The 229577-nt window shown below is 68.8% G+C and carries 218 protein-coding genes, 1 tRNA gene and 1 pseudogene (2 of these 220 only partly in view); 93 read left to right on the top strand and 127 right to left on the bottom strand.

Annotated elements, in window-relative coordinates; genetic code table 11:
• Positions 1–655 carry the 5' portion of an acetyl-CoA C-acetyltransferase gene (locus HRC28_RS04170; protein WP_182378925.1) on the bottom strand. The gene continues 566 nt to the left of window position 1, outside the view, so the window shows 655 of its 1221 coding nt (coding positions 1–655); the start codon lies at positions 653–655; its stop codon lies off the left edge, out of view.
• A gap of 513 nt (positions 656–1168) precedes the next feature.
• Here HRC28_RS04170 and HRC28_RS04165 point away from each other — a divergent pair.
• Entirely contained in the window at positions 1169–1786 is a 618-nt protein-coding gene (locus HRC28_RS04165) for a gamma-glutamylcyclotransferase family protein (protein ID WP_182378924.1), read from the top strand.
• 160 nt (positions 1787–1946) lie between these two features.
• On the opposite strand, the gene HRC28_RS04160 is transcribed toward HRC28_RS04165, so the two are convergent.
• The 22 genes from HRC28_RS04160 to HRC28_RS04055 all read right to left on the bottom strand — a co-directional run bounded on the left by HRC28_RS04160 (position 1947) and on the right by HRC28_RS04055 (position 20670).
• On the bottom strand, positions 1947–2705 hold the full coding sequence (locus HRC28_RS04160) for an SDR family NAD(P)-dependent oxidoreductase (protein WP_182378923.1): 759 nt from the start codon (positions 2703–2705) through the stop codon (positions 1947–1949).
• A gap of 12 nt (positions 2706–2717) precedes the next feature.
• Positions 2718–3248 (bottom strand): hypothetical protein, encoded by a 531-nt coding sequence (locus HRC28_RS04155; protein WP_182378922.1) that lies wholly within the window; start codon positions 3246–3248, stop codon positions 2718–2720.
• A 58-nt stretch (positions 3249–3306) separates the two neighbouring features.
• A complete protein-coding gene (locus HRC28_RS04150) occupies positions 3307–3966 on the bottom strand; it encodes a hypothetical protein (RefSeq protein ID WP_182378921.1) in 660 nt (219 codons plus the stop codon).
• On the bottom strand, positions 3963–4601 hold the full coding sequence (locus HRC28_RS04145; RefSeq protein ID WP_202033221.1) for a hypothetical protein: 639 nt from the start codon (positions 4599–4601) through the stop codon (positions 3963–3965). The genes HRC28_RS04150 and HRC28_RS04145 overlap by 4 nt, the downstream gene beginning before the upstream one ends.
• An 80-nt stretch (positions 4602–4681) precedes the next feature.
• Positions 4682–5215, bottom strand: a complete 534-nt coding sequence (locus HRC28_RS04140; RefSeq protein ID WP_182378919.1) for a hypothetical protein — start codon at positions 5213–5215, stop codon at positions 4682–4684.
• 7 nt (positions 5216–5222) lie between these two features.
• Positions 5223–5729 (bottom strand): hypothetical protein, encoded by a 507-nt coding sequence (locus tag HRC28_RS04135; protein WP_202033220.1) that lies wholly within the window; start codon positions 5727–5729, stop codon positions 5223–5225.
• A 67-nt stretch (positions 5730–5796) separates the two neighbouring features.
• Complete coding sequence (locus HRC28_RS04130; protein WP_182378917.1) at positions 5797–6246, bottom strand: hypothetical protein; 450 nt, start codon at positions 6244–6246, stop codon at positions 5797–5799.
• 122 nt (positions 6247–6368) lie between these two features.
• Positions 6369–6776, bottom strand: coding sequence for an SCP2 sterol-binding domain-containing protein (locus HRC28_RS04125; RefSeq protein WP_182378916.1), 408 nt, complete (start codon positions 6774–6776; stop codon positions 6369–6371).
• Positions 6777–7063: 287 nt separating this feature from the next.
• Positions 7064–8476, bottom strand: a complete 1413-nt coding sequence (locus HRC28_RS04120) for an FAD-dependent oxidoreductase (RefSeq protein WP_272902664.1) — start codon at positions 8474–8476, stop codon at positions 7064–7066.
• Positions 8473–9504, bottom strand: coding sequence for a glutathione synthase (gene gshB, locus HRC28_RS04115; protein ID WP_272902663.1), 1032 nt, complete (start codon positions 9502–9504; stop codon positions 8473–8475). The genes HRC28_RS04120 and gshB overlap by 4 nt, the downstream gene beginning before the upstream one ends.
• A 56-nt stretch (positions 9505–9560) precedes the next feature.
• The gene (locus HRC28_RS04110) at positions 9561–10916 is read right to left on the bottom strand and encodes an aldehyde dehydrogenase family protein (RefSeq protein WP_182378913.1); all 1356 of its coding nucleotides are present in this window, start codon (positions 10914–10916) and stop codon (positions 9561–9563) included.
• A 90-nt stretch (positions 10917–11006) separates the two neighbouring features.
• A complete protein-coding gene (locus HRC28_RS04105; RefSeq protein WP_237111690.1) occupies positions 11007–12038 on the bottom strand; it encodes a 2Fe-2S iron-sulfur cluster binding domain-containing protein in 1032 nt (343 codons plus the stop codon).
• 45 nt (positions 12039–12083) lie between these two features.
• Positions 12084–13106 (bottom strand): toluene hydroxylase, encoded by a 1023-nt coding sequence (locus tag HRC28_RS04100; protein ID WP_182378911.1) that lies wholly within the window; start codon positions 13104–13106, stop codon positions 12084–12086.
• Between the two features lie 11 nt (positions 13107–13117).
• Positions 13118–13450: an MmoB/DmpM family protein gene (locus tag HRC28_RS04095; RefSeq protein ID WP_182378910.1), complete on the bottom strand. Its 333-nt coding sequence runs from the start codon at positions 13448–13450 to the stop codon at positions 13118–13120.
• A 28-nt stretch (positions 13451–13478) separates the two neighbouring features.
• Positions 13479–13835 (bottom strand): Rieske 2Fe-2S domain-containing protein, encoded by a 357-nt coding sequence (locus HRC28_RS04090; RefSeq protein WP_182378909.1) that lies wholly within the window; start codon positions 13833–13835, stop codon positions 13479–13481.
• A gap of 4 nt (positions 13836–13839) precedes the next feature.
• Positions 13840–14109 carry a toluene-4-monooxygenase system B family protein gene (locus tag HRC28_RS04085; RefSeq protein WP_182378908.1) on the bottom strand — a complete coding sequence of 90 codons (270 nt, stop codon included), beginning with the start codon at positions 14107–14109 and terminating at the stop codon, positions 13840–13842.
• 27 nt (positions 14110–14136) lie between these two features.
• Positions 14137–15633 (bottom strand): isoprene monooxygenase oxygenase subunit alpha, encoded by a 1497-nt coding sequence (gene isoA / locus HRC28_RS04080; protein WP_182378907.1) that lies wholly within the window; start codon positions 15631–15633, stop codon positions 14137–14139.
• Positions 15634–15735: 102 nt separating this feature from the next.
• Positions 15736–17169, bottom strand: a complete 1434-nt coding sequence (locus HRC28_RS04075; protein ID WP_182378906.1) for an aldehyde dehydrogenase family protein — start codon at positions 17167–17169, stop codon at positions 15736–15738.
• On the bottom strand, positions 17166–17918 hold the full coding sequence (locus HRC28_RS04070; protein ID WP_182378905.1) for a glutathione S-transferase N-terminal domain-containing protein: 753 nt from the start codon (positions 17916–17918) through the stop codon (positions 17166–17168). Before HRC28_RS04070 ends, HRC28_RS04075 begins: the two co-directional genes overlap by 4 nt.
• 45 nt (positions 17919–17963) lie before the next feature.
• On the bottom strand, positions 17964–18677 hold the full coding sequence (locus HRC28_RS04065; protein ID WP_182378904.1) for a glutathione S-transferase C-terminal domain-containing protein: 714 nt from the start codon (positions 18675–18677) through the stop codon (positions 17964–17966).
• A gap of 77 nt (positions 18678–18754) precedes the next feature.
• On the bottom strand, positions 18755–19435 hold the full coding sequence (locus HRC28_RS04060) for an SDR family oxidoreductase (protein ID WP_182378903.1): 681 nt from the start codon (positions 19433–19435) through the stop codon (positions 18755–18757).
• Between the two features lie 20 nt (positions 19436–19455).
• Positions 19456–20670 (bottom strand): CoA transferase, encoded by a 1215-nt coding sequence (locus HRC28_RS04055; RefSeq protein WP_182378902.1) that lies wholly within the window; start codon positions 20668–20670, stop codon positions 19456–19458.
• 221 nt (positions 20671–20891) lie between these two features.
• Between HRC28_RS04055 and HRC28_RS04050 the strand changes: the two genes are divergently transcribed.
• On the top strand, positions 20892–22127 hold the full coding sequence (locus tag HRC28_RS04050) for a glutamate-cysteine ligase family protein (RefSeq protein WP_182378901.1): 1236 nt from the start codon (positions 20892–20894) through the stop codon (positions 22125–22127).
• A gap of 275 nt (positions 22128–22402) precedes the next feature.
• Here HRC28_RS04050 and HRC28_RS04045 read toward each other — a convergent pair whose 3' ends face one another.
• The 3 genes from HRC28_RS04045 to HRC28_RS04035 all read right to left on the bottom strand — a co-directional run bounded on the left by HRC28_RS04045 (position 22403) and on the right by HRC28_RS04035 (position 25286).
• Complete coding sequence (locus HRC28_RS04045; RefSeq protein ID WP_182378900.1) at positions 22403–22945, bottom strand: MarR family winged helix-turn-helix transcriptional regulator; 543 nt, start codon at positions 22943–22945, stop codon at positions 22403–22405.
• Positions 22946–23136: 191 nt separating this feature from the next.
• A complete protein-coding gene (locus HRC28_RS04040; protein ID WP_182378899.1) occupies positions 23137–24006 on the bottom strand; it encodes a CmcJ/NvfI family oxidoreductase in 870 nt (289 codons plus the stop codon).
• A 59-nt stretch (positions 24007–24065) separates the two neighbouring features.
• A complete protein-coding gene (locus HRC28_RS04035) occupies positions 24066–25286 on the bottom strand; it encodes a CoA transferase (protein ID WP_182380439.1) in 1221 nt (406 codons plus the stop codon).
• 839 nt (positions 25287–26125) lie between these two features.
• Between HRC28_RS04035 and HRC28_RS25290 the strand changes: the two genes are divergently transcribed.
• The 5 genes from HRC28_RS25290 to istB all read left to right on the top strand — a co-directional run bounded on the left by HRC28_RS25290 (position 26126) and on the right by istB (position 30277).
• Positions 26126–26449: a helix-turn-helix domain-containing protein gene (locus HRC28_RS25290; protein WP_237111689.1), complete on the top strand. Its 324-nt coding sequence runs from the start codon at positions 26126–26128 to the stop codon at positions 26447–26449.
• Positions 26450–26640: 191 nt separating this feature from the next.
• Positions 26641–26790, top strand: a complete 150-nt coding sequence (locus HRC28_RS04025) for a hypothetical protein (RefSeq protein WP_182378898.1) — start codon at positions 26641–26643, stop codon at positions 26788–26790.
• A 342-nt stretch (positions 26791–27132) separates the two neighbouring features.
• Positions 27133–28134 carry an IS110 family transposase gene (locus tag HRC28_RS04020; protein WP_202033217.1) on the top strand — a complete coding sequence of 334 codons (1002 nt, stop codon included), beginning with the start codon at positions 27133–27135 and terminating at the stop codon, positions 28132–28134.
• A 53-nt stretch (positions 28135–28187) separates the two neighbouring features.
• Entirely contained in the window at positions 28188–29468 is a 1281-nt protein-coding gene (istA, locus tag HRC28_RS04015) for an IS21 family transposase (protein ID WP_237111674.1), read from the top strand.
• Positions 29468–30277, top strand: a complete 810-nt coding sequence (gene istB / locus HRC28_RS04010) for an IS21-like element helper ATPase IstB (RefSeq protein WP_182378689.1) — start codon at positions 29468–29470, stop codon at positions 30275–30277. Before istA ends, istB begins: the two co-directional genes overlap by 1 nt.
• Positions 30278–31139: 862 nt before the next feature.
• On the opposite strand, the gene HRC28_RS04005 is transcribed toward istB, so the two are convergent.
• The 11 genes from HRC28_RS04005 to HRC28_RS03955 all read right to left on the bottom strand — a co-directional run bounded on the left by HRC28_RS04005 (position 31140) and on the right by HRC28_RS03955 (position 44619).
• The gene (locus HRC28_RS04005; protein WP_182378897.1) at positions 31140–31739 is read right to left on the bottom strand and encodes a hypothetical protein; all 600 of its coding nucleotides are present in this window, start codon (positions 31737–31739) and stop codon (positions 31140–31142) included.
• 334 nt (positions 31740–32073) lie between these two features.
• A tRNA-Thr gene (locus tag HRC28_RS04000) sits at positions 32074–32146 on the bottom strand.
• A gap of 77 nt (positions 32147–32223) precedes the next feature.
• Positions 32224–32718, bottom strand: coding sequence for a polyketide cyclase (locus tag HRC28_RS03995; RefSeq protein WP_182378896.1), 495 nt, complete (start codon positions 32716–32718; stop codon positions 32224–32226).
• Between the two features lie 61 nt (positions 32719–32779).
• Positions 32780–34336, bottom strand: coding sequence for an alpha/beta hydrolase (locus HRC28_RS03990; protein WP_182378895.1), 1557 nt, complete (start codon positions 34334–34336; stop codon positions 32780–32782).
• Positions 34337–34361: 25 nt separating this feature from the next.
• Positions 34362–35513, bottom strand: coding sequence for a DNA polymerase III subunit delta' (locus HRC28_RS03985; protein WP_182378894.1), 1152 nt, complete (start codon positions 35511–35513; stop codon positions 34362–34364).
• Positions 35510–36187, bottom strand: coding sequence for a dTMP kinase (gene tmk, locus HRC28_RS03980; RefSeq protein WP_182378893.1), 678 nt, complete (start codon positions 36185–36187; stop codon positions 35510–35512). Before tmk ends, HRC28_RS03985 begins: the two co-directional genes overlap by 4 nt.
• 43 nt (positions 36188–36230) lie before the next feature.
• Positions 36231–38957 (bottom strand): type I DNA topoisomerase, encoded by a 2727-nt coding sequence (gene topA, locus HRC28_RS03975; protein WP_237111688.1) that lies wholly within the window; start codon positions 38955–38957, stop codon positions 36231–36233.
• Positions 38958–39101: 144 nt separating this feature from the next.
• Positions 39102–40199, bottom strand: coding sequence for a DUF2510 domain-containing protein (locus HRC28_RS03970; RefSeq protein ID WP_182378891.1), 1098 nt, complete (start codon positions 40197–40199; stop codon positions 39102–39104).
• 32 nt (positions 40200–40231) lie between these two features.
• Positions 40232–41737 (bottom strand): class I SAM-dependent methyltransferase, encoded by a 1506-nt coding sequence (locus tag HRC28_RS03965; RefSeq protein WP_182378890.1) that lies wholly within the window; start codon positions 41735–41737, stop codon positions 40232–40234.
• Between the two features lie 51 nt (positions 41738–41788).
• On the bottom strand, positions 41789–44143 hold the full coding sequence (locus HRC28_RS03960; protein WP_182378889.1) for a sodium-translocating pyrophosphatase: 2355 nt from the start codon (positions 44141–44143) through the stop codon (positions 41789–41791).
• Positions 44144–44286: 143 nt separating this feature from the next.
• Positions 44287–44619, bottom strand: coding sequence for an STAS domain-containing protein (locus tag HRC28_RS03955; protein ID WP_056715253.1), 333 nt, complete (start codon positions 44617–44619; stop codon positions 44287–44289).
• 136 nt (positions 44620–44755) lie between these two features.
• Between HRC28_RS03955 and HRC28_RS03950 the strand changes: the two genes are divergently transcribed.
• Both HRC28_RS03950 and HRC28_RS03945 read left to right on the top strand, forming a co-directional pair.
• Entirely contained in the window at positions 44756–47128 is a 2373-nt protein-coding gene (locus HRC28_RS03950) for a DEAD/DEAH box helicase (protein WP_182378888.1), read from the top strand.
• Between the two features lie 9 nt (positions 47129–47137).
• Positions 47138–47467, top strand: coding sequence for a hypothetical protein (locus HRC28_RS03945; protein ID WP_182378887.1), 330 nt, complete (start codon positions 47138–47140; stop codon positions 47465–47467).
• Positions 47468–47477: 10 nt separating this feature from the next.
• Here HRC28_RS03945 and HRC28_RS03940 read toward each other — a convergent pair whose 3' ends face one another.
• From HRC28_RS03940 to ssd, 7 genes are all read right to left on the bottom strand, one after another.
• A complete protein-coding gene (locus tag HRC28_RS03940) occupies positions 47478–47843 on the bottom strand; it encodes an Rv3654c family TadE-like protein (RefSeq protein ID WP_182378886.1) in 366 nt (121 codons plus the stop codon).
• Entirely contained in the window at positions 47840–48184 is a 345-nt protein-coding gene (locus HRC28_RS03935; protein WP_237111687.1) for a TadE family type IV pilus minor pilin, read from the bottom strand. The genes HRC28_RS03940 and HRC28_RS03935 overlap by 4 nt, the downstream gene beginning before the upstream one ends.
• 32 nt (positions 48185–48216) lie before the next feature.
• Entirely contained in the window at positions 48217–48387 is a 171-nt protein-coding gene (locus tag HRC28_RS03930) for a DUF4244 domain-containing protein (protein WP_182378884.1), read from the bottom strand.
• A 159-nt stretch (positions 48388–48546) separates the two neighbouring features.
• On the bottom strand, positions 48547–49296 hold the full coding sequence (locus tag HRC28_RS03925; protein ID WP_182378883.1) for a type II secretion system F family protein: 750 nt from the start codon (positions 49294–49296) through the stop codon (positions 48547–48549).
• Positions 49296–50075 carry a type II secretion system F family protein gene (locus tag HRC28_RS03920; protein WP_182378882.1) on the bottom strand — a complete coding sequence of 260 codons (780 nt, stop codon included), beginning with the start codon at positions 50073–50075 and terminating at the stop codon, positions 49296–49298. The genes HRC28_RS03925 and HRC28_RS03920 overlap by 1 nt, the downstream gene beginning before the upstream one ends.
• Positions 50072–51241, bottom strand: a complete 1170-nt coding sequence (locus HRC28_RS03915; protein ID WP_182378881.1) for a TadA family conjugal transfer-associated ATPase — start codon at positions 51239–51241, stop codon at positions 50072–50074. The genes HRC28_RS03920 and HRC28_RS03915 overlap by 4 nt, the downstream gene beginning before the upstream one ends.
• Complete coding sequence (gene ssd, locus HRC28_RS03910) at positions 51241–52353, bottom strand: septum site-determining protein Ssd (RefSeq protein ID WP_182378880.1); 1113 nt, start codon at positions 52351–52353, stop codon at positions 51241–51243. Before ssd ends, HRC28_RS03915 begins: the two co-directional genes overlap by 1 nt.
• A gap of 130 nt (positions 52354–52483) precedes the next feature.
• Here ssd and HRC28_RS03905 point away from each other — a divergent pair, with 130 nt between their 5' ends.
• Positions 52484–53293, top strand: a complete 810-nt coding sequence (locus HRC28_RS03905; RefSeq protein WP_182378879.1) for an HAD-IB family hydrolase — start codon at positions 52484–52486, stop codon at positions 53291–53293.
• Between the two features lie 294 nt (positions 53294–53587).
• Here HRC28_RS03905 and HRC28_RS03900 read toward each other — a convergent pair whose 3' ends face one another.
• Entirely contained in the window at positions 53588–54316 is a 729-nt protein-coding gene (locus HRC28_RS03900) for an oxidoreductase (RefSeq protein ID WP_182378878.1), read from the bottom strand.
• 73 nt (positions 54317–54389) lie between these two features.
• Here HRC28_RS03900 and HRC28_RS03895 point away from each other — a divergent pair, with 73 nt between their 5' ends.
• From HRC28_RS03895 to HRC28_RS03860, 8 genes are read left to right on the top strand one after another with little or no spacing between them, the layout of a single operon-like run.
• A complete protein-coding gene (locus tag HRC28_RS03895) occupies positions 54390–54662 on the top strand; it encodes a type II toxin-antitoxin system VapB family antitoxin (RefSeq protein WP_182378877.1) in 273 nt (90 codons plus the stop codon).
• Positions 54659–55048, top strand: a complete 390-nt coding sequence (locus HRC28_RS03890) for a type II toxin-antitoxin system VapC family toxin (protein ID WP_182378876.1) — start codon at positions 54659–54661, stop codon at positions 55046–55048. The genes HRC28_RS03895 and HRC28_RS03890 overlap by 4 nt, the downstream gene beginning before the upstream one ends.
• Positions 55049–55097: 49 nt before the next feature.
• Complete coding sequence (locus HRC28_RS03885; protein WP_182378875.1) at positions 55098–55994, top strand: class I SAM-dependent methyltransferase; 897 nt, start codon at positions 55098–55100, stop codon at positions 55992–55994.
• A gap of 9 nt (positions 55995–56003) precedes the next feature.
• Entirely contained in the window at positions 56004–57170 is a 1167-nt protein-coding gene (locus HRC28_RS03880; RefSeq protein ID WP_182378874.1) for a hypothetical protein, read from the top strand.
• A gap of 12 nt (positions 57171–57182) precedes the next feature.
• Complete coding sequence (locus tag HRC28_RS03875; RefSeq protein ID WP_182378873.1) at positions 57183–58325, top strand: histidine kinase; 1143 nt, start codon at positions 57183–57185, stop codon at positions 58323–58325.
• Positions 58322–59050: a LytTR family DNA-binding domain-containing protein gene (locus HRC28_RS03870; protein WP_182378872.1), complete on the top strand. Its 729-nt coding sequence runs from the start codon at positions 58322–58324 to the stop codon at positions 59048–59050. The genes HRC28_RS03875 and HRC28_RS03870 overlap by 4 nt, the downstream gene beginning before the upstream one ends.
• A 2-nt stretch (positions 59051–59052) precedes the next feature.
• Positions 59053–59427: a hypothetical protein gene (locus tag HRC28_RS03865; protein WP_182378871.1), complete on the top strand. Its 375-nt coding sequence runs from the start codon at positions 59053–59055 to the stop codon at positions 59425–59427.
• Between the two features lie 3 nt (positions 59428–59430).
• The gene (locus HRC28_RS03860) at positions 59431–60933 is read left to right on the top strand and encodes a cation acetate symporter (RefSeq protein ID WP_182378870.1); all 1503 of its coding nucleotides are present in this window, start codon (positions 59431–59433) and stop codon (positions 60931–60933) included.
• 64 nt (positions 60934–60997) lie between these two features.
• Here HRC28_RS03860 and HRC28_RS03855 read toward each other — a convergent pair whose 3' ends face one another.
• Positions 60998–61819, bottom strand: a complete 822-nt coding sequence (locus HRC28_RS03855; RefSeq protein WP_182378869.1) for an aldo/keto reductase — start codon at positions 61817–61819, stop codon at positions 60998–61000.
• Positions 61820–61864: 45 nt separating this feature from the next.
• A complete protein-coding gene (locus HRC28_RS03850) occupies positions 61865–63055 on the bottom strand; it encodes an MFS transporter (RefSeq protein WP_182378868.1) in 1191 nt (396 codons plus the stop codon).
• Between the two features lie 140 nt (positions 63056–63195).
• Between HRC28_RS03850 and HRC28_RS03845 the strand changes: the two genes are divergently transcribed.
• Complete coding sequence (locus HRC28_RS03845; protein ID WP_182378867.1) at positions 63196–63642, top strand: MarR family transcriptional regulator; 447 nt, start codon at positions 63196–63198, stop codon at positions 63640–63642.
• Between the two features lie 21 nt (positions 63643–63663).
• On the opposite strand, the gene HRC28_RS03840 is transcribed toward HRC28_RS03845, so the two are convergent.
• The 14 genes from HRC28_RS03840 to HRC28_RS03775 form a co-directional block, all read right to left on the bottom strand.
• Positions 63664–64347 (bottom strand): CbiX/SirB N-terminal domain-containing protein, encoded by a 684-nt coding sequence (locus tag HRC28_RS03840; RefSeq protein WP_182378866.1) that lies wholly within the window; start codon positions 64345–64347, stop codon positions 63664–63666.
• Between the two features lie 74 nt (positions 64348–64421).
• Positions 64422–65534, bottom strand: coding sequence for a uroporphyrinogen-III synthase (locus HRC28_RS03835; protein WP_182378865.1), 1113 nt, complete (start codon positions 65532–65534; stop codon positions 64422–64424).
• Positions 65531–65941 carry a nitrite reductase small subunit NirD gene (gene nirD / locus HRC28_RS03830; RefSeq protein ID WP_182378864.1) on the bottom strand — a complete coding sequence of 137 codons (411 nt, stop codon included), beginning with the start codon at positions 65939–65941 and terminating at the stop codon, positions 65531–65533. The genes HRC28_RS03835 and nirD overlap by 4 nt, the downstream gene beginning before the upstream one ends.
• The gene (gene nirB, locus HRC28_RS03825; RefSeq protein ID WP_182378863.1) at positions 65941–68517 is read right to left on the bottom strand and encodes a nitrite reductase large subunit NirB; all 2577 of its coding nucleotides are present in this window, start codon (positions 68515–68517) and stop codon (positions 65941–65943) included. Before nirB ends, nirD begins: the two co-directional genes overlap by 1 nt.
• Position 68518: 1 nt before the next feature.
• Entirely contained in the window at positions 68519–70075 is a 1557-nt protein-coding gene (locus tag HRC28_RS03820) for an FAD-dependent oxidoreductase (protein WP_182378862.1), read from the bottom strand.
• Positions 70076–70241: 166 nt separating this feature from the next.
• Positions 70242–72308: a molybdopterin oxidoreductase family protein gene (locus HRC28_RS03815; protein ID WP_182378861.1), complete on the bottom strand. Its 2067-nt coding sequence runs from the start codon at positions 72306–72308 to the stop codon at positions 70242–70244.
• A gap of 100 nt (positions 72309–72408) precedes the next feature.
• The gene (locus HRC28_RS03810; protein ID WP_182378860.1) at positions 72409–73992 is read right to left on the bottom strand and encodes a nitrate/nitrite transporter; all 1584 of its coding nucleotides are present in this window, start codon (positions 73990–73992) and stop codon (positions 72409–72411) included.
• A gap of 144 nt (positions 73993–74136) precedes the next feature.
• Positions 74137–74685 (bottom strand): GNAT family N-acetyltransferase, encoded by a 549-nt coding sequence (locus HRC28_RS03805; protein ID WP_182378859.1) that lies wholly within the window; start codon positions 74683–74685, stop codon positions 74137–74139.
• Positions 74682–76727, bottom strand: coding sequence for a penicillin acylase family protein (locus HRC28_RS03800; protein WP_182378858.1), 2046 nt, complete (start codon positions 76725–76727; stop codon positions 74682–74684). Before HRC28_RS03800 ends, HRC28_RS03805 begins: the two co-directional genes overlap by 4 nt.
• Entirely contained in the window at positions 76724–79087 is a 2364-nt protein-coding gene (locus HRC28_RS03795) for a GNAT family N-acetyltransferase (protein WP_182378857.1), read from the bottom strand. Before HRC28_RS03795 ends, HRC28_RS03800 begins: the two co-directional genes overlap by 4 nt.
• The gene (locus HRC28_RS03790; protein ID WP_182378856.1) at positions 79084–80448 is read right to left on the bottom strand and encodes a SidA/IucD/PvdA family monooxygenase; all 1365 of its coding nucleotides are present in this window, start codon (positions 80446–80448) and stop codon (positions 79084–79086) included. The genes HRC28_RS03795 and HRC28_RS03790 overlap by 4 nt, the downstream gene beginning before the upstream one ends.
• Complete coding sequence (locus tag HRC28_RS03785) at positions 80445–81917, bottom strand: aspartate aminotransferase family protein (RefSeq protein WP_182378855.1); 1473 nt, start codon at positions 81915–81917, stop codon at positions 80445–80447. The genes HRC28_RS03790 and HRC28_RS03785 overlap by 4 nt, the downstream gene beginning before the upstream one ends.
• A 112-nt stretch (positions 81918–82029) precedes the next feature.
• On the bottom strand, positions 82030–83490 hold the full coding sequence (locus HRC28_RS03780; RefSeq protein WP_182378854.1) for an alkaline phosphatase PhoX: 1461 nt from the start codon (positions 83488–83490) through the stop codon (positions 82030–82032).
• Positions 83491–83589: 99 nt separating this feature from the next.
• Positions 83590–85287, bottom strand: coding sequence for a hypothetical protein (locus tag HRC28_RS03775; RefSeq protein WP_182378853.1), 1698 nt, complete (start codon positions 85285–85287; stop codon positions 83590–83592).
• A 227-nt stretch (positions 85288–85514) separates the two neighbouring features.
• Between HRC28_RS03775 and HRC28_RS03770 the strand changes: the two genes are divergently transcribed.
• From HRC28_RS03770 to HRC28_RS03740, 7 genes are all read left to right on the top strand, one after another.
• Positions 85515–85901, top strand: coding sequence for a DUF485 domain-containing protein (locus HRC28_RS03770; protein ID WP_202033215.1), 387 nt, complete (start codon positions 85515–85517; stop codon positions 85899–85901).
• Complete coding sequence (locus HRC28_RS03765) at positions 85901–87532, top strand: cation acetate symporter (RefSeq protein WP_182378852.1); 1632 nt, start codon at positions 85901–85903, stop codon at positions 87530–87532. The genes HRC28_RS03770 and HRC28_RS03765 overlap by 1 nt, the downstream gene beginning before the upstream one ends.
• 105 nt (positions 87533–87637) lie before the next feature.
• A complete protein-coding gene (gene acs / locus HRC28_RS03760) occupies positions 87638–89635 on the top strand; it encodes an acetate--CoA ligase (RefSeq protein ID WP_182378851.1) in 1998 nt (665 codons plus the stop codon).
• A gap of 26 nt (positions 89636–89661) precedes the next feature.
• Positions 89662–91113 carry a protein adenylyltransferase SelO gene (locus HRC28_RS03755; RefSeq protein ID WP_182378850.1) on the top strand — a complete coding sequence of 484 codons (1452 nt, stop codon included), beginning with the start codon at positions 89662–89664 and terminating at the stop codon, positions 91111–91113.
• A gap of 11 nt (positions 91114–91124) precedes the next feature.
• The gene (locus HRC28_RS03750) at positions 91125–91547 is read left to right on the top strand and encodes a PPOX class F420-dependent oxidoreductase (RefSeq protein ID WP_237111686.1); all 423 of its coding nucleotides are present in this window, start codon (positions 91125–91127) and stop codon (positions 91545–91547) included.
• A 33-nt stretch (positions 91548–91580) separates the two neighbouring features.
• Positions 91581–92210 (top strand): TetR/AcrR family transcriptional regulator, encoded by a 630-nt coding sequence (locus HRC28_RS03745; RefSeq protein WP_182378849.1) that lies wholly within the window; start codon positions 91581–91583, stop codon positions 92208–92210.
• An 8-nt stretch (positions 92211–92218) separates the two neighbouring features.
• Positions 92219–92986, top strand: coding sequence for a maleylpyruvate isomerase family mycothiol-dependent enzyme (locus HRC28_RS03740; RefSeq protein WP_202033214.1), 768 nt, complete (start codon positions 92219–92221; stop codon positions 92984–92986).
• Positions 92987–93040: 54 nt separating this feature from the next.
• Here the strand turns inward: HRC28_RS03740 and nhaA are convergent, their stop codons facing one another.
• Together nhaA and HRC28_RS25565 are read right to left on the bottom strand one after the other, a co-directional pair.
• Positions 93041–93943, bottom strand: a complete 903-nt coding sequence (gene nhaA / locus HRC28_RS03735) for a Na+/H+ antiporter NhaA (protein ID WP_182378848.1) — start codon at positions 93941–93943, stop codon at positions 93041–93043.
• Positions 93859–94419, bottom strand: a complete 561-nt coding sequence (locus HRC28_RS25565; protein WP_182378847.1) for a Na+/H+ antiporter NhaA — start codon at positions 94417–94419, stop codon at positions 93859–93861. Before HRC28_RS25565 ends, nhaA begins: the two co-directional genes overlap by 85 nt.
• A 99-nt stretch (positions 94420–94518) precedes the next feature.
• On the opposite strand from HRC28_RS25565, the gene HRC28_RS03725 reads away from it, so the two are divergent.
• From HRC28_RS03725 to HRC28_RS03700, 6 genes are read left to right on the top strand one after another with little or no spacing between them, the layout of a single operon-like run.
• Positions 94519–94920: a phage holin family protein gene (locus tag HRC28_RS03725; RefSeq protein ID WP_182378846.1), complete on the top strand. Its 402-nt coding sequence runs from the start codon at positions 94519–94521 to the stop codon at positions 94918–94920.
• A gap of 35 nt (positions 94921–94955) precedes the next feature.
• Positions 94956–95822, top strand: coding sequence for a fructosamine kinase family protein (locus HRC28_RS03720; protein ID WP_182378845.1), 867 nt, complete (start codon positions 94956–94958; stop codon positions 95820–95822).
• A 12-nt stretch (positions 95823–95834) separates the two neighbouring features.
• Positions 95835–97172, top strand: coding sequence for a hypothetical protein (locus HRC28_RS03715; RefSeq protein ID WP_182378844.1), 1338 nt, complete (start codon positions 95835–95837; stop codon positions 97170–97172).
• Positions 97173–97220: 48 nt separating this feature from the next.
• The gene (locus HRC28_RS03710; protein ID WP_182378843.1) at positions 97221–97931 is read left to right on the top strand and encodes a response regulator transcription factor; all 711 of its coding nucleotides are present in this window, start codon (positions 97221–97223) and stop codon (positions 97929–97931) included.
• Positions 97932–97953: 22 nt separating this feature from the next.
• Complete coding sequence (locus HRC28_RS03705) at positions 97954–99372, top strand: HAMP domain-containing sensor histidine kinase (RefSeq protein ID WP_237111685.1); 1419 nt, start codon at positions 97954–97956, stop codon at positions 99370–99372.
• The gene (locus tag HRC28_RS03700) at positions 99365–99970 is read left to right on the top strand and encodes a hypothetical protein (protein WP_182378842.1); all 606 of its coding nucleotides are present in this window, start codon (positions 99365–99367) and stop codon (positions 99968–99970) included. The genes HRC28_RS03705 and HRC28_RS03700 overlap by 8 nt, the downstream gene beginning before the upstream one ends.
• 10 nt (positions 99971–99980) lie before the next feature.
• Here the strand turns inward: HRC28_RS03700 and HRC28_RS03695 are convergent, their stop codons facing one another.
• The 7 genes from HRC28_RS03695 to HRC28_RS03665 form a co-directional block, all read right to left on the bottom strand.
• The gene (locus HRC28_RS03695; protein WP_182378841.1) at positions 99981–100865 is read right to left on the bottom strand and encodes a catalase; all 885 of its coding nucleotides are present in this window, start codon (positions 100863–100865) and stop codon (positions 99981–99983) included.
• 12 nt (positions 100866–100877) lie between these two features.
• Positions 100878–102167 carry an anthranilate synthase component I family protein gene (locus tag HRC28_RS03690; protein ID WP_182378840.1) on the bottom strand — a complete coding sequence of 430 codons (1290 nt, stop codon included), beginning with the start codon at positions 102165–102167 and terminating at the stop codon, positions 100878–100880.
• A 15-nt stretch (positions 102168–102182) separates the two neighbouring features.
• Entirely contained in the window at positions 102183–102722 is a 540-nt protein-coding gene (locus tag HRC28_RS03685; RefSeq protein ID WP_182378839.1) for an aminodeoxychorismate/anthranilate synthase component II, read from the bottom strand.
• Positions 102719–104644 (bottom strand): anthranilate synthase family protein, encoded by a 1926-nt coding sequence (locus HRC28_RS03680; RefSeq protein WP_182378838.1) that lies wholly within the window; start codon positions 104642–104644, stop codon positions 102719–102721. Before HRC28_RS03680 ends, HRC28_RS03685 begins: the two co-directional genes overlap by 4 nt.
• A gap of 48 nt (positions 104645–104692) precedes the next feature.
• Positions 104693–105202, bottom strand: a complete 510-nt coding sequence (locus HRC28_RS03675) for a hypothetical protein (protein ID WP_182378837.1) — start codon at positions 105200–105202, stop codon at positions 104693–104695.
• Between the two features lie 39 nt (positions 105203–105241).
• The gene (locus tag HRC28_RS03670) at positions 105242–105577 is read right to left on the bottom strand and encodes a hypothetical protein (protein WP_182378836.1); all 336 of its coding nucleotides are present in this window, start codon (positions 105575–105577) and stop codon (positions 105242–105244) included.
• 87 nt (positions 105578–105664) lie between these two features.
• A complete protein-coding gene (locus tag HRC28_RS03665) occupies positions 105665–107248 on the bottom strand; it encodes a CHAT domain-containing protein (RefSeq protein ID WP_182378835.1) in 1584 nt (527 codons plus the stop codon).
• Positions 107249–107266: 18 nt separating this feature from the next.
• Here HRC28_RS03665 and HRC28_RS03660 point away from each other — a divergent pair, with 18 nt between their 5' ends.
• Complete coding sequence (locus HRC28_RS03660; protein WP_182378834.1) at positions 107267–108217, top strand: hypothetical protein; 951 nt, start codon at positions 107267–107269, stop codon at positions 108215–108217.
• Between the two features lie 99 nt (positions 108218–108316).
• Positions 108317–109753 (top strand): S8/S53 family peptidase, encoded by a 1437-nt coding sequence (locus tag HRC28_RS03655; protein WP_182378833.1) that lies wholly within the window; start codon positions 108317–108319, stop codon positions 109751–109753.
• 109 nt (positions 109754–109862) lie between these two features.
• Here HRC28_RS03655 and HRC28_RS03650 read toward each other — a convergent pair whose 3' ends face one another.
• Together HRC28_RS03650 and HRC28_RS03645 are read right to left on the bottom strand one after the other, a co-directional pair.
• A complete protein-coding gene (locus tag HRC28_RS03650) occupies positions 109863–110330 on the bottom strand; it encodes a hypothetical protein (RefSeq protein ID WP_182378832.1) in 468 nt (155 codons plus the stop codon).
• Complete coding sequence (locus HRC28_RS03645; protein WP_202033213.1) at positions 110330–110914, bottom strand: sigma-70 family RNA polymerase sigma factor; 585 nt, start codon at positions 110912–110914, stop codon at positions 110330–110332. The genes HRC28_RS03650 and HRC28_RS03645 overlap by 1 nt, the downstream gene beginning before the upstream one ends.
• A 187-nt stretch (positions 110915–111101) precedes the next feature.
• Here HRC28_RS03645 and HRC28_RS03640 point away from each other — a divergent pair, with 187 nt between their 5' ends.
• From HRC28_RS03640 to HRC28_RS03625, 4 genes are all read left to right on the top strand, one after another.
• Positions 111102–111431, top strand: coding sequence for a hypothetical protein (locus tag HRC28_RS03640; protein ID WP_182378831.1), 330 nt, complete (start codon positions 111102–111104; stop codon positions 111429–111431).
• Positions 111432–111464: 33 nt separating this feature from the next.
• A complete protein-coding gene (locus HRC28_RS03635; protein WP_182378830.1) occupies positions 111465–111851 on the top strand; it encodes a hypothetical protein in 387 nt (128 codons plus the stop codon).
• Positions 111851–112129 carry a LuxR C-terminal-related transcriptional regulator gene (locus HRC28_RS03630; RefSeq protein WP_182378829.1) on the top strand — a complete coding sequence of 93 codons (279 nt, stop codon included), beginning with the start codon at positions 111851–111853 and terminating at the stop codon, positions 112127–112129. The genes HRC28_RS03635 and HRC28_RS03630 overlap by 1 nt, the downstream gene beginning before the upstream one ends.
• A gap of 156 nt (positions 112130–112285) precedes the next feature.
• The gene (locus HRC28_RS03625) at positions 112286–113518 is read left to right on the top strand and encodes an MFS transporter (protein WP_182378828.1); all 1233 of its coding nucleotides are present in this window, start codon (positions 112286–112288) and stop codon (positions 113516–113518) included.
• Here HRC28_RS03625 and HRC28_RS03620 read toward each other — a convergent pair.
• A complete protein-coding gene (locus HRC28_RS03620; RefSeq protein ID WP_182378827.1) occupies positions 113490–114521 on the bottom strand; it encodes a hypothetical protein in 1032 nt (343 codons plus the stop codon). The genes HRC28_RS03625 and HRC28_RS03620 overlap by 29 nt on opposite strands.
• Entirely contained in the window at positions 114521–116035 is a 1515-nt protein-coding gene (locus HRC28_RS03615) for an FAD-dependent oxidoreductase (RefSeq protein ID WP_182378826.1), read from the bottom strand. The genes HRC28_RS03620 and HRC28_RS03615 overlap by 1 nt, the downstream gene beginning before the upstream one ends.
• 76 nt (positions 116036–116111) lie before the next feature.
• On the opposite strand from HRC28_RS03615, the gene HRC28_RS03610 reads away from it, so the two are divergent.
• From HRC28_RS03610 to HRC28_RS25740, 4 genes are all read left to right on the top strand, one after another.
• The gene (locus HRC28_RS03610) at positions 116112–116807 is read left to right on the top strand and encodes a TetR/AcrR family transcriptional regulator (protein ID WP_182378825.1); all 696 of its coding nucleotides are present in this window, start codon (positions 116112–116114) and stop codon (positions 116805–116807) included.
• Positions 116804–117454 carry a class II aldolase/adducin family protein gene (locus HRC28_RS03605; protein WP_182378824.1) on the top strand — a complete coding sequence of 217 codons (651 nt, stop codon included), beginning with the start codon at positions 116804–116806 and terminating at the stop codon, positions 117452–117454. The genes HRC28_RS03610 and HRC28_RS03605 overlap by 4 nt, the downstream gene beginning before the upstream one ends.
• Positions 117451–118386 (top strand): sugar kinase, encoded by a 936-nt coding sequence (locus HRC28_RS03600; protein ID WP_237111684.1) that lies wholly within the window; start codon positions 117451–117453, stop codon positions 118384–118386. The genes HRC28_RS03605 and HRC28_RS03600 overlap by 4 nt, the downstream gene beginning before the upstream one ends.
• 139 nt (positions 118387–118525) lie before the next feature.
• Positions 118526–119962, top strand: coding sequence for a fatty acid desaturase (locus HRC28_RS25740; protein WP_182378823.1), 1437 nt, complete (start codon positions 118526–118528; stop codon positions 119960–119962).
• Between the two features lie 40 nt (positions 119963–120002).
• Here the strand turns inward: HRC28_RS25740 and HRC28_RS03590 are convergent, their stop codons facing one another.
• Positions 120003–121235: a helix-turn-helix domain-containing protein gene (locus tag HRC28_RS03590; RefSeq protein WP_182378822.1), complete on the bottom strand. Its 1233-nt coding sequence runs from the start codon at positions 121233–121235 to the stop codon at positions 120003–120005.
• A gap of 244 nt (positions 121236–121479) precedes the next feature.
• On the opposite strand from HRC28_RS03590, the gene HRC28_RS03585 reads away from it, so the two are divergent.
• From HRC28_RS03585 to HRC28_RS03540, 10 genes are read left to right on the top strand one after another with little or no spacing between them, the layout of a single operon-like run.
• Positions 121480–122238 carry an ABC transporter permease gene (locus HRC28_RS03585; protein ID WP_202033353.1) on the top strand — a complete coding sequence of 253 codons (759 nt, stop codon included), beginning with the start codon at positions 121480–121482 and terminating at the stop codon, positions 122236–122238.
• A 1-nt stretch (position 122239) separates the two neighbouring features.
• Positions 122240–123079 carry an ABC transporter permease gene (locus HRC28_RS03580; protein ID WP_182378821.1) on the top strand — a complete coding sequence of 280 codons (840 nt, stop codon included), beginning with the start codon at positions 122240–122242 and terminating at the stop codon, positions 123077–123079.
• Positions 123080–123086: 7 nt separating this feature from the next.
• Positions 123087–124271, top strand: coding sequence for an MCE family protein (locus HRC28_RS03575; protein ID WP_182378820.1), 1185 nt, complete (start codon positions 123087–123089; stop codon positions 124269–124271).
• A complete protein-coding gene (locus HRC28_RS03570; protein ID WP_182378819.1) occupies positions 124268–125332 on the top strand; it encodes an MlaD family protein in 1065 nt (354 codons plus the stop codon). The genes HRC28_RS03575 and HRC28_RS03570 overlap by 4 nt, the downstream gene beginning before the upstream one ends.
• Positions 125329–126321: an MCE family protein gene (locus HRC28_RS03565; RefSeq protein WP_182378818.1), complete on the top strand. Its 993-nt coding sequence runs from the start codon at positions 125329–125331 to the stop codon at positions 126319–126321. The genes HRC28_RS03570 and HRC28_RS03565 overlap by 4 nt, the downstream gene beginning before the upstream one ends.
• Positions 126318–127451 (top strand): MCE family protein, encoded by a 1134-nt coding sequence (locus tag HRC28_RS03560; protein ID WP_182378817.1) that lies wholly within the window; start codon positions 126318–126320, stop codon positions 127449–127451. The genes HRC28_RS03565 and HRC28_RS03560 overlap by 4 nt, the downstream gene beginning before the upstream one ends.
• Positions 127448–128662 carry an MCE family protein gene (locus HRC28_RS03555; RefSeq protein ID WP_182378816.1) on the top strand — a complete coding sequence of 405 codons (1215 nt, stop codon included), beginning with the start codon at positions 127448–127450 and terminating at the stop codon, positions 128660–128662. Before HRC28_RS03560 ends, HRC28_RS03555 begins: the two co-directional genes overlap by 4 nt.
• Positions 128662–129996 carry an MCE family protein gene (locus HRC28_RS03550; RefSeq protein ID WP_182378815.1) on the top strand — a complete coding sequence of 445 codons (1335 nt, stop codon included), beginning with the start codon at positions 128662–128664 and terminating at the stop codon, positions 129994–129996. Before HRC28_RS03555 ends, HRC28_RS03550 begins: the two co-directional genes overlap by 1 nt.
• A complete protein-coding gene (locus HRC28_RS03545; protein ID WP_182378814.1) occupies positions 129957–130499 on the top strand; it encodes a hypothetical protein in 543 nt (180 codons plus the stop codon). Before HRC28_RS03550 ends, HRC28_RS03545 begins: the two co-directional genes overlap by 40 nt.
• Positions 130496–130969, top strand: coding sequence for a hypothetical protein (locus tag HRC28_RS03540; RefSeq protein ID WP_182378813.1), 474 nt, complete (start codon positions 130496–130498; stop codon positions 130967–130969). The genes HRC28_RS03545 and HRC28_RS03540 overlap by 4 nt, the downstream gene beginning before the upstream one ends.
• A 9-nt stretch (positions 130970–130978) precedes the next feature.
• On the opposite strand, the gene HRC28_RS03535 is transcribed toward HRC28_RS03540, so the two are convergent.
• Entirely contained in the window at positions 130979–131200 is a 222-nt protein-coding gene (locus tag HRC28_RS03535) for a hypothetical protein (RefSeq protein WP_182378812.1), read from the bottom strand.
• A gap of 19 nt (positions 131201–131219) precedes the next feature.
• Positions 131220–133454: an AAA family ATPase gene (locus HRC28_RS03530; RefSeq protein ID WP_182378811.1), complete on the bottom strand. Its 2235-nt coding sequence runs from the start codon at positions 133452–133454 to the stop codon at positions 131220–131222.
• A gap of 125 nt (positions 133455–133579) precedes the next feature.
• Here HRC28_RS03530 and HRC28_RS03525 point away from each other — a divergent pair, with 125 nt between their 5' ends.
• Complete coding sequence (locus tag HRC28_RS03525) at positions 133580–134206, top strand: TetR/AcrR family transcriptional regulator (RefSeq protein ID WP_182378810.1); 627 nt, start codon at positions 133580–133582, stop codon at positions 134204–134206.
• A 9-nt stretch (positions 134207–134215) separates the two neighbouring features.
• Here HRC28_RS03525 and HRC28_RS03520 read toward each other — a convergent pair whose 3' ends face one another.
• The 5 genes and pseudogenes from HRC28_RS03520 to HRC28_RS03505 form a co-directional block, all read right to left on the bottom strand.
• A complete protein-coding gene (locus HRC28_RS03520) occupies positions 134216–134977 on the bottom strand; it encodes an enoyl-CoA hydratase-related protein (protein ID WP_237111683.1) in 762 nt (253 codons plus the stop codon).
• A 42-nt stretch (positions 134978–135019) separates the two neighbouring features.
• Positions 135020–135568, bottom strand: coding sequence for a hypothetical protein (locus HRC28_RS03515; RefSeq protein ID WP_182378808.1), 549 nt, complete (start codon positions 135566–135568; stop codon positions 135020–135022).
• Between the two features lie 528 nt (positions 135569–136096).
• Entirely contained in the window at positions 136097–137416 is a 1320-nt protein-coding gene (locus HRC28_RS03510; protein ID WP_182378807.1) for an HNH endonuclease signature motif containing protein, read from the bottom strand.
• A 272-nt stretch (positions 137417–137688) separates the two neighbouring features.
• A complete protein-coding gene (locus tag HRC28_RS25735; protein WP_346010503.1) occupies positions 137689–137994 on the bottom strand; it encodes a TrkA C-terminal domain-containing protein in 306 nt (101 codons plus the stop codon).
• A gap of 27 nt (positions 137995–138021) precedes the next feature.
• A pseudogene (locus HRC28_RS03505) lies at positions 138022–138882 on the bottom strand (RimK family alpha-L-glutamate ligase); the annotation flags it as partial.
• A 51-nt stretch (positions 138883–138933) separates the two neighbouring features.
• Between HRC28_RS03505 and HRC28_RS03500 the strand changes: the two are divergent.
• From HRC28_RS03500 to HRC28_RS03455, 10 genes are all read left to right on the top strand, one after another.
• Entirely contained in the window at positions 138934–139428 is a 495-nt protein-coding gene (locus tag HRC28_RS03500) for a RimK/LysX family protein (protein WP_237111682.1), read from the top strand.
• Positions 139418–140404 (top strand): succinylglutamate desuccinylase/aspartoacylase family protein, encoded by a 987-nt coding sequence (locus tag HRC28_RS03495; protein ID WP_182378805.1) that lies wholly within the window; start codon positions 139418–139420, stop codon positions 140402–140404. Before HRC28_RS03500 ends, HRC28_RS03495 begins: the two co-directional genes overlap by 11 nt.
• Positions 140405–140440: 36 nt before the next feature.
• Positions 140441–141958 carry a molybdopterin-dependent oxidoreductase gene (locus HRC28_RS03490; RefSeq protein ID WP_182378804.1) on the top strand — a complete coding sequence of 506 codons (1518 nt, stop codon included), beginning with the start codon at positions 140441–140443 and terminating at the stop codon, positions 141956–141958.
• Positions 141959–142050: 92 nt separating this feature from the next.
• Entirely contained in the window at positions 142051–142722 is a 672-nt protein-coding gene (locus HRC28_RS03485; protein WP_182378803.1) for a fasciclin domain-containing protein, read from the top strand.
• A gap of 59 nt (positions 142723–142781) precedes the next feature.
• The gene (gene sigK / locus HRC28_RS03480; protein WP_182378802.1) at positions 142782–143396 is read left to right on the top strand and encodes an ECF RNA polymerase sigma factor SigK; all 615 of its coding nucleotides are present in this window, start codon (positions 142782–142784) and stop codon (positions 143394–143396) included.
• The gene (locus HRC28_RS03475; protein ID WP_182378801.1) at positions 143393–144187 is read left to right on the top strand and encodes an anti-sigma factor; all 795 of its coding nucleotides are present in this window, start codon (positions 143393–143395) and stop codon (positions 144185–144187) included. Before sigK ends, HRC28_RS03475 begins: the two co-directional genes overlap by 4 nt.
• Positions 144187–146334 (top strand): FAD-dependent oxidoreductase, encoded by a 2148-nt coding sequence (locus HRC28_RS03470; RefSeq protein WP_182378800.1) that lies wholly within the window; start codon positions 144187–144189, stop codon positions 146332–146334. Before HRC28_RS03475 ends, HRC28_RS03470 begins: the two co-directional genes overlap by 1 nt.
• Complete coding sequence (locus HRC28_RS03465; RefSeq protein WP_182378799.1) at positions 146331–147605, top strand: class I SAM-dependent methyltransferase; 1275 nt, start codon at positions 146331–146333, stop codon at positions 147603–147605. The genes HRC28_RS03470 and HRC28_RS03465 overlap by 4 nt, the downstream gene beginning before the upstream one ends.
• A gap of 8 nt (positions 147606–147613) precedes the next feature.
• On the top strand, positions 147614–148915 hold the full coding sequence (locus HRC28_RS03460) for a cyclopropane-fatty-acyl-phospholipid synthase family protein (protein WP_237111681.1): 1302 nt from the start codon (positions 147614–147616) through the stop codon (positions 148913–148915).
• Positions 148915–149730: a DUF1295 domain-containing protein gene (locus tag HRC28_RS03455; RefSeq protein WP_182378797.1), complete on the top strand. Its 816-nt coding sequence runs from the start codon at positions 148915–148917 to the stop codon at positions 149728–149730. Before HRC28_RS03460 ends, HRC28_RS03455 begins: the two co-directional genes overlap by 1 nt.
• Before the next feature lie 37 nt (positions 149731–149767).
• Here the strand turns inward: HRC28_RS03455 and HRC28_RS03450 are convergent, their stop codons facing one another.
• Complete coding sequence (locus HRC28_RS03450) at positions 149768–150580, bottom strand: dienelactone hydrolase family protein (RefSeq protein WP_182378796.1); 813 nt, start codon at positions 150578–150580, stop codon at positions 149768–149770.
• A 44-nt stretch (positions 150581–150624) separates the two neighbouring features.
• Between HRC28_RS03450 and HRC28_RS03445 the strand changes: the two genes are divergently transcribed.
• Complete coding sequence (locus HRC28_RS03445; protein ID WP_182378795.1) at positions 150625–151410, top strand: tyrosine-protein phosphatase; 786 nt, start codon at positions 150625–150627, stop codon at positions 151408–151410.
• 60 nt (positions 151411–151470) lie between these two features.
• Here the strand turns inward: HRC28_RS03445 and HRC28_RS03440 are convergent, their stop codons facing one another.
• From HRC28_RS03440 to HRC28_RS03385, 12 genes are all read right to left on the bottom strand, one after another.
• Positions 151471–152370: a hypothetical protein gene (locus HRC28_RS03440; protein ID WP_182378794.1), complete on the bottom strand. Its 900-nt coding sequence runs from the start codon at positions 152368–152370 to the stop codon at positions 151471–151473.
• A 217-nt stretch (positions 152371–152587) separates the two neighbouring features.
• Complete coding sequence (locus HRC28_RS03435) at positions 152588–153706, bottom strand: YihY/virulence factor BrkB family protein (protein ID WP_182378793.1); 1119 nt, start codon at positions 153704–153706, stop codon at positions 152588–152590.
• A 46-nt stretch (positions 153707–153752) separates the two neighbouring features.
• The gene (locus HRC28_RS03430; protein WP_182378792.1) at positions 153753–154673 is read right to left on the bottom strand and encodes an AEC family transporter; all 921 of its coding nucleotides are present in this window, start codon (positions 154671–154673) and stop codon (positions 153753–153755) included.
• Between the two features lie 134 nt (positions 154674–154807).
• A complete protein-coding gene (locus tag HRC28_RS03425; RefSeq protein ID WP_182378791.1) occupies positions 154808–155977 on the bottom strand; it encodes an acyl-CoA dehydrogenase family protein in 1170 nt (389 codons plus the stop codon).
• Complete coding sequence (locus tag HRC28_RS03420; RefSeq protein ID WP_182378790.1) at positions 155974–157959, bottom strand: biotin carboxylase N-terminal domain-containing protein; 1986 nt, start codon at positions 157957–157959, stop codon at positions 155974–155976. Before HRC28_RS03420 ends, HRC28_RS03425 begins: the two co-directional genes overlap by 4 nt.
• Positions 157960–157967: 8 nt before the next feature.
• A complete protein-coding gene (locus HRC28_RS03415) occupies positions 157968–159560 on the bottom strand; it encodes an acyl-CoA carboxylase subunit beta (protein WP_182378789.1) in 1593 nt (530 codons plus the stop codon).
• Positions 159557–160042, bottom strand: a complete 486-nt coding sequence (locus HRC28_RS03410) for an SRPBCC family protein (RefSeq protein ID WP_182378788.1) — start codon at positions 160040–160042, stop codon at positions 159557–159559. The genes HRC28_RS03415 and HRC28_RS03410 overlap by 4 nt, the downstream gene beginning before the upstream one ends.
• Positions 160042–161181 (bottom strand): acyl-CoA dehydrogenase family protein, encoded by a 1140-nt coding sequence (locus tag HRC28_RS03405; RefSeq protein ID WP_182378787.1) that lies wholly within the window; start codon positions 161179–161181, stop codon positions 160042–160044. The genes HRC28_RS03410 and HRC28_RS03405 overlap by 1 nt, the downstream gene beginning before the upstream one ends.
• Positions 161182–161189: 8 nt before the next feature.
• Positions 161190–162926, bottom strand: coding sequence for an acyclic terpene utilization AtuA family protein (locus tag HRC28_RS03400; RefSeq protein WP_182378786.1), 1737 nt, complete (start codon positions 162924–162926; stop codon positions 161190–161192).
• On the bottom strand, positions 162923–163720 hold the full coding sequence (locus tag HRC28_RS03395; protein WP_182378785.1) for a TIGR03084 family metal-binding protein: 798 nt from the start codon (positions 163718–163720) through the stop codon (positions 162923–162925). Before HRC28_RS03395 ends, HRC28_RS03400 begins: the two co-directional genes overlap by 4 nt.
• Entirely contained in the window at positions 163717–164367 is a 651-nt protein-coding gene (locus HRC28_RS03390) for a TetR/AcrR family transcriptional regulator (protein WP_237111680.1), read from the bottom strand. Before HRC28_RS03390 ends, HRC28_RS03395 begins: the two co-directional genes overlap by 4 nt.
• A 74-nt stretch (positions 164368–164441) precedes the next feature.
• On the bottom strand, positions 164442–165797 hold the full coding sequence (locus HRC28_RS03385; RefSeq protein ID WP_202033212.1) for a cytochrome P450: 1356 nt from the start codon (positions 165795–165797) through the stop codon (positions 164442–164444).
• 73 nt (positions 165798–165870) lie between these two features.
• Here HRC28_RS03385 and HRC28_RS03380 point away from each other — a divergent pair, with 73 nt between their 5' ends.
• On the top strand, positions 165871–166620 hold the full coding sequence (locus tag HRC28_RS03380; RefSeq protein ID WP_237111679.1) for an HAD family hydrolase: 750 nt from the start codon (positions 165871–165873) through the stop codon (positions 166618–166620).
• Positions 166620–169142: a glycoside hydrolase family 65 protein gene (locus HRC28_RS03375; RefSeq protein ID WP_182378784.1), complete on the top strand. Its 2523-nt coding sequence runs from the start codon at positions 166620–166622 to the stop codon at positions 169140–169142. Before HRC28_RS03380 ends, HRC28_RS03375 begins: the two co-directional genes overlap by 1 nt.
• A gap of 10 nt (positions 169143–169152) precedes the next feature.
• On the opposite strand, the gene HRC28_RS03370 is transcribed toward HRC28_RS03375, so the two are convergent.
• Entirely contained in the window at positions 169153–169617 is a 465-nt protein-coding gene (locus tag HRC28_RS03370) for a hypothetical protein (RefSeq protein ID WP_182378783.1), read from the bottom strand.
• Between the two features lie 100 nt (positions 169618–169717).
• Here HRC28_RS03370 and HRC28_RS03365 point away from each other — a divergent pair, with 100 nt between their 5' ends.
• Positions 169718–170950 carry an MFS transporter gene (locus tag HRC28_RS03365; protein WP_237111678.1) on the top strand — a complete coding sequence of 411 codons (1233 nt, stop codon included), beginning with the start codon at positions 169718–169720 and terminating at the stop codon, positions 170948–170950.
• Here the strand turns inward: HRC28_RS03365 and HRC28_RS03360 are convergent.
• Together HRC28_RS03360 and HRC28_RS03355 are read right to left on the bottom strand one after the other, a co-directional pair.
• Entirely contained in the window at positions 170943–171815 is an 873-nt protein-coding gene (locus HRC28_RS03360) for an exodeoxyribonuclease III (RefSeq protein ID WP_182378782.1), read from the bottom strand. The two genes, HRC28_RS03365 and HRC28_RS03360, sit on opposite strands and share 8 nt — an antisense overlap.
• Before the next feature lie 22 nt (positions 171816–171837).
• Positions 171838–172806: an NAD-dependent epimerase/dehydratase family protein gene (locus tag HRC28_RS03355; RefSeq protein WP_182378781.1), complete on the bottom strand. Its 969-nt coding sequence runs from the start codon at positions 172804–172806 to the stop codon at positions 171838–171840.
• A 33-nt stretch (positions 172807–172839) separates the two neighbouring features.
• On the opposite strand from HRC28_RS03355, the gene HRC28_RS03350 reads away from it, so the two are divergent.
• Positions 172840–173628: a GH25 family lysozyme gene (locus tag HRC28_RS03350; protein ID WP_182378780.1), complete on the top strand. Its 789-nt coding sequence runs from the start codon at positions 172840–172842 to the stop codon at positions 173626–173628.
• A gap of 43 nt (positions 173629–173671) precedes the next feature.
• Positions 173672–174046, top strand: a complete 375-nt coding sequence (trxA, locus tag HRC28_RS03345) for a thioredoxin (protein ID WP_182378779.1) — start codon at positions 173672–173674, stop codon at positions 174044–174046.
• A 119-nt stretch (positions 174047–174165) separates the two neighbouring features.
• Here trxA and HRC28_RS03340 read toward each other — a convergent pair whose 3' ends face one another.
• Positions 174166–174957 (bottom strand): choice-of-anchor E domain-containing protein, encoded by a 792-nt coding sequence (locus HRC28_RS03340; protein WP_182378778.1) that lies wholly within the window; start codon positions 174955–174957, stop codon positions 174166–174168.
• 30 nt (positions 174958–174987) lie between these two features.
• A complete protein-coding gene (locus HRC28_RS03335; RefSeq protein ID WP_182378777.1) occupies positions 174988–176889 on the bottom strand; it encodes a choice-of-anchor E domain-containing protein in 1902 nt (633 codons plus the stop codon).
• A gap of 346 nt (positions 176890–177235) precedes the next feature.
• Between HRC28_RS03335 and HRC28_RS03330 the strand changes: the two genes are divergently transcribed.
• A complete protein-coding gene (locus HRC28_RS03330) occupies positions 177236–178012 on the top strand; it encodes a sigma-70 family RNA polymerase sigma factor (RefSeq protein ID WP_182378776.1) in 777 nt (258 codons plus the stop codon).
• A gap of 91 nt (positions 178013–178103) precedes the next feature.
• Here the strand turns inward: HRC28_RS03330 and HRC28_RS03325 are convergent, their stop codons facing one another.
• From HRC28_RS03325 to HRC28_RS03305, 5 genes are all read right to left on the bottom strand, one after another.
• Positions 178104–180575: an LPXTG cell wall anchor domain-containing protein gene (locus tag HRC28_RS03325; RefSeq protein ID WP_182378775.1), complete on the bottom strand. Its 2472-nt coding sequence runs from the start codon at positions 180573–180575 to the stop codon at positions 178104–178106.
• A 355-nt stretch (positions 180576–180930) separates the two neighbouring features.
• Positions 180931–182598 carry an LPXTG cell wall anchor domain-containing protein gene (locus HRC28_RS03320; RefSeq protein ID WP_182378774.1) on the bottom strand — a complete coding sequence of 556 codons (1668 nt, stop codon included), beginning with the start codon at positions 182596–182598 and terminating at the stop codon, positions 180931–180933.
• Between the two features lie 277 nt (positions 182599–182875).
• On the bottom strand, positions 182876–184300 hold the full coding sequence (locus HRC28_RS03315) for an NAD(P)/FAD-dependent oxidoreductase (protein ID WP_182378773.1): 1425 nt from the start codon (positions 184298–184300) through the stop codon (positions 182876–182878).
• Complete coding sequence (locus HRC28_RS03310) at positions 184297–186030, bottom strand: DUF3556 domain-containing protein (protein WP_182378772.1); 1734 nt, start codon at positions 186028–186030, stop codon at positions 184297–184299. Before HRC28_RS03310 ends, HRC28_RS03315 begins: the two co-directional genes overlap by 4 nt.
• 74 nt (positions 186031–186104) lie before the next feature.
• Entirely contained in the window at positions 186105–188171 is a 2067-nt protein-coding gene (locus HRC28_RS03305; RefSeq protein ID WP_182378771.1) for a M23 family metallopeptidase, read from the bottom strand.
• 159 nt (positions 188172–188330) lie between these two features.
• Here HRC28_RS03305 and HRC28_RS03300 point away from each other — a divergent pair, with 159 nt between their 5' ends.
• Both HRC28_RS03300 and HRC28_RS03295 read left to right on the top strand, forming a co-directional pair.
• Complete coding sequence (locus HRC28_RS03300; protein ID WP_237111677.1) at positions 188331–189608, top strand: helix-turn-helix domain-containing protein; 1278 nt, start codon at positions 188331–188333, stop codon at positions 189606–189608.
• Between the two features lie 145 nt (positions 189609–189753).
• A complete protein-coding gene (locus HRC28_RS03295) occupies positions 189754–189960 on the top strand; it encodes a hypothetical protein (RefSeq protein WP_182378770.1) in 207 nt (68 codons plus the stop codon).
• Here the strand turns inward: HRC28_RS03295 and HRC28_RS03290 are convergent.
• The 4 genes from HRC28_RS03290 to HRC28_RS03275 all read right to left on the bottom strand — a co-directional run bounded on the left by HRC28_RS03290 (position 189911) and on the right by HRC28_RS03275 (position 193537).
• On the bottom strand, positions 189911–190567 hold the full coding sequence (locus HRC28_RS03290) for a hypothetical protein (protein ID WP_182378769.1): 657 nt from the start codon (positions 190565–190567) through the stop codon (positions 189911–189913). The genes HRC28_RS03295 and HRC28_RS03290 overlap by 50 nt on opposite strands.
• 121 nt (positions 190568–190688) lie before the next feature.
• Positions 190689–191006 carry a 4a-hydroxytetrahydrobiopterin dehydratase gene (locus HRC28_RS03285; protein ID WP_182378768.1) on the bottom strand — a complete coding sequence of 106 codons (318 nt, stop codon included), beginning with the start codon at positions 191004–191006 and terminating at the stop codon, positions 190689–190691.
• 1 nt (position 191007) lies between these two features.
• Entirely contained in the window at positions 191008–191598 is a 591-nt protein-coding gene (locus HRC28_RS03280) for a DUF664 domain-containing protein (RefSeq protein ID WP_182378767.1), read from the bottom strand.
• Positions 191599–191668: 70 nt separating this feature from the next.
• Positions 191669–193537, bottom strand: coding sequence for an amino acid transporter (locus HRC28_RS03275; RefSeq protein ID WP_182378766.1), 1869 nt, complete (start codon positions 193535–193537; stop codon positions 191669–191671).
• A gap of 161 nt (positions 193538–193698) precedes the next feature.
• On the opposite strand from HRC28_RS03275, the gene HRC28_RS03270 reads away from it, so the two are divergent.
• The 9 genes from HRC28_RS03270 to HRC28_RS03230 all read left to right on the top strand — a co-directional run bounded on the left by HRC28_RS03270 (position 193699) and on the right by HRC28_RS03230 (position 203616).
• Positions 193699–194049: a hypothetical protein gene (locus HRC28_RS03270; protein ID WP_182378765.1), complete on the top strand. Its 351-nt coding sequence runs from the start codon at positions 193699–193701 to the stop codon at positions 194047–194049.
• Between the two features lie 90 nt (positions 194050–194139).
• Positions 194140–194229, top strand: coding sequence for a K(+)-transporting ATPase subunit F (kdpF, locus tag HRC28_RS03265; protein WP_182378764.1), 90 nt, complete (start codon positions 194140–194142; stop codon positions 194227–194229).
• Positions 194230–194231: 2 nt separating this feature from the next.
• Positions 194232–195890 (top strand): potassium-transporting ATPase subunit KdpA, encoded by a 1659-nt coding sequence (gene kdpA / locus HRC28_RS03260; RefSeq protein ID WP_182378763.1) that lies wholly within the window; start codon positions 194232–194234, stop codon positions 195888–195890.
• Positions 195891–195925: 35 nt separating this feature from the next.
• Positions 195926–198025: a potassium-transporting ATPase subunit KdpB gene (gene kdpB / locus HRC28_RS03255; protein ID WP_182378762.1), complete on the top strand. Its 2100-nt coding sequence runs from the start codon at positions 195926–195928 to the stop codon at positions 198023–198025.
• A 13-nt stretch (positions 198026–198038) separates the two neighbouring features.
• Positions 198039–198650, top strand: a complete 612-nt coding sequence (kdpC, locus tag HRC28_RS03250) for a potassium-transporting ATPase subunit KdpC (RefSeq protein WP_182378761.1) — start codon at positions 198039–198041, stop codon at positions 198648–198650.
• 18 nt (positions 198651–198668) lie between these two features.
• Positions 198669–201209, top strand: a complete 2541-nt coding sequence (locus HRC28_RS03245) for a DUF4118 domain-containing protein (RefSeq protein ID WP_182378760.1) — start codon at positions 198669–198671, stop codon at positions 201207–201209.
• Positions 201206–201883: a response regulator gene (locus HRC28_RS03240; RefSeq protein ID WP_182378759.1), complete on the top strand. Its 678-nt coding sequence runs from the start codon at positions 201206–201208 to the stop codon at positions 201881–201883. Before HRC28_RS03245 ends, HRC28_RS03240 begins: the two co-directional genes overlap by 4 nt.
• A gap of 222 nt (positions 201884–202105) precedes the next feature.
• Positions 202106–203122 (top strand): magnesium and cobalt transport protein CorA, encoded by a 1017-nt coding sequence (locus HRC28_RS03235; protein ID WP_182378758.1) that lies wholly within the window; start codon positions 202106–202108, stop codon positions 203120–203122.
• Between the two features lie 23 nt (positions 203123–203145).
• Positions 203146–203616 (top strand): thioesterase family protein, encoded by a 471-nt coding sequence (locus HRC28_RS03230; RefSeq protein WP_182378757.1) that lies wholly within the window; start codon positions 203146–203148, stop codon positions 203614–203616.
• Here HRC28_RS03230 and HRC28_RS03225 read toward each other — a convergent pair.
• The 5 genes from HRC28_RS03225 to HRC28_RS03205 are packed head-to-tail and all read right to left on the bottom strand — an operon-like array spanning position 203552 to position 207286.
• The gene (locus HRC28_RS03225) at positions 203552–204319 is read right to left on the bottom strand and encodes a DUF4184 family protein (protein ID WP_182378756.1); all 768 of its coding nucleotides are present in this window, start codon (positions 204317–204319) and stop codon (positions 203552–203554) included. The genes HRC28_RS03230 and HRC28_RS03225 overlap by 65 nt on opposite strands.
• A 9-nt stretch (positions 204320–204328) precedes the next feature.
• On the bottom strand, positions 204329–204622 hold the full coding sequence (locus HRC28_RS03220; RefSeq protein WP_182378755.1) for a DUF1905 domain-containing protein: 294 nt from the start codon (positions 204620–204622) through the stop codon (positions 204329–204331).
• 1 nt (position 204623) lies between these two features.
• Positions 204624–205001 carry a hypothetical protein gene (locus HRC28_RS03215; RefSeq protein ID WP_182378754.1) on the bottom strand — a complete coding sequence of 126 codons (378 nt, stop codon included), beginning with the start codon at positions 204999–205001 and terminating at the stop codon, positions 204624–204626.
• A gap of 48 nt (positions 205002–205049) precedes the next feature.
• Positions 205050–206315 carry an ankyrin repeat domain-containing protein gene (locus tag HRC28_RS03210; protein WP_182378753.1) on the bottom strand — a complete coding sequence of 422 codons (1266 nt, stop codon included), beginning with the start codon at positions 206313–206315 and terminating at the stop codon, positions 205050–205052.
• Positions 206312–207286: an SMP-30/gluconolactonase/LRE family protein gene (locus HRC28_RS03205; protein ID WP_182378752.1), complete on the bottom strand. Its 975-nt coding sequence runs from the start codon at positions 207284–207286 to the stop codon at positions 206312–206314. Before HRC28_RS03205 ends, HRC28_RS03210 begins: the two co-directional genes overlap by 4 nt.
• Before the next feature lie 110 nt (positions 207287–207396).
• On the opposite strand from HRC28_RS03205, the gene HRC28_RS03200 reads away from it, so the two are divergent.
• Together HRC28_RS03200 and HRC28_RS03195 are read left to right on the top strand one after the other, a co-directional pair.
• Entirely contained in the window at positions 207397–208608 is a 1212-nt protein-coding gene (locus HRC28_RS03200) for a sensor histidine kinase (RefSeq protein ID WP_182378751.1), read from the top strand.
• On the top strand, positions 208605–209231 hold the full coding sequence (locus HRC28_RS03195) for a response regulator transcription factor (RefSeq protein WP_182378750.1): 627 nt from the start codon (positions 208605–208607) through the stop codon (positions 209229–209231). The genes HRC28_RS03200 and HRC28_RS03195 overlap by 4 nt, the downstream gene beginning before the upstream one ends.
• A gap of 5 nt (positions 209232–209236) precedes the next feature.
• Here the strand turns inward: HRC28_RS03195 and HRC28_RS03190 are convergent, their stop codons facing one another.
• A complete protein-coding gene (locus HRC28_RS03190; protein ID WP_182378749.1) occupies positions 209237–209548 on the bottom strand; it encodes a hypothetical protein in 312 nt (103 codons plus the stop codon).
• On the bottom strand, positions 209548–210606 hold the full coding sequence (locus HRC28_RS03185; protein WP_182378748.1) for an oxygenase MpaB family protein: 1059 nt from the start codon (positions 210604–210606) through the stop codon (positions 209548–209550). The genes HRC28_RS03190 and HRC28_RS03185 overlap by 1 nt, the downstream gene beginning before the upstream one ends.
• A 62-nt stretch (positions 210607–210668) precedes the next feature.
• Here HRC28_RS03185 and HRC28_RS03180 point away from each other — a divergent pair, with 62 nt between their 5' ends.
• Positions 210669–211289, top strand: coding sequence for a TetR/AcrR family transcriptional regulator (locus HRC28_RS03180; protein WP_182378747.1), 621 nt, complete (start codon positions 210669–210671; stop codon positions 211287–211289).
• On the opposite strand, the gene HRC28_RS03175 is transcribed toward HRC28_RS03180, so the two are convergent.
• Positions 211282–211503, bottom strand: coding sequence for a hypothetical protein (locus HRC28_RS03175; protein ID WP_182378746.1), 222 nt, complete (start codon positions 211501–211503; stop codon positions 211282–211284). The two genes, HRC28_RS03180 and HRC28_RS03175, sit on opposite strands and share 8 nt — an antisense overlap.
• 102 nt (positions 211504–211605) lie before the next feature.
• On the opposite strand from HRC28_RS03175, the gene HRC28_RS03170 reads away from it, so the two are divergent.
• Positions 211606–212004 (top strand): VOC family protein, encoded by a 399-nt coding sequence (locus HRC28_RS03170; RefSeq protein WP_202033211.1) that lies wholly within the window; start codon positions 211606–211608, stop codon positions 212002–212004.
• Between the two features lie 35 nt (positions 212005–212039).
• On the opposite strand, the gene HRC28_RS03165 is transcribed toward HRC28_RS03170, so the two are convergent.
• The gene (locus tag HRC28_RS03165) at positions 212040–212639 is read right to left on the bottom strand and encodes a dihydrofolate reductase family protein (protein ID WP_182378745.1); all 600 of its coding nucleotides are present in this window, start codon (positions 212637–212639) and stop codon (positions 212040–212042) included.
• 69 nt (positions 212640–212708) lie between these two features.
• Between HRC28_RS03165 and leuE the strand changes: the two genes are divergently transcribed.
• Positions 212709–213365, top strand: a complete 657-nt coding sequence (gene leuE / locus HRC28_RS03160) for a leucine efflux protein LeuE (RefSeq protein ID WP_182378744.1) — start codon at positions 212709–212711, stop codon at positions 213363–213365.
• Positions 213366–213501: 136 nt separating this feature from the next.
• Here the strand turns inward: leuE and HRC28_RS03155 are convergent, their stop codons facing one another.
• The 4 genes from HRC28_RS03155 to HRC28_RS03140 are packed head-to-tail and all read right to left on the bottom strand — an operon-like array spanning position 213502 to position 216226.
• Complete coding sequence (locus tag HRC28_RS03155) at positions 213502–214551, bottom strand: NAD-dependent epimerase/dehydratase family protein (protein ID WP_182378743.1); 1050 nt, start codon at positions 214549–214551, stop codon at positions 213502–213504.
• A gap of 18 nt (positions 214552–214569) precedes the next feature.
• Complete coding sequence (locus HRC28_RS03150; protein ID WP_182378742.1) at positions 214570–215490, bottom strand: cation diffusion facilitator family transporter; 921 nt, start codon at positions 215488–215490, stop codon at positions 214570–214572.
• Positions 215490–215867 (bottom strand): metalloregulator ArsR/SmtB family transcription factor, encoded by a 378-nt coding sequence (locus tag HRC28_RS03145; RefSeq protein ID WP_182378741.1) that lies wholly within the window; start codon positions 215865–215867, stop codon positions 215490–215492. The genes HRC28_RS03150 and HRC28_RS03145 overlap by 1 nt, the downstream gene beginning before the upstream one ends.
• A 47-nt stretch (positions 215868–215914) precedes the next feature.
• The gene (locus HRC28_RS03140) at positions 215915–216226 is read right to left on the bottom strand and encodes a hypothetical protein (protein ID WP_182378740.1); all 312 of its coding nucleotides are present in this window, start codon (positions 216224–216226) and stop codon (positions 215915–215917) included.
• Positions 216227–216284: 58 nt separating this feature from the next.
• Between HRC28_RS03140 and HRC28_RS03135 the strand changes: the two genes are divergently transcribed.
• The 4 genes from HRC28_RS03135 (at position 216285) to HRC28_RS03125 (ending at position 219089) form a co-directional block, all read left to right on the top strand.
• Entirely contained in the window at positions 216285–217079 is a 795-nt protein-coding gene (locus tag HRC28_RS03135; protein WP_182378739.1) for a hypothetical protein, read from the top strand.
• A gap of 49 nt (positions 217080–217128) precedes the next feature.
• Positions 217129–218064 carry a zinc metalloprotease gene (locus HRC28_RS03130; RefSeq protein ID WP_182378738.1) on the top strand — a complete coding sequence of 312 codons (936 nt, stop codon included), beginning with the start codon at positions 217129–217131 and terminating at the stop codon, positions 218062–218064.
• Between the two features lie 47 nt (positions 218065–218111).
• Entirely contained in the window at positions 218112–218267 is a 156-nt protein-coding gene (locus HRC28_RS25100; protein WP_202033210.1) for a hypothetical protein, read from the top strand.
• 159 nt (positions 218268–218426) lie between these two features.
• Positions 218427–219089: a zinc-binding dehydrogenase gene (locus HRC28_RS03125; RefSeq protein WP_202033209.1), complete on the top strand. Its 663-nt coding sequence runs from the start codon at positions 218427–218429 to the stop codon at positions 219087–219089.
• 19 nt (positions 219090–219108) lie between these two features.
• Here the strand turns inward: HRC28_RS03125 and HRC28_RS03120 are convergent, their stop codons facing one another.
• Entirely contained in the window at positions 219109–220104 is a 996-nt protein-coding gene (locus HRC28_RS03120; RefSeq protein ID WP_202033208.1) for a zinc-binding dehydrogenase, read from the bottom strand.
• 89 nt (positions 220105–220193) lie between these two features.
• Here HRC28_RS03120 and HRC28_RS03115 point away from each other — a divergent pair, with 89 nt between their 5' ends.
• Positions 220194–220817 carry a glyoxalase gene (locus HRC28_RS03115; protein ID WP_182378737.1) on the top strand — a complete coding sequence of 208 codons (624 nt, stop codon included), beginning with the start codon at positions 220194–220196 and terminating at the stop codon, positions 220815–220817.
• Positions 220818–220821: 4 nt separating this feature from the next.
• Here the strand turns inward: HRC28_RS03115 and HRC28_RS03110 are convergent, their stop codons facing one another.
• From HRC28_RS03110 to HRC28_RS03100, 3 genes are all read right to left on the bottom strand, one after another.
• Positions 220822–221268: an SRPBCC family protein gene (locus tag HRC28_RS03110; RefSeq protein WP_182378736.1), complete on the bottom strand. Its 447-nt coding sequence runs from the start codon at positions 221266–221268 to the stop codon at positions 220822–220824.
• A 4-nt stretch (positions 221269–221272) separates the two neighbouring features.
• Positions 221273–222118 carry a lysophospholipid acyltransferase family protein gene (locus HRC28_RS03105; RefSeq protein WP_202033207.1) on the bottom strand — a complete coding sequence of 282 codons (846 nt, stop codon included), beginning with the start codon at positions 222116–222118 and terminating at the stop codon, positions 221273–221275.
• A gap of 84 nt (positions 222119–222202) precedes the next feature.
• The gene (locus tag HRC28_RS03100; protein ID WP_182378735.1) at positions 222203–222679 is read right to left on the bottom strand and encodes an ABA4-like family protein; all 477 of its coding nucleotides are present in this window, start codon (positions 222677–222679) and stop codon (positions 222203–222205) included.
• A gap of 132 nt (positions 222680–222811) precedes the next feature.
• On the opposite strand from HRC28_RS03100, the gene HRC28_RS03095 reads away from it, so the two are divergent.
• Together HRC28_RS03095 and HRC28_RS03090 are read left to right on the top strand one after the other, a co-directional pair.
• Positions 222812–223282, top strand: coding sequence for a sigma-70 family RNA polymerase sigma factor (locus HRC28_RS03095; protein WP_182378734.1), 471 nt, complete (start codon positions 222812–222814; stop codon positions 223280–223282).
• Complete coding sequence (locus tag HRC28_RS03090; protein WP_182378733.1) at positions 223282–223977, top strand: hypothetical protein; 696 nt, start codon at positions 223282–223284, stop codon at positions 223975–223977. Before HRC28_RS03095 ends, HRC28_RS03090 begins: the two co-directional genes overlap by 1 nt.
• A gap of 53 nt (positions 223978–224030) precedes the next feature.
• On the opposite strand, the gene HRC28_RS03085 is transcribed toward HRC28_RS03090, so the two are convergent.
• Positions 224031–229577, bottom strand: partial view of a choice-of-anchor P family protein gene (locus HRC28_RS03085; protein ID WP_182378732.1) — the 3' portion only. Its footprint extends 1128 nt past the window's final position; only the last 5547 of its 6675 coding nucleotides appear in the window; the start codon falls outside the window, past its right edge — the gene reads right to left on this strand; the stop codon is at positions 224031–224033.

The following is a 229577-nucleotide window of genomic DNA, read 5'->3' as shown; positions in this document are numbered from 1 at the left end:
GGTCGCCGTTGCGCTGGGGGACGGACACCGGCGCAATCTCGTCGTCGAAGAGGCCTTTCGCCTGTGCAGCGGCCGCTCGTTGATGCGACTGCGCCGCGAATCGGTCTTGCTCCGTGCGGCTCACAGAGTTTCCATGAGCACAGTTGTAGCCCTCCGCGAGGCTTCCCATACCTTGCTGCGTCGCCTGGTCGTAGAGCGCGTCGTATGCCATGGAGTCAACGAGTGTGGCTTCTCCGTAGCGGAAACCGTCGCGCGACCGGGGAAGGATGTGCGGGGAGTTGCTCATCGACTCGGTGCCACCCGCAATCACGATGTCGGCGTCGCCTGCACGAATCATTTGGTCGGCAGTCGCGATGGCATTGATGCCTGAGAGGCAGACTTTGTTGATGGTGATCGAGGGGATATGAGCGGGCAGGCCGGCCTTGAGGCCTGCCGTGCGTGCAGGGTTCTGACCGGAGCCTGCTTGCAGGACCTGTCCGAGGATGAGGTGGTCGACGTCGGCGCCTTGTAGTCCGCTTGTTTCGAGAGCACGCCTGATGGCAACTGCGGCAAGGTCTGTAGCCGACAGGTCCTTGAGTGCACCCAGGAAGCGTCCGGTCGGGGTTCGGGCTCCGCCAACGATGACGGTAGGTGCGTGGGGCAAAGCAGGCTCCATGAGTGGGGGTTGGCTAGGGGTTTGCATGCGGCTGGGCTACCGAGGCGTTGACGTTCTGGCAGGGCCGACGGATGGTGCCGCGCACATGGCGGACGCGAGGTAGCGATCCGATCCGATCCGATCCGTCAGTTGCCGTCGATGGCGTACGCCAACGGAGTACAGGTGGCGGCAGCCCAGGCCCCAGAGCTCGGGCTGCCGCCGGACTGGGAAACCGACTAGCCCTGGCGTGTGGCTCGGAGTTGAGCGACGCCGCGTGGACGGTAGCCGAGGCAGTCATTGATGCGGGCAGAGCTCACGTGGTCTGGGCCAGCCGCCTGGATTTCTTGCGTCAGCGGCGGCGGCGGGCCGTTGGGCTCGGCCGGCTTTGCATCCGAAGTCGGTCCGGAGAACTTGGCAGCACTCATACCGTCGAGTATATCACTTCTAAACTGTTTAGACCTGTTGCATATGGTTGAGTGTTCTCCCTAGGGCGCCGGCCGAAGCCAAGATCCGACCACGGGCAAGGAGTAGGTCATGCCACTCGTTTTCGGCTACGGGTCGCTGGTCGATCGAGAATCGATCGAGGCGAGTTTGGGTCGCCGGCTCGGGGCCGGGCAGGGGCCAACGGTGTGCCGGTTGCGTGGTTTCGAGCGTCGCTGGAATGCCGCCGCACATACCGACTCCAGGCCGGGCTATCGATTCGTTCGGACCGACGGGACTAGTTGGACCGGCTCCGTGGTCTTTCTCGGTCTCGAACCTGTCACAAACGGGTGCGTCGTCGGCGCAACGTTCTGGGTCTCGGACGAGGAACTCTGCATCCTGGACGCTCGGGAGCTCAGCTACACCAGGCTGGTCGTGAGCGACCTGTTGGACCTTCCCAGTGAGAGCCGGAAGGCTGAACCGATCTACACCTATGTTCCGACCGAAACTGCCCGTGCTGCCGCGAAGAATCTCGGCGACTCCGGCGTGGTCATGGCCCGCTATCTCCGGCTGATCGACCGCGCATTTCGCTCACAGGGCACCGAAATCCATGAAGAACATGTGATGTCGCTGCCGCCGGTCGAGCCCTTTCGCGTCGAGGAGATCCTGGTCATCGCTTCGGAAGCGGGCGACCGCAGTTACGCGATAGATCCGGGGATGACACCCCTCTGAGCGGTGGCGTTGCGCTGCGCCGTTGCGCATGCTCACCAGAAGGTGGCGCCTGCCCGGAGCAACGAAGGCTGCGCGACCGGAGGGGCCAAATCTCTCGGGGCTAGCCGCGGCAGGGCACAAAGAGGGAGGGTGTGCCCTGCCGCGAGTCTCAGAGTCTCGATCAGCGAGGCGCCATGCGGAGTGCGCCATCCATGCGGATCGTTTCGCCGTTGAGGTAGTTGTGTTCGACGAGGGCCACCGCCAACTGGGCATATTCTTCGGGCTGGCCGAGCCTTTGCGGGAACGGGACGCCTGCAGCTAGTCCGGCACGGAACTCCTCGGAGATCGTGGCGAGCATCGGGGAATCGATGATTCCGGGAGCAATCGCGAGAACCCGGATTCCATGCTGAGCAAGGTCTCGGGCACAAGAGAGCGTCAGCCCCACGACGCCGCTCTTGGAGGACGCATACGCCGCCTGCCCGACTTGACCGTCAAAGGCAGCAATCGAAGCAGTGTTGATGATGACACCGCGCTGGCCGTCGTCCAGTGCCGGCGTCTTCGCGATCTCCTCGGCTGCTTTGGCCATCACGGCAAAAGTCCCGATCAGGTTGACCTGGATGACCTTGGCGTAGAAGTCGAGGTCGTGGGCGCCGTTCTTGCCCACCACGCGCATCGAGGGCGCTATGCCAGCGCAGTTCACAACGATGCGCAGTGGTGCGCCATTGTTGGCGGCTGCCTTGACCCCAGCCGCGACGTCGTGGCTGTCGCTCACGTCGACGGGGTGGTACCGAACACCATCAATCACGGGGGCGTTCTTGAGCGCATTGGCAAGGTCGAATCCGGTGACGCGGGCACCTAGCTCGGCCAATCGTGCTGCAGTTGCTGCCCCGAGCCCAGAGGCGGCACCGGTGACAATGGCGGCGGTGTTTTCGATGTGCATCTGTCCGTCCTCTCATTTCCCTGACGGGAGGGTCGGCAGGAGAAGCAGCAGGTGCAACTTGGATTCGATCGTCCGAGCCAGCCTGATCGTGCGATCCAGTTCGGAGCCGATCGAGCTGATGGTCTTGCGAGTTCCGGCGAGGGTTCCGGTGATCGTCCGCACTGGTATTGCGGCTCGGTTGGCTCGGTGGGTGGCTGTCTTGCCTGCCTCGATGATTCCGACCAACGGGCCGTCCGCTGACTGCAGGGTGATCCCCAAGGTGGCGAGCCGGTCAGCCAGGGTGGCCAAGGTGACCTCAGCGTTGCTGAGCGAACCCATCACCCCGGTGACCTCCGGCATGCTGTCAATCAGTGCGTCGTCCGCGCCGGGCAGCTCCTCGGCTGCGGAGAGTGCGTCGTCGGTGGTGTCGTTCACCTTCTCGGCTTGTACGACGCCGTCCTTGAAGATGTCGTTCGTGATCGCCAGATCTCTTGTGACGATCAAGATGCCGGTGAGCATGACCAGCGAACAAGCCAGGGCTAGAGCCCAAGAGAAGCGGAACATGGTGTCGTTGCCTTCCGGTGATGCATACGGGCGCCGGGAATGCCCGACATGAGCGAGATCAGGGAGTCAGGCCGAGCAGCAGGTCAAGCAGACCGTCGGCCAACGGGAGGTCATAGATCGTCTCCAGCGGTCCGGACAACCCTGCGAGAAGAGGCGCCAGCGGCTTCACCTTGACCGAGGCAGCCTGGATCTGTGCCAGAAGGTCGACGATCGTTGTGGCACGCGGACCCAGTTTCGCAAGGTCTCTGAATGCACCATTGAGTTGTGTCTGGACGGCCTCAAGTTCAGTCGTGACACCTGACACCGACTTGCCGAGGTCGCCGACAACAGGGGCAGCTTCAACGGCTCGTCCGGTGACTGAGGCAATGAGTCCTGGCAGCGGCAGGGCAATGTCGTTCACCTTGGTGGTGCCTTCATTGACGGTGATCGATTTCCCGGTGAGCTTGCCGGCGTCGTCGACCACGATGTCGAGGTTGTCAGCGACGCCGTTCAGTCGTTGGATGCGCTGCGAAAGGGTCCCGTGTTTGGGAACGAGTACCCCGGTGATGCGTTCGAACTCGCTGGCGGAATGGATGACTTCCAAACTGAGTGCGGACGGACGACCAAGGGGGTCCTTGACGTCATCGACACCGGGCTTGAATGCGTTGGATCCGCTGAGGAACACCGCTCCACCGAGGCCGACGACGAGGACGAACAGGAGCCATGCCTTCTTGGTCATTTGTTGTCTCCGGTTGCGGGGAGGATGGCGAGCTTTCGGGTGGTGCGCTCGAGCTGAGAGTTGAGGAGTTCGACCTGCCGCAGCGCTTCAGAGAGTTGCCGGTCGACGCCAGACACCGTGGCATCAGCCTTGGTAGCGATGGCGCGGAGTTCGCCTGCGGATCCACCGAGGATGGTCGCGATCTCCTTGAGTTGCTTGGCGATGCGGACGTCTCCCTCGCCGGCCTTGAGGAGGCGATCGACGATGGGCAGCACGGCAGAGAGTTCGCGCACGTCTAGCGCAGCGGCGTCGTCGAGTTGGGCGAGGACGCGTTGCAGGGCCTGGAGTTGCTTGCGGACCTTTTTGGGAGCGTTCATGTCCGCACGGTCAGCGAAGAAGTCGTTGGCTGTGTGGAAGTCGGTGACGATCTTGTCGGCGCTGTCCTGGACGACGAGTCCCTTGTGGATCGTGTGGAAGACCATGATCATCAGGACGATTGCGACGGTGGCCGCCAAGCGGCCCAGCCATTCGGTGGCTACGGCCCATCCTGTTGAGCCCGCCAGGTACTTGTGTGGAACGTCGTAGCGACGGTTGGTCGATCCGCTGTTCCCGCGACTCGGGAGGTCGCTGAAGGAGATGTCGTCGCGGTGGGTCAACGATCGGCCTCTGCGGGGAAAGGCTGTGGCGGGTATGTCAGTTCGAGTGTGCATTTGTCGGCTCCTGGCCTTCGGGTCGCTCAGTCCGGGAGCGGCAGGGACTGGTTGATCTTGACTGCCGCCGCGACGGCACTTTCGAGGTCCTTGACGAGGTCCTTGACGATGACGAGGAGGTCGCCGCCTTGGCCGCCGAACGCGTCTGCCGACTCGACGAGGGGCAGGATCTTCTTCTTGATGGCCGAGAGGATCTCGTGCATGGTGTCGAGCTTCTTGGTGCTCAGTTCGGCGCCACCTGTGGCTGCTTCGACTGTCGTTGCCGCAGGGCCAATGGCCTCACGGAGACTGACCAGGAGGGGGCCGAGCGCGGAGGTCTCGCCTAATGCCTTCTGGGCTGTCTTGGTCAGTGCCACCAGTTCTTCAAGGCGCATGGTGAGTAGGTCGTTCACGTCGACGATGTCGTTGGAGGCAACGAGGGTCGCCTCGTTGGCCTTCTGTTGATTGTCGAGTCGGGTGTTCAGGTTGAAGACCACGAAGCTCAGCAGTCCGAGTACACCGACGCCGATGATCGCGAGTACGGTCCGAGCGGGTCCGCCGCGGCGTCCGAAGAAGATCATTGGTTTGTCACTCTCCTGAGACGTTCGAGGCGGAGGTCTCAGCTGAAATCCGGGCCCGCTTCACTTCTGCGGCGGTCGCGCGGGCTTCGGCCAGGATGCGGGCCAAGGAATCGCGGTCGGCTTTCACCGCTGCGGAGGCCCCGTTGACTGGTCCGTGCAGCGCGTTGAGGTGGGCTGTGAGCTGGTTCAAGGAGGTCAACATGCCGCCGACGTTTCCGTGGGCGGTGTTCAGGGTTCCTTGCAGGTTGGCGGTGATCTGACCGATCAGGCGTTCAAGTTCGCGAGCGACTTGGGCGTCGGTCTCGCGAACGTTCGCGAGAGCCGTTTTCACCTGATCCAAGGCGTCGAAGGCGGCGAGGGTGACCTTCTCGTGCTCGACGACTTGGTGAAGGCCCGGGTTGTAGGCGTCGGCGTGTACGACCGCTTGGTCCAACCGGTAGGGGGTGGCGACCAGGCCGGTGATCCTGGGCAGTAGGTACAGCAGGGCCACGGGCACCAGTGCGGCGATGATCAACCAGCGACCTACCTGGGTGCCGCTTGTGGGCCGTGGAGGCCCGAAGGAACTGAGGTGTGCGGCCATGTCAGACGACCGAGACCAGTGAGATGGTGCGCAGCGAGCTGAGGGTGTGGGTGAGGAGGCCCTTGACGACCAGCTTGTGGGTCAGGATGTTGCCAAGCACCTTCATGCCTCGCTTGGTGAAGAAGCCGACGGGCAGCAGGCCGCCTGCCTTCATCTCCAGTTGGGAGACGTCGAGGATCTGGTCGACGGTGGCGATGACAGTGACGTTGGGCTTGCCGACGACGTCGTTGAAGACGACGGCTTCGTCGGTGCCGAACACGATCGTGCAGGCACTGTCGGTGTCGGTGCTGTAGATGGTGACGGGGCGCGGCATCCGTCGTGCGGTCTTCACACGGGCTGGATAGTTCTCCAGGTTCTGCTGGATGAGCATCGCGACGATGTTTGCGACGCCGTTGGCGTCGTCGCCGTCATACAGGGAGACCGGGTAGTTGCTCGTGGTCGTCGTTGGCACGGTTACGCCTCGTTGTCGTGTCGGGAGGGAGCGAGATGGGGCTTGGTGAACTGCGGCGGGGCAAGTTGCGCGGTTGCGCCGTGGGGCCGAAGGGGCCGGCCCCACGGGCAGACGTTGGTAGGTCAGACGTCCCAGTTGGTGTCGACCTGACCCCAGGAGAGAAGGAAGGCGTTGAAGGCCGCAGCGTTTTCGATGGCGGCCGACATCGGGCCCTTGGCGAACTTCACCTTGCCGGCCATGAGGAGCTTGCCGCCCTCGACCTGACCCGAGGCCGACTTCTGCCAGGTCGGGATCTCACCGTTGATGATCAGCCAGAGGTCGCTCTCCGGGAACTCGGCCGGGGACCAGTGGACGATCTTGGCTTCCTTCCATTCGAGGTGCGTGACGAGGTCGTCGCGACCGGCAACGCCAAAGGCCATCCGGTTGGTGAACGTCGCGGGGTCCTTGAACCCCTTGTACATCGCGTCGCTGGCGTTGCATGCGGCCATGGCCTGGTCGCACCAGGCCTGCGAGAAGAACGGAACAGCCATGAAGGATCTCCTTGAACGGGTCGAGCACCACCCCATGTTGTGATGCTCGTCATACGACACTTTAGATACACGCTTTCTTAGACGTCAACTACTTTGAAGGATATTTCTCAGTTCATTTGGCGCTTCGGGATTTGTCTCACCAACACCAAATGGGCGTGACGATCCAGACGCCCTAGGAAGGGTCGAGATCGTCACGCCCACGGCGATCAGAGCGGAGCGGTTGGTCTCACCTACAACGCGAATAGGCGTGACGTTGGGAGTGCCTGGCGGGCCCGATCAGTGCGTCATCACATTCGATCGGCAAGACGTCGCGCGGCCAACTGGACGACTTCCCACACTGTGGCAAACGGCGGGGCATAGGCCAGGTCCATGCTTGCCAGGTCGTCGACGCTGAGGCCGGCCCAAAGGGAGGCTGCCGCGGTGTCGATCCGCTTTCCAGCTGCTCGTCCGCCGATGATCTGCATGCCCATGAGTCGTCGGCTGTACGCGTCGGCGATGACCTTCACTGCGATCGGGCTGGCTTCGGGCATGTATCCGCTGGCGGTACGTCCTTCGGTGACCAGTGAGGCCACGGTGAAGCCAGCCTCTTCTGCCTCGGCTGTGCTCAGCCCGGTTCTCGCGACTTCGACGTGATGGTCGCCTGCAACGAATCTGGTAATAGCGGTCCCGAGGACTCCCTGGAACCGGGCTTCGCCGCCGGCGAGGTTCTCGCCGATCGTTTTCCCTTGTTTGTTCGCGTGGGTGCCGAGCGGAGCGAACGTCCATTTGCCGGTCACGCGGTGCTTGACCTCGCAACAGTCACCTGCTGCCCAGACTCCCGGCGCGACCCGACCGGATTCGTCTGCAAGGAGACCCCCTGTCTTGCCAACGGGAAGGCCTGCGAGTGAGGCGAACCCTGTGGCCGGACGAACCCCCATCGCGACGACGATCGCATCGGCGGGGTACACCGTTCCGTCGTCAGTGACCGCTGCGGCCACGGAGCCGTCGGGATGGGTCCGAAGTTCACTCACTTGGGTGTCGCCGATGACGGTGACGCCTGCGCTTTCAATGACTGTTTCAAGTCGCGCGCTCATGTCTGGGTCAAGGTTGCTCATGACGCGAGTACGTGTGATGAGGGTCGTTTCCCATCCGCGCCGGTGCATGGCCTCGGCCATCTCCACTCCGACGTACCCTCCACCGACAACGATCCCGCGGCGTGGGGACGGGCTGGCGGCTGGAGCCTGGGAGGTTGTTGGGTTGAGGGTCCGGAGCCAAGCGTGTCCATCGGTCATGTCCTTGAGGGGACGCACCCCGGGGACCATGGCCCCTTCGGTTGTGCGTGCCCAGTCGGGGATGACAGGTGCTGCCCCTGTGGCGATGACGAGGTCGTCGTAACCGATCCGGATCGTGTCACCGGCACTTGTCCGGTAGGTCAGTTTGCGATCCTTGACATCGAGCTCCGTAGCGGTGGCTCCCAGTCGGAGATCGATCCCCAGTTCACGATGGCGTTCAGGTGATCGGGCCACCAGTTCGTCGGCATCGTCAACATCGCCGGCAACCCAGTAGGGCAGGCCGCATGCTGAGTACGAGGTGTCTTGGGTCATCTCAAGGGCGACGACCTCGATTTCCTCGCCGCGAGCGCGGTTCGCGCGGATCGCCTGATGGGCTGCGCTCATTCCTGCAGCGTCGGCGCCGACAACGACGACCCGTCGGGTAGTCACTGGGAACTTCCTCCTGTGTTGGTGGGTGCCCCTGCGCGGCGGGGGCACTGCGTCTCAGACCACACGATCACTTCGTGGGCGGCCTGAACGTTGCCGACGACGTCGATCTCGCGGATGCCGGTCGGGCTGGTGACGTTGATTTCGGTGACGTAGGGGCCGATGAGGTCGAGTCCGACGAGGTGGAGGCCTCGCGACCACAGCATCGGGGCGAGCCGGGCGCACACTTCTCGGTCGCGGTCGGTCACAACGTCTGCTTCGGGGGCACCGCCAGCTGCCATGTTGCAGCGGAAGTCGCCTTCGACTGCCCTTCGGCGTACAGATCCGATGGGAACGCCACCGAGGACGATGAGTCGTCGGTCGCCTTCGGCCTCGACGTCTTCGATCCACTTTTGGATGACGACCTGGGTGTTTCCCCGGTTGGTCGCGGAGTCGAGGAGGGTGCCTAGGTTCGGATCCGTCGGATCGAGCACCATGACGCCGCGTCCAGCCATTCCGTCGGTCGGCTTGAGGACGGCACGCCCCCACTGGAGCACGGTCTCTCTGATTTTGGTCCGGTTGCTGGTCACGAGTGTTGGAGGGGTCAACGCGACCTGGCTGTCTGTTCCGAGAGCGCTGGGGGTTTGGAGGACAAACAACTTCTCGTTGGCGTCCCGTAGGCCGCGCGGGGAGTTGAGGATCAACGTCCGGTTCGGATCGACGAGGTCGAGGAGGAAGGTCGCTCGCAGATAGGCGTCGTCGACCGGCGGGTCGGTCCGCATGAAGACGACGTCGACCTCGTTGAGGACGACCTCGGTGGTGGGTCCGAGTGCGTACCAGTCCGGGTCGGTGATCCAACTGCCTTCGTGGCGCACGGCTGGGCGAAGCACTACGTCCGTGCACGGTGCCGTTACTGCGCCGTGGTCGTATCCCAGTTGTTCTGCGGTGGTGATCAGCACTCGATGCCCGCGCAACTGGGCTGTCTCCATCAGCGCGACGCTCGTGTCGTGAGCGGGCAGCAGTGTGTCGATTGCGTCGATCACGAACAGCATCGTCAGCTGGTCTGACGATGCGCCGCCTTCGCGGGTTGGTGGCGTTGGGTGGTGACTCACTGCGGGCCAAGCCATGTGGGTGCGAGACGTGCCGCCGAGTCGAAGGCGTCTGGGTTGGGGCCACCAACGATCAGGCCATGCGGGAGCTGAGGCTGCTTCTCGAAGCCCACGAGGCGCGCGACTCCGTCGGCGTATCGAGCCGCAGCGAACGCGCCTTCAAGTTCGGACTCTTCAGTGAAGGTGAGGACGCCGAGGGTAGGGCCGAACGGGTCGAGCGCAGAGTGAACACGGTGGGCTGCCGAATCGGCCGGCCCTAGGCCGAGCAGCGTCGGAAGCATTCGCCAAGCCATCCTGTGCTGGATGTCGTCAGGAAGGTCTGTTCCACCGGTCTCGATGTGGGCACCTGCGTCAACCTGGGCAGTCAGGTTTCGCATTGCTTGGAGACGCAGTCCTTCGGTCGGAAGAGGCGCTGGAACGATCGCACGGAGCTTCTCGACAAGCGCTGCTACCAGCGAATCTCGCAGCGTTGCGTGGACGGCAAGTGTTCCCAACGCGTGTGGCCCGCCCGCGTTGTTGAGGCGAACCATCTGAACCGCCGCGTCGGCGACCTGCTCCAGGCAATGTTCGGCGCCAGGACCGACGATGATCGTGTTTCCGCCGGCACGAAGGCTGTGGAGAGGGACGTTCGTGCGCGCTCGGTGTGCCTGCTTGATGACTCGTTCGCTGGCGCGGACATGAAGGCCAGAAAGGTCTGCGCGGCTGATCAGTTCGGCGCCGACGTCACCACCGGTTCCCTGCACGACATTCACGACACCAGGTTCGAACCCTGCGATGGAGGCGAAGTGAGCGAACGCCGCAGCCGAAAGCGGAGCACGCAACGACGGCTTGATGACCACTGCGTCGCCAGCCAACAACGCAGGGATCACGCTAGTGATGACCTCATTGAAGGGAAGCCCCCACGAGAGGATGTGACCCGATACGCCGCCCGCCTGGGGCAAATGCGAGACGGCCTCGCATCGCAACATGGCGCGGGCTTCGCTTAGAGTGACACGGACAGCAGTCAGCGAGTCCGACAGGTCAAGCCCGCTTTCGGCAGCTTGAAGCGCAGCGAGATCAGTGTCGTGGACCGCAAGCTCGTCGAGCAGCCGTCGGACTGCCCGAACTCGTGCACCACGGTCTGCCCAGCCGCTCAGTGATGCGCGGGCAGCTTCGACGGCGTCAGCAACATCAAAGCGTGATGAGAGTGGCACCACGGCGACGATGGTGCTGTCTGCAGGATTACGGATCTCAAACTCGTACGGTGCCGCAGGGAACTGCCACCGCCCGGCAATGTGATTGCGCCCGAAACGCTCCCCAAGCACGTCGAGGAGTTCGGCGGAGTTGCCAGTGGTGGCGATGGTGGTGACGGTCATGACGGTCCCCTTGCTCTGATCCCTGGAAGTTCGATGGTCTCGTAACGGGCCTTGCGGCGGTACTGGTTGCTGCCTTTGACGACTTGTCGGTCAGTTGAAGCGGTCGAGAAAGACTCGGTCTGCGGATGCGGTTCCCTCACGTACAAGGCGGCGCAGGGCTGCGTCGATCATCGGCGTCGGCCCACCGAGGTAGAGGTCACTTTGACTCAGATCGGGGTGATCTTCAGCAAGGTGATCCAAGGCAGTGCCGACGCGGATCTCTCCCCATTCGGGATGTTCCATCCGCCATCCCGGCGCGCCGGCATCAACGGCGGCTACGACTCGGGCTCCAGCCTCGCGAAGTTCGGCAAAGCGTTCGGCGAGAACCAGGTCCTCGGCGGCGCGAGCGCCGACGTAGATCACGACGTGTTCTCCCCCGCGCTGTTCGACTACGGACGTTGCGATCGACAGCACTGGTGCAGTTCCTGTGCCACCGGCCAAACACACAACCTTGCGGGTCGAGTCCGGTCGCACATAGGCGCGTCCGTAGGGGCCTTCGACTGTGAGGTCGTCGCCGATGCTGAGTTTGTCGAACAACCAGGCCGAACCGGTACCGCCTGGTTTGGCGCGCACCAGCAGTTCGACGATGTTCGCGGCTTCGCTTCTGAACGGTCGCGACATTGAGTAGGCGCGTCGACTGTCGTCCGGAAACTCGATCTGTACGAACTGCCCAGATAGATATTCCATCGGACCGTCGAGACTGAACTCAAACAGAGCGGTATCTGCGGTGAGCATGTCGCGTCGTGTCAGCACTGCAGGGTGACGCGTCGGCGCGGGCTCGTTTCCCGGGTCCTCCCCAGGGTCCCCTTGCCAATGAACGCGCACATCGACTGCGCTGTCGGGGGTTGATTGGCACATCAGGATCCGGTCACCGCGCCGACGGTCACGTTCTGTTATCCCTGTGGCGTCAGGCCACCGGGATTGGATTCGGCCCTCGACCAGGCGGACTTTGCACGCTCCACAGCCGCCGCTTGCACACTCATACGGCAGGCGAAGGCCGTTGCGCAGTCCGGCGAGAAGGATGGTTTCACCGGGTTCGCAGGCGACTGTCTCTTCCCCGTTGTTGAACGTGATCGTGTTCACGGGGGCGGGCGCATTCCCGGTCGAGGGCCGAGTCATGGTTGCGCTCTACTTGTCGCCGAGCCGGAGCTCAAGTGGGACGAGTAGGTTGCTCCACTGCTCGCGCGCAGCGGTGGCAATCTGTTCGGCAGAGCGACCACCATCGACAGCAATGAGTTCCGCTCCGGCGGCGATGATCTCTTCGGCCAACGGTGCAAACTCATCCAGGTAGCCCTGCAGGATCGCCTGGTTGTCGGCGTTCTCCGCGATCAGGAAGTCCACGAGGGCAGACGTCCAACGCTGGCTGCGTCGGCTGTCGCGGTAAAGGTTTTCCAGGACCTGTGCGTCGAGCTGGGCCCCGAGGTGGGCGGCCTGTCGGCTGACCTCGCCGAGCGTGAGCAGGTCGGTGACCGGCTTGATGACCAGGTTGGTGATCACAAAGGCTCGGTCCCAGTCGTACTCCACGAGGGCGAGTTCGACAGCCTTGCGGAACGGCTGCCACAGGGGGTTACCCTCCCAGTGCCACCGGTCGCCGTTCGCCTGAGCGTCGCCATGGGTGAGCTGCAGCTGCTTGGTCCGATAGGCGGTGGTCTGCAGTCGGCGAAGCATGTCGGCGGTCTGGAAGACCGCGCAGTTGCTCACATAGCTGCTGACGGCCAACTGCTGGACGTAGGCCGACAGCATCTGGAGACCGTGGGCGAGGAACCGGCTAGGGGTGAACGCCCGGAACAGCAGCGCCCGTGCTTCGGGGCTGAGGTTCTCGTCGTGGCCGGCCTCGTCGAACTGCTCAAGCAGACCCTCGACGTAGGTTTCCTGGTCGTCCTGGCCGCCGACGTAGACGTTGTAGGTCATGGCGTCCGGGTCGCGGAATGCGTCCCAGTCAGGGACTGTGACCTTCATGGAGTCGCGGTGCTCGCGGAGCCAGACATTGCCGTGGACGTCGGGACCCATTTCGAGTCCTGCTGGTCCAGTGGTGTGGTTCAGATTGTGGGTGACGATCTCGTACTCGCTGGGCCGTCGTCCCAGGTCTCCGAAGGCACTCCAGGTCTTGAGAGTCCGCTTGCGTTCACGCTTGGGCTTCACGTCGCTCATCGGTTGTCCTTTCACGCCTCGGCCATCGAGCCCTGGAGGAACCAGGTGAACTCGTTGGTCCGGGTCTTGAGCCGTCCCTTGAAGGACGGCATGTCGATTTCGAGGGCTTCGAGCTGGTAGGGCCTACCCAGCGCCTCTTCGAGGCTGGCCAGCGTCAGCCGGCAGGATCCACGGGTGTGGATCCTGATGTAGTCGTCACGGTCGACGACGATGACGTCTTGGTCAGGGTTGTCCTTGGCGACGGCGTCAATGACTGCCTCAGCCAAGTCACCCGACCGGATTACGGGGCCGACCAGGTCGGCTTCGGCTGATGCCTCGGCTTCGTCGAGCTCGATCACGCTCATAGGTGTTCCTGTTCTTGGGTCGGTGTTGTCAGTGGCGCGGACCGCGGGTACCGGCGCTTTCGCGCAGGCGGACCTCGACCATGCCGTCGTCGTTGATGCGGACGTCGTGACGTGTCAGGCAGTTCCCGAGGGGGTTGACGCCTTCGCCGGAGACGGCGTTGAACTGCCATTCGTGCGCACGGCAGGTGATGAGCCCGTTCTCGAACTCGCCCTCGGCTAACGAGATGCTCTGGTGAGGACAAATGGCGTCGTAGGCGTGGATCTGGCCGTCCACTTTGACGAGCAGGACCTCCTCATCTCCGACGTCATAGGAATCCATCTCGTCGTCCCAGAGCTCGTCGGCTTCTACCAGCTCTACGAAGCCGTCGGGGGTTTCGGTGCTCATCGGCTCAGGCCTCGCGGAACCGGACGTCGAACCATTGCAGGGGGTAGATGGTCTGCTCCCCCATCAGTGCATCGAGCGTCTTCTCTGCCGGGATGACCTCGCCGTCGAGGAGAACCTCGTAGCCGGGGAGGGGGTCAGGCCTGGGAACTCGAATGCCAACGGCGAAGCTGGCCACGACGGAGGCGAACTTCTCCATCGTGTCTTCGGTGTCGATCGGCACGAGAAGAGGTACGAAGTCCCCAACGAATCGGCCGGTGAGAGCGAATGCAGTCATTTGTTGTTCTCCTTTTCAGAACTGCAGTCAGACCGCAGCGGTCTGGCCCGGCTGGTTGAGGTAGTCCTTGGCCCAGGCGTAGTCGTAGACGTCGTCGCCCATGACCTCGGGCGTGATGCCCATGTACAGCAAGCCTCCGGCGAGGTCGGCGGGCAGGATCTTGCCGCCGATGAACCGGTCGACGAACGACTCGTGTCCGGCGTATCGCTCAGGGTCCTGCTCAAAGCACCACTGAGAGACGTCCGAGTCGAAGCTGTAGAGGCGCCCCTTGTACAACTTCTGGGTTGGCTGCAGGTCGTGACGTGAACCCGACGAGCCGAGCGGCAACTGGGTGAGGTTGCAGAGAGCCGGAAGCGTGTCCGGGAGCGTGTTGTAGATCTCGTCGTTGTTGACGTTCTTGATGATCTCGTCCCACATGACGCCCCAGTTCTCTTCCCACGTGGGGTACTTCTCGCGCAACCAGTCGCGCTCGTCCTTGGAGACGCCGGCGTTGGGCTTCCAGAACAGGGTGGGGCGCCAGAACCAGGTGCCGATGTGCATGGCGTGGTGGCCGTTTTCCAGCGAGTACATGAAGGTGTCCCAGTACCAGGGCTTCTTCAGGCCGTAGTCCTCAAGGATGCGTTCGTGGTGGTTCACGATCCACTCCAGCATGAACTCCTTGAAGGAGTGCTTGCGCTGGTCGACCGGCGTGTAATAGTCCATCGCGGGACCGGTCAGGGTCTGGAAGAGCCTGGTGGAACGCCAGAAGGCCACGTCGAGGGCCGTCTGCGCGCGAGCAGGGTCGTGCTCCATCAGGACCTCAAGGGTCGGGAAGCCCTGCTGGGCATGCCGCGCCTCATCGGTCTGGATGGAGGACAGCAGGTTGGACCAGTTGATGTCGCCGGCGGCCATGGCGTCGGCGGCGAGCGCAACGAACTGGACGTTGGTGAAGCCGTGTTCGACGGTGAGGCTCGTCGCCAGTGCGGCTTCGACGCAGTCGGCGTTGAGCATGATGTCGTCGAAGAAGTTCTTGACGGCGAGGATGCCCCACTCGTTGGTGTGGAACGCCTTCTGGGTCCAGTCAAACCGCTCGTCCACCTTGAGCAGTTCGTGGGAGAAGCGCATGTCGAGCTGGGTGTGACGCGTTTCGTCGAGCATCCCGAAGACTCCGAGGTTGCGCCACTTCGAGGACGGCGCGAACCGACAGAAGCGGCTCTGCATCGTGACCGCCATGTGCTCGACCATGCAGGTGCCGCCCATGTGCAAGTGCGATGCGGCGACGTGGGCGGGGTCCAGCTTCTCGAACAGTCCGGCTCGGCCGAGCGCGTTGCCCACGGCCTTGACGCCGGACTCCTTCTCTCGCTGGATGCGCACGTAGTCGCGGTAGGAGACCCGGAAGGGCTCCTCCCACTTGTCCCATGCGTCAGCGGGAACGTTCTGTGCGCCGCTCCAGGAGGTCGGGAAGGCGACTTCGGGGTCGACGTGGGTCAGTGACCAGTCGACATCGCGGGAGATGTCGTACCAGTCGTCTCGGTTCAAGAGCATTGTGTAACTCCTCTGAGTTTGATTGGTTCAGTGCTCGTTGGTGTTTAGGGGTGGGCTGCTGAGCCGGCGCCCGATGCGGGGCCGGCTGCTGCACCGAGTCGGTCAGTGCTTAATGCGCAGAACGGTGATGTCGGTGTACGCGAGCAGGCCGTGCAGGGAGGACTCGACGCCGAGTCCGGACTGCTTGACCCCGCCGAAGGGGGTGTCCGGGGACATGGCCGGGTGCTGGTTGACCCAGACGCTGCCGGCTTCGAGTCGCTCGGCTACGTCGATCGCTCGTGCCTCGTCCGGCGACCAGACCGAGGCACCGAGGCCGAGGTCGCTGGCGTTGGCGCGGGCAATGGCATCGTCCAGGTCGTCGTAGGCGATGATCGGCAGAACCGGTCCGAACTGCTCCTGCTCGACGATGGGGAGCGATTCGTCGTCCGCACGGACGAGCGTGACTGGGTGGAAGTATCCTGGCCCGGAGGGAGCTTCGCCTCGGAAGATCTCCCGAGCGCCTCGGGCGAGGGAGGACTCGACCAGCGAGTTCACACGGTTGAGCTGTGCCTCGTTCTGGATCGGACCCATGTCGACACCGTCTTCGAGACCGTTGCCGACACGGACGGTCGCGGCCACGGCAGCGAGAGCGTCGCTAACCTGGTCGGCGAGACGCTTCGGAACGTAGAGGCGCTTGAGGCCGGCGCAGACCTGCCCGCAGTTGGACAGGCCGCCCCAGTAGAGGTCAGCGGCGATCGATGCCGGATCGGCGTCATCGAGGACGATGCCCGCGTCGTTGCCGCCCAACTCCAGGGTGAGGCGCTTGAGGGTCCCGGCGGCGCTGGCCATGATGGCCTTGCCGGTGGCGACCGACCCGGTGAAGGAGATCTTGTTGATCCCGCGGTGGCTCGTGAGGGCTGGCCCGATGTCGTCCCCCCCAGAGACGACCTGGAACACGCCGACAGGGAAGACGTCATGAAGGAGTTCGGCCAGTCGCATGGTCGCTACTGGGGTGAGCGGCGACGGCTTGACGATGATCGTGTTGCCCGCAACGAGGCCGGGCGCGATCTTCCAGAGTGCGAGCAGGATCGGGTAGTTCCAGGCGGTGATGGCGCCGACGACACCCAGCGGCGCTCGACGAATTTCAGTTCGCTCGGTTGCGTCGTCACGAACGACCTCGACCGGGATCTGCATCTGCGCGTAGGCCTCGCAGTAGCGGAGGCCGGACTCGATCTCGCCGCGAGCCTTGGCGAGGGGCTTGCCCTGTTCAAGGGTGACGAGCAGTGAGAGTTCATCGAGGTTTTCGCGGATGACTGCGACCATGCGCTGCACGGCCATCTGACGACCCTGAAGGGACGTCTTGGACCATCCGGTGAAGGCTCGTCGGGCAGCAGCGACGGCGTTGTCGAGGTCAGCCGGCGTCGCGTCAGGTACAGCGGTGAAGGCATCCCCGGTTGCCGGGTTGATGACCTCACGGCGTCGGGCGGTCGTGACGACCTCCCCGTTGATGAGGAGCTTGGGTGCCGTCACTTCGGCGGACTGGACGTTGGATGTCATTGGTTGCCTCCAGCAACGGCGGGCTCAGGTGAGTCGATGGTGGGATTCCCGGTGGTGTCGGGTGGGCGGAACAGGGTCTGGAACTGTTCGGCGGTGTACTCGTTCTTGGACGCTTTGGCCTCGCGCGGGTCGGAGACCCTGACCTTCGTTGATGGGCGTTCACCGACGCGCTGGGTCCACGCGGCAACGTGGGGGAACTCGCCTTCGATGTCGACGCCCTGTCCCTTCGCGACTCGGGTCCAGGGATATGTGGCAACGTCGGCGATGGAGAACTCACCGGCGATGTAGTCACGGTCGGCAAGTCGGGTGTCAAGCACGCCGTACAGTCGTCGGATCTCGTTGAGATAGCGGCCTGTGGCGTACTCGTCGTTGATGCCCATTGCGGGTGCGTACTTGTGGAAGTGCGTTGACTGGCCGGCGATCGGGCCGTGGTTGGCTACCTGCCACACGGTCCACGCCACGGCGTCCCAACGCTCAATCGGATCAGCGGGCAGCAACTTGCCTGTCTTCTCTGCGAGGTAGAGAAGAATCGCGCCGCTCTCGAACAGGGCCAGGGGCCGGCCATCGGGGCCATCGTGGTCGACGATGGCCGGCACCTTGCCGTTGGGATTGATCTGGAGGTACTCGGGCGAGAACTGCTCTCCGCCGCTGATGTCTGTCCAGCGGATCTGGTACTCCAGCTCCAGTTCCTCCAGTGCGATCAGCACCTTACGAACGTTGGGGCTGGTGTAGTAGTAGAGATCGATCATGTTCTCGGGTTCCTCCCGTTACCTACAGGGTTTGGGTGACGTGCGTCAGATGCCGAACTGGGTTTCGAGGCGCTCCAGGTAGGCGACGAGGTTCGGCTTGGTCTGCACGTAGCCGGTGCCCGGCCACGGGTGCGGCTGGTTGGCGATGTGCTTGAGGGTCGAGTAGACGGTGGCGTCGACAGTTCGGAGCGCGTCGCCGGTGAAGTAGGTCTTGTCGCCGAGGTAGTCAGCGAGGGCGTCGACGTCGAGCCGGAAGACGACCTGGACGGCTTCGGAGCTGCGTCGGCCCATGCCCTGGCCGTTGAAGCCGTCGAGGATCCGCTGGCGGAACGGTGCGAGCGCGGTGCGGATGTCGTCGTTGACCTCGCCGTTGACGATGATCCCCATGTAGACCTCCCAGCCCTCGTCGAGGCGCCAGCGGGGCTCGATGATGCCGCTCCAGTAGAGGTTCTCCTCCACGAGCCGAGTCCAGGCAAGGTTGTTTGCGGCTTCGGCTGCCGACAGATCGGCGTCGAGCTTGTCGCCGTACTTGTCCTTGAGGTAGTTGATGATGGCCGTCGAGTCGGCGACCTTGGTGCCGTCGCTGTCGACGATGTACGGGAGCTTGCCGGTCGGGGAGTCCTCGTCGAGGGTGGCCAGGTCCTGGGGCTTCCACTCGAAGTCGAGGCCGACGAAGGTCAGGTAGTTGACGACCTTGTTGACGAAGGGGCTGATGTCCGGGACCCCGAAACCGGGGACGTAGCCGTAGACGGTGATCATGGTGTGGTTCCTTTCAAGAAGTGCGTGTTGTCGTGTTCAGATCGAGGTGCGGGCGCGGCGGTGTAGCCGCGTCCGGTTCACCACGGCAGGTAGGTGCCGTTCGAGTGCTGGAATCGACCTGCGTTTTCGGGGGTGAGGCCGTCGACGTCGGAGATGAGGCCTGCTGCGGCCTGCTCCGGGGTGATGTAGTCGTAGTCGCCGGGGTAGTCCTTGGTGAGGTCCGTGGCGACCATGCCGGGGTGCAGCGCCAGGACACTGATGCCCTGCTTCGCCAGATCGTGGTGCAGGTTCAGGACGACCATGTTCGCGGCGGCCTTCGAGACCCGGTAGGCGTACATTCCGCCCGAGGTGTTGTCGGTGAGGGAGCCGACGCGGCTGGTGAGAATGCCGACCTTCGATCCTTCGTGGAGGAGCCCGCGAACGGCTTCGACGGTGCGGAGCGGCCCGATGGTGTTGATTTCGATCTGCCGACGGAAGTCGTCGTAGTCGATGGAGCCGAGGTCATCGAGGCCGAGGACGCCCGCGACGTGGAAGACCGAGTCCAGGCTGACGCCGTCGGCTTCGAGCTTGGCGACGAGGGTGTCGACGGACTCCTGCGAGGTGACGTCTACTCCCCCTTCGACGCGGACACCTGCGGCGACAAGTTCGTCGTTGCCGACCATGCAGGCTGCGATGACATCGTCGCCGCGTTCCTTGAGCTGGAGTGAAATGCAGTGGGCGATTCCGCGGTCTGCGCCTACGACCAGAACTGTTGACATGAAAGTGATCTCCTCTTGCTTCAGACGGTCGCCGCGGCCGCGGCTTCTTCGTTGCCGACGATGTTGCGGGCGACCAGGTCGCCGAGGGCTTCGGTGTCGATGCCCAGTTCGCTCAGTACTTCGATGTTGTGCTGGCCGAGGCGTGGTGCGCCACGGGGAGGCGTGGGAGGCGTTCCGAGGAACCGGGCAGGAACCCGGGCCTGTCGCAGCGGTCCCGCATCGGGGTGGTCGTTCTGGACGATGATCTCGGCGGCCAGGACCTGGGGATGCTCGATGACTTCGGCGCGGGTCAAGATCGGTGCGGCGGGAACGTCGTTCTCGTCCAGCATCTTGAGCCAGTGTTCGTTGGTGTCATCGATGACAACACTCTGGATCATTTCCAGGCGGGCGTTGATGTTTTCCGACCGGCCAACCGGGGTTGAGAACCTTTCGTCCTCGATCCATTCGGGGTGTCCGAGCGCCTGGCACATGCCTTGCCACTCGCCGTTGGAGTTGGTGGCGATGGTGATGTGCCCGTCGGCGGTTTCGTAGATCAGGTCGATGAAGCTTCCGCCCTGCTCGATCGTCGTGGGCTTGTCCATGAAGGTGTAGGCGCCCATGTCGGAGGCCCAGAGGAACGACAGCACTCCTTCGAGCATGGACAGTCGAATGTGCTGGCCTGCGCCGTTGCGTTCACGGGCGAAGAGGGCTGCACTGATGGCCTGCGCACCGACAACGGCACTGAGCTTGTCGGGAAGGATCGTGCGGATGAGTCGCGGACGCTCTGTGTCTGAACCGGCCTGAACCGAGGTGAGACCTGTGAGAGCCTGGATGAGCGAGTCGTAGACTCGCTGGCCGGCGAGCGGTCCACGCTCACCGAAGCCGCTCATGGACAGGTAGATCAGTCGCGGGTTGATCGCGGCAAGGTCGTCGTAGCCGATGCCGAGGCGCTCGACGACGCCCGGCCGGAAGTTCTGGATGACGACGTCGGCGGTCGCGACGAGCTTCTTGAGGATCTCCACACCTTCGGGATCCTTCAGGTTCACCGTCACCGAACGCTTCGAGCGGTTGACGTTGACGAACATCGCCGACATCCCGCCGTGCCGGTTCTGCAGAGCGCGGACGTGGTCGCCCTTGTTGGGGACCTCCACCTTGATCACGTCGGCGCCCTGGTCTCCCAGGATGTCTGCGGCCCACGGTCCCGACATCATCGATGCCAGGTCGATCACTCTCACACCATCAAGTGGTCCAACCATCGGAACCCTCCTCGTCTTGTTTCACCGCGCGTCTATAGGGCGGTTGCTTGTTCGGTATCGCGCGTTTGATCAGCGAACTGGTCCGTCGTGGTTCGCCTTGACTTGTGCTTGTGTCGGCGATCACACTGGAATGACCGTAGAACTAAATCTCTTAGACGTCAACTACTTGTGTCTAGAAGATTTCCGTTCTAGCGTCGTAAGCCACAAGGAAGGGAGTCCCGATGCCGCACTCACGCCGCTCGCTGGACCTGGACACGTTGGCTCGGACCGCTCAGGAAGCGTTTGCCAGCACCGAACCCGACCTTTACGGCCTTGAGGTGGAATGGCCGACAAACCGATTCGGCGATGAGTGGGCGCGCCCAACTCCCGCGGACATGGCAGAGCTGCAACTACTTGAGATGCCCGGACAGAGCCGCGTCACGTTCGAGCCGGGCGGCCAGGTCGAACTCTCGACAATGCCGTTCCCGACGATGACCGAGGCCGTCAAGGCACTGCGAGCAGATGCCGCCCAAATCGATCTGGCACTTCACGGCTACGGGTACGACACCATCGTTGCGTCAGTCGACGGACGACGCGCACCGCGTCGCGTACTCACCAAAGCCCGATACGAGGCAATGGAGAGGTTCTTCGAAGCCAACGGCCCCAGCGGCACATGGATGATGACGAACACAACCTCAACGCAGGTCAACATCAGTCACGCCGCCGACGACCCGTACCGCCGCTGGCGGCTGATGCACCATCTCGGTCCGGTCTTAGTGGCCGCATTCGCGAACTCACCGGGCATCGACCAAGCCGGCCGACACTGGCGATCACTTCGCCAGGCAATCTGGTGGGGCATTGATCGGGGACGGACCAAGCCGGTGCCCGAACACGTCGATCCGGCAAGCGCATGGCTCGACTATGCGCTCGCAGCAGACGTCTTCTTCATCAATGAAGAAGACTCGAACGGGTCTCGTGGGATCGGCTTACCGCCGGGAACGTCGTTCGCGAACTGGCTGCGGAGCGGGCATGAGGTGGGCTGGCCGACCATCGATGACTTCCGCTACCACCTCTCGACCCTGTTCCCGCCCATTCGACCTCGCGGCTGGATCGAGATTCGCTTTCTCGATGCCCTTCCGCCATGGATTTGTGAGGTCGCAGCCATGACGATCGCCACCCTGTCTGCGGCACCGGGGATCGATGAGGCATGTGAGCGCCTGCCGGACACTCGCGGGCTTTGGATGGACGCGTCCCGCAACGGACTCCAGAGCCGCGTCCTTCGGGAGACGGCAGTGCCGTTGTTCGAGTTGGTCGAACGGAACCTTGAGCAGGTCTCGTCTGACCCGAACCAGGCGGCCGCGCTGGCAGAGTTTGTCAGTCGGTATGTGCGACTTGGTCGCTGCCCCGGCGACGACATCTCGACACTGGTTGACCTTCGACAGTTCGCCGGTCGACCCTTGGTTCCCGCTCTCGGTTGACAAGCACGAACCTTCGCGCCCTCGTTCACTCGGCCCTCCGGTCGCACGTCTTGCACGACGGCCGACGGCACCTCGCTCTCGCGAGGGTGGCGCATTGATGCGTATGGGGACGACTAAGCGTTGGTGCCGCAGCGACCCAAGAGCAGCCCGCTGACCCGCAACCCCGCACGGTCGTCTGATCACAACAACCGGTGGCGTCGCCCTGCCAAGACATCCACGCAGGCTTGTTGAGTGGCGTACCTCGTGGCGAAAACGAAATGACCTGGTGCGGAAGTTCAGTGAACGTCGTTCTCGGGGTGCTCGAATTGAGCAAGCAGAAGCTTCAGAAGGCGACGCAGTTCGGCTTGATCAGTGGGAGTCAGTACCTGGACCAGTTTGGTTTCATGGTCCATCAGGTCTGCCAACACGTCGTCGATCAGGTGCATGCCGTCGGGGGTGAGTTGGACGTCGATTCGCCGGCGATCCTCAGGGTGGATGTGTCGGGTGACAAGTCCGGCCTTCTCAAGCTTTTCGAGCCTCTGGGACACACCGCCGGGCGTGATGAGCGAAGAGTGAGTCAGCTCGCCTGCGGTCCGTCGATAGGGCTCGCCTGATCGACGCAGCATCGCGAGGACGTCCAGTGTCACGCGGTCGGTTCCGACCTCTGTGAGTCGGTCCTTGCGCTCGCGTTCCATGTGGCGCCCAACTCGCCAGATCCTGGAGATGATGCCGATCGAGCTGACGTCGAGGTCAGGACGTTCGCGGTTCCAAGCCTTCTCTACGCGGTCGATGCCGTCCTCAATCTGACTAGGTTCCAGCTTTGTGGGCTTTGTCGCCATCGGGATCCCTCTTTCACAAAGGCAGACTATTTCTTATACCTAAATATCATACCGGGTGATGGGATCTCGTTGCGTTAGCAAGTTGTCCGGCCGTGATGCGTGGATCAGCCCTGTGGTGTGTGTTGGATCTGAATACGTGACCCCGAGCCGTGTGGAGTGTTCGCAGGTGGTTCTTGCGGGCTGGTGGCTCGTCAGATCCTGGCGGGTGGTCGTCGGGGACCGTTGTCGTCCCAGACGGCGATGACGCGAACTTCAATGCTCTCTCGTGGAGGGGATCCAGCGGGAGCGTCCGGGTTGTCGAATGCGGAGTGCGCAGAGAAGCGGGTGGACGCAGCGGTGTCCATGCACTTGAGGAGCAGCGCTTCCTCGTTCCGCATCTCCGGAAACCAGTACCACCGTTGATCGACATGGTGGCGAAGTAGAAAGTACTCGCCTTCTCGTTCGGGATAGATCAGCGCTGCCCGCTCAAGGTCTTCGTTGCGAATGGTTTGGCCATCGCAGACCGCGAGGGGCGTGTCGCGCAGTGGCTCTCGGATCGGGCGCCAGAGGTTGATGAAGGCGAAACGGCCATGGGGCACGTAGCCGAGGATTTCAGCGGCTCGTTCGCGAGCAGATTCTGGCGTGTAGTCGTTGTGCACCCAGCGTGCGGTTCGTGTGTGGTCAGAGGTATTGGCCCAGGTTTGTTGCTGTGCCTTGTCGTCGCATCGCACGTTGTGGTCGAAGGAGACCACTCGACTTGCGCCTGTGATCGCCGCGATCTGCGCTTCGACCTCGGGTCGGTAGGTATCGCAGATGGCAGCAGCGTCGTCCCATGCCGTGAATCTGGTGGGGAGATGTCCGGCCTCAAAGCCGTGGGTTTCAAGGGTTCCCGACCCCAGCTCCCAGCCGTTGCGGATGAGTACTGGTACGTGATTGGTGTTGCCGTTCACGCGAGGGACGCCCTCTGGTGGCACATAGGTGTAGAAGTACGTCCGGCCTGGCGTTTCGTCATGGAACGTCAGCACCGATGTGACGCTGGGGGTGCAACGCAGGTGGGGGTCGACACTGGTCGACGCTGACATGGTTCAGTCGCCTTGGGTGTCCAGTGAGCGGTCGAGTGTCGTGCCCGACCTCTCGATTGTCACGCGCTGCCTGCTACAAGCGATGGGGTCGGCGGGGCTCCGGCCACGCCCGATTCAAGGAGACCGTTGATGGTGTCGTCGTCCAGCCCGATGCTGCGCAGTACCTCGACGGTGTGCTCGCCGAGGAGGGGCGCTCCACGGGGCGGCGCGAGTGGGGTGTCCGAGAATCGTGCTGCGGCTCGGGCCTGCCGCAGTCGGCCAGCGACCGGGTGGTCGGTGGTGATGAGCGTTTCAGAGGCAACGACCTGAGGGTGGTCGATGACCTCGAATCGGCGAAGTGCCGGAGCGCAGGGAACGTCGTTCGCGTCGAGAATCTCCAGCCACTCAGTTGCAGTGCGCGTCAGGAGAGTCTCCTGCACCTCAGCGAGCCGCTCATCGACGTGCTTGCCACGACTCGCTGGGGTGGAGAACCGCTTGTCCTCCAGTAGATCCAAACGATCCGTGGCGCGACAGAACGCTGCCCACTCGCCGTCGCTCATGGTCGAGACAGTGATGTAACCGTCGGCAGTCTCGAAAATGAGGTCGATAATGCTGGCATCCTGCTCAGGGAGCACGGGCCTATCAGCAAACGTGTAAGCCCCCATGTCGGTGGCCCACAAGAACGACATCATCGTGTCGAGCATTGAAAGTTGGACGTGCTGGCCTCGACCCGTGTGACCACGGCCTGCAAGTGCAGCGCATACGGCCTGGGCACCCATCACGGCGGTCAGTTTGTCCGGCAGGACCGTTCGAACCAGGCGCGGGCGACCGTCGTCGGACCCTGCTTGCACGGATGCGAGTCCGCTGACTGCCTGGACAATCGGGTCGTAGGCTCGCTTGGAGGAGTACGGTCCGACCTCGCCGAAGCCGCTGATCGACAGGTACACGAGGCCCGGGTTGACTGCACTGAGTTCCTCGTACGAGATGCCGAGGCGCTGAACTACGCCGGGGCGGAAGTTCTGGATCACGACATCGGCGGTAGCGATGAGCTTCAGGAGTGCGGATCGTCCCTCGGCTTGCTTGAGGTCGATCGCAACGGACTTCTTCGATCGGTTGATGTTGACGAACATCGATGCGAGGCCGCCTGAAGTGTTGGGCAGCAGTCGTACGTGGTCGCCGGTGCCCAAGGGTTCGAGCTTGATGACCTCAGCACCTTGGTCGCCAAGGATGTCGGCTGCCCACGGACCCGACAGCATGGCCGAGAGGTCAATGACGCGGTACCCCTCCAACGGTCCAGGCATTCGCGACATCCTCTCTGACGTCCAACCACAATGATTCGGTTCTAATTTACTTAGTTCGGAACGATTTAGCAATAGCGGCGTCGGGGCAGCTCGGCCACAAACCTGCACCTGAGGAGGGGTCTGCTGCGCAAACGGGTGACAGTCGACAAGCTGCTTGGTTGGCAGCCGTCGGCTGGACCCCTGAAATCGCCAAGTCGAGAAAGTGCACTCCCGCCCTCACCGCCGCCATCCGCAGTGGCCCGCATGACGATCGTTGACGGATTCTGACGAGTCCAAAACCCGCTCCGCGTAAGGCGATTCACGGCCTCGAAACCGAGCGGCACGCATGCTACGACGAGCGTAGATATACCTCGCTCGCGACGGGCGGCCTCCCTGGCGCTCCCATCGCCTTCGTTCGCGAGTCATGAAGGCGCGGCCAGCGAAGCGCCGGCCGGGCCGGTCCACAAGCTGGATCACGGGTCCACCCCAACCAGCACGCACATGGGAACCGTCAGCGCCCCGTGCATCCCGCCGGCCACTGATTCCTAGCCGTCAGACGCTCTGACCGCGCTCCTTTGCCGCCTTCACCGACGCCTGGTGTCCCCCCGACTTTCCGCATCGAACCAAGTGCCACACACCTCTTGCATTGTCGGAGCGGAAACGTCCGGCGGAATGCCTGAGCCGCTCACTGAGCCCGGCGTCCCCCTCGACGTCCGGCACCGCAGCCCCAGACAGAGCGGCGTTCCAATCGAGCGGCTCGCCGCCATCCCGTCGTGGCGGTGATCGCACCCACCACGTGTGACTCCTTTGGAGACCAACAGTGGTGCAACCGACACCCACGGGATCAGGACGAGGCTGCAATGAGGAACAACAAGCACGAACAGGACCAACCAAGTCTCTGGGACGAGTTGCCAATGCAACCTTCACCGAAGCCGTCGCCGCATCGACGAGCTGCGCCGTCCTCGTCACGACCGATTGCTCATTCGCAAGCCGCAAGCGACGGCACCGGCGAACGCCTGTGGACCGCCGCCGATCTAGCCGGACACCTGGGCGTACCGGTCAAGACCATCTACACCTGGCGCGCCAAGGGCCTGGGCCCCAAAGGGATCCGTGTTGGCAAGCACCTGCGTTGGCATCCCCGCACCGTCGCGGACTGGACAAGCGCATTGGAGCACGACCAGTGATCAGGACCTGCCCTCGCTGCGGCGATCCATTTCACCTCCCGGACCGCCCCAAGGCGGGCCGCCCGCGCCGGTGGTGCGGCAGCGCCTGCCGCCGACTGGCATCCGAGGAGCGACGAGCCGCCGAAGCTGGCCACAGCGCCGTCACGTTCATCAAGGAAGCCACGAGCCTCGATGAGCACGTCCGTGCCGTCTTGGACTCCCCCGGAGCCTGCCGCCGCATCCTGCGCGACCTGGCCGACCGCGAGGCCAGGGGTGCATTGCGCGAAGCGAAGTGGAGCAGCGTCGCCGATGAACTGGAGCGCTTCCGTCGACCTCGCCCAGGCACGCGCTGGCGCCGCTGACCAATACGCCGGACGCAACTCGACCGACAATGCACTAGGTGTGTGGCACTCCTTCTCGCGCCTCAGCGCGCCGTGAGGTGGCCGTTGGTCAGCGACGATTCTGGTTGCATTGGCGGCTACTAGACACTCGACTGCAGGATCGGTGTCTGGCCAGACTCGGTCCAGGTGATCGGCGGGCAGCTCTCTATGCGGCTGCCCACCGGCTGTTCTGGTGTGGCTCACTATCGGTCTGCGGCCCGCCGTTCACCGTGACGAGGCGTGGCTCAAGAAGGGACTGCCCTGCTCGTAGTAGCAATGCCCACCTCGCCGTCCAATCGGATCGAGCACAGGCGGGAACAGCACATGAACCATCACTTGGAGCACGTGATCATCGGGGTCGATCCCCACAAGCTGTCGGCCACCATCGAGGTCGTCGATCAGCACGAACAGATGCTCGGCGCCGGCCGGTTCACTACGGACCGCGCCGGCTATGCAGCGATGCGGACCTACGCGAAGGCCTGGCCGGAACGGGTCTGGGCCGTCGAGGGAAGCAACGGCGCCGGCCGACCGCTCGCTCAACGACTGCTCGAGGACGGTGAACGTGTCGTTGACGTCCCCGCGAAACTCGCCGCTCGAGTCCGGCTCTTCGACACCGGCCACAACCGCAAGACCGACGCTCATGACGCCCACGCCGTCGCGGCAGTAGCTGTCCGTACCTCGACCCTTCGGGTGCTGCAGTTCGACGGAGAGCTCGAGGCGCTGCGGATGCTCACCGACCGACGTGAAGCACTGACCCGTCGACGCGTCCAGACTGTCGACCGGCTCCAGGCTCTGCTCGCAGAACTCCTGCCTGGACAGGCGAAACGCGACATCACCACCGGCCAGGCCAAGACGATGCTGGCATCTGTCCGCCCCCGCGACATCGCGGGCAAGACCCGCCGACGCATCGCTGCCGAAGAGCTCGCCGAGTTGGTTGCGGTCGAGGCCAAGATCAAGAAGTCCACCGCCGAACTGAAGGCGATCGTGCTCGCCCGCGGCTCACGCCTGATGGACCTGCACGGTGTCGGACCCGTCGTGGCTGCGCGCATCCTGGCCGATGTCGGAGACGTCGCTCGGTTCGCAGATCGCAACAAGTTCGCTTCCTGGACCGGCACCGCGCCACTCGATGCGTCGTCTGGCGAGCAGAACCGTCACCGGCTCTCGCGCGCCGGAAACCGCCGGGCGAACCACATGATCCACATCGCAGCGATCAGCCAGATTCGCCTCGATACCGAGGGGCGGGTCTACTACCGACGCAAGCGCGCCGAAGGCAAGAAGTCACTAGAGGCCATCCGGTGCCTCAAGCGCAGTGTCGACGACGCTTGAAAACGAGGCCATAGCGACGGTCGGAAACGAGGCCACCCAGACAGATTGGATGGGTGATCTCTGTGGAGGATTGGGCTTTGATCCGGCGGCTGGTTGCGGACGGTGTTCCGCAGCGTCAGGTCGCACGGGACCTGGGCGTCGGACGGTCGACCGTGGCACGGGCGGTGGCATCGGACGCGCCACCGAAGTACGAGCGACCAGCGGTGCCGACATCGTTTGCTGCGTTCGAACCAGCGGTGCGTCAACTGCTGGCCAAGACGCCGGACATGCCGGCGACGGTCATCGCCGAACGCGTCGGCTGGACCGGGTCGATCACTTGGTTCCGTGACAACGTCCGCCAGCTGCGGCCTGACCACAGACAGGTTGACCCTTCGGATCGGTTGACGTGGCTGCCAGGTGACGCGGCGCAGTGCGATCTGTGGTTCCCGCCGAAGAAGATCCCGCTCGAGGACGGCACGACAAAGTTGCTGCCAGTCATGGTGATCACCGCGGCGCACTCCCGCTTCATGGTCGGACGAATGATCCCGACCCGGCACACCGAGGACCTGTTGCTGGCGATGTGGATGCTGCTGCAGCTGCTCGGCCGTGTCCCACGCAGGCTGATCTGGGACAACGAGTCCGGCATCGGCCGCGGCAAGCGGCATGCCGACGGGGTCGGTGCCTTCACCGGCACCCTGGCCACCACGCTGCAGCGACTCAAGCCCTATGACCCCGAATCGAAGGGCATCGTCGAACGCAGGAACGGATTCTTCGAGACCTCCTTCATGCCTGGTCGTGACTTCACCTCACCGGCCGACTTCAACGCCCAGTTCGCTGATTGGCTGACCAAGGCGAACACCCGCATCGTGCGCACGATCAAGACCCGACCGGTCGATCTGCTCAACGCCGACCGGGCCGCGATGCTGCCCCTGCCCCCGGTGCCGCCGACGGTGGGGTGGATCAACCGGGTCCGGCTGGGACGCGACTACTACGTCCGCGTCGACAGCAACGACTACTCGGTCGATCCCGCGGTGATCGGCAGGTTCGTCGACGTCCATGCGGACCTGACCAGGGTCGAAGTCCGCCACGAAGCTCGCCTCGTCGCGGCCCACGACCGGGTCTGGGCACGCGGGATGACCATCACCGACCCCGCCCACATCGCTGCGGCGAAGGTCCTGCGCGAGCAGTACCAACAACCCCGACCCGCACCAGACCCTGATGACGGCCTGGTGCGGGACCTGGCCGACTACGACCGCGCCTTCGGCCTCATCAACGGCGGCCTCACCAACGCCCTGAGCGACGGTGGCGTCAGCGATGGTCCTGCCGATGGTGTCGATGGTGAGGAGGTGGCCTGATGGCGACCAGCAGTAGCAAGACGAAGAGCGACGCAACCGAAGCACTCAAGCAGCTGACCTACCTGGCGTCGGCGCTGAAGGCACCTCGGATCACCGAAGCCGCCGGCCGGTTGGCCGACCACGCCCGCGATGCCGGATGGACCCACGAGGAGTACCTCGCCGCTGTCCTCGACCGCGAGGTCGCCGCCCGCAACGCGTCCGGTGCCCGACTGCGGATCCGTGCCGCGGGGTTCGCAGCACCGAAGACGATCGAGGAGTTCGACTGGGACGCCCAACCCTCGGTGCGTCAACAGATCGGATCACTGGCATCAGGCGGATTCCTCACCGAAGCCCGCAACGTCGTCCTGCTCGGCCCGCCCGGCACCGGCAAGACCCACCTGGCCACCGGCCTGGGAATCGCTGCGGCGAACCACGGCCACCGGGTGCTGTTCGCAACGGCGACCGAATGGGTCACCCGACTCACCGAAGCACACCGCGCCGGACGACTACCCCAAGAGCTCGCACGGCTGCGGCGCTACGGGCTGATCATCGTCGACGAGGTCGGCTACCTGCCCTTCGAGCAAGACGCCGCCAACCTGTTCTTCCAACTCGTCTCGTCCCGCTACGAACACGCCTCGCTGATCCTCACATCCAACCTGCCCTTCAGCGGCTGGGGCGGCGTGTTCGGCGACCAGGCCGTCGCTGCCGCGATGATCGATCGCGTCGTTCACCACGCCGACGTCCTCACCCTGAAGGGCGCCAGCTACCGACTACGCAACCGCGGAATCGACACCTTGCCCAGCATCAGAACCCAAGACCCGGCAGACTAGAAGTCAACGAACCGGTGGCCTCGTTTTCGAGCGTCGCATCGGCCTCGTTTTAGAGCGTTGCCGACACGCAGAATCTCTGACGCGATCTACCGCCAACTCGTCGACGATGCTCAGCGAGCGGCTGGCACGGGTCCGGGAGGGCACTGCGGGGCGTCTCAAGAATCCAGCGCGGTCGACCTGCCCCCGCACATCGACACTTCGGATCAGCCACTTCCCGGACCCGCACGCCAAACGCTACGCCCGGCATCGACGTCCCGGAAGACCCCTAGCGACGGAGCGCTTGCAGCTACCGGTTGACAACAGAAGGGAGCCGCTATGACGCGGCTATACGGGTTCGCGGAGCCGATCGGAGGGCAACTCAAGCCTAGGCGCGAGCCGTCAGGACTAGCCTGCCTGCGCAAGACTCCCAGGACACGGCCTGACACCGCTCCGCTAACTAAGGAAGCAATGGATCTCTGTTACCCGGTTCCCTAGGACTGGCAGGCTTTCGAACGTCTTGTGACGTCGATCGCCTAACTCCCCTTTCCTGATGGAAGGACGCACCATTATCGATAGTGCCGTCGGTGCCTGGACCTACGCTTCTGCGTGTGTGGGAGAGCCAGGCTGGCTTGTGGAGTCGCCTCAAGCTGGGCCGGGAGGAGTACCTCCAGCGGCTCGTCACGACGCTGATCCTTGATGGAGACGCGCCACCCTGGCACACCCGGCGATCGCCGGGTGTGCCAGACCGAAGGTTTTGAGGCTCTTGGGCGACGCTACTCATGGCGGGGTCCACGTACTACGTTCGGCCCGGACGCATGTCGATTGGGCGCATTGGACGACTGCCCATGCGTCTTGGGGAGGGCCGCCGCGCGTCCGGCATGCCCTAGCGTGGCAGCCGTTCGGACGGCTTGTCAGGGTTCCTGCCCTGGCGGACGAACATGGCGGCGACCCAAAGTTTGAACGTGGCGTCCTCGACCTCAAGTACGAAGTCGCGGTGTGCGCTGAGTTGATGGAGGTCTAGGTCCTCCACGACGGACTTCAATCGTCCTCTAGCGGTGATGGAGCCGACGCGCGATACTTCCGGTTGGTCAGGCTTCTTCACCCACTCGCCGTGAACCAGGCGATTTCGCATTTGTTGCAGTGTCCTTAGCTCAGCCAGATGCTCGAGCACTCGCGGAACGAGCAGTGGATGAGCGATTGGCGGTTCAGGCACTCCGTCATCGTCGGGGAGTCCTGCTTCGCAAGCAGCGCGCAGACGGTCGAGTTTGACCGCCATCGTGTCGTTGCCGTAGAGAAGAAAGACGTTCCGCCGTGACGGCTCCTGCGGGGCAACGACCTCCGCGATCAGCCAGCCTAACCGGGCCTCGATTTCGGAACAGCCAGTGATGATTTCGCCGATCAGTTCGAATGCCTTGGCGTTGAGCCTGCGAGATTTGTTGTCTAGTGCCACGCGCCCATCCTCGCGCAAAGCGGTCTCGGTCAACTTCCGCATTCATCAAGTTGGATCTATCGGCAATAGCTCGAATGTTGATCGCAGGATTGGGTGGAGTAGATGGAGAGCGCGCCCCAGCGACCTCGCTGGGCTCATGGCCCTTTCTGGGCGGAAGGGACCGGGCCGATCTCCAGTCCGACTACAGCCGGCACGGTCAGTCGGTGCCAACGCGGTCCGCAGGGCGGGCAGTCTCCGAGACGCAATGACGTGCCCAGTGGGGGCTGACGCGGGAAACGTGTCGCAAACATGTCACTCGCCTGATTCGGACCAAAAACGTACAGTGGCTCTGATCAGCATTCCTGCTGGTCAGAGCCACTGTCGTCAGAGCCGCCTGTCAGAATCGAACTGACGACCTAGTCATTACGAGTGACTCGCTCTACCGACTGAGCTAAGGCGGCGTGCTCCACGTCGAGACGCAGAACAACGTGCGGAAGCATACCGAGGGCAGGCGCCGGGAGGGGAATCCGGGGCCACCTCAGCCGGACTCGGCCAGTTGCTTGAAGTTCAGCAGCTGGCGGCGGGCCATCACCAGGTCGCCCACGCTCAGGGCTGGCGCCAGGGGACGAGGCAGGTCCGCCACGATCTTCAGGACCAGCCGGGTGCGTTCCGGACCGACGGGGACGAGCAGGTAGGTCATCGTGGCGCCCATGATGCGCGCGGTCAGGTGCACGCGGTGCTCGACGGCGAGCACCCTGCCCAGCGGGCGCCCTGCACTCGCCGTGAAGGGGTCGCCGGGCTGCGGGTCCGGTAGGTCCCGGAGTTCCCGCGGGGAACGTCGTCCGAGGTTGTCGATCCAGTCGTAGGAGTACGGCGCCAGCCGCACCTGGACCAGCCAGGGCCAGACCCGCTCCGGGCTGGCCTCGACCGTCACCGCACGCCATGCCCTCAACGTCGGGTTCGCGACAAAGGCATCACACGGGTAGCTCCGGACGAGGTCATCGTCCGTTGTTCCCCAGCGGTCAGCGAGCATCAGCTCACCGCGTCTCGATACGCCGCTCGTTCCTCGCGGCTACTCGACGACCTTGCGCGGCTCAGCACTTCAGGCCGTCGGCCGGCACCTTGCCCTCAATCAGGTAGGCATGCACGGCGTCGTCGATGCACTTGTTCTGCTTGTTGTACGCCGTGTGGCCGTCGCCGTCGCGGCTGACCAGCACACCGGTCTCCAACTGCTCGGCCATCGCGACCGCTTCCTCGTACGGCGTCGCGGGGTCGCGCGTCGTACCGAGGACCACGATCGGGGCGGCTCCCGAGCCATCGATCTTCAGGTCGGGCTCGTCGGTGGCGGTGAACGGGATGCCGTTGCAGGCCGTGAGGCCCCACGCGAACACCTTGCCGAACGTCGGCGAGGCCTTCTCGAAGTCCGCGAACTGGGCCGGGACCTCGTCGGGGGTGATGGAGTACGGGTCGTCGAGGCAGTTGATCACCGAGATCGCCTCGAGGCTGTTGTCGGTGTAGTTGCCGCCCTCGCGCGAGCCGTAGAAGTCGGCGAGCAGGAGCAGCGTGGAGCCGTCGCCCTTGAGGGCCTTCTGCAGGCCGTCGTCGAGGTAGGTCCAGTTGTCCTGGCTGTAGAGCGGCGTGATCAGGCCGTAGAACGCGAGTCCGACGGTCAGCTCGCGACCCTCGGCGTCGCCGGCGTCGAGCGGCTCCTTGTCGATCTTGTCGAGCAGGTCCTTGATGGTCTTGAGTCCGGCGTCGACCGAGGAGCCGAGGAAGCAGTTCCCGCCGTCCACGCAGTCCTGGATGTAGGACCGCAGCGCGGTCTCGAAGCCCTTCGCCTGGCTCAGCGAGCCGTCGCGCGAGGAGATGGACGGGTCGATCGCGCCGTCGAGGACCAGGCGGCCGGTCTTCTCGGGGTAGAGCTCGGCGTACGTCGCCCCGAGGCGGGTGCCGTAGGAGAAGCCGAGGTAGTCGAGCTTGTCCTCGCCGAGCGCCTGGCGCAGCACGTCCATGTCACGAGCCGCCTCGACCGTGCTGACGTGGGCCGCAACCGCGCCCGACTTGGCCTTGCAGCCGGCCCAGAACTCTTCCGACTTCTCGATGCCGTCCTCGACCTCCTCGGGGGTGTCGGGGTCGGGGTCGCCGGCGATCTGGGCGTCGAGCTCGTCGTCGGTGATGCAGTCGACCGGCTCGGACTCGCCGGTGCCGCGGGGGTCGAAGCCGACAATGTCGTAGGCCGCCAGGAGCGGCGCCGCGAAGTAGAGGTTCGCGTCCTCGACCGTCGAGGTCCCGGGGGCGCCGGGGCCGCCGGGGTTGACCACGAGGGACCCGATCCGGTCGCCGGAGGCGGGCGCCTTCTCCAGCGCGAGCAAGATCGAGCCGTCCTCGGGCGACTGGTAGTTGATGGGGACCTCGAGGGTGCCGCACTCGTTGGAGCCGCAGGACTTCCAGCTGATCTTCTGGCTGTAGAAGTCCTCGATCGACTTGCCACCAACGGGCTGCTCGCTGACCGGGTCGTCGGACTTGTCCGCCTTGTCGTCACCGTCCCCGTCGTCGCCGGTGAGCAGCACGACGCCGACCCCGACCGCAGCGGCGAGCACCAGTGCCCAGATCGCAATCACTGCGATGACCAGGTTCTTCTTCACAGCCATGTCCACTCCCTCGTCATGGTGCTCTTCATCGTTGCGGCGTCTTCAACGCCACCATCATTGACTCCAGTGCCAAGGCAACCGGGACGTTGAACTCCAGCATCTGTTCCCGCGCGGCGAAGATCCACCCGATCCGCCTCAGGTTGAGCTCCGGCGACGCCGTCGCCACGATCTGTTCGACCTGGTCGCGGATGTCCTCGTTGACCAGTCCGCCGGGTGCGCCGGTGGCCAGCGCGATCGCATCGCGGTAGACCGACACGAGGTCGGTCAGGCCGCGGTCGACCATGTCGAGGTGGCGCCGCTTCGCGCGCGTCTTCTGCGCCTTGTCGAGCGCCGTCAGGGCCGGGCCGTACTCCCGCGGCCGGCGGCCGCGCTCGACCACGCCGTACGCCGCGTCGAGGTCGGTCTTCTCGCGGGCGTCGAGGTCGGCGGTGATCGCGTCCGCCTCCTCCTTGGCCGTCGTCGCGAGCCGGGCGGCCGCATCCATGCAGCGGCCGAGGTTCGAGAGTCGCGCCGGGATCGACACGACTTCCTGGCGCCGTGTCCGGACCGCCTCGTCGAAGGCCAGCGCCTTCGCCCGGCCGATGTGACCCTGGCTCGCGCGGGCGGCGTACGACGCCAGCGGCTCCGCGACGCCCTTGGTGACCAGGAACCCGGCGACCTCGGCGACCCTGGGCGTGGAGAGCGTGACCAGCCGACAGCGCGAACGGATGGTCGGCAGGACGTCCTCGACCGTCGGAGCGCAGAGCATCCACAGGGTCCGACCGTTCGGCTCCTCGATCGCCTTGAGCAGCGCATTGCAGGCCTGGTCGGTGAGCCGGTCGGCGTCCTCGACGATCAGGATCTGCCAGCGGTCGCCCATCGGGCTCAGCGCCGCGCGGCGCACGAGGTCGCGGACCTCGTCGACACCGATGGAGAGCTTCTGGGTGCGGATAACCGACACGTCGGCGTGCGACCCGTGCAACACGGTGTGGCAGGCGTGGCAGGTGTCGGGACACCCCGGACCGGCCCCGCGATCGGGGCACTGGAGGGCTGCAGCGAAGGCAATCGCGGCATTGGAGCGCCCCGAACCGGGCGGGCCGGTGAACAGCCACGCGTGCGTCATCCCCTGCCCGGCGGCCGCCTGCTGCAGTGCGGTGATCGTCGGCCCCTGGCCCACCAGGGTGTCCCAGACGGTCATGGGGCTTCCCGACGCGCCTGCGCCAGCAGCGGCTCCACACGCTCGGCGATGGTCGCTGCGATCTCCTCGATCGGCGAGCGCGCATCGAGCACCTCGTAGTGCTCCGGGTCGCGGTCCGCGAGATCGAGGAAGGACTGGCGCACACGCTGGTGGAACTCCAGCGACTCACCCTCGATCCGGTCACGACCCTCGAAGCGCCCGAGCCCGGTCTCCGGCTCGACATCGAGCACGACCGTCAGGTGCGGGCGCAGGTCGCCGGTCGCCCAGCGCGCGACCTCCTCGACACCGAGAGCTTCCCGTTGGTCGAGCCTGTCGAGACCCCGGCCGGCGCCCTGGTAGGCCAGGGTCGAGTCGACGTACCGATCGGTGATCACGACCTCGCCCCGGTCGAGCGCAGGCTGCACGAGTGTCTCGATGTGCTCGGCCTTGTCGGCGGCGTACAGGAGGACCTCGGTCTTGTGGGCGAGCACGCCGGTCTCCGGGCTCAGCACGATCCGCCGCATCTCCTTGCCGACGGGGGTGTCGCCGGGCTCGAAGGTGAGGCGCACGCGGTAGCCGGCCGCCTCCAGGCGGTCGCGGAGCAGCCGTGACTGGGTCGACTTGCCGCCACCCTCGCCGCCCTCGAAGCAGACGAAGACACCCGTCGGGGCGTAGCGGCCGGGGTACGAGGTCACGAGGCGAACCTACGAGACGGCACCGACGTTTGTCGCAGGCGGGTCAGGACTTCTTCGCCGCAGCCTTCTTGGCCGGAGTCTTCTTCGCGGCCGTCTTCTTGGCAGCAGTCTTCTTCGCAGCCGCCTTCTTGGCCGGGGCCTTCTTGGCGGTCTTCTTGGCCGCCTTCTTGGCCGGGCCCTTCTCGCGACGCTCCGCCAGCAACTCCGCCGCCCGCTCGAGGGTGATCGCCTCGACCGAATCGTCCTTGCGCAGGGTGGCGTTGTACTCACCGTCGGTGACGTACTCGCCGAAGCGGCCGGCCTTCACCACGATCGGCTGACCCGAGACCGGGTCGTTGCCGAGTTCCTTGAGGGGCGGGGCCGCGGCGGCGCGACCGCGCTGCTTGGGCTGGGCGTAGATCTTGAGCGCCTCGTCGAGCTGGATGCCGAAGATCTGGTCCTCGCTGGTGAGCGAGCGGGAGTCGGTGCCCTTCTTCAGGTACGGGCCGTAGCGGCCGTTCTGGGCGGTGATCTCTTCGCCGTCCTCGCCGGAACCGACGACGCGGGGCAGCGCGAGCAGCTTGATGGCGTCGTCGAGGGTGACGGTGTCGAGCGACATCGACTTGAAGAGCGAGCCGGTGCGCGGCTTCTCCTTGGACTTCTTCGCGCCCTCGGCGGGCTCGGGGATCAGCTCGGTGACGTAGGGGCCGTAGCGACCGTTCTTCGCGACCACCTGCAGACCGGTCTCCGGGTGGACCCCGAGCTCGATCTCCTCGCCGGCCGGGTTGGCCAGCAGCTCGATCGCCTTCGCGACGGTGAGCTCGTCGGGCGGCAGGTCGTCCGGGACGTTCGCCCGGCGGGCCAGCGGAGCACCGTCGTCGTCGGGGCCCTCGAGGTACGGGCCGTACTTGCCGACGCGCAGGTTGATGCCGTCCTCGGCCGTGCCGACCGGGAAGGTCGCCAGTTCCTTGGCGTCGATGTCGCCCAGGCCCTGCACGAGGGGCAGCAGGCCGGCCAGCGTGGCGGAGCCGTAGTAGAACTCCGTCAGCTCGGTCGTCCGGTCCTTCTCGCCGCGGGCGATCTGGTCGAGGACTTCTTCCATGCCGGCGGTGAATTCGTAGTCGATCAGCCGGGAGAAGTGCTCGGTCAGCAGTCGGACCACGGAGAACGCGATCCAGGCCGGCACGAGGGCCGTGCCCTTCTTGTAGACGTACCCGCGGTTCAGGATCGTCCCGATGATCGAGGCGTACGTCGACGGGCGGCCGATCTCGCGCTCTTCGAGCTCCTTGATCAGCGTGGCCTCGGTGAAGCGCGAGGGCGGCTTGGTCTCGTGGCCGTTGGCGGAGATCGACGCGGCGGAGACGCTGTCGCCCTGCTGCAGGTTCGGCAGCCGGGTCTCCTGGTCGTCCTTCGCCGCGGCAGTGTCGTCGGTGCCCTCGACGTAGGCCTTGAGGAACCCGTGGAAGGTGATGACGCGACCGGTCGCGGAGAACACGACGTCCTCGCCGCTGGCGGCCGCGCCGCCGAGGCGGATGCTGACCGACTGGCCGACGGCGTCCTTCATCTGCGAGGCGACGGTGCGCATCCAGATCAGCTCGTAGAGCCGGAACTGGTCGCCGGTCAGGCCGGTCTCGCCGGGGCGCTTGAACGAGTCGCCCGCCGGACGGATCGCCTCGTGCGCCTCCTGGGCGTTCTTGACCTTGCTCGTGTAGGTCCGCGGCTCGTCCGGGACGTACTCGCTGCCGTAGAGCTCGGCGACCTGGCTGCGGGCCGCGGAGATCGCGGTGCCCGACAGGGTCGTCGAGTCGGTACGCATGTAGGTGATGTGGCCGTTCTCGTACAGGCGCTGGGCGACGCTCATCGTCACCGAGGCGCTCATGCCGAGCTTGCGGCTGGCTTCCTGCTGCAACGTGGTGGTGCGGAAGGGCGCGTACGGCGAACGGCGGTACGGCTTCGCCTCGACCGTGCGGACGTCGTACGCGGTGTCAGCGAGGGCCGCGACCAGGGCCTCGGCGCGCGGGCGGTCGAGGTGCACGACCTCGGACTTGCCCTTCAGCAGGCCGTCCTGGCCGAAGTTGCTGCCGCTCGCGACGCGGGTGCCGTCAATCGTGTGCAGCTTGGCCGGGAACATCCGCTGGTCATGCTGGGAGCCGGCGTCGAAGGTGCCCTCGAGGTCCCAGTAGGAGGCCATCTTGAAGGCCATCCGCTCCTTCTCGCGGTCGACCACGAGGCGGGTGGCCACGGACTGCACGCGACCGGCGGACAGCCCGGACATGATCTTGCGCCACAGGACCGGCGAGACCTCATAGCCGTAGAGACGGTCCAGGAGGCGACGGGTCTCCTGCGCCTCGACCAGGTCCATGTCGAGCTCGCGCGGGTTGGCGGCGGCTTCCTGGATCGCGGCCTTGGTGATCTCGTGGAAGACCATCCGGCGAACGGGGATGTTCTTGGGCTTCAGCTCGTCGAGGAGGTGCCAGGCGATGGCCTCTCCCTCGCGGTCCTCATCGGTGGCGAGGTAGAGCTCGTCGGCGTCCTTCAGCAGCGCCTTCAGCTTCGAGATGTGGCTCTTCTTGTCCCGGGGGACGACGTAATAGGGAACGAAGCCGTTCTCCACGTCGATCGCCAGCCGGCCCCAGGGCTTGTCCTTGATCTTGGCCGGGGTGTCCGCGGCGTTGTTCGGAAGGTCGCGGATGTGGCCGATGGAGGACTCGACGACATAGCCGTCGCCGAGGTACCCGCCGATGGTGCGGGCCTTGGCCGGCGACTCGACGATCACCAACTTGTGTGCCACTGCTGAAACCTTCTCTGCTGCATTGGTTGCCACTGGAGGGGCGAACTCGTCACCCATGATGGGCTCTACGGCCGATCACGGTAGCGGGTCGTGTCCAGTCCGTCTGCGTTCGGCATCCAACCTGGGCAGCAGAACAGGTCCCGTTCAGCCGACCTTGATGGCCTTGATCTGGCTCTCGACCAGAGCGATGCTGGTCGGCTCACCGATGGTGGCCACGCCGAGGAACAGGCCGTACGAGGTGCCGCCGGTGTCCACGACGATCACCGAGGTGACGTCGCCCTCCGCCACGACCTCCGGGTTGTCCACCCTGATCTCCGAAGTGATCCGGTACGCCGGCTTGCCGCCGACCGTGATCGCCTCGCTCGTGAGGTCCTTACGCTCGCTGAATCCCTCGTAGATGGAGTCGTTGGCCGTGAGGCACTTCATGATGATCTCGGCCGCATCGGCGACATCAGTGAAGCCGTTGGCGCGCGGAAGGCCTCCCACGGCGAACTCGGTGATCCAGTTCTCCTCGACGGACTTGTAGGCGACCAGCACCCCGTCCGCGAAGCTGTGCGGCGGCGAGAGCCGGACGTCGACGGTGTAGCCGGTGGGCACCGGAATCGTCAGCCCGCCGCCGGTGATCGTCGCGGGCGTCGCACCCGGATCCGCCGCCGGTTCGGGGGCTCCGCCCGTGCATTGGATCCCCGTCGGGGCAACGCTGTTCGTGGGAAGTTCGGTCGGATCCCCCGACTCCGTGGGGTCGCTCCCCTCGGTCGAATCGGTCTCGTCGGAGGAGGACTCGCTGGTCGGGTCGGCGGCGGACTTGTCGCCGTCGTCGTCACCGGTGAGAGCGCGGACGCCGAAGAAGCCGCCCACGCCGAGAAGGACGAGGGTGAGGACCGCGGCGATCACGATGCCGATGGTCTTGCCGCTGCCACCGCCGCTGCTGCCGCCGGTGGGCATGGGGCTCCACTGCTGCTGGCCGTAGCCGTACCCGGGGGCCGGCGTCGGCGGCTGGGGTACGGCGCCGTACCCGCCCTGGTTCGGTTGCTGCGGCTGGTGCGGCTGCTGCGGCGGGAACTGCGTGGCCGCCGCTGCCGGCGGCGTGGGCCGCTGCGGTTGCTGAGGAACCTGCGGCGGCGCCTGCTGCTCAGCAGCCGGCGGGTGGCTCGTGGTCATCTGGCTCCACGACTGACCATCCCAGTAGCGGTAGGTGTCGGGCGCGCCTGCGGGGTCGGGGTACCAGCCTGCGTTCGTCACGGGGTCAAGTGTGCATCACGGGCGGGACAGGTCTAGTCCGCGGCAGCACCAGTCGGCGTGAGGAAGCCCTCAGCGACCAGTTCGGCGAGCTCGGGGAGGTAGACCTCCTGCAGGCTGGCCGCATCACGCTCCAGCAACTGGCCGACGGCGTCGACGAGCGGCCCCACGGCCAGGTCGCCGTCACAGGCACCCGCGACCGCTGCGACCACGGTGTCGACCTGCCGGGCGCGACGGAAGCCGCGCTGCTGGCGCAGCACGATCGTCGCCGGATCCTCGACACCGACCGGGCCACTCGTCTCCTGGAGGACGTCCTCGCGCAGCACGAGGTGCGTGTCGGGCCCGATCAACTGGGCGGCCAGGGCCGAGCCCGCCCAGTCGGCGATCGCCGGGGCGATGGGCTGCTCGACGTCGTACGGCCACTCGAGGAGGTCACGCACGAGAGCACCCGGGACGACGTCGGCGCGGCGGCGCAGGTTGATCCAGCCGAAGCCGATGCCGCCGACACCCTGCTGCTCCAGCCACGAGAGCCAGGTGTCGTAGCGCTCGGCGTACTGCGCCGGGTCGCCACCGGTGGAGGGGTGGTGGCCGGCGTCCTTGAGCCACAGTTCGACGTACGACGCCGGGTCGAGCACCTCGCGCTGGACGACCAGCGCGTCGCACTCCTCGGGCAGCCAGGTGCCGAGGCGCTCGTCCCACGGGCGGCCGGTCTCGATGACCCAGTTCGCAAGGATCTGGCACCAACCGCCGTCGTTGAGGTGGTCGGGCGCGCGGCGGACGATGTGCTCGACGACCTGGTCGCCGGGGAGGCCGGAGTCGCGGTAGACGAGGCGTTCACCGCTGGCGGGCGAGATCACGAACGGCGGGTTGGTGGCGATCAGGTCGAACCGCTCACCGGCGACCGGCGCGAAGAAGGAGCCGTCGCGCACCTCGACGATGTCGTCGACGTCGTTGAGCGCCGCGTTGAAGCGGGCGATCGCGAGCGCGCGCTGGTTGACGTCGGTGGCGACCACACGGTCGCTGTGCGTGGCGAGGTGGAGCGCCTGCACGCCACATCCGGTGCCGAGGTCCAGTGAGGTGCCGACGTCGTGCCGGACGGTCAACTGGGCCAGGCTGGACGAGGCAGGGCTGATGCCGAGCACGTAGTCACCGGTGACCGACGTCGCGATGCCGTTCAGGCCGGGCGTCAGGTCGCTCACAACCCACAGGTCGCCCTGCTCGGAGCCGTAGGGCCGGACGTCGAGCCGGGCCGCGACCTCGCCGACGCTCTGGGCCAGGAAACCTGCGTTGACCAGCCGGTCCACCAACCCGGGCAGCGCACGCTCGGCAGCGGAGGTCGGGACCACGGCCTGGAGCAGGAACAGCCGGATCAGCGTCGCGAGCGGGTCGTCGTTCGTCGTACGACGAAGGCCGGGTGTCGTCTCGTTGCGGGACAACGCCTGGTGGGCCTCCGCCCCGAGCAGTTCGCTGATGGCGTCGTAGGTGAAGTCGGCAGCGAGCAGGGCTTCACGGAGCGGGGCGGCGAGGGCGACGGGGAGCACGGGGACCACGCTAGTGGCCCCGCGCTCCCCGTCGCCGGTGAGCCTTTCGGTTCAGACGGACTCGACCGCGGCCGGTGCTTCCTCACCGATCGTCGAGACCCGCTGCTTCGAGATGTAGACGGCGGCGAAGATGCCCGTCGCCGCCGCTGCGGCGATGAGGATCCGGACGACGTCGTTCTCGCTCTCGCCGTACGACAGGCTGATGATCGCGCCGACGATGAGCAGCGACACGAGGTTCATCACCTTGAGCAGCGGGTTGATCGAGGGGCCGGCGGTGTCCTTGAACGGGTCACCGACGGTGTCACCGATGATCGTGGCCTCGTGGGCCGGCGATCCCTTGCCACCGTGGTTGCCGTCCTCGACCAGCTTCTTCGCGTTGTCCCACGCGCCACCCGCGTTGGCGAGGAAGACCGCCATCAGCGTGCCGGTCGCGATCGCGCCGACCAGGAAGCCCGCCAGCGGACCCACGCCGAGGCCGAAGCCGACGGCGACCGGAGCCAGGATCGCGAGGATGCCCGGCGTGGCCAGCTCGCGCAGCGAGTCGCGGGTCACGATGTCGACGACCTTGCCGTACTCCGGACGGGCCGTGCCCTCCATGATTCCGGGGATGTCGCGGAACTGGCGTCGTACCTCCATGACCACGGCGCCGGCAGCACGGCCGACGGCGTTGATCGCAAGGCCCGAGAAGAGGAACACCACGCTGGCGCCGAGCAGGGTGCCGACGATCAGCTTCGCGTCGAGGACCAGGAAGCTGGCGAGTACGTCGCCCGCGGCATCGGTGTCGACGCCCTGGGCCTCGAGCAGCGAGTCGAACGCCGACTGCGCGTACGACGCGAACAGCGCGCTCGCGGCGAGTACGGCCGTGGCGATGGCGATGCCCTTGGTGATGGCCTTGGTCGTGTTGCCGACGGCGTCGAGCTCGGTGAGGATCTTGGCGCCCTCTTCGCTGACGTCGCCCGACATCTCGGCGATGCCCTGCGCGTTGTCCGAGACCGGACCGAAGGTGTCCATCGCGACGATGACGCCGACCGTGGTGAGCAGGCCGCAACCGGCCAGGGCGACGGCGAACAGCGCGAGGGTGGTCGAGCCACCCGCCAACAGGGCGGCACCGAAGACGGCGGACCCGATGACGATCGCGGTGTAGACCGCCGACTCGAAGCCGACCGAGAGACCCGAGAGGATCACGGTCGCCGCACCGGTGAGCGAGGTCTTGCCGACGTCCTTGACCGGACGGAACTCGGTGCCGGTGAAGTAGCCCGTGAGCGCGAGGATCGCGGCCGCGAGCACGATGCCGATCGTGACGGCACCGGCGGCGAACACGGCCGGGCTGATGCCGGGGACATCGCTGCCGAGGAGTTCGTCGAGCACCGAACCGCCACCGTTGAGCTCGCTCCACTTGCTCGGGAGGTAGACGAACGCGGCGATCGCACTGCCGACGGCACCGACGGCCGCGGAGACGTAGAAGGCCCGGTTGATCGTCTTCAGGCCGCTCTCACCAGCGCGCGGCTTGGTGAGGTAGACGCCGACGATCGCGGAGAGCGCACCGATGGCGGGAACGATCAGCGGGAACACGAGGCCCTTATCGCCGAACGCCTGCGAGCCGAGGATCAGCGCGGCGACCAGGGTGACGGCGTACGACTCGAAGAGGTCGGCAGCCATGCCGGCACAGTCGCCGACGTTGTCGCCCACGTTGTCCGCGATCGTCGCGGCGTTGCGGGGGTCGTCCTCGGGGATGTTCTGCTCGACCTTGCCGACCAGGTCGGCGCCGACGTCAGCGGCCTTGGTGAAGATGCCGCCACCGACACGCATGAACATGGCGAGCAGCGCGGCACCGAAGCCGAAGCCCTCGAGCACGTTGGGTGCCGTCGACTGGAAGACGATCACCACGACGCTCGCGCCCAGGAGCCCCAGACCGACGGTGAGCATGCCGACGAAGGCGCCCGTCCGGAAGCCGATGTTCATCGCCACGTCGCGGCCCTGGTCGTTGGCGGCCGCAGCCACGCGCAGGTTCGCGCGAACGGCGAGGCCCATGCCCAGGTAGCCGACCGCACCGGAGAACCCGGCGCCGACGAGGAAGAAGACCGAGCGGAAGATCCGCACCGCCCACTCCGACTGCAACCCCGACCCGTCATCGGCGGTGTGCGCCGGCAGCGCCAGCAGCACGAAGAACGCAATCGCCGCAAAGACGGCGAGCGTGCGGAACTGCCGGGTCAGGTAGGCGTTCGCGCCCTCCTGCACGGCTTGGGCGATCCGCTGCATGTTCGGGGTGCCCTCACCCGCCCGGAGCACTTCGGATCTGAACAGGACCGCCATGGCCAGACAGCCAAGGGAGATGACGGCGACGACGGAGACCAGGGCGAGATCGCCGCCGGTGACTTCGACATCCACAACGAACGGACGGGGCATGCGACTGCCTCCTGGTGAAGTTCAGGTACGGGCCATGTGACCCAGGTCATAGAACGTGCCGGAGTCTACGCAGAGTCGCAGGGGGAAAAGGGGAGGGGTGTGACCCGTGTCACAAAGGTTTCGCCAAAACGGCGAACCCGGCCTCAGGCCAGCGCGGCGTCGGCGGAGCTGTGGATGACGAAGACCTTCGCCAGTCCGGTGATCTTGAAGATCTTGAGGAGACGGTCTGCGTTGCAGACGAGCTCGAGTGAGCCGTCGTGTGCACGCACCTTCTTCAACCCGCCGACGAGGACCCCGAGACCGGTGGAGTCGAGGAACTCGACCGCCTCCATGTCGACGACCAGGTGGTAGGTACCCCCGGCCACGAGCTCTGTGATCGTGTCCCTGAGCTTGGGCGCGGTGTAGACGTCGATCTCGCCACCCACGGCAATGACGGTGCGCGCACCGACCTCGCGCGTCGACAGTGTCAGATTCACGACCCTCACCCCGGGATATTCCTACGTTTGGCAGTTGCGCCCAATCAAACCATGCCTGCCATGACCGCGCACGAAGTCCACCGAACCTCCGGCCCGCGGGGGCGACGATGTCGGGCCCGCTTGCGACACTGGTCAGATGACCGCGCAGCCCGACACCCCGATCCGTTCCGGGTCGGCGCGACGCGATCCCGCCGCCCTGATGGCCAGCCTCACCGCAGGCCCCGGGCGGGCCGACCGGCTGACACATCTCGAACAGATCCCGGCCCGCCCGGCCATCAGCGGCGACTGGCCAGCCTGGGCGGACGCAACCGTCGTGGCGTCGTACACAGCGAGGGGGGTAGCGCGGCCCTGGGCGCACCAGGTGGCGGTCGCCGAAGCGGCGCACCGCGGCGAGCACGTCGTGGTGGCGACGGGTACGGCGTCCGGGAAGTCACTCGCGTACCTGCTTCCTGCGCTCTCCGCTGTCCGCGCGGCCCGTGGCTCGCGGGGCCAGCGCGGCGCATCGGTCCTCTACCTCGCGCCGACCAAGGCGCTGGCCCATGACCAGTGGGCGGCGATCCGCGACCTGGGTCTCGACGTCCGCGTGGCGACGCACGACGGCGACAGCACCGCCGAGGAACGTGAGTGGACGCGCGAGCACGCCGAATACGTCCTGACCAACCCCGACATGTTGCACCGGTCGCTCCTGCCCGGACATGCGCGGTGGGCGCCCTTCTTCCGGTCGCTTCAGTACGTCGTCATCGACGAGTGCCATCACTACCGCGGCGTGTTCGGGGCACACGTCGCGCAGATCGTGCGACGTCTGCGGCGGATCTGTGCGTCGTACGGCGCCTCGCCGGTCTTCATCCTCGCGTCCGCCACGGTCGCCGACCCGGAGATCACGGCGCGCCGGATGCTCGGGCTCGACGTCACGGCGGTGACCGCAGACGGGTCGCCGCGGGGCGAGCTGGCCGTGGGGCTCTGGGAGCCGCCCCTGACGTCGTACACAGGAGAACACGGGGCGCCGGTGAGGCGGCCGGCCACCGCAGAGACGGCCGACCTGCTGGCGGACCTGGTGGTGCAGGACGTGCGGACCCTCGCCTTCGTGCGATCCCGCCGCGGCGTCGAAACCGTGGCCCGACGGGCTGGCGAACTGGTGGCCGAGGTCGATCCGTCCCTCGTCGGACGCATCGACTCCTACCGCGGTGGCTACCTCCCGGAGGAGCGCCGTGCCCTCGAGGAGGCGCTGCGCAGCGGACGACTGCTCGGCATGGCCGCGACCAACGCGCTCGAGCTCGGCATCGACGTCAGCGGGCTGGACGCCGTCCTCATCACGGGCTACCCCGGGACGCGGGCCGCCTTCTGGCAACAGGTCGGCCGGGCCGGGCGCGACGGCGGCGGCGCCCTCGGGATGCTGATCGCGCGCGACGACCCGCTGGACACCTACCTCGTCCACCACCCGGAAGCACTGCTGGGACGACCCGTCGAGGGCACGGTGTTCGACACCGACAACCCGTACGTCCTGGGTCCGCACCTGTGCGCCGCGGCGCAGGAGTTGCCGGTGACCATGGACGACTTCGAGATGTTCGGGCCGCGGACGCGGGAAGTGCTGGGGTCGCTCGTCGCCCAGGGATTGTTACGGCGCCGCGCCCCGGGCTGGTTCTGGACCGACGGATCACGCGCTGCCGATCTCGCCGACATCCGCTCCACCGGCGGACAGCAGGTGCAACTGATGGAGGCCGGGACCGGCCGCGTGGTCGGCACCGTCGACGGCGGCCGGGCCCACGGCACCGCCCACACCGGTGCGATCTACCTGCACCGCGGCGAGACCTGGCTGGTCGAGGAGCTCGACCTCGAGGACCACGTCGCCACGATGCGGCGGGTCGAGGTCGACCACACCACATCGGCGCGGGACATCACCGACATCACGATCGCTGCCGAGCACGAGCACACCGACTGGGGTCCGTGCCGGCTGTCGCTCGGCACCGTCGAAGTGACCAACCAGGTGACGTCGTACCTCCGGCGACGGGCGCGTACCGGCGAGGTCATCGACGAGACCCTGCTGGACCTGCCGGCCCGGACACTTTCGACCACGGCGGTCTGGTGGACGGTGCCGGACGCAGTGTTGACCGAGATGGCGGCGGCGACCGGGGTGGATGCGGCGGACCTGCCGGGCGCCGCGCACGCGGCCGAGCACTGCTCGATCGGACTGCTCCCGCTGTTCGCGACCTGCGACCGCTGGGACATCGGTGGCGTGTCCACCGCACGCCACCCGGACACCGGTGTGCTGACGGTGTTCGTCCACGACGGACACCCCGGCGGTGCGGGCTTCGCGGAGCGGGGATACCGCACGGCGCCTGCCTGGTTGCGGGCGACGCGGGCCACCATCGCCGCGTGCGAATGTGTGTCCGGGTGCCCCTCGTGCGTGCAGTCACCGAAGTGCGGCAACGGCAACGACCCGCTCGACAAGGCCGGCGCCGTCGCGTTGCTGGACGCGTTGCTCCGCCACGCACCAGCGTCGCCGGAGTAGCGTGCCGCCATGGTGATCTTCGGTCTGCTCCTGCTCCTGCTCGGTGTGGCGGTGGTGCTCTCTGGGCTTTTCGGCATCGGCTACGACCGGGACGAGAAGAACCCTGCCCGCGACACGACCGAGATCCTCGGCATCAACGTGCAGCCCGAGGTGATCTTCTTCATCGGTCTCGTCGCCGGGCTGCTGATCATCGGCGGGCTGTGGTTCATGAAGACCGGCGCCAAGCAGGGGTGGAAGCGCCGCAAGGAACAGAAGAAGCTCTCCAAGCTGTCCTCCCAACTGGACGAGGCCGAGCTCGAGCGGCGCAAGGACGACCTGTCCGGCCGCGAGGAGAAGTAGCCCCTCTCCGCTACGGAGAAGTGGGTCCGGCGCGGGCGGTGCCGACGAGGTCGCGGTCCTGACCCAGCCAGTACGGGCCGGTGACGGTCACCTCGACGAGGACCTCCTGCCCGTCGGCAACGCAGGACCGCACCGTTGCATCATTGGCGGCCGCGACCTCTCCTGCTGCGTCGCACGGATCGCGGGCGCTCGCTGGCTCGGCGAGGGCGGTTGCTCCGGCTAGCGCCGCCAGGTCGGCCGCTGACTGCGCCTTCCGGTGGGCCACCACGATCGCGGCGACCACTCCGGCCGCTGCTCCGACCAGGAGCAGAACACCTGCCATCGCGACCACCAGGACCGTGGCGGCGCCACGCTCGTCTGCTGTCGTCGACTTCATCGGGTTGCTTCCCCCGATTCCTCGGCGACGGCGACGGCTTCGGCGTCCAGCACCGCGCCGGGCAGCGCCCGGAACAGTCCGCCGGGACCCTTGACCCGTCCCCGCGCCCGTACGACGACACGGTCGCCCTCCCGCGCCACCGAGATCTGGACGCCGTCCGGTGCGATCCGCTCCCCCAACGCTCGGGCCTCGCCGGGGTCGTCGCCACGAGCCAGCGCACGGGCGGTCTCGCGCGCGGCATCGACCGTGCGGACCTGACCGATACCGACCGCCAGCAACCAGACCAGACCGGCCGTGATGGCCAGCAACAACGGCAGTCCGACCGCGAGTTCGGCGGTCACCGCACCCCGCTGATCGCGGCGGGATCGTCCGGTCACCGCAGGCCGAGCAGGCCGAGGACGTGGTCGAAGAGCTTCGTGATCAACTGGTTCCCGAAGCCACCGCTGAGCATCTTGTAGAGCAAGCCCGCGAAACCCGCACCGGCCGCGGTGGCCACGGCGTACTCCGCTGTCGTCACACCACGCTCGTCGTGGATCTGTGTCATCTCGTCTCCCCTCGTCATGGCCGCCGGATGCGGCCGTTGTCAGGAGAATGCGGGAGACCGACGATCTCGCAGCGATGCGGGAACTCGCCTGTGGACAGGGATTCGTCGTCCACAGGTGCGTTGGGTCGCAACGGCCTCCGCTGGGACCGATGGGGCTGGTCAGACGATCACCGACGCCAGCGACACGGCCAGTGGAACGATGCCGAGCAGCAAGAACGACGGGAGCAGGCACAGGCTCAGCGGTACGGCGGCGCGGACCCCGACAGCCCGCGCGCGGTCCTCGACCTCCGCCCGCCCGCGGCGGGCCAACTCGTCACCCAATCGCTCGACGGCCGCCACGACCGGCGCCCCGGTGCGGTGAGCACGAGCGAGCGTCCGCCCGAGCGCGCCCAGCTCCGGGTCGGCGGCCAGGGCTGCCCAGATCGGCACCACGTCGCCACCCAACTGGAGTCGGACAGCCACCGGAGCGAGGCGATCGGCGGCCGCGCCGGGGAGCGCCCGGGACACGAGTCCGATCGCATCAACGGGTGCGAGGCCGGATCGGAGGGCGGCGGCCAGCAGCGTCACGACATGCGGCAGGTCTCGTCGTACCTCTTCACGGCGACGGCGAACCTCGGCAGGTTCGAGACGGCCGGCCACGACCCAGACGCCAGCGGCAACGCCCATTCCGGCAGGGAGGGCCAGCGGACCGCCGAGGACGAGTCCGGCCCCCGTGCCGGCGAGGGATGCCCAGGCCCAGCGACCCCGTCGGAGCAGGCCGTCCCGATCGGGGGCGGCGGGCAGAAACTCCCGCACCTCGACAGAGAAACCTGCGCACTTCGGCGCAGAAACCCGCGCACCTCGTGGGATCAGGAGGGCCGCGGCGAGGGTGGTGGCGAGGGTGATCAGCGCGGTCGTCAGGAAGGTCATCAGGTGGCGCGTTCGATGTCGCGGGCGAGGGCGTCGATCCACGCGAGGCCGGCGTAGGCGAGGGCCAGTCCTGCGGCGAGACAAGCGAGACCGATCGGGTGGCCGAAGAGGAAACGCCACGGGTGGGCGCCGGCGCCGGACCCCATGGCGAGGGCCAGCAGTGGGAGTGCGGCGAGGAGGCGGGCGGTGGCCCGGGCGGACGACAACTCGCCGTCGACGACGCGACGGGTCTGTTCGGTGGCGCGCAGGTCATCGGCGACGCGGCCAAGGGTGTCGGCCAGGCCGTGGCCCGTCCGGTGAGCGACCTGCCACGCCGCCGCGACCACCCTCAGGGCACCAGTTCCCGGTCGGTCCGCGAGAGAGCGCAGCGCCGTCGGTACGTCGCCGCCGGCAACCGCAGCGCGGGCGACGGGCGCGATCTCGGGCCACTCCGCCGCCGCTCGTTCCAACGCCAGGCCGGCGGTCTGGCCCGCTGCGAGCTCGGCCTGGAGGGCATCACAGAGTTCGACCACCCGGGATCGGCTGGCGACGGCGAGTCGTTCGCGCCGCCGGCCTGCGACCAGACGGGCCAGTCCCCCAGCGACTCCGGCAGCCACGATCGCGACGACCAGGAGGTGCGCAGATCCGGCCAGGAGCGCGGCGGCCGCGAGGGCGCCCGCTGCCACGAAGGCCCAGCGCCGTCCCGATGTCCCACCGCGCCCCCATCTCGTCGACGGCGCTGGTGGCAGCACGAGTGCGACCGCGATCGTCGTACACAGTGCGGCGACAACGGCACTCATCCGCGACCACGTCCGTCGAGCAGGTCCAGCAGGCGACGCGATCCGGGACCTGAGGCGAGAGTGCCGTCGTCCGCGAAGGTCACGGCGGGTTCGGTGCGCACCCAACCGTCCGCATCCCTCTCCAGTACGGCGATCTGGCCCAGTCTGCGCCGCCCGCTGACGCGGTCACGAACGACATGGAGGACGAGGTCGACCGCCGAGGCGAACTGGCTGTGCGCGGCCGCGCGGCCCAGACCGGCGGTGAGTGCGAGCGCCTCGACACGCGCCGGGACGTCGGCCGCGGAGTTCGCGTGCAGCGTGCCGCTCCCGCCCTCGTGGCCGGTGTTCATCGCGGCCAGCAGGTCGACGACCGCCGCGTCGCGGACCTCACCGACCACCAGCCGATCGGGCCGCATCCGGAGCGCCTGCCGCACCAGGTCCCGGAGTACGACGGCGCCCGCGCCCTCGAGGTTGGCCGGTCGCGCCTCCAGCCCGACGACCTGGGGATGCACCGGACGCAACTCGGCGGCGTCCTCGACAATCACGATCCGCTCGGCAGGATCGACGGCTCCGAGCATCGCGGCGAGCAGCGTGGTCTTGCCCGTGCCGGTCCCACCGCTGACCAGGAAGGCCCGGCGGGCCATGACGATCTGGCCGACCAGGTCGTGGGCCTCGTCGCTCAACGCTCCCGCCACGCGCAGTTCGTCGAGGGTGAAGCCGCCGCGGCGCGGGATGCGCAGCGAGATCGCCGTCCCGGGTTGGGCAAGTGGCGCGAGCACGGCATGGCAGCGGGTGCCGTCGGGCAGGCGGACGTCGGCGTACGGCGCCCCGTCGTCGATGCGGCGACCGCCGGTGGCCACCAGCCGCTGCGCGAGCCGACGACAGGCATCCTCGGACGGCAGGACGACGTCCGTCTCCTCCAGCCCGTTGCCGCGGTCGATCCTCACCGGGCCGGGCCCGTTGACCAGCACATCGGTCACGCCCGGCAGGCGCAGCAACGGATCGAGCGGGCCGGCACCCACGACGTCGCGGCGCAGCGCCTCGTAGACCGCGAGCACCGTTGCGTCACCCACGGGCCGACCGGCGGCACGCAACGCATCGGCCACCCGGTGGGGCGTGAGGGAGCCCTCGACCGCGGCGAGCCGGCGGCGTACCTCCTCGACCAGCACCGTGACCTCGTCGGCCATCACGACGCCTCCGCTCCCGGCGTGACGCCGCTGCCAGCCGGGTCGCCCAGGATCCGCGCCACCGCCCGCGCCAGCGGGCCACGGAACGTGCGGAGCGGCCCCAGCCCGAGATCGACCGCTTCGTCCAGCCCGCGCTGGTCGCGCATCTGCGCCACGACCGGCAACCCGACCGCCCGTTGCACGTCGGCGGCCGCAAACCCCTCCCCCCGGAGTACGACGCCGGGCGCGCCATGGTCCGCGAACCGGGCCCGCATCCGGGCAGCCCCGGCCACCCCCACCACGCTCGCCGAGGTCGTGACCAGCAGCTCGTCGCACCGCGACGCGATCTCGTCGATCAGTGGGTCCGTGGACCGTGGCAGGTCCACGACGACCACCCGGTGCCCGCGGCGGGCGGCGGACAGCGCCTCCCGCACGGCGAACGCCTGCAGCGTCTGGACCCGACCGTCGACGTACCAGGACAGGACACCGAGATCACCGCGCCGCGGCAGCGCATCACGCAATGCGCGTGCCGACAGGCGGCCCGTGGTCTGGCACAGCGCGTCCCACCGGAAGCCGTCGTTGCGCTCGACACCGAGGATCCGGTCCAGGCCGGGCCCCTGCGGGTCGCAGTCGATGACGACCGACGGTCCCGACCGTGCGGCCCACTGGCCCAGCGCGCAGGCCAGGGTGGTGGAGCCGGCGCCTCCGCTGCCGCCGATCACTCCGATCACCCGCCCGCGATCCGTGCGGTGCTCAGTGAGGTCGGCGAGCAGCTCCACCAGCCAGCCCGACGAACCCACGACGTCGACGACCTGGTCGGCGCCGAGCGTCAGCGCAGTCCGGTACAGCTCGTGCGGCACGTTGCGCAGGGTGACGACGTAGGTGCGCGGTCGCTTCTCGGGCCCGATCTCCGCAAGGACCGGAGCCAGGTCCGGACCGACCAGGACCACCGGTGCGCGGCTCCAGGTCGTCAGTGCGGCCAGCGGATCGCGGGCAATCGTCGGCGCCACATCCGCCGCGGCGGCGAGCGGCAGGAGCTCGGCGAGCAGGCCTTCATCGGCGGTCACCACCAGGGGCGGGACGTCCACGGTGGGCGTGGACGTCGTACGGGAAAGGGGTTGGGTTCTGGACATGCGGAGGTTCTCGCCAGCCGCCGACACCGGCACACACGACCGCCCCGGGCCTGTGGATCAGCCCGGCCCCAGGGCGTGTTGTGGAGGGGAAGTGGACATTTCGAACACCCCTGCGACCTACGATGGAGCCATGGCCCTCCCGGGTACTTCGCCCACTGCGGCTTTCTTCGACCTCGACAAGACGATCATCGCCAAGTCGAGCGTGCTCGCGTTCAGCAAGCCCTTCCAGGCCGGCGGCCTCATCTCGCGTCGTGCCGTGCTCCGCTCGGCCTACGCCCAGTTCGTCTTCATGGTCGGCGGCGCCGACCACGACCAGGTCGAGAAGATGCGCCAGTTCATGTCGCAACTGACCGCCGGCTGGGACGTCGCGACGGTCCGCGAGATCGTCGCCGACACGCTCCACAACATCGTCGATCCCCTCGTGTACGACGAAGCCGTCCGCCTCATCGAGGAGCACCACGCCGCGGGGCGCGACGTCATCATCGTCTCCACGTCCGGCAGCGAAGTGGTCGAACCGATCGGTGCCCTGCTCGGCGCCGACCGCGTCATCGCCACCCGGCTCAAGGTCGAGGACGGCCGCTACACCGGCGAGATCGAGTACTACGCGTACGCCGAGGAGAAGGCGAACGCGATCCGCGAGCTCGCCGAGGAGGTCGGCTACGACCTCGAGAACTCGTGGGGCTACTCCGACTCGATCACCGACGTGCCGATGCTCGAGATCGTCGGCCACCCGCACGCCGTGAACCCGGACAAGGAGCTGCGGAAGGTCGCCGCGTCACGCGGCTGGCCGGTGCTGGCGTTCACCCGACCGGTCGCGCTGCAGTCCCGATTGCACCTGCCGCCACCGAAACCGACCCTGGCTGCGCTGGCCGTCGGAGGAGTCGTCGCGGTCGGCGCTGTGGTGTGGGTGGGCGCGCGTCGACGCGCGTTCAGCGCCTGACGTCGTACCGGAAACAGCAACCCGCCCCAACCCCCCAGAGTTCTCTCTGCGGGCCGAAAAGACAACCCTTGAAGGTGCCGCCGAAGCGGCGTACAAAGGACATCAACAACTCCACAGACAACACGTGATCCCGGTACCCACGCGGCGATCTACCCTTCCTAATTGGGCGCTTGCATCCCGGAACACTTCCGGGGCAGCTGAAATGGTGCACGCCTGGTAACCAATGGGCCCACGTGTCCGCGATGGCACCCGAGACATACGTTGACTCGGGTGCCATCTGCATGTCCCGAGGAGTTACTCCGCCTCGCGCACCAGCGGGCTCGCTTCGGCCGCCGCGGCGTACGCCTCGGTCGTGTAGATCAGCCAGGCGTGCCGGCCGGCCTGACCACCGTGCGACCAGCCCCGCAGGTTCGACTCGTACTCCGCACGCAGCGCCAGATGGGCGGCCTCGGGCACCATCAGCGACTTCTCGTCGACGCCCTTGACCGCGAGCAGGAGCCGCTCGGCTGCTCGCGCGACGATGCCGTTGTGCGAACCGAACGGCGCCGCAGCGACGAGGTAGGCGTGCACCACGGCGGCCACGGCCAGGGCCGGCGCTTCGGTCGGCGCGGTGATCAACTCGGCCACGGCACGCAGTTTCAGCGCGGCCTCCTCGTCACGCGGACGACCCAACATCTCGTCGGGCAGCACCCCGCGCGCGGCCACCGTGTGCATCCGGGCGAGCGCCTGGAGCGGCTGGCGGCGCAGCACCGGCATCAGGGACAGCAGTTCGGTGGCCAGTCGTACGGCGACCATCGCGATCTCGTCACCCGTGCCCGCCCGTACCTCGGCGAGCGTCGACGTCGAGCCCTCGAGTACGGCGCTCGCGTGCGCACCGCGCAGCAGCGACTCGGCCGTCAGTTCGGGGCTGGTGCGGCGCAGGCCGCGGTCGCGCAGGACGACGTCAATGCCGTCGCGGGCGGCGGTGAAGCCCGAGGGCACGCCTTCGAGGGAAACCAGCCAGGCGTGCGGATCGGTGCTCACAGGCAGAGGATAGAAGGGTGGAAAGGTAGAACGTGTCGAAGGTGGAAGGTAGATTGGTTCGAGGAGGTCGGACATGAGCCTGAACATCAAGAACGAGCGCGTGCATGCGCTTGCCCGCGAGGCGGCGCGCGTGACCGGCAAGACGCAGACCAGCGCGATCGAGGAGGCGCTGGTGAAGTTGCTGGCGGAGTACGGCGTTGACCCGGCCGAAGCCGATCGACAGCGGAGGCTGGACATCGTCCATCAGGCCCAGATCCGGTTCGCGGCGCTTCCCGAGGCGACAGGACCCGATCGCATCCTCAGCGACGACGACCTCTACGACCCCGTGACAGGGCTCCCCGCATGATCGTCGATGCGTCGGCGGTGCTCGCTGTTCTCTTCGCCGAACCAGAGGCCGAATCCTTCAAGAACCTGATGAGTTCGACCGCTTGTCAGATGTCGACGGCCAACTGGCTGGAGGCGGTGATGCGCGCTGAGGGATCGCGAGGTCCCACCGGTGGGGCCGAACTGGACACGATCGTGACAGGGCTGGGGATCGGTCTCGTGGCCGTCACCGAAGCCCATGCGCGCGCTGCCCGGATCGCGTTCCGCCGCTACGGCCGCGGCTCCGGCTCGCCAGCCAAGCTCAACTTCGGCGACTGCTTCGCCTATGCGCTCAGCGCCGCGAGCGGTGAGCCGCTGCTGTTCAAGGGCGACGACTTCACCCACACGGACGTGCTGCGCGCCTTGTGATCGCCGCGCCTGCGCGACGCAACCCGCTCGTCGCCGTACCCTCGCCTTGATGGCTACCGACTCCACCCCCCGCACCACGGCCGCACTCTCCTTCGGGAACGTGGTCGAGGCCTACGACCGCGGCCAGCCCGGCTACCCGCGCGAGGCCGTAGCGTGGCTGACCGGTGAGCAGCCGCGATCGATCCTCGAACTCGGCGCCGGCACGGGCAAGCTGACCGAGCACCTCGTCGCGCTCGGCCACGACGTCCACGCCACCGACCCCGACCCGCGGATGCTGGAGCGGCTCGCCGACCGGATCCCCGAGTTGCGGGTCTCGCAGACGAACGCCGAGGAGATCCCGGCCGCCGACGCGACCTTCGACCTCGTCATCGCCGGCAATTCCTACGAGTGGTTCAACCACGAGTTGGCGCTGCCCGAGATCGCCCGCGTCCTGCGCCGCGGCGGATCGCTCGCGGTCGTGCGCAACCTGCGCGACGAGCGGATCCCGTGGGTCAAGCGCCTGGGCAACCTGATCGGCCACCACGTCGCCGGGCTCGGCATCGGCGACGAACTGGACTCGTCGCCGTACTTCGGTCCGGTCGACGAGAAGGCCTTCAAGCAGTGGCAGGTCATCCAGCGCGCGTCCGTGCAGGACCTGGTCCGCTCGCTCGCCGACGTCGCCACCCTCGAGCGCACCGGCCAGGAGTCGCGGATCCGGGAGGTCCTCGCGTTCTACGACGACTTCGGTCGCGGCATGGACGGCATGCAGTTGCCCTACGTCACCGAGTGCTTCCGCGCCGTGGTCGGCATCCAGCCGAAGACGATCCGGACCGAGAGCGGTACGACGGACGCACTCGCGCTGGCCAGGGAGTCCGATGACCAGTCGGTGTCCGTCGGAGCCGTCGCGGCCGCGGTCGAGCCGCCGGCCGACGACGACTCCGGAATGCTCCTCATCGACTTCCGCTGAGCCACTGCCATGCGCGGCCGGTGCTTGCTGGCCGCGACGGCGCTGCTCCTCGCCGCATGTACGACGACCGATGATCCGTCGCGTCCCCCTGCCCCTGCGGTCGTGGTGCCGAGCGCGGTCCCGGCCGGCGCGGTCCACGGACGGTTGCTCGACAGCTCCGGGAAGTCGGTGCCGGGTGGCTCGGTCACGCTGACCCAGCCGTTCGACGACAACATCGTGCTGCTGTCCGTGCGGCTGATCTCGCTCGGCGTGTTCTGCCTGATCCCCGACGCGGGCCTGTGCCCGACGTCCCACCGCGCCGACCTCGCGGACAACGGACTGTGGAGCGTGCCGGCCTCCGAGGTCGAGCAGGGCAAGGCGATGACGATGAGCGGGCAACGGCCGGGCGGAGCGAGCGCCGCGGTGTCCGTCCCGAACGGCACTGATCCGCAGCGCGCCCCCGACCTCGTGTTGTGGGAGCCGAAGGTGGCACTGACACCGGTCGCCGGCGGCACCCGGGTCACGTGGCCACGACTGACCGGACCCCAGGGCAAGGCGGTGCGCTACGCGGTCTACGTCACCACCGGGGAGCCGGCGTTCGCGAAACCTGTTGAGGTGGCGAGTGGCCTTCGTCGTACCAGCGCGATGGTGGCGGGGTGGGTGACCGAGGACCAGGCGATGCGGGTGAGCGTGGTCGCCTCGACGAAGCGGGGGCGGGCCGCGTTCGTCTACACGGCGCCGTCGGCGGTGGCGACCGCGAAAGCGGTGCCGGTCTCGCGCGGACGACCGTGCACGACCGATCGCGGCGGACGGCAGGTCCGGGGCGAGGGCGCGTGCGGACTGACCGACGGCGACCTCGACAGCCACGTGCAGGTGCGGTTGTCCGGCGAGTGCGACATCAACGACTCCGCCTGCCGACCGCCGTCCCATCGCCGGATCTGCGTCGACCTCGGCCGCGCGCTGAAGGTGTCGCGCGTCGTCGTACGGACGCCTTTCCTGGCGGTGGACCAGGTCGTCGAGCTCTCTCCAGACGGCCGGAGGTTCGCAACGGAGGGGCGGTTGGGCGACGTCGGCGCAGACGACGCGCGGGTGATCTCGGTGCCGATCCGGCCGGCCACGATGGCTCGATTCGCGTGCATCCGCAGTGATGCCTACGGCTACTCCGGCGCGACAACGTCCGAGATCTCCGTGTGGTGACACGATGGGCGGATGCGGAACGCGGGGTGGTGGAGGCGGGGCCATCTGGGCAGTGACGCGGACCGCGCGGCGTTCCGGGCCCTGCACCAGGCGTCGCTGGCCGCACCCCCACTGCAGGAGGGGCTGACGACGGCGAGTGCCGAGCGCGCGGTGAAGCACCTGCGGAACCTGCTCGGTACGCCGGCGATGGCGATCACCGACACCGAGTCGGTGCTGGCGTGGGACGGGGTCGGCAACCACCACCTCGACCAGGCGGCCGTGGTCGGGCTGCTGACCATCGAGCGGGGCAGCACCCGCACCGTCGATCGCAGCCAGCTCGGGTGCACCACCAACGGCTGCCCGGTCCGCTCAGGCGTGGCGAGTCCGCTGATCGTCGAAGGCCGCGTGCTCGGCACGGTGCAGGCGTTCGCGCCGAGCACGACCGCCGGGCTGGTGCGGGCCACCGAGGAGGTGGCGCAGTGGGTGTCGGGGCAGCTCGAGCTCGCCGAACTCGACGCCCACCGGAACCGGATGATCGAGGCCGAGATCCGGGCCCTGCGCGCCCAGATCAGCCCGCACTTCGTCTACAACTCCCTCAACGCGATCGCCAGCTTCGTCCGCACCGACCCCGACCGGGCCCGCGACCTGCTGGTCGAGTTCGCCGACTTCACGCGGTACTCCTTCCGGCGGCACGGCGAGTTCACGACGCTCGCCGAGGAACTGCGTTCCATCGAGCGCTACCTCCTGCTCGAACAGGCGCGCTTCGGCGACCGGCTCCAGGTCACGCTCAACGTCGCGCCCGAGGTGCTTCCGGTCGTCGTACCGTTCCTCTGCATCCAGCCGCTCGTCGAGAACGCCGTACGCCACGGCCTGGAAGGCGTGGAGCAGGCGGGGCACCTCACGATCAACGCCCACGACCGCGGGCACGAGGCGGTCATCGAGGTCGAGGACAACGGGGTCGGCGAGGACCCGGAGAAGGTACGACGCGCGCTCGCCGGCGACGAGGCGCTCGACTCGATCGGCCTGGGCAACGTCGACGCACGGCTGCGGGCGACCTTCGGTGACGACTACGGTCTGGTCGTGGAGACCGCACCCGGCGCCGGCACCAAGGTGATCGTGCGCGTCCCGAAGTTCGCACCGGGTGTCACCGCCACCCCGCCGGCGGAACGGGCATGAGCGGCCTCCGCGTGCTCGTGGTCGACGACGAGAAGCCCGCCCTCGACGAACTCACCTTCCTGCTCGAGTCCGACCCTCGTGTCGGCGAAGTGGTCGCCTGCCAGTCCGCGACCGACGGCCTGCGCACCCTGCGCGAGCAGGAGGTCGACTGCGTCTTCCTCGACATCCAGATGCCCGGACTCACCGGCCTCGAGTTCGCCGAGGTGCTCCGCCGGTTCAAGCAGCCGCCGCCGATCGTGTTCGTCACCGCGCACGAGCAGCACGCGGTCGAGGCGTTCGACCTGCGCGCGGTCGACTACGTCCTGAAGCCGGTGCGTCCCGAGCGCCTCGCGGAGGCGGTACGACGAGTGCTGGCCGACACCGCGGCCCCGGCACCCGTCGCCGACACCCAGATTGCTGTCGAGCGCGGCGGCGTCACCCGCTTCATCGACCGCCGCGACATCACCCACGTCGAGGCGCAGGGCGACTACGCGCGGCTCCACACCAAGGCCGGCGAGAACTACCTCGTGCGGGTTCCCCTGACGACGCTCGCCGAGGACTGGGCCGAGTCCGGCTTCCACCGGATCCACCGTTCCCTGCTGGTCGCACTGGCGCACGTGACCGAGGTGCGGTCGGACAGCGGCAGGACGTCGGTGATGGTCGGCACGACCGAGTTGCCCGTCAGCCGCCGGCACACCCGGGGCCTGCGCGACGTCCTGGTCCGCCGGGCCCGGGCAGGCGGCTGAGCATGACCGAGCGGGTGCGGGTGACCGGTCCGCCACGCCACACCGCGGCCAGTCGTACGGCGACCCGACTCGGCGACGTCACGGAGCAGACCGCATTGGGCGACCTCTACCTGCGTTCGCTCCTGGCCGAACAACTGCGGCTCGCACTGCGGGTGATCGGGCTGCTCGTCGTGACGCTGGGTTTGGTGCCGCTGTTGTTCCATCTCGCGCCCTCGCTCGCGGACAGGCAACTGCTCGGGATCCCCGTGGCGTGGCTGGCGCTGGGCGTCCTCGTCTACCCGTTCCTGTTGTTCCTCGGCTGGCGCTACGTGCGGAGGGCCGAGCGCAACGAGCGGGTGTTCGCCGACCTGGTCAGCGGCCACGAAGACGGGGACTGACGGGTGGACACCGCCGCCGTACCCGGCCTCGTCGCCGTCGTCCTCGTCTCGCTGGTGACCCTGGCGATCGGCACCTGGGGGCTGCGCTTCTCCCGCACCACGAGCGACTTCTTCGTCGCCTCGCGCACGGTGCGACCGCGGCTGAACGCTTCGGCGATCGGCGGTGAGTACCTCTCCGCGGCGTCCTTCCTCGGCATCGCGGGGCTGCTGCTGATCGGCGGCGCCGAGATGCTCTGGTACCCGGTCGGCTGGACCGCCGGCTACCTTGTCCTGCTCGTCCTCGTCGCCGCTCCCCTGCGCCGTTCGGGCGCCTACACGCTGCCGGACTTCGCCGAAGCGCGCCTCGGATCACGCACCGTGCGGGCTGCCTGCTCGCTGCTGGTGGTCGGTGTCGGCTGGCTCTACCTGTTGCCGCAGTTCGAAGGCGCCGGGATCACCCTGAACGCCGCGATCGGCGCCCCGGAGTGGGTCGGACCCGTGGTGGTCGGGGGCGTCGTCCTCGCCAACGTGACGTCGGGCGGGATGCGCTCGATCACCTTCGTCCAGGCCTTCCAGTACTGGCTGAAGTTGACCGCGCTCCTCATCCCCGCGGCCGTGCTGCTCGCCGTCTGGTGGGGCGACGGGCGTCCGGGCAGTTCGATGGCCGACGGCGACTGGTCGGTGCCGGTCGCCAGTGGCGGCGGGCTCGGGCTCTACACGACGTACTCACTGATCATCGCGCTTTTCCTCGGCACCATGGGCCTGCCGCACGTGGTCGTGCGGTTCTACACCAACCCCGACGGCCGCGCAGCGCGTCGTACGACGGTGGTGGTGCTCGGCTTCCTCGGCCTCTTCTACCTGCTGCCGCCGGTCTACGCCGCCCTCGGTCGTGTGTACGGCGACCAGCTGGTCTCGTCGGGCAGGTCGGATGTCCTGGTCCTGGAGTTGCCGCGCGTGATGCTCGAAGGAGTGGGCGGCGACGTCCTGACGGGCCTGGTGACGGCCGGCGCCTTCGCGGCGTTCCTGTCGACCTCGTCCGGGCTGGCCATCGCGGTCGCCGGCGTCCTGACCCAGGACGTGACGACGCGGATGGTCGGCGATCGGGGCGGTGTCACCGCGTTCCGGGTTGCCGCGGTTGTCGCCGTGGTGATCCCGTTGGTGCTGGCGCTGCTGGTGCGCAATGTCGGGGTCGCCCAGTCGGTGGGGCTGGCCTTCGCGGTCGCGGCCTCGACCTTCTGCCCGCTGCTGGTGCTCGGCATCTGGTGGCGCGGCCTGACCGACGTCGGGGCGCTGGCCGGACTCGCGGCGGGTGGCCTCGGCGCCGGCGGTGCGGCCGTGGCCACCCTCGGCGGCTACGCCCCCGGCGGTTGGGCCGGAGCCCTGCTCGGCCAGCCCGCCGCGTGGAGCGTGCCACTCGCGGTCGTCGTCATGGTGGGCGTGTCACTCGCGACCGCAACAAGGGCACCCGCCCACGCCCGCCGCTTCCTGGTCCGCCTGCACACCCCGGAGTCGCTCGAGGCTGGCTGACGAGGTGCGCCAGTTTCTTGGTCGAAGTGCGCCGGTTTCTTGGTCGAAGTGCGCCGGTTTCTGGTCAGGCGCCGTTGAACTCCGCAGGATTCGGCCCGACACGACCGTCCCGCTCCAGTCCATCGATCGCGGCGAGGTCGTCGCCAGTGAGGTCGAAGCCGAACAGGTCGAGGTTCTCGGCGATCCGCGACGGGGTGACCGACTTCGGGATCACCACGCGACCCTGCTGGACGTGCCAGCGCAGGATGACCTGCGCGGGCGTGCGGTCGACCCGGGTCGCGATGGTCGTCACCACCGGGTCCGCGAGTACGGCGCCCTGGGCGAGCGGGCTCCACGCCTCGGTCGCGATGCCGAGGCGGGCGTCCGCCTCGAGGACCGCCCGCTGCTGCAGCGCCGGGTGCACCTCCACCTGGTTGACCGCCGGCACGGTGCCGCCGAGGGCGACGATCCGCGCCAGGTGATCAGGCAGGAAGTTGGAGACGCCGATCGCACGGGCCCGCCCGTCGGCGTACAACTTCTCGAGGCCCTGCCAGGCGCCGACGTACAGGTCGCGCTCGGGGGTCGGCCAGTGGATCAGGTACAGGTCGACGTGGTCGAGGCTGAGGCGCTCGAGGCTCTTCTCGTAGGCCTCGACCGGCTGCTCGTGGTCGGAGTTCCAGAGCTTCGTGGTGATGAAGAGTTCGTCGCGCGCGATGCCGGACTTGGCAAGGGCGCGGCCGACGCCGACCTCGTTGCGGTAGACCGCTGCGGTGTCGATGCTGCGGTAGCCGGCCTCGAGGGCTGCGGTGACCGCCGCCTCGGTCTCGTCGTTCGGGACCTGGAAGACGCCGAAGCCGACCTGCGGCATGGCGACACCGTTGTTGAGGGTCACGGTGGGGATGGTCATGGGTTTCTCCTTGTGGGGGCTGGATCCATCGTGCAGGAAGGGTGTTCAGGCGGGAACGAGGACAGGCTCGACCGCGGTACGACGCTCGCCACCGGGCGCGCGGACGGCGACCAGCAGCACGACCAGCCCGAGGGCGGTCACCCCGGCACCGGCCCACAGCGGCGACGTGTAGCCCAGACCTGCGGCGAGCGTCAGGCCGCCGATCCAGGCACCGAGGGCGTTGCCGACGTTGAAGGCGGCGATATTGGCTCCGGATGCGAGCGTGGGTGCGCGGTCGGCGTACGCCATGACCCGCATCTGGAGCGCGGGCACCGTGCCGAAACCGACGGCGCCCATCAGGAGCAGGGCGACCACGGTCAGCGGCTGACTTCCGGCGACGAGGGCGAAACCGGCGAGGACGGCGGTGAGGGCAGCGAGGAGTACGACGAGCGTGCGGACCAGGTTGCGGTCGGCCGCGCGACCGCCGACGAGGTTGCCGATGAACAGACCGACCCCGAAGAGGACGAGCAGCAGCGGCACCGCGCCCGACGAGAAGCCGCTGACCTCGGTGAGGGTGAACGCGATGTAGGTGAATCCGCCGAACATGCCGCCGTACCCGAGCACGGTGACGGCGATCGAGAACCAGACCTGCGGACTCGCGAAGGCGCTCAGTTCGGACCGGATGCCTGCCGGGGCGGCTTCGCCACGCCCGGTGTGGGCGGGCACGAGCGCGGCGATGCCGACGAACGCGACGACGCCGATCGCGGTGATCGCCCAGAAGGTGGAGCGCCAGCCGGCGGCCTGGCCGAGCAGGGTGCCGAGGGGGACGCCGAGGACGTTGGCGAGGGTCAGTCCGCCGAACATGAACGCGATGGCGCGGGCCTTGCGGTCCGGGGCCACCAGTTGTGCGGCCACGACCGACCCGATGCCGAAGAACGCGCCGTGGCACAGCGCTGCGACGATCCGGCCGATCATCATCGTCGTGTAGTCCGGAGCGACGGCGGAGATCAGGTTGCCGAGGATGAACAGGATCATCAGTCCCAGCAGGGCCTGCTTCCGGGGAACCCGCGTCATCGCGAGGGTCAGTCCGACCGCGCCGACGGCGACGGCGAGCGCGTAGCCCGAGATGAGGTAGCCGGCGGTCGTCTCGGACACCGCGAAGTCCGCCGAGACCTCGGGCAGCAGGCCCATGATCACGAACTCCGTCAGGCCGATCCCGAAACCGCCCATGGCGAGGGCGAGCAGTGCGACAGGCATCGAGGATGCACTCCTGTGGTCGTGGCATGTGGAGATAGTCCGCGCGTGCACTAGTTGCACACGCTTTGTATTGATAGTTGCACGCGCGCACTATCCGCGCAACTCAGGTATGCTGTGAGGACGTTCACGAGGAGGACTCCATGGGAATCGCCGACGACGCCGTCGAGATCCGGTCGCACGGCTGGCGCACACTGGCCGCCGTCCACGGCCTGATCGAGGCCGCCCTCGAGAAGGCCCTGCAGCGCGAGCACGACCTGTCCGTCGTGGAGTTCACCGTGCTCGACGCGCTGAGCCGCCAGGACGGGTGGCACATGCGGATGCAGCAACTCGCACGCGCCGCAGCGTTGTCGGCCTCCGCGACGACGCGACTGGTCACCCGCCTGGAGAACCGAGGGCTGCTCACCCGGATCCTCTGCGCCGACGACCGGCGCGGCATCTACACCGAGCTCACGCCGGCAGGTCGGGCACTGCTGAAGAAGGCGCGGCCCCTGCATGACGAGGTGCTGCGCACAACCCTCGACGAGGCCGAGGGCATCCCCGAACTCGCGACGCTCGCCCGCTTCGTCGGCTCGGTCGCGGCGGAGTAACCGGCCCTCGTCTCCGCCAGATCAGGCGGAGAAGCGCTCGGCGACCTGCATCGACGTCGCGCGCTGGCAGACCAGGTCCACGACGAACCGGTGTGGGCCGATCACGTCGGCAACGACACTCGCTCCCGCAGCGAGGGCGTCGTGCCGAGCCTTGCGGTGGAAGTGGCCCGTGGCCAGCAGGTACGGCGACACGGCATCGCCATGGCGGACCACGTGTTCGGGTCGCGTGCCGAGGCCCGACATCGTCGCGAGCCGCACCGGCGCGCCCCAGGCGTGGGCCAGCAGGTTCGCCGCGCCTTCGAGGTCGGCGGTGGCGAGCGGGTCCGAGGAGCCGGCCGCAATCAGGACCACCGGCTGGCCGGGCGTTGCGCCCGCCTCACGGAGTCGGTCGGCCTGCGCGAGCGCAAGCAGCGGGTCCGGACCGAGGCTGCCACCGAGGCTCACCAGGTCGGGCTGTTCGGCCGCATCGACAGCCGCGGGCAGGTCCTTGCGCAGGTGGTAACCGGTGCTCAGCAGGAGCGGTACGACGACGGTGGGGCCGGCAGTCGTTGCAACGACATCAGCAAACAACGGCGAGCAGAGTTCGACGTACGACGTCGTGGCGGGCCAGCCGAGCTGAGCGGCTGCGGCGGCGGTGAGCTCGGCGGCGACCTGGTTGCCCTCGGGGGTCCGGGTGCCGTGGGCGACCGTGACCAGATGGGGCACTTCGAGAGAGAAACCCTCGCACTTCGAGGCAGAAACCCCCGCACCTCGTGTGAGAAACCCACGCACCTCGCGCATCACGACGACACCGCCAGGCGGTAGCCGCGCTTCACGACGGTCTGGATGCAGCGGGTGCCGATGGCGGCACGGAGGCGGGCGACGGCCATCTCGACGGCGTGTTCGGAGCCGGCGGTGCCCGACGGCAGGGAGACCAGGAGGTCGCGGCGGGAGACGACCGTGCCGGGGTTGACCAGGAGCGCCGCCAGGACGGCGTACGGCGCCGGGGAGAGCTTGATCTCGACGCCATCGAGGAGCACGTCGTCGCCGTGCAGCAGCAGCGTGTGGCCAGCGACTTCGAGCGACGTGCCGGTCGCGCGCGACGGGAGCTCGATCTCGAGCTGCTTGACCATCGCCGCGAGGCGGAACCGCTCGGGATAGATCGACGGGACGCCCCACATCTCGAAGGCGGCGGCGGTCACGGGACCGATGCAGGACGCGATCACGTCGGCCTGGAAGGCGGTGATCACCTCGTCGCGGTGACCGGTCGTCCCCGCGGCATCCATCAGCGCAGCGATGGCGGGCGCGGCGGTGAACGTGACGGCGTGCACGCGGCGCTCGGCGATCTGCTCGATCAGGCCGAACATGGGCTCCGGGTCATCCGCGCCCTCGACGCGGTAGACGGCAACGGTGGTGACCTCGGCGCCGAGGCGCCGCAGCGCGTGCGCGGCCATCGACAGCGACTGGCCGTGCTCCTGCACCACGATCCGCAAACCGTTCAGGTCCCGGCCGCGCAGATGCCCGAGCACGTCCTCGAACGCCTCGGACTCCGGTGCCCACAACTCGCGCAGGCCGGAGCGGCGCAGGGCGCCGACGCTCTTCGGGCCGCGCGCGAGGATCTCGGCCTTGTCGAGGTGGGCCAGAAGCTCAGCCTGCAGACCCCAGCGCTCGGACGCGGCGAACCACGACTTCAGGCCGATGCCCGTCGTCGCCACGAAGATGTCGACGGGCTGCGACAGCACGTCCTTGGTGGCCGCGAGCAGGCCGACCTCATCGATCCGGTTGGGATCGACCGACAGCGCCGGCGCATGCACCACCGTGGCGCCACGCCGCTCCAGCAGCGTGATCTGCTCCTCGGCGCGCCGGGCGGCGGTGACGCCGATCCGGAATCCGGAGAGCGGCAGGTCGGTCATGTAGCGATTGTCCCCCGTTGTGCCCCCACAGCGACAACCCCGTCGATGACCCGGACGTCGTACGTCGGCACGGAGACCTCGGCATTGTCGAGGCAGATGCCGGTCCGGAGGTCGAACGGCTGCTTCAACAGCGGGCTCGCGACGAAGGGCACCTGCTCCTCGACACCGTCGACGACGACCGTCTTGGTCCCGACGATGCCGCGCGACAGCACGGACGCCTTGCCGAACGGGTCGAAGTTCGACAGTGCGTAGACCTCGTCGTCGTACGTCCGGAAGACGGCGACGGCCTCCCCCGCGACGAGCGCGGTCACGCCGGACTCCTTGCGGATCTGATCAAGGCGACACACCACGGTGTCGATGGTCTCGAGGGTCTCGACAGGCTCGACCAACGGGTGCGTTTCGGTCATCACGGGGCTCCCACAGGAATCGTGCTGCCCAGCGACACCGGGCCGTCGGTGAGCTCGGCCTGGATCTGGCCGCGCTCCTCACGGAAGGTGATGTTGGGGTCGGGCGTACCGGGCGCGTTGACGAAGGACACGAACCGGGCGAGCTTTGCCGGGTCCTCGATGGTCGCCTTCCACTCGTCGAAGTACGAGTCGACGTGCTTCGACATGGCGTCCTCGAGCTCGACGCCGAGGCCCAGCGCGTCGTCGACGACGACCTCGCGGACCCGCTCCAGGCCACCGATGGCGTCCATCCAGGGGGCCGTGCGCTGGAGGCGGTCGGCCGTGCGGATGTAGTACATGAGGAACCGGTCGAGGTACTTGATCAGGGTCGCGGTGTCCAGGTCTCCCGCGAGCAGCTGGGCGTGCGCGGGGATCGCGCCGCCGTTGCCGCCGACGTAGAGGTTCCAGCCCTTCTCCGTCGCGATGACACCGAAGTCCTTGCCGCGGGCCTCGGCGCACTCACGGGCGCAACCGGAAACTCCACCCTTGAGCTTGTGGGGCGAACGCAGGCCGCGGTAGCGCAGCTCGAGCTCGATGGCCAGGCCGACCGAGTCCTGCACGCCGTAACGACACCAGGTCGAACCGACGCAGGACTTCACCGTGCGCAGGGACTTGCCGTAGGCGTGGCCGGACTCCATGCCGGCGTCGACCAGCTGCTTCCAGATCGCCGGCAGGTCCTCCATCCGGGCGCCGAACAGGTCGATCCGCTGGCCACCGGTGATCTTCGTGTAGAGACCGAACTCCTTGGCGACCTGACCGATCACGATCAGCTTGTCCGGGGTGATCTCGCCGCCGGGGATGCGCGGAACGACGGAGTAGGTGCCGTTCTTCTGCAGGTTGGCGAGATAGGCGTCGTTGGTGTCCTGCAGCGTGACGTTGCTGCTGTCGAGGACGTGGTGGTTGAGCAGGCTCGCGAGGACGGAAGCGACGGCAGGCTTGCAGATGTCACACCCGCGCCCCCGACCGTGGCCCTCGATGATGTCGTCGAACCGGTTGTAGCCGTGGACCGCGACGACGTCGAAGAGCTCCTGGCGGGTCATCGCGAAGTGCTCACACAGCGACTTGTCGACGACCTTGCCGGTGGCGGCGAAGTGGTCCTCGACGATCTTCTTCACGACCGTCTTGCAGGACCCGCAGGTGGATCCGGCCTTCGTGCACTTGGTGACACAACCCGCGTCACTGCACGGACCGCCGTCGTTGAGCGTCGCCTCGTCGGAGACGGCCGCCACGATGTCGCCCTTGGTGACGTTGTTGCACGAGCAGATCTGCGCGGTGTCCGGCAGGCCCAGGTCAATGCCGCCGCCGCGACCGGCCGGGAGGATCAGCTCCTCCGGGTTGGCCGGGAGCTCCATGCCGCTGCCGACCATCGGACGCAGCGAGCCGTAGGCCGACGCGTCGCCGACCAGGATGCCGCCGAGCAGCTCGTAACCGCCGGTGGCGTTCTCGGCCACGACGAGCTTCTTGTAGATGCCGGCCACCGCGTCGGCGAAGACCAGCTCGAGGGCGTCCTCCGTCGTGGCGAACGCGTCACCGAAGGACGCGACGTCCACACCGAGGAGCTTGAGCTTGGTCGACATGTCGGCGCCGAGGAACTGGCCCTCGCCACCGAGCAGTTGGTCGACAACGACCTCGGCCATCGAGTAGCCGGGAGCGACCAGGCCGTACATCCGGCCACCGGGGGCGGCGCACTCGCCGATCGCCCAGACGTGCTCGTCGGAGGTGCGGCAGTCCTCGTTGACCAGGACGCCGCCACGCTCGGCGATGTCGAGGCCGGCCTCGCGGGCGATCAGGTCACGCGGACGGATACCGGCGGAGAAGATGACGATGTCGAGGGGAAGGGTGTCCGCGTCCTTGAACTTGATGCCGCTGACGTTGCCGTCTGCATCACCATCGATCAGCTCGGTCATCACTCCGGTGTGGATGGAGAGGCCGAGGTCCTCGACGTGGCGCTTGAGCGTGGCACCGCCCGCCTCGTCGATCTGGACGGCCATCAGGCGCGGCGCCATCTCGACGACGTGCGTCTTCACGCCGAGCTGGTGCAGCGCGTTGGCGGCCTCCAGCCCGAGCAGGCCACCACCGATGACAGCACCGGCCTTGGCGGTCTTGCTCGCCTCGCGGATCGCCTCGAGGTCCTCGATGGTCCGGTAGACGAACACGTTGCCGAGGTCCTTGCCGGGCACCGGCGGGACGAACGGCGCGGCACCCGTGGCGAGCACCAGCTCGTCATAGGCGAAGGCCGTGCCGTTGGCGAGGGTCACGGTCTGCGCGGTGGCGTCCATCGCCACGACCTCGGACTCGAGGTGCAACGAGACCCGCGGGTCGTCGTACACGCCCTCGGGGAGGTAGGACAGCGCCTGGGCGCCGACCTCGAAGAAGGAGGTCAGGGCAACGCGGTCGTACGCCGGCCGCGGCTCCTCGCCCAGCACGATGATGTCGTAGGTCTCGGTGAGCCCACGCTCGATCGCGGCCTGCACGAATCGGTGGCCGACCATGCCGTGGCCGACGACGACAAGTTGCTTCCTGAGGTGCGGTGCCATCTCAAGATCCCTTCTGGGAGGTTGCCAGGGCCGGACGACTGCCGAGCAGTTGCCGGACCGTTGGGGCACAACCACCGCAGCCGGTGGTCGCACGAGTGGTGTCACGTGCCTGCTCAAAGGACGAGCAGGCCCGGATCCGACCGGCGGAGACGCCCGCACAGGCGCACACCTCCGCGTCGTCGGGCAGGGTGAGGGCGACGCTGCCCTCGTCCCCGGAACGTTCGGGCATCAGCAGGTTCCCGGGCTCGTGAGGGCCCAGGACCGTCTGACGGTCGAAGTGCTGGGTGATCAGGCCGACCCGCGAGAGGTCGCCGACCAGGGTGGCCGCAACGATCCGGCCGTCGCGGACGACGAGGCGGCGGTGCGAGCCGGAGATCGGGTTCGAGACCTCGACGACCTCGCCGCCGGCGGCGATCTCGCGCTCTGCGTCCCCGAGGACGGCGACGTCGAGGTCGGTGGCCCGGAGGCGAGCGACGATCCGGCTGCCGTCGTACTTCACGGCCTCGTCGCAGAGGATCCCCGCGAGGATCCCGGCCTGCTCCCAGGCGGGCGGCACGAAACCGGTGGTCCGGCCGTCGTGCTCGACGCAGTCGCCCAGGGCGTGGACGTTGGAGTCGGTGACGCTCGCGAGCCGGTCGTCGACGACGATCCCGCGGCGGACCTCGAGCCCGCAGCCGCGGGCCAGCGCGGTCGAGGGGCGACCGCCGGCGGTGAGCACGAGCAGGTCGGTGTCGAGGTTGAAGCCGTTGTCGAGGCGCAGGGCGACCTTGCCGGGGTTGCGGGGCAGCGGGTCCAGGACGCGGACGGCGCCGATGCCGGACAGGCCCGGCGTCGCCGGCTCGTCAGGTGAGTGCAGGCGTACGGCGCGGGCGCCGGTGTAGACCGAGACGCCGAGCTTCTTCAGGTCGCGGCTCAGGATCTTGCCGGCCGCGGTGTTGATCTGCTGGTGCAGCAGGTGCTCACCACCCTCGACGATCTCTGTGTCGAGGCCGCGGGCACCAAGTGCCCGGGCGACCTGCAGGCCGAGCAGTCCGCCACCGACGACGACCGCGCGCTTGTTGATCGGGCCCTGGTCGTCGATCGCCTCGATCGCCTCGACCAGGCCCTCGCAGTCCGAGAGCGAGCGGAAGGCGTGCACCGACGGGTGCAGCGACCCGTCCATCCGCACCAGCCCGCGGATCGGCGGAAGCGTGGGGATGGAGCCGGTCGCCAGCACCAGGACGTCGTACTCGATCAGGGTGCCGTCGACGAGCATGACGTCCTTGAGCTCGCGCTCGACGGTGAGGACGCGCGCGCCGAGGCGGAGGTCGACACCGTTGTCGGCGTACCACTCCGGCGAGCGCAGCGTGAGGGCCTCCGGTCGGTGCGTCCCCTCGAGGACAGCCGACAGCAGGATCCGGTTGTACGGCGCCACCGGCTCGTCGCCCAGGACGGTGATGTCCATCGTGGCGGTCGCGTTGCGCGCCACCAGCTCCTCGATCAGCCGGGTGGTGGCCATGCCGGAGCCGACGACGACGAGCCGCTTGCGCGGCTGGTCGGGGCGGTGGCTCTCGGGCATGTCTCCATGGTCGACGGGCGAGGTTTCACGGCGCGGTCGTCGTGTTGCACCCCGAGGTCAACTACTTCTCACAACCTCACGTGCCTCACGACATCACGGCGTGAGCGGCGTCACGACCGTGTTAACACCCGGTGGCTGAGGTGCGAGCGCAGTGAGCCTCGGAACCTCAGACCAGCACCTCGGCCGCACACACCTTGAACTCCGGCATCCGGCTGGACGGGTCGAGGGCGTCATTGGTGAGCCGGTTCGCGCCGACCCAGTGGAACGGGATGAAGACCGTGTCAGGGCGGATCGTGGTGACCACCCGGGCCGGCGCCTTCATCTCGCCGCGACGGGTCCGGACGATGACCGGTTCGCCGTCGTGCGCGCCGATCCGGTCGGCGAGCATCGGGTGCATCTCGACGAACGCACCCTCGTCAGTGAGCGAACGGATCCGACGGGTCTGGGCGCCGGACTGGTACTGCGCGAGCACCCGTCCCGTCGTCAGGTGGATCGGGTACGACGCGTCGGGCTGCTCCGCGGCGCCGACGAACTCCTGCGCCAGGAACCGCGCGCGGCCGTTCGGGGTGGCGAAGGCGTCGGTGAACATCCGTGGGGTGCCGGGGTGGACCGGCTCGCCCTCGGCGACCGCCGGACAGGGCCAGAACACGCCCTTCTCCGCGGTGATCCGCTCATAGGTGATGCCCGAGTAGTCGGCCTTCGCGCCCACCGTGGCACGGCCGAGTTCCGCGAAGATCTCCTCCGGATCGACCGAGAACTCCACCGGTGAATCGAGGCGTTCGGCGAGCCCCGCGATCACATCGAGGTCGCTCTTCACGCCCGTCGGCGGCGCGATCGCCTTGTTGCGCAGGATCACCCGGCCCTCGAGGTTCGTCATGGTGCCGGACTCCTCGGCCCACTGCGTGATCGGAAGGACGACGTCCGCGAGTGCAGCGGTCTCGGACATCACGATGTCGCAGACGACGAGCAGGTCGAGCGACTCGAGTCGCTGCGTGATGTGGGTGGCCTTCGGGGCCGAGACCACGATGTTGGAGCCGAACACGAGCATGGCCTTCGGGCCGCCGCCGTCGCCCAGCGAATCCAGCAGTTCGTAAGCCGACTTGCCCTTGCCTGGCAGGGATTCCGGCTCCACGCCCCACACCGCGGCGACGTGCGCGCGGGCGGCCGGGTCGTCGATCATCCGGTAACCCGGAAGCTGGTCGGCCTTCTGGCCGTGCTCGCGGCCGCCCTGCCCGTTGCCCTGTCCGGTGAGGCAGCCGTAGCCGGCGTACTCCTTGCCGGGCATGCCGAGGGCGAGGGCGATGTTGATCCAGGAGAGCACCGTGGCGGTGCCCTGCGCGTGCTGCTCGGCACCGCGGGCGGTCAGGATCATCACGCGCCCGGCGCCGGCGAGCAGGTCGACGAGCGCACGCAGTTCGGAGGTCGCAACGCCGGTGGTGCGCTCGACGCGCTCGGGCCACCACGCGGAGACGGAGCGACGGACCTCGTCGAAGCCGGTGGTGCGGGCGGCGACGTACTCCTCGTCGATCGCACCCTGGGCGTCGAGCAGGTGCAGCGCACCCAACGCGAGGGCGAGGTCGGTGCCGGGGACCGGCTGCAGGAAGAGGTCGGCGCGCTCGGCGGTGCTGGTGAAGCGCGGGTCGATCACGACGACCTTGCCGCCGCGCTCGCGCAGGCGGTCGAGGTGGCGGGCGGCCGGCGGCATCGTCTCGGCCATGTTGGAGCCGACCAGCACGACGACATCGGTCTGCTCGATGTCGGCGAGGGGGAACGGCAGGCCGCGGTCGACGCCGAACGCCTGGTTGCCGGCGCTGGCCGCCGAACTCATGCACCAGCGGCCGTTGTAGTCGATCTGACTGGTGCCGAGCGCGACCCGGGCGAACTTGCCGAGCTGGTAGGCCTTCTCGTTGGTGAGGCCCCCGCCGCCGAAGATCGAGACCGCGTCCTTGCCGTGGTCGGCCTGCAGGGTGCGGATCTTGTCGGCGATGACGTCGAGCGCCTCGTCCCAGCTGGCGGCCCGAAGTTCACCGGTGGCGCGGTCCCGGATGGCCGGGGTGGTGAGCCGTTCGCGGCTACCGCGCAGCTCGCCGGAGGTCCAGCCCTTGCGGCACATCGCGCCCTCGTTGACCGGGAACTCCTCCCAGGCGCTGATCTCGATGCCGACCCGACCCTTCGGGGCAACCTTCATTCCGCACTGGAGGCTGCAGTAGGGACAGTGGGTCGTGACGCTCATGGTGCTCCTAGTATCGCGCTTGCCGAACGGCGAACGCACCTGACGAAAGTGTCGCGAATCCGGGGATTCGACGACACTTCCGTCAGGTGCGACCGGTGGATCAGACTCCGACGTACCCGGTGTCCGCCTTGGCACCCGTGCGCTTGCGCAGGTAGACGGCCCAGGTGACGACCGCACACACCACGTAGAACGCCGCGAAGATCGTGAACGCGTTCTTGGTCGCAGCGAGCGGCTCGCTCACCCAGGGGCTGTTGAACGTGATCGGGATCAGGAAGCCGCCGATCGCGCCGACCGCTCCGATGATGCCGATCGCGGCCGAGGCCTTCTTGGCCTGGCTGACGAGGGAGAACTCGCGCTCCGGGCTGCCCTCGGCGGTGCCGCGGATCGCGTCCTTGCGGAAGATCGCCGGGATCATCTTGTACGTCGACCCGTTGCCGATGCCGCTGAACACGAAGACCAGCAGGAAGGCACCGAGGAAGAACGGGAAGATGTCCTGGTTGGACTCGATCGCCGCACGCACCGGCTCGGGGAACTGGAACGCGGCCGGGTCCTTCGCGATCTCGGCGAGCTTGGCCTTGTCCGGCGGGGGCGGCAGCGTGGTCAGCTTGCTGAGCGTGAACAGCACCAGCAGCGTCGAGGCGATCATGCCGCTGAAGGCAACGAGCGTGATCCGCGCGCCGCCGTACTTGTCAGCGAGCCAGCCACCGAACGGGCGGGCCATCGACCCGACGAGGGCACCGAGGAACGCGTAGAAGGCGAAGTTGATGCCGATGCCCTCGATGGACGGCAGGGGCTGGCGCCAGAAGTTGACCTTGATCAGCAGCGGCATCGCGGCGGAGTAGCCGATGAACGAGCCGAAGGTGCCGATGTAGAGGAACGACATGATCCAGGTCTGCTTCTCCTTCAGGACCACGAGCTGCTCACGGGGGTTGGACTTCGCACCCTCGAGGTTGTCCATGAAGAAGTACGCCGCGATGGTGGCGACGATGGCGAGACCGGCGTACACGAACGCCGCACGCTCGAGGTGGATGCCACCCTCGCTGGCCTTCACGATGCCGAAGATGCCGGCGCCGCCGACGATCACGGGCAGGAAGAACTGGATCAGCGAGACGCCCAGGTTGCCGCCAGCGGCGTTGAGGCCGAGCGCAGCACCCTTCTTGTCAGCGGGGTAGAAGAAGTTGATGTTGGCCATCGAGCTGGCGAAGTTGCCGCCACCGAAGCCGGCCGTCGCGGCGATCACGCAGAACACCCAGTACGGCGTGTCCGGGTTGGTGACGGCGAAGGCGAAGCCGAGGGTCGGGACGAGCAGCAGCGCAGCGCTGGCCATCGTCCAGTTGCGGCCACCGAACTTGGGCACCGCCAGGGTGTAGGGCACCCGCAGCAGCGAACCGACGAGGTTCGGGATGGCGATCAGGAAGAACAGCTGCTCGACCGTGAAGGTGAAGCCCTGGGCCAGCAGGAAGGCGGAGCTGACGCTCCAGATCAGCCAGACCGAGAAGCCGAGGTGCTCGGCGAAGATCGACCAGATCAGGTTGCGCTTGGCGATCGGGGCGCCGGTGGACGCCCAGAACTCGGGGTCTTCCGGGCGCCAGTCCTCGATCCACCGCCCGGAACGGTGGCTCTTGGTGGGTGTCGGCGTGCCGACGCCAGAGGCGTCGGGGCCGGTGTTGGTGGTCAGTGTCATCGTCGGGCTCCTGGCGGACAGGGGTCGGATACTGATGTCGATCCTGTGGCCCGCTCGTTTCGCCTCGACGTTTCCGCGAGTTTCATTTCGTCAACTCATTCTCACAGCCTCACCGACCTCACGGGCTCTCCGGCGTGGGCCAGGTCACTGTTGGGGTCGCGGCACCCCAGCGAGCTCCAGCGCTCGCGCCCGGTCGATGAAGAAGAACTGAGCCGGCTTCTCGCTGATGCTCGTCTTCAGGTCGACCAGCGGGCCACGCTCGGCGCCCAGCCGCTCCATCAGCGCGATCGAGGGGGCGTTGCGGGCGTCGGGCTCGAGCACCAGTCGCTGGCAGCCGGGCAGGTGCGCGACGAAGTCGAAGCCGGCCGCAATCACCTCAGCGGTCCGACCGGCGCGCGCCCGGTCACCGGCGAGGAGCAGGTGGATCCCCACGTCGCCGGGGCGGCGGTCGTACCACTCGCCGATCTCGTCGACCGCCGGGTCGTAGGTCTGGAGGAGGCCGACCGGGTGGTTGTCGAGTTCGAGGACGTACGCCGCCAGGTGAGCCTGCTCGTCGATGTAGGTGTAGATCTCGGCCACGTCCTCCTCGGCGAGGTCACCCATGCCCCAGAAGGCGGCGCGGGGCTCGGTGACCCAGCCGTGCAGTAGAGGGATGTCGGCGTCGGGGTCGACAGGGCGGATGGTCACGGTCATCGGTCTTCTCCTCGTGGTGCGGGGCCGGTCAGCGGCAGGGTGCCGCCGGCGGCCCAGGTCTGTTGCTGGTCGTGGTGGTGGGGCGAGACCGGGTTGCCCGAGGCACCGAGGGGCACCACCCAGCGACTGTCGCCGGCGAGATCCCAGACGAACCGGGCCACGGGTCCGTGGACGCACGGCCCGATCCCGCCGAGGGCCCGGGTGGCGAGCACGCAGTCCTCGTCGCCGGCGAGATACGGCATCGGCGCCGCAGATCCGGCCGGGGCAGCGAGACCGAACTGTTCGTGCGGCGTCAGGGGTACGGCGACGTGCCGGGTCCCCCATGCGGAGGGCTCGGGTTGGTGGGCGACCTGGTCGAGTGCAGCGGCGACGACCTGGAGGGGGTCCACGCCCAGTGGCTTGTCCGCGAGGAGCAGGCTCGGCAGGGCCAACCGGATCCGCCCGCGCAGGTCGAACCAGGGTGCGAACAGGTCGCCGTACGGACTGCTGTCGACGCCGTCGAGGACCGGCGCCGCGGCGAAACCGTCAACGGCGGCTGCGCGCACGGCGGCGAAGAGAGCGGCGTCCACGCTGTCGGACGCCATCTCGCGATCCCAGCCCAGGAGCCGGGTGCGGAGCGCGTCGGCCGGGCCGTCGAGGTCGACGAGTTGGGCGATCGTGTCCAGGAGCGCGGCTCCTGCGGTCTGCTTCACGTCGGCGAGCACGCTGGCCAGGGCCTCGGGGGTGAGCGGTCCGCTGGCCGCGAGTTGCGTGAGGCGCTCGCGGATCCGGTCGGCACGGAACGGCCGCGCGAAGTCGTCCCCGATCCGGGCGAACTCGGGGGTCGCCCGGTCATTGGCACTCACCAGGATCGATCCGGTCGTGCTCGGGAGGTCCGTGACCCAGGTGGGGACGAAGTGCGCCGGTTTCTTGGTCGAAGTGCGCCGGTTTCTTGGTCGAGGTGCGCCGGTTGCGCGTTCCGGGACCCGCCCGACGACCCGGTGCTCCACGTGGCCGGTGGTGTCGGCGACCATCAGGTTGTTGACCGGCGCGACCCAGCCGTCGAAGGCGGCGGTGACGTCGGCAGCGGTCCGTGAGCGCAGCAGCGGCAGGATCGCGTCGAGCCCGAGATCGCCCAGCACGGAGGGCGGCGTACGAAGGCTGACGGCAACGTCCGCGTCGGGGCCGCCGAGGATCACCGGGCCACGGTCGGTGACGAGGACCTCGACCTCGTGGGCTTCGAAGGTCTCGTCTCCCGTCCGCACGCGCACCAGCTCGACGCGGCGGGCGACGGGCGCCCAGCCGGCGGTTCCGCGGGCGAGGACGGCATCTCCGCGGCGGACCAGGTCTTCGTCGTACACGTCATCGGTGTCGGCCACCGCGTTGGTGATGCCCCAGGCGACGGAGCCGGCGTGGCCGAAGTGCTGGATGCCGGGTACGCCGACGAAGGTCAGGCCGCTGACGTCGAACGCGTCGTCTGGGTCGGTGCAGACCAGGCGGACCTGGGCGTAGCAGCCCGGCGCCTCGATCACTCGGTGCGGATCACCGACGACGATCGGCAGCCCACTCTCCGTGAGCGTTCCGGAGACGGCGAACGCGTTGCTGCCGCCCGGCAGGCCCTCGGTGCGGAACAGGTCGATGCACTCGGCGGCCTCGGGACCGGCGGTGTCGAGGACGTGGTCGCGCCAGAGCTTGCTCGGAAAGGTGGAGAACAGCAGGTGCTGGGTGGCGAAGACGGCCAGCGGTGTCCACACCTCCCATTTGCGCGAGAGGACCTCGTTGAGCCCGTCGACGTACGCGCTGAAGAAGGCGGCGCTCTCCTCCGACAACGCCGCGTACGCACGTCGCGCGGTGTCGACGATCAGCGCGCGCCGCGCCAGCAGGTCCCATTCGAGTGCCGCGGGACCGAACACCTCGGCGCACGTCCCGCTCGCCCGGCGTCGTTCGACCTCGAGCTGCCACGGTCGGTCCTCGGCCGTCGCGCGCCCCTGCTCGCGGGCGAGCTCGAGGACCGATCCGGCCTGCACGTGCGGGATCCCCCAGGCGTCACGGGTGATCGTCACCGGGCCACCGGGTTGCGGAGCGTGCCGGCGAAGATCAGCGACTGCGACTGGTCGGTGATGTCGACCATCTGCAGGGTGTTGCGCAACTGGAGCCGGTTGAGGCAGCTGTGCCGGAACCGCTCAGCCAACAGGTCGTAGCGCGCGGCTGCCTCCGCGAGCTCGGGATGGTCGGCCAGGTGCTCGGTGATCGTGTCGCGCGCGATCGCCCAGAACTCCTCCTCGGCCAGCATCCCGTCCTCGTCGAGGATCGCCGCAACGAACCGCAACACACCGTCGAAAACGTCGGTGTGGACGGCGAGCGGCTTCATGTCCTCCGGTACGGCGACGCGGATCCGCTCGATCTCCGCCGGCAACTCCACACCGGTTCCTGAGCCTGTCGAAGGGCCCATCACGGCGACCTCCTCGCCGATGTCCTTCATGAACGCACCGACCGGCACGTGGTCGCGCAGCTTGAGCAGCAGGTTCTCGCCGTGCGGCATGAACGCCAGGTCGTAGGCGTAGAGGCAGTGCACGAGCGGCCGCAGGTAGGCCCGCAGGTAGGAACGCACCCAGGTCGCCGCGTCCACGGGCGACGACTTGATCCAGGCCGTGATCAGCGCGTCGCCGTCCGCGTCGCGGTGCAACAGCGCCGCCATCGTGGACAACTGCTCACCCTCGCCAGCACGGGGCACCGGGCTCTCACGCCACAGCGCTGCGATCATCTTGCGGTACGGCGACGGCGCGGCCGTGCGGTGGAACGCATCGCCGGTGTAGCCGATCGCCGCGACCTCGCGAAGCACCTCGAAGCCATTCGCGCGGAGCTCCTCATCGGAGTGCACAACGGACGCGACCCAGTCGTTGATCGCCGGCGTCACCGCCATGTAGGCAGGGGAAAGTCCCCGCACGAAGCCCATGTTCTGGATCGCCAGCGCCGTCTTCACGTAGTGGCGTTCGGGCCGGCTGGTGTTGAAGAACGTGCGGATCGACTGCTGTGCGCGGTAGTCGTCGTCACCGGTGCCGAGATGCACGAGATCACGCCGTGCGACATCCGGCGCGAACGTGATCGCGAGCTTGTTAGTCCACTGCCACGGGTGCACGGGGAGGAGCAGGTACGCCGCAGGGTCGAGGCCGAGGTGGCGCAGTCGACCGTCGAAGGATGCGCGGACCTCGGGGGCCAGCTCGCCGTCGTACAAGGTCTGCTCGGTCTCGCCCTCGCCGAGCGAGAGGTGGCTGAGGTCGCGGCGGGCGGCGACCCAGTGCAGCCGGATCGCCGAACCGGTCTCGGGCGCGAACGCGCGGTAGTCGTCGAGGCCGAAGCCGATCCGCCCGTTGTTGGCGACGAAGGCCGGGTGGCCTTCGGTCATCGCCGACTCGAGGTCCTGGTAGCCGGCGTCGACGAGGTCGCGCACCGGCACCTGGCGATGCGCCAGCTTCCACGCGGTCGAGGCGAGGGTCGAGGCGATCTCCTCGAGGTACGTCGGCAGCAGGTTGTCCGGAATCCCCAGCACCGGCGCCAGTTCTGCGATGAACTCCTGCGCGTCGGGCGCGGCCGGAGTCCCGTCGATGGTCCGCTCGATCGACGCGGCGTCGACGACCCAGTGCTCCAGCGCGTACACCCGCGCCGTGAAGCGGTACGACGACCGGTCGGTCTCGACGCGCCAGGTGCCGTCGTCCAGCGACTCGGGCGCCAGCAGCCGTTCATGGCTGAACTCGCCGAGCGCCTTGGCCACCAGATGGCGTTGCGCGCGGTCCATGAACTCGGGCGTCAGGTGGTCGGCGTGGCCACGCACCAACCGAATTTGTCGTGAATCCGTTGCTGTGGCGGCAAATTCGGTAGTTGCGACCTTCACCAGGTCGGGGTGGTTCCAGTCCGCCCGCGGGCAGACGGACAGCATCGAGGTCTTGCCCGGCATCGGGATCTCGCGGAGTTCGGTGAAGCCGGCCGCGACGTTCTTCGCCCGGATGGCGGTGTTGCGGGCGTCGGGTTCGACGACGATCCGGTCGACGGACGGGTCGGCGAAGCAGAAGGCCAGCACTGCGTCGAAGATCTTCGTGGTCAACCCGGGCACGGGCGCGCCAACGGGCGGCGCGACGAGCACGTGCATCCCGCCGTCGCCGTCCTGCAGTTCGGGGAGCCCGGCAAGGCCTTCGGCATGAGCCGGGTCGTAGGTCTCGACCAGGAACGCAGGCCGGCCACCGACGCGGCCCAGGAAGGCGTCGTGGTGCGGGTTCGCGGCGATACCGGCGTACTCGGCGCGCACGTCCTCGACGGACGCGTCCTGCATCATCCAGTAGACCGAGCGGGGGTGGGTGACCCACGCGTGCAGGAGCTCGAGGTCGCGGGACAGGTCGAGCGGTTCGATGGTGATGTCGTGGGTCATCGTGCAGCGCTCCTCAGGTGGTCGGGGACGCCGAAGGTCTGGACGGCGATCCGCTTCTCGATCGGGTAGGCCTCGCGGCCGAGCAGCGCGGCGATGATCACCGAGTTGCGGTACGGGCCCATGCCGAGGTCAGGGGCCAACAGCGAGTGCGTGTGCTCCTCAGCGTTCTGCACGAAGATCTCGCCGCCGGCGATGTCGACGGAGTAGTCCCCCGCGACGTCGTACCGACCCCGCTCGTCGAGCCGGATCCGGTCGCGGACCCCGCCCAGGAAGGAGGGTGCGGTCGACGCGTAGCCGGTCGCCAGCACCAGTCCCCCGGTGCGCAGCGAGAACTCCTCGCCGGTCTCGACGTGCAGCAGGTCGAGCTCGCTGACAGCGCCGTCGCGGCGCGAACCGCGCACCTCGGTGTTGGTGATCAGCGTCGTGCGCGGACCGTCGCCGGTCACCCGCTGCTGGTAGTGCAGGTCGAAGATCGCATCGACCAGTTCGGCGCTGATCCCCTTGAAGAGGTGCCGCTGCTCGCGGGCCAGCCGATCACGCGTCTCCAGCGGCAACGACCGGTGATAGGCGCCGTACTCCGGCGACGTCATCTCGAGGGTGAGCTTCGTGTACTCCATCGGGAAGAACCGCGGGCTGCGCGTCAGCCAGGTCAGCGTGTAGCCGTGAGCCGGCGCCTCCGACAGCAGGTCGTAGTAGACCTCCGCGGCGCTCTGGCCGCTGCCGACGATCGTGATCGTCTCCTGCTGTTGCAGGGCGGCCTTGTGGGCGAGGTAGTCGGCGGAGTGGGTGACGACGGAGCCGGGGGTTTCGAGGCTCGCTGGCGCTCGCACCTCAACCACCGGGGGGCTCGCTGGCGCTCGCACCTCAACCACCGGGAGCAGGGCGTCGGGGACCCGTGGCGTCGTACCGATGCCCAGCACCAGCTTCCGCGCCCGGAACGCCTCACCGCTCCCGCTGTGGACGACGTACGACGACCCGTCGTGCTCGACGTTCGTGACCTGCTGGCCGAAGCGGACGCTGTCGAGGCGTTCGGCAGCCCAGCGGCAGTAGTCGTCGTACTCGCGGCGGAGCGGGTAGAAGTTCTCGCGGATGTAGAACGAGTAGAGGTTGCCGCTCTGCTTGAGGTAGTTCAGGAACGACCAGCGCGACGTGGGGTCGGCCATCGTGACGAGGTCGGCGAGGAACGGCACCTGCAACGTGGCGTCGTCGAGCAGCATGCCGGGGTGCCAGTCGAAACCGTCACGGGCTTCGAGGAACACACCGTCCAGGCCGTCCGAGGAACGCAGTGGGTCGGTCAGGCAGGCCAGGCCGAGGTTGAACGGGCCGAGGCCGATGGCCACGAAGTCGTGCACGACAGTCATCGCACGACCTCCACCGGAGCCAACGGCGGCTCGACGACGTGCTCCGGCGCGAGCCGGGCTCCCGTCGCCCGGACCAGGTCGAGCACGCCGACGATGTCGTCGGCGGTCGCCATCGGGTTGAGCAGGGTGACCTTGAGGTACTGGATGCCGTCGACCCGGGTGGCCGCGACCATCGCCGCACCGGAGTCGTAGAGGGCCTCGCGGATCGCGCGGTTGAGCGAGCCGAGGCCGTCTTCGTTCAGCACCACGTCGCGCGGGACGTAGCGGAAGACGAGGGTGCTGAGCTCGGGTGCGGCCGCGAACTGCAGGTCCGGCTCGTCCCGCAGCACGGCATGCACGGCGGCGGTCAGGTCGACCACCGCGTCGACGTACCCGCCGAGCAGCTCGGGGCCCATCGTGCGCAGCGTCAGCCACAACTTGAGGGCGTCGAAGCGGCGCGTGGTCTGCAGGCTCTTGTCGACCTGGTTCGGGTCGGTGGCCTCGCGCGGATTGAGGTAGTCGGCGTGCCAGGTCGCGGGCGACAGGGTGGTCCGGTCGCGGACGATGATCGCGCTCGAGGAGACCGGCTGGAAGAACGTCTTGTGGTAGTCGACGGTCACCGAGTCGGCGCGGTCGATGCCGTCCAGCATCGAGCGACGACGCGGCGAGATCAGCAGTCCGCCGCCGTAGGCCGCGTCGACGTGGAGCCACGCGTCGTACGCCAGCGCCAGGTCGGCGATCGCCGGAAGCGGGTCGATCGCACCGAAGTCGGTGGTGCCGGCGGTCGCGACGATCGCCATCGGGCGCAGGCCGAGGGCCGTGCAGGCAGCGAGGGAACGCTCGAGGGCGACCGGGTCCATCCGGTGGCGGGAGTCCGTGGGGACACTGACCACCGCTTCGTCGCCGAGACCGAGCAGCCGCGCGGACTTCTGCACGGAGAAGTGGCTGTCAGCCGACGCCAGGATCCGCAGCCGCTCGGCCGGGACGCGCTCGTGCCGGCCGCGGGCGAGCAGCAGGCCCTGCAGGTTGGACTGGCTGCCGCCGCTGGTGAAGACGCCGTCGGCGGCGGCGCCGAAACCGATCTTCTCGGCAGTCCACTCGATCAGCCGGCGTTCGATGTAGGTGCCACCGACGCTCTGGTCGAAGGTGTCGAGCGAGCTGTTGACCGAGGCGACGAAGAGCTCGGCCAGCAGCGCCGGTACGACGACCGGGCAGTTGAGGTGCGCGGCGTAGGTCGGCTCGTGGAACCACACCGCGTCGTCGAGCCAGAGCTGCGACATCTCGGAGAGCACCGCACCGACGTCGGAGAGCGGACTGGCCAGGTCGACCGCGGCGACGCGGGCGGCGGCGTCGGCGGGCTGGGCGCCGGTGGACGGACCGGCGACGGTGCGGAGCTGGCCGAGCAGGTGCTCGAGGCCGGCGCCGAGGGTCGCGGCGTAGTGGTCGGCGTGGGCAGGGTGGAACAGGTGGTGCAGAGGGAGCTGGGACACGGAGATCTCCTGTGATCCGAGAAGGTAAGCCTTACCTAATCAGATCACAGGAGACCGTGTCACTACGCCGCCGGGTGCAGAAGGTCACACTCGCCCAGGTCGCCCAGGTGGCTCAGCCGAGGTACTGCTCCCACGGACCCGTGATCGCCAGCGTGAGGCCCGGCGTCTGGATGTTCACGAACAGCACCTTGCCGTCCTCGGAGAACGTCGGCCCCGTGAACTCGGAGTCATTGAGCTGGTTGCGGGCGATCGCCTGGGCCGGCCCGTACGGCGTCGCGGACAGCACGTGCGAGGCGCCCACCCCGTCCTCGGCGAGCACCAGCGAACCCCACGGGGTGACCGTGACGTTGTCGGGGCTGTCGAAGGTGAGGTCGTTGAACTTCGGCGTGCCCTCGGTCTCGGTGGTCTCCTGGTGCGGCAAGTAGGTGACCAGCTGGATGGTCTCCGCGCCGTAGTCGTAGAACCAGACCATGCCGTCGTGCGGCACCGCGTCGGCGGGCAGGTCGCCGTCGGAGAAGGCGTAGGAGTTCACGACGTACACACCCTCGTCGGTGCCCCAGACGCCCTCGAACTTCTTGCCGCGGGTGACCTCGCCGTCCGCGAACTGCTTGCGGGTGGGGACCGTCCTCGCGTCGCGGTCCGGCACCGGGATCCAGCGCACCGGGAACGGCCGGCCGAGCTGTGCCGAGGTCAGGTACGCGACATCGGACAGCACCGAGCCGTCAGGCATCAGGATCTGCATTGCCTCGAGCACACCGGCGTCATCGGCCAGGTCGTCGGCGATGCCGGACTTGAGCCGGTGGCCGCGCTCAGCGGTCCAGCGGTAGAACAGCCCGTTCGGGCCCGAGGCGTCCTCGGACAGGAAGACGTGGCGGCGCGACTTGTCGATCGCGCAGGCCTCGTGGGCGTACCGACCGAACGCCTTGATCGGCTTCGGGTTGGTGCGGCCGTCGTGGAAGACCTCGAAGACGTAGCCGTGGTCCTTGGCGTACGTGCCGCTCTTGCCGTTGCCGCTCCACGACTTCCCGGCGCGGTCCTCGGTCTCCTCGCAGGTCAGCCAGGTGCCCCACGGCGTCGGGCCGCCGGCGCAGTTGGTCGACGTACCCGAGATGGCGACGAACTCGCCGAGGTTGCGCCCGTGCCGGTCGGTGCTGATGACCGTGCAGCCGCCTGCGTCGATCGCGCCTTCGTCGTAGACGGTGCCCTCGATGTGCGGGACACCGAGCGGGGAGCCGGCCTTGAGCTCGTGGTTCTGGATGAGCTGGTAGCGACCGCGTCCGGCCGAGAAGACGGCCGTACCGTCGTGGGCGTTGGGTGTCAGGCCACCCTCGTCGAGTCGGGTCACGCCGGCACGCGTGATGACCGAGTACGAGAAGCCGGCAGGCAGGGCGAGCAGGCCGGCCGGGTCGTCCTCGAGCGGCGGGAACGGGACCGGCCCACCACCCGGTCGGCCCGGGCGCTGGGGGGCGAGGCGGTTCGGCGTGGCATGGGCGAGCGAGGGCATCGCACCGGCAACGGCGAGGCCGGTGGCGGCGGCACCGCCGGCGATCATGGATCGACGGGAAGCAGTCATGACGGGGTCCTTCCGAGGGAGGCAGGGGGCAACCTCCTCAGCGAACAGCCGTCATGCAGCCAGCAGCCGACGCCCCGGTGAACGCCGGACGGACCCTTGTCAGCAGGCCGGGTAGCTCCCGCTGGCGTGCACGTAGGTGAACTTCGGGGCCGAACCCCAGGCCACCGCCGAACCAGCCGAGACGGACTGACGGGCGATCGTGTCGACCTCGCGGCTCGCGTCGATGCAACCGTCGAAGTTGGGCGTGAAGAGGGTGCCGATGTCCGGGCTGTTGCCGTACTTGCCGATGTAGTTCGGCATCGTCAGGTGCGTGTCGCGGACCGTCCAGGTGAAGCTTCCGGAGTCGCGGAGGCCCTTGCTGTCCTGGATCGTCACGGTGACCGTGAACGAACGGGACCGGATGTTCGACCGGCTGCTCGTCACGCTGGCAGCGTTGTGCGACACCGTGCCGCCGAGGGAGTGCGCACCCGCCCTGCCCACGCCCGAGGGCGCGCCGGAGACGGACACCACGCTCCAGCTGTCGCCGTCCGGATCGCTGCCCCCGACCGTGTAGGCGCCGCTGACGCGCTCGCCCGTGCTCTTCGAGCCGAGCGAGATCCGGGGTGCGCGGTTCGCCGCCTTGGTCGGCCGCGGGGCCGCGGCGGTCGGCTGGTCGACCGGGGTCGGCTCGGCTTCGTCCGGCAGGTCCGGGGTGACCACGTCCTCCGCCTTCTCGGCTTCGGGGATGTCCGGGATCGGCACGACCTCGCCTTTCCGGGCCAGGTCCGGCACTTCACGCCGGATCAGCGGGAGCGCAGCGGTGAAGGCCTCTTCGTGCCAGCCGGTGATGCGCGCGAGATAGTCAGCCGAGGGAACGGCCCCCTTGGGCAGCAGCGTCGTCCAGCTCACCTGACGGCTGCCGCCCGACGGAATCCTGAGCCGCCAGTAGACGACCGGATCGGCCTCGATCACCTTGCGGTCGGTCGGCTTGAAGTTCACCAGACCGACGTGGTCGGCCAACTGCTTCGGCACGACCTCGGTCCACAGGACCGTCATCGCCGCCTTCTTCGTGTTGGTGAGTACGACGGTCGACGACACCCGTGCACCGCTCAACAGGTAGGTCCGTTCGCTGCGCACGCCCTTGTCCACGTCGATCCCGCCGGTCACGGAGAGCGGCACGAAGTCGGCAGCCGGGATCGTCGTACTCGAACTGCGGTCGGCAGCATCCGGATCGTCGTCGCCACGGCCCAGGCCGGAGGCGAAGGCCGCACCACCGGCCAGCAGCACCACCACGACACCCACGGCCAGCAGGATCCGGCCGATCGGACGGGACTGTTCGGCTGCCTCGGCGTCGTCGTCGAGCGGCACGGTCGAGGGGCGCTTCACGGTGGTGGCTGCCAACGCCTCGTCGCCCGTCGCGACCTCGGCGGCCGGGCGACCGGCGACCTGGGCGGCCAGGCCCTCGACCGGCACCATGGCGGCGCGCAACTCGGTCAGGTCCGGCTCGTCGATCTTCCCGACCGCGAACGCCAGGACACCCAACGCCCAGGCGGCGCTCGTGGACTCCGTCGTACCTCGATCACGGGCAAGATCCCGCCCCAGGAGCCGGGTTGCCTGGGTGATCTCGGCGCCGTGTTCGACCTGGTTCAGGAGGCGCGCGAAGGTGCCCAGGCGCACGGCGTCGACCAGCAGATTGAGCTCGCCGCGCGTCGCCGCGTCCTCGGCGAGGAAGTCATCCAGGGCCGCGCGGAAGGAGTCGGCGTCGTCCAGTACGCCAGGTCCGGCCTGGTCGACCAGACGAGCAACTTCGTTGTGCATCCCCACGTTCAGGAAGCATTCCAGCCATCGGCTCCACGCGGACCCGAACACCGATTTCCGGCTGCTCGCGATGCCGTTCGTCGCGCCGCACCGACCGTTCGTCGACAACCCGTTCCCGTTGGGCGCGCGCCCGGACCGCACCCCTGCCGGTGTGACAGCGATCACTCCTAGCGTCGCAATGTCCGGCCGCAATCGCGGCCACCTGCAGCACACCAGGAGGTTTCGTCGTGACATCTGAAGTCGCCCCGCACGACCCGCACGAGGTGGCGTCACGCCACGATCCCGTCTACGACGAGTTGCACGCGTCGCCCGAATTCGCCGAGCTGCGTCGCCGCTACCGGGCCTTCGTCTTCCCCGCGACGATCGCGTTCCTCGCGTGGTACCTGCTCTACGTCGTCCTCTCCAACTGGGGCGGCGACTTCATGAGCCACAAGGTCTTCGGCAACATCAACGTGGCCCTGATCTTCGGCCTGATGCAGTTCGTGACGACCTTCGGACTCGCGTGGCTCTACAGCCGCTACTCCAACGCCAAGCTCGACCCGCTCGCCCGCGAGCTCGACGAGCGCTTCATCGCCCTGGCCGGCAAGTCGTCGCACGGAAGGACCCAGCACTGATGGACCACCAAGTACTCACCGCAGGGCTCTTCCTCAGCGTCGTCGCCCTGACCCTCTTCATCACCATCAAGGCCAGCCGTTCCAGCAGCGGCACCGAGGACTTCTACGCCGGCGGACGTTCGTTCTCCCCCATCCAGAACGGTCTCGCCATCGGCGGCGACTACATGTCGGCCGCGTCGTTCCTCGGTATCTCCGGCGTCATCGCGCTGGCCGGGTACGACGGGTTCCTCTACTCGATCGGCTTCCTCGTCGCCTGGCTCGTCGCGCTGCTCCTGGTCGCCGAGATGCTCCGGAACTCCGGACGCTTCACGATGGCCGACCAGCTGGCCTACCGGATGAAGCAGCGCCCGGTGCGCACCGCCGCGGCGACGTCCACGGTGGTCGTGTCGATCTTCTACCTGCTCGCACAGATGGTCGGCGCGGGCAGCCTGGTCGTCCTGTTGCTGGGCATCGACAAGGAGAACACCCTCGCCGTCAGTTCGGTGATCGCCGGTGTCGGCGCGCTGATGATCGTCTACGTGACGGTCGGTGGCATGAAGGGCACCACCTGGGTGCAGATCGTCAAGGCGGTCCTGCTCATGGTCGGCTCGGCCGTCATCGTCGTCCTGGTCCTGGCGAAGTTCGACTTCAACCTCTCCGAACTGCTCGGCGCGGCACAGTCGAACTCGGGCAAGGCTGGATTCCTGGAGCCGGGCCTGAAGTACGGCATCGACGCCACCCACAAGCTCGACTTCCTGAGCCTCGGCATCGCGCTGGTCCTCGGTACCGCGGGCCTGCCCCACATCCTGGTCCGCTTCTACACCGTCCCGACCTCGCGGGACGCCCGCAAGTCGGTGCTCTGGGCCATTGCCCTGATCGGCACGTTCTACCTGTTCACGCTGATCCTGGGCTTCGGTGCAGCCGCACTGCTCAACACCGCTGTCGGCAGCGATGTCGCCAACAGCGGCGGCAACCTCGCCTCACCGCTGCTTGCTGAAGCGGTCGGCGGTGGTGCCGGCTCAACGGGCGGCGCCATCCTCCTGGCGGTGATCTCGGCAGTCGCCTTCGCCACGATCCTTGCGGTCGTCGCCGGTCTGACGTTGACGTCGTCCACCTCGGTGGCACACGACATCTACAACTCGGTGATCCGCAAGGGCAAGGCCACCGAGGCCGAGGAGATCCGGGTGACGCGGTACGCCGCCGCCGGTCTCGGCGTGATCGCGATCGTGCTGGCCATCCCGGCCCGCAACCTCAACATCGCGTTCCTGGTCGGACTCGCCTTCGCCGTGGCGGCCTCGGCCAACCTGCCGGCGATCGTCTACAACATGTTCTGGCGACGCTTCAACACCCGTGGCGCCACCTGGAGCATCTACGGCGGCCTGATCTCCTGCATCACGCTCGTGATCTTCTCGCCGGTCGTCTCCGGCAAGGGTCTTGATGCAGCCGGCAAGAACCTGTCCCTGCTGCCCACCAGCATCGACATCTCGTGGTTCCCGCTGGAGAACCCTGGCCTGATCTCGATTCCGCTCGGCTTCTTCTTCGGCTGGCTCGGGTCGATCACGTCAAAGGAGCCCGCTGCCGAGGAGCGCTACACCGAGCTCGAGGTCCGCGCGCTCACCGGTGCAGGCGCCGAGCAGGCCGTCGTCCACTGACGGTTCGCCCCACGCAACCACGAAGCAACCCCTAGCGGGCACAGTTGGGGGTGCGGCAATGTGAGCCGCACCCCCAACGTGCCCCGAACGTCGAAAGGCCCGGTAGTGACCGACCACGAAGAGACCCTCGCCAACCTGTCGCGCGAGGAGCGCCGTTTCGAGCCTCCGGCCGACCTGGCTGCTGCCGCGAACGTGAAGGCCGATGCGTACGACGCCGCGAAGGCCGACCGCGAAGGCTTCTGGGCCGCCCAGGCCGACCGGTTGTCCTGGGCCACGAAGTGGGACCAGGTCCTCGACTGGTCGAACCCCCCGTTCGCGAAGTGGTTCGTGGGCGGCACGCTCAATGCGTCGTACAACTGTGTGGACCGGCACGTCGAGGCCGGCAACGGTGACCGGGTCGCGATCCACTGGGTCGGCGAGCCTCTCGATGACACGCGCGACATCACCTACCGCGAGCTGAAGGACGAGGTCTCGAAGGCCGCGAACGCGATCACCGAGCTCGGCATCGAGGCCGGTGACCGGGTCGCGATCTACCTGCCGATGATCCCCGAGGCGATCATCGCGATGCTGGCCTGCGCCCGCCTGGGCGCACCGCACACGGTCGTGTTCGGCGGCTTCTCCGCCGAGGCCCTCGCGTCCCGGATCGAGGACTGCGGCGCCAAGCTCGTCATCACCGCCGACGGCGGCTACCGCCGCGGTGCCCCCGCCGCACTCAAGCCGGCCGTGGACGAGGCGCTGGTCAAGATCGACAACGTCAACACGGCCATCGTGGAGAACGTGCTCGTGGTCCGTCGTACCGGCCAGGACGTGGAGTTCAACTCCGCGATCGACAACTGGTGGCACGAGGTCGTCGACGAGTCCTCGACCGACCACACCCCTGAGGCGTTCGACGCCGAGCACCCGCTCTACGTCATGTACACCTCCGGCACCACCGGCAAGCCGAAGGGGATCCTGCACACCACCGGCGGCTACCTCACCGGAGCCTCCTACACCCACAACGCGGTGTTCGACCTCAAGCCCGAGACCGACGTCTACTGGTGCACCGCCGACATCGGCTGGGTCACCGGCCACTCCTACATCGTCTACGGACCGCTGGCCAACGGCGTCACGCAGGTCGTCTACGAAGGCACCCCCGACGCCCCCGAACGCGGCCGGTGGTGGCAGATCATCCAGGACTACAAGGTCACGCTCTTCTACACCGCACCCACCGCGATCCGGTCCTTCATGAAGCAGGGCCGCGAGATCCCCGACAAGTTCGACATGTCCTCGCTGCGGATCCTCGGCTCGGTCGGCGAATCGATCAACCCCGAGGCCTACATCTGGTACCGCAACGTCATTGGTGGCGACCGCACCCCCGTGGTCGACACGTGGTGGCAGACCGAGACCGGGTCGGTGATGATCTCCCCGCTGCCCGGTGTGACCGCGGGCAAGCCCGGCTCGGCGATGACCGCGATCCCCGGCATCGACGCCGACGTCGTCGACGACGACGGCCACTCGGTCCCCAACGGCTCCGGTGGCTACCTCGTGATCACCTCCCCGTGGCCCTCCATGCTGCGCACCATCTGGGGCGACGACGACCGTTACGCAGAGACCTACTGGTCGCGGTTCCGGAAGGAAGGCTTCTACTTCGCCGGCGACGGTGCGAAGAAGGACGAGGACGGCGACATCTGGCTCCTTGGACGCGTCGACGACGTCATGAACGTGTCCGGCCACCGCCTCTCCACCACCGAGATCGAATCCGCACTGGTCTCGCACCCCAAGGTCGCCGAGTCCGCCGTCGTCGGGGCCAACGACCCCGACACCGGCCAGGCCGTGGTCGCCTACGTCATCCTCCGCGAGGAGTTCGAGGCGGCGGCGGCAGCAGACAACGCAGGCATCATCAAGGAGCTGTCCGACCACGTCCGCAAGGAGATCGGCCCGATCGCCAAGCCCCGGCAGATCATGATCGTCCCCGAGCTCCCCAAGACCCGCTCGGGCAAGATCATGCGCCGCCTCCTGAGGGACGTCGCCGAGGGCCGCACCGTCGGCGACACCCAGACCCTGGCCGACGCCTCGATCATGGACCTGATCTCCGCCGGCCAGACCACGTCGACGGACGAGTGATCGCCGGGGGTCCGTAGGCTCGAACCATGACCACGGCACTCCCCGGCGTCGCCACGCTCCAGGCGGACTTCGCGACCGCGCTGCCGGAGCTCGCCGTGCCCTGGCAGGCGGCCGCGACTCCGAGTCCCCGACTGCTCGTCCTCAACGAACCGCTCGCTGCCGAGCTGGGCCTCGCCCCGGAACGGCTCGGCAGCGCGGAGGGTCTCGGCCTGCTGACCGGGACCGAGCCGCCGACCGGGAGCACGCCGGTCGCGCAGGCCTATGCCGGCCACCAGTTCGGCGGCTTCACGAAGCTGGGCGACGGGCGGGCGCTGCTCCTGGGCGAGCTGACGGACACAGCAGGCAACCTGCGCGACGTCGCCCTCAAGGGCTCAGGTCGTACGCCCCACGCACGCGGCGGAGACGGGCTCGCAGCGGTCGGACCGATGCTCCGTGAGTACGTCGTCAGCGAGGCCATGCACGCCCTCGGCATTCCGACCACGCGCTCGCTCGCCGTGGTCGCCACCGGGCGCGATGTCCGTCGCGAGACCGTCCTGCCGGGCGCCGTACTGACCCGGATTGCGAGCAGCCACCTACGGGTCGGCTCCTTCCAGTACGCCCAGGGGATCCGTGACGACGACCTGCTGCGCCGGCTGGCCGACCACGCCATCGCGCGCCACTACCCGGAGGTCGCATCGGATCCGGAGCCGTACCTCGCCTTCTTCCGCGCCGTCGTGGCCGCGCAGGCCGACCTCATCGCGCGGTGGATGCTCGTCGGGTTCGTGCACGGCGTGATGAACACCGACAACATGACGATCTCGGGCGAGACCATCGACTACGGCCCGTGCGCCTTCCTCGACGTCTTCGAGCCGTCGACCGTCTTCAGTTCCATCGACAGCGGCGGGCGCTACGCCTACGCGAACCAGCCGGTGGCGGCCGAGTGGAACCTCGCCCGCTTCGCCGAAGCGCTACTCCCCCTGTTCGCCGATGACCGGGAGCGCGCCGTGGAGATCGCGAGCGAGGCGCTCGCGTCCTTCCGCACGGAGTACGACGCCGCGTGGTCCGCCGGCATGCTCGCCAAGCTGGGCCTGGCTCCCGCGGCGGACGCGCAGGGACTGGCCGCCGACGTGCTCGACCTGCTCAGCGCGAGCCACGTCGACCACACGACCTTCTGGCGCCACCTGGGTGCGGCTGCCCGGGGCGATGCCGAGCCGGTCCGCAGCCTCTTCCTCGACCTGCCGGCGATCGACGAGTGGCTCGGCCGGTGGCAGGCGCTGAACCCGGACGCCGACGCGATGGATCGGGTCAACCCGCTCTACATCGCCCGCAACCACCTGGTCGAGGAAGCGCTGGCTGCAGCCACGGACGGGGACCTCGGACCAGTGACCCAACTGGTCGACGCGGTCCGCGCACCGTTCACTGCGCGCCCCGGGCTGGCGCGGTTCGCGGAGCCGGCGCCCGACGACTTCGGCCAGTACCAGACCTTCTGCGGCACCTGAGGAGATCGAACGTGCCCGTACTGCATCCCGTCGACTGGTCGGCCCTGCCCGCACCGCTGCGCGACTTTTGGACCGAGTACCACCTCTGCACCCTGAGCACCCTCGATCGACACGGGGCACCGCACGCCGTACCCGTGGGAGCGACGCTCGACCTCGAGCAGCAGTGCGCCTGGGTGATCACCCGGCGTGGCTCGCAGAAGATCGCCAACATCCGCCGCGACCCGCGGCTGTCGATCACCCAGGTCGATCGCGGCCGCTGGGCGAGCGTCGTCGGGACCGGCGAGGTCCTCGAGGACGAGGCCTCGATCGCTCGCGCCTGTGAGATGTACGCCGCCCGGTACCGCCCGCCGTCGCCGAGTGCCGAGCGCGTGGCCGTGCGGATCACCGTGGAGCGGTTCCTGGGTGGAGCACAGGTGCTCCCCGGTACCTCTTGACAAGGGGTCAGCACCAGGCGCATTCTCCTAACTGTGTTAGGAACACCTAGTCGCAATAGGATTGCCGAACGGCGTGAGGGCGTACGCCGGGAAATCCTCGATGCCGCGTGGAGCCAGGCCCGGGACGTCGGGCTCGCGAACATCACGCTGCGCGACATCGCCCGTGAGGTCGGGATGCAGCCACCCTCGCTGTACTCGCACTTCGCCTCCAAGAACGCCATCTACGACGCCATGTACGCCGAGGCCTGGCTGACCTACGAGGAGTCCGCCGCCGCGCTCGAACCGCTGCCCGAGCACCCCCGGGTCGCCATCGCGAAGATCGCGCGCGGGTTCTTCGACTTCGCCGTTGCGGACCTGGCTCGCCACCAGTTGATGAACCAGCGCACGATCCCCGGCTTCGAGCCCAGCGCCGATGCCTACGCACCGGCCGTCCGGGTCCTCGAGCAGTGCCGCGCCATGCTCGCTGGGTGCGGCGTCACCGACAGCGCCGACGTCGACATCTGGTTGGCCCTCATCGGCGGCCTGATCGACCAGCAGCTGGCCAACGACCCCCGCGGAGACCGCTACTCGCGGCTCCTCGAACGGGCCATCGACATGTGGGCGGACGCCATCGGCGTCCCGAAGCACTCGCCAGCCGCCACGAAGGCGGCACGCAAGAGATGAGCAGGACCATGAACCAGACCACCACCGCACCGGGGCTTCGACGCTCCGCTCTGGACCGTCGTACGGCGATGGCACTCGCCGCCGAGGAGTACCGCCGCTTCGCCGACACCGTCGCAGCACTCGACGCCGCCGACTGGAAACGCTCCACGGACTGCCCTGCGTGGGACGTCCGGCAGTTGACCAGCCATGTCGTCGGCATGGCCGCGATGGCGGCCGGCATCCGTGAGGGAGCACGCCAGCGCAAGATCGCCATGGCCGACGCCTCGAGCCGTGGCATCGCCATGATCGACGCGCTGACCGACCTGCAGGTGCGCGAACGTGCCGACCACTCCCCCAAGCGGCTCGTGGGCGATGCCCGTGCGCTCGCACCCCGCGCTGCCCGCGGGCGCCGGATGACACCTTTCTTCGTGCGCCGGATGGCGATGCCCGTGGCGCAGTCGGTGCAGGGCGTGGACGAGACGTGGTCGCTCGGCTACCTGATCGACGTGATCCTCACCCGCGACACCTGGATGCACCGGGTCGACCTCGCCACCGCGACGGGCACCGCACCTGCCCTGTCCGCCGAGCACGACGGCCGGATCGTCGCGGATGTCGTTGACGAATGGGCCGCCCGCCACGGACGGCCGTACTGCCTGGACCTCACCGGCCCGGCCGGTGGCTCCTGGCGGTCCGACGGCAATGGGCCGGTCATCGAGATGGATGCCGTCGAGTTCTGCCGGGTGCTGTCGGGCCGCGGTCAGGGCGAAGGGCTGCTCGCGACCGCGGTGCCGTTCTAGCCACAGGACCGACGGGCGAGCACGAGGGTCGGGAAACGTGCCGCGGCCAGGCCCTCAGACGCCCGATTCAGCCGCGTTTTCCGACGCTGGTGCACGCGATGCGAGCAGCAGGACCACCACACCGATGACCGCGGCCAGCACGGAAGCGAGCAGGATCCCGACCTTCGCGTCGTCGGCCAGCAGGGCCGAGCCGGGGTACGACAGCCCCGCGATGAAGAGGGAGACCGTGAAGCCGATGCCCGCGACCGCGCCGACACCGATCACCTGACCCCAGTTCGTGTCCTCGGGCATCCGGGCGATGCCCAGGCGGATCGCGATGAAGCAGGCGAGGGCGATGCCCACCGGCTTGCCGAGCACGAGTCCGGCGCCGATACCCAGGGCGACGGTCGAGGACAGGGCATCGCCGAGCGCCCCATCACCCAGCGCCACACCGGCGTTGGCGAGCGCGAACACCGGCAGGACGACGTACGACGACACGGGGTGCAGGCGCGACTGGAGCCGTTCGGCGATGGGGACCGATTCGGCGAGCAGGAACCGCATCCGGTGCAGTTCCTCGGCGTCGAGGTCGTTGTCCCGGAGCGCGCCGCGCGCGAACTCCTTCGCGACGTCGGGCTTGAGCAGCGCAACGGCCGGTGTCATCAGGCCGATCGCGACGCCGGCGAGCGTGGCGTGGACCCCGGACTCGAGCACGGCGAACCAGATGACGATGCCGAGGACCCAGTAGACCGGGATCGCCCAGACCCGCGCGGCGCGCAGGAGTGCCATCACGCCGAGCAGGCCGACGGCGAGGCCGAGCCAGCCCCAGGACAGGTCGGCGGTGTAGAACACCGCGATCACGATGATCGCGCCGATGTCGTCGACGATCGCGAGCGTCAGCAGGAACAGCCGGGCGGCCGACGGGATCCGGCGACCGAGCACCCCGAGGACACCGACCGCGAAGGCGATGTCGGTCGCCATCGGGATCCCCCAGCCCGCCCCGGCCTCGCCACCCCCGCGATGGCCACGAACACCAGTGCCGGGACGGCCATGCCGCCGACCGCCGCGATGATCGGAAGAGCCGCGGTGCGGGGGTCACGCAGGTCGCCATGGACCAGTTCGTACTTGATCTCCAGGCCGACCACGAAGAAGAAGATCGTCATCAGGCCGTCGTTGACCCAGTGCTGCAGCGACTCCTCCATCCGCCAGCTGCCGATGTCGAGCGCGATCGGGGTGTGCCAGAAGTGGTCGTACCCGGCGGCCCAACCGTCGACCGGGAGGTTGACCCAGAGCAGGGCGATCACGGTCGCCGCGAGCAACAGGATCGACCCGGCGGATTCGACGTGGAGGAACTCCCGCATCGGACGGGCGACATACTTCGCCAGGGGCTTCTCGCTGGCCGTCCACACCGGGCCCTGGCGCCAGAGGTCGTCGGGCGAGTGGGGGGAATCGGGCACGGAGGCCTCCGGGATCAAGTGGGCAGGGGAGATCGTCTGCCGACCAGACTTCCCGGCTCACCTGACAGGGAGTCTATCGATGTCGGTAAGGTCGGTCGCATGGCCATCGAACCGATCCGGGAAGAGCCCACCATCGGGCGCCTGATCAAGGACGCGCAGACCGACTTCTCCACGCTCATGCGCAAGGAGATCCAGCTCGCCAAGTCGGAACTCAAGGTCAGTGTGACCGCCGGCGGGATGGGCGCGGTGTTCCTCGGTGCGGCGCTGTTCATCCTGACCCTCGCCGTCATCATGCTCTCGATCGCCATCGCGTTCCTGATCCACTGGAACGGCGACGGCCTGGACCTGCACTGGGCGTTCCTGATCGTCTTCGGGTTCTACGTGCTGGTCGCTGTCCTCCTGGTGCTGCTCGGCATCCGGAGTTTCAAGAAGGTCAAGGCACCCGAGCGCGCCATCGAGCAGGGTCGAGGGATCCCGCGGGCGCTCAAGGGACAGGCCTGATCCTCCAACTACCTGAGTGGACCTGAGAGGACCTGATGGCGCGGCAACCGGTCATCGCCGGTCGGGCTGAGCAACTGCTCGGGTCCGCCGTCGTGGCCACCGCGCCCGTGGCCGGTGGCGACATCTCGACTGCGGTCAAGGTGCGCCTGTCCAACGGCAAGACGGCCCTCTTCAAGACCCTCGGTACGGCGCCCCCGCACTTCTACGAGCGCGAGGCCGCCGGGCTGCGCTGGCTGGCCGAGGCCACGCCCGACGGCGGCGTCCCGACCCCCGAGGTGATGGCGGTGGCTGATGACTGCGTGATCCTCCAGTGGATCGAGACGGGCCGGCCGGGCGCAGAGGCGGCTGGCCGCTTCGGCCGCGCCCTCGCCGCGACCCACGCCGCCAGCCCCGACTTCTTCGGCTTCGACGCCGACGGCTACATCGGACGACTGCCGATGCCCAACCGTCCCGCACCCACGTGGGCCGAGTTCTACGCCGAGCGCCGGATCGCGCCGTACCTCAAGGTGCTGCGCGCCAAGGACATCGTCAGCGCCGAGGACGGCGCCACGATCGAGGCAGCCGTCGCCCGCGGCCCCGAGATCCTCCCCATCGAGCCGCCCGCCCGCATCCACGGCGACCTGTGGAACGGCAACGTGCTCTGGACAAACGACGACCGCGCCGTCGTCATCGACCCCGCGGCATACGGCGGCCATCGCGAGATGGACGTGGCCATGCTGGCCCTCTTCGGTCTCCCCCAGTTGCCCCAGGTGATGGCGGCGTACGAGGAAGCCGCACCGCTCGCGGACGGCTGGGAGGACCGGCTGGGCTTCCACCAGCTCTTCCCGTTGCTCGTGCACGCGTGCCTGTTCGGTGGTCAGTACGGCGCCCGGGCGGCCAAGATCGCGGCCCGTTACCTCTGACAGACTCGCGACGTGGCCCTCTCGGACGAACTCACCGACCTCCTCGCGCGCACCGGCAACGGGATCCTGTCCGACGCCGCGAGCTTCGGTGCGGCGCTCGATGACTTCCTCACCCCCGAGGCGGCCAGCCGGGGCGTGATCAACCTGCTGGTCGACGCGGTCCGCCAGGGCGCGTTCGACCGGATGCAGCGCGACATCACGCACGGCGGGGACCCGCACATGGCCGTCGCCGCTGCCGGTGACCAGCTCGCGCGGGACCGGGCGGCCACCGACGTCGCCCCGAGCCGGTGGGCGGTTGCGGTGCTCGGTGTCGCGGCCGGGGTGCTGGATCGCGGGGTGCTGGACGGGCAGACGGCTCCCGGCCCCTCCGTTCCGCAGGCGGCGGCTCCCGGCCCCTCCGTTCCGCAGGCGGCGGCTCCCGCCGCTCCGCCTCCGTACGTGCCGGCACCGCCGCCCGTCGCTCCCACGGTCGCGCCCACCGCCGCGCCCCCGCCGTGGAGGCCACCCGGACCGGCGACCCCCCGGCGTCGTACCGGCTTGATCGTCGGCGCGGTCATGCTCGCCCTGGCGCTGGTCGGCGGCGGTACGACGGCGGCGATCCTGATCGCGAAGGACGACCCGTCCGCCCGGCGTACCGATCCGACCACCGATCCGACCACCGGCGGGACGACCGACGGACCCACGACGGACAGCACCACAGACGTTCCCCCCGTGGCCGACGAGTTCGCCATCGCGGAGCTGATGAAACAGGTGGCGACCGACTCGTTCCCCGGCGCAGTCGACCCCGAAGTCACCGCACGGTCCTGGAGCGTCGCCTCCACGAACCTGAGCGACGGCTTCCCGCGCGAACTGGCCGTGGGCGAGAGGGCCGACGCGACCGCGTGGTCGGTCCGCACCACCATCGACATCCGGCGCCTCGACATCCGTGCCGAACACGAGCCCAGCGACGGCGGGTCGTACTACGACTGGGACTGCGGCCAGTTCCAGGCCAGCGGAGATGTCCTCGCGGAGTGCACCGACGTCACGACCGGCGACGGCCGCACTGCCATCGAGTACTGGTACATCAACCCCACCCTCAAGAGCGCCTCCCACAACCTCGTCGTCCCTGCCGACCGCGCGACGGGCCGGCTCGAGGTCTTCGTGGGCGAGCGGCTCTCCGAACCGCCGGCCGGCCTGACGATCGCCGATCTGAAGGAGAAGCTGCAGCTCAGCAGTCGGGCGATGCTCGAGATCGCCGAGGACCCGCGGCTGCGACTGCCCGCGCCTGACCCGTTGCCGCCGCTCCCCAGCTACGGGTTCTGCTTCGACGCCGACCCGAAGCCGGCGGGGTGTCCCGCGGACCTGGGCTGACGACGCGCCTCTCAGGTCGCCTTCAGGCCCATCAGCCATGATGGTGTCGTGTCCCGCCCTGTCCCGCCTGCTCGTGTGCTCGTCGTCGACGACGACCGCGCGGTGCGTGAGTCGCTGAAGCGCTCCCTCGTCTTCAATGGGTACGACGTCCACCTGGCCGGCGACGGAGCCGAAGCCCTCGCGGGGATCGGTGCGCTCGCCCCCGACGTGGTGGTGATGGACGTGATGATGCCCAAGCTCGACGGCCTGGAGACGACGCGTGCGTTGCGCGCGGCCGGCAACGACGTACCCGTGATCGTGTTGACCGCCCGCGATGCCGTCGGCGACCGGGTCGAGGGTCTCGACGCCGGTGCGGACGACTACCTCACGAAGCCGTTCGCGCTCGAGGAACTGCTGGCCCGGCTGCGCGCGTTGCTGCGCCGGGTCGTCCCCGCCGAGGACGGCGCTGAGGAGGAGGTGCTCTCCTTCGCCGACCTCACCATGAACGTCACGACCCGCGAGGTGCTGCGCGGCACCCGCCACATCGAACTGACGCGCACCGAGTTCACGCTGCTGGAGATGTTCCTGCGGCGTCCGCGTCGCGTGCTGGACCGCTCCTTCATCCTCGAAGAGGTGTGGGGCTACGACTTCCCCACGACCGCCAACTCGCTCGAGGTCTACGTCGGCTACCTGCGCCGCAAGACCGAGGCTGACGACGAGGCCCGTCTGATCCACACCGTCCGCGGCATCGGTTACGTGCTGCGCGCGACGGAGTCGTGACGCGTGGTGAGCGAGTGATCAGGTGAGTGCCTGGGGCCTGGTCGCCATGCGGCCGGGCAGTGACGGCCGCTGGCACTACCGCCGTTCACTGGCCAGCCGGGTGATCTGGTTGACCACGATCGCGGTCGGCCTGTCCGTGGCACTGGTGGCCGTGGGCGCCTACTTCACCGCCCGCGTGCAGATGCAGAACGCCCTGGACGACTCGCTCCTGGACCGCGCCAACAAGGCGGCCGCGACCGACACGCTGCTGGAGGTCGGGGCGCGCGGAGTACCGCCCTGGGCGCTGGGCGCGGCCGACGTACGGATCGCGTTCGTCGACTACAAGGGCAACCCGGCGATCCTCGATCGCGGGCCGGCGATCGAGCTCGGCACACCCGAGATCGACGTCGCCAAGGGCGAGCACTCCTCGAGCCTGCGCACCCTGCTCATCGCCGGCGAGCGGTACCGCGTGGTGGCGGTACCGACCCAGCAGGAGGGCATCGCGCTGGTCATCGCCCAGCCGCTCGAGGACCAGGACCGCACGCTGTCACGGCTGGGCTGGGTCACGATCGCCTTCGGCGCCTTCGGTGTGATCGTCGCGGCGCTGGCCGGCTGGACGGTGGCGAGCAACGGGCTGAGACCGGTACGCAAGCTGACCGATTCGGTCGAACACATCGCCCGCACGGAGGACTTCACGCCCCTCACCGTGGAGGGCGACGACGAGGTCGCGCGCCTCGCGACGGCGTTCAACCACATGCTGGTGGCCCTCGACGCCAGCCGTATTCGACAGCGACAACTCGTCGCCGACGCGAGCCACGAACTGCGCACGCCGCTCACGGCGCTGCGCACCAACGTCGACCTGCTGACCATGACCGCGCGCCAGCCGGACGGGATGCGCAACCTGCCGCCCGAAGCCCGCGAGGAACTGCTCGACGACGTCCAGGCGCAGATCGAGGAGCTCACCACCCTGATCGGCGACCTGACCTCGCTGGCCCGCGACGAACCCATGCCGATCCAGGTCGAGCCGGTCGACCTCGCCGACGTCGTCGACCACGCCATCCAGCGGGTACGACGACGCGCGCCCAGCCTCGAGTTCGAGGTCTTCACCCGTCCCTGGTGGGTGATCGGCGAAGCCGCCGAACTCGAACGAGCCGTGACCAACCTGCTCGACAACGCCGCCAAGTGGAGTCCGGAAGGCGGCCAGGTGACGGTGCGCCTGAGCGACGGCGTGCTGACCGTCGACGACCAGGGGCCCGGGATCAACGAGGCCGACCGCCCGCGGATCTTCGATCGCTTCTGGCGCTCCCCCGACGCCCGCACCCTGCCCGGCTCCGGCCTGGGCCTGGCCATCGTCCGCCAGGTCGCCGAACGCCACTCCGGCTCCGTACACGCCACCGCCAACGCAAGTGGGGGGGCGCGGATGGTCCTGCGGCTCCCCGGACGGGAAAAGAACGATGCTTGACGCGAAGTGCGGGGGTTTCTCCTCCGAAGTGCGGAGGTTTCTCCCTCGAGGTGCGGGGGTTGCTGTCGCCGTACTGCCGCTGGTGCTGGCCGGTTGCGGCGGTGAGGACGTCGGTACGAAGCCGGACCTGCCGACCGAGACGCCCGCGCTGTGGAACCCGTGCGATGCGCTCGACACCGCGTTCGTGCTGAAGAACTTCGGCTCCACGACGACCGAGCACGCTGGGACCCCGACCGTGCCGGAGTGCCGGTTCGCGCCGGCGAAGGACTCGGGCGAAGCCGCCCTCACCGCGAACTACCAGCTGTTCAGCGGCAGCCTCGACGACTTCTGGGAGGCGATGGGCCAGACCGCGGGCGCCGACGTCCGCAACCCGACCGTCGCCCTCGCCGATGGCGCGCGGATCGTGGTCGACGCAGCCAAGGACCAGCTGTACGTCACCGGCTTCGTGCAGAACGGGAATCTGTTCGAGGTCATCAACGTCGTCGACCCGGCGCCGTACGACGAAGAGCGGGCCGTGCGCGGTGTCGAAGCCACGCTCACCCAGCTCTCGGCCCACGCCGACAAGTCCGGCGCGGGTTCGCCCACGCCAGCCAGCTAGAGCCAGCCAGCTAGAGCCGGCGGTTGACGCTCTCCGAGTAGGCGCCCGGCCGGAACAGCAGGATGGGGTCGTCGGACAGGCCGATCCCGTCGATGACCCTGGTCGGGTCGAAGACGGTGACCTTGCCGTCGGTCTCCGGATCGGGGGCGATGGACGTTACCTCGATCGTGCCGGCGTCGAACGTCTCGACCCCGCGCCACACCGACATCGGGTCGTGCGGGTCATCGCCATCGGACGCGATGGTCACCTCGAGCGTGAACCGCACCGGCCCCTTGGCGAGGCGAGCCTCCATCTCGTCGAAGAGCCGGTCGGCGCCGCCGAAGGTGCCGGAAGGCCGGCCGGCCTCCTCGTCGAGCGGGCGCAGGACGTAGCGCACCCAGCGCTCGATCCCGGTGGACGACGTCCAGAGGTAGGCGTGGATCGGGAAGAACGTCGCCGCGGCGAAGCTCTTCGGCGGGACCAACGCACCAGCCTTGGCGTTGACGGCGAGCGCGGGCAGCGCGCTGGGGTGACGCAACAGGAACCCCGGCAGCGCCGCCGGCTTCCGGGCGGCCTCGACCATCCGGACGAAGGCGTCGGGGGTTCGGACCGGGAAGCGCGGCGCGGTCTGTCCCAGCAGGTCGGTCGCGCCGTCGGGGTGCCGGAACGAAACCGCCATGCCGCGCACGTCCGGCGCCTTGTCGGGCGACGTCGGGTCGCCGCCGCCGTTGGACCAGCGGACCAGGACCGGCACCGGCTCGCCCTGCAGATGGGCGGCGCGGCCGTGCTCCGTGGCGGCGGGGGTGGCAGTGAAGGTGCCGGTGTAGAAGCGGCCCTTGGCGTGCAGTGAGCGCGAGCCGCCGTGCACCCCGAAGGCCGCCTGGATCCGGTCGATCGCCTCAGCGGGAGTCACCATGAGGGGACGCTACTAGGGCGCGATCGCCTGCAACAGGCGCTCGGCCTTCCACCGCGTCTCGTCGTACTCGTCGTCGACCTCGCTGGCGACCGTGATCCCGCCCCCGGTGCCGAGGACGTAGTCGTCGCCGGCCGAGACGAGGGTGCGGATGATGACGCCGAGGTCGGCGCGACCGTCGCCGGAGATCCAGCCGAACGCGCCGCTGTACGCCCCGCGCGGCGTCGCCTCGACCTCCTCGATGATCTCCATCGTGCGCAGCTTCGGGGCTCCGGTCATCGATCCGGCCGGGAACAGCGCCCGCAGCGCCCCCACCGTCGTGACGTCGTCGCGCAACTGCCCGCGCACCGTCGACACCAGTTGGTGCACCGACGCGTAGGACTCGACCTCCATCAGCGTCGGTACGTCGACCGAGCCGACCTCGCACACCATCGCCAGGTCGTTGCGGAGCAGGTCGACGATCATCAGGTTCTCGGAGCGGAACTTGGGATCGCGGGCGAGGTGGTCGCGGGCGGCCGCGTCCTCGTCGGGGGTGCTCCCGCGGGCGGTCGTTCCCTTGATCGGCTTGGTCTCCAGGGTGCGGTCGGCAGTGACCAGCGCGTACCTCTCGGGCGACGAGCTCAGCAGCCACGCCTCCGCGCCCGCGACATCGTGCTGCAGGTACCCCGCGTACGGCGCTGGGTTGAGCGTGCGCAGCCGGAGATAGGCGCCCGCCGGGCTGAGCGTGCTCAGCGTCCGGGTGCGGTAGGTCAGGTTGACCTCGTAGGAGTTGCCCGCGTGCAGGTGCTCCTGGACGGTGGTGAAGGCGGTGGCGTAGGCGGGCGGGGTGGTTTCGAGGCTCGTCGCTGGCGCTCCTCGCACCTCAACCAACGACTCCGACCCGGTGGTTGAGGTGCGAGCGCCAGCGAGCCTCGAAACCCCCACCGGGTGGTCGTACTCGCGGATGTGCGAGGGCCGCAGCCACACCGCATCGGGCAGGTCCGGGTCAGGGAGCGCCGGCAGGTCGGGGCGCGCGGCGTACCCGAAGTAACCGAACCACTGGTCGGTCCGGCTGCCGTCGGCCAGCTCCGCCTCGAGTACGACGAACGGGTCATCTCCCACGACCTCGGACCGTCCACCGGAGTGCCGGGTCACTTCCCGCGAGGCCGCCGAATAGCTGATCGAGACGTCGTCGTCCTCGAGCCATCCGATCAGCGACTTCCGCCGCGACCAGTCCCGGGCACCGCCGCCGTCGAGCCACACGCACCGCGCATGCCGGGCCTGGATGCGGGCGAACGCCTCGGCGGGGTCGCCCTGGGTCACCATTCGGCCACCATCAGGTCAGCGTCCCATGGCCAGGAAGTTCGCGACCAGCATCGCTCCGTGCTCGGAGAGCACCGACTCGGGATGGAACTGGACGCCTTCGATCGGTTGGGTCCGGTGCCGCACGCCCATGATGGTGCCGTCGACCGCCCAGGCGGTGGCCTCGAGTTCGTCGGGCAATCTGGTCGCAGCCAACGAGTGGTACCGCACCGCTTCGAACGACGCGGGCAGGCCTGCGAACACTCCACGGCCGTCGTGCGTCACCGACTCGACCTCGCCATGGGCAGGGTCGACCCGGTCGACCTCGCCGCCGAAGGCGACCACCATCCCCTGCATGCCGAGGCAGACACCCAGCACGGGTCGGCCATCGAAGTCCCACCGGTATTCGCTCGGATGGCCCGGCCCCGGCGACAGCACGATGTGCGAGAAGGCGGTGAGGTCGACGGCGTCGTCCCACTGCACCACCGTCGGCAGCTCCCCCGTGACGCCGGCGATCAGGTGCACCAGGTTCCACGTGTAGGAGTCGTGGTGGTCGACCACGACGACGTCGGGTGTCACAACAGGACGGCAGACACCAGGTCGTGCACGATGTCGAAGCCACGCTCGGTGAGGATCGACTCGGCGTGGAACTGGACGCCCCGGTAGTGCGGTCCCGTCACCGCGTGGATGTCGCCGGACTCGGGGTCGGTGTCGACGCGCACGCCTTCCGGCAGCACGGTGTCGGCCGCGGGGCGACCGACGAACGTGTTGTAGAACCCGACCTTCGCCGGCTTGCCGTCGAGCAGTACGGCGGCCTGCGTGCCCTGGAAGACGATGTCCTTGAACGCGAGCGGGATGCCGAGCTGGTGGCACAGCGTCTGGTGGCCGAGGCACACGGCGAGGAACGGCTTCTCGTTCTCCAGCAGCCACGCGACTGCGGCCCGCATCCGCAGCATCTTGGGGTCGTTGTCGTCGCCGGGGTCACCGGGACCCGGCCCGACGATGACCAGGTCGTCGCCGTCGAGTGCGCCGTCGACGTACGCCTCATGACGGACGACCCGGCTGCTGATCCCCATCCGGGTCAGCATGTGCCGCAGCATGTTCACGAAGTCGTCCTCGCCGTCGAGGATGACGGCGGACTTCCCGATCAGGCGCGGGTCGACCGGCGTACCGGCCTGGTCGGCGAGCCAGAAGCTGGACAGCCGGTTGTTGCGGCTGTTGAGCGCGATCAGCACCTCTTCGTCGGCGACCAGGGTCGCAACATCCGTGGTGGGGATCGGCGCCGGCGGCACGAGACCGAACGCGGACAGGATGCCGCCGGCCTTGGCGTGCGTCTCCGCCACTTCGTACGACGGCACGGAGTCCCGCACGAGGGTCGCTCCGGCGGTCACCTTCAGCGCCCCATCGATCGAGACATCGGCCGTGCGGATCACGATCGGGCTGTCCACGACGGGTTCGCCCTCGGCATCGCGGCCGAAGAGGGCCAGCGCAGCGCCGTAGTAGCCGCGGCCCTCGGGCTCGTACTGCTTGATCAGGCGGCAGGCGTTCTCCACGGGCGAACCGGTGACCGTGGCGGCGTACATCGTGTCCCGCAGGACCTCGCGCACATCGCGCGACGTACGTCCGGCGAGGAGGTACTCGGTGTGGATCAGGTGCGTCATCGGCTTGAGGAACGGGCCGAGCACCTGGCCGCCCTCGGTGCAGATGTCGCACATCATCTTGAGCTCTTCATCGACGACCATGAAGAGCTCGTAGATCTCCTTCTCGTCCTTGAGGAACTCGGCGAGGCGCTCTTCCGTGCTGCGCGTCTCGCCGGCGGGCGGGCGCAGGTGGAAGGTGCCGGAGATGGGGTTCATCCGCACGTCGCCGCCGTGCACGCTGACGTGGCGTTCAGGGCTCGCGCCGACGAGGTAGCGGTCGCCGGTGAAGAAGAGGAAGGTCCAGTAGGCGCCGCGCTCGCGCTCGAGCAGACGGCGGTAGACGGTGAGCGCGACGTCCGCGCTCCAGTCGGCGACGACGGCTCGGTAGTTGCGGCCGATGACGAGGTTCGCGCCCTCGCCCTGGCCGATCTCCTCGCTGATGATCGACTCGACGACCTTGGCGTACTCGTCATCGTCGGTGTCGAAGCCACCGCGGTCGGTGAACTCGACCGGCACCTCGTCGATCGCCGCGATCACGTCGGCGACGGAGAACTCGTGCTCGGCCTGGACGTCGACGACCACCAGCGGGGTGCCGTCGTCGTGTGCCTCGAAGCCGCGCTCGGTGACCTGCCGGAACGGCACCGCCACCAGGCGGTCGCAGATGTGCCCGGCCTCGGGAACGCCCGTCTCGAGCGGGATGTCCATGATCGACTCGGCGGTGCTGCGGGTGCCGCCGAGAATGCCGACGGTGTCGCGATCGCCTGCCCGGGTGGAGCGCCGGATGATCGCCCACGCCTCGTGCCCCTGGATGGCCGTGATGGCTTCCCGGGCAGTGAGCGTGGTGCTGATCTGATCTGACATGAGCGAAGCCTATTGCGGGCGGCCGGTCGGTCGCCGCCCGGTTTCGCCCTACGGCCAGCGCTGCACTGCTGGACGGGGCTGTCCGCGCCACCGTCCGGCGAGTCCGCTGCCGACCAGCAACGCTGCCACCAGCCCGAAGAGGTGCGGCGGTGTGGGGAACCAGAAATGGGTCGAGGGCAGGTCCTGCGCGAACTGGAAGAAGCTGTTCACGTCGATGACGTACCAGAGCAACGGGATCAACCCCCACACGAACCCGGCGACGATCGGCCCCAGGCCCGACACGCGAGCGGACCCGGCCACGGCCATGAGCACCACGGCACCAGCGAACATGAGGGCGAAGTGACCTGCGCCGTTCGACCCCTCGACGCCGAAGTACGCGTGCCTGCGGCCGTACTCGCTCGCGCCGTAGTCGAAGAGCAGGATCCCGACGGGTGTGGCGACCAGGGCGAACCCGACGCTGAGGAGGTGCCGCAGCACCATCGATCGCCGCATCACCCGCTCGACGGGGACGTACGCAGGCGTCGGGGGCGGGGGGAACGGAGAGCCTGACTCGGTCATGGAACTGAGCCTGCCCCGGACCGGGTGGACCCCAAACAGTCAGATCAGAAGGCGCGCGATCCCGAACATCGATTCCGCCGCCGCGATTGACGTGATCGGCAGACTCAGGACCGCGACCGCGGCCACCACCCACCAGTTGCGAACGAACCCTCGAAGAAAGACCATCGCAACGAGGACAAGGGCACCCGCGACGACGAAGGCTGTCCCCACGTGTTCGAACCACTGGACGCTCGTGAATTCGGGGGCCATGTCCTCGATGGCACCGCTGATGCGGACGCCCCCCAGACCGGCATCCACGAACGCCACACCCACGCTGACCAGGACGCCGACAGCAACCGATCCCAGCACCGTTCCACGACGCGCGGTCGCGACCACCGGATCGGTCGTCTCGGTTTCCACGGTGCCTCCTTGTGTCCGAGTCAGCAGGCTAGCCGCGGAGGGCGGCGTCGTCTCTCGAACGGGCTAGACGCCGAGGGCCAGGAAGGCCGCCGCCGTGGCCGCTTCCACCGATCCGGGTACGGCGGCGCGTCGTACCTCGTGCAGGGCGGTGGCCGGGTCGCCGCCCGCCGCGAGCGCCGCGTGCAGGTCGACCATCAGGTCAGCGGTCGCGACGTCGTTGACCTCCGCGACGCTGCTGACCAGGCACGCGGTGCCGAGCGAGAACAGGGCTGCGGCCAGGCCGAGCAGTTCCTCGGCGCCGACGGGTGCGAGGACGCCCGACTCGCAGGCCGACAGGACGACGCGGTACGGCGCCCGCTGCAGCCGTTCGAGGTCGTGGACCGTGAGCGGGCCGTCCGCGAGGTCGAGTGCGGAGAACAGCGGGCTGTCGGCGCGGAACCGTCCGTGCGCTGCGAGGTGCACCAGGTCAGCGCCGTCGAGCTGGCTCAGCACCGCATCAAGCGTTGCGTGGGTCCCATCGAGGAGTACGGCGTCCGGGTGGCGTTTCGCGAGCACGGGCACCTCGGCGCCGCCGGTCGCCAGACCGGGCCCGGTGACGAGGACCGTTCGCGGTTCGGCCGGGCGTGAGGTCGCGCGGGCGCGGAGCAACTGCCCCGCCGACGGCACCACGCTGAACGGTCGGTCGTGGAGCGCAGGGAGCAGCGCCCACGGGAGTCCGTGCAGCCGCGCGGTCGGGGCGATCACGACCGGCCCCTCCGGGATCAGCCGTACGGCGTCCCCGAGAATCGCGTCCTGCAGGCGCTGCCCGAGCGCGGTGAGGTCGGCCGGTCGGCCGCGCGAGGTGCGCCGGAGGAGCATCGCAGCGGGTCCGAGCAGCTCGGCGATCTCGGCGGTGCTGCCCGCAACCTTGCGACGCACCTTCCCGCCATGCACCACCAGCACGTGCAGGGTGCCGTCGACGTCGACCAGCTCGACGAGGCAGCCGTCACCGACCGAGCTCACGACCTCCTCGGCGCTCACCGGCCGCTGCCGCTCGACCGAGTCCGCAGACAGCGTGTGGTGCTCCGCCCGCACCGCCCGTTCCAGCCGCAACCGCTCCTTCTCCAGCTCCTCGGTCGGATCCCCGTCCTGACGGGCCTCCGCGAGCCTGCGTCCGTTGTCGCGGAGCGCCGCGAGCGAGGCCGGGATGGTCGCGGCGTCGGACGTTGCCGGTGGTTGGGCGAGCGCGGTGGCGCGGGTGCGTTCGCTCCAGCGGAGCAAAGTGCGCGGGTCGGTCGCTGCGTGGCGCAGCGCGATCGTCGTCAGGTCTCGCCCATGGGTGGTGGCGAGGGCGCGGAGTTCGGAGGAGCCGATCAGGCGGCGGTGCTCGTCGATCGCGTCGAGGCCGGACGCAGCGGCCCGCAGAACCCCGCCCCTGTCATCACCCTCCGAGCGAGTCAACACCTGTGCATGCCAGGCGCCGGCACGAACCAGCGCGTTCGGATGATGTCGGTACGACGCTGCCTGCGCCCAGAGGGTCGCCCGTTCCTCCCCGCGGGCCAGGCGCCCGGCAATCGTGAGCGCCAGAGGTGCCTCATCGGCGGACTGCTCACGCAACTTCCCCGCAACGCGTCGAGCCGCAACCGACAGGCCGCGGTCGTCCTTCATCGCCTCGCGGACGCGAACATGGACGAGTTGCGCCCGAAGCGTGAACCAGGCCCGTTTCTGACGACGGCACAGGTCGACAGCGGTGCGGGCCGCGACCTCGGCCTGGTCGAGCGATCCAACCCCCAGGAGCGCAGTTGCGTACAGGATCTGGAGATCCGCGACGTCGAGCAACGCGACATCGGGCGAGTTGAGCTGGGCGTCAAGGAGGCGAATGGCCTCATCGTCAAGGCCAGCGGCAAGGTGAGCGCGAGCCATAGTTCCGATCAGCGGTTGTCGCGGCGGTTCCCCGGTGGCGTCGTACCCCTGAAGGGCCTCGGCGTATGTCCGCAGGCTGCCTGCGACGTCTCCCCTCGCCAGCGCGATCTCGGCGAGATTCTCAACGGCATGGAGACGTTGCAGCGTCTCGCCCATTCCAGCCAGAGTTGCAGCGGCCGAGAGAATCTCGCGCTCAGCAGCACCAAGGTTCCCCCGCGCCAGTTCGACATGCCCGAGCCAGATCTGAATCCGGGCCTTCCACTCCTCGTTGCCAGCCCGCTCGATTTCGACCAGCGCGGCTCGAAGCATGGGCGCCGCTTCGACAACCCGGCCCACCATCGCCAGCAAGCCGGCCTTCCGCACGAGAATCTTCGCGGCGAGCTCCCCCGTGGCACCTTCGAGCGCTCTGTCCATCTGGGCAAGTCCCGACCGCGTACGGCCCGCAAGGACCAACACGCTGCCGTGAGTGGCTCGGACGTCGCGCTCCCGATCCTGGCTGCCGGCCTGCCGCGCGGCGCGGCCGGCGTCGCGGAGCTCCTTCATGGACTCATCCATGCGCCCTTGGTCACGGAGCACGATCCCCAGACAGTGGTGGGCATACGACCGCTCGAGCGCACTGGGCGCCCCTGCGAGGACACGCTGGGCGCGCTCCACAGCACTCGCTGGCGATCCGATGGCGAGTTCGAGCAGATCTTCCACGGTGCGACCTCTTGAAGGATGGTGGTGAGCCGCTTTACTCCCTGAGCCGGGCGGGACTACGTTAGCGCCGCTAGCGGACCTCGGGCCCGCGTCGTTCTTCCCAAAGGAGCGGTCATGGATGAACCCGCACGTCCCGGCTTCCCGATCGGGGTCCTTCGAGACCTGATCCGCAAACTCAGATTCCCGTTCCCGGACCGGACTCCGCCCGACAACGGACGCCCGAAGCCCGACAAGGACCTTGACGACCATCTCCGGCGCGTCCAGGTCGGCGTGATCCGAAAGGCATTCGAGGACACGGAATCCGGCGTCTCTGGCGGACCGGTGAAGGGCACCATTCCACCGACCGATGATGCAGACGTGCGCTACCTGTATCGGCCCGGACACGCGCTGATCCGTCAGGAGGACTTCGGGCGGCTCAGGGACTACTTCACCTCGGACGAGAACAAGGACCGGTACTCCGGCGAGTTGGGCGCTTCCGAAACGCGCGTCCCCGGCCTCGTGCTCGCGAAGTTGCCGTCGCGCGTCGACAAGCAGGACGACGTACTGGCCACGCTCGGGGAGCTGGAAGATCAGCGGGTGATCGAGCCCGGAGCCGTGTGCCCTGACCACATCGTCTACGTCACCATTCGTGGATCACTCTGCCCTGCCTCCGAACCCGAGATGCTGAGGCAGCGCATCGGGGCCACCCCTTGGCCGCCTGCCACTCCCTCGCGGGGCGACGTCTCCGAAGAGGAACGCATCCGGGTGGCCGTCGTCGACACCGGTCTGTGGACGGCCGCCGTCGGCAGCGCGAAGTCCCCGTGGCTGGAGTCGGGCGAGATCTTCGCCGACGCGACCGACGAAGAGCACGTCAATCCCAACGCCATCCACGAGTACGCCGGCCACGGCACTTTCGTCGCCGGCGTGGTCCGATGCATGGCGCCCGACGCTCGGGTCGAGGTCGAAGGGGTACTCACCCACGGCGGCGCGGTCTACGAGTCAGAGATCGTCCAGCAATTGCAGGAAGCCATCGACGACGACAATCACCCGCAGATCATCAGCATCTCGGCAGGCACCCACACCCGCGGCGATTTCGCGCCTCTCGGGTTCGAGATGCTGAACGGTCACAACAAGTTCGCCCGACGAGACGACATCGTCATCGTCGCCGCGGCAGGCAACGACGCCAGCAGTGCGCCGTTCTGGCCCGCCGCGTTCGACTGGGTGGTTTCCGTTGGCTCGGTCGACGCCGACGGCAAGGTCTCCGACTTTTCCAACCACGGCAAGAGTTGGGTGGACGTCTACGCCCGCGGACGCAATCACGTCAACGCGTTCCCGAAGGGCACGTACAAGTGCTACGAGCCGCCGAATGTCGGACAGATCCGGAAGTTCGATGGCCTCGCCCAGTGGAGCGGCACGTCGTTCTCGACGCCGCTGGTGTCCGGGCTGATTGCCGCGCACATGCAGGCCACGGGCGACAGCGCGCGCAAGGCCGCCGACATCGTGATCAAGGGCGGCACGCCGTCCACCGACCCGCGGGTCGGACCGATTGTGACGGTCGGTCCGCTGACCTGACGCCCGGGGGTTTCGAGGCTCGTCGCTGGCGCTCCTCGCACCTCAACCACCGGGCCACTTGTCCGCGCTCAGCCCGCACCTGGTGCGTGCTGAGCGCGGGAAAGCCGAACTAGATGGTCACCCAGGGCGTGGTGAGCGACCACCCCGCCCGCTCGACCACGAACCGGGCGAGGCCAGACGCCACACCGGAGAACCGGACGAAGCCGGACGCGTCGGCTTCGACGGTGACGTCCTGACCGTCGGGGCGGCGGAGCGTCACCTTCGTGCGCTCGGAGGCCTCGCCGTCGGTGATCACTTCACCGAGGACCTGGTCGCCGTCGACCTCGATCTCGAGGGTGCGGCCGCTGCGGCCGAACGCCAGTGAGCGTGGGCCTTCGGAGCCGGAGCGGACGGCGGCGCCGGCTTCGAGGGCCGAGTCGTGCAACAGCTCGGCCAGCTCGGCGTCGACCGTGCGCCAGGTGAACGCAGCCTGGGCGGCCGCGCGACGCCGTTCAAGGACCTCTGGTGCCGGCTCAGCCACCGCTGAAGCCAGTTCAGCCATCAGCTCGTCGTCGGTGAGTTCATCCCAGTTGGTCATCAGCGTTCCCCTCCCACGAGATCCGGACCGAGACCGCGCAGGGCGCGGGTACGTCGCAGTTGTTCGAGTGCACGGGCCCGGGTGGGGCCGATGCTCCCGATCGGAATCCCGAGTCGTTCACTGATCTGTTCGTAGCCGACCGGAGGGTCGGCCAGCAGGAGGAGCAGGAGTTCGCGGCGGGCGGCCGGCAGCTCGGCCATGGCTTCGCGGAGGAGGTTGCGGCGCTCGACAGCCAGCAGGTCGTCGTCCGCGATGTCGTCCTCGACGGCGTCCAGGCCGCCGTGGTCCTGCGGGTCGACCGGTCGGACCCGGCCCCGCGTGGTGAGCAGGCGCAGGCACTCGTTGCGGGTCGTCGTACGGATCCAGCCGGGAAGGGCGTCCGGTTCACGGAGCGCACCGAGGTGTTCGACCAGGCGCAGCCACACGGTCTGGCTGACGTCGTCGCCGTCGGCCTCGGCCAGGCGGTAGCCACGGACCAGGGCGTTGACGAGGGGCAGGAACCGGTCGACGATCGCGTTCCAGGCATTTTGATCTCCTTCGCGTGCCGCGGGGACGAGCGTCGACAACGGCGTCGTCACATCCACTCCCGACCTCCTCATCCAGCGTGCGCAGGAATCCGTCGAAAGCATCGTCCCGCACATAGGACCTGCGAACCAGTGCCGGTGATACGTCGAAACGCGGCCACCACTCCCGTATCACCGAGATCCCCCCACGCCTCCGAGAGGTGGACGGTGACTCCCCACCGCCCGCTGCCCGGAAGAGGTACGGCGCATGACACTCGAACTCAGCTACATCACAGCCACGAGCCGGCTGGACCGACTCGATCCCACCGAGCGCTCGCTGCTCCGGGTGATCGCGCTCGGCCAGTCAGGGGCCGACACCGAGGCCCTCGTTGCGGCCCGGCTCGGCATCACGCCCGAGGAAGCAGCGGCGCTGTGCACGGCCGTCTTCGACAAGCTCGGGCTGCGGCCGACGCCGTACCTCGGGCGGCACACGCTGGCGAAGCTCGCCCTGCGCCGGCAAGGTCGCCGAAAGATTTCCGAAGTCGGCGTATCAGCGGGGGGTGGCCAGTCCTCCTCCTTTCGTGAAACCGAGCGGTGACTCCCCACCGCCCTCCCCGGAAGGAACAACGTCATGACCTGGACCGAAACCCACGAACGCATCCGCATCTTCCACGAGGTCGAAGCGGTCGCCGCCGCCGACATGAGCGGCGCCGTCCCGTGGCGCGAGGAGTGGGCGCCGTACTTCAACGGCCCCGCCGGCCTGGTGGCCGCGCTCCGCGCCCGCTGGAACCACATGTGCGAGGCACAGCTCGACATCCGCACGGGTGAAGACGACCTCAACGACGCCGTCGCCCGACTCCGTCGGTCCGAGGCCGGGATCCTGGAGATCCTCAAGAATGCCGCGGGCGAGGTCGTCCCCTCCCGCGTCCTGACACTGGCGGGACCGCGGAGCGCTCCCTCTCCCCGTACGCGGTCCCGCCGGTTCCAGTTCCACGGCGGACCCGTCATCCCCGCCTGATGACCACCACGATGATGGATCTCGGGGCGACGTACGTGGCGGCGACGAGTCGGCTGGACCGGCTCAGTCGTCGGGAACGCCAGGTGCTTCACCAGATCGCCATGGGCCAGTCCAACGCCGGCATCGCAGCGCAGCTGTGCCTGTCGCGGAAGACCGTCGAAGCGCTGTGTTCGCACATCTTCGACAAGCTCGAACTCGAACCCTCACAGCACCTGAACCGCCGGGTGCTCGCGGTCCTCACCCTCCTCCAGGCGCGCACGCGCCGCGCGGCGGACTGAGGCAGTGGCCAGCGTCCTCGGCCAGTGGGGGTCCGGGCGACGCACGTAGGAAGGGAAACACCGACCGAAGAAGGCTCCGGGGCCCGATTCGGTCGGTGTTTCCCTGCGTTGTCTCGCGGGTTCGGGTACGTCGGCGGGCGCGCCTAGGCTGCCCGGGTGCTCGGTCCACACGGTTCTCCGCTTCGCATCCCCGACTTCCGCTGGCTCGTCGGCGGGGTCACGGTCAGCGCCCTGGGCTCGGCGATGACGCCGGTCGCGCTGGCGTTCGCGGTGCTCGACCTCGGCGGGTCCGCCACCCAGCTCGGCCTCGTCGTCGCTGCCTTCTCGGCCGCCGAGGTCGTCACCATCCTGTACGGCGGGGTGCTGGGCGACCGGCTCCCGCGACAACTCCTGATGCAGGGCTCCGCAGCAGCCACCTGCGTCAGCCAGGCCATCTGCGCGACGGTCCTGATCACCGGGCACGGGTCGATCCTGTTCCTCACCCTGATCGGGGTGCTCAATGGCTGCCTCGGTGCCCTCGCCCAGCCCGCATCGAACTCGCTGACCCGCTTCACGGTGCCCGACGAGCTGCTGGGGCGCGCAGTCGTGATCCGCAGCCTGGCCAACCAGACGTCGTACGCCGTGGGGTTCGCGCTGGCGGGCATCATCGTGGCGGTCGCTGGTTCGGGGTGGGCGATCGCGATCGACGCGGTGTCGTACGCCCTGGCGGCCGTGTTCTTCTCACTGATCCGGGTCGCGGCGCCTGCTCGGGGCGCGGGAGAACGGCTGCTGAGCGAGCTCGCGGACGGTTTCCGCGAGGTGCTCCGCCACACGTGGCTGTGGCTGCTGATCGGCCAGGCGCTGCTCTACCACCTGTGCTTCGGCGGGGTGCAGGGCGTGCTCGGGCCGATCGTCGTCGGCGACACGTGGGGCGAGGCGGCGTGGGGTTGGGCGCTCGCCTCGTTGATGGCGGGCTTCGTGATCGGCGGACTGATCGCGCTGCGCTGGCGGCCGCAGTTCCTGCTCCGGTGGGGCGTTCTGCTCCTGTCACTCACCGCGGCGTTCCCGCTCGCGATGGCGGTCGCTGACCAGTTGCCGCTGGTGCTGCTCGGCGCCGCGGTCCACGGTGTCGGGCTGCAGTTGTTCAGCGTGAACTGGGACCTCGCGATCCAGGAGAACGTCGCCGAGGACATGCTGTCGCGCGTCTACGCCTTCGACCTCGTCGGTTCGTTCGTCTGCCGTCCCCTCGGCATGGCGTTGACCGGTCCCGTCGTGGGTCTGGTCGGCATCGATCGCTGGCTCCTGGTGGTGGCCGGCGTGATCGGCTTCAGCTCGCTCGCCGCGGTGGCGGCACCATCGGTGTGGCGGCTGACCCGTCGGGTCAGCGCAGTGTCGACTGCGCCGGGATGAAGAGAGGCGCTCCGCGCTCCCCGACCTCGACGTCGAGGATGACGTGGTGGCTGGTGTTGCCGAGGATCGCCGACTGGTTCGCCACCAGTACCCGCGTGCCCAGGAAGGTCGCGTTCGACGGACTGTCGAAGGGCACTGCCGAGCCGGTGGCGCGCATCCGGGCCAGCACCTTCCCCGTGGGGCTGAGCTTGAGCAACTGGTTGGTGCCGAGCAGCGAGAGGTAGACGTTGCCGGACCGCGCGATGCCGAACCCGTCGGGCAGGTCCAGCGGCCCCGACGTCCAGACGGTCCGGAGCGCACCGGGACCGCCAGTGCTGAGCACCGGGATCCGGTACAGGTGTCCGCGGAGCAGGCCGAGCAGGTCGCTGGTCGTCTGCTGGCTGACCAGGAAGGAGCGCGTCGCGGGCTCATAGACGATGCCGGTGGTGCCGAACCCTGCGAGGCCGGCGAGCTTCGCCGTGCGGAGCCAGACGCGCGGAGCACCGCCCGCGGCGGGGATGCGCCAGATGACGTCCTGTCCGTAGTCGCTCAGGTAGAGCGCTCCGCCCGGACCCCACGCTGCGTAGTTCGGGATCGGGTGACCAGCGCCGGGCAGGTCCGGAATGGTCGCCTGGACCGCGAACCGTCCCGTCGTCACGTCGAGGGTGAGGACGCGGCCCAGTGACTTCTCCAGCAGCACCAGCCGGCCGCGTGCGTCCGAGGTCGCGACCTGCACGCCGCGCGGCTTGGTGAGGTCCTGCCCGGGCACCGTCCAGGACCGGAGCAGCGTCCCGGACGCGGCGTACTCGAACACCCGCGAGCGCAGCGCGTCGCCCGTCGGGTTCGTGTAGGTGCCGGCGTAGACGCGCCCGTTGGGGTGCACGTGGACGTACGCCGGGAAGCCCGGCGACTGGACCTTCGCGAAGACCCGCGTGTGCCCGACGGCTCGCTCCGCAGCGGTGGCCGGGCCGAGGCCCACGGCAGCGAGGAGCGCGACGAGGACCAGGAACGTCGTACGGCGCATCAGAGCTTCGCCAGCGCCTCGGCGGCGGCCCGGTTGCCGGAGCGGACCGCCCCGTCCATGTAGCCGGTCCAGTACGTCGACGTCTCGGTGCCCGCCCAGTGCACGCGTCCGAACGGCGTGCGGATGTAGCGCCCGTAGGTGGCCATCACGTTGGGCGGGTACATCGCGACCGGACCGCCACGGGTCCAGCGTTCACGGGTCCAGTCGTGCTCGGTGTACTCGATCGGGTGCAGCGCCTTCTCGCCGAACATCCGGGCGAAGCCCTCGAGCACGGCCTTGCGGCGCTCGGCCAGGGACAGGTTGCCGTACTGCGCCCAGGTCGAGCCGCCGACGAAGGCCAGCAGGATGCCGTGGTTGGTGCCGGGCACGCCGTTGTCGAACGCTGCCCGGACCGCGCCCGAGTCGGAGATGCCGAAGCCGGTGAGCCCGTCGGTGCGCCAGAACGGCGTGTCGTAGACCGCGTCGCACTTCATCAGGCGGCCCATCTGCATCTTCGTCAACAAGGTACGACGACCGGCCGGCATGCCCGGCGAGAAGTCGATGTCGAGCACCTGCTTGGGCGGCGCCGACACGATGACCCGGCGACAGGACACCACGCCGCGGGCGGTACGGACGCGGACCCGGCCGTCGACGTGGGCGATCTGGCTCACTGGCGCATTCAGCGCGACCCGGTTGCCCAGGCCCTTGGCGAGGGCGAGCGGGATCCGCTGCGACCCACCGACGAACCGGCTCTCCTGCGCGCCGTTGACGGTGTCGGAGTTGCGCTCGAACGTGCCCACATGGGTCTCGTCGCCGGAGCAGGCGATGTAGTGGATGACGTACAGCAGGGAGAGCTGATCGGGGTCGGAACCGAAGCCGGGCTGCGTCCAGGCCCGGATCAGCGACTCGACGCCGCGGCTGTTCAGGGTGTTGCGGCGGATCCAGTCACCGAGCGTGGTCCGGTCCCATTCGGCAGCACGCGGGTGGGTCCACGGTGCACTGACCGACATGCCCTTGGCGTAGCCGTTCAGCTTCTGCAGCGCGAGCAGCGCGTCCAGCAGGATCGTGGGGTCGGGCGGGACGGTGCCGGTGTACGTCTGGCGGCCCAGCAGCGAGGAGATGTAGACGTTCTTGCCGGTGACGTACTCGTCGAAGGTCGCGACGCCGAGGCTGGTCGCGAGGTTCTTGATGTAGCGCTGCGTCGGGCCGATGAAGGCGCCGCCCGCCTCGATCGTGCCGCCGGTGCCGAGCGCGTGGTTGAGCACCCGGCCACCGACCCGGTTGCGGGCCTCGACCACCAGCACCGAGCGGCCGCTGCGAGCAACCCGCGCGGCGGCAACCAGCCCGGCGATCCCGCCGCCAACGACCACCACGTCGACCTTGGGTGGCAGCGGTCCCTGCAGGGTCGCGGCGTTCACCTCGGCCTCGAGGGCGTCGATCGCAAGCACCCCGAGGGCGGCGGCGCCGCCGGCGAACAGGCCGCGCCGGCCCAGCGCGAACGCGCCCGGATCAGTCGCCAGTCGGGGGGTGCTCATCGTGGCCTCCAGCCCTTTCGTCGTACGACGAAGGTGAATGTGTGTCAGGTTCGGGTTCAGAGGCTACACTGCGTCCATGCCGCCGTCCATCACTTCCGGCCCCGCCGTGCCCGTCGACGGGTCAACGACGGAGCGGCCGTCCAGTGCCGTCCCCAGTCGCCGCCGCATGCCCACCCAGGCGCGGTCGCGCGAGCGGGTGGAGCGGATCCTGGACGCCACCGCCGGGCTGGTCCTCGTCGACGGCATCGACGGACTGACCACACGAGCCATCGCGGACGCCGCCGAACTTCCCGTCGCCTCGCTCTACCAGTACTTCTCCGACAAGGAGGCCGTGCTGCTCGCACTGTGCGAGCGCGACATGGCCGAGATGGACGACCAGGTGGCCAGCGACCTCGCGGCCGTTCCCGACCTGACCGTCGCCACGCTCGTCGACACCTCGATGCGCGCGTTCGTGTCCGTCTATCACCGCCGCCCGGCGTTCATGCAGATCTGGATGCGCGGGCGCACCAACAACGCGATCTACGACTACGGACGCCACCACAACAAGCGGATCGCGGAGAACCTGCTCGCCGTGGCGACCGGCTCCGGGCTGGTCGACGCAGGTGACTTCAGCGCGGCCGAACTGACCGCGATCGCCGAACTGGCCGTCGAGGTGGGCGACCGCGCCTTCCAGCTGGCCTTCGAGCGCGACCCGCGCGGCGACAACTTCCTCATCGACCAGGCCATCGAGCTGGTGACCGGCTACCTCGCGCGCATCGCGAGCGACCGGTGACCCTCGCCGGTCTCCGGGCCTCGGTTGCCGAGGCATCGCGCCGGCTCGCGGAGGCAGGCCTGCTCATCGGCACCGCCGGCAACGTCAGCGCCCGGTCCGGCGACCTGGTCGCCGTCACCGCCACCGGCGTGACGCTCGGTGGCTGCACCGCCGACGACGTGACCGTCGTCGACCTCGCCGGACGCGTGGTCGAGGGCAACCTGGCTCCCACGTCCGAGCTCGCCCTCCACCTGGGCGTCTACGGCGACTGTCCGGCCGGGGCCGTCGTCCACACCCACGCGCCCTTCGCCACCGCCCTTGCGTGTGTCCTGGACGAACTGCCGGTGCTCCACTACCAACAGCTCGCCCTCGGCGGCGCGATCCGGGTGGCGTCGTACGCGACCTTCGGGACGCCGGCCATCGCCGACCACGTCCGTGAGGCCCTCGCCGGGCGGAGCGCAGCACTGCTCGCGAACCACGGCTCGGTCGCGATCGGCGACACGCTCGGCAAGGCCGTCGAGAACGCACTGCTCCTCGAATGGCTGTGCCAGCTGCACCACCGGGCCAGCGCCCTCGGCGAGCCACGCGTGCTCACCGAGGAGCAGCAGCTGGACGTCATCCGGGTCGCGATCGAGCGCAATTACGGCACCACCCAGGAGAACCGATGAGCTCACCCACCGCCCCCATGACTGTCGCCGCGGTCGGCGTCCACGTCCTCGACACCCACGTCCTCGGCATCGAGTCGATCCCGGCGGGCTCCGACGGACAACTCGTCGAGACCATCCGGATGTCCCCGGCCGGCACCGCCGGCGGCACGGCGGTGATCCTGAGTCGCCTCGGTGCCGCGGTGAAGTCGTACGGCGCCGTCGGCACCGATCCCGTCGGCGACACCCTGCTCGCGCTGCTCGCCCGCGAAGGCGTCGACACCTCCGGGCTCGTCCGCAAGGCGGAGGCCCAGACGTCGGCCTCGGTACTGCCCGTGCGGCCGAACGGCGACCGGCCGGCCTGGCACTGCATCGGAGCCAACGGTTCGTTCACGCTCGAGGACCTGCCGGGCGACGTACTCGACGGGGTGACGCACCTGCACCTCGGCGGACCGGAGTTCCTCGGTGGCGACGCCGCCGGCGAACTCCTCGCCCGGGCACGCGGACTGGGGATCACCACGTCGGTCGACATCCTGGCGCCGGGCGACCCCGACATGCTGGCGTGGATCGCGGCCGCCCTGCCGCACACCGACTACCTGCTGCCCAACGACGAGCAGGTACTCGGCTTCACCGGTGCGACCTCGCTGGCCGACGGCGCCCGCGCCCTGCTCGACCTCGGCGCCCGCTGCGTCGCGGTGACCCAGGGCGCTCGCGGGGCGCTGGTCGTCACCACCGAGGGAGTGGCCGAGGTTCCGGCGTACTCCATCGAGGTCGTCGACACGACCGGCTGCGGCGACGCGTTCTCTGCCGGCTTCCTGCGTGGCCTGTCCCTCGGCCAGACGCCGACCGAGGCCGCGGCACTGGGTTGCGCGACCGCCGCGCAGGTGGCCCAGGGCGTCGGGACCGACGCGGGTTCGTACGACCTGGCTGCCGTGCAGGCCTTCCAGACCGCTTGACCGACACCCCGGGCCCTTTGTGCAGGCCGCCAACGCCCACCACCAACGTTGTGCGAACGGCCTGAGATGACGACCCCGCTCCGGTGACACCTTGGAGGGCATACGGCGACTGGCCGTCGCCCGATCCAAGGAGGTCCCGATGACGAAGGTCGAAACTGCCACCGGCGCAGCGAAGCGGTGGAAGGACAAGAAGCGTTACCTGTGGATGCTGGGGCTCGTGGTCCCCACGCTGCCGCTGGCGGCCATCGCGTTGCACAGGGCCACGGACCAGGGCTTCTGGCTCTGGATGACGCCGGTCGTGTTCTTCGCGGTCATCCCGCTCCTCGACCTGGTCACCGGGTACGACGACACGAACCCGCCCGACGACGTGATCGACGCGCTCGAGAACGACAAGTACTACCGCTGGGTGACCTACCTGTACCTGCCGGTGCAGTACATCGGCTTCATCCTGGCGATCTACTACCTCGCCACCGCCGACCTGTCCGTCATCGCCAGGATCGGGCTCGCCATCTCGATCGGCACCGTCGGCGGCGTCGCGATCAACACCGCCCACGAGCTGGGCCACAAGCGTGAGTCGGTGGAGCGCTGGGCGTCCAAGATCGCCCTCGCGCAGACCTTCTACGGCCACTTCTTCATCGAGCACAACCGGGGCCACCACGTCCGCGTCGCCACCCCCGAGGACCCCGCCAGCTCGCGGATGGGCGAGAGCGTCTACCGGTTCCTGCCGCGCACCGTCCGCGGCTCGCTGACGAGCGCGTGGCACCTCGAGGCCAAGCGCTACCAGCGCAAGGGCACGCACCCGTTCCACCTCGGCAACGACGTCCTCAACGCCTGGCTGATGACCGTCGTCCTGTGGGGTGGCCTGATGCTCTGGCTCGGTCTCGCGTACGACGTCAACCCGCTCGCGCTGCTCCCCTACCTCGTCCTCCAGGCCGTCATGGGCTTCTCGCTGCTCGAGGTCGTCAACTACATGGAGCACTACGGCATGCTGCGCGCGAAGGTCGGCCCGCCGGAGCGGCAGCGCTTCGAGCGGGTCCAGCCGAGCCACTCGTGGAACTCCAACAACGTCGCCACGAACGTGCTGCTCTACCACCTGCAGCGCCACAGCGACCACCACGCGAACCCGACCCGTCGCTACCAGACGCTGCGCGACTTCAAGGACGCCCCGGTCCTGCCCACCGGTTACACCGGCATGATCGTCGTCGCGATGTTCCCGCCGCTGTTCCGCTCGATGATGGACAAGCGCGTGGTCGCCCACTACGACGGCGACATCCGCCACGCGAACCTGCTGCCGAGCAAGCGCGAGAAGCTGCTGCGGAAATACCCCGCGCCGATCGCGGTCGTGGAGGAGGTCCTCGAGGACACCTCGGCCCACACGTTCAACGAGGAAGTTCTCGCCGCGAAGTGCCCCGGCTGCAACTACACCTACGACGTCGAGATCGGCAACGCGCTCGAGGGCTTCGCCGCCGGCACCGCCTGGAAGGACATCCCCGACGACTGGTGCTGCCCTGACTGCGGCGTCCGCGAGAAGGTCGACTTCGTTCCGGTCGCGCCGAGCTCCCGAGTCGGTGCGTGATGCGAGTCGATGGCCAACGACTACTTCGAGGGCTGACGCGTCAGCGGTGGAACAGTTCGTGATGGCGCAGGGCGATGGAGAGCTGGGGGCTCAGCTTCGCGACCGGGCGCCCCAGCATCTCCTCGGCCTGGCCGAGGCGGTAGCGGATCGTGTTGCGATGCACGACCAGGAGGCGGGAGGCCTCCTCGGCGCTGCCGCCACAGTCGAGGTACGCCGACAAGGTCTCCCTGATGCGCTGGGTGCCCTCGTCCTCACCGGTGAGCGGGCCGAGTTGGCGGGCGACGAAGCGGTCGACGTCGGGCGTGCAACCGAGCAGGACCGGGAGTTCGACATCGGTGTAGAGGGTCAGCCAGGTGGGACCGTCGGGGGTCGCCACCCGCAGGGCACCGAGTGCTTCGCGATGGCTGGCGGCGAACCCGGCGATGCCGGTCGTCGAGGATCCGATGCCGACCGCGATGCTCTCGTGCGCGAGGTCCGAGGGGGCCGACGGCGCCGACAGGGGCGTGAGGTCCGGTGCGTCGCGGGTGCCGAGCCACATCCACAACTGTCGCCCGCCCGGCTTGACCACGAGCGGGTTGGCCGCGCCGATCTGGCGGGCCAGGTCCAGGGCGAGGGGTTCGAGGGAACCGGCTCGCTCCGGGTCGGTCACTGACAGCACGAAAGCCGTGTGGTGCACGGAGATCGGGTACCCACCCAACGCGCTGGACGCCTCACGCGGGTCGTCGAGTTCGCCGGCCAGAACCGCACGCACCGATTCGTAGCGTTGCGCGGCTGCGCCGGCCAGCACCCGGCTGCGCACTGCCTGGTAGACGTCGATCGAGGCCGTGATGGAACTGTCGAGCCAGACCCCCGCACGGTTCCAGAAGTAGATGAGCAACTCGGCGTGGTCGACCTCGCCGGAGGGCGCTTCGGCGATGACCTCGCGGGCGTAGCCCCACACCTCCTGCTGGGCGACCCGGTAGAACCGGATCAGGATCTCCAGGGGCACCTGGCGGTCGGCGACGTCAGCAGCGAGCCGATGGGCCGAGTCGACGAGACGGAAGTGCTGCTCCGGCTTGGGCAGGTCGGCGAGGAACGCCATCCAGTGGTCGCGCACCGTCACCCGGATGCTCTCACCGAGCCCCTCGATCTCACCGACCTCGGGGATCTCGGTCAGGATCGCGCCGCTCACCCGGTCCACCCACGCGGAGACCTGCGCGAGCTTGGCCTGCTCCGCGACGTACGCGAGCAACCACGGCGCGAGGTCGGATGACGCGGACTCGCTGGACACCATGTGCGCCACCGTAGTCACCCCGAGGGCCCTTTGTGCAGAGGGACAACCGGCCGTGCGTTCTTTGGTCGACAACCACGAGCGCAGTGACGCACGCCACCTGTCAGATGGACCCCATGCCCGCACCGACCTTCGCCACCAGCAACGAGTACGCCGCATGACGCTCGCGCCGGTCAAGGAACGCCAGGGCCCCGACGGCATGACGCCCGAGGCCCGCCAGATCGCTCGCGAAGCGGTGCGCTCGTCGATGCCGTTCAAGACGCTCGGCACCTTCGGTGCGTTCTACAGCTTTGTCGGGACCGTCTTCAAGCAGATGTTCACGCGCAAGTTCCACTTCCGCGAGTTCATCTCGCAGGCCTGGTTCATCACCAACGTGTCCTTCTGGCCGGCGCTGCTGGTGTCGATTCCGTTCTGCGTCGTGATCATCTTCCAGGTCAACCAGCTGCTGATCCAGATCGGTGCGGTGGATCTCGCCGGCGCCGGTGCCGCGGTGGCGGTGGTGCGCGAGATCGGGCCGATCGTCTCAGTGCTCGTCGTCGCTGGTGCCGGTGCGACCGCCATCTGCGCCGACCTCGGGTCGCGCAAGATCCGCGAGGAGATCGACGCGATGGTCACTCTCGGCATCGACCCGATCGAACGACTCGTCGTCCCCCGGGTGCTGGCCTCGACCCTGGTCGGTGTCGCCCTGAACGGGATGGTCACCGTGGTCGGCCTGGTCGGCGGGTACTTCTTCTCCGTCGTCCTCCAGGGCGCCACCCCGGGCCTCTATCTCTCCGACCTGACCCTGCTGGTCGGGCTGCCCGACTTCCTCGCCTCCGAGGCGAAGGCGGCGGTCTTCGGGATGCTCGCCGGCCTGACCGCCTGCTACCTCGGCCTCAACGCCAAGGGCGGACCCAAGGGCGTCGGTGAGGCCGTCAACCAGACCGTCGTCTTCGCCTTCATGCTCCTGTTCGCCGCCAACAGCGTGATCTCCGCGCTGTTCCTCCAGATCAAGCTCGGAGCCTGACATGGCCACGATCAATCGCGCCGAGGTCTCCCGCCACCTCGCCAAGCCGACCGGTGCGCTGCGCGAACTCGGCGACCAGCTGGCGTTCCACGGCAGCGCCTACTCCCACATGCCGCGGACCCTCAGGCACTACCCGAAGGAGATTGTCCGCCTCCTCGCCGAAGTGGCGCTCGGCTCTGGTGCGCTCGCGTTGATCGGCGGCACGGTGCTGGTCATCGGGTTCCTGACGGCGGCCTCGGGCATCGAGGTCGGGCTGCAGGCCTACACGTCCTTCGACAACATCGGCGTCTCGACGCTGTCCGGGTTCTTCTCGGCGTACTTCAACACCCGCGAGGTGGCGCCGATCATCGCGGGCATCGCGCTCACCGCGACCGTCGGTGCGGGTTTCACCGCGCAGATCGGTGCCATGCGCGTCTCGGAGGAGATCGATGCCCTCGAGGTGATGGCGGTCCCGCCGGTCCCCTACCTGGTGACGACCCGGATCATCGCGGGACTCATTGCCGTCGTACCGCTCTTCGCGATCGCGCTGATGATGTGCTGGCTGGCGACGTACCTGGTCGTCACGGTCGGGTACGACCAGCCGCCGGGCACCTATCAGCACTACTTCGACACGTTCCTGGTCCCCAGCGACATCTTCTTGGCGATGGTGAAGGTGATCCTGATGGCGCTCGTGATCGTCTCGATCTGCTGCTACCACGGCTTCCGCGCATCGGGCGGCCCTGCCGGTGTGGGTGCCGCGGTCGGCAAGGCCGTCCGGTCCGCCCTGATCTGCACCATGTTCATCGACCTCATCTTCGCGATCGCCATCTGGGGCGGTCCGTCGGTGCACATCGCGGGGTGAGGCGGCCATGACGACAACCCATTCCCACAAGATCGACCGTCAGGTCGTCTTCGGTTTCCTGTTCATTGCCCTGATCGCGTTGATGATCGCGGGCACCATCGCCAAGTACCGCGGGGCGTTCGAGCGCAACGTGCTGGTGTCGGTCGAGGCCGACCGCGCCGGACTCACCCTCGCCTCGGGTGCACCGATCAAGCTGCGCGGCGTCGAGATCGGCCGGGTCGCCGAGATCCACACCGACGGGTCGAAGGTGACGATCGACCTCGAGATCGACTCCGACAAGGTCGACCAGGTGCCGGCCGACGTGACGGCGCAGATCGTCCCGCCGACGGCGTTCGGTGCGAAGTACGTCCAGCTCACGCCCCCTACTCCTGACACCGGGGAGACGATCAAGGCCGGCGCGGTCATCCCCGCCGACCGGGTCACGGTCGAGGTCGACGAGGCCTTCGAGAACCTCACCGCCGTGCTCGCCGTGGCACGCCCGGCCGACGTGAACTCGGCGCTGACCGCCGTCGCCGGTGCCGTCGACGAGCGGGGCGAACTGATCGGTGATCTGATCACCCAGACCGATACCTACCTGCGCTCGTTCAACCCGTCGCTGCGCACCCTCAGCGCCGACCTCCGCGCAGCCGACGACGTCCTCGACGTCTACGAACTCGCCCGGCCCGACCTGGTCAGCGCGTTCAGCCAGACCGGCACCATCTCGCGCACGGTGGTGCGCCAGCAGGCGTCACTGCGCGCCCTCGAGCGCAGCCTGACCGGCTTCAGCGACGAGACCGACGTCCTGCTGCGCAGCTCCGAGAAGGGTCTGGTGACCTCGTTGCGCCTGCTCCAGCCGGTGGCCGATGTCCTGGAGCGCTACTCGCCCGAGCTGCCCTGCACCGTGCTCGGTCTGGCCAATGCCAACAAGCTCGCCGAGGCCGCCGTCGGTGGCACCCACCCCGGCGTCACCACCATCACCCGTCTGATCCCGGGTCGCGATCCCTACACGTACGGCGAGAACCTGCCCCAGCAGGGCGACACCACCGGACCCATCTGTTACGGGCTGCCGTACATCGACGCCGCCGAAGCGGAGAAGGAACCGCCCTCGTTGCTGACCGGTGCCAATCCGTACGTCGGCCCGCAGCCGACGCCCGACCAGGCCGCCCTCGACACCCTGCTCGGCCTGCTCAAGGGAGGGGCGCAGCTGCCATGAAGCGCGCGAATCGACTCAGTCCGGAACGACGGCGCCAACGTGGCGACCTGATCAAGTTCGGCGCCTTCCTCGCGATGGCTGCTGCCTTCACGCTGTGGGTTGCCGCAGTGACCGGCGAGTACCGCCCCGGCGACCGCACCGACTACCGGGCCGTGTTCAACGACGTGTCCGGCCTCGCGGTCGGTGACGAGGTGCGGATCGCGGGTGTCGACATCGGCAAGGTCCGCGACATCGACGTCCAGCCCGACAACACGGTGATCGTCAGCTTCGACGTCAAGGACGACCAGGCGCTGACGACGGCCACGAAGGCGACCATCCAGTACCGCAACCTGATCGGCGACCGCGTCGTCCAGCTCACCCAGGACACCACTACGTCGGGGGCCGGCGCCGAGACGCTGGCGAAGGGCGCCACCATCCCCGCCACACAGACCGCTTCAGCGCTCGACCTCGACACCCTGCTCAACGGCTTCAAGCCGCTGTTCGCCGGACTCAGCCCCACCCAGGTCAACGAGCTCTCCGGCCAGCTGATCCAGGTGCTCCAGGGCCAGCAGTCGGCCGTGGCCACCCTCGTCCAGCACGTCGGGTCATTCACCACCACGATCGGCAACCGCGAGGAGTTGATCGGGCAGGTGATCCGCAACCTCAACGACGTGCTCGGCACCGTCGACGAACGCAAGGACACCGTCGGCCTGCTGCTCGACCGGGCCGACATCCTGCTGACCGGACTCGACAAGCAGGACACCCAGGTCCTCAACGCCGCCGCGAAGATCGACCAGTTCGCGGTGGAGACGTCGACCCTGCTCAGCCAGGCCCGCGGTGACGTCCGCACGGACCTCACCCGCCTGGCGACCGCGGCCCGCGGTATCAACAGCGAGTCCGCGACGCTCCAGACGGTGTTGCAGAAGCTGCCCGGCCACTACCGGACGATCCAGAACTCCGCGTCCTACGGCAACTTCTTCAACTTCTTCCTCTGCGGCGTCCGGGTCCAGACCGGACTCGACGGGGTCACCCCCATCACGACGCCGTGGATCTACTCCGACGCCCCGAGGTGCAAAAGATGAGCCGCGCTCCCAGCCCTGACCGGATGGCCGCCCGCGGCCTGATCGGCACCCTCGTGCTGGTGCTGGTCGTGCTCGCTGCGCTCAACATCAACCGACTGCCGCTGATCGGCAACAATGACGTCCTGCACGTGCAGTTCGCCGAGGCCGGCGGGCTCAAGGGCGGCGACTCCGTGATGATCTCCGGTGCCGAGGTCGGCAAGGTGCGCGACGTGCGCATCGACGGCGAACACGTCGTCGCTGACGTCGTGATCACCGACAGCGACGTCACCCTCGGCGATCTGACCGAGGCCCGCATCATCACGGTCACCCTGCTCGGTCGGGCTGCCGTCGAACTCGAACCCCGAGGCAGCGGCAACCTCGGCGCCGACGATTCCATCCCGGTCGAGCGGACCTCGTCGCCGTACAACCTGACAGCGACGCTGAACGAGCTCACCGAGACCAGCGCAGAGATCGACAAGCCTCAGCTCGCGGCGGCCCTCGACCAGGCCTCGCAGACGCTGAGCGCCACCAGCCCCGACCTCGGCCCCGCGCTCGAGGGCATCACGGCGCTGTCGTCGGCGGTCTCCTCGAACGACGACGAGCTCCGCTCGCTGGTCGACCGGGCCGACCGGGTCACCGGCGTCCTGGCCAGCCGCGACGAGCAGATCGCCTCGCTGCTCGGGTCCGGCAACTCGCTGCTCACCGAGCTGGACGAGCGGCAGGCCGTCGTGGTCAGCCTGCTGTCCAGCGCCCGCGAACTGGCCACCCAGTTGCGCCTGATGCTCAAGGACACCGACGACGTGCTGACCCCGGCACTCAAGGAACTCGACGGCGTGGTCGACGTACTCAACAAGAACAAGGACAACCTGCAGCAGAGCATCACCGGGCTGCGCGGCTACGCGACCGCCTTCGGTGAGGCGATCTCCAGCGGTCCCTGGTTCGACGCCTACATCCAGAACCTGACGTCGCCCTCGACGCTGGTCCCGATCCTGTCCGGAGTGCAGCCATGACCACGCGTGCAAAGAGCCGTCTGAAGGCGCTGCGCAGCGGCCGCGGCCTCGTCACGGCGCTGGTCGTCGTCGCCCTCGTCGGCGGCATCCTGTTGTGGACCCGCGACACAACCAGCACTGTCGTCCAGGCGCGTTTCACCAGTGCCGAAGGGCTGAACGTCGGCGACGACGTCAAGGTGCTCGGCGTCCGGGTCGGTGAGATCGCGGAGATCGAGAACGACGACGAGGGCGTCCTGGTGACCCTGGAGGTGGACGCCGACCAGCCGATCCCGGCCGACGCGCACGCAGCGATCGTGTCGCCCAGCCTCGTCAGTGGCCGGTTCGTCCAGTTCGACCCGGTCTACACCGGCGGCGACCGGATGCAGGACGGCGACGTCGTCGACCTGGACCGCACCGCGGTGCCGGTGACCTTCGACGACGTGAAGCAGCAGCTCACCGACCTCGCCACGACCCTCGGCCCCGACGAGGGCAAGAAGTCCGGACCTCTCGCCGTCGCCATCACCTCCCTCGAGAACGCGCTGGAGAACGGCAACTCGACGCAACTGCGGACCTCCATCACCGAACTCCGGGGCGCCGCGACGGCGTTGTCCGACGGACGGTCGGACCTGTTCAGCACCATCGAGAACCTGAACACGTTCACCCGCAACCTGGCCCTCAACGACGCAGCCGTGCGCGGGTTCACCACCGAACTGGATGACGTGAGCGCCGTACTGGCCAGCAACAAGACGAACCTCAGCGGGGCGATCAAGGACCTCGCGACGGTGCTGGCGGCGACCGAGACGTACTTCAAGAAGCACGGCGGGCAGTTGACGTCCTCGATCACTGATCTCAACACCCTGGCGGCGACGCTGGCCGACCGCTCCAACGAACTCGCCGGCGTCCTTCACGTCGCGCCGCACTCGCTGATCGGCCTGCACAACGTGATCCAGGACCAGGCGATCACCGGCCGGGCGACGGCCACCAACTTCGACAGCGTGTCCCAGTTGCTCTGCGGCGCCCTGCTCGGTGCCGGCGGCACCAGCGAGGACTGCATCAAGGCACTGGATCCGTTGATGGGCCTGCTCGGCGTGCTGCCCGGCGGCGACACCGGCGGCCTGCCGCTGGTCGGCGGAACGGGAGGGACCGAATGAGCACCCCCAGCAGGAACCGACTGCGCCGGGCGTTGCCCGCCGTCGTACTGGCTGCCCTGGTCAGCTCCGGCTGCGCGATCCAGCCCAACGACAACACGCTGCCCGGCCAGGTGGCCGTCGGCGAGGACGGCTACACGGTCGAGGTGCACTTCGACCAGATCGAGAACCTGGTGCCGAACTCGACGGTCCTCAAGGACAACGTCGTCATCGGCACGGTCGCGAAGATCGAGGTCCAGGACTGGGAGGCCGTCGTCGAGATGCGCCTGCTCAAGAGCGTGGAGCTCCCCGCGAACGTCGTGTTCGCCGTCGGGCAGAAGACCCTCCTCGGTGCCCAGTACGTCGACGTGTCGATCCCCGGCGCAGCCGATGGTGCGCTCCAGGACGGCGACGTGATCGGCGTCGAACAGACCGGCACCTACCCCGCGACCGAGCAGGTGCTCGGCGCCGTCGCGCTGTTGCTCAACAACGGTGGTCTCTCGCAGATCAGCACCATCACGGGCGAGCTCTCGACCGCGCTGCGGGACCGGGTGCCGGACACGAAGGGCCTGATCCGTCGGGCGAACGACCTGCTCGCCGTACTCGACGCGAACCGTGGGCAGATCGTCTCCGCACTCGAGTCGCTGGACCAACTCACGGCCGGCCTGAAGGACGACCGCTCGGCGATTGCCACCGCGATCGACGAGATCTCGCCCGGGCTCCAGGCGCTCGAGGAGGAGCGCGCCCGTCTGGTCAAGGCGGTCACGACAACGGGGCGGACCGGCGATCGTGCGGTGCGGGTCATCCGCGCCAGCGAGACCGCGCTGCTCGCCAACCTCGACTCGCTCGGCCCGATCCTGGCCAACCTCGGCAAGGCCAGCGAGACGCTTCCCGAAGCGCTGAAGCTCGGCCTCACCATCCCGTTCCCGGTGATGACCACCGGCAATGCGATCAAGGGTGACTACGCCAACCTGTTCGCCACCCTCGACCTGCGGTCGGGCAGCCTGGTCGACAGCTGGCTCGGTGGCATGCCCCCCGCTCTGCAGGCGGGCGACCCGGTGCAGGACCCGCTGGCTCCGCCCGCCGCGGACACGACGGACCAACCGGCCGACACCCCGGCCGACACTCCGGCCGACGGCGACAAGGCCGGTGTCCCTGCACCTCCGGCACCTGCCCCTGCTCCCGCCCCGGCACCCAAGCCCGGCTGCCTGCTCCGCTTGCTAGGACTCTGCTGATGCTGCTGACACCCCTGATCAAGCGCCAACTGCGCATCTTCGCCGTCCTCGCGTCGATCGCCCTGGGCCTGGCCTTCTTCAACTACGCCAAGGTCCCGGCGATGGTCGGCATCGGCGTGTACGACGTCACGGTCGACTTCGCCGACGCGAGCGGGCTCTACCCGAAGGCCTCGGTCACGTACCGCGGCGTCCGGGTCGGGCTGGTCTCGGACCTGGTGGTGCGCGACAACGGCGCCGTGGCCACGCTGCGCATCGACAACGGCACCGAGATCCCCGCGGGGTCCAAGGCCGAACTGCACAGCACGTCAGCCATCGGTGAGCAGTACGTCGACCTGGTGCCACCCGCCGATGCGAAGGGCAAGGGCCCGTTCCTCTCCCACGACGACCAGATCCCGCGCGACCGGGCGATCGAGATGCCCCAGATCACGCCCGTCCTGGACTCGGTGAACCGGCTGCTCGAATCGGTGCCGAAGCAGGAGACCCAGCGCGTCCTCAACCAGATCGACGACGGTCTCGGTGGCTCCGGACCCGAACTCAACGAACTCGTCTCCTCGGCGGGATCGTTGCTGACCGAGGCGCAGTCCCAGATCGACGCCACGACATCCCTGATCGCGGTCCTCGAGCCCGTGCTCGGCACGCAGCAGGACCTCGGCCCCTCGACCCGGGCCTACGCCGGCAACCTCAACGAGGTGACCGCCGCACTCGCCAAGGACAACAGCGCCGACCTCCGGGCCCTGCTGAAGTCCGCGCCCGGCGGGCTCGACGCGGCAACGAAGACCGTCACCGACCTCCAGCCGGTGTTGCCGATGCTGCTCGCCAACCTCACCACCAACGCACAGGTCCTCAACACCTACCTGCCGGAGATCCGGCAGACCCTGGTGGTCTACCCGGCCACCATCGCGCGCGTGCAGTCCGCGGTGAACCCGCGCGCTGCCCAGGGCGACGTCCAACTCGACCTGCGGGCCGCGTTCAACAACCCGCCGTCCTGCCTGAAGGGCTACCTGCCGCCCCAGCAGCGGCGCAGTCCGCGGGTGACCGAGACCCGTCCGGTCGACCGTCTGGCGCACTGCGACATCGCGCCCGACAACCCGACCGCCATCCGGGGTGCCCGCAACCTGCCGTGCCCGCAGGGCGGCGACCGGGGACCGCTCCCGGCGGACTGCGGACTGACCTTCCGTGGCGGCGTGTGGCCGGACTCCAGCGGAACCGTGGCCTACGACCTGGCCGTCGGCCGGGGCAACGACCCCTCGGCGCTCGACCTGGCCGACGGTGACAACACTGAAGGAGACGACCTGTGGAAGATCCTCGTTCTGGCCCCACTGGCGGCACGCTGATGTCGCGGCTCACCCCACCCATGACCTGGCGCTCCGGCGCCGTGCTCCTGGTCGTCGCACTGCTGCTCGCGTTCTCGGCACAGCGCGCCCTCGCCTGGCAGGAGGAGCGGTCCCGCGTCTCGGACGAGAAGGCCGCGTCCGCTGCCGCGAGCGCCGAGGTGGAGGGTCTGATCGACATCAGCGGCTCGACCTCCGAGGCCGACATGGCGCGGCTGCTCGACGGCGCCACCGCCGGCTTCCGCAGCGAACTCGAAGCCCAGGCCGACCGGCTGAAGAAGGCGCTGTCGGACAACGCAGTGAAGGCCACCGGCGAGGCCGTGTCGACCGGCGTCGCCAAGCTCGCCGACGACCGGGCCACGGTGATCGTCGCGGCCATCGGCACGGTCGAGAACAAGTCGACCAAGCCCAAGGGGAGGGCCGAGCCCCGCAACTACCGGTTGCAGGTGGACCTGCAGAAGACCGATGGCACGTGGCTCGTGTCGGGACTGGAGTTCGTCGCATGAGCGCGCGCATCCGACTCATCGCCGCCGTCGCGTTGACCCTTGCCCTGGCCGCCGCGGCCTTCACCGGCCTGCAGGCACACCGGGCGACGGCGACGGCCGACGCCCGCAGTGATGCCCTGGCCGCCGCGAAGACGCGGGTGCCCGAGTTGCTGAGCTACGAGAACGCCACCCTCGAGGACGACCTCGCCACGGCACTCGACCAGACCACCGGCGCCTTCACCGACGACTACCGCACGATCCTCACCGACGTCGTCACGCCGACCGCCACCGAGCGCAAGATCAGCACGTCTGCTTCGGTCAGCGCCGCGGGCGTCGTGTCGGGCGGCCGGGACGAGGTCGTCGTACTCCTGTTCCTGACGCAGTCCACGACAGCGGCCAAGGCCGGGACGTCGGTCTCCGGCAGCCGGGTCGAGGTCACCATGGCGCGCGACGGTGACACCTGGAAGATCGCCGGCCTGAAGCCGCTCTGACCCTTCGGTTCAGCGCAGGAGCGAGAGCAGGGTCAGCACGACCGGCGTCGCGAACGCGCCCAGGAGCACCCACGCGACGACCCGGTGCGACAGCTTCGTGCTGTCGAGCGCGCCGGCGAACTCCAGCATCGCGCCGTCGGGCACATTCGCGTTCAGTCCCATCCGCCTCGCGTCGGCCGGGATGTGCCCGCTCGGCGACCAGGGCTGCGGCTCGTCATCCCTGGGCTCCATGAGCCGATGGTACGGCGGGTCAGCTGATCGTGGTGAGCAACTGCGTCGCGCGCGTCAGCACGACGTAGAGGGTGGCGCGGCCGGTGGCCGACTCGTCCTCGATCTCCTGCGGACGTACGACGACGATGGCGTCGAACTCGAGGCCCTTGGTGTCCAGGCCCGTGAGGACGACGACGCGGTCCTCTCCGGACGGAGCGACCGAGGAGTCGACGGCTGCGCGAGCACCTGCGGCGTCGTCGGCCAGTTCCGGCCAGGACGCCAGCCACGCGTTGACCTCGGAGCGACGCGCGACCGGGACGACGATGCCGACGGTGCCGGACACGGCACCCGCGACGTCGAGGACGGCCGCACGGGTCGCTGCCTCGAGGTCACTGGTGTCGGCGCCGGGGCCGAGGACGATCTCCTTCGGCTCCTCCCCCGTGCGTCGTACGGCGTCCGGGAGATCGGCGTTGAGACCGACCCGCTGCGCGTAGGCCGCGGCATGCGCGTAGATCTCGGACGAGTTGCGGTAGTTCGTCGACAGGTGGAACTCGTGGATGACCTTGCGCTCCAGCGCCGCGCTGCGGGCCTGGGCCGCTTCGGCGGGGGCGGGCCACGACGACTGCGCCGGGTCGCCGACGATCGTCCACGACGCGGTGCGGCCACGGCGACCGACCATCCGCCACTGCATGGGCGTCAGGTCCTGCGCCTCGTCGATGAGGACGTGGGCGTAGAGGTCGTCGTCGATGCTGCTGGTCGGCGGCGCCCAAGCACGGCCGGACGGGGCGTACTCCCGCTCGGAGGCGGTCATCAGCTCCTGGATGTTCACGCCGCCCTCGATCAGGTGCATCGGGTCGTCGCGTGCGTCGTCGGCCTTCTGCGGCAGGTCACCGAGTGCGTAGCGGAGTTCGTCGAGGAGCGGCACGTCCTCGATGGAGATCTGGTGGCTGATCGCGCGGGTCGGGTCGAGCGCGCTCCACGACTTCGCGAGCAGTCGCTGCTCCTCGGCGTTGAGCAGGCCCTCGGAGACGCGGGACAGGAACTCCGGGTCGCGCAGCCAGCAGAGCACCGTCGGTGCATCGAGCGGCGGCCACCAGTCGATGGCGAAGTCGAGGAAGTCCTGGTTGGACAGCATGTCCTCGTTGAACTTCTCGCGGCCGTACTCGCGACCACGTTCACCGCGAACCTGGCGCCACAGGGCGTCGAGGAGGGCGTGCGAGACGCGCGGCAGTTGCTTGTTGCGCAGGCCCTGCGACATCAACTGGCGCCGGACCTGGCCCAGCCGGCCACGGTCCAGCACGAGCCGGTCGTCGCGGAAGAAGACGCGGAACTCGCTCGGGGCACTCGGCGCCTGCTGGCGCGAGACCCGGCGCATCACTTCGGCCATCCGGGCAGAGCCCTTGATGTCGGCGACCGCCGGCTCGTCGTGCCGGGTGGCGCGGACGTCGTTGACAACCTCACCGAGGCTGCGCAGGGCCACCGCGGTCTCACCGAGCGACGGCAGCACCCGCTCGATGTAGCGCATGAAGACGCCGGACGGGCCGACGACGAGGACGCCGCCGCGCTCGTAGCGCTGGCGCTCGTTGTAGAGCAGGAAGGCGGCCCGGTGCAGGGCGACGACGGTCTTGCCGGTGCCTGGGCCGCCGGAGATCGAGACCACGCCACGAGAAGGGGCGCGGATCGCCTTGTCCTGCTCGGCCTGGATGGTGGCGACGATGGAGTGCATCGAGCGGTCGCGGGCCCGGGAGAGCTGCGCCATCAGCGCGCCCTCGCCGACGATCGGGAGCGCGCGACCAGCGGCTTCGGCAGTGGCCAGCGCCTCCGCGTCGAGCAGTTCGTCCTCGACACCGATGACCTTGCGGGAAGCACTGCGCAGCACGCGGCGCCGGATCACACTCTGCGGCTCGGCTGCCGTGGCCTGGTAGAAAACGGCGGCGGCCGGCGCGCGCCAGTCGATCAGCAGCGAATCACGGTCGTCGTCGCGCAGGCCGATCCGGCCGACGTACCGCGGCTGGGGGTCAACGGTGGCCTCCATGTCGAGGCGGCCGAAGACCAGGCCCTCGTGGGCCGCGTCGAGCTGGGCGATCCGCTTCGCGGCCTGGAACACCATCGCGTCGCGCTCGACCAGGCCACCTTCGTGGCCCACCCGCCCGCGCGAATGGCCTTCCTTGGCCAGCTCCTGGGCGGCCTCGCCAGCCACTTCCAGCTGCCGATAGACCCGGTCGACGAAGGCCTGTTCAGACGCGACCTCGCGCTCCACCAGTTCGTCTGCCACCGACGTGACCCCTACCGTCCGCATTCCGTCTGAAACAACCGTTCCCAAGGAACGGCAAGCCCATAACCCTACAGGGCCCGGGGGTGCTTGAATGGCGGCAGGCTCGCACACCTGAGGGGGGTCCGATGAGTACGACGCCAGTGGCACTGCCACGCAAACTGAACCGACGCGGCGTGGCCGCGAGGGAGAGGTTGCTCTCCACCGCGCTCGAAATGCTCGGCACCGGGCGACCCGAGTCGGTTTCGATCAACCTGGTGGCCCGCGAGGCCGGCCTCAGTTGGGGCTCGGTGCAGAACCTGTTCGGGGACTCCGACGGCTTCTGGTCCGCCGTCGTCGAGCAGATCCGTGACGACCGGCCGGCACTGTGGTCGGCTCCCGAGAGCGACACGGTCGCCGGTCGCGTGACCGAACTGGCCGACCTGTGGCGCCGCGTTCTCGACTCGCCGTATGCCGTGGCGATCGAGACCCTGCGATCCGGACTGCCCCGCCCACGCCCGACCCTCGCCTTGTCCCATCCGCTCACGGCAGCCGCGATGAGCGAACTCGAGAACAGTTGGACCGGTGCGTTCGTCGACTTCTTCGACGGCATGCCCGGAGTGAGCATCAACGAGCAACGTGCGATTGACGTCGCCCACACCCTGACGATCGCCCTGCACGGGCTCCGGTCGCACGTGTCCAACGGCACCGGACTGGACAGCGAGCGGGTCTACAAGACGCTGGTGACCTCGCTGACGTCGTACCTCGAAGGCTGAGGCGCGCCCTCAACCCTTCTTGCGGGTGAGGAACGCGGTCATGGCCTCGCGGGCCTCGTCGGATCCGAACAGGCGCGCGCTGAGCTCGACGAGCTCCTCGCCATGGGCGTCGATGTGCGCCAGCAGGTCGGCGCCCAGCAGCTTCTTGGTCTCGCGGAGACCCTGAGCAGCACCCGTCGCGATCTGCCCGGCGACCTCGTCGACCTTCGCCTGCAGGTCGGCCGCGGGTACGGCGAGCGTGGCCAGGCCGAACTCGACCGCCTGCGCACCCGTGAAGACCTCGCCGCCCAGGGCCGTCAGCGCGGCGCCCCGGGACGTCATCCTCGGCAGCACCGTCAGCGAGATGACCGCCGGCGTCAGGCCGAGCTTCACCTCGGTCAGCGCGAAGGTGGCGTCCTCGGCCACGATCGCCACGTCCGCGGCCGCCACGATGCCGATCCCACCCGCCCGAGCCGCACCCTCGACGACCACGACGACCGGCTTCGACAGCGCAACGATCTGGCGCTGCAGCGCCACGATCGCCCGCGCACCCTCCTGCATCGGCGCCGTCGACGCCGCCGCGAGGTCGGCCCCCGAACAGAACACCCGGCCCGAGGACTTCAGTACGACGACGCGGACGTCGTCTGCTGCGTCGGCCGTCGCGAGGTGACCGGTCAGTTCAGTGATCAGCTGCTTCGACAGCGCGTTGCGGTGGTGCGGCGAGTCGAGGGTGATCGTGGCGACGGCGTCGGCGACATCGAGGTGGACCAGCTCGGCGGGTGCGTCAGTCATGGGCGCCATCCTGCCGCACCCGGGAACTCGACCGACGAGAACTCAGGTGTCGTACTCCAAGCCGTCCCACGGCTCGTAGTAGACGATGAAGTCACCGGGCCGGATGCCAATGAAGTAGGTGCCGTCCTCATACCGATCGACTTCCCAGCCGAACGTCACGCCATCAACGACCGTCGTGAAGGGCTCCACGACGATCGGTTCCAACTTGTAGTTCCCGAGCTCGCTGAGGCGCTTGGCAACGAGGTCGTCCGCGCCGCCTCCCATTGCCTGACCCGGTGGGACGCCTTCCGCTCTCTCGACCCGGTCCACTCGCACCTCCGCGAAGGTTCCGTCCGGGTGCCAGAGAAACAGCCCGACAAACCCCGCTGCTTCGTCGTCCGCTGCGTGAACATCGAAGAGCTCATCGCTCAGGAAGAACTTGCGCCCGTCTTCTGCCGTCCCGGCAAAGGGCACGTGGTAGTCGTCGGGTGCGATCGTGAAGCGTTCCGGAGGCTGGCCAGAGCCAACCGCACCGCCTCGTTCATCGGGCTGTGAACACGCGGTCGCGAGCGCGAGGACGGAGGCGACGATGCTCGACAGGACGATGCGCACTCCGTGATCCTGTCAGCCCCATCCCGCGCCTGGGTGAATCGGCAACACACGCAGAGCGGCAGAAGAGCGCGGTCTCTAGACACCTTGGCGGACGAGGATCCAGCGAAGGAGTTGGCGCGACGCTAGATACCCGAGAACAACGCCGGGGACGTATCCGAGGAGCCCGTTCACTCCGACCGACTCCGCCAACCAGTAGCCGAGACCTCCGCCAACGGCGAACGCGAAGCACGCCACCAGACCACCGAATACGATGCCTTGCTGTTGCGTCCAAGAGTTCTCGTGCCCCACGGCGTCAGTGTTGCAGCCGAGCGGAATCAGCGGAGCAAAAGTGACTCAGGCTCTTCGCGGCAGATCAGGGCGTTAGGTGGAGGATCGCCGGCGTGTGACGCCGGGGGAACTCCAGTTAGACGGTCCGAATGACCGGATGCGCGCCCATCGGCATGTGCGTGCGGGTCCGCTGTCTCACTACTGACTTGCTCCGGGCATGCCGCTGGCCCCGCTGGTGGGCGGGGTTCGCGGCGTGGGGAGCTATTCGTCGGGTGCGGGCGACCGCGGTGGGTCGAGGGCGCGGGTGCCGTCGGGTCCGACGAGGAATCGTCGCCCGTGGGGGCTGGTCCACAGGTAATGGCCGGGCAGGACGATCGTGTAGCGCCATCGGCTGTGGGTTTTGGCGCGGTGATGTCGTCGGCACAGCGGGACCAGGTTGCACGGACACGTCGCACCGCCCTGGCCATGGGGTTGCGCATGATCCAGATCGCAGCGGGACGCCCGATGGGGGCAACCGGGGAACCGGCATGTGTGATCACGCTGTTCGACGCGGCGGCGGATGCGGTCGGGGATCTCGTAGGAATCGACCGGGACGCAGTCGGCAAGGTCGATCACCGGTCGCACGATGATCGTGGTGTCGCGGGCGCGGAGCCATTCCTTGATCTGCGCGATGGAGATCGGTGCACGGCCCTCGTCCCAGCGGCCGACGGGGTTCGCGAACGGGTTGTCCACGTCGTCAGAGGTCAGGGTGGTGTCGGTGATGTGGACACTCAGCTCGACCTTCCGGCCGGGTGACTGGGCCACGACTTCGCCGGTCTCTTCGTCGGTGAACAGCAGGTCCAGGGACAGGTCTTGGCGGGCCATGTCGCCAACGGACTTGGAGCGGCGGACGTCGAAGGAGTCGGTGTCGCCGAGCTGCCCGCGGATCTTGGCTCGACGCGACAACGCGAGGTCGAAGTCATGAGCATCCGCGGCATCCAGAACCGAGTGGGACTCGACCTGCCCGTTCGCGTCGACCTCACCGACATCGACCCGCCGGGCATCGGCGGCGGCCTGGCGTTCGGCTTCGGCGCGTTCGGGGTCGAACCGGATCACCGCTTCCTGAACCAGGCGTTCGAGTTGAGCCCAACCCACGCCGCCGACGGCAGCGAGTTGCCGATCGACGAAGGCAGCCGCTTCGGCGTTGAGGGGCCGGGTGAGGTCGGCGATGCGTTCGGCCCGCCACGGTTCCAACCGGCCCTCGATGACAGCGGTGTAGATGCCGGGCAGTCGCCAAGCGCACTCGATGATCCGCCCGACGTACCCACGTCCACCATCAGGGGAGCGGCCGAGCACGGCGATGAGTTCCATCAGGTTGAACTCGGACACCAACGGTGCACCGGCACCCGCGATCGGGACACCGGTGTCGATGATCCCGTCGACGATGGTCGCGGCCTGCTCGGGGCTCGTGACGATGTTGCGCCTGGCCCAGGTCGCGATGTCGACCCATTCCTTGACCAGCGCAGCCTGACGGACCTTGACGCCCTTGCTGAGATCGGACAGCAAGGCCCGATCAGAGCGGGTGTCGGTTCCGAGATCCATACATGTATTACATCACCGACCTCCGACATCGCGAAGCGGCGGAAACCCGCCTGTGGACAGGCGAAAGTCCCCACCAAGCCTGTGGAGAGTTCGTGGTCAGGGCCGGGGGTTTCGAGGCTCGCTTCGCTCGCACCTCAACCACCGGGCTCGCCAGATTTCGCTCGCACCTCAACCACCGGGCTCGCCAGAATCCGCTCGCACCTCAACCACCGGGCTCGCCAGATTTCGCTCGCACCTCAACCACCGGGGCGGCGTCTCGATACGCGACTCGCTCAGGTGTCGGTGTGGATCGGCTGCTTGGGCAGCTTCTTCACCCGGGCCCGGCGCTTCGGGCGCGCGGGGATCATCGAGCGCATCTCCTCGAGCTTGCCGAAGCAGAGCAGGCGGTCGTCGGGCTCGAGCACGTGCCGGTTGAACGGGTTCGGGATCACGGTCGTGCCGCGGTGCAGGGTCAGGACGGTGACGTCGAGCTCGCGCAGGCCTGATTCGCCGAGGGTCTTACCCACGAGGTCCGCGTCACCGTGGACGACGATCTCGGCGACGCCGTACCCCGTGGAGACCGACAACCGCTCACGCACGTCGATCTGGGGGAAGGCGACCTGGTTGTCGATGTAGTCGATGATCGCGCCGGCGACGTCGAGCTTGGTGGCCGTCTCGATGCCTTCGAGGCCCGGGGAGGAGTTGACCTCCATGACCAGCGGGCCGTCGTCGCCCTCCAGCATGTCGACACCGGCGACCTTGAGGCCCATGATCTGCGCGGCGCGTACGGCGACCTGCTCGTAGGCCGGGTCCAGGTCAACGCGTTCGACGGTGCCGCCGCGGTGGACGTTGGAGCGGAACTCGTCGCCCTGCGCGACGCGTCGCATCGCCGCCACGACCCGGTCGCCCACGACGAGGGCGCGGATGTCGCGGCCCTTGCTCTCCTTGACGAAGCGCTGGATCAGCACCTGCTGACGGGTCGAGTGGAGGGTCTCGATGATCGCCTCGGCGACCTTCAGCGTGGGCGCGAGGATCACGCCGATGCCTTGGGTGCCCTCGAGCAGCTTGATCACGACGGGTGCGCCACCGACGCGTTCGATTGCGGGGATCACGTCGGCGCGGTCCCAGACGAAGGTCGTCGCCGGCATCCGGATGTTGTGCCGCGACAGGATCTGGGAGGCGCGGAGCTTGTCGCGGGAGTTGCCGATGCCGTTCGCCGTATTCGGCGTGTAGACGTCCATCTGCTCGAACTGTCGTACGACGGCCGTGCCGAAGTAGGTGATCGAGTTGCCGATCCGCGGCAGCACGGCGTCGTAGTCCGAGAGCTGTCGCCCGCGGAACTGGAGGTCCGGATCCTCGCCCGAGAGGTCGATCGCGAACCGGAGTGTGTTGAGCACCTTGACGTCGTGTCCGCGATCCAGCGCCGCCGTACGGAGGCGCTGGGTGCTGTAGGACCGTGGTGCGCGAGAAAGTATCGCGAGCTTCATTCCCGACCTGCTTGTTTCCCGACCTGATTGGATGGCCGTGTGGATGCCAGCGTGGTGAGATCCCATTCAAGCAGCCCGCAGGTCACTGCCGGCTGGCGAGAGTGGGTTCGTCTTCCCGGTCTGGGCGTCAACAACGTGAAGGCCAAGCTGGACACCGGTGCGCGGACCTCCGCGTTGCACGCCTTCGATCTGACCGAGTTCGAGCAGGACGGCGCCGAATGGGTGCGCTTCTCGGTGCACCCGTGGCAGCGCTCGGCCGAGGACGCCGTCTTCGTCGAATGCCCGGTGCACGATCGGCGTGTCGTCCGCAGCTCCACCGGCCACGCCCAGGAACGGATCGTCATCCTCACCGACCTCAGGCTCGTCGACCGCTTGGTCACCACCGAGATCACCCTGACCCGTCGCGACGAGATGGGTTTCCGGTTGCTGATCGGCCGTGAGGCACTCCGCCAGGGTTTCGTCGTCGACGCCAGCCACTCCTACCTTGGCGGTCGACCGACACGGCGCGTGCGGCGCAGGAATCGAGGAGTCAGCAGTGGCGCGTGAATCGTTCGCGATCGGCAACGTCCGGGTACGCGCCGGCTCGTCCAAGGAGGTCGAACTCCCGATCACCCGGCTGGTGACCGGCGGCGACGTCAGCCTGCCCGTGCGGGTGATCCACGGCCGCGAGCCCGGCCCCACCGTCTGGGTGAACGCCGCGATCCACGGTGACGAGGTGCTCGGCGTCGAGGTGATCCGCCGGGCGCTCGCGCCGCTGTCGGCGAAGACGCTGCGCGGCACCCTGCTCGCCGTACCCGTCGTCAACGTCCTCGGCTTCATGACCGGCGACCGCTACCTGCCGGACCGCCGCGACCTCAACCGGTCCTTCCCCGGGTCCTCCCGCGGATCGCTGGCCAGCCGGATCGCGCACCTGTTCATGACCGAGGTCGTCAGCAAGTGCGACGTCGGCATCGACCTGCACACCGCAGCCGACCGCCGCGAGAACCTCCCCCAGATCCGCGCCGACCTCGACGACCCGCGCACCCGCGAACTGGCGCAGGCGTTCGGCGCCCCGGTGATGTTGCACGCCAAACTGCGCGACGGCTCGCTGCGCCAGGCCGCCCGCGACCGCGGCGCCATCGTCCTGCTCTACGAAGCCGGCGAGGTGATGCGTTTCGACGAGCAGCCGATCGCCGTCGGCGTCGAAGGGGTACGACGCGTCCTGACCGCGCTGGACATGATCGACCCGACGCCCGCCGACCTCGGCGAGATCGTCGGTGCCACCGAACCGACACCCACCCCCGTCGAAGCGCGCGGCAGCGGCTGGGTCCGCGCCCGTGGCACCGGGATCCTGCACCTCGAGGTCGGCCTCGGGGAGTACGTCGAAGTCGGCCGCCGTCTCGGTGGCCTCTCCGACACGTTCGGCCGCCGGGTGCGCCTCGTGCACGCCGACCGGGCGGGCATCGTGATCGGGCTGACCCGGGCGCCGATCGTCAATGCCGGCGATGCGTTGTTCCACATCGCCACCCCGCACGTGCCGTAGACCAATCCGCGGAGCCGTCCGCTCCGAAGCACTCGCATGAAGCTGCGACTGCTGTGGGCCTGGTACGGCGTTCTCGCGACCTTGGTCGGTATCGGACTCGCGCACGCCGTGGCGTCCCTCACCGACCCAGCCTCCTCGCCCGTGCTCGCCGTCGGCTCGGCCGTCATCGACCTGACGCCGACGCCGATGAAGGAATGGGCGATCCGGAACTTCGGCAGCGCCGACAAGGTGATCCTGGTCGGCTCGGTCCTCGGGGGCGTCCTGGTCCTCGCGGCCATCGCGGGAGTGCTCGCACGACGCAGGCTGGCCTGGGGGGCCAGCCTGCTCGTCGTACTCGTCGGCATTGCTGCCGTTGCCGTCCTGAGTCGTCCCGAGGCCCGGGTGCTCGACCTGCTCCCGAGCATCGTCGCCGCCGTCACCGGTCCGCTGGCCCTCGCGTTCCTGGCCCGCAAGCAACACGAGGTCACCGCCCCTGACGCCACGGGCGAGAGCTCCACCGGGCGTCGCGGGGTCCTGATCAGCATCGGTGCCCTGACCGCGATCGCCGCTGTCGGTGGCGTGGCCGGCCGCGTGATCAACAAGTTGCGCCTGCGCCCCGAGGACGTCGACCTCCCGACGGCTGCGAGCCCCGCGCCGCCGCTGCCGCGCGGCCTCGACGACCAGGTCCCCGGGATCACGCCGTTCGAGACGCCGATCAAGGACTTCTACCGCGTCGACACCCGTCTGGACACCCCCATCGTGAGCGCCGACGACTGGACCCTGACCGTCGACGGCGACGTCGACAAGAAGCTCACGATCACCTTCGACGAACTGCTCGCGATGCCGATGATCGAACGCAACATCACCCTGACCTGCGTCTCCAACAGCGTCGGCGGGCCCTACATCGGCAGCGCCCGCTGGCTCGGCGTCCCGCTCAAGGACATCCTCGACCTGGCCGGCGTCGGCAACAAGGCCGACCAGATCCTGTCCACCGACTTCGACGGCATGAAGATCAGCACGCCGCTCGACCTGGCGACCGACGGCCGCGACGCAATGATCGTCGTGGGGATGAACGGCAAGCCGCTCGAGCGCGAGCACGGCTTCCCGGTCCGGATGTTGATCCCCGGCCTCTACGGCTTCATCAGCGCCACCAAGTGGCTCACCAAGCTCACCCTGACGACGTACGACGACCAGAAGGCCTACTGGACCGATCGGGACTGGGCGACGGACGCTCCCATCAAGATCTCCGCGCGCATCGACACCCCGAAGGCCCTGTCGAACCTCGACCCGGGCGACGTCGTCATCGGCGGCGTGGCGTGGGCCCAGGAACGCGACGGCATCTCCGGCGTCCAAGTCCGGATCGACGGTGGGGCCTGGGTCGACGCGACCCTCGGCCCGGATGGTGGCGAGAACTACTGGCGCCAGTGGTTCTACCCCTGGGACGCGAAGAAGGGCTCCCACCGACTCGCCGTACGGGCGATGTCCGGCAACGGCGAGGCCCAGGTGGCCGTGCGCGCCGAACCGTTCCCGAACGGTGCCAGCGGGCTGCACGAGCTCATCGTCAACGTCGGCTGAAAAAACTTCCGATCCGGCCAATCCGGATCGGCAGCACCTCCGAATCACCAGCAGCACCAACCCAGACAGACACACCAAGGGAAGGCACCACCATGAAGCTCCAGAACCTCCGCCGCAACGCCGGGATCGCCACCGCGGCCCTCGCCCTGTCCTTCAGCCTGGCCGCGTGCGGCGAGGACGAGCCCAGTGGCTCGGACAGCACCGACAACACCAGCAAGACCCCGGACGGTGCCGACGGTGCCAAGGCTGGCGCCGGCGCCCAGACCTTCGGTGACGGTTGCGCGAACGTCCCCACCTCGGGTGCCGGTTCGTTCGACGGCATGGTCAAGGACCCGGTCGCCACCGCCGCGAGCAACAACCCGCTCCTCAAGACGCTCGTCGCCGCCGTCGGCGCGGTCGACGGTCTCGCCGACACCCTCAACGGTGCCGAGGCCCTGACCGTGTTCGCGCCGTTCGACGGTGCCTTCGCCGAGATCCCCGAGGCCGACCTCAACGGTCTGGTCATGGAGGGTCAGGAGAAGGGCCAGGACAGCACCCTCTACAAGATCCTCGCGCACCACGTGATCGGCGCGAACGAGGACAAGGACTCCATCGCTGGCAGCCAGGAGACCCTCGCGGGCGACAAGCTCACCATCGAGGGCAACGCCGAGTCGGGCATGACCGTCACCGACGGCACCGTGACCGCCAACGTCATCTGCGGCAACGTCCCCACGGCCAACGCCACGGTCTACGTCATCGACAAGGTGCTGACCGGAGTCAAGTGACTCTGACTCAGTTGCTCATTCCCTCGTCAACCACCTCCTGATAGCGCAAGGATCACCTCATGGATCCGGTCCAGGACAACCCGAACGGCGTCCCCCTCGCGGGGGCGCCGGTCGGCGCTGACTCCAGCACCGCCGATCTCAGCGCGCTGCTCAAACGGGCATCGCGAGGCGACACCGAAGCGTTCGCAGCGGTTTACGACGCCACCGCAGCACGAGTCCACGGACTCGTGCTGCGGGTGGTGCGGGACCGAGCTCAGTCCGAAGAGGTCACCCAGGAGGTGTTCCTCGAGGTCTGGCGCCAGTCCAGTCGGTACGACGCAGAGCGCGGCAGTGCCCTGGCCTGGTTGATGACCATCGCCCACCGCAAGGCGGTCGACCGGGTCCGCAGCGCCGAAGCTGCCAGCCGGCGGGACGAGAAGTACGAACAGCGCAACCACACGCCGGATCACGACACCACGGCCGAAGCCGCCCATGCCTCCTTCGAGGCACACCGGGTACGGGCGGCCCTGGCGCACCTGACCGAAGTCCAGCGCGAAGCAATCGAACTGGCCTACTTCGGCGGCTACACCCACACCGAAGTGGCCGCTCTGCTCGACCTACCGGTCGGGACCGCAAAAACCAGGATCCGCGACGGCCTCATCAGGCTCCGCGACACCATCGGAGTAGGACGATGACCGACAACCAGCCCACGAGCGGAGGAGACGACGTGCACGCACTTTCCGGCGCCTATGCCGTCGACGCCCTCGAGCCCGACGAGCGTGCCCGCTTCGAAGCCCACCTCCGCCAGTGCGCGGACTGCCGCGACGAGGTCGACAGCCTCCGTGAAGCGGCCGCGGTCCTCGGTACCGACGACGTCGCTCCCCCTGCCTCGCTGCGCGACCGCCTCCTCGGCGACATCGCGAACATCCGCCCGCTCCCCCCGCTGCCTGCCGACCGTCCCGTCGAGGCTCCCGTCGAGGCTCCCGTCGAGGTGGCGGCACCGTCCGCACCGGTGGTCCAGCTCGACAGCCGCCGCCGTCTCGGCGCCCGGATCCCGCTGCTCGTTGCCGCGGCCGCCGTCCTCATCGCCGGTGTGGGGGGCCTGTGGCTCCGCTCGGACGAGGAACCGGAGACCCTCGTCCTCACTGCCGAACAGGTCCTGGCCGCTGCTGATGCCAAGAGCATCGAGAAGCGCTTCCCCGACGGAGCCGAGGCCACGGTCGTCGTGTCCCGCTCGCTGCACGGGGCCGTGATCCAGACCGAAGACATGCGCGCCGCCCCCGCCGGCAAGGACTACCAGCTGTGGCTGCAGACCCCCGCCGGTGTGATGGAGCCCGCCGGGATCATGCCGGACCTCCGTGACGCCACCGTGCTGCTCGACGGCGACCCCTCGGATGCCATCGGAGTCGGGATCACCGTGGAGCCCGACGGCGGCTCCGAACGCCCGACCAGCGAACCCATCGCAGTCTTCGCACTGGATTCGTGATGAACCAGGAACGGCCACGGCGACTCGCCGTGGTGGGTTCCGGCGTTGCCGGACTCACCGCTGCCTACGTCGCCTCGCGCTCCCCGGACGTCCACGTGACCCTGCTGGAGGCCGACAGCCGCCTCGGCGGCCACGCCGACACACACCGGGTGACCGACCCCACCGGCCGCGAACTCTCGATCGACACCGGCTTCATCGTCCACAACCGTCGTACCTATCCGGTGCTGATCCGGATCTTCGACGAGCTCGGCGTGCCGACCCAGGCGTCCGAGATGTCGATGTCGATCACCGACGAGGGGACGGGCCTGGAATGGGCGGGCGCCCTCGGACGCAGCGGCCTGTTCCCGGCCGGCGCCGGCAACCACAAGCACCCCCGCTACCTCAAGATGCTCGGGGAGATCCCGCGCTTCCACCGGCAGGCCCGGAAGCTGCTCGCCCGCCAGAACGACCCGTCGCGGCCGACCGAGGACCTGACGACGCTGGCCGAGTTCCTCGACCAGGGCCGGTTCTCGCCGTACTTCCGTCGCCACTTCATGGAGCCCGTCGTGGCGGCCGTGTGGTCGTGCGACCCCGACACCGCTCGGGACTACCCGGCGGCGTACCTGTTCGCGTTCCTCCAGCACCACGGCATGTTGCAGGTATTCGGGTCTCCCACCTGGCGCACCGTCACCGGAGGTTCACGGACGTACGTCGACAGGTTGGCCGCCGCCGTCCGCGCAGCCGGCGGAGACATCCGCACCGGCTCGCCCGTGGTGGCTGTCCGGGAGACGCCGCACGCCGTCGAGGTGACCACCACCAGCGCCGGTCGTGAGGAGTACGACGCCGTCGTCCTCGCCACGCACCCGCACCAGGCACTGACGATGCTGGACGCCCCCACGCCGTTGCAGCGCGAACTCCTCGACGCGCTGCCCTACGTCTACAACACGGCGCTGTTGCACACCGACACCCGCGTGATGCCCGCCGCTCGCGACGCCTGGGCGTCGTGGAACTTCCGCCGCCCGACGACCGCACACGACCAGGTGCAGGTGACCTACGACCTGACCCGGTTGCAGCGTCTCGCCACGCAGACCCACTACCTCGTCACCCTGGGAGGCGAGGACATCGTGGACCCGGCGACCGTGCTGGTGCGCCGCGAATACGAACACCCGCTCTACACACCGCCCTCCGTCGCCGCCCGGTCCCGGCTTCCCGAGATCAACTCGGACCGCCTGGTCTTCGCCGGGGCGTACCACGGGTGGGGATTCCACGAGGACGGTGCGCGGTCGGGGTTGAAGGCCGTGGAGCGGTTGGGGATCGAATGGCCGGAGGTTTCGAGGCTCGCTGGCGCTCGCACCTCAACCACCGGCGACGCACCGCTGGTTGAGGTGCGAGGAGCGTCAGCGACGAGCCTCGAACCCAAGCCCGCGACGTCGTACGACACCGTCCTGGTCCACAAGCGCCGGGAGCCGCTGAAGAACAGCTTCCAGTTGAAGTCCCACCTGTACGTCGTCGACCTCGACCAGACCTCGGAACGAGGCCGGGTGGAGGGTGCCCACGGCCGCTTCCTGGGTCGTGACCACTTCGACGGCGACACGGTGTCGGTGCGTGAGGGACTGGACCGGTTCCTCGCCCGACACAACCTCGACCTGCGGGCCGGCCGCGTGCTGATGGCAAGTCAGCCCCGTGCGTTCGGACACTGTTTCAATCCGATCTCGGTCCACTGGTGCTGGGCCGATGAGCATGGAAACGGTCGGCCCGCAGCCACCGTCGTCGAGGTGCACAACACGTACGGCGACCGGCATGCCTACCTGCTCGACGCGGACTCCGAGGGCCGCGGGCAGGTCGACAAGGCGATGTACGTGTCGCCGTTCCACGGGACCGACGGCTACTACGACGTCCTCGCGCCACCGCCGGACCCGGTCACCGGGGCGATCCGGCTCGGCATCACCCTGCGCACGGAGGCGGGGTCCCGTTTCGACGCCGGCCTGACCGGCGAACCGGGCACCGCGCCCCTGCTGCCGCTGTCGGGCCTGCGGGGGGCGGCCCTGATCCGGGTGCACGGCATCGCGCTCTGGGCCCGCCGGGTTCCCGTCCATCCGCGGCCTGTCTACGAATCTCCTGCAACTGCTCCCGCCACCGATCCCTTCGAGGAAGGCGTGCTCCGATGACCCAGACCACCGCTCCCCTGCTCCAGGCGTGGCCGGACCTGAACCCCGCCCCCAGCGCCGGCTTCTCGGCGCGCGTCGCGCAGCGCCTGTTCCGCTCGGCCGTCTCCCGGCTCGACGTGACGGTGCACCTGCACCGTGGCAACGGGAAGATCGAGCAGCTCGGCCGCGGCGGTCCCGCGATCGTCGTACGACGTCCGGACGAGTTCTTCGCACGCCTGGGCCGGGATCAGCTGATCGGCTTCGGCGAGGCGTACATGACGGGCGCCTGGTGCGAGGACGGCACACCCGGCGACGGCGTCCTCGGCGACTTCCTCACCGTGCTGGCGGCCGAACTGCCGTCGCTGGTGCCGCCGAGCCTGCAGAAGCTGCGCTCGCTGGTGGTCACGAAGATCCCGCGCACCCAGCGCGGCACCCGCGAGAACACGCAGAGCAATGTCGCGCATCACTACGACCTGTCGAATGACCTGTTCGCGGCCTTCCTCGACCCCACGCTCTCCTACTCCAGCGCGCTCTTCACGGACCCGGCCACGGCAACGGCCGAGGACCACGTCGCGGCCCAACACCGCAAGATCGACCGGTTGCTCGACCAGGCCGGCGTCACGAAGGGCACGCGGCTCCTCGAGATCGGCACCGGTTGGGGCGAGCTCGCGATCCGTGCGGCGGCCCGCGGCGCGCTGGTGCGGAGCATCACGCTGTCGGTCGAGCAGCAGGCCCTGGCTCGCGAGCGGATCGCGGCGGCCGGCCACGCGCACGACGTCCAGGTGGACCTCTGCGACTACCGCGCCCTGCTCGACGAGCCCGCCGGTGCGTACGACGCCGTCGTGTCGGTGGAGATGATCGAAGCCGTCGGCTGGCAGTACTGGCCGACGTACTTCAGCACGCTCGACCACGTGCTCGCCCCCAGTGGTCGGGTCGCGATCCAGGCGATCACGATGCCGCACGACCGGATGCTCGCGACCCGTTCGACGCACACCTTCATCACCAAGTACATCTTCCCCGGCGGCGCGCTGCCGTCAGTGCAGGCGATCGAGGAGACCGTCGCCAGGCACACCCAGTTGCGCGTGGTCGACACGTTGTCGATCGGAGCGCACTACGTCCGCACCCTCCAGCTCTGGGACGACGCGTTCGTCGCGTCACGCCAGGCGGTGACCGATCTCGGCTTCGACGAGACCTTCGGCCGAATGTGGCACTTCTACCTCGAGTACTGCCGAGCAGGCTTCGCTGCCGGCTACATCGACGACCACCAGCTCACCTTCGCCCGGGAGGCGTGATGACCGCCGTGAGCAGCACCCGGGAACACAGCCGGGAGGCGACACCGGGGGGTATCGCCTCCCGGCTGGCCGAAGCCCTGCGGCCGTTCATCGGCGGCGATCTTCCTGTGCGCCTCATCGCATGGGACGGCTCTGCGGCCGGTCCCGAGTTGGGACCGGTCGTCGAGCTCCGCTCGCCCGACGCCCTGCGGCGCCTGCTCTGGCACCCGGGTGAATTGGGTGCGGCGCAGGCCTACGTCACCGGTGAGCTCGAGGTGCACGGCGACCTCGACGCCGCCCTGACCCATGCGTTCGCGGTCGCCGCTGAACGCGGCCTCTCCGGTCGTCGTCCCTCACTGAAGGCGATCGCCGGCGCAGTGAGGGCCGCCATCGGCCTCGACCTGCTCGGTCGCCCGCCCGCACCGCCGGCCACCCAGGCCCAGCTGGGCGGCCGCCTGCACAGCAAGGGCCGCGACCGGAGGGCGATCAGCCACCACTACGACACGACGGCCGAGTTCTACTCGCTGATCCTCGACGAGCAGACGATGGCGTACTCGAGCGGCTACCACTCCTCCCCGACCGCGCCGCTCGAAGAAGCACAGAACGCCAAGCTCGACCTGGTCTGCCGCAAGCTCGGCCTCGAGCCGGGTATGCGCCTGCTCGATGTCGGCTGCGGCTGGGGATCGCTGTCGCTGCATGCCGCCGAGCAGTTCGGTGCGCGCGTGGTCGGCGTGACCATCTCCGCGGAGCAGAAACGCTTCGCGGAAGCGGCTGCGCGCCGCCGTGGGTTGTCGGACCGCGTTGAATTCCAGCTCTGCGACTACCGCGACGCCGTACCCCTGCGGGGTGCGGAGTACGACGCCGTCGCGTCGCTGGAGATGGGCGAGCACGTCGGCGAGAAGAACTACCCGACGTACGCGAAGGTGCTCCACGACGCCGTACGACCGGGTGGGCGGGTGCTCGTGCAGCAGATGTCGCGCACCGGGAAATGGCCCGGTGGCGGCCCGTTCATCGAGTCCTTCATCGCCCCGGACATGTACATGCGTCCCGTAGGCGCGACGGTTGCGTTGCTCGAGGAAGCCGGCCTGGAGGTGCGCGACGTGCACGCCCTGCGCGAGCACTACGTGCTGACCGTCGCGGGCTGGCTGGAGCGGTTCGAGGCCAATGTCGAGGCGATCACTGCGCTCGTCGGCGAGGAACTCGTCCGCGTGTGGCGGCTCTACCTCGTCGGCGGCTCGATGGCGTTCCGTGATGGTCGGATGGGCGTCGACCAGATGCTCATGGTGCGCCCCGGCGCGGATCACTCGCTGCACTGGACGCGGAGCTGGTGATGTCCGACCCGGTACAAGTGGCCCTGTCCATCGGTACGGCGGTCCTGGCTGCCGCGGCCGTGATGACCGTGACGGCTCTCGTCGCGCGTCGCCAGGGTCGCGTCGTGGTCGTGGATGCCGCGTGGGGACTGGGTTTCGTCGTGATCGCCGCAGCGTGCGCGCTGCTGGCGACCGCGCTCGGTGCGGGCGAGGGACCCCGCACCGTCTTCCTCGTCGTGATCGTGGGTGTGTGGGGGCTGCGGCTCGGGTGGCACATCCATCGCCGCAGCAGCGCTCCCGACCACGGCGAGGATCCTCGCTACCTGGCCGTCCTCGGCGGTCCGCTCAGCGAGGTCGGGATGGGCGTCGCCGTACGCAAGGTCTTCGGCGTGCAGGGCGCGGTGATGTCGCTCATCGCGCTGCCCGTCGCCGTCGGCGCGGTCAGCGGCGTCTGGTGCTGGCCCCTTGTTGTCGCCGGCGGAGTCGTGTGGCTGGTCGGTCTGGCCTTTGAGTCCGTCGGCGATGCCCAGCTGGCTGCCTACAAGGCCCTGCCGAAGGAGACCCGGCCCGCGGTTCTGGACAGCGGGTTGTGGCGCTACACGCGGCACCCGAACTATTTCGGTGACGCCTGCGTGTGGTGGGGAGTGTGGCTGGTCGGCGGCCTGGCGTCGGGCTGGGTCGCCGGCCTGGCCACGCTCATCGCGCCGATCGCGGTGACCTGGTTCCTCGTCTCCGTCACCGGCGTGAAGCTGCTGGAGCGGACGATGATGCAGCGGCCGGCGTACGTCGAGTACGCCTCCCGCACGTCCTCCTTCTTCCCCCTCCCGCCCCGCTAGCGCGAGTTGGGGTTTGTCGCGCCCGAGTTGGGGTTTGTCACGCCCGAGTTGGGGTTTGCAGCTTCGCTCTGAAGAGAGCGAGTACGTCGTCCAGCGCCTGCCGGGTGCGGGTGCCGGGCTCGTCGATCAGGTGCTCGGTCAACACCGAGTGCGGCGGCAACAGGCCGTCCGGGTTGGCGTCCTCGTCATCGAGCTCGACACCGACGAACGCGTCGCCGAGCTGTTCCCGCAGGAACGCGAACCGGCTGTCCGGAACGAGCCGGTCGCTGCGGAACCGCAGGCCCATCACCTGGAGGCCCGCTGCACAACGGTCCTTGACGATGGCCAGGTCCTCGGGCGAGATGTCGATGCCACGCCGGCCCCTGGGTGACAGCGGGAGCGACGGCTGGGAGAGGACGGGCGCGAGGAGTCTTTCGTCGGTGGCCATCGCCAGCGCGAAGCCACCGGTCAGGCACATGCCGACCGCGCCGACGCCCGGGCCGCCGCAGCGCTCGTGCTCGTGCTCGGCGAGGGCGCGGAGCCACGCCACCACCGGCGAGGTCCTGTTGCTGGCGAGCAGGTTGAACTCACGACTGATGCAGACGCGACCGAGCGCCCTGGTGGTCAACGCGACCGCACCCAGCAGTCCATCGTTCGGATCGTGCCCGGGCGCCCCGAACAGGCTGGGCATGGCCACCGAGAAGCCCGCGTCACGCACCTGCCGGGCGAAGCTCGCGACCTTGGGCGTGATGCCCGGGATCTCCGCGATCACGATCACGGCCGGGCCGGTGCCCGCCCGGTAGAGCGGATGCGTGACGCCGTCCGCAGTGAAGGTGCCGGGCTCGAAGTCGCTCAATGCGTCGTCGGTCATGGCCGGGACTCTAGGGCGTGGACGGCCCCGGTAGCGTCGGTTCCATGAGTGAGCGCCCCGTGCCCACGCCCGGTGACGAGGAGCGCGAGCTCCTCCGCCTGGCGTCGGTCGACAACTTCCGCGACGTCGCCGGCTCCGGCTACGCGACCCGCGACGGACGCCAGGTGCGCACCGGCGTCTTCTTCCGCAGCAACGACCTCCGGCTCGCCGAGGAGGACCACGCCGCCATCGCCGACATCGGCCTGCGGGCGATCCTCGACCTCCGCTCCGAGGTCGAGATCTCGATCCACCCCGACCCCGCCGTGCCCGGCGCCGAGGCCCTGCACTTCGATGCCATCGGCATCCCGATGGAGAAGGTCGCCGGCCTGGAGACCCGCGAAGGCGCCGTCGACCTGATGAACGAGGTCTATCGCGCCTTCGTGACGGAGCCCAAGTCGCGCGACGCCTTCGGAGCCGCCCTGCGCCAGCTCGCGACCGGCGGCCCGCAGCTCTTCCACTGCTCCGCCGGCAAGGACCGCACCGGCTGGCTGGCCGCCATCTTGTTGCACATCGCCGGGGTCGACGACCCGACGATCGAGAGTGACTACCTGCTCACGAACGCCCTCACCGCCGCCAGCCGCGCCCGCACCGAAGCCGAGATCGTCGCGCACCTGGGCGAGGACGGTGTCGCCGTCTACGAGCCCGTCTTCGTCGCCGACGTCGCCTACCTGCGCACCGCCCTCGCGGCAGTCGAGAGCGAGTACGGCGCCCGGTCGTCGTACCTGCGCGAAGGGCTGGGGCTCGACGACTCCGTCATCGCCCGGCTGCAGGAGCTGTTGCTCGCCGACTGACCGCGGGACGTCATGCGTTCTGGCTGCTCGGGCGACCAACTCGTATGACGTCCGGCGGATTCAGGCCGCAGACTGCCGCCGCTGGGCTGCAGTCAGTGCTTCGGCGATCTGGGCATAGAAGTCCTCGGGCTGCAGGCGGAGTCCGAGCAAGGGCATGCGCAGGACGACGTCGCCGGTGAGAGCCAGCGAGTTCTGCCGGAGGGCATCACCGACGATGTTCTCCGCCCAGGCATGGTGGATGCCATCGATCTCCACCACGACGCCGAGGCCGGGCCACGCGAGGTCGAGGTAGTAGCGGCCTCGCCTGTCCTTCCGCAGCACTTGCTGCTCGGGAGCCGGAAGACCGCGCCGGCGCAGCTCGCGCGCCACCTCGAGCTCGCCGAGCGCCCGGCCGCCGTCGAGAAGGTCCCCCACGGTCACATGGACGAGCGTCCGTCGCTTGTCGCGCCGGATGCGGAGGGCTTCGTCGCCGAGCTGCGCCGCGGTCGCCAACCCCTGCTGCACCACCATGGTGAGGACCAGCGCCGCCTGCATGTCGCTCTGCGCCCACAGGGCTGCGCGTACGGCGGCAACAGCCACGCGCGTACGAGGGATCCCGCTCACCGCCGCATCGGCCAGCGACCACCTCCGCGTCTGGCGGATGTCGTAGTGGCGGGTGCGCCGCACGCGAGCACCTCGGGGCACCGACACCCGGATCCGACCGATGCTGAAGCGCTCCAGTCCCGACGCCACCAGGCTCGCCACCCCGTCGAGCTGTGCCCGCGGACCGCCCTGCAGCACCGCGGCCCACAAGTGGGCATGCTCGTCCATCGGTCCGGCGTGAACGACGACTGCCTGGTCCGACAGATGCCGCCAGCGCCCGGCACGCAGGTGCCCGCGGACCTCTGCCCGGGTGACCCCGAGGCCATAGAGCTGTGATCGCGAGAGCACGCCCGCCTGCGTCGCAGCCAGGGTGAACACCGGGTTCCACCGCGGGAGCCTCAGCGGGCCGCTTCGAGGAATCGGATGCGGTGCATCGGGTCGTGGTCGAGGTGCTGCCGTCATGGGAACGGGTCTCCCCGAGACGATGGCACGTCACACCTCACCGATTCCCAGCTGTGGAAACAGTCAGGACGTCATACGTTCTGGCTGCTCGAACGACCAATTCGTATGACGTCCGGCGGCCCTACCCAGGCGGTCAGATGGACGGCGGCAGGTTGATCGGCATCGTCGGCTCGTCGGCCGCTTCGGGGCGGGGCGGGGCACCGGGGATGTGCTGCTTGATGATCTCTTCGGTCTTCGGGTCGAGCAGGATCTCGTGGCTGTCGCCGTCGCGGCCGTCGAAGCGGACGGCGACGGTCTCGAAGCCCTTGTGGCGCTGCATCTGGGCGTACATCGCGTAGGCGCGGCGGTCGGCCTCGGTGAGGTCAACCTGGTCGGTGAACGGGGTGAGCAGGGCGCGGGGCCAGAGGCGGCGGGCGAGGACGACGTTCACCTCGATGCCGAGCACACCCATGACGGCACCGATGTAGAGCAGGCCCATCAGGCCGAGGACGACGCCGAACGTCTCGGTCATGCTGTTGCGGTCGGCGCTGGCGACGACATTGGTGACGTAGACCGTTCCGATCCATTGCAACAGCTGCCACATCACGGCGATCGTGTAACCCCCGGGGGCGGCCCGGACCACGTTGGCGCGGATCGCACGGGCGGCCGCCATCCGCAGGAGCACGGTCATGGCGAAGCCGACGATGAGCACCGTGATCAGGCGCACCAGCCAGTGGAACCAGGTGTGCTGCGAGAGTTCGCCGACGAGCCGGGTCTCGGTGAGGACGGCGGACCCGACCGAGATCGCGAAGATGGCGCTGCCCGCCGCAGCGAGGATGAACAGGCTGTTGACCCGGGTCATCACCGGGTGCGGGCGGCTGTTGCGCGGGACCGCCCAGGCGGCCGACTGCACGTTCTGCAGGGCCAGGCCCAGGCCGAGCGCGCCGTACAGCGCCGTCAGCGAACCGACGATGATGCCGCCGGTCGAACCCTGCAGACCGTTGGGGCGGCCAAGCGCGTCACCGATGATCGGGAACTGGGCAAGCGCCGAGTCGAGCACCTGTTGCTGCAACGACGGATTGCCCTCCAGGACGAAGCCGAGGATCGACGTGGCGAGCAGCAACAGCGGGAAGATCGACAGGAACGCGTAGAACGTCAGGATCGCCGCGAGGTAGTTGCCCTGGTCGTCGAAGAACTTGTAGATGACCGCCAGCGGGAAGCCAAAGACCGAGTGGCGGCGCTGGCCGCGATCGAGGTCCCCAACAACTCCCACGGCCGAAACTTACGGCATGGGGTGCTGTCAACCCGGGAGCGCGTCCTCAGGCGAGCAGTGCGGCGATCACGACGGCGATCGGTGCGGACACGATCGTGCTCACGAAGATGGCGTCGCGCGCGAGCAGGATGCCGCGGTCGTACCTGGTCGCGATGACGAAAACGTTCTGCGCCGTCGGCAGAGCGGAGAGCAGCGTGACGGCGAACAGGTCGGTGTCGTCGAGGCCCACGAGGAAGCGCCCGACGACGTACGCCGTCACCGGCTGCACGACCATCTTCAGTGTCGTGACCGTGCCGAGCGCCTGGGCGCTCACGCCGCGACCGGGCAGTGGTCCGAGACGGAGCGCGACGCCGTACGCGATCAACATGGCGGGCACCGCCATGCCGGCAACGAGCTCCAGGGGCGCGTGCACAGCGCCGGGCAGTTCGGTGTCGGTGAGGGCCAGCACCAGACCGAGGACGGACGCGATGGTCAGCGGGTTCCTCGCCGGCCGCGACAGGATCTTCCCGATCGATGGCCGCGTAGGACTGGTCACGACGTCGAGCACGGTCAGCGCCAACGGCTGCAGGAACAACAACTGCATCAACAGGGCGGGTACGACGAGCGCCGCGTCACCCAGCGCGTAGGCGGCGATGGGGATGCCGAGGTTGCCTGCGTTGACGTACGCCGAGCAGAGCGCGCCGATCACCGCGGTGCCGGAGTCCATGCCGCGCACGACCGCCACCGCGATCAGGATCCCCGCCGTCACCACCACTCCGGCCGCTGTCGCGATCAGTGGTCCCGACAGCACGCCGGACGGGTCGGAGTCCTCCAGCACCGTCACGAGCAACGCCGGGCTGGCGACGTAGAACGCGGTCAGCGAAAGGCTGCGCTGACCGCGCAGGTCGACGATGCCGAGGTGCGCCAGCAGGGCCCCGAGCGCGATCACCACCGCGATCGTCAGGAACCCTTCGAGCACGCCGGTCATGGGTCGATCCCATCACGGCGGCGCGTCTCGATATGCCCGGGGGTTTCGAGGCTCGCTGCGCTCGCACCTCAACCACCGGGCGTCGGTGGTTGAGGTGCGACGAGCGCCAGCGAGGAGCCTCGAGACCTCCGAGGTCAGTAGGACTTCGGCAACCCCAGCGAGTGCATGGCCACGAAGTTCAGGATCATCTCCCGCGACACGGGGGCGATCCGGCCCAGGCGGGCGGCGATCAGCATGTTGCCGAGGCCGTACTCCTGCGTCAGGCCGTTGCCGCCGTGGGTGTGGACCGCGACGTCGGTGGCATTGCAGGCGACCTCGCCGCCGGCGTACTTCGCCATGTTGGCGTACTCACCGGCCGTGAAGTCGTCGCCGGCGTCGTACAGCGCTGCGGCCTTCTGCCAGAGCAGGCGGGCCTGCTCGAGCTCGATCTTCACCTTGGCCAGCGGGTGCGCGATGCCCTGGTGGGCGCCGATCGGCTGGTCCTTCCAGACGCTGCGTTCCTTGGCGTAGTCGACCGCCTTCTCGAGCGCGTACCGGGCGATGCCGCAGGAGAACGCACCACCCATGATCCGCTCGGGGTTGAGGCCGGCGAACAACTGCCAGAGGCCGCCGTCCTCGTCGCCGACGAGCGCGTCGGCGGGCACGCGGACGTTGTCGAGGAACAGCGTGAACTGCTTCTCGGGCGCCTGCCACGTCATCGGGATCGGCTGGGCGGTGAAGCCTTCGGCATCGGTCGGTACGACGAACAGGGCCGGCTTCAGCTTGCCGGTCTTGGCGTCCTCGGTGCGCGACACGATCAGCACCGACTGGGCCTCGTCGACCCCGGAGATGAAGGTCTTCTGGCCCTTGATCACCCAGCTGTCGCCGTCGCGGGTGGCGGTGGTGGTGATGTTGTGCGAGTTGGAGCCGGCGTCGGCCTCGGTGATGCCGAAGGCCATCAGGTGGGTGCCATCAGCGATGCTCGGCAGCCACTTCTGCTTCTGCTCCTCGGTGCCGCAGCGGGTGATGATCGAGCCGCAGATCGCGGGCGAGACCACCATCATCAGCAGCGGGGCGCCGGCCGCGGCCGACTCCTCGAGCACCGCAGCCAGGTCGGCCATGCCGCCACCCCCGCCGCCGTACGCCTCGGGGATGTTGACGCCAAGGAAGCCGTTGCGGCCCATCTCGAGCCACATGTCCGTCATCTTGCCGCCCTCGCGGGCCTGCTTCTCGACGAACGCCCGGCCGTACTTGCTGGCCAGCTTCTTGACCGCCTCGCGCAGGGCGACGCGCTCCTCGGGCTCGCTGAACATCGTCTGCGTCATGCGCTTTCTCCTTCTTCGACAACCTGGGCGGTGGGTTCCACAACGGCGAGAACGGCGCCCGCCTCGACCTGCTGACCGGCGGTCGCCGACAGCTCGGTGACGGTGCCGTCGTACGGCGCCGCGATGGTGTGCTGCATCTTCATGGCCTCCATCACGAGGATGGGCTGGCCCTTCTGTACGACGTCCCCGACCGCCGCACTGACGGTGATCACGCTGCCCGGCATGGGCGCGAGCAGCGACCCTTCGGCGACCTGGCTCGCGGGGTCCACGAACCGCGGCACGATCCGCAGCGTGGCGCCGCGGTGCGGTGAATCCACCAGCACGGCATTGCCCTGGATGCGGACCCGGTGCCGGGTCGTCCAGCCGCCGCGGTTGATCACGACCAGGTCCGGGCTGGCCTCGAGCACCGTGACGGGACGGACCTGGTCCGGCTCGGCGAGGCGATAACCGTCGCGCCCGCCGAACCACTCGACCGCGATCTCTTCGCCGTCCATCTCGAAGCGGGTGACCTGCGGCTGGGAGAGCACGTTGCGGAATCCGGCGGGGATCCGGTTCTGCACCCTGGCGCCGATCCGGCGGTGCTCCGCGAGGGCGACGGCACCGATGAACGGAGCGAGGTCGTCGCACGACTCTCGCTCCAGGAGCACCGGGTGGTCGTCGTAGAACGAGGTCGCCAGGTCCCCGGCGACGAAGGCCGGGTGCCGCAACGAGGCAACGAGTTGATCGCGGTTGGTCACCAGGCCATGGATGGACGCGGTCTCGAGACGCCGCGCGAGCACGCGAGCCGCCTGCTCCCGGGTCGGCGCCCAGGCGATGACCTTGGCCAGCATGGCGTCGTAGAACGTGCCGACCTCGTCGCCCGGACCGAACCCGGAATCGAGGCGGACGCCCGACGTCGCGGAACCGAACCCGGTGAACTCGACCTCGTGCGCGATGTCGAAGTCGAGCAGCGTGCCGGTCTGCGGCGAATAGTCGGTGGCGGGGTTCTCGGCGTACAGCCGCACCTCGATCGCGTGGCCCTGCGGCTCACCGACCTCAGGCAACCCACGACCTTCGGCAACAGCGATCTGGAGTTCGACCAGGTCCACGCCGTAGATCGCCTCGGTGACGGGGTGCTCGACCTGGAGGCGGGTGTTCATCTCCAGGAAGTAGAACGACTCCTTCTCGGGGTCGTACAGGAACTCCACCGTGCCAGCACCGATGTAGCCCACCGACGTGGCAGCGGCGCGCGCCGCCTCGTGGATGGCATCCCGTGTCGCCTCGGAGAGACCAGGGGCCGGCGCCTCCTCGACGACCTTCTGGTGGCGGCGCTGCAGCGAGCAGTCGCGCGTGCCGAAGACGACGGCGTCCGTACCGTCACCGACGACCTGCACCTCGACGTGGCGGCCGCGCTGGACGTAGGGCTCGACGAAGACGGTGCCGTCGCCGAACGCCGACTCCGCCTCGGCGGATGCCTTGGCGATCTCACCGGCGAGGTCCTCGAGGCGGGTGACGATCCGCATGCCGCGGCCGCCACCTCCGGCCGAGGCCTTGACCAGGAGAGGGAGATCCTCAGCAGTCGCCGTGTCTGGAGTGAAGTTGCCGAGCACCGGAACCCCAGCGGCCTCCATCAGCTTCTTCGACTCGATCTTCGAGCCCATCCGCTCAATGGAGTCGGGAGCCGGCCCGATCCAGATCAGACCGGCGTCGGCCACCGCGCGAGCGAACTCGGCGTTCTCCGACAGGAAGCCGTAGCCGGGGTGGATCGCGTCGCAACCCGCCGCACGCGCGGCGTCGAGTATCAGGTCGCCGCGGAGGTACGTCTCGGCCGGAGTGTTGCCGGACAACGGCATGGCCATGTCCGCGTCGAGCACGAAGGGCATCCCCGCGTCGGCGTCCGAGTGGACGGCGACGGTCTCGATGCCGAGGTCGCGACAGGTGCGGAACACCCGGCGGGCGATCTCGCCGCGGTTGGCGACGAGCATTCGGTTGATCGTGGTCATGGAGGCCCTCACATCCGGAAGACGCCGAAGTTCATGGCGCCTTCGATCGGCTGGTTGTCGATCACGGACAGGCAGATGCCCAGGACGGTGCGGGTGTCCCGCGGGTCGATCACGCCGTCGTCGTAGACCATGCCGGACAGGACGTAGGGCAGGGACTGCTCCTCGATCTGCTGCTCGACCATCTGCTTGATCGGAAGGAAGCCCTCGGCGTCGAAGACTTCGCCCTTCTTCTCCGCGGACTCGCGCGCGACGATCTCGAGGACACCGGCGAGCTGCGCCGGACCCATGACCGACGACTTCGCGGACGGCCAGGTGAAGAGGAAGCGCGGGTCGTAGGCGCGACCGTTCATGCCGTAGTTCCCGGCGCCGTACGACGCCCCCATGATCACCGTCAGGTGCGGCACGGTCGAGTTGGAGACCGCGTTGATCATCATCGCGCCGTGCTTGATGATGCCGCCCTGCTCGTACTCCTTGCCGACCATGTAGCCCGTGGTGTTGTGCAGGAAGAGGAGCGGGGTGTCCTTCTGGTTCGCCAGCTGGATGAACTGGGTGGCCTTCTGGGCCTCCTCACTCATCAGCACGCCGCGGGCGTTGGCGATGATGCCGATCTCGCGGCCGTGCAGCCGGGCCCAGCCGACGCAGAGCGACGAACCGTAGAGCGGTTTGAACTCGTCGAAAGCGAGGTCGTTGGTGGCGTCGGTCCCGTCGACGATCCGCAGGATCGCGTCGCGCGGGTCGAACGGTTCCTTGAGGTCGGTGGGGATCAGGTCGAGCAGGTCCTCGGGGTCGAGGTCGGGCTCGGCGTAGTCCACGACGGTCGGCGGGGTGCCGCCCTTGCGCCAGTTGAGCCGAGCGACCGTGCGCCGCGCGAGCCGGATGGCGTCGTACTCGTCGACCGCGAGGAAGTCGGAGGACCCGGAGATCCGCGAGTGCATCTCGGCGCCGCCGAGGCTCTCGTCGTCGGACTCCTCACCGGTGGCCATCTTGACCAGCGGCGGGCCGGCGAGGAAGACCTTCGCCTGCTCCTTGACCATGATCACGTAGTCGCTCATGCCGGGGACGTACGCGCCGCCGGCGGTCGAGTTGCCGAACACCACCGAGATCGTGGGCTGCTTGCGCGCCGAGGCGCGGGTGAGGTTGCGGAAGCCGCGCCCACCGGGGATGAAGATGTCCTTCTGCGTCGGCAGGTCGGCCCCGCCGGACTCGGTGAGGTTGATCGACGGCAGGAAGTTCTGCTCGGCGATCTCGGCCGCGCGGAACGACTTCTTCAACGACCACGGGTTGAGGGCACCGCCCTTCACCGTCGGGTCGTTGGCGATGATCATGCACTCGACACCCTCGACGACGCCGATGCCGGTGACCATCGAGGCGCCGACCGCGAAGTCGCTGCCCCAACCGGCGAGCGGCATCAGCTCGAGGAAGGCCGAGCCCTCGTCGACGAGGAGCTCGATCCGCTCGCGGGCGGTGAGCTTGCCGCGCGCGTGGTGGCGGGCGATGTACTTGCCGCCGGCCTCGACCGCCTTGGTCTGCTCGACGTGCAGGTCGTCGATCTTGGCCTGCATCGACTCCCTGCGGTCCGTGATCTCCGGGGCCGTCGTCATGACTCCACCACCGCCTTCATCCTCTCGAGAGTCGTGCGCATGCCGCGCTCGTTGGTCCTGCTGCGGAGCTGGCCCAGAACCAGCCAGTACGCACGCAGGTAGATCGCCGGCGTCAGCCGGAAGTACTCCGTGACCCGGGTCCCGTCGCCGTCCGCTTCGAGTCGGTAGCCCCAGGTGTTCATCGGGTTCTTGTCGAGGCCGACCGCGAACTCGAAGACGCCCGTCCCGTCGGCACCGGGCTCCACGGCCTTCGTCACCGTGCACGGCGTCCAGTACGTCGGCCCGACACCGTTGCGCTTCACGTGCCCCTTGAACCGGGAACCCACGGCGGGACCGGTGGCACCGTGCGTCCACACCGCCTCGAACGTCTCGGGCGAGAACTCGCCGATCCGGGTGACGTCGCTGACCAGCGCCCACACCTTCTCGGGCGGCGCGGCCATGGTCACGGAGACTTCGCCGCCGAGCGGCTTGAGGAGGCCCATCAGCTGGCGTACCCGAGGAGCTTCGCGGCCAGGTCGGTGAGGACCTCGGTCGCGCCGCCACCGATGGGCAGCAGTCGGGCGTCGCGGTAGTGCCGCTCGACCTCGGTGCCGTGCATGTAGCCGGCGCCGCCGAACAGCTGCACCGCTTCGTTGCTGACGTCGACCGCGGTGTCGACCGCGGTCTGCTTGGCCAGGCACGCCTCGGCGATCACCTGCTCGCCGGCGATGTGCCGGGCAGCGACGTCGAGCGTGTAGGTCCGTGCGACCTCCACCTGGCGGTGCATCTCGACGAGCTTGGCGCGGACCACCTGGTTGCTGATCAGCGGTTTGCCGAAGGTCTCCCGGTCGCGGCAGTACTGCGCCGCGAGGTCCAGGCAGCGCTTCGCGTGGCCGTAGCCCATCAGTGCGAGGAAGATCCGCTCCACGACGAACTGCTCGGCGATGTAGTAGAACGCCTGGTTCTCCTCGCCGACCAGGTTCGCGGCGGGGACCCGTACGTCGACGTACGACAGCTCGGCGGTGTCGGAGCAGTGCCAGCCCATCTTCTTCAGTGACCGCTGGACGGTGAAGCCGGGCGTGCCCTTGTCGACGACGATCAGCGAGATGCCGCCGTGGCCGGGGCCGCCGGTCCGGCAGGCAGTGACGACGAAGTCGCCGCGGACGGCCGAGGTGATGAAGGTCTTGGCGCCGTTGATGACGTAGTCATCACCGTCCCGCACCGCTTTCGTGGTGATCCGCGCGACGTCGGAGCCGCCGCCGGGCTCGGTGATGCCGAGTGAGCCGATCAGTTCACCGGCCAGCGTCGGGCGGACGTAGCGCTCGATCAGGTCCGGCGATCCGTGGGCGATCATGTGCGGCACCGAGATGCCGTGCGTGTACAGCGAAGCCATCAGGCCACCGGACACACCGGCCTCCATCAGGCCCTCCTGGAGGGCGCAGCCGTCGAGCAGGTCGCCGCCGTCGCCCCCGGCCGACTCGGGGTAGCCGACGCTGAGCATGCCGGCCTTCGCGGCTGCCTGGGTGAGGCTGCGCGGCAGCTCGCCAGCGTCCTCCCACTCCTGCAGGCCGGGGATGATCTCGCGGCGCGCGAACTCCGTCGCCGACTCCTTGAGCGCCTGGCGCTCCTCGGTCCATCGCATGCTGTCCCCTAGACGAGATCTTGTTGGATGTGGACGATCCGGCTGCGGACCCATTCACCGAGGCCCTTGGCCTGCGGGTCGAAACGGGTCGAGGCGGCGACGCCGTCGCCGAGCAGACCGTGGATCACGATGTTGACGGCGCCGAGGTTCGGCAGCACGAAGACCTCGAGGTCGAGGTCCTTGGCCTCCGGCACCAGTTCGCGGACCTTGCGCGGGTTGAACATCTTGGCCAGCCACTGCACGCGATCGGCGTACTTCGGCGAGCCGTCGTTCTTCACCCACAGGCCGAGGTTCGCGTTGCCGCCCTTGTCGCCCGAGCGGGCGTGGACGAAGGTGCCGAGCGGCATCCGCCGGGTCATGGTGTCCGTCGGTGCCGGGTACGGCGACGGGCGCAGGCCGAGCGTGGGGTCGAGCTCTTCGGGGGCAATCTGCTCCACGAACTCCGTCGGGTCGGCGATCACCTCGCGGGTCCCATCGGCGTGGACCACCGTGTGCTGCACGGCCGACCTGTCGACGTACTCGGGACGGTAGATGCCGAACGGCGAGGGCTTCTGCGGCGGCGTCGTCATCGTGAAGCCCGGGTACGACGCCAGGGCAATCTCGACGGCGGGCCCGGTGAAGGGCTTGCCGAGCGGTCCGGCCTCCGGGTCCTTGCCGATGCAGCGCAGCAGTACCGAAGCGCCTTCCTCGGTGTCGGCGTCGCCGGTCCGCGCGGGCGTCTGGATCCACGCGATCTCGGCAGCGGTGAACTGGTCGTCCAGTTGCGAGCGCACCCACGCGGCCTTCGCCTCGATGTCGAGGCCGGTGAGCACGAACTCGACCTGGTTGCGGTACCCGCCGAGCGTGTTGACCGCGACCTTGAGCTTCTCCGACGGAGCCGTGCCGGTGACGCCGCTGATCTGGACCCGATCCGCGTCCGTCTGACTGAGCTGGATCGAGTCGAGCCGGGTGGTCACGTCGGGGTTGAGGTAGCGGGTCGTCTGGATCTCGTAGAGCAACTGAGCGGTGACGGTGTCGATCGTGACCGCGCCGCCGGTGCCCTCGTGCTTGGTGATCACGCTGCTGCCGTCGGCAGCGATCTCCGCGATCGGGAAGCCGAGCGGCTTGTCCATCGGCGCACCGGCGCGGAACAGGTCGGTGAAGCCGGAGAAGTTCCCGCCCGTGGCCTGGGTGCCGCACTCGATGACGTGGCCCGCGACGACGGCGCCGGCCAGGGCGTCGTAGTCCGTCGGAGTCCAGCCGTGATGGGCGATCGCGGGTCCGACGACGACGGACGCGTCGGTCACCCGGCCGGTGACGACGACGTCCGCGCCGTGGGTCAGGGCAGAGGCGATGCCTAAGGCACCGAGGTAGGCGTTGGCGGTCAGCGCACCCTCGAAGAGGTTGGCGCCGCGGAGGTCGTCGCCCTCGACGTGGGCGATCTTCGCGTCCAGGCCCAACTTGTCCGCGGTCTCGCGCAACCGGGCGGCAAGGCCGGCCGGGTTGAGACCGCCCGCGTTGCTCACGATCTTCACGCCCTTGTCGAGCGCGAGCCCGAGGGTGTCCTCGACCTGGCGGACGAACGTACGGGCGTAGCCGAGGTCGGCGTCGCGGAGCGTGTCCATGCCGAGGATCAGCATGGTCAGCTCGGCGAGGTAGTCGCCGGTGACGACGTCGACGTCGCCGCCCTCGATCTGCTCACGCAGCGCGGAGAGGCGGTCGCCGTAGAAACCGGAACAGTTGGCGATGCGGAGCGGGTCGGTCACTTCGGGTCCCTTCCGCCGCCGGCGGGACCGGCGAAGGCTTGCGCGATGGTCAGCCACTTCTCGGCGTCGGTGCCGACGGTGACCAGGTCCGTGTTGTCGCGGTGGATGCGCTGCGTGACGAGCTGGCAGAAGTCGTACGCGGAGCCGCGCACACTCTGGGGCGCGTCCTCCGCGCCCCACGTCCAGAGCTCGCCGCTCGGCGCGGTCAGCTCAATGCGGAACTCGTCGGTCGGCGCCGGGAGTTCGTTGTTGATGAAGGAGTAGTTGCGGGTGCGGACGCCGATGTGGGCGACGTGGCGGATCCGATCGGTCACCTCCGGGGCGAGCGCCAGGGCTTCATACACATCGAGTGCGTGCGCCCAGGTCTCCATGAATCGGGCGGTCGCCATCGAGGTGGGCGACATCGGCGGACCGAACCACGGCATCTTCGCGCCGTCGGGGTGGGCGCGCAGCGCCTCGGGAAGTGCGACCCGGCCGGCGTCCCAGCGGGCCAACAGGTCGTTCGGTGCGAGGGCACCGAGCTCCAACGCGCCCTTGTCGACGAACCCGGTCGGGTCGTCGATCGCCTGGAGTACGACGGCGTCCCAGGCCTGCTTGCCCTCGTCGGTCAACGCACCGGCAGCCAGCACGGCCACCTCGTCGGTCCAGAGCAGGTGGCCGATCGTGGTTGCGACGGTCCACCCCTCGGCGGGAGTGAACGTGGTCCAGCCGTCGGCGTCGAGACCCGCGACCGCGGCGCGGAGCTGGTCCCCCTCGGCGGTGAGGTCGGCGATCACGCCGTCCAGGACAGTCATGTTTTTCTCCCGGTGGTTGAGGTGCGAGCGGAGCGAGCCTCGAAACCCAGCGATTCGTCGAGCGTGCGCGCCCATTCGGTGAGGATCCGGCGACGACGACGGGCGTCGTCACCGAGCGTGTTGGCCAGGCCCAGACCACGGACGAGGTCCAGGGTCGCCTGGACGAGTTCGCGCACCCGGGGCGCGGCCTCGTCGACGTCGAGCAGCTGCACCGTCAGCCGGTGCGTCTCGCGGCCGACCCGCTCCTCGAGCGGTCCGACGGCTTCGAGCAGCGCGGCATCGGTGCGCGCCGCGACCCACAGTTCGAGGGCGGCTGCGAAGACCGGCGACGCGAAGTGCTCCCCGAGCATCTCGACGACGGCGCGGGTGCGGTTCTTGCCACGGGGCAGTTGTGCCGCTGCCGCAGCCAGTTCCTCGCCGCGGATCTCGGTGAGGTGGGAGACCGCCGCGACGACGAGGTCGTTCTTGGTCGGGAAGTGGTGCAGTTGGGCACCCCTGCTGACGCCGGCCCGCTCGGAGACGAGCGTGGTCGTCGTACCGCCGAAGCCCTTCTCGACGAGGAGGTCGACGGTGGCTTCCATCAGCCGCTGCCGCATGGCGCGCGTGCGCTCCTCCTGGGGCACACGAGTCACGGCAGGGGTCGACACCAGGCCAGCATGGACCCCAACTCACAAACAGTCAAGCATGACTGTTTGTTTACGTCCCCACGACCGGCTGGCGATCAGGCGGTGACGGACTCCCGGTCACTGCCGTTGAGGTGGACCGGCAGCGCCTCGACGCCGTACACGGCCGAGAGCTTGCGGAACTCCAGGGCGGAGATGTCCGCGGCCATGCTCAGGTCGGGGAAGCGCTCGGCGAGCATCCGCAGCGAGGTGCGCAGCTCCATCCGGGCCAGTTCGGCCCCGACGCAGCGGTGCATGCCCCAGCCGAAGGCCAGGTGGCGGGTGGGTTCGCGGGTCGGGTCGAAGTCGCCGAGGCCTTCGCCGAGCTTCGGGTCGCGGTTGGCGGCGAGCAGCGAGACGCCCACCGCGTCGCCGGCCTTGATCTTCACGCCGCCGACGACGACGTCGGTCTTCGCGAACCGCAGGAAGGCGAGCTGGACGACACACAGGTGGCGGAGCAGCTCCTCCACGACCCGGTCGACCGAGTCGGGGTCCGAACGGAGCATCCGGCCGGCCTCGGGAGTGGTCGCGATCAGGTACGTGCCCAGGGCGAGCATGCTGGCCGAGGTCTCGTAGCCGCCGAGGAAGACGCCGTCGGCAATGCCGCCGAGGGTGACGTCGTCGAGTTCGTCGCCGTGCTCCTTGAGGAGTGCACCGATCAGGCCGTCACCGGGGTTCTTGCGCTGCTCACGCACCGCGTTGATCAGGAACTCACGGGTGTGGGCGGCCGCGCCGAACGCACCCGCTCCCCCCTCGGTCAGGTCGAAGCGCGCGACGCCGAGCTCGAGGAACCGCGACCGGTCGTCGACCGGCAGGCCGAGCAGGTCGCAGATGACGTCGAACGGTACGGCGAACGCGAACTCCTGCACCATGTCAACGGACTGACCGTTGGCTCCGGCCGCGGCCATCGCATCCAGGCGCTGCGTGACGATCGTTTCGATGCCGGGCTGCAGGCGCGCGAGGCGGCGCATCGTGAACTCGGGGGTGAGGTACTTCCGCAACTGCGTGTGCAGCGGCGGGTCGATCATGCCGAGGCCGCCGATCTGCTCCTCGTCGGACTTGCCCTCCTGGGAGACGAACTGGCCGAGGTCGTTGGACCACGACGCCGCGTCCCCGGCGAGGACATCGCGGGCTTCGTCGTACCCGCTGACCAGCCAGACGGTCTTACCGAACATGTCGGCGAGCTTCTTGACCGGAGCCTCGGCCTGGACGTCCATCAACGCAGGCAACGGGTCGAGGCCGTCGCGCTTGAGCGGCAGGGTCACGGAGTCGGGCAGGAAGCGCAGTTTGCGCAGGTCGATGCCGTTGCGCATGGTGCGGTTCAGGAGCCAGATGCCGACGCGCTGCTTGAGCGGTCCGAAGATGGGGTCGAACACCGGCCCGATCACGGGACCGACGAGGGGGAGACGACGCATGGCTCCATTCCACCAGACGATTCGTGACACGCGCGAAACCGATGTGCTCGGCGCTGGCGGCTAGCCTGACCGGGTGGCTGATCACACCGTGCGCTGGGATGACTGGGACGCCGTGCTCTTCGACCTCGACGGGGTGGTGACACCGACCGCCGAGGTGCACATGCACGCGTGGGCGGCGATGTTCAGCGCCTTCCTCGTCGAGCAGTCCGCGACGGACGGCATCGCCTATCCGCCGTACACGGAGCAGGACTACTTCGACCACGTCGACGGCAAGCCGCGGTACGACGGCGTGCGGGCCTTCCTGGCGTCCCGCGGCATCACGCTTCCCGAGGGCTCGCCCAAGGACCCGCCCAGCGCGCACACCGTGTGCGGCCTGGGCAACCGCAAGAACGACGTCTTCTCCGAGGTGCTGGCCACCGATGGCGTCGTCGCCTATCCGGGATCGGTCGCCCTCGTCGAGGACCTGCACCGACGGGGCAAGCCGATGGCGATCGTGTCGTCGTCCCGCAATGCACCGGCCGTGCTCGCTGCCGCGGGACTGACCGACTACTTCGGGATCATCGTCCACGGCGGGCTGGCCGCCGAACTGGGCCTGCCGGGCAAACCAGCACCCGACACCTTCTCCTACGCCGCCGCCCACTTCGGTGCCACCGATGCGCGGTCGGTCGTGCTCGAGGACGCCACCAGCGGTGTGGCCGCGGGACGCGCGGGCGCCTTCGGACTCGTGATCGGCGTCGACCGCGGCGCTGGGCCGGACGCCCTGGTCGAGGCCGGCGCGGACCTCGTCGTCACCGATCTCGACCAGTTGCTGGAGGAGTCCTGATGAACGCCGCCGACGGCCCCGGCCCCTCCCACAAGGCGCCACCGGTCTCCGACCCGCTCGACCGCACTCGCTTCCCCGTCGACGAATGGCGATTCGTCGAGACCCGCTTCTGCGGCGCCGACCTCGGCACCACCGAGTCGCTCTTCACCGTCGGCAACGGCTACCTCGGCCTGCGCGGCAACTACTCCGAGAGCCGCGACGCCCACCTCGACGGCACCTTCATCAACGGGTTCCACGAGACCTGGCCGATCTCCCACGCCGAGGAGGCCTACGGCTTCGCCCGGATCGGGCAGACGATCGTCAACGTCCCCGATCCCAAGGTGATCCGGTTGTACGTCGACGACGAGCCCTTGCAGCTGTCGGCCGCGGACGTCATCGAGTACGAACGCGCACTCGACTTCCGGACCGGCGTCCTCACCCGCGAACTGATCTGGCGCACCCCGGGCGGCAAGCGGGTGCAGGTGCGGAGCACCCGGATGGTGCCGCTCGAGCAACGGCACCTCGCCGTCCTCACTTTCGAAGTGACCCTCCTCGACGAACGCGCGTCGCTGGCGATCTCCTCCCAACTGATCAACCGGCAGGACATCGAGCCCGAGGCCCCGTCCAACGACGGTGACGCCGGCGCCGGCGCGGACCCCCGCAAGGCGGAGTCGTTCAAGGGCCGGGTGTTGATCCCCCGCCTGCACGACGCCGACCCGAACACCGGGCGGATCAAGCTCGGCTACCGCACGGCCCAGAGCGGCATGACGATCGGTGTGGTCGCCGACCACACCCTGGAGACCGTCGCCCACACCTCGATGAGCGTGCACTCCGAGGACGACATGGCGAAGGTGATCTACCGCGTCGCCGCCGAGCCCGGGATCACCGTGAAGCTCACCAAGGTGGTCTCCTTCCACACCGCCGAGACGGTGCCGCCGCGCGAGCTGATCGACCGCTGCGAACGCACCCTCGACCGGACACACGAGGAGGGCATCGCCCACCAGTACTCCGCGCAGGAGGCCTGGCTCGCGGACTTCTGGCAGCGCGCCGACGTCGAGGTGCCCGGCCAGCCCGCCATCCAGCAGGCGATCCGGTGGAACCTCTTCTCGATCCTGCAGGCCTCGGCACGCGCCGAAGGTCGCGGCATCGCCGCCAAGGGAGTGAGCGGCTCCGGGTACGGCGGCCACTACTTCTGGGACACCGAGATCTACGTGATGCCGTTCCTCACCTACACGATCCCGTGGGCCGCCCGGAACGCCCTGCGCTTCCGGCACGCGCTGCTCGACAGCGCACGCGCCCGCGCCCGCGAGCTCTCCCAGAAGGGCGCGCTCTTCCCGTGGCGAACCATCAACGGCCACGAGGCCTCGGCCTACTACGCCGCCGGCACCGCGCAGTACCACATCGATGCGGACATCGCTTATGCCCTGAGCCAGTACGTCGGCGCCACCGGTGACGAGGAATTCCTGGCCAACGCGGCCGTCGACATCTTTGTCGAGACCGCCCGCCTGTGGGCCGATCTGGGCTTCTGGCGCGACGAGTCGCGGCGCACGTTCCACATCCACGGCGTCACCGGGCCCGACGAGTACACGACCGTCGTCAACGACAACCTCTACACGAACGTGCTCGCGCGGTTCAATCTCCGTCGCGCGGCCCGGGCGGTGTGGGAGCTGGAGCGCGACGACCCCGAGGCGCACGCGGCCCTCGTTCGTCGTACCGGGTTGACTCCGGAGGAGCCCCAGGAATGGGCCGACTGCTCGCAGGGGATGTTCATCCCGTTCGACGAGTTCCTCGGCATCCACCCGCAGGACGGGCACTTCCTCGAGCGCGAGATGTGGGACCTCGAGAACACGCCGCTGGAGAAGCGGCCGCTGCTGCTGAACTACCACCCGCTGGTGATCTACCGGTTCCAGGTGCTCAAGCAGGCCGACGTCGTGCTCGCGCTGTTCCTGCAGGGCGAGGAGTTCACGCCCGAGCAGAAGAAGGCGGACTTCGACTACTACGACCCGATCACCACCGGCGACTCGACGCTGTCCGCGGTGATGCAGTCGATCGTCGCGGCCGAGGTCGGCTATCACGAACTCGCGCTGCGCTACTTCGTCTCTGCCCTGTACGTCGACCTGGACGACCGCCACAACAACACCGCCGACGGGGTGCATGTCGCCTCGACCGGTGGCGTGTGGAGCGCCCTGGTTTCAGGGTTCGGCGGATTCCGCGACATCGGCCCCTCCGCCGGTGACCAGCAGTGGCAGATCGATCCGCGGCTCCCCGACGACTGGTCGTCCCTCGTCTACCGGGTGACCCTGCACGGCACCCGCGTGCGGGTGACGGTCCGCCCCGAGGAGCTCGAACTGTTCATCGAGGACGGCTCGGACCCGGTGACCTTCTCCGTGCGCTCGGAACTGGTGACCGTCGGCGCAGGTGCGCCGGTGACCCTGCCGTTGAAGCACCAGGGACCGCGCCTGGAGGGCGAGCCGCCGTACCCGGCAGGAATCCAGCGGGCCGACGGAACGGTGATCTCAGCGATCGTCCCGACGGGCGAGTGACCACTCGTCGTCAGCCGGTGCCGCAGACCAGGAAGCCGTAGTCCTGGGCGATCTCGTCCGCCTCGGCGAACGTGGTGTCCTGGAGCAGGGCCAGCGGGTCGGTCTCGAGGGTGGCCAGGTCGGTCTCGAGAGCAGCCAGCATCGACGCGATGGTGGCGACGTCGTCGGCCGGCGCCTTCAGCGCCCGCAGGTCCGTGATCTGACTCCTGATCTCGGGGATGACGACGTCAGTGACCGCGACCCGGAACTCCGCCTCGGTGGGCTCCTCCGGGTTGATGAAGTTGTCGTTGGCCGCGTCGATCTTCTCGTTGCTGGCCGCGCAGATCGCGTCGCCTTGCTTGATGACCTCGTCGCGGGTGAGCGTGGGCTCGACCGTTTCCGACGGCTTGTCGTCGGACTTCGCGGGCTCGTCGTCGCCGCATCCGGTGAGGCTGACGCAGCAGCAGGCAACGATCGCGGCCAGAAGCTTCTTCATGGCCCAGAGCCTAGGTGGACCTCGCCACGAGACCGATGTCACAACGCTGGTTGGGCGGATCGATGTGCACCTCGGGGACGTCCGGGCGTTCACTTGACCCGTGACCTCGACCGCCGCACCCGAGCAGATCAGCGTCGCTCGACGGTGGGCGATGCTCGCGGTCGGTACCGGTTCGCAGGCCGCTTCGGCCGCGATGGTCGTGGCGCCGGCGTTCCTGATCCCCGAACTGCACCGCCCGGTCTCCGAGGGCGGGCACGGCATGAGCCTGGCCGAGGCCGGCCTCGTCGCGTCCGCGTCGATGGTCGGAATGATGCTCACCCTCGTCCTCTGGGGCGTCGTCGTCGACCGCCGTGGTGAGCGGTTCGCTCTGCTCAGCGGTCTCGTGATCGCTGCTGTCGGCGGCGCACTGGCCACCATGGCGGGCGGTCCGTGGCCCATGGCGGCCGCCCTCGCGCTGGCTGGCATCGGTGCTGCCGCCACCAACTCTGCGTCCGGTCGCGTCGTCGTGGGCTGGTTCCCGCCCGAGCGCCGCGGCTTCGCCATGGGCATCCGGCAGACCGGTCAGCCGCTGGGCGTCGGCCTGGCCGCCGGCACCGTCGCGGTCATCGCGCACGCGCACGGCATCGGCCCGGCGCTGTGGGTACCGACCGGCGCCGTTGCCCTGGGCGCCCTGCTCGTCGCGTTCGTCGTGATCGACCCGCCGCGCCCTGCCGTCGTGGCCGGGAGCGTGGCGAATCCCTATCGCACCGACTCGTTCCTCGCGCGGGTCCACGGCGCCTCGGTGCTGCTCGTCGTCCCGCAGTTCCTCGTCTGGACCTTCGGCCTGACCTGGCTCGTCGAGGACCTCGACTGGTCCCCCGGCGTCGCCGGCCTCGTCATCGCCGGTACCCAGGTCGCCGGTGCCGCGGCCCGGATCGGCGCCGGTTGGGTGTCTGACGTCGTCGGCAGCCGGATGCGGCCGATGCGTTCGGTCGCACTCCTCGCCGCGTTGACGATGGCGCTGCTGGGGGTGGCGGCCGGGCAAGCTGGCCCCGAGGGCTCCGGCCTGGTGACCGTCCTGGCCGTTGCGCTCCTCGTCGTGGCGTCCGCGATCACCGTCGCCGACAACGGCCTGGCCTTCACCGCCGTTGCCGAACGGGCTGGCCCGTTCTGGTCCGGCCGTGCGCTCGGCATGCAGAACACCGCCCAGCACATTGCCGCCGCCGCGGTCCCGCCAGTGGCCGGCCTGTCGATCACGCTCTGGGGGTACGGCGCCACGTTCGCTCTCGCCGGCCTGCTCCCCCTGCTCGCGATCGCGGTCGTGCCGGTCGCGGCCGAGAACGATTTCAGCTGACGTCGTAGTCGACGACCACCGGTGCGTGGTCGCTGAGGCGAGTGCCACGATGCTCGCGGTCGACCACCGCGGCCCGGGCCGATCGCGCCAGTCCGGGCGTCGCGAGGTGGTAGTCGATACGCCAGCCGGCGTCCTTCTCGTACGCGCGGCCGAGCCAGCTCCACCAGGAGTACGGCCCCTCCGCATCCGGGTGCAGCCGACGTACGACGTCGACCAGCGTGCGCGGTGTCAGCTGGCTGTCCAGCCACGCCCGCTCCTCGGGGAGGAAACCCTCGACCTGGTTGCTGCGCCGCCAGTTCGCGACGTCCTGGCGGTCGTGCGCGACGTTGAGGTCGCCGGTCAACAGGAACTCTCGACCGGCAGCCGCCGCGTTCCGGCGGGCGTTGGTCAGGTGGCGCGCGAACCCTCCGAGAAAGGCCATCTTGCGGTCGTACTTCGCACCGCCGTCCGGGGCTTCCCTCATCCGGTTCGGAACCTGCAGGTGGGCTGGCAGTCCACCCTTGGGCAGGTACAGGCTGGCCACCGTGATCGGGTGGTCGGCGAGGTCGACCTCGATGTAGCGGCCCTCCAGCGCGTGGGGGCGCAGTGCACGCGGGAGCGGCTGCGCGGGATCCGGCACCGCCCAGGTGCGCACGCTGTCGGGCGGAGTGCGCGTCAGTACGGCCACCCCGTTGCGCCCCGCGATCGTGCCCGCGTCGTAGGCGGCGTGGAAGTCGCCGAACGCTCCCTCGGGCAACGCGTCGACGGGGCAGCGCACTTCCTGGAGGGTGATGACGTCGCAGCCGCGGGTCGCCAACCAGTCATCGAAGCCGCGCCGGTGGGCGGCCCGGATGCCGTTGATGTTGACGGTGGCGATGCGGAGCACCGGCCGAGGCTAGCGGCCTCGTTCAGCGGTCCTTCCATGCGGCAAGCAGTTCGGCCTCGCGCTCCGTCGTGATCCCGTCGATGCGAGCGGCCGGATCCGACTCGAGCCAGGCGCGGGTGTCGCTGGCCGTGTCCTTGATGGGGCGCAGCACCAGCCCCGCAGCCACGGCCGGCGCTGCGTCGTGGGCCAGCATGCCGTCGTACTCGGGACGCGGGAGCCAGAGCGGGATGCTGTCCGGTCCGGCCCACGGCTGCACGCCCTGGCCGCTGAGGAACTCCTGGTCCACCCACACGACATCAGCGTCAGGAAGGGCGTCGCGCAGGAGGTCCGCGAACGGGACCGCTGGCCCGATGGCGTCGAACGTGCCGGGCGTACGACGATCGGCGAGATCGACGAGCCACGTCGCGAGGTCGCGTACGTCGATGACGTCGACCAGATCCCCCGGATCGCCGGGCCCGAGGACCTCTCCGGTCGCGACGGATCGGCGAGCCCAGTAACTGAATCGCCCCGTCGGATCGCCGGGTCCGACGATCAGTCCGGGACGGACGACGGCCGCCGAGGATGCGGCGTCCAGGACCAGTTGTTCGCACGTGACCTTGAGGCCGCCGTACGCCTCGGGGTCGGTGGCGAGATCGACGTCCTCGGCGATCGGGGTCTTCAGCGCCCCGCTGCCCGGCCCGGACGGGTCCGCGTCGTCGGCGTACACGGAGATCGAGGAGACGTAGACCCAGTGCGCATCGGAAACCGCATCGAGGGCGTGCCGAACGTGGGACGGCTGGCGGGCGATGTCGACGACCGCGTCGAACGGGCCGGCCTCGGCCAACGCGTCCGGCGCCGGTTCGGAGCGGTCCCAGCGCACCTGCGTGACGCCGGGCGGGACCCTTCCCGACTGGCCACGGTTGGCACACACCACCTCGTGCCCCCGTCGTACGGCGTCCGCCGCGACCGCGTGGGAAAGGAACTGTGTGCCACCGAGCACGAGGAGTCTCATCCCCCCATCTGAGCACGTGGTTGGCTGGGCTCCATGAATCTCCGGAGCGCTCTGGCCGCGATGGTCGTGGCCGGGCTGCTGACCGGGCTGCTGACCGGGTGCGGTGAAGCGACCCCGTCGGACGAGCCTGTCGAGACCACGACGCCGTCAGCGCTCGCGACCACCACGCCGCCCGTCGAGACTGTCGAGCCTGTCGAGACCAGCACGCCTGCCCCCACGGAGGCCGAGGTCGGCGGCGATGGCGGTCCACGCCAGGGGATCGACGCCTCCCACCACCAGGGCCCGATCGACTGGGCGAAGGTCGCCGACCACGGCATCTCCTTCGCCTACCTCAAGGCCACCGAGGGCACCGGCTTCGTCGACCCGCGCTTCGCCGCGCACCGCAGGCGTGCGAGCAAGTACGGCGTCGCCGTCGCCGGCTACCACTACTTCCAGCTCTGCTCCGACGGCACCGCCCAGGCTGCTCACTTCATCGACGTCCTCGGCGACGGAGGTGCCGAAGCGCTCGCCCCGGCAGTGGATCTCGAGCTCGTCGGCAGCTGCACCACCCCGCCGGCACGCGCCACCCTGCTCGCCGAGGTGCGGGAGTTCCTCGCCGCCGTGGACAAGGAGTACGCCACGAAGACGGTGGTCTACCTGTACCCCGACTTCGAGGAGCGCTTCGGCTTCGCCACCGACCTCGCTGACCACCCGCAGTGGGTCCGCCGGATCGGCGACCGCGCTCCGCGCCGCCCCTGGGAGATCTGGCAGTACGACGACCACGGCTCCGTCCCCGGCATCGCCGGCCCCGCCGACCTGAACCTGATGCAGCCCTCGTCCTGAGTGCACGGCGGAACACCGGGCGTACCTCGGGCGTTGAGGAGACATGTCCACCATCGACCTGACGTCCGGCAACTTCGAGCAGACCGTGCTCGACAACGACATCGTCTTCGTTGACTTCTGGGCGTCGTGGTGCGGCCCGTGCCGCAACTTCGCGCCCATCTACGAGTCCGCGGCGGAGCAGCACGGCGACCTGGTCTTCGGATCGGTCAACACCGAGGAAGAGCAGCAGCTCGCCTCGGCAGCCCGCGTGTCGTCGATTCCCACGCTCATGGCGTTCAAGAACGGCACGCTCGTGTTCTCGCAGGCCGGTGCCCTCCCGGCGCCCGCCCTGGAGCAGGTCATTGCTGCGGTGCGCGCCGTCGACGTACCGGCCGCGACGAACGAGTCGAACGACGCGGACGAAGCGAACGACGCCTGACGTCGTTCGCCCCGCCGCAAGAGCGCTCCTGCGGCGGGGCGAACACCCGGGTAACCGGGTTCGTCAGATGCCCCTCACTGCTCCCAGACTTGCGCCCGGAGAGGACCACCTGACCATGGTCAGGCGGAGTGGGGACGCCTCACCATGACCAACGCGGCACCGGCAAGTACCAGAGCGGCACCGACCGGAACCAGCCAGCCATCAGGACCACCCGTGTTCGGGAGGTCTCCGTCGCCTTCGTCGATCCCACCGACATCACCCTCGTCGTAGGTGTAGGTCACGTTGACCTCACCTGCTCCGGAGGCCAGGAACACCAGCGTCCACTCGGACGGCTGCGACAGGTTCGACGCGGAGGAAGCCGTGTAGTCGAAGCCCACCGTGCCCGTCCCCACGTACGGCGCCAGAGCAGCCTCATCGGTGATGGTGGTCGAGAACGTGTCGCTGTCCGAGCCCGCCGTCAGCTGGCTGTTCGCCCCAGCCGGCGCCGTGTTCGGATCACCGCCCGCCTCTTCCCAGGCCGAGCACCCGTCGGTTCCGCCATTGGCTGCAAGCTCCAATGCCGGCACCTCCATGGCACCTGAGGTCTGGGCGACGACATCACCGGCGAACGTCAGGGGCGCAGCGCCCGAGACGTTGCCACTGTTGACCGACGAGGCCTCCTCGCTGAGGTTGGTGATGCAGACCGCGAAGTCCATCGTCACCTCGGCCTCGATCTTCACGGAGGTCAACTCGCCGAGGTCGGGATCGAACTGCTCGATCTGTCCCGTCCCCGACGCGTCGAGGTCTCCCAAGTCGAAGGTCACGGTCTGGGTGTCGCCGGTGACTGCAGATGCCGGCGCCACCCCCATGGTGAAGACCGTGACCGACGCAACTGCCCCGGCCGCCGCGATCCGAACTGCCCGCTTCGTCATCAATGCTCCTCGCATGATCATCGCCTCCCTCTACTCGCCCGCAGGCGCGTCGCCTGCAGCCGGCTCGGGGGTGGGCTCGGGCTCGGGCGCTGAGGCGGGTTCAGCCGGTGGTGGTGGCGTCTCCTCAACCTGGGGCTCGGGCTCGGGTGCGGGCTCCGGTGCGGGCTCCGGCTCGGGGTCAACGTCTCCCTCGCCTTCCTCCTGCTTCGGCGCGGGAACCGGGTCGACCTTGGCCGCCGGCTGTTCTTTGGATTCCTTCTGGTCCTTGCCCGGGTTCTTCGAGGTCAGACCGGCCGGTCCTTCCGGTTCGTCCGCCTTCACACACAGGTGACTCAGCCCGTACCACTTGCCGCTGTTCGGGTTGAGGATGGCGTGGAGGCCCGTCCCGCTCAAGGCACCGTCTGGTGCGTACGAGTAGAACTGCGGGTCGTTGGCCACCGGCCCGCCCTTCACCGTGATCGCGAGGATCGGCACCGTGGACTCCCAGTCAAAGACCTGGCCCGCCTCGGTGTTGTAGATGTCGGTGATGGTGAAGACACCGTGCTCACCCTCAGTGACGGGGTCGATCTTGAAGCCCTCGACCGTGTCGCACTGGTTGGATGCCGGATCGCAACCCTCCATGTTCGGGTCGTCCTCGCACGTCGGCTCGTCACAGCCCTCCATGTTCGGGTCGTCCTCGCACGTCGGCTCGTCACAGCCATCCATGTCCGGCTGGTCCTCGCACGTCGGCTCGGAGTCGCCCGCACAGACCGTGAGGTGGCTCAGGCCGTAGTACTTGCCGCTGTTCGGGTTGTCCGGAGCGTGCAGGCCTTCGTCCGACAAGGCGCCTTGCGGCTGGTAGTCGTAGAACTCCTGCGGAATCGCCTGGGGTCCGCCCTTGACGCTGATCCAGAAGATCGGTACGTCGGAGGTCCAGTCGAAGGTCTCGCCCAGCTCCTCGCTGTCGTGCTTCACGATCGTGAAGGTTCCGCCGCCCGGCAACGCGTGGTCGCCAGCCGAGACCGGATCGATCTTGAAGCTGTCACTCTCGAGGCAGTCCGGAGGCGAGCAGCCCTCCATCTCCGGGTCGGACTCGCAGTCCGGTACCGGTTCGGAGCACACCAGGATGTAGTTCACCGAGTGCCACGTGTCCTGGCTGGCCTGGAGCGGAGCGTGCAGGTCGTTGCCTTCCATGGAACCGCCCGGGTACAGGTACGGCTCGAAGCCCGGCCCACCCTTGACCTGGATCTCGAAGACGTTGACCGTCGACGTCCAGTCGAACGTCTCTCCGATCGGGTTGCTCAAGTCGAGCTGGAACATCGTGAAGGTGCCGCCACCGTTGAGGTCGAAGACCTTCTTGTCCTCGTTCATCACCGGTGCGATCTTGGTGACGCTGACGCCCTCCGTGGCGCAGTCCGGCTCCGCCGGAGCACAGATCTCGTTCTCCGGGTCGACCACACAGGTGTCCGCGAAGGTGTAGGAGATCTTGACCTTCGCCTCGCCACCCGCGACACCGGTCGTCTTGTACGGCGCCGGGCCGGTGATGCTGACGTCGATCTCGCTGTGCACGTCGTAGTTGAGGTCGCCCTCGCCAACGAACCCTGCGAGTACCGCGGGTTCCGTGACGGTGACCTCGGAGGACACACCCGCGCCCAGCAACGTGATCGGCTGGATCTCGCCGGGGGCGAGGTTCCACACCTTGTCCTCGGAACCGGCAGCCTCCAGGTTCGAGACGCCCACACCGTTGACCGTGATCGCGGCGTTGAGCGAGCCCGACAGCGACTTCGGCTGCGAGGCGCTCAGGTTTTCCACCGAACCCTCGAGCTCGCCGTCGACGGACGCAATGACCGTGACTTCGGTGAGCGTGAGCAGGCCTTCTTCGTCGTCGAACTTCGGGACGTTGATGACCTTGTCGCTCGGGAATGACTCGATGGCGACCGAGCCTTCATGCACTACTGGATTGTCTATGGCTTGCGCCGGAGCGGCGGCGATGAACGGAATGGCCATCGCAGCGGTTCCGACCAGGAAAGCGACCCCAATTCGCCTTCGAGCCGTACCGATTGACCTCATAGGGAGGCACTCCTGTACTCGAGGTTCGCCGCCGGACGGGAGCATCGCGGGCGACCGGGACAAAGTCCCTACGCCTCCATGACGGGATTCGGCGACCGACATGACGCGTCGCAAGTAAAGAAATGGGTAAAGACTGCGCCGGGCGGGTCGCAATCTTCGCCATTCGCCAGCGGAGGCCGGATACCTGTGATTACCGTCGAATGATCCGAAGCCACTCGAGGTAGCCATCGTGATCACGACGCCGGAACCGTCCGCAGACGACACCGCTCTCCTGACTCGCGCGCGCACCGGCGACGCATCGGCCATCGCCGAGTTGTACGAGGTCCACCGCCTCGCCGCCCACCGACTGGCGGTCCTGCTGGTCGGGTTCGATGACGCGGACGACCTCCTCGCCGACGCCTTCGCCCGGGTGGTCGCGCAGTTCATCGCCGGGGTCGGGCCGACGACCAACTTCCACGGCTACCTCTTCACCACCCTGCGCAACCGGCATCGCGACCTCCAGCGCCGCGGTGGGCACGAGGAGCCGGCGTCGGATCACCCGTGGCTGCTCGAGACCGCCGTCGCCCCGAGCGAGGACATGGCCGAGGACTTCGACAGTGATCTCGCGGCCGCTGCCCTGGCCAGCCTGCCGCCCGCCTGGCAGCAGGTGATCCACCTGCTGGAGGTGGAGGAGCGGACGGTCGCCGAGGCCGCTGCGCTGCTCGGGCTGCGCCCGGCGGCAGTGTCGTCCCTGGCCTACCGCGGGCGCGAAGGCCTCCGGGCGGCGTACCTCGACCAACTGATCAAGCAGGCTCCGGCCCGGACCAGCGAATGCGACTGGGTGCGCCAACGGATGAGCCGCTACGTCCGTACGACCCTGTGCGCCTCGGCTGTCGCGCGCTTCGACAGCCACCTGCCCACGTGTACGACGTGCGCGCCCCTGCTGGGTCACCTGCGCCAGGTCAACGGCCGGTTCCGGTTCCTGCGTCTGCGCAGCACGACTGCGGACCAGCAGCTCGCCGGCTGAGCCTGGATCCGGCTGCATGCCGGAACGGCAATCGCCCCGCCGCAGCTGAGCTGCGACGGGGCGATCATCCGGTCAGACCGGTTGCTTCACATCAGACGGTCTCGCGGCGGCGCATCAGCACCAGGGCCGCACCCGCCAGGACCAGCCCGGTGCCGAGCGGCACCAGCCAGCCCGCCGGACCACCCGTGTTCGGCAGCACCTCGACGATGCCACCGACCGTCGGCGGTTCCTCGACGATGACGGCCACCTCGCCGCAGAGCGTCGCGGCGTCGAGCGAGCTCGGGTCCTGACCCTCCGCCAGCTCCTGGAGGATGGTGACCTCAGAGGTGCCGTCCGTGTAGGTGTACGGGAACGTCCCGAGGAAGCCCTTGAGCGCTGCCTCGACCTCGTCGATGACCACGATGATGCCGGCCGCGATGGGTGCCGTACGAGCGACGAGCGGCGACGAGCAGGCGACGTACGCCTTGACCACGGGGCACTCTTCGTTCGAGTCCACCGGAGCCGGGTAGGTGTAGGTCGGCTCACCGTCGAAGCCGTAGTCCGCGATCGCGGTCAGCGTGACGCTGCCGTCCTCGTTGACCTCGCTGGTGTACAGCTCGTTCTCCGGCACCGTCTCGTACGCGGCGTTGTCGAGACCACACGGGTCGTTGACGTCCAACTCAGGAGCAATCACGGGGCACAGCTCGTTCGAGTCGACCGGAGCCGGGTACGTGTATGTCGGCTCACCATCGAAGCCGTAGTCCTTGATCGCTGTCAGCGTGACGCTGCCGTCCTCGTTGACCTCGCTGGTGTACAGGTCGTTCGCCGGAACCGGTTCGTAGGCCGCGTTGTCGACACCACACGGGTTGAGGACGTCCAGCTCAGGAGCGATCGCCGGGCACAGGATGCCTTCGTCGACCGGCGCCGGGTACGTGTAGGTCGGCTTTCCGTCGAACGCGTAGTCCTTGATCGCGGTCAGCGTGACGCTGCCGTCCTCGTTGACCTCGCTGGTGTAGAAGTCGTTCGCCGGGACCGCTTCGTAGGCGATGTTGTCGAGACCACACGGGTCGACTGTGCCCAGGTCAGGAACCGTGGCCGAGCACAGGATGCCCTCGTCGACCGGAGCCGGGTACGTGTACGTCGGCTCACCATCGAAGCCGTAGTCCGCGATCGCGGTCAGCGTTACGCTGCCGTCCTCGTTGACCTCGCTGGTGTACAGCTCGTTCTCCGGCACCGCTTCGTACGCGGCGTTGTCGAGACCACACGGGTCGTTGACGTCCAACTCAGGAGCAATCACGGGGCACAGCTCGTTCGAGTCGACCGGAGCCGGGTACGTGTATGTCGGCTCACCATCGAAGCCGTAGTCCGCGACCGCTGTCAGCGTGACGCTGCCGTCCTCGTTGACCTCGCTGGTGTACAGGTCACTTGCCGGCACCTCTTCGTACGCGGCGTTGTCGAGACCACACGGGTCGTTGACGTCCAGCTCAGGAGCAATCACCCGGCACAGCTCGTTCGAGTCGACCGGAGCCGGGTACGTGTACGTCGGCCCACCATCGAACGAGTAGTCGTCAATCGCGGTCAGCGTGACGCTGCCGTCCTCGTTGACCTCGCTGGTGTAGAAGTCACTCGCCGGCACCGCTTCGTACGCCGCGTTGTCCAGACCACACGGGTCCTCGATGCCCAGGTCCGGCACGGTCGCCGAACACAGGATGCCGGAATCGGCCGGTGCCGCGTAGGTCCAGGTCGTCGTACCCGGCAGCGCCGGAGCCGGCGGCGGCGACGGGAACACGTTGTTGCCCGTTGCGGTCAGCGTGAGGCTGCCGTCCGGGTTCCTCACGAAGGTGTAGCTCCCGGCCGGCGGGTCGTTGTACTCCGCGTTGTTCAGGCCACAGGGGTCGTTGACCGTGAGCACGGGCGGCACGATGACGCCCGGCGGGACGTACGGCGGGCACTCCGTGTTGATGTTGATCTCGTTGGAGTTCTCACCGTCGAGCGGGTGACGGGTCGCGATCGAGGCGCCCTGGGCGTCGTTGAACTGCAGGGGCCAGTCGACCGGGAGCGTGACGCCGCCGGGCAGGTCACGGATGACGACGGTCTGCGCCTTCTCGCCGTACGTCGGAGTCGCGGAGTACTTGCAGACGACCATCTTCTTGGTGTTCTCGTCAGCCAGCGCAACAACCTTCGCCACGAGGCGGGCGCCGGTGTCGGCAGCCTCGCCCACGGGGACGGCGTCCTCGGGGATCTCGATCGGGGTCGACTCGGCCTCGTCGGTGGCCTCGTCGCTCGCCTCGTCGGTGGCCTCGTCGTCGGACTTCGGCTCGGGCTTCGGGTCGGGCTTCGGGTCGGGCTTCGGCTCGGGGGCCGGCTCAGGCTTCGGCTCCGGCGCGGGTGCCGGTTCGGGCTCGGCCGCGGGCACCTCGGACTCGACGACAGCAGGCGTGTCGCCGCCGTCGTCCGGGTTCACGTCGTCGGCGAAGCTGGGCGAGACCAGCGTGGTCATGGCCAGGAGCGCGGTCGGAACGACCAGCGCCAGCCGTCCTCCGCGAGAAAGTGGGCGGCGCAGGCGCCGCGAAGAGCTTGTCATCTCTAATTTGTCCCCATGTCTTGGTCGGCGCGGGAGCCCCGCGACCGTCAACTACTCACATCGGGACGGCCCCATACCGAAAAAGGGAGCGTTGCACCTGCCACGCGACCTTGCGCGGCGCAGGTTGAACACTCCCTCTATGCCAACCACAACCCCACTCGTGGTCAGCTCCCACCGAAGACGGTAGGTGGCTTCATAGCGCCACCGAACCAAAACGCGGTCGATTTTGCCCAGAACCATCGGAAACGATAGTCCGCAGCGCCCGAGAACCGGCAAAACCTCCACAAAACCGCGACCGCCCTGCCGCAGCGGTGCTGCGACAGGGCGATCAACCGGTCAGGCCGGGTCCCTCAGGTCAGACGTTCTCGCGGCGACGGGCCAGCACGAGGGCCGCACCCGCAAGGACCAGCCCGGCGCCGAGCGGCACCAGCCAGCCAGCCGGACCACCCGTGTTCGGCAGCACCTCGACCAGGCCGCCGACCTCGCCGTCGACCTCGCCGTCGACGTCGCCCGGAAGCTCCTCGATCTCGGCTTCGACGCCACAGACGACGGCGTCGATGTCCTCGGCGACCTCACCCTCGTCGGCGAAACGGATCGCCGTCGAGGAAGCGCCACCATCGGTGAACTCGTACGGGAAGACACCCGCGAAGCCCAGGTCGACGAGATCCTCCAGCGCGACGATGACGATCGTGCCCAGAGCAGTACGCGTGGGAATCGGGGCGGTCTCGTCGGCCGGGTAGGTGCAGAGCACGACGCGCGTCGGGTCCTCGGCCGGGCAGGCCTCGATGTTGGTCTCGACCGGCACCGGGAAGGTGTGCGTCGTCTTGTCACCCGGGAAGATGAAGCCCTCGTGAGCCTCCAGCGTGATGCTGCCGTCCTCGTTGGGGGTGATGACGTACTCGCCGAGCGGCACGTCGCCGTACGAGGCGTTGCCGGTGTCGCACAGGTCATCGACCGGCACCTCGGGCACGTCGATCTCGGTCGGCTCGCACGCCTCGGTGTTGGTCTCCACCGGCACCGGGTAGGTGTAGGTCTCCGCGCCACCGGCGAAGGTCGAACCGGCGGGCGCCGTCAGCGTGATGCTGCCGTCGTCATTGCGGTCCACCTCGTAGTCACCGGCGGGGACGTCGCCGTACACCGCATTGCCGGTGCCGCACGGGTCCACGACCGGCACCTCGGGGGCGTCGATCTCGGCCGGCTCGTCGCACGGCTCGTTCGAGTCGGTCGGGGCCGGGAAGACACGCTCGTCGGCGCCGCCCGGGAACTCGTAGCCGGCGTCGGCCTTCAGCGTGATCGAGCCGTCCAGGTTGCGCACGATCGTGTAGTTGCCCGTGGGGACCGCGCCGTAGACGGCGTTGTCGGGGCCGCAGGCGTCGACAACCGGAATCTCGGGGGCGGGGATCTCGTCGATGTCCTCCGGCTCGTCCGCCAGGAGGTACGACGCGTGGCTCAGTTCCTGCGCCCGGCCGTTGCCGTTGACGAAGCCGGCCCACGGGCCCGTGCCGGACTCGATCGTGTACGACGCCTGGCCCGGGTTGAGCGTGATCGTGACGACGTTGGTCGAGGACTTCGCGCAGACACCGACGATGACCTTGCCGGCCGGAGCCGTGATCGTCAGGGTGAGGCCGGAGAGACCGTCGAGCTTGATCCAGCCGTCGTTGGCCTTGCAGGTCTCCTGCGCGGCGGCGGTGACGACGTTGGCCTTGGCCCGGACGCCGTCGGTGAAGGCAGCACCGGGCGTCGGCGCCGACTTCTCGGACGTGGCGCCGGACGTGGGCGCCGCCTTCGACTCGGACGCGGTCGGGGCCTTCGGCTCGGCAACCTCGGCCGGTGCCGGGTCGACCACGGGTGCCGGGTCGGGCTCGGCCGACGGCACGGGCGTCTCGGTGACGGCCGGCGTCTCGCCGCCGTCATCGGGCGTCACGTCGTCAGCAAAGCTGGGCGAGACCATCGCGGTGATGGCGAGGAGCGCGGTCGGCAGGACCAGCGCGATCCGGCCTCCACGCAGAATCGGGCGCCGCAAAGGGCGCGAAGAATCAAGCATCGTGTGTCCCCACATTTTCGGGCGCGGTGGTCCGCGGCCTCGTCCAACAACGACCAGGATCGGTTCTTGACGAACCTGTGACGTGAGGTGGAATGGGCTACGCGTCCCTGCGCAGCCGTCCGAGCCCTCCGCCTGTCTGGGTGCGCCCCCACGCGCAGCCAGTCCCGGGGATCAACGTAGGGGACCCTGATCGGGACGATGTCCTCAATTTGTATGGATTTCGGAGATTTAACTGTCGCGGCGCGTGATCTGTGTCTCAGCGAGCCAGGTCGGCCAGCGCCTTGCGCGCCGCGAGGTGCCCGCACATGCCGTGCGCACCTGCTCCAGGAGGGGTTGCGGCGGAGCAGAGATAGACCCCCTCCACCCCGGTGGAGTACGGCGAAAGGCCGGCCCGCGGGCGGAAGACGAGTTGTCGTGCGTCGTTGGCGCCGGTGGTGATGTCGCCGCCGACGTAGTTGGCGTTGTGCTGCTGCATGCCCGCTGCCGACCGGACGTGCGTGGCCAGGATCCGGTCGCGGAAGCCGGGGGCGTGCTCCTCGATGCGGGCGATGATCGCTTCGGTGACCACCTCGTCGGGCCCGTCGTAGCCGGCGGGGACGTGGGCGTAGGAGTAGAGCGGGTGCGTGTCCCCGACCGAACGGGACGGGTCGGCCAGCCACTGCTGTCCGACGAGGACGAAGGGGCGTTCGGGCAGCACGCCCCGGGCGACGGATCGCTCGGCCGCGACGGTCTCCTCGAAGCGACCACCGAGGTGGACGGTGCCGGCGCTGCGGGCCGGCTCATAGGACCAGGGCACGCCCTCGGCGATGGCGAAGTCGACCTTGAAGGCACCGGGTCCGTGGCGGAACCGACGGAAGCCACGACGCACACGGCCGGGCACCTGGTCGCCCAGGATCCGGAGCGCGGCGCCCGGGGTCGTGTCGAGGAGGACGAGGTCCGCGTCGGCGATCTCCGCGATCGCGGTGATGGTCCGTCCCGTCTCGGTCGTGACGTCGAATTCCCCGCACCTGCGCAGGATTGCGTCACGGATCGACGACGAACCGCCCTCTGCGACGGGCCAGCCGAAGGCGTGGGCGGCGGTGGCCAGGGCGACACCGATGGCCGACGACAACGGCAGGTTCAGCTTCGTGAACGCGTGCGCGGCGACTCCCCCGAACAGCGCGCGAGCCGGGTCCTCCCGGAAGCGACGGCCGATGAGTGTGGCCGGCGGTGCGGAGAAGGCACCGAAGCGGGCGAGGTGGATCGGGTGCTTCGGCACGTGCAGCATGGGCTGGAGGAACTCGCCACTGATCGTGCCGAACCGCTCGGCGAGCGGACCGAAGGTGCGTTGCCACCGGGCGCCGTCAGCGCCCAGTCCGGCTGCGGTCTCCGAGACGGAGCGGCGCAGGACCGCGCCCGTCGCCCCGGACAGCGGGTGCGCGAGCTCGGCGTCGGCCCAGAGCCAGTTCAGGCCGGCGCCTGCGAGGTCGAAGTCGCGTCCGAAGGAGGAGCCCAGGGCGAACGGGTGGAACGCCGAGCACTCGTCGTGGATCAAGCCGGGCAGCGTCAGCTCGGCCGATCGCACCCCGCCACCGAGCACGTCGGCAGCCTCGATGATCCGCACCTGTACGCCGGCCGCGGCCAGGGTCAGGGCGGCGGCCAGCCCGTTCGGACCGCTGCCGACGACGACTGCTGTGGTCACGTGGTGACCCCGGTGGCGGCCTCTGCGCGCCAGGTCACCTCGAGCGGGATCGGGCCGTTCGGCAGCCACGGCTGCTCCGCGACCGCGTCAGCCACGCGCCACGTGCCGCGCTCGATGACACCGAGGGCGGCGTCGATGATCCGGTACTCCTGGACCCGCTTGTGGACCGGCTGCGACTCGACGAACACCACGATCAACTCGCCGGGCTCGAAGCCGACGCGGGCCTGGATGGCGGCGATCATCCGGTCGTCGTGCAGGTGCCCGTCACCGAAGTTCCAGCCCCGGACCCAGTTGGACATGAACTCGCCTTCGCGCACCGTGCGCTGGTCGATGTCGTCGTACCGCGCCAGGAAGACGCTGAACAGGCCGCGACCCTGGCTGTGCAGCGAACGCCAGCCGGCGATGAGGGACATGCACTGCTCGGCCGTGGGGCGGTCGTACTTCAGCAGCGCCATCAACTGGTCGGTCATCGGCGGCGCGGGCAGGTCGAGCTTCAGCATCTTCTCCTCGGCGCCCGGGGAGAAGGCCCAGACGGCCGAGGCCCAGTTGCCGGCGTACTGCCGCAGCGAGGCAAGGAACGAGACCTTGTCGGGGCGCAGGTTGCCGACGACCGGGGAGACCAGCAGGCAGGCGGCGATCAGCACGAGCAGCCACGGTTCGCTGAAGTCGGTCACCGCGTAGCCGTCGCTGGCGTGGTGTCCCCAGAACAGGAAGGCCGCCAGGAAGGCGAAGAGCACGTTCCACTCCAGTGGCACGGCCAGCGGGAACGTCATCGTGATGAACACGTGGAAGCTCACCATCACGCCGACCGCGAGCAGCGTGACCGTCTCGTTGGTGGAGAACAGCAGGATCAGCGGTGTCAGCATCTCCACGCAGGTGCCACCGAAGTGCGCCAGGCCCCATGACAACTTCGAGGGCCGAAGGTCGTCGGGGGCGTTCTTGTAGTGCAGGCGCCGGACGAGCTTGCCCGGTACGAACGGGGCGTTCGACACCATCGGCGGGATCACGTTGGCGAAGTGCAGGCCGAACTTCGAGAAGCCGGCGCCGATCCACACCGTCACGATGAGCACCTTCGCGGCGATGATGAAGTCGGCGCCGTCGAGCATCGCGGTGAAGACCAGGGCCGGGAGGTACTGCTCGCCGCGCGCGGCCAGGAACACGATCGAGTCGCGCAGCCCGTTCACCACCAGGAGTACGGCGGCCAATGCTGCCAACGCGGCCGGCACCCGATCGCCCTGCCACACGACAGCGGTGGCGAGCGAGACCAGCAGGGCGGCGTACAGGGTGATGTCGACGAAGGTGCGGCTGTCGCCGGCGGTGCCGGGGATCCAGCGCCACGGGGCGACCCGGATCGTGCCGGGGCGCAGCCAGTAGCGCGCACCGCCGGTGAACGGCTTGAAGTGGCCGCACAGCGGACCCCACGCTCCGCCGAAGCCCACGACCTCCATCAGCAGCGTCCAGGCGATCGCCTTCTGGTAGACGACCGGCTCCGTCCACCACTGGTCGAGGTTGCCCAGGCCGCCGAGGTCGCTGGTGGCGGAGATGATCAACAGGCCGCCCAGGGCGTACCAGACGGTGACCTTGAGGATGTAGATCATGTGGACGTAGCGGGGCGTGCCGAAGCCGTTGTCGGCCCAGAAGGTCGCCGCGATCCGGATCCGTTCCCGCAACGGCAACGCCGCGTGGACGACCGGGTCGATGTCGGGCAGGACCGCTCTGATCAGGGGCATGGTGCGACTCTAGGGACGGCTGTGATGCCCGTCATTGGATCGGGAGCACAACAGCGTGATGCCGCGCGCGGGCGTCAACCGGCCTGCCGAACCGCGGCGAGCTGCCGCTCGAAGGCATGCAGTTCGGCGTCCGTCGCGGTGAGGTCGAGGATCGTCGACTCAGCCGCGAACATCAGGTCGAGGTAGCCGGTCGTGCCGCCACCCACGAGAGGCACGACCGCGTCCACGGGCACTGCACCACTGGCGAACTCCAGCCAGGCCTGCAACAGCTCCGATTCCGCGCGGGCCCTGCGGTCCGCGCCCGGCGGCGACAGCACGCTGTGGGCATCGGCCGCAGTGGCGAGTGCCGTGTGCTCGATGAAGACGCTCGACACGGCGCCGACGATCTCCAGGTAGGCGTCGGCCAGGGCGGACTCGATGTGCGGCGACCCGTTGTCGGCGTACTGGTGCTTCCACCAGCCGCTGCCCTTCGTCGCGTCGGCCGTGCCCGTGACGATGACCGTCGCCGACGCGCTCGCGGTGCCGTCGTCGTCATCGGTGACGACGAGTCCGAGGTCCGCGACGCCGGGGAAGTCGAACAGGGCATCGGCGTCGTCGCTCGCCGCGAACGGGAACACCCCGAAGGGCGTCGGTGTCGGCGGCTCGGCCGGCTCGGGGCCGACGCCGTCGTTGAAGTACGTCTCAGCCGACGGCAGGTTCCAGGTGAAGGTGAGGTCATCGGAGCCCGCGTCCGCGGCGTCGGCCGTGACGGGCAGCGTGGCGCCGGCCTCGACGACGAGGTAGTCGCCACCCGGGAACGAAACGGCGTCGCTGACGTCGATCGTCACTGTCGGATCGAGGTTGCCCACCACGACGTCGACCTGGTCCGTCGCCACGCCGCCGTCGTCGTCGCTCACGGAGACCGTGACGGCGTACGTGCCGTTGTCGCCGTAGACGTGGTCGACGCCGGCGGCGAGGGTGGCGGGCGTGACACCTGTGCTGTCGGGACCTCCGTCTCCCCAGTCGATCGAGCCCACGTGGGTGTCGAGGACACCGGGGTCGGTGAACGTGGCCGACACGGTCGCGGTGCCGGCCTCATCGATGCTGTCGCCGATCGCGGTCACCGTCGGTGCGACGTTCTGGACCGTGACAGTCGCGTCGTCGCTGTCGGGCAGTTGTTCCACCTGGTCGTACACGGTGAGCGCGGTGTCGTGGGCGGCCGGGCCCTCGACGGCCGTGAACGTCGGGGCCGCGACTCCGGTGTCATCGAGCCCGGAACCATCGGCGTACGACTCCGGGTCCCACAGGTAGGTCAGGTCAGTGCCGCCGTCACCGTCGTTGCTGCCGGTCCCGTCGAGGACGACGGTCGAGCCCTCGTCGACGGCATAGGGGCCGCCGGCGTCGGCGACGGGAGGCTCGTGGTCACACGGGTTGGCCGTGTAGGACTCGCCGCTGACGTAGCGGTTGCCCTCGATGTCGCAGACGACGGAGGTGCGGTTGGTGCCCTCGATGAATCCGCCGAGGGTACTGAACGGCTGGGGGTCCGTGGGATCGGTGGGCACCGCGACCTCCCAGTGCAGGTGCGGGCCCGTGGCGAACCCGATGTCGCCCTCGATGCCGATCGTCTCGCCAGCACTGATCGGATCACCGGCGGCCCAGCCCGCGTCGATGCTCGCGCTGCCGGTGCGCAGGTGGGTGTACTTCGTCCACTCACCGTTGGGGTGCTCGATCCAGACGAAGTTGTTGTACTCCTGGCAGAGGCCGGGGACCAGGTCGTCGTCCTGGCAGGTGTGCTCGAGCGCATCGCCCTCGTCGCCGTCGGCGTAGGAAGCGCCGTCCCGGTCGGCACCGTCGCCACGGTCGTCGTCGTCCCCGTTGTGGTCGTCGACCCACCGCACGATGCCGTCGGCTGCGGCCACCACGACCAACGAGTTGTCGCCAACCATGTCGATCCGGTCCCGGTTGCCGTTCGGGCCGCCGTGGTTGTGGGCGTCGCCGGTGACGGTGATGTCCGCGCCGTCCTCGAACGGGATCCGATAGGTGCCGCTGGACGGATTGTCACCGTGATCGGCCGTTGCCGGTCCTGAGCCGGTCCCGACGAAGACCAGCGTGGCTCCGGCCAGTACGACCGCGCCGAGAGTTCCGCGTAGTTGTGTCCTCATGTCCGCACCGAGTCCTCACGAGACGTTGTGGCGGGACGCTACGCCCGTCACGGATTGGTCGTCAGTGCCGTCCGTGAGGCTGATACCGGCGTGAGACTCCCCGGAGGTCCTGTGGCGCCGGTCACTGGAGCGGGAGCACAATGTGGCCATGGGGTCCGGATGAGTGCTGCAGAGGATGCCACCGCCGCGTTTGACCGGGCGTGGAACGACCGGGTCGGCGCCCTCGGCTCGACGATGGCTGGCCAGTTGCCGGCACTCACCGACCGCCTGCACGAGGGCCTGTTGGCGCACATCCCCGAGTTGAAGAGCGACCCGGTGCTGGAGGACCTGCTGCGCAGCAGCGTCGACGCCAACCTCGAGACGGTGGCCCATCTGCTCCAGCACGACCTCGACGTCGAGGACGCGACGGTGCCGGTGGCGGCGCGGGAGTACTCCCGCCGCCTCGCGCAGCGCGGGGTGCCGCTGACGGCGCTGGTCCGTGCCTACCGGCTCGGCCAGCAATGGATCTCGGACTGGGCGTTCCAGGAGATCCGCGACAAGGAGCCGGATCCCGACGTCGCCTACCGGGCGATCCAGGAAATGATCACCGTCACCTTCCGCTACATCGACCGGATCACCGAACAGGTGATCGCGGCCTACGAGACCGAGCGCAAGAAGTGGCTCGCCCACCAGAACACCGTGCGCACCCAGCTGCTCGAGCAGCTGCTCGCGGGCGAGCCGATCGACGCCGCCACCGCGGAGACCACCCTCGGCCACCGGATGCGTCAGCAGCACGTCGGCGCCGTGCTCTGGGCGGTGGATGCCGCCACGGATGCACTCGGTGACCTCGAGCGGCTGGCCGGCACCATCGCCCAGGAGATCGGTGCCGTCGGCAGCCCGTTCGTGGCGCCCCGGGACCGCTCCACCGCGTGGGCGTGGTTCCCGATGGGCAGCACGACCACGGTGCCCGACCTCGCCGCAGCGGTCGTGGAGAAGGCGGGCTCACCCGTGCGCGTCGCCTTCGGTGCGCCCGCCCCAGGAGTCGCCGGATTCCGGGCCACGCACGACCAGGCCCTTTCGGCGACGTACGTCGCCCGGCTGGCCGGGGAGCGCGGGCAGTCCGTGACGTCGTACTCCGCCAACGGCGTGCGGGCGGCGACCCTGCTGGCCAGTGATCTCGGTGGCAGCCGCCGACTGGTGGCCGACGTCCTCGGCGATCTCGGGACCGCGGACGACGGTGCGACCCGGTTGCGCGACACCCTGCTGGTGTTCCTCGACTCGGGTGGCAGCTATCTCGCCACGGCCGAGCAGCTGCACCTGCACAAGAACACGGTTCGCTACCGGGTGGAGAAGGCCGTCGAGCTGCGCGGCCGCGGCCTGGACGTGGCGCCGCTGGAGCTGCACCTCGCGCTGCTCGCCTGCCACTGGCTGGGCGACGCGGTGCTCACGCCGGCCTGACCGGGTTCACGACCCGCCGGCGGCGTTTGTATCCCGGGTCCAATTCGGCGTCCGGACTTCAGCATCGCGCGCCGACGACGTGGCGGCGCGCGCGAACGAGACTCGTGGCATCGAGAAGTTCACCCGCGATCCCACGGAGCCGACCATGAGTGACCTGCTGCAGCTGCTGCCGATCTACGCGTTCATGTTGATCCCGGTGTGGATCCCGCTGATCGCCATGACGGTTGGTGGCCTCCGTGACGCGATCAGCGCGCCCGCCCGTCGTGCGACCGCTCCTCGGGCGGCGCACGCCGCCCGCGCGGTCAGCCGCTCCGGCGGTCCTCGGGTCCCCGCGGCAGGAACTGCTGCGTGAGCGCAGGCCACGCCTCGGCGATCAGTTCCTCCATGTCGAGGTTCATCGCCTTCTGCACGTAGGGCTTGTTGAGCTCGGTGTCGATCACCTTCAGCACGAAGCGCCGCAGCTCGCCGTCGATGCCGGCCACCTTGCGGATCACTGTCCCCCGCCGGGTGTCGGTGTGGAGCTGGAGCTGGATCTGCTCCTCGGTCGGCGTCCGGATCTCGAGGCGCAGCCGCAGCGGCTCCTCGGTGTGGACCACCATCACCAGCGGAATGATGACCTCGCCGTTGAAGGTCAGCCGGTCCATCGGCAGGTCGAGGTCGAACACCACGCTGATCGGCAGGTTGATCGCGTAGGTCAGCAACTCGGCAGGGATCTGGTGACCCGTGGTCGGGTGGAAGGTCCCGACGAAGCTGATGCTCGCGAAGGCGCGCCCCGGACCGGCGCCGATCGGGCCGAGGGCGAGTTGATCACCCAGCACCTGGTCGACCGTCGCGAGGATGCGATCGAGGTGAAGCACCCGGTGGACCCAGTTCACACCAAAAAGCTGGTACGACGCCGGACCTTCGTCGTACAGCACCGGAGCGGGCACGTCGGCCATCCCCATGAGTCCGTCGACCACCACACCACCCCCTCTGGCAGAGGGGGCCAATACCCCCATCGGCGTTGATGATTCTCCTACACGGTGACACAGGTTGAGGCCCGAACGGGCCTTCCGGTCAGCGCGTTCTTCGCCACAACCCTCAGTTGCTGCCGGCCTCGACACCGAGACCGCGCGCCGCAGCCGAGATCGCCTGGGCGAGGTCGCGGTCGGCCGTGGTGAGCGTGCCGGTGTCGTGGGTCGTCAGGCTGACGCCGACCTTCGGATAGGTGAGGGTCAGGTCCGGGTGGTGGTTGACCTCCTCGGCCAGCCGACCGATCTCGTTGACCAGGGCCAGTCCCTTGACGAAGCTTCCGGTGGCGAAGACCGCCCGGACCTCGACGCCCTCGACCCGCCAATCCTCGACCCCGTCGGCGGCAACGAACTCGTCGGCCGTGAGGCGCTCGTACGCGTGTGCCACCTCAGGCGTCCAGCCGCGGGTAGGTCGCGACCTCGCCGGGCGGATCCTCACCGGTGAGGCCGTCGATCGACTCGCGCAGGAGGTCGGCGTGGCCCACGTGGCGGGCGTACTCCTCGATCATGTCGACGACGAGACGGCGCAGGCTGGGGTGGCCGCCGTGCACGAACGCGTCGGCAGGGTGGTCGAGCCCGTCGCTGCGCATCGCCTTGGCGACCGCGACGCGGGACCGGCGCACGGAGCTCTGCCACAGGGCGTAGAGCGTCGCGGCATCGTCCTCGGCCGCGGTCCGCCACTCCCAGTCGGAGTCACGCTCCCAGTCGACGCCGTCCCACGGCGCCGGCAACGGCCGGCCCAGCAACGCCCGGGTGAACACCTCGTCCTCGACCAGCGCGAGGTGCTTGAGGAGCCCACCGAGGGTCATCGTCGACCTGCCGAAGGCGAGCCCGAGCTCTTCGTCGTCCAGGTCGCCGCACTTCCACGCGAAGGTGAGGCGCTGCCGCTCGAGCGAGCCGAGCAGGGTGGCCGTCTCGTCACCCGCCAGCGGTGGCTCGGGACGTGCGACGTCGATGTCGAGCGTGAAGGAAGCCGTCATGGCTCGACGCTAGAACGGGCCGCCGACAAGCGGTAGGGGTGACTGGCGAGTAACGCGGGTCTCGAGAACATCATCCGGCGTGCACGTGCGGGCGCTTCTTCGGATTCTTCTCGGCCCGCCGGACCACCTCGCGCGTCAGCGGTGCGACCTCGCCCGTTCCGAACAACAGGAACCGCGCCATCTGGGCGATCGGGCTGCCCTCGGTCCACTCGAAGTACATGTGCGGTCGGACCCCCGACTTGTCGCGCAGGTCGAGCAGCAGCGCGGCGAGTGCGTTCGGGATGGTCGCCGCGTGCACCCGCAGCACCCGGAACTCGCCGTGCACGACGGAGCCCTCGACCTCGATCCGGCTCTCGAAGTCGGAGTAGTCCTCGACCACGACCTCCACGAAGATCAGGTCCCCGCCGTTCTGCAGGGCGTGTGAATCGACGATCTGGCGCACCTTGGCGCGATAGGCGCTGGCGTCGTGGTGCTCCGGGTCATGGGCAACCAGGCGGAGGGTACGGCGGGCGCAGTCGCGAATGAACGCGTCGGCCTTGGCGTCGTACTCGATCTCGGTGGTGCGGAGCTCCAGCGAACGCGTGAGCCGCGAGAGCAGGGACACCGCGATGATCGCGGCGATGAAGCAGCCACCGATCTTCACGCCGTCGGGACGCTCGTAGATGTTGTCGACGGTGGTGTAGATGAAGACCATCGCGATCAGGGTGAAGCCGATCGTCCAGCCGCGCTGGCGTGCCTTGCGTGCGGCCAGCGCCACCGCGACGCTCGCCGAGGTGATCAGCACCAGGACACCCGTTGCGTAGGCGCCGCCCTGCGCGTCGACGTCGGCGTCGAAGATCCAGGTGATCAGGAATGCGGTGGCGGTGAGCACGCAGACCAGCGGCTTGACGGCGCCGGCCCACTCCGGCGCCATGCCGTAGCGCGGCAGGTAGCGCGGGATCAGGGCGAGCATGGCGGCCATCGCCGAGGCGCCGGCGAACCAGAGGATCAGGATGGTCGAGACGTCGTACACACTGCCGAAGACGTCGCCGAGGTACTCGTGGCCGAGGTAGGCCAGAGCGCGGCCGTTGGCCTCGCCGCCGTCCTCGAAGGCCTCGGTGGGGATGAGCAGGGTCGTGACCAGGCTGGACGCGATCAGGTAGACGCTCATGATCAGCGCCGCTGCGGTCAGCAACCTCTTCGTGTTGCGAATCCGCACTTCGGGCCGGAGCAGGTCGTCGTCCGGGGCGCCCTTGACGTGGCCCATCACGGCGACGCCCGTCTCGAAGCCGGACAGGCCGAGCGCCAGCTTCGGGAACAGCGTCAACGACACCGCGATCATGAGCGCGATGTTGCCGTGCTCCGCGGTGAGCGAGGTGGACCAGTCGGTGACGACGTGGCCGTTCTGGATCACGTGCACGGCGCTGACGCCGATGACGACGGCATTGAGCAGCAGGTACGTGACGACCAGGACGACCGCGACACCCACGGCCTCCTTGAAGCCACGCAGGAACACCCCACCCAGCAAGGCGATCAGGCCGAGCGTGATCCACAGTTCCTGACCGTGCAGGAAGTCGGGGACGTGCGGGTTCTCGACGACGTGCGCGCTCGCATCGGCGGCGGACAGCGTGATGGTGATGATGAAGTCCGTCATCGCGAACCCGAGCAGGACGAGCACGAAGATCTTGCCGCGCCAACGCGGCAACAGGCGCTCCAGCATCGCGATCGAGCCCTGTCCGTGCGGGCTCTCCTGCGCGACGCGGCGGTAGACCGGCAGTGCGCCGAACAGGGTGAGCAGCACCAGGATCACCGTCGCCACCGGGCTGAGCAGTCCGGCCGCGAGGAACGCGATACCGGGCTGGTAGCCGAGGGTGGAGAAGTAGTCGACGCCGGTCAGGCACATCACCTGCCACCACGGGCGGGTGTGTGTATCCGGTTCTACCTCAGTGGTGGTGCTCACGACAGTGAGTGAACCGGCCCACCGGACCCCATCCGACCGCTCCTAACAACTTCCTAACGGGGTGCGAGCGGGGTCACAGGAGTGTTAGGCCCTGTCAGGACGACGTTAGCGGGGCGTTAGGACCGGCGCCGGAGGCCCGGAACCGGCGAAGACTCGGTGCCATGACATCCGTCCAGACCCTGCACCGGTACGACGAACCGCGGGTGATCGACGAGCCGGCCGTCCGGTTCGGCCTCGCCGGATTCGCGCTCTTCGCCGCTGTCGGCGTCGTCAGCGCCGTCCATCCTCCCGCCGCCCTCGGCGTGCTGGCGTTGGCCGGGGTTGCGATGAGCCTCAGCGCCGTACTGAATCGGCCCTCGGCCTGCGGCATCGGCATCGCGGGGTGGGCCTTCGCCGAAGGCTTCGCCCTCCACGACTACGGCCAGTTGCGGCTCACGCAGCCCGACCTCTGGCTCCTCGCGGTCTTCGTCCTGGCCTGTCTCGCGACCTCGGTCCTGCGGAGGCAGCCGTGAGCGACGTCCTCTTCCTGTCCCTGGTTGTCGCGTTCTTCGTCGCAGCCTTCCTGATTCTGATGGCCCTCGACCGATGGTGAGCCGAACCGCATGAGCATCGACAACGTCATCGCGCTGGTCATCAGCGCCCTCCTCCTCGGCTACCTCGTGGCCACCCTCGTCTTCCCGGAGCGTTTCTAGAAATGAACGACACCCTTGCCGGCCTGTTGCAGGTCGGCGCGCTGATCGCTGCGCTCGCGCTGTGTTACCGCCCGCTGGGCAGCTACATGGCCCACGTGTTCACCACCGAACGCGACCTGCGGGTGGAGCGGGTGATCTACCGCCTCGTCGGCGTGGACCCACGGGCCGACCAGGCCTGGAAGACCTACGCCCTGGCCCTGCTCGCGTTCTCGTTCGCCGGCGTCGTACTGCTGTACGCCCTCCAACGGTTCCAGTCAGGCCTCCCGTGGTCCCTGGGCTTCCCGGACGTGGCGCCCGACCTGGCGTTCAACACGGCGGTCTCCTTCGTCACGAACACCAACTGGCAGGCCTATTCGGGTGAGGCCGCGATGGGGCACCTGACCCAGATGGGCGGACTGGCGGTCCAGAACTTCCTGTCGGCAGCGGTCGGACTGTGTGTCGCCATCGCACTCATCCGCGGGTTCGCCCGGTCCCGCACCGGACGCCTGGGCAACTTCTGGGTCGACCTGACCCGGGGAGTGATCCGGATCCTCCTGCCCCTCGCCCTCGTGGCAGCCGTGGCACTCATCTTGTTGGGCGTCGTCCAGAACCTGTCCGGCGGCGTCGACGCGACGACCCTGACCGGCGGCAGCCAGACCCTGCCCGGCGGTCCCGTCGCGTCACAGGAGGCGATCAAGGAACTCGGCACCAACGGCGGTGGCTTCTTCAACGCCAACTCGGCACACCCGTTCGAGAATCCCGGCCCGATCAGCAACCTGTTCGAGATCTTCCTGCTGCTGCTGATCCCGGTCTGCCTCACCCGGACCCTGGGCGAGATGGTCGGTGACCTGCGCCAGGGCTACGCGATCCTCGCAACGATGGCCGTGATCTGGGTCGTCATGCTGGCGGCCGTGTGGGCCATCGAGGCCGCCCACCCGACTGCTGCCTACGACCTCGCCGGCTCGGCGATGGAGGGCAAGGAGACCCGCTTCGGCGTCCCCGGTTCCAGCTTGTTCGCGGTGTCGACCACCGGCACCAGCACCGGCGCAGTCAACTCCTTCCACTCATCCTTCTCCCCCGTGGGCGGAGGCCTCCTGATCCTCAACATGGGGCTCGGCGAGGTTGCTCCCGGCGGTGTGGGCACCGGCTTGTACGGCATCCTCGTGATGGCGATCCTCACGGTCTTCATCGCGGGCCTGATGGTGGGCCGGACGCCCGAACTGCTGGGCAAGAAGTTGCGCGCGATCGAGATGAAGCTGGTCGCACTGAACATCTTGACCATGCCGTTGCTGGTGCTCGGCTTCACCGGCCTCGCCCTGGCCCTCGATGGTCCGAGGGAATCGATCCTCAATGGCGGACCGCACGGCCTCAGCGAGGTCCTCTACGCCTACATGTCCGGAGCCAACAACAACGGCTCCGCGTTCGCCGGCCTGTCGGCCAACACGCCGTTCTTCAACATCACGATCGGCCTGGCGATGCTGGCCGGTCGGTTCATCCCGATCATCCTGACCCTCGCCCTGGCCGGCGCCCTGTCGAAGCAGGCCACCGTGCCGCGGACCAACGGCACGCTGCCGACCAACGGCCCCCTGTTCGTCGGCATGCTCGCGACGGTCGTGCTGATCGTGGCCGGGCTGACCTTCTTCCCCGCCCTCGCTCTCGGCCCGCTGGCGGAGGGCCTGTGAGCACCCGTACCCCTGATCCCCGACCGGAGAACCCGATGTCCACCACCACCGAACCCACCAGCCCTGCCGCGGAAGTGAGCCCCGCCCAGGCTCCACCGCGCCGGGTCGCCGGCGGCCTGCTCGACCCCCGCACCCTCGTGACTTCCCTGCCCGAAGCCCTCCGGAAACTGGATCCGCGGGTCATGGTGCACACCCCGGTGATGTTCGTCGTCGAGGTGGGCGCGGTCCTCTGCACGGCGTACGCCGTTCTCGATCCGTCTGTCTTCAACTGGGCGATCACCGTCTGGCTGTGGCTGACCGTCGTGTTCGCCAATCTCGCCGAGGCCGTCGCCGAAGGTCGCGGTCGCGCCCAGGCCGCCACCTTGCGCAAGGCAAAGACGGAGACGACCGCTCGCCGGCTGACGGCGGCGGGACAGGTCGAGGACGTGTCGGCGTCTGCCCTGCGCATCGGCGACCGTGTGGTCGTCGAGGCGGGCCAGATCATCCCGGGCGACGGCGACGTCATCGAAGGCGTGGCCAGCGTCGACGAGTCGGCCATCACCGGCGAATCCGCGCCCGTCATCCGCGAATCAGGGGGCGACCGTTGCTCGGTGACCGGCGGCACCAAGGTGCTGTCCGATCGCATCGTCGTGCAGGTCACCACCAATCCCGGCGAAAGCTTCATCGACCGGATGATCGCGCTCGTCGAAGGTGCGAGTCGCCAGAAGACCCCCAACGAGATCGCCCTCAACATCCTGCTCTCGAGCCTGACCATCATCTTCCTGGCCGCGACGGTGACCCTGAAGCCGCTGGCGATCTACTCCGGCGCCGACCAGGACCTGATCGTCCTCGTGGCGTTGCTCGTCTGCTTGATCCCGACGACCATCGGAGCGCTGCTGAGCGCCATCGGCATCGCCGGGATGGACCGCCTGGTGCAGCACAACGTGCTGGCCATGTCCGGCCGCGCCGTCGAGGCAGCCGGGGACGTGAACACGCTGCTGCTCGACAAGACCGGCACGATCACGCTGGGCAACCGCCAGGCAGCGGAGTTCCTGCCCGTGGCCGGGATCGCGGCCGCCGTACTCGCTGATGCAGCGCAGCTCGCGTCGCTCGCCGACGAGACCCCCGAAGGCCGTTCGGTGGTCGTGCTCGCCAAGCAGGCCCACGGTCTGCGGGAACGTTCGGAGGGCGAACTGCCCGGTCTCCACTTCGTCCCGTTCTCCGCCCAGACGCGGATGTCCGGAGTCGACCTCGGCGACCGCGAGATCCGCAAGGGCGCAGCTTCCGCTGTCACGGCGTGGGTGCGCGAACGCAACGGCGAAGCCGGCGACCAGGTGGGGGTCATCGTCGATGCGATCGCCTCTGCCGGTGGTACGCCGCTGGTCGTGGCCGAGCAGCGCCGTGACGAGCCGGCCCGGGTCCTGGGGGTCATTCACCTCAAGGACGTGGTCAAGGAGGGCATGCGCGAACGGTTCGAGGAGATGCGCCGGATGGGCATCCGGACCGTGATGATCACCGGCGACAACCCGCTGACTGCACGCGCCATCGCGGAGGAGGCGGGTGTCGATGACTTCCTCGCCGAAGCCACTCCCGAGGAGAAGATGGCGCTGATCAAACGGGAGCAGGAGGGCGGGCGACTCGTCGCGATGACCGGCGACGGCACCAACGACGCTCCTGCGCTGGCCCAGGCCGACGTCGGTGTCGCGATGAACACCGGCACCTCCAGCGCCAAGGAGGCCGGCAACATGGTCGACCTCGACTCCAACCCGACGAAGCTCATTGAGATCGTGGAGATCGGCAAGCAACTCCTGATCACCCGGGGGGCGCTGACGACCTTCTCGATCGCCAACGACGTCGCGAAGTACTTCGCGATCATCCCCGCGATGTTCGGCGGCGTGTACGCCGGTCTGGACACCCTCAACGTGATGCGGCTCGACTCACCCCAGTCGGCCATTCTCTCCGCCGTCATCTTCAACGCACTGGTCATCGTGGCGCTGATTCCGCTGGCCCTGCGCGGGGTGCGCTACCGGCCCTCCAGCGCCGCATCGATGCTGCGCCGCAACCTCGCCATCTACGGCATCGGTGGCGTCGTGGCTCCGTTCATCGGCATCAAGGCCATTGACCTGATGGTGTCCACCATCCCCGGCATCGGCTGAAAGAGACGACGACATGTCCACCACTTCCTCCCTTCGCGGCCTGCTGAGCCAGTTCGGCGCAGCAACCCGTGCCCTCGCCGTGATGACGGTCCTGCTCGGCCTCGCCTACCCGCTCGCGCTGACCGGCTTCGCCCAGGCGGTCGTCCCCGGCCGAGCGGACGGCTCGATCGTCGAGCGCGACGGCCAGGTCATCGGCTCGACGTTGATCGGCCAGTCCTTCGCCGGCGACAAGGCCTACTTCCAGTCCCGCCCGTCGGCCGCCGGCGAGGGGTACGACGCCCTGGCCAGCTCCGCGTCCAACCTGTCGCCAGCGAACCCCGAGTTCGTCGCGGAGGTCCGGCAACGGATCAAGGACGTCGCGTCGTTCGACGGCGTCGCCGAGGCCGACGTCGCCCCCGACGCGGTCCTGGCCAGCGGGTCCGGCCTCGACCCGCACATCTCGCCGGCCTACGCCGAACAGCAGGTCACGCGCGTGGCCGCTGCCCGCGGCCTCGACGAGAAGGTCGTGCGCAACCTCGTCGCAGACAACACGGCCGGCCGGGTGCTCGCCTTCCTCGGTGAAGCGCGGGTCAACGTGCTCGAACTGAACCTTGCCCTCGACGCGCAGGCCGATCGGGGACACTGAGCAGATGGAGCGGGACGCATGAAGCGGGGGCGGCTGCGGGTGTACCTCGGCGCTGCGCCGGGTGTGGGCAAGACCTACGCCATGCTCGGCGAGGCCCGCCGTCGCGTCGACCGCGGCACGGACGTCGTCATCGGGTTCGCCGAGACCCACGGCCGCACGCACACCGCCGACATGATGGCCGGGCTCGAGACCGTGCCCCGCCGAACCGTGAACCATCGCGGTGCCCTGCTGGACGAGATGGACCTCGACGCCGTACTCCGGCGGCGACCGAAGGTCGTCCTGGTCGACGAGCTGGCCCACACCAACGTCCCCGGTTCGCGCAACGCGAAGCGCTGGGAGGACGTCGAGGAACTGCTCGACGCGGGCATCGACGTGATCTCGACGGTGAACATCCAGCACCTCGAATCGGTCAACGACGTCGTCGAGAAGATCACCGGGGTTCCCCAGCGCGAGACGGTGCCCGACTCGGTGGTCCGCGCCGCCGACCAGGTCGAACTGGTCGACATGTCCGCCGAGGCGCTCCGGCGCCGACTCGCCCACGGCAACGTCTACGCGGCCGACAAGATCGACGCGGCGCTGTCGAACTACTTCCGCGAGGGCAACCTGACCGCTCTTCGTGAGCTCGCCCTGCTGTGGGTCGCCGACAAGGTCGACGATGCCCTGCTCGGATACCGGCGCCGCCACGACATCACCGGCACCTGGGAGGCCCGCGAGCGAGTCATCGTGGCCCTGACCGGCGGACCCGAGGGCGAGCAGTTGGTACGACGCGCGGCCCGGATCGCGGCCCGCTCCGGCAGCGGCGATCTGCTGGCCCTGCACGTGAGCCGGTCGGACGGTTTGACCGCCGCCGACCCAACCCACCTCACCCACCAGCACCAGCTCGTCGAGTCGTTGGGCGGTTCGTACCACCAGCTGCTCGGGGACGACGTGCCCGAGACGCTGCTGTCGTTCGCCCGTGCCGAGAACGCCACACAGCTCGTGCTGGGCGACAGCCGGCGCCCACGGTGGGCCACTTTCTTCGCCCCGCCGGGGATCGGACTGCGCACGATCCGGGCTTCCGGTGACATCGACGTCCACATCGTTTCCCACGCGCACGCAGGTGCCGGGCGACGGCTCCCCGTCGGCACCGGCGCGCTGAGCCTGCGTCGCAGGGTGCAGGGCTACGTGTTGGGGCTCGTCCTGCCGATGCTGCTGACGCTCGCCCTGTTGCCCGTCGACCACACCCTCAACCTGGTCAGCGACGTGCTCCTCTTCCTGCTGCTCGTCGTGGTGGTCGCGCTGGTGGGCGGCGTCGGGCCCGCACTGCTGGCCGCAGCACTCGGGTCGTTCCTGCTGAACTACTTCTTCACTGCGCCCGTGCACACGCTCACCATTGGCGACACGAACAACGCACTCGCGCTCTTCGTCTACGTGCTGGTCGCGACGATGGTCAGTTCCGTCGTCGACGTCGCGGCACGACGTACGCGGCAAGCGGCCCGTGCTGTCGCCGAATCGCACATCCTGGCCAGCCTCGCGGCCATGCCACTCACGAGCAGCCAGGACCTTGCCGCCTTGCTGGAACGGTTCCGCGAAAGCCTGTCCCTCACGTCGGTCTCCTATCTGGAGAAGACCGACGGCGCGTGGCACCTCGTCGGTTCCGCTGGTCAGGATCCGGCGGGCGCGCCTGAGCAGGCGGACACCAAGGTTGCCGCCGGGTCCGACACGATTCTGGCTCTCAAGGGGCGGGGCCTGGCTCCCGAGGACACCCGCGTGGCCGCGGCCTTCGCGGCACGGACGAGCCAGGCCGTCCACCAGATCAGGCTGGCCGAGGAAGCCGCTCGCGCTGCTCCGCTGGCCGAGGCCAACAAGGTCCGTACGGCGCTGCTGGCCGCAGTGGGCCACGACCTGCGCACGCCCCTCGCCGCCGCCAAGGCCGTCGTCTCCGGGATGCGGTCCGAGGACGTCGACCTCAGCCCCGAGGACCGAAGGGAACTGCTCTGCACCGCCGATGGAGCGCTCGACACCCTGGCCGGGCTGGTGGACAGCCTGCTCGACCTCAGTCGCCTGCAGGCCGGCGCTCTCCCGATCCACCTCTCCCCGGTCCTGATCGAGGACGTCATCGCGGGGGCCCTCGATGACTTCACCGTGGCCGCCCGTCCCTTCCGCCTCGACCTGACCGCCGACCTGCCGCCGACGCTGGTCGACGCCGCCCTGCTGGAACGCGTCGTGGTCAACGTGCTGTCCAACGCCCAGCGGTACTCGCCGCCGGACCGGCCCCCCGTGGTGCGGGCAGGCGCCGTGCTGGACCGGGTCGAGATCCGGGTCGTCGACACCGGACCGGGCATCCCTGCAGCGGAGTACGAGCGGGTGTTCCTGCCCTTCCAGCGACTCGGCGACCACGACAACAGCACGGGCGTCGGCCTCGGACTCGCCCTGGCCCGTGGCCTGGTCGAAGCCATGGGCGGCACACTCGACCCCGAGGAGACGCCCGGCGGTGGACTGACCATGGTGATCTCGTTGCCCGTCGCCGACGGCGACATCGGCGGTCCGGACCTCGGCATCAGGGAGCGCGTGGGATGACGAAGATCATGGTGGTGGACGACGAGCCGCAGATCGTCCGGGCACTGGCCATCAACCTGCGCGCACGGGGCTACGAGGTGACCACCGCTGCCGATGGCGCCGAAGCGCTGGCGGTCGCGGAACTCGCCCCACCCGACATCGTCATCCTCGACCTCGGACTGCCCGACCTCGATGGTGTCGACCTGATCGCCCGCTTGCGGGCCAGGTCCGCCGTACCCATCCTCGTCCTGTCCGGGCGCAGCGACAGCGCGGACAAGGTCGATGCGTTGGACGCCGGTGCCGACGACTACGTCACCAAGCCCTTCGGGATGGACGAACTGCTGGCCCGGCTGCGGGTGATGCTGCGGCGCACCACCACGGCCGAGCCCGGCGAGCACGTCGTCGAGTTCGGCCGGGCGCGCGTCGACCTGGCCGCAACGCGGGCGATGGTCGACGGTGAGGAAGTGCGGCTCACGCCGACCGAGTGGCACCTGCTGGAGGTGCTCGTCCGCAACCCCGGTCGGCTGATGAGCCAGCGCCAACTCCTCACCGAGGTCTGGGGGCCGGGCTACGAAACAGCCCACGGCAACCTGCGCCTCTACATGGCGCAACTGCGGCGCAAGCTCGAGGCCGACCCGGCGCGGCCCGTGCACTTCCGCAACGAGCCGGGCATGGGGTACCGCTTCGAGCCGTGAGCATTCACGTATCCCGCAGTACTGCGGCAAGAATCAGGTCGTTCGACCTGACGAGCAATCCGACTTGAGGAGGTGGTGGCGGTGAAGACCGGTGGCGATAGTCCGAGCATCTCGCCGCTGCCCCTGAGTCCTCGAATCTGATCGATTCGGGCTCCCGGCCGCGGCTTTCCCGCACGTCTGACGCGCGCCCGTTGCGGCGCGCTCACCTTCAGGAGCCCCGTCATGGGAATTGTTGACAACGCCGTCTACGTCGATGGCTGCCGTACCGCCGAGCCGTCCTCGCTCGAGCTCACCTACGAACTGCTCCGCGAGCAGCACGGCATGGGCTGGATCGGTCTGTACCGACCCACGCGCGAGGAGATCGACTCCGTGGCCGCCGAGTTCGCGTTCCACGGGCTGGCCGTCGAGGACACCGTCCTGGCCCACCAGCGACCGAAGCTGGAGCGCTACGACCAGGTCCTCTTCACGGTGCTGCGGCCGGCCCGCTACATCGACGCCGAGGAGCGGGTCGAGTTCGGCGAGCTCCACGTGTTCACCGGCCCCGACTTCGTGGTGACCGTTCGCCACGCCGAGTCACCCAACCTGGGCCGCGTCCGGCGCCGGCTCGAGGCCACCCCCGAGTTGCTCAAGCTCGGCCCCGAAGCCGTCCTCTACGCGATCTTTGACGAGGTCGTTGACGAGTACGAGCCGGTCGTCGCCGGCCTGGAGAACGACATCGACGAGATCGAGTACCAGGTCTTCGAGGGTGACCCCGGAGTGTCGCGACGGATCTACGAGCTGACCCGCGAGGTCATCGAGTTCCAGCGGGCCACCCGGCCGCTCATCGGGATGCTCGGCGCCCTCAGCGCCGGCTTCGACAAGTACGACGTCGACGAGGAACTGCGCCGCAACCTGCGCGACGTCGAAGACCACGTCATCAAGATCGTCGAGCGCATCGACGGCTTCCGGCTGCTGCTCCAGAACATCCTCACCGTCAACGCCACCCTGGTCGGCCAGCGCCAGAACGAGGAGACGCAGCGACTCACCGAGGCCAGCCTCGCCCAGAACGAAGAGGTCAAGCGGATCTCCTCGTGGGCGGCGATCCTGTTTGCGCCGACCCTGGTCGGGACCATCTACGGCATGAACTTCGACACGATGCCGGAGCTGGGCTGGCAACTCGGCTACCCGTTCGCGCTCGCGCTGATGGCCGCGGTCTGCGGCACCCTGTACCTCGTCTTCAAGCGCAGGAATTGGCTCTGACGGCGGGCTGCGAGGATGCAGCCGTGGGTGACTACTTCGAGTGCGAGATCCAGGCCCGACTGCGCGACGTGAACCTCGGCGGACACGTCGACAACGTCGAGGCGCTCCGCGTGCTCGACGAGGCGCGGCTGCTGTTCTTCCGCTTCGCACCGCTGCCGGGGTCGGACCTGCCCGGGTTGTTCCGCGACGTGCCCGCCGGCATCACCGACCTGGTCGGCTCGCAGCAGGTCAACTACAACGCCGAGATGCGGTTCGTGGCCTACCAGCCGTTCCTGGTGCGGATGTGGATCGGCCACGTCGGCAGCTCCTCCATCGCGCTCTCCTACGAACTGCGCGTCGCACCCGACCACGAACCGGCGATCGTCGGAGAGAGCACCGTCGTGCTCTGGGACCCGGCCGCCGGGTCGTCGTGGCCGATCTCCGACGCGGTCAGGCAGACGTTGACGTCGTACTCGAGGGAGCCGGTGGCGTTGCGGGAGCGCCCGGGTCGCTGAGGCACCAGGCCACCGTCACGGCGGCCACCGCGGCGGCGAGCGCAAGGATCCCGACCACAGCTGCGTAGAAGGCGGCGGAGTGGAAACCGCCCTCCAGCAGGAAGAGGAAGGTGCCGACCGAGATCAGCGACGCGACAGCGAAGGCGGCGCCGAGGGTTGCCGCGGGCAGGCGCCGCGTTGGCGGCGCGTCGTCGAGCACCGGCCGTCGTACGACGGCGAGGAGGGCGAGGCCGATGACCAGCAGGCCGAAAACGCCGCTGCCGTACTGCGCCCACTGACCTCCGCGCAGCGGGCCCTGCTGCTCGGTGAGCCAGGGAATCAGGCGCGTTCCCCACCGACCTTCGTGAGTGAAGGCATCCCAGACGACGTGGGTGATCGAACCGACCACCGCGGCCAGCGGCGCGAGCAGCCAGGCGCTGCGACCGATCCGGTGTGTCGCCGGAAGTCGGTTGCGGACCAGGGACGGCGCCGTGTCGACGAGCGCGTCGCGACCGAGGAAGTCCCAGAACCCCAGCAGGACCAGGGTCAGGGCGAGATCGACGGTGAGGATCCCGAGCACGCTGTGCGTGAAGCCGTAGATCCCCCAGGACTGCGAGAAGACCGGCAGGTCCGGCGCCATCGACCCGATCACCATCGCCGACAGCGGCAGGCCGAGCCGACGCAGCGGCAGGACGGCGGCCGGGTGGGCCAGGGTGACGGGCACCCGGTGAGGCTAACCGGGGCGCGAAGCCAGGCTCAGCGAAGCGGTCAGTTCGGCGTCGAGCTCGATGCCTGCGGTTCGTCGTACGGCTGCCTTGAGGGGAACGAGGTAGCGGCCGTCCTTCGGGAACAGCGCGGTGGTGAAGTCGGTGTCGCCGATGCGGACCTCGACGGCCACCTGGCCCCAGTACTCCTGCCTGCGCGCCGCTTCCTTGATGTCGTCGCTGTCGTCCTGCGGCACCGCGAGGAAGAAGTACGGCGCCGGGCCGCGCCACTCGATGACCGGACCGGTGAAGGTGAACTCCACCTCAGAAACCGCTCGGCTCGAGCGGGTCGTACTCGTGGTCGTCGACGTAGTCGGGCGGACGCTCGTTGCCGATCTCGCACAGGTCTGCGGGCGAGAGCAGGCTGGGACCGTCGGCCTCCTTCTCGGCGACACAGGCGTAGAAGCCGGAGTAGTCGGGCTCGGAGTCCCACGATCCAGCGACCCCCACGCTGGTGCCGATGAACACGAGGCTCGCGAGCCCGATGAAGACCCCCCGCCCGCTCCCCGAGCGGGTGCCGCCGGCGATGATCGGCTGCGGGTCCGGGAGTTCGGCCCACTGCCGCTCCGAACCGAGCGGCGGACGCGTCGGCTTCGCGTTCTCGGTCGGTTCCTCGCCGGACGGCTCGTACTGCTCCCACATGGCACCCAGCCTGCCCCGGCGAGAGACGCCCTGCAAACCCCACGGCCGTCAGTTCCGCAGCAGAGCCACGATCTCGTCGTACCCACGACGCTCGGCGTGCTGCAATGCGCTGACGCCGTCGGCATCGGCGATCGTCCGGTCGGCGCCAGCAGCGAGCAGGATCCGGACGACGTCCTGGTGGTCACGGCCGCCGTCGCCGAGGATCACGGCCTCCAGCAAGGCGGTCCAGCCCAGGTCGTTGACGTGGTCGATGTCGATGCCGGTCTGCACCACGCGGCGCACATAGTCGACGTGGCCCCGCTCGCTGGCCGGGATCACGGACAGGCCACCGAACCGGTTGCGGATCGTCAGGTCCGGATCGGCCGGCAGGAGGGCCTCGACCATGGCCACGCTCCCGGTCACCCCCGTCACCAGCCAGGGCGTGTCGTGCCGGTCGTCGAGCGCATCCGGGTCCGCCCCCATAGCGACGAGCAGCTCCGCGACGGCGACCCGGTCGTAGGTGCTGGCGAGCAGGAGTGCGGTGCGCTCCTTTCCGTCCCGCGCCTCGATGTCGGCTCCGGCCCGCAGCGCCACAGCGACCGCATCGGCATCGCCACGCTCGGCAGCGCGCAGCAGGGCCGCGTCCGCGTCGGCCGGGGGCTGGGCAGTGGTCACGGTGGTCAGGATCCTCTCCAGTCGGTCGAACCCGCGCTGGCGGGCCATCTGCAGCGGGGTCAGCCCCGCGGTGCTCGAACGGTCCTCGAGCCGGACACCGCCGGCGGCCAGCACCCGCACCGCGGTGGCGTACGACGCCGTGTCCTTGCCGAGCCAGACGGCCTCGTGGATCGCCTGGTAGCCGATGCGGTTCACGTGGTCGCGGTCGATGCCCGCGCGGAGCAGCTCCCCCACCACCTGGCCGTGGCCGCGCTCCGCAGCGCGGATCAGGCCGGTGCCGTTCCAGCTGTCCTTGTCGTTGACCTTCGCGCCGTTGCGGAGGGTGAGTCGGAGCAGGTCGAGGTGGCCCTCGCTCGTCGCGACCAGGTACGCCGACTGCTGGGTGCTGTCCTGGGCATTGACGTCGGCGCCCTGCCGGACCAGCCGGCGAGCGGCCGGCACGTCGTTCGCCCACGCCGCGTCGCGCAGCTGCTGATCGAGCGCGGCCTGCTGTTCCGCGCTGAGCTGCGGCGGCGTCGTACGGGCGTCGACGGAAGCGGACGGAGTGCCCGAGGGGTGCGACGGCCGCTGCGCTGCCTCCTCGGCAGCCGGCGTACCGCCACCACCGCACGCGCCCAGGACGAGGGCGAGCGGGAGGGCGGCCAACACCGAACGCGTCATCGCGTCGGGTCCGTGATGACCTCGTGAGGGCCCGACGCGACGGCCTCGTCGAACTTGCTGTCGACGTACAGGACCCGGCCGCGCAGCGTCTTCGCAGTGGTCAGGACGCGGTCCGCGGACGACGCCTCCTGGCCGAGGGTGACCAGGCGGCTGCCGTCGGCGGAGACCCGCAGCGTCGCGATCATCTTGCTGAAGTTGCGGACCACGGTGAGCCGGTTGCCCTGGCGGACCAGGCCGTCGGCGTTGACCAGGTCGGTGTCGGTCGCGATCGCGGTGGCCTCGCCGGTGTGCGCATCGAAGCGCCACATCCTGCCCACGTTGCCCTGCGCGACGACGAACGCGCTCCGATCCGCGGAGAGCACGATGCCGCCGAGGTTGAACCCGGCCGAGCGGGTGATCGTGCCGGTCGCGTCGGCCCACAGGGTCGCCTCCCAGCCGTGCGCACCCTCGGCCACCCGGAAGACCTGCGGGTCGTTGGAGTTGGTGAAGTACGCCGCCCCGTCCGGCCCGATCGCGACGTCGTTGAGGAACACGTCGGTGCCGGGCGCACGCAGCGCGGCGAGGAGTTCGCCCTGCGCGGAGTAGACCCACAGGTCGGGGCGACCGGTGCCGATGCCGTTCGGGCCGCCGGCGACGTAGACCCGACCGGCAGCGTCGACCGTGATGCCCCGTGCGGTGAAGCGGCCGTCGGTGCCGTGACCGGCGATCCACTCCTCCGTCTGCGCCGAGTTCGCCGAGCCGCGGTGGATCTCGCCGCCGGTGACCTCGCTGACGTAGAACAGGCCGCGGCGCTCGTCGGCGCCGATGCCCTCGAACTTCGAGCCGGCCGGGTTCGCCGGGCCGACCGCGTCGCCGTTGAGTTGGTACGACGACGGGCGGCCCAGCGCGTCGGCGGTCGCGGTCGTCGTACTGCCGACGGCGAGGGCGGAGAGGGTGAGCAGGCTGCTGAGGATGAGGTGGGTTCGCTTCATTCCTCCACCTTGCGTCGGTAGCGGGGTTCCGCACGTCGGGCGGGCGGCTACCGCTCGATAGCCAATTGGATGATGCCGCCCGCGCCCGCGATCCCTAGTCTGGATCGACCATGAACGCGCCCACCGACCGCCGCCGATCCGGCGTGCACGGCATCCTCGCGCCGGCCGCGAGCCTGGACCGCTGGCTGCTCGTGGTCCTGGTGGTCCTGCTGGTCACCTGTGCGGTGCGGTACGTCGACCGGCACGGCCTCGGCGCGACCGGTACCGCCGTGCTGGCGGGCGCGCTGGCCCTCGCCCTGGCCTACGCCACCCGTGGGTTGCTGCCCGGGCGTTCCTGGTGGCCGACGGTCTGGGTGGTCGGGATGGTGGTGCTGTGGGGCGCCCTGACCGCGGTGGCTCCGTCCTTCGCGTGGTGCGCGGTGCCGGTGGCGTTCGCCGTACTCCGGGTGTTGCCGTTCGCGTGGGCCGTCGGGACCGTGGTGCTGATGACCGCGCTGCTGACCGCGGCCTGGGCGCGCATCAGCGACGGCGTCGACCCGGTGCAGGTGGCCGGCCCGATCGGCGTCGCGCTCCTCACCGTGCTCGCCTACCGCGCCCTCGATCTCGAGACCCGGGCTCGCCAGGACCTGCTCGACGAACTCGTCGACGCCCAGGCCGACCTCGCCGAGGAGCAACATCGCTCCGGCGCGCTGGCCGAGCGCACCCGGCTCTCCCGCGAGATCCACGACTCGGTCGGCCAGGGACTGTCCAGCATCAACCTGTTGCTCCAGGCCGCCGAGCAGGCCTGGGACACCCAGTCCACGGCAGCCCGCGAGCACGTCCACACCGCCGCAGCCACCGCCCGCGACGGTCTGGATGAAGTACGACGGGTGGTGCGCGACCTCGCACCGGCGGACCTCGCCGCCGACTCCACCGGCGCGGCCCTTCCCGACGCCCTGCGACGCACCGCCGCGCAGGCAGCGCTCGCCATCGACTCCGAAGTACGGGTCCACGGCACGCCCGTCGTGGTGGCACCGGAGGTCGCCGCGGCCCTCGTCCGCACGGCGCGTGGGGCACTCGCCAACGTGAGGGAACACGCCCATGCTGGGCGCGTGGCGCTCACCCTGACCTACCAGCAGGACGAGGTCGTCCTGGACGTGCGCGACGACGGGCGCGGCTTCGAACCCGACCAGGTCCGGGCCGCCGGGTCCCGCGGGCGTGGACTGGCGGGCATCCGTGACCGGGCCGCCTCCCTCGGTGGACAGGTCGACGTCGAGAGCGCTCCCGGCGAGGGCACGACCGTGTCGGTGCGATTCCCCGTGACGGTCGAGGAGGCGCCGTGATCCGGATCGTGCTGGTCGACGACCACCCGGTCGTGCGCGCCGGACTGCGGGCACTCATCGACGGACAGGCCGACCTGTCCGTGGTCGGTGAGGCCGACGGACTCGACCGTGCGCTGGCCGTGGTCGCGGCGGACCGGCCGGACGTCGTACTCATGGACCTGAGCCTGGGCGCCGGCCAGCCCGGCGGGGCCGAGGTGACCGCGCAACTGAGGGCGCTCGCGAACCCGCCCGAGGTGCTGGTGCTGACCACCTACGACACCGAGTCCGACATCCTGCGCGCGCTCGACGCCGGGGCGCGCGGCTACCTGCTCAAGGACGCCCCACCCGAAGAGCTGTTCGCCGGGATCCGCGCGACGGCCCGTGGCGACACGGTGCTCGCGCCGTCGGTCGCCGCCACCCTCGTCCGGCGGACCGCACCGGGTGCCACCACCATCACCGAGCGTGAGGTCGAGGTGCTCGAACTGCTGTCCCGCGGCCTCGGCAACAAGGAGATGGCGCGCGAACTCTTCGTGTCGGAGGCGACCGTCAAGTCCCACCTCTCGCACATCTACACCAAGCTCGGCGTGGACACCCGCGCCGGCGCCGTGGCGGCAGCGATCGACCGGCGGATCATCCGCGCCTGAGGGTGTCAGCCCTTCTCGACCGCCGCCAGCACCTTGTCGAGCTTGGCCTTGAGGTCGGGGACCTCGTCGAGCAGCGCCAGCTTGTCGTTCAGGTCGGTGAGCAACGTCTGCACCTCACCGAGGACCACCTTGGTCTCGGCGAGGGTCGCGTCAACGGTGGCCAGCTTCTCGTCGACGCCGACGAGCTTCTCGTCCACTCCCGTGAGCGTGCCCTCGACGGTCCCGAGCGTCTTGTCGACATTGCTCAGCGCCGCCTCGGCGTTCTTGAGCGTCTTGTCGGTGCGCTTGAGGATGTCGGAAACAGGATTGAGACCCATCAGGCGAGCCTACCCAGCACCGGCTCCGACTCGAGCAGACCGGCGTCGCTCGGCGCTTCGCCGAGGCCGAACACCTTCTCGTGCTGCTTCTGCCGCCAGGCCAGGTGTGCCTCGGCCGGCTTGTCGAACCCGTAGCGCTCGCGCGCTTCGGTGGGCGTGAGGACTTCGGGGTTGGTCGGCTCGATGCCGCGGAAGACCGGGGCCACCACCGCGATGGTGCTCGGCGAGAGCAGCGCGAGGACCCGCAACTGAAGGCCCTTGCTCAGGGTCAGGGCGGCGAACACCGCACGCAGGACCGGGCGCACCGCGATGTCGACAGCGCGGCGCTGGGGCAGGTCGCCCATCTCCCGCATCCAGCCGGGCAGGGTGGCGATCACGCCGGCGGTGAAGAACTTGCCGACGATCCACTGGGCCGGACGCAGCACCAGCGGCACCTGGACCAGCTGGTCGATGTCCATCAGGTGGTGCATCGCCTTCTGCGCGATGGGCGAGCCGGACATCAGCGGGCGCATCCGCTCGTAGTACGCGTGCAGTTCGGCGCGGTTGCGCGGCACGTCGTCGGGGTTGCAGGTCTGCAGCTCCGCGGCGATCGCGCACTCCTCCCAGAACTGCAGCTCGTCGGCCTCCGACAGCTTGCCGGGGCCGTACATCTCGTAGGCCTTGAGCACCGAGTGCCAGCCGGTCACGAGGATCCAGAGCTGGGAGTCGGGGTCGTTGGCGTCGTACTTCCCACCGCCGTAGGGCTCGGTGCCGATCGCCTTGCTGTGCACCTTGACGAGGACGTCGGCGGCGCGGCTGGTGCTGCGGCTGTCACCGAACGCGACGAGGGCGAAGTAGTGGATGGTGCGGTCGTAGCGGGTCTTCGGACGCTTGTAGATGTCCTGGGTCCGGTCGACGGAGGCGACGAGGTTCGGGTCGAGCTCCTCGACGACGACGGCCCGGCTGAAGCCGATGGTCAGGGAGGTGGGGTAGCCCCACACCTTCCACGCGACCGAGTCGGGACCGAAGAAGCCGTAGTCCTCGGCGGGGTTGATCTCGCGCTGCTTGCGAAGTGCCATGTCGCCAGAATGCTACAGTTGTGTAGTAAATGGAAGACCTTCGGCTGAACTAAGGTGATCGCATGGCGGATGTGGCGCGGAAGAGGCGGCCGTACGCCGCCCGCGTTCCGATGGCCGAGCGCCGCGAACAACTGCTGGACGCGACCCTGCGGATCATCGATCGCGACGGGTACGACGGCGTCTCGATCGACGCGATCGCGAAGGAAGCCGGCGTCACCCGACCGGTCGTGTACGGCGCCTTCGAGAGCCTGGGCCCGCTGCTGATGGCCCTGCTCGAGCGCCAGCAACAGCGTGCGCTGATGCAGCTGTTCGGCGCCCTCCCCCAGGACCTCGGCGAGGGCAAGCCCGCCGACCTCATCCGTCAGGCCGGGCCGGCCCTGCACCAGATGCTGCTCGACGACCCGGTGACCTGGCGGGCGATCCTGCAGAGCGCGACCCACGCACCGGAAGCCGTGCGCGAGCGCGTCGAAGCCGACCGCGAACAGGTCCGGCACTTCGTCGAACAACTCGTGGTCGGGACCGTCGGCCGTCGCGCGGATGCGGAAGTGCTCTCGCATGCCGTCATCGCCGTACTCGAACGGTTCGGTCAGCTCGTGATCGCGGACCCCGAACGCTTCACCGCCGAGCGGCTCACCGATGCGGTCGCCGCGCTGCTGGGGCGGGCGCCCCGGCGGGTCACCTGAGCGTGATGTCGCTGAAGATCAGCAACGGCCAGGCAACGATCTCGCCGAGGTAGGAGAAGAACGCGTCCGGGCCATACAGGCCCTCGCGGTGCTTCTGGTGCGCGTCAGCCCAGAACACCCCGACGATCACGTAGGGGATGCCCAGCCAGATCATCACGACGAGCAGGTCCTTGACGGTGATCGGCTTCTTCTCGGTCTCGGTCGAGGTCGTCATGGAAGCCACCGTAGGTGATTCCGCGGGCAATTGCTACACCTGTGTAGTAATCAGTGGTGGTTCCTGGGCGCCACTGTCGGTGGCGAGGTGCACGCTGGCTGCATGACCACTTCCACCACACCGATCTCCACCCCCGTCACCGAACTGATCGCGTTCACCATCGACGCGTCCGACGCGGCCCGCCTCGCGAAGTTCTACGCCGACCTCACCGGTGGCGAGGTGACCGGCGACTACCCGGAGTACGGCTACGCCGCGGCCTCGATCCTCGGGTCGGCCTTCAACTTCCAGACGGTCGCCGACTACGCCCGCCCGCAGTGGCCCGGCCAGGAGCACCCCCAGCAGTTCCACATCGACCTGCGCGTCACCGACGTCGCGGCGGCCGCCGAGCACGCCATCTCGCTGGGCGCGACCGTGGCCGGCGAGCAGCCCGGTGGCGGTGCGTGGCAGGTGATGATCGACCCCGACGGGCACCCGTTCTGCCTCTGCCCGCCGAAGGACTGAGGCCCCCCTCCGCGGCGATCAGCCGCGGCGGTAGGTCAGGTGCGGCGGTAGGTCAGGTGCGTGACGTACGGCGTCGTGCGCGACGCCACCGGGACGAGGTCACTCGACGGCACGCCCTCGAACAGGCGTGACCCCTCGGTGAGCCCGGAGACCAGCGGAGCGACGTGCCAGCGGAGCTCGTCGATCAGGCCCGCGGCCAGGTAGGCGTTGACGGTCGACGCACCCCCGGCGATCGCCACGTTGGCGTCGCCCGCGGCCTCGCGGGCTCGATCCAGGGCGTCCTCGATCCCGCCGGTCACGAAGTGGAAGGTGGTGCCACCCGCCATCTCCAGCGGCTCCCGCTCGTGGTGGGTGAGCACGAAGACGGGCGCGCGGTACGGCGGCTCCTCGCCCCACCACCCGCGCCACGCCAGGTCCCACTCGCCGCGGCCCGGCGAGAACATGTTGCGCCCCATGATGAACGCGCCGGCGCGGAGGATTCCGGCCGCCTCGTCGGGATTGTCGTCGCGGTGATCGATCTGCCACGCGTGCAGGCGGAGGTGGTCCAGGCTGCCGAAGGGGTGCTCGAAGCTCTGGTCGGCCGCCGCCCCGAAGCCGTCGACGGTGGTGGTGATGTCCGCGGTCACGATGCCCATGTCCAGCCAGACCCGGGCGCCCGCGAAAACTCATCGGCCCGGGGAACCGCCCCGTGGGAGGATCGGCCCGTGCTGGGCATCACCGACCTGTCGACGTACCTCGTCGGACTGATCTTGATCATCCTGCTGCCCGGACCGAACTCGCTCTACGTCCTCTCCGTGGCCGCACGACGCGGTGCGCGCGACGGCTACCGCGCCGCCGCGGGCGTCTTCACCGGCGACGCCGTCCTGATGACGCTGTCGGCCGCCGGAGTCGCCTCCCTGCTGCAGGCCAACGACCTGGCCTTCTCGATCGTGAAGTGGGTCGGCGCCGGCTACCTCGGCTACCTCGCCTTCACCATGCTGCGCGGGGCGTTCGTGATGTGGCGGGCACGGCACCGCGCGGTCCAGGCCGTGGAGGAAGGCTCCCCGCCGCTGGCACCGGACGAGCGCCCGTACCGCCGCGCCCTGGTGATCAGCCTGCTCAACCCGAAGGCGATCTTGTTCTTCGTCGCCTTCTTCGTGCAGTTCGTCGACCCGGCCTACGCCCACCCGGCAGTGTCGTTCCTGGTGCTCGGGATCTTCGCCCAGATCGCGAGCGTGGCGTACCTGTCCGCGTTGATCTTCGGCGGCACCCGGATGGCCGCAGCGTTCCGGCGCCGCAAGGCGCTGTCGGCCGTCGGCACCTCAGCCGTGGGCGCAATCTTCCTGGGCTTCGCCCTGAAGCTCTCCCTCGCCCACGCCTGATCGCGACTTGGCGTTTGTCTCGCCCGACTTGGGGTTTGTGACCCGCGAGTTGGGGTTTGTGACCGTCGAGTTGGGGTTTGTCACCCGTCGTACGACGACAACTCACAAGTCGACGGTCACAAACCCCAACTCGCGATCAGGCCTTGGCGAGCCCGTCGTCGATCATCTGCTGGTAGTGCTCGGTGATGGTCTCGGCGACGGGGCGGAACTCGATACCGAGCTCCGCGGTGGTGCGGCTGCTGTCGTACGCGAGCGGGTGGCCGACGTTCTTCTCGACGTACTCGCGGGTCAGGCCGGCGAGCGGGGCGCTGAGCTTGACCGCCGCCTTGGGGGCGATCATCCGCGGGAAGGTCAGCTTGTTACCGAAGGACGCCGCGAGGATCCGGCCAATGGCGAGCATGCTGACCGTGTCGGCGTTGGTGAGGTAGCGGCCCTTGGCCTCCGGAGTGAAGCCGGCGGTGATGTGGGCCCGCGCCACATCGCGTACGTCGACCACGCCGAGGTAGAGCTTCGGGACACCGAGCGTCAGCGAGTAGTCGGTGAAGTGCTTCATGGTGTCCATCGATCCGGAGACGCTCGACGTGGTCAGCGCCGGGCCGAGCACCAGGCCGGGGTGGATGGTGACCAGGTCCCAACGCTCCTGCGCCTCGGCGATCGCCCACGCGTCCTTCTCGGCGACGGTCTTGGAGTAGGGGTAGGGCTGGTGGTCGAGGGTGCTGGTGGTGTTCCAGTCGGCCTCGGTGACGGGCCGTCCCTTCACGTCACAGTTGTCGCCGTGCAGTGCGACGACGCTGCTGGTGAGGACGACCCGCTTCACGCTGTCGGTGGCATTGACGCTGGCCAGGACGTTGCGGGTGCCGTCGAGCGCGGGGTCGACGAGCTGCGCCTGCGGGTCCTTGACCTTGCCCAGCAGGAAGGGCGAGGCGGTGTGGATGACGAGCTCGACGCCCTCCATCGCGGGCGTGAAACTGCCCTGGTCGAGCAGGTCGGCCTGGTGCAGGGTGAGCCGACCGGGGTGCGCGTCCGACAGCGCGTGCAGGTGCTCGAGGCCCTTCGGCTTCTGCGGGTTGCGCACCGTGGCGCGGACGGTGCGACCGTCCTCGAGCAACTGGCGCACGATCCAGCTGGCGACGTACCCACTCCCTCCGGTGACGAGGACGGGTGCGGCGGGATCTATCTGCGTCATGCGGTCACACTAGGGGTCTCACCAGGTGACGGCGTCACAGTCCGTGGAGCGGCAACCCTCGATCTGCAAGGTCGCGTGCTCGATCTGGAACCGGTCACGCAGCAGCGCCTGGCCCTCACGCAGTGCGTCACCGCTGTCGGTGCCGTCCTCCAGCACCAGGTGCGCGGTGGCGACGTTCATGCCGGAGGTCAGCGTCCACGCGTGCAGGTCGTGCACGTCGCGCACGCCGTCGATGGCGGCGAGCGCGGAGGTGACGGCGTCGATCTCCAGTCCTGCGGGGACGTGCTGGCCGAGGACGGCGAGCACTTCGCGGCCGAGCATCACGGCGCGGACAGCGACGAACCCGCCGATCAGGAACGCGACGACGGTGTCCCAGACACTCGAGCCGGTGGCGATGATCAGCCCTCCGGCGATCAGTACGCCGACACTGCCGGCCGTGTCCGCCACGACTTCGAGGTAGGCGCCCTTGACGTTGATCGAGTCCTTCGCTCCGGCCCGCAGGAGGAGCAGTGCGATCACGTTGACCACGAGGCCGAGAAAGCCCACGACGATCAGCGGGCCGCTCGCCACCTCGGCGTCCTCGCCGATCCGCGCCATGGCTTCGATGACGACGTACACGGAGACGCCGAGCATCATCAGCACGGCGAGACCGGAGGCGAAGACCTCGGCCCGGTACGACCCATAAGTACGACGACCGGTGCTGTCCTCACGCGCCGCGATCTTCGTGGCGACGAGTGCGGCACCGAGCGCGACCACGTCGGCCGCCATGTGGCCCGCGTCGGAGATCAGCGCGAGTGATCCGCTGATGATGCCGACGACGAGTTCGACGAGGAAGAACGCCGCGATGAGGGCGAAGGAGACCGCCAGACGCCAGCGGTGGCGCGCGCCGGCGTGGCCGGTGGCAGCGGGGGTGTGGCCATGTCCGTGTCCGACGCCCATCACCACTCCTCGTCGGCGTGGAGGGCGGCGGGACCGAAGTTCGCACTGAGCACCACCGCTTCACCGGTGGCTTCGAGCAGGCGCTCGGTGGCGCGCAGGATGTCGGCGGTCGCCTCGGGGTGGGCGAGCGAGAACATCGACGCCCGACCGCTCGGGCGCGACACGACCAGGCCGCAGTCGCGCAACAGGGCGAGGTGCTTGGAGACCGTCGACTGCGCGAGCCCCAGGTGGTCGGTGAGATCGATGACGCGGTGCTCGCCCAGGGCGAGATGTTGCAGGATCGCGAGCCGGTTGGGATCACTGAGTCCGTGCAGCAGGCAGGCCGCCGCGACGAGTGCCTCGACCTCGCTGGTCGGCTCCACCTGATTCATCGCCATACGACGATGTAATCACCGTTTGGCGTCGCTGGTCAAGCCCGTCAGGGTCAGAACGGCAGGCTCAATACGACGCGCAGCGGCAGGCCCGGCCACGCGAGACCCAGCCACAGGCCGCGTCCCAGGACGCAGCCGGGGTGCAGGTGCCCGCGGGCGAGGGACGTCCCCCAGCCCACGACCGCCGCGAGTCCGAGGACGCCCAGGACACCCCAGCCCACGGGGTGCGGCGACTCCGGAACCACGACCGCCGCCACCCCGAATCCGAGGAGCAACAGGCCCGCGAGGAACGAGGCGGGGCTGACCGGAGTGTCCCGCTGCCGCCACGGTTGTTCGACCGAACGGCCGCATGCGCAGCGCTTCATGGCGGGAACGTACCCGGGCCCCCTCCCGCCACACCCGTTCGGTGCCTATGCTCCGATCGTGCTGATACGACCTGGCGAGCTCGAGGCCATCCGTGATGGCGACCTCGACCTCGCCTTCCGGCGCTGGGACCGGGCCCGCGTGAAGGTGGGCACCCGGCTGCGGACCGCCGTCGGGCTGCTCGAGGTCGTCGCCGTCGACGCAGTGCCACTGTCGGCCCTGCGCGCCGACGATGCGCGCCGTTGCGGTGCCGCCTCCCTCGCCTCCCTCAAGGACGCACTGAGCGTCCGCAAGGACGGCCAGGTCTTCCGGGTCGGCCTGCGGTACGCCGGCCCCGACCCCCGCGAGATCCTGCGCGAGTCCGTTCCGACCGCGGAGGAACTGGCCGACATCCTGGCCCGGCTCGACCGGCTCGATGCGGCCTCCCGGATCGGCCCCTGGACCCGCGCGACGCTGCGGCTGATCGACGCGAACCCGGAGGTGCGCGCCCCCGAACTCGCGGAGCAGATGGGGCGTCCGACGCCGGAGTTCAAGGTCGACGTACGCAAGCTGAAGGAGCGGGGGCTGACCGAGTCGCTCGCGATCGGCTACCGCCTGTCCCCGCGCGGCGAGGCGGTGCTGGACCACGAGGACGGTCCGCGCGAACGGGCGCCCCGACGCACGGGAACCCCGCTGCCGCGCACCATCGGGGCACCGGCCACCCGCGCACTGCGCGCCGTCGACCTGCACACCCTCGAAGCGGTCAGTGGATGGACCCGGCGCGACCTCGCGGCGTTGCACGGCGTCGGACCGATCGCGCTCGACCGAATGGCGGCGGCAATGGCGGCCGGCGGGCTCGCCTACGCACCTGACTGACGCGTCCTCGGGGGCAGACAACAGGCGCCCCCTTGCCTAGGTTGGTGCCATGACGCACCTCACCTCACGCCGCCTGCTCGGAGTCGCCGCGAGCTCATTGCTGCTGGCCGTCCCGTTGGCCTCGACACCGTCCACGATGGTCTCCGCCGCCGCATCCCCCGGGGCAGAGGCGTGCCTCGATGCCTCCGGCGCCAGGGTCGCCGAGGGCTCCCACGCCGCGGAGCCCGAGCTGTACCCCAAGAACGAGGCGAAGAAGTACGGCGTCATCAAGGACTCGCCGTACCTCGGCGACGGCACGGTCACCGTCAACACGGTCTTCCACGTCATCACCGACGGAGCGAGCCAGGCTGATCGGGACCGGCTCGAGACGATGGTGAACGCGCAGATGGACGTGCTCAACGCCGCCTACTCTGGCGAGACGTCCGCAGAAGCGGCCGACACCCCCTTCCGGTTCGACCTCACCTCGATCGAGTTCGTCGACAACGCGAAGTGGTACACCGTGGTGCCGGGCAAGACCGAGCGCGACATGAAGGCTGCCCTGTACGACGGCGATGCCACGACGCTCAACGTCTACACCGCGAACATCGGCGCCGGCCTGCTCGGCTGGGCGTACTTCCCCAAGGGCTACAACAACGGGCGTGACTTCATCGACGGCGTCGTCATGCTCGACGAGTCGATGCCCGGCGGTACGGCGGGCAAGTACTCCGAGGGCGACACCCTGACCCACGAGGTCGGCCACTGGCTGATGCTCGAGCACACCTTCCAGGGCGGCTGCTCCGCTTCCGGCGACGGCGTGGCGGACACCCCGCGCGAGGCTGCCCCGCAGTTCAACTGCCCCGACGGCGCCGACACCTGCACCGCACCCGGCGTCGACCCGATCCACAACTTCATGGACTACACGCAGGACTCCTGCATGAACACGTTCACCGAGGGCCAGGCGGAGCGGATGAGCGACGCCTGGGTGGCGTTCCGCGCAGGGGCGTAGACCCAGCGTTGGACCAGGACGTTGGACATGCGCGCCATGCTGGACCCATGCGCGCTGTCATCCACCACGAGTTCGGCAACCCTGCGGAGGTCCTCGGCGTCGAGGACCTGGAGGTGCCCGAGCCGGGTCCCGGCGAGGTGCGCGTGCGCACCCTGCTGGCTGCGATCCACAACCACGACCTCTGGACGATCCGCGGGTCCTAGGGCTTCAAGCCCGAACTCCCGGCCCGGGCCGGCACCGAGGCGGTCGGGGTCATCGACGCCCTCGGCGAGGGGGTCGACAAGTTCCAGGTCGGGCAGCGGGTCGCCAGCGGCGGGACCTTCGGCGCATGGTCGGAGCTCTTCATCGCCAAGGCCGGCGGGTTGATCCCGGTCGCCGACGGGATCGCCGACGAGGTCGCGGCCCAGCTGGTGTCGATGCCGTTCAGCGCGATCAGCCTGCTCGAATCACTGGAGCTGTCCTCTGGTGACTGGCTCGTGCAGAACGCCGCCAACGGCGCCGTCGGCCGGATGGTCGCGCAACTCGGCGCGGCTCGCGGGGTCAACGTCATCAGCCTGGTCCGCCGGGCCGCCGGTGTCGACGAGCTCGGCGACCAGGGCATCACGAATGTCGTCGCGACCGACGCCGAGGGCTGGGCCGACCAGGTGCGCGCGCTCACCGGCGGCGCCCCGATCAAGGCCGGCGTCGACTCGGTCGGCGGACCTGCCAGCGGCGACATCCTGTCCCTGCTCGCAGAGAACGGCACGCTGGTCGTCTTCGGCGCGATGGAGTCGCCCACCATGGAGCTGTCGTCCGGCGACCTGATCTTCAAGCAGGTCACGGTCAAGGGATTCTGGGGCAGTACCGTCAGCCAGACCATGCCGGCCGAGCAGCGCCGCGCACTCTTCGGGGAGCTGATCGAGCGGATCGCGTCGGGCAAGCTCACCCTGCCCGTCGACACCATCTACTCGTTCGACGAGGTCAGGGCCGCGGCCGCCGCGAACGGCGAACCCGGCCGCAAGGGCAAGGTCCTGCTCCGCCCCTGACCCGGCCGGAGCCAGACGGTCAGGTGAGGACGACGAGCTTGCCCGCGTAGGTCCCGTCCTCCAGGTCACGGTGCGCCTGGACGATCTCGTCGAACGCGTAAACGTGGCCGATCGGCACCTGCAGGCGGCCGGCTTCGGCGTCATCCAGCCAGGCCTGGAGTACGTCGGCCGGCAGATCGCCGGCGTTGCCGGAATAGCCGCCCAGCCACACGCCGCGCGGCAGGTCGCCCGTGGGATAGAAGTCCGGCAGCGTCCACGAGTTCGACAACATCCCGGTCATGCACGCGACACCGTGCACCCGGACGGTGGCGAGGGTGTCCAGCAGGGTCGGCGCGCCCACGAGCTCCAGCGCGCGGTCAACACCATCCGGGAACAGCGCCCGCACGTCGCCGGCGATGGTGCCGTTGTCGATGACGACATGGTCGGCGCCGAGGTCCAGCAGCATCTGCGTGCGCGCGGCCGAACGCGTCGTGGAGACGACTGTCATCCCGCGCTGCTTGGCCAGGATCGTCGCGGCCTGGCCCACGGACGACGTACCACCTCGGACCAGGAGGGTCTCGCCGGGCTGGGCGTCGAGGCCGACGGTGAGGGAGCCGTAGGCGGTCTGCAGCATCTCGGGCACCGCACCCAGGGTGGCCCAGTCGAGGCCGGTGGTGACCGCAATCGTGTGCTGGACGGGGACGACGACCCACTCGGCGTAGCCGCCGTTGATGGTGCGGCCCATGCCGCCCATCATCGCCACGACCTGCTGTCCGACGGCGAGCTCGCCACCCGGGCACGCAGCGACTTCCCCCGTCGCCTCGATCCCGAGGACCCGCGGGAAGGTGACACCGTGGGCCAGCCCGATCCGCGTGTGCAGCTCGGACCGGTTGAGACCGAAGGCACGGACGCGGATCAGCACCTCGCCGGCCGCAGGTGTCGGCACGGGGAGATCGCGAATGACGAGTCCTTCGGGCGGCGCAGGCGCCGCATCGAGAACCACTGCCCGCATCGTGCCTGTCTGGTCGGTCGTCATGGGACGAGAACCTACGCCGACTGCGCGACAATCCAACGGGTCAGGAATCGAGAAGCAGGGTGGGGTCGGCCGGACCTAACGTCGTGGACATGAACTCCACCGACACCCAGACCACACTGTCCGCCCTCACCCTCGAGGTGGCCGACCCGGCCGCCGCCCGGGCCTTCTACGCCGACGCGTTCGGCTTCGACACCCAGATCGACGTCCGCGCCACCGACGCCACCACGACCGGCTTCCGCGGCTTCTCCCTCTCCCTCACGGTCGCCCAGCCGGCCAACGTCAACGCGTACATCGACGCTGCGGTGGCCGCCGGCGCGACCGTCCTGAAGCCTGCTGCCAAGTCGTTCTGGGGGTACGGCGGCGTCGTACAGGCTCCCGACGGGACGATCTGGAAGGTCGCGACCTCGAACAAGAAGGACACCGCCCCCGCCGAGAAGAAGTACGACGACCTGGTGCTCCTGCTCGGCGCGACCGACGTGGCCGCGACCAAGCGGTTCTACATCGAGCAGGGCATGAAGGTGGCCAAGAGCTACGGCCGCAAGTACGTCGAGTTCGAGGCCGGCACCGGCCCGGTCAAGCTCGCCCTCTACGGCCGGCGTGCGCTGGCGAAGGACGTCGGCGTTCCCGAGGACGGCAGCGGCTCGCACCGCCTGGTCCTCGGCGGCTTCACCGCGACCGACCCCGACGGGTTCGTCTGGGAAGCCTCGGCCTGAGAGCTCAACCCTGTTCCCACTCCAGGTGGTGACGCAGTTGCTGGATGGCGGCGTCGAGGTGCCGGTGCATGATGCCCCGCGCGAACTGCTCGGCGATCCGCGACATCACCAGTCCCGACAGGGTGATCGTCATCGTCATCGTGACGAGCGACCGGTCCGCTCCGTCCGGCTCGACGATGAGGTCGAACGTGTGGCGCGTGCCGCGCACGGCCACCCAGGCCAGGTGGTGGTCGGCGGTCCGGTCGATGTCGATGGCACCGCCGATGTGGAGGGTGCCGACGTCGAGGAACGCCTCCCACTCCTCGTGCCCGGGTTCGTCGAGCTCACCCAGGAACCGGAACCGGCCGAACCCGCTGATCAACGGCAGCACCTGCTGCGGGTCGGTGGCGAAGGCCGAGACCACGTCGCGAGGGCGACCGACGGTGGCGGTGACGGTGGCCGTGGAACTCACGCGGTCACCCGAGCACCGGAAGAACGGTCTTCGCGGCGAGGGTCGAGAGGCCGGCCTGCATCACGCTGGTGACGTAGTCGTAGGCCTCGTCCCAGTCGGGCTCCTCGCCGAACCGCTCGGTGAGGTCGATCGGGTCGAGCACCTGGATCCGGATCTTCGCCGGCAGCGGGATGTGCGGGAGGTCGCCGGGCAGGAAACCCCACGGGATGCTGAACGAGATCGGCAGCGTCTTGACCCGCAACAGCTTGTCGAAGCGCAGCAGCTTCGCGGTCTTCCGGCCGTCGTTCAGGACGAAGAAGGTGTCCTGGCCACCGGTCGCCACGACGGGCACGATCTTCACGCCGTTCTCGTGCGCGAGGCGGAGGAAGCCCTTGCGGCCGTCGAAGACGATCTTGTGGCGATCCCGCCACGGACGCAGCGCCTCGACGTCGCCGCCGGGGTAGACCAGCACCGAGCCGTCCTGGGCGAAGACGTCAGCAGCGGCCCGCGGGGTGGCGGTGACGACGCCGAACTTGCGGGCGAACGCACCGATGCCGGGCAGCGAGGTCACCATCTCGTGACCCAGCGCGAACAGCGGCCGGCCCTCGACCGTCATGTAGGTGTTGTAGCCGAGCAGGAAGACGAAGGTGTCCGGTACGCCGGCCCCACCGCTGTGGTTGCCGACGAACAGCACCGGCTCGTCGGGGACCTTCTCGAAGCCCTCGACATCGGCTCGGAACCACACGCTGGCCACCAGCCACAGCCGCGGCAGCATCCGCCGGATGAAGGCCGGATCGCGCCCGCTCAGGTCCGCCAGCGGCGCCTTCAGCAGTCGGCTCTTGCCGACGGAAGAATCACTGCTGCTGGCCACGAGCAGTCAACGAGACGGCGGGCGGGGAGTGACGTGTCGCGCCGCCCGGCACCCGCACACTGAGCCCCACCACCGCGATGGCCATCAGAGGTCCCGTCCTTCGCGGCGCGCACCGAAGGTGCGCTGGGCGAGGTAGAGGGTCAGGCCGATCGGACCGGCCAGCCAGGTGAGCAGCAGAGCGAGCCGAGGGCTGCGACCGGCGGCGATCGCGTCGCGCCAGATCCACTGGCCGACGAACAGGTCGAACGAGATGTAGTGCGCCCACCCGGCGAGGAAGACGTCGTGTTCGGCCAGGACCCGGCGGAGCTGGTCGGGGTCGCGGAAGTCGAGGAAGGTGCGCGTCTTCAGCAGGCCGGAGCCGAGGAATGCCGCGTAGGTGACGCCGATCGTCGCGTGCAGCGGCATGGCCAGCTCGACGAGGCGCCGGGTCAGGGCCGACCGGGGCAGCAGGATCATGGCCAGGAAGAGCGGCGCGGACGAACTGTTGATGGCGGTGTACGCGTGCCGCCGGCTCGCGGGCATGGGCTCCAGCGGTGTGGTGGGTCGAGCGGTCTCGGTCATGTCTCCTCCATTGACAACGGCGTTGCACAACAACGTAACGAGTTGCCGCCGGGCGCCGACCCTGCGACCGCAGCGCAGGAGAGACTTCACGAAGGGTGCAACGCGACGGCGGGCTCGGACGACGACAGGTGCATGGAGCAAGTGGAAGAAGATGCCGCAGCGCTGTCCCTTGAGGACGCCTACCGGGAGCACCGGGTCGCGTTGCTGCGGCTGGCCTACCTCGTCGGGGGCAGCCGCGAACTCGCGGAGGACGTCGTGCAGACGGCCTTCGCCACCGCGCAACCCCGCTGGGACCAGGTCGAGGAACCGCTGCCCTACCTGAAGCGCGCGGTGGTCAACCAGATCAAGGACGCCCAACGGCGGTGGTACCGGAGCCAGCGACATCGGGAGCACCACGCGACCCCGCAGTCCGTGCTGCCGCCCGAGGTCGACGAGACCTGGCAACTCATTGCCTCGCTATCGCTCCACCAGCGCGCCGCCGTGGTCCTGCACTACTACGAGGACCTGCCCCTCACCGAGGTCGCCGAGATCCTCGGCCGGCCCGCCTCCACCGTTCGTTCCGACCATCGTCGAGCCCTCGACCGGCTCCGAAAGGCACTCTGATGAACACCCTCACCGACCCCCTCGAGGACCGGATCCGCCGCACGTTGCACGCCGTGGCCGACACCGTCACCGATGCCCCTTCGCCCATCCACGCGCCTCCCGTTCCCGAGCGCAAGCGGAGCCGGTGGAAGTGGCCGCTCGTCGTCGGCGCCGTGGCCGTCCCCCTCACGCTGGCCGCCGGCGCCCATCTCCGGAGCGGTCCGGAGTACGTCGACGCGATCCCGAAGGACACGATCGTCCTCAAGGGCGAGGTCGACGGGTCGTCGTACCTGCTCGCGGAGAGCCGGCGCACCAGCACGTGCGGCGAACCCGTGCCCGGGGTCGAGTTCGTGGTGGAGGACAAGAACCTCCTCGGCAGCGAATGGAACACGTCCGGATTGACGTACGGCGCCGGGAGTGCCGACGGGTGTGACCTCGACACCGCCAGCTACCTGGCGAATCCCGCGCTCTTCAACGACGGCGGCACGCTGGTCGGTGACACGTTCGTGTGGGTCTGGGCCGTGCATCCCGACGTCACGGCAGTGCGCGTCACCGCCGACGGGTTGTCCGTGGACGTGCCCACACACCGGGTCGACGGCGCCGGGTACGCGGTGTACGAGGTCCCGAAGGACCTGACGTCGTACACCTCGGAACTGCTCGTTGGCGACGTGGTCGTCCCCGGCTCGAGCGAGGTGCAGCGTCTCACCAGGCACTGACCTGAGGTCAGTGCCGAGCGGCCGTCCCCCCAGGTCCGGCCGCTCCTGCGTGCCTACTGGAAGGTCGTGTCGGCGTGGGCCTCGGCGACGACGACCTCGATACCCGGCGACAGACCGAGGATGTTGTTGGCGACGGTCACCACCACACGCACCGCGCGGACCGTGATGCCGCTGTGGCCCGGTCCCGAACAACTCCCGTTGGCGGCGCCACCGCCGTCACAGAACTGCTCGTTGAGGATGATGAAGCCGATTCCTGGCAGCACCAGCGTCGTGTTCGGCGCCGGGTTCGCGGCAAGGGGCGCCAGCCCGGCTATCTGGAGACCCAGCAGGGATGTCCCCGCGGAGGTCGATGTGGACCCGCTCGCTGAACCATTCGAGTTGGCCTGCGATCTCACCGCCGTGGCCCTGACGGTGCAACCCAGCACACAGACCGGTGTCGGGCCGTCGCCTGCGACTTCGGCCCAACTGGTCGCCGTGGCCGACGAGGAGTTGAACGAGCCGCTGCTGCTGCTGTCGGCAACCTTGGCACCGACGACGCCCCCGCCCGCGGGCAGCGCCACGGCAGCGACGTGCTCGCTCTCCGCGCCGCCGAGAGGCGAGATCTGCACGTAGCCCTGGAGCAGGTCGGCGAGCAACGGACCGGTGTAGACCCGTGCGGTGTAGGCGTGTCCGCTCACCGACCGGGTTCCGGCGCCGCTGCAGACGAAGGTCTTGGCGAACTCGCTGTGCGCCGTCGCCTTGGCCACGTAGATCTCCGCCGCCTGGATGAGCAGCAGGCCGGTGATCTTCACGTGGATCATCGCCACGGTCTGGTCAGCGACGTACTTGCCGCCCGAGAGTCCGGTCGACGAAGTCCGCTCGTTGATCGCGACGTAGCTGTTCTTGCCGAAGACCAGCGGGTTCAGCGGGATGGTGGTCGTCTGGTTGAGGTCCACCGGAGTCGCCAGGCCAGCGATCTTCAGGTTCTGGATCGTCGACCCGGTCGAGGTGGCCGAGGCGTAGTACCCGTTGGCCATCGTCGAGGCGACCGCCCGAACCGTTCCCGTCTGCACGGTGCAGAGTCCCGCGACCGGCACCAGACACACACCGGCCACTTCGGCCGTGGTGGTCTGGCGGGCCTCGGCCGGAGCGGCCGTGACCGAGCTGGAGCTCGTCGTGCTGATGACACCGGCCGTCAGCAGTCCGCCCAGGCTCAGCGACAGGAGCGAGTCACTGTTGGTGGTCGGACCCCCGACCCCGGTCTGGCTGCTCGCGGCGTTGCTGATCGCCACGGTGCTGTTGTTGGTGATGACCGCGTTGGCCAGCCCCGTGATCAGGGTGAGGATGCCGGACGTCTTGACCTGGACGCCGATGGCTGCGCCGTTCGACTTCGCCGTCGACGGGTCGGGCTGCGGCGTGACGTTGTCGGTCACCGTGTTGGAGCTGATCGCCGTCTCGTTGCCGACCTTGATCTTCGCCGAGTTCGGGACGGTGCAGATCTGGTTGCTGACGAGCTTGACCACGAGCGTCACCGAGCCGGTGCCACCGAGCGGTGCGATCGCCCCGAGGTTCCAGGTCGCCGTGGCCGGCGAGCCGACCAGCGAACACCCGGCGGTGCACGAGACGAACTGGGTGCCGGCCGGGATCGCGTCGGTGAGGACGACCTGCAGGGCCTCGGCCGGGCCGTTGTTGATCCAGGTGATCGTGTAGGTCAGCACCTGGTCACCGTTGGGCCGGTGGTCGACCGACGAGGTCTTCGTCAGCTTGAGGTTCGACGTCGCCGCCACACAGACGGTCACCGCATCGTTGGTGCCGTTGGCCAGCACCACACCGTTCGCAACCGGGAAGGTGCCGGTGGCACAGCCCCCGAGCCCCGAGGGTCCGGTGAAGCTCGCGGGCATCGCTGCGGTGTAGGTGATGACCTGCTCGTCATCGGGCTCGATGACGGCCGTCGTACACGTGAGCACTCCGCCCACCGCCGAGCAGCCGGCAGGCACCGACGGGTTCAGGCGGGAGTCGTAGTCATCGGAGAAGGTCGTCGAGCCGGCGACGGAGCCGGTGTTCCTGACCGTCACCTTGTAGGTGATGACCTGACCGGGCGTCGCGGTGACGTCGTCCGCCGACTTGTCGACGGTGAACTCCGGAGCCGCAGCCACACAGACGGTCTCGTCGGCAACGACCTCGCCGTCGATCCGGACCAGGTTGGCCACCGGGTACTCGCCCGCCTGGCAGGGCTCGACTCCGGAGGTGCCGGAGTACGTCGCAGGCAGGACGGCGTCGTACGTGAACTCCTGCTCTCCACCGGAGAGGAGGACGCCCGTGGTGCAGGTGAGCAGTCCGCCCGCGGCCGAGCAGCCGGCGGGAATCGTCGGGGTCAGGCGGTTGTCGTAGTCGTCGACCAGGGTGGTCGAACCTGCGGCAGCGCCGTTGTTGGTGACGGTCAGCGTGTAGTGCACGGTCTGGCCGGGCACGCCGGTGGCGTCGTCCACGGTCTTCTCGACCGTGAAGTCCGGCGCCGCTCCGACACAGACGACCGCGTCGGCGACATCACCGTTCGCGAGCGTCGCCCGGTTGCGGACCGGGTACGCCGGCGGGTCACAGTCCTCGACATCCGGTTCGCCGGTGTACGTCGCCGGGACGGTCGCCTGGTAGGTGAAGACCTGGTCCTCGCCGGCCTCGAGCGACCGCGTCGTGCAGCTCAACGAGTGCGCAGACACCAGCTCGCAACCGGCCGGTGCGGCCGCGATCGTCGCATCTGCCTGGTCGGTGAAGGTCGTCGAACCCTCGGCGGTGCCGATGTTCGTGACGGTGATGTCGTAGCCGACCGAACCGCCCGGCATCGCCGTCGAGGAGCTCGGCGACTTGGTGATGGTGAACTCCGGTGCGGCAGCAACACAGATGGTGACGGCGTCGGTGTCACCCACGACGGAGACGCTGTTCACGATCGCGAAGCCACCACCTTCACAGGTGTCGTCATCGTCGGTGAAGGCATCCGGCATGGCGGCGGAGTAGACGAACTTCTGCGACTGGCCCGGGTCGAGCGAGGCCGTGGTGCAGTCGAAGAGCTCGTTGCCGTCGGACTCGGACGGGGCACAGTCGTTGCCGGCCGGGGTCGACACCGCGGACGACGGCGCCAGGCGGTCGTCGAAGTCGTCGGTGAAGTCACTGCTGCCGGGAGCAGCGCCGATGTTCTTCACGGTGACCGTGTAGGTGACGAGGTCGCCGGCACCCACGCTGGTGTCGTTCGCCGTCTTGACCACGGAGAACTTCGGCAGGGCAGGGACACAGAGCGTGACGCTGTCCGCGGCCGTCGTACCGCTGACGGTGACGCTGTTGACGATGTCGAACTCGCCCGGGTCGCAGTCTCCGGCGCCGTCCGCTCCCGTGAAGGAGGTCGGGATGACGGCGGTGTAGACGAACGACTTGCTGTCACCCGCGAGGATCGTGCCCGTCGTACAGGTCAGCTTGCCGCCGGCCTTCGTGCAGCCGGCCGGAACGGTCGGGTCGAGGCGGTTGTCGTAGTCGTCGACGATCGTCGTCGAACCCGAACTGGTGCCGAAGTTGTCGACCTTGAGGGTGTAGGTCACCGTGTCGCCGGGGGCGACGTCGGTGTCGTCAACGCTCTTGGTGACGTCGAACTCGGGGGCTGCGGTGACGCAGAGCGAGACGTCGTCCGATGCTCCGCTGCCGAGGACGACCTTGTTGTAGATCTCGAAGGTGCCCGGCAGGCAGTTGCCGGTGGTGCCGGTGAACGTGTCCGGGATCTGCGCCGTGTAGACGAACGTCTGCTGTCCGAGGGCGTTGATGACGCCGGTGGCACAGGCCGTGAAGGCGCCGCCAGCAGGGACACAGTTGTTGCCGGCGGGGTTCGACGTGGCGGTGCTCGGGGACAAGCGGTTGTCGTAGTCGTCGGACCACGTGGTCGAGCCCGAAGCGGTGCCGTTGTTGGTCACCTTGATCGTGTAGGTGACGGTGTCTCCGGGCGCCGGGTTGCTGTTGTCGATCGTCTTCTCGACCAGGAAGTTCGGTGCCGCCGCGACACACACGTTGACGCTGGCGCTGCCGAGCCCGTTGCCGAGGTTGACGCTGTTCGCCACCAGGTAAGTGCCCGGGTTGCAGACCCCTTCACCATTCTCCGTCGCGTACGTCGCCGGGAGGGTCACCTGGTAGGTGAAGACCTGCTGCTCACCAGCCGGAATGGTGCCGGTCGAACAGTTGAGGGTCTTGGCCGTCGTACCGACGATCTCGCAGGAGCCGGTGTCCGGCGTCCGGGTGATGTTGGTGGGTGAGAGCCGGTCGTCGAAGTTGTCGACGAAGCTGGTGGTGCCCGCGGCGTTGCCGGTGTTCTTGACCGTGATCGTGTAGGTCAGGACCTGGTTCGGCACTCCGGTCGTGTCGTTGACGGACTTGGTGACCGACAGGTTCGGCGCGGCCGCGACACAGAGGATCTCCGTGGCGCCGGGTCCGTTCAGGACGGTCGCGGTGTTCTTGAGCGGGTAGGTCCCGCTGGCGCAGTTCTCACCGCCGGAGGTCGGCCCGAAGGCGGACGGTACGACGGCGGTGTAGGTGAAGGTGACCGTCTCGCCTGCCGCGACCGAGCCGGTCTGGCAGGTGAACGTGCCGGACGAACCGGAGCAACCGCTCGGGAAGGTGACGACCATCCGGGGGTCGTACACGTCGGTGAAGCTGGTCGAACCCGCCGCGGCGCCCTCGTTCTTCACCTTCACGGTGTAGGTGACGGTCTGCCCCGGGATCGGGGTGTCGTCGTTGACGTCCTTGGTGATCGTGAAGTTCGCCGCGGCACCGACACACACCTGGACGGTGGCCGCCTGGCTGTTGGCCAGCGTGACGGTGTTGAGGACCGGGTACGAGTTGGCCGCGCAGTTCCCGACGGAACCGGAGAAGCTCGTGGGCATGTTCGCGGAGTAGACGAACGTCTTGGTGAGTCCGGCCGCGATCGTGCCCGAGTTGCAGCTCAGTTGACCGCCGGCCTTGGTGCAGCCCGCCGGCACGGTCGGGTCCAGCCGGTCGTCGTAGTTGTCGACGAAGGTCGTCGAGCCCGAGGCATTGCCCGTGTTCTTGACGGTGATCGTGTACTCGATCAACTGGCCGGGGGTGGCGGTCAGGTCATTGGCGACCTTGGTGACCGTGAAGGTGGCGCCGGCCTGGACACACACGATCACGGTGTCGGTGCTGGAGGTACCGATGGAGGCAGTGTTCTTCACCGGGTAGCGGTCGGACGCGCAGCCGGTGTGGTCGTCGCCCTCGAAGGTCGCGGGCATCGTGGCGGTGTACGTGAAGACCTGGGTGAGGCCCGGCAGGATCGAACCCGTGGTGCAGGTCAGCTTGCCGTCGGCCTTGGTGCAGCCCGCGGGGGCGGTGATGCTCGCGTCCAGCCTGTTGTCGTAGTCGTCCACGACGGTGGTGGCGCCCGGGGCGGTACCGGTGTTCTTGACCGTGAGCGTGTACGTGATCGTCTGGCCGGGACCGGGCAGCAGGTTGCTGGCCGCCTTGTCGACCGTGAAGGACGCGGCCGCGTTGACGCAGACCGTCGCAGTGGCGGTGCCGGAGCCCGCAAGAACGCTTCCCCCGGTCAGGGTGGCGGTGTTCGTGATCGGGAA

The organism is Nocardioides sp. WS12, assembly GCF_014108865.1.
Taxonomy (GTDB): domain Bacteria; phylum Actinomycetota; class Actinomycetes; order Propionibacteriales; family Nocardioidaceae; genus Nocardioides.
Note: the sequence above shows the minus strand (reverse complement) of the source record. Positions and strands in the feature narration are given on the sequence as shown.

What these genes read in the sequence shown, in the direction of transcription:
- HRC28_RS04165 (WP_182378924.1), top strand. Translation starts at nt 1,169, where the DNA reads ATGCCACTCGTTTTCGGCTACGGGTCGCTGGTCGATCGAGAATCGATC.
- HRC28_RS03310 (WP_182378772.1), bottom strand. Translation starts at nt 186,030, where the DNA reads ATGCCCCTGATCAGAGCGGTCCTGCCCGACATCGACCCGGTCGTCCAC.
- HRC28_RS03720 (WP_182378845.1), top strand. Translation starts at nt 94,956, where the DNA reads ATGGCGCGGCAACCGGTCATCGCCGGTCGGGCTGAGCAACTGCTCGGG.
- ssd (WP_182378880.1), bottom strand. Translation starts at nt 52,353, where the DNA reads ATGTCCAGAACCCAACCCCTTTCCCGTACGACGTCCACGCCCACCGTG.
- HRC28_RS03895 (WP_182378877.1), top strand. Translation starts at nt 54,390, where the DNA reads ATGAGCCTGAACATCAAGAACGAGCGCGTGCATGCGCTTGCCCGCGAG.
- HRC28_RS03405 (WP_182378787.1), bottom strand. Translation starts at nt 161,181, where the DNA reads ATGCGATGGACCGAGGAGCGCCAGGCGCTCAAGGAGTCGGCGACGGAG.
- HRC28_RS03835 (WP_182378865.1), bottom strand. Translation starts at nt 65,534, where the DNA reads ATGACCGACCTGCCGCTCTCCGGATTCCGGATCGGCGTCACCGCCGCC.
- nhaA (WP_182378848.1), bottom strand. Translation starts at nt 93,943, where the DNA reads ATGGCGACCGACATCGCCTTCGCGGTCGGTGTCCTCGGGGTGCTCGGT.
- HRC28_RS03095 (WP_182378734.1), top strand. Translation starts at nt 222,812, where the DNA reads ATGGAGCAAGTGGAAGAAGATGCCGCAGCGCTGTCCCTTGAGGACGCC.
- gshB (WP_272902663.1), bottom strand. Translation starts at nt 9,504, where the DNA reads ATGCTGTTCGTGATCGACGCAATCGACACACTGCTGCCCGCTCACGAC.
- HRC28_RS03615 (WP_182378826.1), bottom strand. Translation starts at nt 116,035, where the DNA reads ATGAGCACCCCCCGACTGGCGACTGATCCGGGCGCGTTCGCGCTGGGC.
- HRC28_RS03475 (WP_182378801.1), top strand. Translation starts at nt 143,393, where the DNA reads ATGACCGACAACCAGCCCACGAGCGGAGGAGACGACGTGCACGCACTT.
- HRC28_RS03700 (WP_182378842.1), top strand. Translation starts at nt 99,365, where the DNA reads ATGCTTGACGCGAAGTGCGGGGGTTTCTCCTCCGAAGTGCGGAGGTTT.
- HRC28_RS04125 (WP_182378916.1), bottom strand. Translation starts at nt 6,776, where the DNA reads ATGGCTGTTCCGTTCTTCTCGCAGGCCTGGTGCGACCAGGCCATGGCC.
- HRC28_RS03890 (WP_182378876.1), top strand. Translation starts at nt 54,659, where the DNA reads ATGATCGTCGATGCGTCGGCGGTGCTCGCTGTTCTCTTCGCCGAACCA.
- HRC28_RS03395 (WP_182378785.1), bottom strand. Translation starts at nt 163,720, where the DNA reads ATGACTGTCCTGGACGGCGTGATCGCCGACCTCACCGCCGAGGGGGAC.
- HRC28_RS03445 (WP_182378795.1), top strand. Translation starts at nt 150,625, where the DNA reads ATGAGTGAGCGCCCCGTGCCCACGCCCGGTGACGAGGAGCGCGAGCTC.
- HRC28_RS03245 (WP_182378760.1), top strand. Translation starts at nt 198,669, where the DNA reads ATGAAGCGGGGGCGGCTGCGGGTGTACCTCGGCGCTGCGCCGGGTGTG.
- HRC28_RS03415 (WP_182378789.1), bottom strand. Translation starts at nt 159,560, where the DNA reads ATGACGACGGCCCCGGAGATCACGGACCGCAGGGAGTCGATGCAGGCC.
- HRC28_RS03790 (WP_182378856.1), bottom strand. Translation starts at nt 80,448, where the DNA reads ATGACTGTCGTGCACGACTTCGTGGCCATCGGCCTCGGCCCGTTCAAC.
- HRC28_RS03235 (WP_182378758.1), top strand. Translation starts at nt 202,106, where the DNA reads ATGGGAATTGTTGACAACGCCGTCTACGTCGATGGCTGCCGTACCGCC.
- HRC28_RS04100 (WP_182378911.1), bottom strand. Translation starts at nt 13,106, where the DNA reads ATGAGCGACGTGAAGCCCAAGCGTGAACGCAAGCGGACTCTCAAGACC.
- HRC28_RS04085 (WP_182378908.1), bottom strand. Translation starts at nt 14,109, where the DNA reads ATGACTGCATTCGCTCTCACCGGCCGATTCGTTGGGGACTTCGTACCT.
- HRC28_RS03655 (WP_182378833.1), top strand. Translation starts at nt 108,317, where the DNA reads ATGGATGAACCCGCACGTCCCGGCTTCCCGATCGGGGTCCTTCGAGAC.
- HRC28_RS03425 (WP_182378791.1), bottom strand. Translation starts at nt 155,977, where the DNA reads ATGACGCAGACGATGTTCAGCGAGCCCGAGGAGCGCGTCGCCCTGCGC.
- HRC28_RS25740 (WP_182378823.1), top strand. Translation starts at nt 118,526, where the DNA reads ATGACGAAGGTCGAAACTGCCACCGGCGCAGCGAAGCGGTGGAAGGAC.
- HRC28_RS03385 (WP_202033212.1), bottom strand. Translation starts at nt 165,797, where the DNA reads ATGCGTCGTCTCCCCCTCGTCGGTCCCGTGATCGGGCCGGTGTTCGAC.
- trxA (WP_182378779.1), top strand. Translation starts at nt 173,672, where the DNA reads ATGTCCACCATCGACCTGACGTCCGGCAACTTCGAGCAGACCGTGCTC.
- HRC28_RS03845 (WP_182378867.1), top strand. Translation starts at nt 63,196, where the DNA reads ATGGGAATCGCCGACGACGCCGTCGAGATCCGGTCGCACGGCTGGCGC.
- HRC28_RS03905 (WP_182378879.1), top strand. Translation starts at nt 52,484, where the DNA reads ATGGCCCTCCCGGGTACTTCGCCCACTGCGGCTTTCTTCGACCTCGAC.
- HRC28_RS03620 (WP_182378827.1), bottom strand. Translation starts at nt 114,521, where the DNA reads ATGCGCCGTACGACGTTCCTGGTCCTCGTCGCGCTCCTCGCTGCCGTG.
- HRC28_RS03295 (WP_182378770.1), top strand. Translation starts at nt 189,754, where the DNA reads ATGAGTGACCTGCTGCAGCTGCTGCCGATCTACGCGTTCATGTTGATC.
- HRC28_RS03680 (WP_182378838.1), bottom strand. Translation starts at nt 104,644, where the DNA reads ATGTCAGATCAGATCAGCACCACGCTCACTGCCCGGGAAGCCATCACG.
- HRC28_RS03675 (WP_182378837.1), bottom strand. Translation starts at nt 105,202, where the DNA reads ATGACCGAGTCAGGCTCTCCGTTCCCCCCGCCCCCGACGCCTGCGTAC.
- isoA (WP_182378907.1), bottom strand. Translation starts at nt 15,633, where the DNA reads ATGCTCTTGAACCGAGACGACTGGTACGACATCTCCCGCGATGTCGAC.
- HRC28_RS03690 (WP_182378840.1), bottom strand. Translation starts at nt 102,167, where the DNA reads ATGGTGACCCAGGGCGACCCCGCCGAGGCGTTCGCCCGCATCCAGGCC.
- HRC28_RS03650 (WP_182378832.1), bottom strand. Translation starts at nt 110,330, where the DNA reads ATGACCAACTGGGATGAACTCACCGACGACGAGCTGATGGCTGAACTG.
- kdpC (WP_182378761.1), top strand. Translation starts at nt 198,039, where the DNA reads ATGTCCACCACTTCCTCCCTTCGCGGCCTGCTGAGCCAGTTCGGCGCA.
- HRC28_RS03635 (WP_182378830.1), top strand. Translation starts at nt 111,465, where the DNA reads ATGACCTGGACCGAAACCCACGAACGCATCCGCATCTTCCACGAGGTC.
- HRC28_RS03485 (WP_182378803.1), top strand. Translation starts at nt 142,051, where the DNA reads ATGAAGCTCCAGAACCTCCGCCGCAACGCCGGGATCGCCACCGCGGCC.
- HRC28_RS03820 (WP_182378862.1), bottom strand. Translation starts at nt 70,075, where the DNA reads ATGCCCGAGAGCCACCGCCCCGACCAGCCGCGCAAGCGGCTCGTCGTC.
- HRC28_RS03525 (WP_182378810.1), top strand. Translation starts at nt 133,580, where the DNA reads ATGAGTACGACGCCAGTGGCACTGCCACGCAAACTGAACCGACGCGGC.
- HRC28_RS03560 (WP_182378817.1), top strand. Translation starts at nt 126,318, where the DNA reads ATGACCACGCGTGCAAAGAGCCGTCTGAAGGCGCTGCGCAGCGGCCGC.
- HRC28_RS03350 (WP_182378780.1), top strand. Translation starts at nt 172,840, where the DNA reads ATGAATCTCCGGAGCGCTCTGGCCGCGATGGTCGTGGCCGGGCTGCTG.
- HRC28_RS03115 (WP_182378737.1), top strand. Translation starts at nt 220,194, where the DNA reads ATGAACTCCACCGACACCCAGACCACACTGTCCGCCCTCACCCTCGAG.
- HRC28_RS03170 (WP_202033211.1), top strand. Translation starts at nt 211,606, where the DNA reads ATGACCACTTCCACCACACCGATCTCCACCCCCGTCACCGAACTGATC.
- HRC28_RS03590 (WP_182378822.1), bottom strand. Translation starts at nt 121,235, where the DNA reads ATGGTGTCCAGCGAGTCCGCGTCATCCGACCTCGCGCCGTGGTTGCTC.
- HRC28_RS04110 (WP_182378913.1), bottom strand. Translation starts at nt 10,916, where the DNA reads ATGACCGTCACCACCATCGCCACCACTGGCAACTCCGCCGAACTCCTC.
- HRC28_RS03300 (WP_237111677.1), top strand. Translation starts at nt 188,331, where the DNA reads ATGAGTGCTGCAGAGGATGCCACCGCCGCGTTTGACCGGGCGTGGAAC.
- kdpA (WP_182378763.1), top strand. Translation starts at nt 194,232, where the DNA reads ATGAACGACACCCTTGCCGGCCTGTTGCAGGTCGGCGCGCTGATCGCT.
- HRC28_RS03090 (WP_182378733.1), top strand. Translation starts at nt 223,282, where the DNA reads ATGAACACCCTCACCGACCCCCTCGAGGACCGGATCCGCCGCACGTTG.
- istB (WP_182378689.1), top strand. Translation starts at nt 29,468, where the DNA reads ATGGCGACCAGCAGTAGCAAGACGAAGAGCGACGCAACCGAAGCACTC.
- HRC28_RS03775 (WP_182378853.1), bottom strand. Translation starts at nt 85,287, where the DNA reads ATGCACAACGAAGTTGCTCGTCTGGTCGACCAGGCCGGACCTGGCGTA.
- HRC28_RS04140 (WP_182378919.1), bottom strand. Translation starts at nt 5,215, where the DNA reads ATGATCTTCTTCGGACGCCGCGGCGGACCCGCTCGGACCGTACTCGCG.
- HRC28_RS03145 (WP_182378741.1), bottom strand. Translation starts at nt 215,867, where the DNA reads ATGGCGATGAATCAGGTGGAGCCGACCAGCGAGGTCGAGGCACTCGTC.
- HRC28_RS04155 (WP_182378922.1), bottom strand. Translation starts at nt 3,248, where the DNA reads ATGTTCCGCTTCTCTTGGGCTCTAGCCCTGGCTTGTTCGCTGGTCATG.
- HRC28_RS03190 (WP_182378749.1), bottom strand. Translation starts at nt 209,548, where the DNA reads ATGGGTCTCAATCCTGTTTCCGACATCCTCAAGCGCACCGACAAGACG.
- nirB (WP_182378863.1), bottom strand. Translation starts at nt 68,517, where the DNA reads ATGGCACCGCACCTCAGGAAGCAACTTGTCGTCGTCGGCCACGGCATG.
- HRC28_RS04045 (WP_182378900.1), bottom strand. Translation starts at nt 22,945, where the DNA reads ATGGCGACAAAGCCCACAAAGCTGGAACCTAGTCAGATTGAGGACGGC.
- HRC28_RS03585 (WP_202033353.1), top strand. Translation starts at nt 121,480, where the DNA reads ATGCCGTTCAAGACGCTCGGCACCTTCGGTGCGTTCTACAGCTTTGTC.
- HRC28_RS03470 (WP_182378800.1), top strand. Translation starts at nt 144,187, where the DNA reads ATGAACCAGGAACGGCCACGGCGACTCGCCGTGGTGGGTTCCGGCGTT.
- HRC28_RS03945 (WP_182378887.1), top strand. Translation starts at nt 47,138, where the DNA reads ATGGTGATCTTCGGTCTGCTCCTGCTCCTGCTCGGTGTGGCGGTGGTG.
- HRC28_RS03430 (WP_182378792.1), bottom strand. Translation starts at nt 154,673, where the DNA reads ATGACCGGCGTGCTCGAAGGGTTCCTGACGATCGCGGTGGTGATCGCG.
- HRC28_RS03930 (WP_182378884.1), bottom strand. Translation starts at nt 48,387, where the DNA reads ATGACACAGATCCACGACGAGCGTGGTGTGACGACAGCGGAGTACGCC.
- HRC28_RS03420 (WP_182378790.1), bottom strand. Translation starts at nt 157,959, where the DNA reads ATGACCACGATCAACCGAATGCTCGTCGCCAACCGCGGCGAGATCGCC.
- HRC28_RS03540 (WP_182378813.1), top strand. Translation starts at nt 130,496, where the DNA reads ATGAGCGCGCGCATCCGACTCATCGCCGCCGTCGCGTTGACCCTTGCC.
- kdpB (WP_182378762.1), top strand. Translation starts at nt 195,926, where the DNA reads ATGTCCACCACCACCGAACCCACCAGCCCTGCCGCGGAAGTGAGCCCC.
- HRC28_RS03665 (WP_182378835.1), bottom strand. Translation starts at nt 107,248, where the DNA reads ATGAAGGACGACCGCGGCCTGTCGGTTGCGGCTCGACGCGTTGCGGGG.
- HRC28_RS03490 (WP_182378804.1), top strand. Translation starts at nt 140,441, where the DNA reads ATGAAGCTGCGACTGCTGTGGGCCTGGTACGGCGTTCTCGCGACCTTG.
- HRC28_RS03215 (WP_182378754.1), bottom strand. Translation starts at nt 205,001, where the DNA reads ATGTGGGAGCAGTACGAGCCGTCCGGCGAGGAACCGACCGAGAACGCG.
- HRC28_RS03340 (WP_182378778.1), bottom strand. Translation starts at nt 174,957, where the DNA reads ATGACGAAGCGGGCAGTTCGGATCGCGGCGGCCGGGGCAGTTGCGTCG.
- HRC28_RS25290 (WP_237111689.1), top strand. Translation starts at nt 26,126, where the DNA reads ATGAGGAACAACAAGCACGAACAGGACCAACCAAGTCTCTGGGACGAG.
- sigK (WP_182378802.1), top strand. Translation starts at nt 142,782, where the DNA reads ATGGATCCGGTCCAGGACAACCCGAACGGCGTCCCCCTCGCGGGGGCG.
- HRC28_RS03375 (WP_182378784.1), top strand. Translation starts at nt 166,620, where the DNA reads ATGAACGCCGCCGACGGCCCCGGCCCCTCCCACAAGGCGCCACCGGTC.
- HRC28_RS03410 (WP_182378788.1), bottom strand. Translation starts at nt 160,042, where the DNA reads ATGGGCCTCCTCAAGCCGCTCGGCGGCGAAGTCTCCGTGACCATGGCC.
- HRC28_RS04095 (WP_182378910.1), bottom strand. Translation starts at nt 13,450, where the DNA reads ATGAGCGTGATCGAGCTCGACGAAGCCGAGGCATCAGCCGAAGCCGAC.
- HRC28_RS03180 (WP_182378747.1), top strand. Translation starts at nt 210,669, where the DNA reads ATGGCGGATGTGGCGCGGAAGAGGCGGCCGTACGCCGCCCGCGTTCCG.
- HRC28_RS03550 (WP_182378815.1), top strand. Translation starts at nt 128,662, where the DNA reads ATGCTGCTGACACCCCTGATCAAGCGCCAACTGCGCATCTTCGCCGTC.
- HRC28_RS03150 (WP_182378742.1), bottom strand. Translation starts at nt 215,490, where the DNA reads ATGGGCGTCGGACACGGACATGGCCACACCCCCGCTGCCACCGGCCAC.
- HRC28_RS03960 (WP_182378889.1), bottom strand. Translation starts at nt 44,143, where the DNA reads ATGCCCCGTCCGTTCGTTGTGGATGTCGAAGTCACCGGCGGCGATCTC.
- HRC28_RS04035 (WP_182380439.1), bottom strand. Translation starts at nt 25,286, where the DNA reads ATGCCTGGACCGTTGGAGGGGTACCGCGTCATTGACCTCTCGGCCATG.
- HRC28_RS03950 (WP_182378888.1), top strand. Translation starts at nt 44,756, where the DNA reads ATGACCGCGCAGCCCGACACCCCGATCCGTTCCGGGTCGGCGCGACGC.
- HRC28_RS03880 (WP_182378874.1), top strand. Translation starts at nt 56,004, where the DNA reads ATGCGCGGCCGGTGCTTGCTGGCCGCGACGGCGCTGCTCCTCGCCGCA.
- HRC28_RS03850 (WP_182378868.1), bottom strand. Translation starts at nt 63,055, where the DNA reads ATGCCTGTCGCACTGCTCGCCCTCGCCATGGGCGGTTTCGGGATCGGC.
- HRC28_RS03765 (WP_182378852.1), top strand. Translation starts at nt 85,901, where the DNA reads ATGGACCACCAAGTACTCACCGCAGGGCTCTTCCTCAGCGTCGTCGCC.
- HRC28_RS04065 (WP_182378904.1), bottom strand. Translation starts at nt 18,677, where the DNA reads ATGATCACCGTCTACGGCTACGTCCCCGGTTTCGGGGTCCCGGACATC.
- HRC28_RS03210 (WP_182378753.1), bottom strand. Translation starts at nt 206,315, where the DNA reads ATGACGCGTTCGGTGTTGGCCGCCCTCCCGCTCGCCCTCGTCCTGGGC.
- HRC28_RS03510 (WP_182378807.1), bottom strand. Translation starts at nt 137,416, where the DNA reads ATGGATCTCGGAACCGACACCCGCTCTGATCGGGCCTTGCTGTCCGAT.
- HRC28_RS03815 (WP_182378861.1), bottom strand. Translation starts at nt 72,308, where the DNA reads ATGAGCGTCACGACCCACTGTCCCTACTGCAGCCTCCAGTGCGGAATG.
- HRC28_RS03870 (WP_182378872.1), top strand. Translation starts at nt 58,322, where the DNA reads ATGAGCGGCCTCCGCGTGCTCGTGGTCGACGACGAGAAGCCCGCCCTC.
- HRC28_RS04040 (WP_182378899.1), bottom strand. Translation starts at nt 24,006, where the DNA reads ATGTCAGCGTCGACCAGTGTCGACCCCCACCTGCGTTGCACCCCCAGC.
- HRC28_RS04150 (WP_182378921.1), bottom strand. Translation starts at nt 3,966, where the DNA reads ATGACCAAGAAGGCATGGCTCCTGTTCGTCCTCGTCGTCGGCCTCGGT.
- HRC28_RS04020 (WP_202033217.1), top strand. Translation starts at nt 27,133, where the DNA reads ATGAACCATCACTTGGAGCACGTGATCATCGGGGTCGATCCCCACAAG.
- HRC28_RS03570 (WP_182378819.1), top strand. Translation starts at nt 124,268, where the DNA reads ATGAAGCGCGCGAATCGACTCAGTCCGGAACGACGGCGCCAACGTGGC.
- HRC28_RS03120 (WP_202033208.1), bottom strand. Translation starts at nt 220,104, where the DNA reads ATGACGACCGACCAGACAGGCACGATGCGGGCAGTGGTTCTCGATGCG.
- HRC28_RS03940 (WP_182378886.1), bottom strand. Translation starts at nt 47,843, where the DNA reads ATGAAGTCGACGACAGCAGACGAGCGTGGCGCCGCCACGGTCCTGGTG.
- HRC28_RS03270 (WP_182378765.1), top strand. Translation starts at nt 193,699, where the DNA reads ATGACATCCGTCCAGACCCTGCACCGGTACGACGAACCGCGGGTGATC.
- HRC28_RS03555 (WP_182378816.1), top strand. Translation starts at nt 127,448, where the DNA reads ATGAGCACCCCCAGCAGGAACCGACTGCGCCGGGCGTTGCCCGCCGTC.
- HRC28_RS03165 (WP_182378745.1), bottom strand. Translation starts at nt 212,639, where the DNA reads ATGGGCATCGTGACCGCGGACATCACCACCACCGTCGACGGCTTCGGG.
- HRC28_RS03305 (WP_182378771.1), bottom strand. Translation starts at nt 188,171, where the DNA reads ATGAGGACACAACTACGCGGAACTCTCGGCGCGGTCGTACTGGCCGGA.
- HRC28_RS03990 (WP_182378895.1), bottom strand. Translation starts at nt 34,336, where the DNA reads ATGGCTGTGAAGAAGAACCTGGTCATCGCAGTGATTGCGATCTGGGCA.
- HRC28_RS04090 (WP_182378909.1), bottom strand. Translation starts at nt 13,835, where the DNA reads ATGAGCACCGAAACCCCCGACGGCTTCGTAGAGCTGGTAGAAGCCGAC.
- HRC28_RS03325 (WP_182378775.1), bottom strand. Translation starts at nt 180,575, where the DNA reads ATGACAAGCTCTTCGCGGCGCCTGCGCCGCCCACTTTCTCGCGGAGGA.
- HRC28_RS03985 (WP_182378894.1), bottom strand. Translation starts at nt 35,513, where the DNA reads ATGACCGTCTGGGACACCCTGGTGGGCCAGGGGCCGACGATCACCGCA.
- HRC28_RS03155 (WP_182378743.1), bottom strand. Translation starts at nt 214,551, where the DNA reads ATGACGCAGATAGATCCCGCCGCACCCGTCCTCGTCACCGGAGGGAGT.
- HRC28_RS03100 (WP_182378735.1), bottom strand. Translation starts at nt 222,679, where the DNA reads ATGACCGAGACCGCTCGACCCACCACACCGCTGGAGCCCATGCCCGCG.
- HRC28_RS03725 (WP_182378846.1), top strand. Translation starts at nt 94,519, where the DNA reads ATGGCCATCGAACCGATCCGGGAAGAGCCCACCATCGGGCGCCTGATC.
- HRC28_RS03465 (WP_182378799.1), top strand. Translation starts at nt 146,331, where the DNA reads ATGACCCAGACCACCGCTCCCCTGCTCCAGGCGTGGCCGGACCTGAAC.
- HRC28_RS03370 (WP_182378783.1), bottom strand. Translation starts at nt 169,617, where the DNA reads ATGAAGAAGCTTCTGGCCGCGATCGTTGCCTGCTGCTGCGTCAGCCTC.
- HRC28_RS03795 (WP_182378857.1), bottom strand. Translation starts at nt 79,087, where the DNA reads ATGACCCACGACATCACCATCGAACCGCTCGACCTGTCCCGCGACCTC.
- HRC28_RS04060 (WP_182378903.1), bottom strand. Translation starts at nt 19,435, where the DNA reads ATGTCAACAGTTCTGGTCGTAGGCGCAGACCGCGGAATCGCCCACTGC.
- HRC28_RS03695 (WP_182378841.1), bottom strand. Translation starts at nt 100,865, where the DNA reads ATGGTGACTCCCGCTGAGGCGATCGACCGGATCCAGGCGGCCTTCGGG.
- kdpF (WP_182378764.1), top strand. Translation starts at nt 194,140, where the DNA reads ATGAGCATCGACAACGTCATCGCGCTGGTCATCAGCGCCCTCCTCCTC.
- HRC28_RS03915 (WP_182378881.1), bottom strand. Translation starts at nt 51,241, where the DNA reads ATGGCCGACGAGGTCACGGTGCTGGTCGAGGAGGTACGCCGCCGGCTC.
- HRC28_RS03520 (WP_237111683.1), bottom strand. Translation starts at nt 134,977, where the DNA reads ATGACTGACGCACCCGCCGAGCTGGTCCACCTCGATGTCGCCGACGCC.
- HRC28_RS04050 (WP_182378901.1), top strand. Translation starts at nt 20,892, where the DNA reads ATGCCGCACTCACGCCGCTCGCTGGACCTGGACACGTTGGCTCGGACC.
- HRC28_RS03185 (WP_182378748.1), bottom strand. Translation starts at nt 210,606, where the DNA reads ATGGCACTTCGCAAGCAGCGCGAGATCAACCCCGCCGAGGACTACGGC.
- HRC28_RS03565 (WP_182378818.1), top strand. Translation starts at nt 125,329, where the DNA reads ATGAGCCGCGCTCCCAGCCCTGACCGGATGGCCGCCCGCGGCCTGATC.
- HRC28_RS03175 (WP_182378746.1), bottom strand. Translation starts at nt 211,503, where the DNA reads ATGACGACCTCGACCGAGACCGAGAAGAAGCCGATCACCGTCAAGGAC.
- HRC28_RS03755 (WP_182378850.1), top strand. Translation starts at nt 89,662, where the DNA reads ATGACCACGGCACTCCCCGGCGTCGCCACGCTCCAGGCGGACTTCGCG.
- HRC28_RS03450 (WP_182378796.1), bottom strand. Translation starts at nt 150,580, where the DNA reads ATGACCGACGACGCATTGAGCGACTTCGAGCCCGGCACCTTCACTGCG.
- HRC28_RS03575 (WP_182378820.1), top strand. Translation starts at nt 123,087, where the DNA reads ATGACGACAACCCATTCCCACAAGATCGACCGTCAGGTCGTCTTCGGT.
- HRC28_RS03580 (WP_182378821.1), top strand. Translation starts at nt 122,240, where the DNA reads ATGGCCACGATCAATCGCGCCGAGGTCTCCCGCCACCTCGCCAAGCCG.
- HRC28_RS03535 (WP_182378812.1), bottom strand. Translation starts at nt 131,200, where the DNA reads ATGGAGCCCAGGGATGACGAGCCGCAGCCCTGGTCGCCGAGCGGGCAC.
- HRC28_RS03660 (WP_182378834.1), top strand. Translation starts at nt 107,267, where the DNA reads ATGGACGAGTTGCGCCCGAAGCGTGAACCAGGCCCGTTTCTGACGACG.
- HRC28_RS03875 (WP_182378873.1), top strand. Translation starts at nt 57,183, where the DNA reads ATGCGGAACGCGGGGTGGTGGAGGCGGGGCCATCTGGGCAGTGACGCG.
- HRC28_RS03885 (WP_182378875.1), top strand. Translation starts at nt 55,098, where the DNA reads ATGGCTACCGACTCCACCCCCCGCACCACGGCCGCACTCTCCTTCGGG.
- HRC28_RS03200 (WP_182378751.1), top strand. Translation starts at nt 207,397, where the DNA reads ATGAACGCGCCCACCGACCGCCGCCGATCCGGCGTGCACGGCATCCTC.
- HRC28_RS03610 (WP_182378825.1), top strand. Translation starts at nt 116,112, where the DNA reads ATGCCGCCGTCCATCACTTCCGGCCCCGCCGTGCCCGTCGACGGGTCA.
- HRC28_RS03240 (WP_182378759.1), top strand. Translation starts at nt 201,206, where the DNA reads ATGACGAAGATCATGGTGGTGGACGACGAGCCGCAGATCGTCCGGGCA.
- HRC28_RS03130 (WP_182378738.1), top strand. Translation starts at nt 217,129, where the DNA reads ATGACGCACCTCACCTCACGCCGCCTGCTCGGAGTCGCCGCGAGCTCA.
- HRC28_RS03865 (WP_182378871.1), top strand. Translation starts at nt 59,053, where the DNA reads ATGACCGAGCGGGTGCGGGTGACCGGTCCGCCACGCCACACCGCGGCC.
- HRC28_RS03810 (WP_182378860.1), bottom strand. Translation starts at nt 73,992, where the DNA reads ATGACACTGACCACCAACACCGGCCCCGACGCCTCTGGCGTCGGCACG.
- HRC28_RS03995 (WP_182378896.1), bottom strand. Translation starts at nt 32,718, where the DNA reads ATGCTCGCTGACCGCTGGGGAACAACGGACGATGACCTCGTCCGGAGC.
- HRC28_RS03280 (WP_182378767.1), bottom strand. Translation starts at nt 191,598, where the DNA reads ATGACGGCTTCCTTCACGCTCGACATCGACGTCGCACGTCCCGAGCCA.
- HRC28_RS04055 (WP_182378902.1), bottom strand. Translation starts at nt 20,670, where the DNA reads ATGGTTGGACCACTTGATGGTGTGAGAGTGATCGACCTGGCATCGATG.
- HRC28_RS03920 (WP_182378882.1), bottom strand. Translation starts at nt 50,075, where the DNA reads ATGAGTGCCGTTGTCGCCGCACTGTGTACGACGATCGCGGTCGCACTC.
- HRC28_RS03455 (WP_182378797.1), top strand. Translation starts at nt 148,915, where the DNA reads ATGTCCGACCCGGTACAAGTGGCCCTGTCCATCGGTACGGCGGTCCTG.
- HRC28_RS03855 (WP_182378869.1), bottom strand. Translation starts at nt 61,819, where the DNA reads ATGACCATCCCCACCGTGACCCTCAACAACGGTGTCGCCATGCCGCAG.
- HRC28_RS03355 (WP_182378781.1), bottom strand. Translation starts at nt 172,806, where the DNA reads ATGAGACTCCTCGTGCTCGGTGGCACACAGTTCCTTTCCCACGCGGTC.
- HRC28_RS03630 (WP_182378829.1), top strand. Translation starts at nt 111,851, where the DNA reads ATGACCACCACGATGATGGATCTCGGGGCGACGTACGTGGCGGCGACG.
- HRC28_RS03600 (WP_237111684.1), top strand. Translation starts at nt 117,451, where the DNA reads ATGAGCTCACCCACCGCCCCCATGACTGTCGCCGCGGTCGGCGTCCAC.
- HRC28_RS04075 (WP_182378906.1), bottom strand. Translation starts at nt 17,169, where the DNA reads ATGACATCCAACGTCCAGTCCGCCGAAGTGACGGCACCCAAGCTCCTC.
- nirD (WP_182378864.1), bottom strand. Translation starts at nt 65,941, where the DNA reads ATGACCGAAACGCACCCGTTGGTCGAGCCTGTCGAGACCCTCGAGACC.
- HRC28_RS04070 (WP_182378905.1), bottom strand. Translation starts at nt 17,918, where the DNA reads ATGATCGATCTCTACTACTACACCAGCCCCAACGTTCGTAAGGTGCTG.
- HRC28_RS03780 (WP_182378854.1), bottom strand. Translation starts at nt 83,490, where the DNA reads ATGACTGCTTCCCGTCGATCCATGATCGCCGGCGGTGCCGCCGCCACC.
- HRC28_RS03740 (WP_202033214.1), top strand. Translation starts at nt 92,219, where the DNA reads ATGAACCAGACCACCACCGCACCGGGGCTTCGACGCTCCGCTCTGGAC.
- HRC28_RS03805 (WP_182378859.1), bottom strand. Translation starts at nt 74,685, where the DNA reads ATGACCGTGACCATCCGCCCTGTCGACCCCGACGCCGACATCCCTCTA.
- HRC28_RS04160 (WP_182378923.1), bottom strand. Translation starts at nt 2,705, where the DNA reads ATGCACATCGAAAACACCGCCGCCATTGTCACCGGTGCCGCCTCTGGG.
- HRC28_RS03140 (WP_182378740.1), bottom strand. Translation starts at nt 216,226, where the DNA reads ATGAAGCGCTGCGCATGCGGCCGTTCGGTCGAACAACCGTGGCGGCAG.
- HRC28_RS03205 (WP_182378752.1), bottom strand. Translation starts at nt 207,286, where the DNA reads ATGAAGCGAACCCACCTCATCCTCAGCAGCCTGCTCACCCTCTCCGCC.
- HRC28_RS25100 (WP_202033210.1), top strand. Translation starts at nt 218,112, where the DNA reads ATGCGCGCTGTCATCCACCACGAGTTCGGCAACCCTGCGGAGGTCCTC.
- HRC28_RS03925 (WP_182378883.1), bottom strand. Translation starts at nt 49,296, where the DNA reads ATGACCTTCCTGACGACCGCGCTGATCACCCTCGCCACCACCCTCGCC.
- HRC28_RS03640 (WP_182378831.1), top strand. Translation starts at nt 111,102, where the DNA reads ATGACACTCGAACTCAGCTACATCACAGCCACGAGCCGGCTGGACCGA.